The organism is Microbacterium lacus (assembly GCF_002812805.1).
GTDB classification, from domain to species: Bacteria; Actinomycetota; Actinomycetes; order Actinomycetales; family Microbacteriaceae; genus Microbacterium; species Microbacterium lacus_A.
The window spans coordinates 1-223,650 of sequence record NZ_NMUM01000005.1 but is presented as its reverse complement, the minus strand read 5'-3'; the positions used below and the strand labels follow the sequence as shown (position 1 = coordinate 223,650).

Below are 223,650 nucleotides of genomic sequence, written 5' to 3'. Positions count from 1 at the left end.
CACGTGCCGTATCGCGACATCCCCGAACGCATCGCCGAGTTCGATCCGGCCGTCCCGGTCGTGGTCTACTGCTGGAGTCCCGGATGCAACGCCGGCAGCAAGGGTGCGCTCGCGTTTGCCCAGCTGGGCTACTCCGTCCGGGAGATGATCGGCGGATACGAGTACTGGGTGCGCGAGGGGCAGCCGACGGAGAACGATGAAGGCCCGCTGCCCCGCACGTTCGACCCGCTCACCATGGTCGTGAGGCGCGGCTGATCCAGACTCGTCGCGAGGAGCGGAGTCAGGCGATGGCAACGTCCTCGGCGAAATGGTCAGCCGCCGCGCCGGCGAAAAGCGGCCGCCCGTCAAGAACTTCACCGTCAACGAGATCGCATACGACCGCCGTGACGTTGTCGTGGGTTCCTGCCTCGATGGCCATCGCAACGAGAGCGTTTGCGGCCGTGTCGGCGGCCGTATGCGCGCTCAGCACATCGTTCAGGACATCGTGGGGCAGATAGTCCGAGATGCCGTCGCTGCACAGCAGCCACCGATCTCCGGCGCGCGGCTCTAGCCGGGTCACCGTCAGCGCGTCGCCGTCTCGCGGATCACCCTGGAATGATGCGGTCACGATGTTCCGTCGCGGGTGCGTCAGTGCATCGCGCGGCGAGATCAATCCCGAATCGACCAGGTGCTGCACCCACGAGTCGTCGCGGGTCTGCCGTGAGAGTGACCCGTCGCGCAGAAGATATCCACGCGAGTCGCCGACGTGAGCGAGGAACAGTCCGGAGCCCGACAGAAACAGCCCGGTGAATGTCGTCGCCATCCCGCAACGACCGGGTCTTCACGCACCCGCGCCCCGATGTCCCAATTCGACCAACGCAGCAGGGCAAGAACCCGATCGACGCTCTCGACATCGCGCGATGATGAAGCGACACGATGAATCAGGGCCCGCGGCCGCGATCTCACCCGCGGGACCCCCGCCGACGCCATCCGCCACAGCAGCGGCGAAGGACGCCACGAACGCCGCATCCTCGTTGCCGGACCGACGAGGTCCGATGTCAGAGAGGACGGCCGCGCTCAGTGAGAGCGCCATCAATGGGCGAAATAGCCTCGGTAGTACTCGTAGACCCAACCGACGATCGCGACAAGGAAGATGGCGAACCCGATCGGCACCAGCCACGAGCCCACGGCAAGGCCGATGATCGCGACGCCTGCGGAGAATGCGAGCACGATCGGCCACCAGGACCAGGGGCTGAACTCACCGAGCTCGGGGTCTCCGTCGTCGACATCCGAGGTCAGGATGTCTTCGGGCAACTCGCCGCCCTGCGACTTGTGGACGCGCTGCAAGTACCAGGCGACGAGTGCGGCCATCAACGCGCTGAAGACGAGGGCTACCGACCCGACCCACTCGATCGCGTTGTACCAGTTGCGGTCGGGGTAAGCGACGATGTTCCACACGGTGTAGACCACACCGATGAGGAGGAAGAAGGCCGACAGCAGCCACCACAGTCCGACATTCGAACGCACGTTACTTCACCTCTCCGGCCGCAAGATCGACCGTCGGAGCATCGGGGGCATCCTTGGCGGGACCGACACCGACCGGGAGGCCGGCCTCGGGGTGGTTGAGGTCGAATGCGGGGCGCTCGCTCCGGATGCGCGGAATCGACGTGAAATTGTGGCGCGGCGGCGGGCACGAGGTCGCCCACTCGAGCGATGCGCCATAACCCCACGGGTCGTTGACGGTGACCTTGGGGGCCTTGCGCGCCGTGATCCACACGTTGAGGAGGAACGGCAACATCGAGACAGCCAGAATCATTGCACCGATCGTCGAGACCTGGTTCTGCCAGGTCCACCCGTCGGCCTCGGAGTAGTCCGCGTATCGCCGGACCATGCCGTCGACACCCAGCCAGTGCTGGATGAGGAAGGTCATGTGGAACCCGATGAACAGCAGCCAGAAATGCACGTATCCCAGGCGCTCGTTCAGCATCCGCCCCGTGAACTTCGGCCACCAGAAGTAGAAGCCTGCGAACATCGCGAACACGACCGTGCCGAACACCACGTAGTGGAAGTGCGCGACGACAAAGTACGAATCCGACAGGGCGAAGTCAAGCGGCGGCGACGCGAGGATGACGCCGGTGAGACCACCGAAGACGAACGTTATGAGGAATCCGAGCGCGAAGACCATCGGCGTCTCAAAGGTCACCGAGCCGCGCCACATGGTGCCGATCCAGTTGAAGATCTTCACACCCGTGGGAACCGCGATCAACATCGTCATCAACGCGAAGAACGGGAGTAGGACCGAGCCGGTGACATACATGTGGTGCGCCCACACCGCCACCGACAGCGCGGCGATGGCGATGGTCGCGTAGACGAGGGTCTTGTAGCCGAAGATCGGCTTGCGCGAGAAGACCGGGAAGATCTCGGACACGATTCCGAAGAACGGCAGCGCGATGATGTACACCTCGGGGTGACCGAAGAACCAGAACAGGTGCTGCCACAACAGCACGCCACCGTTCGCCGGGTCGTAGATGTGAGCGCCGAGCACACGGTCGGCGGCGGCGGCCAGGATCGCGGCGGCAAGAACCGGGAAGGCCATCAGAACGAGCAGGCTCGTGACGAGGGTGTTCCAGGTGAAGATCGGCATGCGCCACATCGTCATGCCCGGTGCGCGCATCGTGATGATGGTCGTGATGAAGTTCACCGCGCCGAGAATGGTGCCAAAGCCACTCATTCCCAGCCCGAGCATCCAGAGATTACCCCCCACCCCTGGCGAGAACGTCGCGCTCGCGAGTGGTTGATAGGCGAACCATCCGAACGATGCGGCGCCCTGCGGGGTGAGGAAGCCCGACACCGCGATGGTGGAGCCGAAGAGGAAGAGCCAGAACGCGAACGCGTTCAGACGCGGGAACGCGACGTCGGGCGCGCCGATCTGAAGGGGCATGATGACGTTCGCGAAGCCTGCGAAGAGCGGCGTCGCGAACATCAGCAGCATGATCGTGCCGTGCATCGTGAACAGCTGGTTGTACTGCTCCTTGGTCGGGATGACCTGCATACCCGGCGCGAACAACTCGGCACGGATGATGAGAGCCATCACGCCGCCGAGGAGGAAGAAGATGAACGAGGCGATCAGGTACATGTACCCGATGGTCTTGTGGTCAGTGGAGGTGATCCACTTGACGACGATGTTGCCCTTCTGCTCCACGCGCGACGAGCTCAGCAGCGCCGCTTGGCGCGGCGGGAGAGTCGTCGCTCGTCCGGCCTCCTGGAGTGGGAGAGTCGTGGCCACGGTGATCAGCCTTCCTCGGTGCCGACGACGTCGGCTGTATTTCCACCCGTGCCGGGCAGGTTGCTGTTGCGGTCGTAGTCGGTGGTGATGTCACCGGTCTGACCCGCCGCGCGGAGGGAGTCGACGTAGTCCTCGTACTCGTCTTCGCTGACGACCTCGACGTTGAAGAGCATGGCCGAGTGATACTCGCCGCAGAGCTCGGCGCACTTACCGGCGAAGGTGCCCTCACGTGTCGGTGTGAAGGACCAGTAGTTCTCATGCCCGGGATACATGTCCTTCTTGTACAAGAAGTCGATGACCCAGAAGGAGTGGATGACGTCACGCGAGAGAAGCTCGATCTGCACCGTCTTGTTCACGGGGAGAACCAGGGTCGGCAGCGCTGCCTGATCCACGTCGCCGTTCGCCGCGGGGACCGCTTGGACACCCTGAGTCCATACGGCGTCCGAGTTGTCTTCTTCTTCGCCGTTGTACTGGAAGTCCCAGGCCCACTGCTTGCCGATGGCAGAAATCGAGACATCCGGATCTTCGTACTGCGTCTCGAGGATCGTCTGGTCCCGCGCGGTGAACGCGAACAGGCCCAGGACGAGAACGAACGGAACGAGCGTGTAGAAGATCTCGATCGGCATGTTGTACCGAAGCTGGACCGGCAGGCCGGTCTGGCCCTTGCGGCGCCGGTAGGCGACCATCGCGAAGAGCGTCAGGCCCCACGTGATCACACCCACGACGAGCAGGACGATCCAGGAGTTGACCCAGAGACCCGACACCATCTCGGTGCGGTCCGTCGCCTGCACGCCATCGTCCGTGAAGCCCGGGAGATACCCGTTCAACTGGGTAGTCGTACATCCTGCAAGGAGGAATGCTGCCGTAATCCCGACCGGGATAGCGGCCCAGCGGAGGCGGCGTTTGGGGCGCACGATTCACCTTTCGGACGCGGGTGTGATTCGCCCAAGTCTAGGGCAAGCTCACATGCGATTCAGGACACTCACCCAGCGCGCGCACCGATCGTGATGCGCTCGTGAGGCTAGTGGAAGCTGTCACCGCAGGCGCAACTGCCCGCAGCATTGGGGTTGTCGATCGTGAAGCCCTGCTCCGAGATCGTGTCTTTGAAATCGATGGCTGCGCCATCGAGATACGGGACGCTCATGTTGTCGACGATGACCTCGACGCCATCGAAGTCGACGGTCTCGTCGCCGTCGAGATAGCGCTCGTCGAAGTAGAGCTGGTAGATGAGTCCGGAGCATCCGCCGGGCTGAACGGCAACGCGAAGACGCAGGTCGTCGCGACCTTCCTGCTCGAGCAGGCTCTTGACCTTCAAGGCCGCGGCCTCGGTGAGATTGACGCCGTGCGGGCGGGCCTCGGTGGTCGTTTCGTTGGGAACGATCGTGGTGTCTGTCATTGTCAGTCCTCCTGCGCCGAGTCTACCCGCGGCCTCGGTCATCGAGGGCGCGCAACAGCAACGCTTCGCTCAAGATCGCGTGGCGGAACGTCTCCAGATGCAGGGATTCGTTCGGGCTGTGCGCCCGCGAATGCGGGTCCTCGACCCCGGTGACGAGGATCTGCGCTTCGGGGAACTCGCGGACAAGATCCGAGATGAACGGGATACTGCCGCCCACCCCGATGTCGACGGGGTCGACGCCGTATCCCTCGGCGAAAGCATCCCGCACCGCCGCGACGGCCCACCCGGACGTATCGACGAGGAACCCGTCCCCGAGGTCGACGTCTGAGAAGGTCAGCTCGGCCCCGAACGGCGCGTTCGCGCGCAGGTGCGACTCGAGAGCGGCATAGGCATCGGAGGCCTTCTGGCCCGGTGTCACGCGGGCGCTGATCACGACCGAGACCTCGGGCGAGAGGGTGTTCGAGGCCGCTTCGACGCTCGTGAAGTCGGTGCCGATGACCGTGATCGCGGGACGATTCCAGATCCGCGACAGGATGTCTCCGGCACCGGCCGGCGAGACCCCCGGAAGAAGTCCGGCCTCTTCACGCAGAGTGCTCTCGGAATAGTCCGGCGTGTCCGCCTCACGCACCGTCATCCCGTCGACGGCGACCGTGCCGTCCGCATCCCACAGCGTCGACAGCAGCTTGATCGTGGCGAGCATCGCATCGGGCACGGCTCCGCCGAACATTCCGGAGTGCGAAGCGTGGTCGAGGGTTCGGACGCGCATCGTGAACCGCGCGTTGCCTCGCAGTGACACGGTCAGTGCTGGAGTGTCGGAATCCCAGTTTCCCGAATCGGCGACCACGATCACGTCCGCGCGGAGGGCATCGCGATTGTCCGCGAGGAACTGTGCGAAGGAGCGGGACCCGTACTCCTCCTCACCCTCGACGAAGAGGACGACACCGAGCTCGAGCTCACCCTCCGTGCCCGCCCGCAGCGCCCGGAGCGCCGCGATGTGCGCCATGATGCCGGCTTTGTCGTCGGCCGCGCCGCGCCCGTACAGGCGTCCGTCGCGAACGGTCGGTTCGAACGGCGGCGAGTCCCAGAGCGCGTCATCGCCCGGGGGCTGGACGTCGTGGTGGGCGTAGAGAAGCACCGTCGGGGCATTCCCGCGTGCTGCCCGCGCGGCCAGGACTGCGGGCTGACCTACCTCATCCGTTCCGGGGATGGCGGCGCGCAGGATCCGCACCTCATCGAACACTCCCGTGTCCTCGGCGAGGCGCGCGACCGCACTCGCGCTCCGCTCGAGCTGGGTCTGATCGAACGCGGGCCAAGCGATGCCCGGAATACGCACGAGGGCGCCCAGGTCGGCGAGTGCCGGAGCGATTCCATCCTCGACAGCGGTACGGAGTGGGGACGAGGGGACTTCCGATGCGTGCATGCGGGTAATCTTATGGGCGAGTACAACTCCGCCGACCTGCAAGGAAACATCGTGGCCAACTCCCCCGCCCCCGTGCCGAGCGACGAGGATTCCGCCGCGGTCGGTGCCGGAAAGGGGCGCGCCACCCCGACGCGCTCCGAGCGTGAGGCGATGCGTCGACGCCCCCTCGTGGCCGACACGAAAGAGGCCAAGCAGCGTGCCCGCGCCGAACTCGCGGCGAAGCGCGATCAGGCTCGCGCCGGTATGGCCAAGGGAGACGAACGCTACCTCCCCGCCCGCGACAAGGGGCCGCAGCGCAAGTTCCTGCGCGACTACGTCGACGGAGGATGGCACCTCGCCGAGTTCGTGATGCCGGCCATGATCGTCGTCATCCTGCTGACCTTCATCCAGAACACCTACATCCAGTACTACGCCTTCATCGCACTGTGGGGCTTCATCCTGCTCGTCGTCCTCGACATGGTTCTGACGGGGTGGCGCGCCAAGCGAGCCATCCGCACCAAGTTCGGTGCCGACAAGCTCGAGCGCGGCACCGCCTGGTACGCGGCGATGCGTTCGATGCAGATGCGCTTCCTGCGTCTGCCGAAGCCGCAGGTGCGTCGCGGCGGCAAGCCCATCGCCTGACCCGCCCCCGCTCTCGCGCGGCGATCAGCCGCGAGCGAGAGCGCGGTTGATCTGTCGGGCCCAGAACGGGCCGCGGTAAAGAAACGCGGTATAGCCCTGCACGAGGGTGGCCCCCGCGTCCAAGCGCTCACGCACATCCGCGCCGCTCTCGACGCCGCCGACCGAGATCACGCAGAACTCGGCGGGGACCGATGCTCGGACGACGCGAAGTACTTCGAGCGAGCGATCACGCAACGGTGCCCCCGAGAGCCCGCCCGCGCCCGCAGCCTCGACGACAGTGGGGTCGGTCCGGAGGCCCGCACGCGAGAGCGTCGTGTTGGTGGCGATGAGTCCGTCGAGCCCGAGCTCGACCGCGAGAAGTGCGATCGCCCGCACCTCTTCGTCGTCGAGGTCCGGGGCGATCTTCACGAGCAGCGGTGTGGTGCCCGCCGCATCCTTGACCGCGCGCAGCAACGGCGCGAGCGTCTCCACGGCCTGCAGGGTGCGCAGGCCCGGCGTGTTCGGCGACGAGACATTCACGGCGAGGTAGTCGGCGAGCGGCGCCAGGCGCGTCGCACTGCGCACATAATCGGCCGTCGCATCCGCGACATCGACGACTCGGCTCTTTCCGATGTTGATGCCGATCACCGGTCGGTCGTGACGCCGGCGGAGCTTCGCGATGCGAGCGGCTGCCGCATCCGCTCCCCCGTTGTTGAATCCCATGCGGTTGATCACAGCTCGATCCGGGATGAGTCGAAACAGGCGCGGGCGGGGGTTGCCGTCCTGCGGGATCGCCGTCAGTGTGCCGACCTCAACATGCCCGAAGCCGAGCGCGCCGAGCCCGAGAACCCCGACCGCGTCCTTGTCGAACCCGGCGGCGACACCGAAAGGCGAGGGAAAGTCGATGCCGAGAGCTCGCGTCCGAAGCGTTGGCGCGGGGCGTGTCACTCGGCGGACCAGAGCGGAGAACGGAGTAACACCCGCGGCACGCACGACCCGCATCCCGAGGTGATGCGCCGTCTCGGGGTCGAACCTCGAGAGCACGACGGAGAAAAGAAGGCGGTACATCCCGCCCCCCTCTGACTCACGCACGAGGCACGTCGCCGTCGAACCCCGGAGCCGCGACGCGATCCGCGCGCAGATCGTCGATTGCCGTCTCGAAATCGTCGAGCGACTCGAAGGCCTGATAAACACTCGCGAACCGCAGATAGGCGACCATGTCGAGGGCTCGGAGCGGACCCAGAATCGCCAGCCCGATCTCGTTCGTGTCCACCTGGGACGCGCCCGTCTGCCGCACCGCTTCTTCGACCTTCTGCGCGAGCATGGCGAGATCCGCCTCGGTCACGGGGCGACCCTGGCACGCCTTACGCACACCCGACATGACCTTCTCGCGACTGAACGGCTCGATGACCCCGGACCGCTTGATGACATTGAGGCTCGCGGTCTCGATCGTCGAAAATCGACCACCGCATTCGGGGCATTGCCGGCGACGACGAATCGAGAGCCCGTCATCGCTCGTGCGCGAATCGATCACGCGAGAGTCGGGATGCCGACAGAAGGGGCAGTGCATGTGTCGTGGTCCTCGCTAAAGGCGGAGTCGTTGAATGGCAGCGTCGTTGAATGGCAGCTTCAGATCGTGGATGCTTCGGAGTCTGCTGCGACCGGCGCGAAGCGCGCGGTCACGGCCTCACCGTGCGCGGGCAGGGCCTCGGCTTCGGCCAGCGCGACGATCGCGTCGGCCACGCCGGCCAGCGCATCACGGTCGTACGCGATGATCTGCTGCGCCCGCAAGAACGTCTGCGCTCCGAGCCCGGCCGCGTAGCGCGCCTGACCTCCGGTGGGCAGAACGTGATTGCTTCCCGCGAGATAGTCCCCAAGGCTCACGGGCGAGTTCGGTCCGAGGAAGATCGCACCCGCATTGGTCAACTCGGGCAACAGCCCCTCGGGGTCGCGCGTCTGGACCTCGAGGTGCTCCGGAGCGTAGGCGTTGCTGAACGCCACCGCAGCAACCAGATCGTCCACCAGCACGATCGCGGACTGTGTGCCCGCGAGTGCCGTACGCACCCGCTCCGCGTGCCGCGTGCGCGATGCGACATCCTGCACCGCCGCGCGGACGGCCTCGGCCAGGTCGGCCGAATCCGTCACGAGCACTGCTCCGGCCTGTTCGTCGTGCTCGGCCTGACTGACCAGATCAGCCGCAACCAGTGCCGCGTCGGCCGAATCGTCGGCGATCACGAGGATCTCGGTCGCACCCGCCTCGGAGTCGGTACCGACGACGCCCGCGACGTGACGCTTCGCCGCGGCGACGTAGTTGTTGCCGGGGCCCGTGACCACGTCGACCGGTTCGAGAGCGATGTCCGCAACGCCGTAGGCGAGCGCAGCGATCGCGCCCGCACCACCGATCGCGTAGACCTCATCCACGCCGAGCAGACCCGCCGCCGCAAGGATTGTCGGGTGCACCTTGCCGTCACTGCGTTGGGCGGGCGAAGCGAGCGCCACGGCGCTGACTCCGGCGACCTGGGCGGGGACGACGTTCATGACGACGCTGGACGGATAAACCGCCTTGCCGCCCGGCACATAGACGCCGACGCGGCGGACCGGCTGCCAGCGCTGGGTCACGCGTGCCCCGGGAGCGAGTTCGGTGACGACCGGAGGCGGGACCTGCGCCGCCGACGCGCGCCGAACGTTCTCGATGGCGCGTTCGAGCGCATCTCGCACATCGGCATCGAGTCCGTCGACCGCCGCGTCGATATCGGCGCGCGGAACCCGGAGCGTGTGTCCGGTGACACCATCGAACTTCTCGGCCTGCTCGCGCAGGGCGGCTTCGCCGCGGTCACGGACGTCGGCGACGAGTTCGCCAGCGACGCGCAAAGCGTTGTCGCGTGCTTCGGTCGCGCGCGGAACGAGGGCCGCGGCATCGCTCGCGGCAGTGCCGCGGAGGTCGATCGTGCGCATCCTCCCAGGCTACCCGGCGGATCAGCCCCGGGTGACGCCCGAGACGTCGTAGAGCACGCCGACGCGCCCGTCCTCGTGCTGCACGACGAAGCTCGATCCGCGATCCGCGATCACGAGTGCCCACGCCGTCGGCCCGATCCGGAACAACGCGGCCCCGGTGCGCTCGTCGACCACGTCGCGCTCGACCGGCGACAGCGCCCAGAAGGGGCGCGAAGCCGCTGCGGGTGCCGCATCCGTCACCGGCTGCGCGCCGGTGTCCGTCGCTCCGCGCGCGTACGCCGGGGTCGGGCTCCAGCCGCCGGTGTCGACAACGCCCGTGTCACCCGTGGACGGCTCGGCGTCGTCCACCGCATACGAGCCGATCGGGTAGGCGCCGGTGGCCTGCGCGGCCCCATCCCCCGAAACGGGAGCGTAGGACTCCGGCGTCGGCTCGGGGCGGGGGCGGGCCACGACGGCACGCACGGCGCGGGCGTTGCGATGCGCGGGTGCTTCGGGGCGTCCCCGGAAGTCCTCGTCGAACGGCGCGATGAACGGCGCGAAGACGGTGAGCAGAACGAGGGCCAGGAAGACGATCAGCTCGACCCATACGACCCACGTCGTGTACCACGGGCCGTCATCGACCACCGTGGCGATCGTGTTCCAGATGTACGAGAGCCAGATGACGCTCGAGACCGAGAAGGCGACGGATGCGAACTGGTCGACGCCGAGCGACCCCACGCGTCGAATCCCGTCGGGCGAGAAGCGGCGCAGCGTGATGAGGAACACAGCCACCGTCGGCGCGCCGATAGTAAGCACCCAATCGATACCGCTCATCCAGACGGAGCTGAACGGTGCACGAACAACGGAGAAGAACGAGACGATGAATGCCACAGCCCAGAGCCCGAGGATCGCAACCTCGCGGATCGTGAACGGGCCGACGCCGTATTGAGGTGCCTCTTCGGGCTCGCTCTCGGTCGCCGCGTCGAAGTCGGCGTCATCCGTCGGCGTCGGGTCCGGCTCCGTCGCCGAGACCGGCGAAGCTCCGAGATCCCTCTCGTCGTCTGTCAGGTTCTCGTCGGCCATAACCATCCCCTCTCGTGCGACGCCGTCGGCGCCCCGGCTACCTTACCTCGCGCACATACGCTCAGCCCAGGCATCCGGGTCCGAGCAGAGACTTCAATTCTCCGTAGAGATCCGCGGTCACCTTGACCGGAAGCGGCACGTCGAAAACCTTCGCGACGTCACCCTTGGTCAGCTTCATGCGCACCTCGGTCTGGCCGCGGTGTCGCTCGAGCACCACGGCGAGATCGGTGATGACCGCGTGTGTCGCGCGATGCTCGGGCACGATGAGCTCGAGCGCTCCCCCGGCGTCCACGGCGCCCAGATCGGGCACCATCGCCGAGACGGCGTGCAGGTTCAGCCCGTCATCGCGACGAGACACCCTGCCGCGCACGACCAGGATCGCATCGGCCTGCAGCAGCGGCTGGTACTCGATGTACGTCTTGCCCATGAACATCACATTCACTTCGCCGTTGAAGTCCTCGACGGTCACCATGCCATAAGGATTTCCGCTCGATTTGGCGACGCGGTGCTGCACACTCGTCAGGAGTCCTGCGACGGTGACCTGGTCGCCGTCGCCGAGATCCTCGGCGGAGAGCAGATCGTGGATCGTCGTGGAGGCGTGTTTGGCGAGCGGCATCTCGAGCCCAGCAAGCGGGTGATCCGACACGTACAGCCCGAGCATTTCGCGCTCGAAAGCCAGCTTGTCCTTCTTCGTCCACTCGGGCCGATGCGGCACGGTCTTCGAGCCGTGCTGGGGCTCATCGAACAGGCTGTCGAAGTCGAAGCCGTACTGGCCGTTGGCCTCGTTGCGCTTGACGTCGACCGTCTGCTCGATCGCGTTCTCATGGATCTCGAGCAGGGCGCGCCGTGTTGCACCGGTCGAGTCGAACGCTCCCGCCTTGATGAGCGATTCGATCGTCCGCTTGTTCGCGACCTGGAGGGGAACGCGCTGCAGGAAGTCGTGGAACGAGGTGAACGGCTCCTCGCCACGGCAGGCGACGATCGCATCGACGACGTTCGCACCGACGTTGCGGATGGCGCCGAGACCGAACCGGATGTCGTCGCCGACGGCCGCGAAGTAACGGATCGACTGACTCACGTCGGGCGGCAGGACCTTCATCCCCATGCGGCGGCACTCGTTGAGATACACCGCGAGTTTGTCTTTTGAATCCCCGACGCTGGTCAGCAGGGCCGCCATGTACTCCGCGGGGTAGTGCGCCTTGAGGTATGCCGTCCAGTACGAGATGAGTCCGTATGCCGCGGTGTGCGCCTTATTGAAGGCGTAGTCGGCAAACGACTCGAGGACCTTCCACAGGGCGTTCTGGGCGGCCGGCGAGTATCCGTTCGCCGTCATGCCCTCGAAGAAGTCTGCCTGCTGCTTGTCGAGCTCGGACTTCTTCTTCTTACCCATGGCGCGACGGAGGATATCTGCCTGGCCGAGCGAGAAGCCAGCGAGCTTCTGCGCGGCCGACATCACCTGCTCTTGATAGACGATCAGACCGTAGGTCGTACCGAGGATCTCGCTCAGGGGTTCTTCGAGCTCGGGATGGATCGGCGTGATCGGCTGCAGGCCGTTCTTGCGGAGCGCGTAGTTCGTGTGGGAGTCGACGCCCATCGGGCCCGGGCGGTACAGGGCGAGGACGGCTGAGATGTCTTCGAAGTTGTCGGGCTTCATCAGACGCAGGAGCGACCGCATGGGCCCTCCATCGAGCTGAAACACGCCCAGCGTGTCGCCCCGCGCGAGAAGCTCGTACGACGCGGCGTCGTCGAGGGTGAGGTCTTCCAGCACGAGCCGCTCGCCGCGGTTAGCCTCGATGTTGTCGAGCGCATCGTCGATGATCGTGAGGTTGCGCAGCCCCAGGAAGTCCATCTTGATCAGGCCGAGCGACTCGCACGCGGGGTAGTCGAACTGCGTGACGATCTGGCCGTCCTGCTCCCGCTTCATGATCGGGATGATGTCGCGGAGCGGTTCGCTCGACATGATGACGCCGGCCGCGTGCACGCCCCACTGGCGTTTGAGGTTCTCGAGCCCCACGGCGGTATCGAAGACTGTCTTCGCTTCGGGATCGGTCTCGATCAGCGTGCGGAATTCGGATGCCTCTTTGAACCGCGGATGCGCCTTGTCGAACATGCCCTCGAGGGGCATGTCCTTGCCCATGACCGCTGGGGGCATGGCCTTCGTCAGCCGCTCCCCCATACCGAAGGGGAAACCGAGAACGCGTGACGCATCCTTCAGCGCCTGCTTGGCCTTGATCGTGCCGTACGTCACGATCTGCGCGACCCGCTCGTCGCCGTACTTCTCGGTCACGTACTGGATGACCTCGCCGCGGCGACGGTCGTCGAAGTCGACGTCGAAGTCGGGCATCGAGACGCGCTCGGGGTTCAGGAACCGCTCGAAGATCAGTCCGTGCTGGAGCGGGTCGAGGTCGGTGATGCGCATCGCGTACGCCGCCATCGAGCCGGCACCCGAACCACGACCGGGACCGACGCGGATGCCGTTGTTCTTGGCCCAGTTGATGAAGTCGGCGACGACGAGGAAGTAGCCGGGGAATCCCATCTGCACGATGACGTCGGTCTCGTACTCGGCCTGTCGGCGCACCTCGTCGGGGATCCCCGACGGGTAGCGGGCCTGGAGCCCGCGCTCGACCTCTTTGACGAACCAGGACTGCTCGGTCTCACCGTCGGGCACCGGGTAGCGCGGCATGTAGTTCGCGCTGGTGTTGAACTCGACCTCGCAACGCTCAGCGACGAGCAGCGTGTTGTCGCAGGCCTCGGGGTGGTCGCGGAAGATCTGCCGCATCTCGGCCGGCGTCTTGACGTAGTACCCGTCGCCGTCGAACTTGAAGCGCTTGGGATCGTCCAGCGTCGATCCGGACTGCACGCACAGCAGGGCGGCGTGGGACGTGGCATCGTGCTGGTGCGTGTAGTGCAGATCGTTGGTTGCGAGCAGCGGGATGTCGAGGTCTTTCGAGATCCGGAGCAGGTCGCTCATCACGCGCCGCTCGATGCTGAGCCCGTGGTCCATGATCTCGGCGAAGTAGTTCTCTCTGCCGAACAGATCCTGGAACTCGGCGGCAGCCGCGCGGGCGGCGTCGTACTGGCCGAGCCGCAGCCGGGTCTGCACCTCGCCGGAAGGGCAACCGGTGGTGGCGATGAGTCCCTTGCTGTACTTCTGCAGGATGTCGCGGTCCATGCGCGGCTTGAAGTAGTAACCCTCGATACTGGCGAGGGACGACAGCCGGAACAGGTTGTGCATGCCCTCGGTGCTCTGCGAGAGCAAGGTCATGTGCGTGTAGGCACCCGAGCCCGAGACATCGTCGTCGCTCTGGTCGGGACCGCCCCATTTCACGCGCGATCGGTCGCTGCGGTGAGTGCCGGGCGTGACGTAGGCCTCGACGCCGATGATCGGCTTGATGCCGACATCCTTCGCGGCCTTGTAGAACTCGTATGCGCCGAAGGTGTTGCCGTGGTCGGTTATCGCGATCGCGGGCATGCCCTGACGTGCCGCCTCTTGCACGAGCGGGCCGACGCGGGCGGCCCCGTCGAGCATCGAGTATTCGCTGTGCACATGGAGATGAACGAAGGAGTCGGCTGCCACTCGTCCACACTAAGGGGCGCCTCCGACATCGTCGGCGGGTCGCACCGAAACCGACCCGGCTACGCCAGATCGAGACGCATCAGGACCCTCGGAAACCCGTTCACCACCGAGTCGGTGTCGGATACCTTGGAGAATCCTGCGCGTTCGAACAGCGCCCGTGTGCCCACGTAGGCCATCGTCAGGTCGACCTTCTCGCCGTCATTCTCGACCGGGTACGCCTCGACGGCGGGTGCTCCCTGCGAGCGGGCGTAGTCCACGGCTCCGCCGACGAGATCGTGCGCGATACCCTGACCCCGGTGGCCGGGGCGCACCCGCACGCACCAAAGCGACCAGACATCCTGATCGTCGATACGGGGGATCTTGCGGTTCCGCGCGAACGAGGTGTCCGCCCGCGGATGGATCGCCGCCCACCCGACGACCTCTTCCCCGTCGTACGCCAGAACACCGGGCGGCCCCTCGCGCACGAGCTCGGCAACGCGCTCGCCGCGCGCCGTGCCCCGAAGCGCGAGGTTCTCTTTCGACGGGATGCGGTAGCTCAGACACCAGCAGACATTCGCATCGGGGCGCTTGGGGCCCACCATGATCTGCACATCTTCGAACACCGTCGCGGGCCGCACGTCGATCGCCATGACCGCATTCTGCCCCGGGCCTGCGACATTCGGCAGGACCCCGGCTCATCCGGCCTGCAGAACCTCGAGCGCGTGGGCGAGATCGGCCGGATAATCCGAGGCGAAGGTGACCCAGTCGCCGGTCGCCGGGTGATGGAACGAAAGCTGTCGAGCGTGCAGCCACTGGCGGGTCAACCCCAAACGGGCCGACATCGTCGGGTCCGCACCGTAAAGCGGATCGCCGACACACGGATGCCTCTGCGCGGCCATGTGAACGCGGATCTGGTGCGTGCGCCCGGTCTCGAGATGAATCTCGAGCAGTGAAGCACCACGGAATGCCTCGAGCGTCTCGTAGTGCGTGACCGAATCCTTGCCATCCGGCGTGACGGCGAATTTCCACGAGTGCGTGGCGTGCCGACCGATCGGCGCGTCGATCGTGCCGGACAAGGGATCAGGATGCCCCTGCACGACGGCGTGATAGATCTTCTCGACCTCACGCTCCTTGAAAGCGCGCTTCAGCGCCGTGTAAGCCGCTTCGGACTTCGCGACGACCATGAGCCCACTCGTGCCGACATCGAGCCGATGCACGATGCCCTGCCGCTCCGCGGCGCCGGTCGTGGCGATGGTATATCCGCTCGCGGCCAATGCCCCGAGGACCGTCGGCCCTTCCCATCCGACGCTCGGATGGGCCGCGACACCCGCCGGCTTGTCAATCACGACGATGTCATCGTCGTCGTAGACGATGCCGAAGTCGGGCACCGCCATCGGGACCACACGAGGTTCCTCGCGTTCTTCCCAGTTGACCTCGAGCCAGGCTCCGCCCGACAGGCGGTCCGATTTTCCGACGACGCGACCATCCACACTGACGCCACCGGATTCGGCAACCTCTGCCGCGAAGGTGCGCGAGAACCCGAGCATCTTGGCCAGGGCCGCGTCGACCCGGGTGCCCTCCAGACCGTCGGGCACGGGAAGACTCCGCGCCGGCACCGCTAGGCCCTCGAGGGGTCGTCGGTGCCGTCCGCGACAGCGCCGTCGGGTCGTCGTGGGGCCCCGACATCCGGGTCCGCGATCGGGAATAGGGAATCGCGGTCGGTGCCCACGCCCTCGATCGAAACGGGACCGCCGGCCGTGGACTCATCGCCCGCGGCCCCGTCAGCAACGCTTTCGTCCGGGGATGTCTCGGCGCGGTCTTCCCGACGTTCACGGGTGCCGTCCATGTGCAGTCCGAGCAGGACGAGCAGGGCGATCCCGATCATGTCGCAGACGATGAAGATGTCGGCGACGTTGTAGGTCGCAGGCATCATCCACGGCGTGGAGATGAAGTCGACGACATGGCCGACCGGGAAGCCCGGGTCACGCAGCAGACGATCGGTGAGATTGCCGAGAACGCCGCCGAGCAGCAGCCCGAGGGCCACGGCCCAGAGCCGGGAGCGCACCCGCGTGATCATCAACCAGACGATCGCGATCGCGACCGCGGCCAGCGCGATCGTGAAGACCCACGTGACACTCTCGCCCAGCGAGAACGCGGCGCCCGGGTTGAAGACCAGGACGAAGACGAGGAACTCGCCCAGAATCTGGACCGGATCACCCGGCGTCAGATTCTGCAAGGCGAAGAACTTGCTCAACTGATCGGCGGCCAAGGCCACCACCGCGAGAGTCGCGATGATGGCGATGGCCGCCGGTCGATTGAGAGGCTTGCGCGGCCCCGCGGATTGCTCGGGTGCGGGACTCGGTTCGGTCAAGGTCTAGAGACCGATGGCCGACACGGGCGTCGAGCCCGACGTCGAGCCGGACGTCTCGAGGTCGCGCAGCTGACCCTCGATGTAGCTACGCAGCTGGGCGCGATAGTCACGCTCGAACTGACGGAGCTCGGTGATGCGACCCTCGAGTACCGTGCGCTCCTTCTCGAGGCGGGCGGCCTCTTCGCGCTGCTTGGCCTCGGCTTCGGCAACGATGCGCGATGCGGTTGCCTCAGCCTCTCCGACCAGCTTGTCGCGCTGGGCGATGCCCTCGGCGACGTGCTCGTCGTGCAGACGCTGCGCGAGCTCGATGATTCCCGCGCTGGTGCTTGCGCCGGCGTCATCGCTCGAGGGAGCGGGCTTCGGCGCGGCCGCGACGGGAGCCTCGACCTCGGGCGCGGGCTCAGCAGCGGGTGCTGCGGCGGCCGGCTTCTCGCCGGCCTCGTAGGCCTCGAGCTTGGCCTTCAGCTCTTCGTTCTCGGCGATCGTCTTGCGCCACTCGACGACGATCTCGTCGAGGAAGTCGTCGACCTCTTCGGGGTCGAAACCCTCTTTGAACCGGACGTGCTGGAACTGCTTGGTAACAACGTCATCGGGGGTCAGAGCCATGGGGGATCCGTCCTGTTCATCTCTGCTGGTCACGGCGTGGCTGCGCTGGGGCGCGAAGCCATCAGCATAGCTGAGCCATCTCGGTGTCGCGAGAGCGGGCCGGGTGCGTCACGGCACGGTCAGCCCAGCCGAAAGCGCCGGTTTATGCCGCGCCGGCGATGGATCGTGTGACGCTCAGCAGGATGAAACACAGGAAGATCGTGAGCGCGAAAGCGAGATCGATCGCAACCGGTCCGATACGGAGCGGCGGGATGAATCGGCGAAAAAGCCGGATCGGAGGATCCGTCACGGTGTAGACGATTTCAGCGAAGATGAGCCCGGCACCCCGAGGACGCCATTCGCGATTGAAGACCGGGATGTACTCGAGAATGAGTCGCCCCAGCAGCACGAACACGTACAGCAGGATCAGACCGTTGAGGATCGACGCAATGAGCCTCAGCAGTTCCACGTATACAGACTACGACGCGGAGAAGGGCGCGGCGTCCGGGTCGGCGTGCGGGATGCCGCCGTCACCCGAAACCTCGACGTGCTCGGGCGAGAGCAGGAAGACCTTGCTCGTGACCCGCTCGATGCGTCCGTACAGTCCCAGCGACAGTCCGCTCGCGAAGTCGATGAGGCGGCGCGCGTCGGCGTCGCTCATCTGCGAGAGGTTGATGATCACGGGGATGCCCTCGCGGAAGTTCTCGGCGATCACCTGGGCGTCGCGGTACTGCTTGGGGTGCACCGTGAGGATCTCGGTCAGTCCGCCCGCTGCGGGCTGGTGGACGGCCTTCGGACGAAGGGGCGTCACCGTGCCCTTGGGCTCGACGGCGTGCACGCGCGAGTGCTGCTGCTGCGGCTCGTCGACGACTTCTTCTTCGTCGGCAAGACCGAGGTAGACCATGGTCTTCTTGAGCGGGTTCGACATCGCATCCTCCGTGTTGGCTCGTCTGTTTCGAGGTTAACCGCGGGCGGGTCGGTTGCCCGTGATTGCGGACCCGATCCGCAGGTGTGTCGCGCCGACGGCGATCGCTTCTTCGAAATCCCCCGTCATCCCGGCGCTGATCCAGGATGCGTCGGGCACCACGGCGCGGACCCGTGCGGCGTGCTCGGCCAAGCGTGCGAAGGCCGCGGCGGGATTCTCGTCGAGCGGCGCCACAGCCATGACGCCGCGCAGCCGGAGTCCGGCGCATCCGGCGACGTGTTCGGCGAGGGCCACGACGTCCGACTCATTCGTTCCGCCGCGTCCCGCGTCGGCCGTCAGATTGATCTGCACGAGCACGTCGAGCGGCGGCGTCCCGGCGTCCGCGGCGCCACTGAGAGCGTCGGCGAGCTTGGTCCGATCCACCGAGTGAACGACGGATGCGGCGGCCCGCACGGCACGCGCCTTGTTCGTCTGGATCTGCCCGACAAAGTGCCAGCGCATGTCCGCGAGGTCCGCGAGCTCAGCACGTTTTGCGGAGATCTCTTGCTGGCGGTTCTCACCGACGTCTCGGACGCCGAGGGCGTGCAGATCGCGCACCAGCTGCGCCGGATGGAACTTCGTCACGACGATCCGCGTGATCTCAGCCGGGTCGCGTCCGGCCGTCCGGGCCGCGGCTGCGACGCGTTCGTCCAACAACGCCAGTCGGTCCGCGAGAGGGGCCACTTCGGTCATGCGGCACCTCTCGCGGGCCGCGGCATCCGTTGCGGGATACCGCTACTTCAGGAAGTCCGGGATGTCGAGATCGTCGTCACCGAACGCGGAGTCGAAACCCGCAGCCTCGGGAACGATCGGGCCGGACGCGGAGCCGACCGAAACCGACTCGCGCACGGGGGCCTTGACCTCGGCTGCCTCGTCGGCCGTGGCGACCGGCAGGGCGGGCGCCTGTCGCTGAGCGACGACGGGCTCGCTGCGCTGCAGGGGTTCTCCGCCGTCGAATCCGGCCGCAATCACCGTGACGCGCACTTCGTCGCCGAGCGTGTCGTCGATGACCGTACCGAAGATGATGTTGGCCTCGGGGTGCGCCGCCTCTTTGACGAGCTGCGCGGCATCGTTGATCTCGAAGATTCCCAGGTTCGAGCCACCTTGGATCGAGAGCAGCACACCGTGCGCACCCTCGATCGAGGCCTCGAGCAGCGGAGATTCGACCGCGAGCTCGGCAGCCTTGATTGCGCGATCCGCGCCGCGGGCGGAGCCGATACCCATGAGGGCTGATCCCGCTCCCTGCATGACCGACTTGACGTCGGCGAAGTCGAGGTTGATGAGACCGGGAGTCGTGATGAGGTCGGTGATGCCCTGGACACCGGCGAGAAGCACCTGGTCTGCCGTCGCGAACGCCTCGATCATCGAGATTCCGCGATCGCTGATCTCGAGCAGGCGGTCGTTCGGCACCACGATGAGGGTGTCGACCTCTTCCTTGAGCTTGGCCACGCCCGTGTCGGCCTGCGTCTGACGACGGCGTCCCTCGAACGAGAACGGCTTCGTGACGACACCGATCGTGAGGGCGCCGATCGACTTCGCGATCTTGGCGACGACGGGTGCGCCACCGGTGCCGGTGCCACCACCCTCGCCCGCTGTGACGAACACCATGTCGGCGCCGCGCAGGGCCTCTTCGATCTCTTCGGCGTGGTCCTCTGCCGCACGGCGTCCCACCTCGGGGTCGGCGCCGGCGCCGAGGCCGCGGGTGATCTCGCGACCGACATCGAGCTTGACATCGGCGTCGCTCATGAGGAGCGCCTGCGCGTCGGTGTTGATCGCGATGAACTCGACACCGCGCAGCCCGAGCTCGATCATGCGGTTGACGGCGTTGACGCCGCCGCCGCCGACGCCGACGACCTTGATAACGGCGAGGTAGTTCTGGTTCTGGCTCATGCCGGCCTCCGTGTCGCGAACCTGGGTGAAACCTTCAACCTCAAGTAGAACTGTAAAGAAATGCCCGGTATGCATTTCCTCTGTTCACACGGTAGGCCGGGGCTCCGCAGGCGCCCGCAGGCGCGCGGCGTGTCGCGGCACACGGACGAAAACCTCAGGTGCAGAAGCTCGCAGCAGCGAGAGTCAGCGGACGACGACGGATGCGGGCGACGAGACGTCGTACACCGACATACCAGGCCGAGCAGCCATCGCCCGGTCGAGATTCACGGCCTTGAGCGCCGTCTCTTCGACAGCTCCCCAGACGACCTGGGCGCCGCTCGCGAGCGTGAGAGTGACATCGTCGCGCGTGGTCGCCGCGATGCGCGCCACCTGGGTCGCGATCGCTTCCGGGAGGGCGCGCATAACGAGTCCCGCCGACTCGAACGCCCCGGATGTCGTCCCGCCGGCGATTTCGAGGATGGGGCGACCGTCCGGTGGGTTCGGGCTGGTCTCCAGCGCCACGCCGGCAGCATCGACGAGCGTCCACCCGGCATCCGTCTGGATGACCCCGATGGGTGTGCGTTCGACGATCCGCACCACCAGGTCATGCGGCGGGCGTGCCTCGAGCGTGTACGACTCGACCAGGGGGAAGGCCACCAGCGCGGCCTTGACGGCGCTCGCATCCACGAGCGGCAGGGGCGTCCCGATCTGGCCGGTCAGGGCCTCCTCGACCGTCGTCGCGGGCAACGAGGCCGTGCCGACGACCTCGATCCGCTCGACCGCGAACAGCGGGCTATAGGCCGCGCCGACGCTGCCGACGATCAGCATCAGCACGGCGGCGCTACTCACGAGCCACACGAGACGACGACGCCGGCTGCGGACAGTGAAGCGGCGCACCTCGCGACGCAACGCGCGGCGACGTGCACGTGCGGCACGCCAGACGTCACGGATTCCCGTGCGTCGGGGAGCGGCATCCGGGGCCGTCTGGTCTTCACCCCGTTCAGGGGTCGCCGCCTCGTCTACCGCCGGCTCGCCTCTCGGCGACGGTTGCGCGTCGGATGGAGCAGGGCCGACGGATGCGTCTTCACCCAGACTCTCGTCGCTACGAGGAACGGTCGCTCCGTCGTCCCTCGAACGCTCGTCGCCCCACGAACGCGGCTCATCCCACGAACGCGATGTGCGCTTCGAGCCTGCCCCGGATGTCTCGGGCGCGGGAAGCGGCGGGGGCCGACGCATCCGTCAGTCCGTGACGCCGGCCGGCGCCGTGTGCGAAAGAGCTTCGAGCAGCTGCGGAATGATCAGGTACACGTTGCCGCAGCCGAGGGTGATGACGTAGTCGCCCTCTCGCGCCACCGTTGCCGTGTAGTCGGCCGCCTCTTGCCAGTCCGCAACGTACGCGACGTGATCGGGGGCCGCGAAGGCGTCGCGGACGAGGGCGCCGGTGACACCCGGGATGGGATCCTCGCGGGCACCATAGACGTCGAGCACGACGGTGTGGTCTGCGTACTCCTCGAGCACTTCGGCGAACTCGCGATACATCTGCTGCGTGCGGGAGTACGTGTGCGGCTGGTGCACGGCGATGATGCGGCCCTCGCCGATAACGGTCCGCGCCGCAGCCAGGGCTGCCGCCACCTCGGTGGGGTGGTGCGCGTAGTCGTCGAAGACGCTCACCCCGCGCGTGACGCCGTGCAATTCGAAGCGCCGGATCGTGCCCGCGAACCCCTCGACCGCGCGCAGGGCGGGCTCGAGCTCGTACCCGAGCGAGAGCAGCACAGCGACGACACCCGCGGCATTGATCGCGTTGTGTGCACCGGGGATCTCGAGCCGGGCCCGCTCCGTCGCGCCGCGGTAGGTCAGCGCAAACGACACCGGGCCGTCGGTGGTGATGTCGGTGACACGCACGTCCGCACCATCCGATTCCCCGAAGGTGATGACGTTCGGATGCGTGAGGCGGGCGGTGACCCGCAGCGCCCCGGGGTCGTCGGCCGAGATGACGACGCTCTCGCGGGCCGCGTCGGCGAAGCGCGCGAAGGCGTCATCGAACGCGTCGTTCGTTCCGTAGTGGTCGAGGTGATCGGGGTCGACATTCGTGATGAGGGCGATCGACGTGTCGTACAGCAGGAACGTGCCGTCGGACTCGTCCGCCTCGACCACGAACAATTCGTCGACGCCCGTGCCGCTCGAGGTGCCGAGCTGCGCGATCACTCCCCCGTTGACGAAACTCGGATCGGCGCCCAGCTCGTGCAGAGCGGTGATGATCATTCCGGTCGAGGTTGTCTTGCCGTGCGCGCCGGCGACCGAAACGAGACGGCGACCACCGATGAGCCAGTGCAACGCCTGCGAACGATGGATGACCGGCATCCCCCGCTCCTTCGCGAGGACGTACTCGGGGTTCTCGGGCCAGATCGCGCCGGTGTGGATGACGGTGTCGGCGTCGCCGAGATTGGCAGCGTCGTGCCCGACATGCACGCGCGCCCCGAGCAACGCGAGCTGACGCAGCGCGTCGCTGTCGGCGCGGTCGGACCCCGAGACCCGGATGCCGCGGGCCAGGAACATCCGGGCGAGCCCAGACATCCCGGATCCACCGATGCCGATGAAGTGCGCGGCGCCGATGTTGTCGGGAATCGGCAGGCTGAGGTCGGGTCGAATCATGGCCCGATAAGTCTAGGTGCGCGGGTCAGAATCGGGTGGCGTGGCGCGCGGCGTTGACTCTGGCATCGCGCGCTGACGGTCGCGAACGGGAACGGGCGGGCCGTTGCGGTGTGAGAGCGTGCGGGATCGCACGGCGAGGGGCTCGTGGCGACTGTCGGTGCGTGCTGTGACGCCCAGGGACCCCTGGGGAGGCCTATGCGGGCGCCAGCCCGGCGGCTGTAGCGACGCGGAGCTTGCGGAGGTTGTGGCAGATCGTGTGGAGTAGCCATTCGCCTTGGGCGCCGGCGAGTCCGCGTAGCCGGAGCTGTCCGGCGTTTTGCCGGGTCTTCATCTGCCCGAACGCGGGTTCAACGATGGCTTTGCGGCGCGCGTAGTCGGTGCGGCCCTGCTCGGTGCGCAGCGCGTGCGCCATCCGCTCCCGCCGGCTCGCGTCCTCTGGGGCCGGGTCCGGGGCGCCGGCGGTAGGGAAGCTCTCGCCGTGACGTTGCCGTCCCGTCGCGATCAACACCTGTGCGTCCAGATCGTCGGCGGCTTCGAGGTTGGCTTCCGAGCAGTAGCCCGCGTCAGCGAGGACGACCTCTGGGGAACGCTCGATTCCTGCCGCGTCGAGGTTCCGTAGGGTCTGCTCGGCCATCGGGACGAACTGCTGGATATCGGTGGCCTGCTGGGTGACCTCGGCGCTCAACACGATCTGGTGGCCCTCATCGACAACGGCCTGCGCGTTGAACGCGTAATCGAAGCCGCGGACCGTCTTCATCATCCGCGCCTCAGGATCGGTGAAATTGCGTTGCGCTTTCGGCTTCGGCGCCGCCGTGTCCACCGCAGTCGCGACGGCCGCGTCGGCCTGCTCAGGGGGCTGACCGGCGGCGTCGGCCTTCTTCCGCGCCACGGCTGCCGCCTTCTCGGCGGCGTCGGCCTCGATCGCGTCCTTCGCGGCACGTAGTTTTGCCAGGCGCCCCTCACGGCGGGCCAGCTCCGGGGCGACCTCGTCCCCGCGCCGGTCCTGGCCGAACTGCTGATCCTCGGCCTCATCGACCGCCTCCGCCTCGGCGAGCAGCGCAGCGACCTCGGCTTGGAGCTGATCGATCTTCGGCACGATCCGGTCATAGCTCATCGCCTTATGCCGCGACGCGTTCGCAGCCAGCTTCGTGCCATCCAGCGCGACCCGCCCCAACCGCACCAGCCCCGCCTCCGCGCAGACCCGCAGCACCTGCAGGAACAACCCCGGCAGGGCATCCAGGTGACGCCGACGAAACCGGGCCAGCGACCGGTAGTCGGGCGCCTGGTTGCCCGACAGCCACCGGAAGGCGATATCGCGCTTGCAGCGCCGCTCCAACTCACGAGACGAGGTCACGCCCGTCGCGTACGCGAACAGCAGCAGCTTCAACATCATCCGCGGGTCATACGGAGGCGCACCCGAGGCGGACGCGTACGACGCGTAGACCGGCGTCAGATCCAAGAGCTCTTCGACGACCTCGGAGATGAACCGGGCCTCATCATCCTCGTCCAGCCAGTCATCCAGACTCGGCGGGAGCAGGAAACACTGCCCCTGGTCATACCCACGGAACGTCTTGCCCGCACCCGCCGGTGCAGCCGATCCCGGCGCCCGCGCCTCACCCGGCTCGACCTCGAACAGACCCTCCAGGCTGGCAGTCACCGTCATGAATCGATTCTCCCAGCACCCCGCGCTATCCACCGGATTCACCCCGGCGCGTTAACGGAAGGATCTGACCCACGCACCTAGACGGCGCCAAGTACAGCCGCCCCGCCGAGATCGTCGCCGAACTCACCGGCGGTCTCATCTTCGACCCCGTCGCGTTCCTGAACCTCGACGAGAAGAAGCAGCGCGACGCTCTGCTCGCGAAGGTCGACCTGCCTATCGACCTCGACGAACTGGCACGGCAGAAAGCAGGCGCGGAGTCGCGGCGAGCAGACGCCGGGCGAGAGTTGAAGCGCCTGCAGGGCGCCCTCCACTCCATGCCGAAGCCCGCGGCCGACCTGCCGGCCGAGAAGGTCTCCGCCACGGACATCCTCGACGAGATCCGCGAGGCCGACGCCCACAACCGATCCGTCGAGCGAGCGAGACTGAACGTCAGCGCGATCGAGAACCAGATCCGCGACCTTGAGGCTGAACTCGTCGCGGCGCGGGCCGCGCTCGACGAAGCTGCCGAGACATCGCTTGCGGACCTCATCGACACCGAGCCGATGCGCGCCCGCCTCCGTGACGTCGAGGACATCAACGACGCCGTGCGCGCAGCGGCCGAGTACCACGAACTCGAGGCGCAGCTCGCCCGAGCTGCCGACTACCACGCCGCCGCGCAGACCAACCTCGACGACATCGACGCACGAAAGCGCGCCGCGCTCGCCGAGGCCGTGTTCCCCGTCGACGGCCTATCGGTCGACGAAGAGGGCATCACGTTCAACGGCATCCCGTTCTCGCAGACCAACTCCGCGGCCCGCCGCTCGGTCGCATTCGCGATCGCCACGGCCGGGAATCCGAAGCTGCGTCTCGTCATCGTCAAGGACGGCGACTTGCTCGACGAGAAATCAGTCGAGGCGATCGAGGCGATGGCCGATGAGCGCGGGTACACGGTACTCATGGAGCGGGACCGCGACCAGTCCCGGGCGATCGGCTTCACGATCGTCGACGGCGAGCTGCAGGACGCCGCGGGATGAGCTGGCGCGATCGCATCATCGACGCCGGTGATAGCCGAGAGTCCTGGCTGCGGGCACGCTACGACATCGTGGGGGCGTCTGACGCGAAAGCGCTCGCGCGCGAGTCATCGGTCGAGTCGGTCCTCAAAAGCAAGCTCGCCGATCGTGCCTGGCTCGGCAACGCGTACACAGCGTCGGGCCAGCGATGGGAGCCGATGTTGCTCGCGTGGGCTGGCATCCCGGGCAACACCGCGTTGATCCATTCGGAACGCGAGCCCGGGCACGCATGCACACCCGACGGCATCCTCGAGCTACCGAACGGCCGGGTCGGCCTCGCAGAGGTGAAAGCGAAGCACGGCATCATCGTGACCGGTCCGACTCTTGCCGAGTGGAGGCAGGTCGCGTTCCAGCTCTACTGCTTCCCCGAGGCCGACTGGGTCGAGTGGGTGTGGGGCGAGATCCTCCGTAACGGTGAACTCCGCCAGGGCAACCCGAAATCCATCCGCATCGAGCGGGACCATCCGAAGATCGTCCAGATCCAGTTGAAGCTCATTCCGCTGGCCGATGACCTTCTGTTCGCGCTGCGCGCCGCGCGCGCGTTCGAGAGAGAGCTGAGCGCATGAGCGACGAAGTGAAGGAGACCATCGCCGAGTTCGAGCGCGCGGCTATCGCTACGGGCGAGTGGCGTGGCACCGTCGTCGAGTTCTCCGATGACCTCACCGTGTGGGTGCCGTTCATGGTCCTCACGGAGGACGTGACGCATCCGAAGTACGCGCGGGCGACCGTCTGCCGCAAGGGCGTCAAGATCGACACGGTCGTCACGATCGGCTGGGACGAGTCCGTTCCCGATGCCGCCACGGAGGAAGGCATGTTCTGGCTTTCGAGGTGGCTCAAGGCACCCCACGCTCTGTTCGGCGCCGCGGCCGTCCGTGCCGCGCTCCGCCGCGCGTTCCGTGACGTCATCCAGGATCGACAGGTCGCCGAGGAGAGCACGTGGGTGTCGCCGGTCGATTCGTCGCCCGCGCCGGCTGCCAAGGAGCCGGCCACGGACTACGCCGCTCTCATTCGGGACGCCAAGACGGCAGAAGACGTGAACACCATCATGGGATGGGCGAAAGAGTCCGGAGACTTCACCGACGTGATCCGCACGGTCGGGCTCACCCGTGTCGGCGTGCTCGCGAGGGAAGCGAAGGCGGCCACGTGAGCATCGTCGAGGTCATCACCGCCGCCGGCGAGATCGTCGAGTTCGACACGACGAACCCCCCAGAGCTCGAGCAGCTCATCGTCGTCCTCGGAGAGAGGCTCGAGCAGCTGCCCGGAGAGCTCGCGGCGCTGAACGAGGATCGCTACGCGAAAGAGCGGGCCCTGCTCGCGAAGATCGAGGAGCGACGCGCGCACTACCTCGACGAAGGGAAGACCGCCACGTACGCGCGGTCCCGTGCGCTCGTCGACGCGATGGATGAGCGGCTTGCGCGTGACAACGCGAAGGTCGCCTGGCACTACGCTGCCGACTCACTCAAGGCTTACACGACGCGCTTCAACGGCCTGCTCAACATCAACAAGGCGAACCACGCCGCGATGATGGGCCACCGGTGAGCACGGTCGCGCCGATCGAGGGCACGGACATCGACCTGTCGTGGGTCGACCTCGAAGAAGAAGTGCCGTGCGAGGTACCTGGATGCTCGAACGAAGCCGCGTGGAACTACCGATGCAAGGCGTGCGGCAAGCGGAACCTCGTTTGCGAAGCCCACCATCGCAGGATCGGTGCTCAGAGCGCGTTCGGGATGGTGTTCAAGTGCTCGTCGTGTAACGGCTCGTGGAAGCCGCTCTCCGAGACGTTCGACATCATCCCGATATGAGCGCTGCGGTCACGCCGAAGACACGCTGGATCGTCGTCGCGCGGGACACCGACGCGCAGGGTGTCCCGCGCTGCCAGTGGTGCGGGAAGCCCGTGCTCATCGACTGGGGCCACTACTCGCTGCAGCACCGTCGCGCTCGCGCGATGGGTGGCTCGCGCCTCGCCGACACGAACCAGGCCCACAACCTCGTGCTCGTACACGGATCAGCGACCACCGGATGCCACGAGCACATCGAAAGCCACCGCGACGAAGCCCGAGAGCGCGGCTTCAACCTCCGGCAAGGCACCAACCCCGCCACCATCCCGCTCGTCGACTGGCGCGCACGGAGGTGGCTTCTCAGCCCCGACGGGACTCGCGTCCTGCTCGCCCCCGAACCATAGGAGGTGCCCCCGTGGGCACGAACTACTACGCCCACTGGACGCCGCCCGGCGCTCAGAACGTCACCATCCGCCTGCACATCTGTAAGTCGCTCGTGATGTTCAACGGGCAGGTCTTTCCGACGTGGACGGCCTGGAAAGACTTCCTGACGCACGGCACGAAGTTCGAGACTCTGACCATCGTCGACGAGCACGGCAAGGAGCACGAACTCGGCGAGTTCGTCCGCGGCGTCGAGTCCACCTCGCGCGAGTCACGACGCCGCCAATACGACTTCGAGGTCCACGACCCGGACATCGACACGACTCACTCGTGGCTCGATCCCTACTTCTTCTCGTTCCACAACGGGGAGTTCAGCTGATGCGAACGACCGTCTACGTCGCCCATTGGCCACAGCTCGGAATCGTGAAAGTCGGCCAGACCATCCTCCCCTCGAGGGTGCGCCGGCACGAGCGGAACGGCGCGCAGATCCTCGCGCTTATCCACAACGCGACGACAGACCTCGAACACACTCTCCTCGCGGTCGCCGCGAAGCTCGGCCCCCGCGCTTTCAAAACATGGCGGGACGCCGTGCCGACGCTCGGAGCCGGAGGGATCGGATTCACCGAATGCTTCGAGCTGGGACCGGGCGCGATCACAGACCTGATGGAGGCCGTCCACAATGCGGATTCGCAGCACTAAGCCCGAGTTCTGGAGGTCTGAGCGCGTCGCCTCCGTCTCCTGGGACGCACGACTCGTGCTGAAAGGGCTCGAATCGTTCGTCGACGATAACGGGGTCGGCAGGGACGATCTGGCCCTGATCGTCGGTGACCTGTTCCAACGCGATCTAGTTCGCGACTCCTCGCGAACTGTCGCGAGGGTCTCGGAAGCCCTCACCGAGCTGTCGGGAGCGGGTCTGCTGCACCGATACGAGGTTGACGGCACGAAGTTGCTCTACCTGTCCTTCTGGGAGTCGTTCCAACGAGTCGACAAGCCTCAGCCGGGACGAATGCCCAGGCCAGACGGTACTTACGACTACAAGGAGTCGATCATTCGCGAGCCAGGCGCGAACATTCGCGAAGCCTCGCGAGCCCTCGCGCCTGGAACAGGGGAACAGGGGAACAGAGGAACAGAGGAACAGAGGAGAGGGGGCGGCGCTACAGCGCCCTCTCCGTTCTGCCATCACCACCCCACGGGAACCGACAAACCCTGCAAGGCGTGCGCCAACGCGCGGATGCGATTCGAAGCGACGAAGCGCGACGAGAAGTCGCGGCCGACGCCCGTCCCGCCTCGAAAGGGCGAGGTCAGCGGCATGTGCTCACAGCACCCGGACTATCCGCTGCCGTGCGACCGATGCGAACGAGACCGAAAGGCGGCCTGACGTGGAACCCATCGAAGCGAAACATCCGGCTGTTTGCCCCGAATGTGGTCGGTTCATCCAGGTCGGCGACCTGATCGTCCGAAACGCCGACATGCGGTGGGTACACGCCACGTGCCCGGTCGAGGAGAAACGACCGGTGTGCCCGGACTGCTTCACCGAGACAGCACTCAACGGAAGGTGCATGTGCCCATGACCACTATCAGAACCACCGACGACCTTGAGACCGTGCGTGACGCCCTCGGTCGAGCCATCACAGGCCGGGCCCACTTCGTCGACCGAGCGGTGCTGCAGCGGCTCATCGCAGACCTCGACCAGCAAGCCGCGCTGATCGAGCGCGGGGGAGTCGTGACAGACCCGGTCGCGGCCGCTGTCTCCGCGCGACGCGCCTACGACCAGGAGGTCTCGGACAGCATTCGCGAAGGGCGGGCATCAGGAGCGAGCTTCTCGGCTGCGTTCCTCGCCGCGGAGAACCGACTCAGCGACCAGCAGTTCCACGTCTACATGGACCAGTACCGACAAGCCAGCAGGAGCACACGATGAGCGCATGGCCCGACAAGATGACCGTCGCCCCGATCGGCGAGTGGCCCGGTCTTCTCACGAAGACCCGGAAGTCTTCGCCGTTCCGCACGACGCTGACGGAGACGCTCAAGCTCCTCGACCGGGAGACATGGCACCTCGCGGCTACTGATGCCCAGATCAGGACAGCAGAGCTGCTCATCGCGGTCCCGGCCGGCCAGTTCCGCATCGACGGTCGGCCGCGCGCCGACGCCCGCCCCGAGCATCCCGGCGTGATCTTCTCGATGGACTCCCGCCACGGCCGCCTGTCCTACCCGTGCGACACGTTCACGACATGGCAGGACAACCTCCGAGCGATCGCGCTCGCGCTCGAGGCGCTCCGGAAGGTCGACCGCTACGGCGTCACGAAACGCGGCGAGCAGTACCGAGGATTCCTCGCACTCGAAGCGACGGCGGCGCCCGCCGGGTTCGCCACGGCAGAGGACGCGCTTCGGTTCCTGCGAGAGATCAGCGGCGTCGCCGCGGACGTTTACGAAGCACCCGAGGTTCACCTCCCGCGGGTCATTCGTCGAGCGCGGCGCGCGGCGCACCCCGACATGGGCGGCGACGCAGACACGTTCCAGCGGGTCTCCCTCGCGGAGGCCAAGCTCCGAGAAGCCGGACGGCTATGAGCGACAAGGCGGTCTGTCCCGCCGATCACGCGCACGGAGCGAACGGAACCTGCTACGTCAGTCACTCGTGCGGCTGTGGGGACTGTCGGCTCGGTCGAGCGGAGTATGAATACTGGCGCAAGCGCATCCGTGCCGCGGGCCGGGAACTCCTCGTCGACGCGATCGGCACACAGCGCCGTCTCCGAGCGCTGGGAGCGATCGGCTGGTCGGGACGCCTCATCGCCGAGCGGTATGGGTTCTCGCAGTCCCTGATCAGCCATATGTACACGGTCCGGCGTGTGCAGACGGCTACCGCGCATCGCATCGCGGCGATCTACGACGACCTGTGGGCGACCCCACCGGTTGCCCGGTCCCCGCACGAGCAGAGCGCGATCACCAAGGCGAAGAGGTGGGCGCTCGAGAACGGTTGGCCGCCCCCTCTCGCTTGGGATGACGACACGATCGATGATCCGAACGCTGTCCCCGCCGAGGACTGGGAACCGATCATCGGCATCACCGTCGGTTTCCTCGCGCGTCTCGACGAAGCACTCGTCGAGGCCGCGATCCGAGGCGAACACCCACGGCTGTCCCCACGGGAGCGGCGCGAGACCGTCAAGCGACTTCACACTCGCCAGTGGTCCAGAACCCGCATCGCCAAATGGATCGGATGCAGCCCCAGAACGGTCGAACGCATCGGCGCCGACCTCGAACTAAGCGGCTACGACCAGGCGGAGATCGCCGCCGCCTGAACCAAACCGCACACCACACAGGGTCGCCTTCGGGCGGCCCTTCTTCGTGAAGGAATGATGTGACACCCCTCATCCGAATCCCGAGCGAATCGCCAGTCACGGCCGTCGATCACTTCGCCGGGATCGGATGGGGCGTCGCGTGCCATCGCCTCGGCATCCGAGAGTACGGGGTTGATATCAACCCGACAGTCATCCGAACCCGCACAGCGAACGGCATGCGGACGATCTATCGGAACGTGTGGGCGGGACTTCTCAACCCTGGACTCGTGCCGGCGCACCGCCTCTACAAAAGCTCACCGCCGTGCCAGACGTTCAGCATGTCAGGCGGTGGCGAAGGACGCCAGGCGCTCGAGGACGTCTACCAAGCCATCGACGACGAGCGCTGGAAGAGCGCGTCCCGTCTGCTCGAGCTGAACGAGAAGATGGACGAGCGAACCGCCCTTGTCCTCACCCCGCTCGCGCACATCTTCCAGCATCGCCCCGAGCTCGTGGCGCTCGAGCAGGTCCCACCCGTCTTGCCGGTATGGCGCAGGATCGCAAGCGTGCTCCGCACCCTCGGGTACTCGGCATGGTCGGGACTCATCAGGTCGGAGCAGTACGGAGTCCCACAGACCCGCGAACGCGCGATCCTGCTCGCACGACTGGACGGGCCCGTGAAGCCACCCAGTCCCACGCACTCCCGCTACTACCCGTCACACCCGGAACGGCTCGACGAGGGAGTAGCCCCGTGGGTCTCGATGGCCGAAGCGCTCGGATGGGACGCGAACGAGCTGGTCGGCTTCCCACGCCTCGGCGATGGCCGCGAAGTCGTCGAGATCGACGGTGTCGAGTACCGCGAGCGGGATCTGCGCCCGGCGTCCGGCCCCGCGCTGAACGTCACGGGAAAAGCGCGCTCATGGGAACGCTTCACAGCAGAACGAGGATTTCTCGGAGCTGGCCGCCAAGCAGGCGAAATGGTAGGCCAACGCGTCCGCCCGATTGCAGAGCCCGCTCACACGATCACCGGGAGCGGCACCGCCGCATGTGTCTTCAACAGGCCAGCGACGACGATCGCTGGGGACTCGCGCGTATGGGCGCCGGGACACAAGGTGAACGCATCCGACCTCGAGCGCCGATCCGACGCGCGCGAACGCTACGGCGACCGTGCCGGGTCCACCGCGATACGCGTGACGCTCGAGGAGGCCGCAGCGCTGCAGTCTTTCCCGCCCGACTTCGTCTGGCGCGGGACTCAGACGGCGCGTTTCCAGATGGTTGGCAACGCCGTACCTCCGCTCATGGCCGAAGCGATCCTCGCGTCTCTCATCGCTGAGCCCGCTGAGTTGTCCGCGTGGGACAACGTCTTCGCGGAGGTGGCCGGGTGAGCGATCGACTACGAATCGTTCCTGTCGATCTGCGCCACGCCCAGGAGTTCGTCACCGAGCATCACCGGCACCACTCAGCGCCGAAGGGTCACAAGATCAGCGTCGGCGTTGCACGCGGCGAGCTCCTCGTCGGAGTCGCGATCCTCGGTCGGCCTACCTCCCGAGTAATTCAGTCGAACTGGGGCTACACGCTCGAGGTGAAACGCACCGCGACCGATGGCACACGCGACGCGAACAGCATGCTCTACGGCGCAGCCAAGCGCATAACCTTCGCGCTCGGTTACGACCGGCTCATCACCTACACGCAGGACGGCGAGACAGGAGCGAGTCTCCGCGCCGCCGGCTTCCGCGTCATAGCTCAACGACCACCTCGCGGCGGTTGGAGCATGCCCAGCCGACCCCGAACCGAAACCGGCCCCACAGGGGTCGCCCGAACTCTCTGGGAGATCACTTCATGAGAATCCTGACCGTACAGAACCCGTGGGCGCACGCCATCATCCACGGCGGCAAGGACGTCGAGAACCGCGGACGCTCGCTCGGCGGCTACCGCGGCCCCGTCGCGATCCACGCCGGCCTGACCAAAGCGGACGCCGCCGACACCCCGCAGTGGGAACTCCTCATGGACATCTGGCGCCGCGAGGGCGACGACTACCAGCTGCACTTCGGAGCGATCATCGGCGTCGTCGAACTCGTCGCCGCACACCACGTCACCACGAGTTCCCTGCCCGGCAAGGTCGGCGCCCCGGTCTGCTGGGACAACGCCACGCCCACCGGGCAGCTCTGCTCGAAATGGGCGGAGAGCTTCGACGACGGATGGCACCTCGAGCTGGCGAACGCGCGGCCGCTGCGCGAACCGATCCTCTTCAAGGGTGCGCTCGGGCTGCGTGGACTCGACGAGCAGACGATCACCGCTATCGAAGCGGCCCTGTGAACCCGTCGTGAGCGGACGTCGGCAGGACGAAGCCGTTAAGCAGGCCATCCGGTCAGACCCGAGCCTGCTCGACCCGACACAGTTCGTGCGACTCAAGACGGGGCGCGTGGAGTGCGTGCTTTGCCGACGTTCGGGAACCGAACGCTCCTTCGTTGGCCTGCCTGACTTCCGCGAACGGTACTGGTGGCAGTCCTGGGCGCCCTGGCAGTACGGCTGCATGATCGCGCACACCTACCGGTGCACGTGCGGTCGCGCGTTCCCCGCCTACAACAACCTCTGGCGCCACATCGGCGGGGAACGCCCCGCCGGCTGGGGCCGCCAAGACGGGCTCGAGCACCGCGCCCTCGACCTTCCCGAAACGGAGACACCGTGATCCTCGGCGTGGACTTCTCGATCACCGGTACCGGCCTCGCCATCCTCGGCGACAACGGCGCGACCGACACATGCACGATCAAGCCACCAAAGGACGACGGCACGGTCCAGTCCATCGCGGAGCGGCTCACGTTCATTGCCGACAAGGCGGAGGCATGGTCGGATCTCGCCCGAGGCGACTTCCTCGTGTTCGAAAGTCCCCTGCACCACGCGCCGAGCGCGCATCGCGGGAAGATCCTCGGCGGGTGGTGGATCACCGCGGCGAGACTCGCGCGGGCCGTGAATGACTCGGCGCTGGTCGTGTCACCCAAGACCCGCGCGAAATACGCCACGGGGAACGGGAACGCGGACAAGAAAGCCGTCCTCGAGCAGGTCCGCGCCCGGTACCCGCAGTTCGTGGTCCGCAACGACAACGAGGCCGATGCCGTCGCGCTCGTCGCGATCGCCGCTCGCATGCTCGGCCGCCCCATCGACCCCGACCTGCCCGAAACCAACCTGTCTGCCCTGCAGGCGCTCAACAAGGAGAACCAATGACAGCACCGGTCCCCGTGACGGTGTACAGCAAACCCTCGTGTGTCCAGTGCACCGCAACCAAGCGGCACCTGGACAGGAAGCACATCACGTACGAGGAAGACGACGCCACGACCGACGGCAACCTCGCCGCGATCCTCTCGCTCGGCCACAAGGCGGCGCCCGTTGTCGTGATAGCCCCAGACGGGCCCGGCTCCGAGCTCTCATGGGCCGAATACCGACCCGACCTCATCGACGCCCTCGCCGAGAACCGAATCGACGACATCCGCAACGCCCTCGACAGAAAGGCCACCTGATGGCGAACGAAACGATTCTGACCGTGGTCGGCAACCTGACCGACACGCCGGACCTCCGCTATACGCAGAGTGGGCTCCCCGTGGTCAACTTCACGATCGCGTCGACGCCGCGGAACTTCGACCGCGCGTCAAACGAGTGGAAAGACGGCACCGCCCTGTTCCTCCGGTGCTCAGCGTGGCGCGAGTTCGCTGAGCACGTCGCGGGCTCGCTCACCAAGGGCATGCGTGTCATCGCGACCGGACGGCTCACGCAGCGCTCATACGAGACAGCTGAGGGCGAGAAGCGCATCGCGATGCAGCTCGAGGTCGACGAGATCGGCCCGTCGCTGCGGTACGCGACCGCACAGGTCACCCGAGCTGCTCGCAGTGATGGCTCGGGCGGCTCGGCGGCGCCGGCGCAGACGACGGATTGGGCGGCAGCTCAGCCCGGCGGGGCGCCGGCGGGAGAGGCGTGGTACGCCGGAGACGAGACCCCGTTCTGATGGGTGATCCGAGACCACCGAAGCACCGGGTGTTCAACGACGACGAGAAGTGGCTCGAGCAGTTCCTCGTGAAGTTGAACCGGAAGCCGGCGAAGTGCTGCGCCGGATGCCGGCGCGGAACAGCGACCCACCCGGGCCCGTGCAGCGACGTCGAGTGCCAGTGCCACGTCAATCCGCCGCGCGCGTGCCGTGCGTGCGGGCGCACCTACTCCGCCCCCGATATGGAGTTCCACGTCCAGCAGGTCCACGGAGGGCAGGAAGGTTCCCACTATGAGTGACCGCGTATGTGTCACGAACGATCTGGACCGCGTACCGCTCGGCGAACGGCCCTGGCCGTGTCGCCGGCGCGGCGTGCATTACGCGGCGTGCGAGGACCAGGCAGAGTGCGGTGGCTGTGTGCCGCGCTCCGCCAGCGTCGGGTTCCTGTGCGACGTGTGCTGGGCGAAGCTGACCGATGCGCTCGATCGCGTCGGGATGCTCACCCTCCACCTCCGCTCGATCGACTCGAACGGGCAAGCGCTGGGGGAGAAGGTCTCGCGCTCGATTGACCAGTCGATGATCGTGCCGGACTCGTGGATCGCCGCGGACGAGCTCATGGACGCCCTCGGCGCTCCGACGATCCCGTCGACCGCGTCCATCGACGAGACGTTCCTGCTCGTCGACGATGCGATCGCGCCGTGGAACAAGAACACGGAAGAGATGGTGAACACGCGCGAGGGCGCGAAGCGCGCGGTCGTGCTCATCCGCCGGATGCAGCGCGCGCTCCGCCGATGGCCCGACAGCGAAGCGGAATGGAGGGCGATTCCGTACGTCCTGTGTCCAACGTGTCTTCACCGAAATCTCTATCGAAAGGCACCGCTGGAGTATCTCGACGAGATCCTCGTCGTTTGTGGGACGAACGGCTGTGACTATCAACGTGAGTGGTTCGAATGGTCCGCCCTGCACGCGCCCATCTTCCAGAGCATCGAAGACGACATGAAGCGTCGTGAGCGCGAAGAACGCAGGAAAGCGAGAGCCGCGTGAGTGGTCGCGGATGCTCAGTCGACGGTTGCGATCGACCGCACAACGCGCGCGGCTGGTGCCGGATTCACTACAGGCGGTGGCTTGCGCGTCAGAAGCCGGATTTTCAGTTCCGGCGCGAGCGGACTGTCGCCGATCGTTTCTGGGCGAAGGTCGCGAAAGCGGGAGACTTCGACTGTTGGGAGTGGACAGCAGGGTTCACGCCGGACGGGTACGGGCGGTTCCGATACCAGAACAGCATGGTCGGCGCACACCGCATCGCGTGGATGCTCACTCACGGGTCGATGCCAACCGAACGGGAGATCGACCACCGGTGCCACAACCGATCGTGCGTCAACCCACGGCACCTTCGCGAAGCGGACGACTCCATGCAGTCCGCCAACCGTGCCGGACCGAGGATCGGCAACGTCTCGGGACACCTCGGCGTATCCCGATTCGGCACAAAATGGCGCGCGCGCGTTCAGCGTCACGGCATCACTCACAACCTCGGCATATTCGACGACGCGGAGGCAGCCGCTGAGGCCGCCTCCGCCAAGCGAGCCGAACTCGACGCGGCGTGGGCCGCATGAAGGAGGCTCGCCGCATGAACGAGATCGAGCTGGCATGGACGCTCACCCTCGGAGCGCTCGGAGTCGCTGTCGTCGTCGGCGGGCTCACCGTGTGGGTCCTGTCGATGGTCGCACGCACCGCGCGCGGCGACTTCGACAACGACTGACCCAACACCGCACGACCCAGGGCCCCCGGCATCCGCCGGGGGCCCTTCCTGATTCCCCCGAAGGACTGACATGACCACCTGGATCGACACTGACCCCGAAGGATTCCCCCCGGGCACGTACATCGTCAACCACCCACCGACCTGCACCGCCCCCGACGCCTACGTCAAGCCGGTGTGCTCCCAGTGGACCCAAGAGATCCACTTCCCCGACATCTGGGCACTGCCCCCGACCGGGTCCGTGTCGCTCCTCGAGATCGCCGTCGTCGCGTCCACTGCGGTTGTGCTCGCCGCGCTCGTCCTGCTCGTCGTCAAGATCAAGGACCACCCCAGCGATGCGCCTCGCGATCGCTGATCCGCCTTACCCGCCGATGTTCTCGGAACGCCGAGACCGCGAAGGGGGACCGCTGCGCGTCACGTCCCGCTCCCGAGCGCGGCGTTGGTACGGCGACGGACCACGGTCTACGACGGACTCGCCGGCGGCGGACTTCCACCCCGAGGCCGGAACATGGGACGACCTCACCGAGCACCGCCGGCTCCTCGAGCGCCTCGTCGACGAGTTCGACGGGTGGGCGATCGCCACGACCCCGGATGGGCTCGGCGCGTACCACCCGCTGCCGATCGCCGCACGGATCATGGCGTGGCATCGCCCCACCGCGATGCCAGGCGGCGGCCGGCTCATGTCGCGGTGGGAACCCGTGATCGTCCTCATCCCCGAGGAACGCCGCGGCCGCGCCGGCATGCGCGTCTCAGACGTACTCACGGCCAACCCACCCACCGCCGGCTTCGTTGGCGCGAAACCCCCCGAGTGGACCCGATGGGTGCTCGACGCCCTCGGATACGAACCCGCGACCGACGAGCTCGTCGACCTCTTCCCCGGTTCAGGTTCGGTCGCCGCGGCCGCCGACGGCATGCTCGCGCTCGCCGGCGCGCACCACAACCCCCGAGAGGAACGACCGTAATGGCAGGAGCAACCTACCTCTGCGGAGGTACGAGCGGCGGACCGTGCCCACGGTGCGGATTCGACACCGAGAAGGGCTACGACCGCGCCCGAGTCTGCATGGAGCAGGACGGCGGATGCGGATGGAGCGACTACGAGCCCGAGTTCTGCGCCATCCCGCCCGAGGGTTGGTGGTGCTCACGCGACCCGAACCACGACGGACCGTGCGCCGCCCGCGAGAAGCAACGCTGGCGCGACAGCCAGGGCGATACGTGGTTCGTCGGTAGCGACGGTCTCATGCACTCGTACGAGACCGCGCCGTTCCCCCGCGAGCACGTCGAGAAGAAATGGGGCCCATTGATGCCCGTACACACGGATGGGAGCACGACATGACGCACGACGCCGCATTGAAGGCCATCGACGGAGCGATCTACCGTTCATGACCGAACCGACAGTTGATGTTGTGGGGTTGCGGGCACTAGCCGAGAAAGCGCTAGATCCGATCGCGGGGACCGTTCCAGTGCGGAGCTCGAAGCAGAGGAAAACGTCATGCAAAAGAGGTCCCGCTGATGGCTAACGGATTGCCGTGGGTCCGGATGGACACCGACACCCACGATCACCCGAAGGTGGTCGAGTTCATCGACGAGCACGGGCAGAGAGGACTAGCAGCCATCGCCGTGTGGAAGTTCGCGATCGAGTACAGCGGACGCCACGCAACGGACGGACTCATCAAGAAAGCCGTTCTGGCCCGTATTCACGGGAATCCCGCAATCGCCCGCCTTCTCGTTGACGGTGGATTCTTCGAGACCTTCGAAGGCGGATGGCGGGTCAAGGGGTACGACGAACACCAACCCACAAGAGAGACCGTCGAGACGATGGCCGCAGCGAGATCCGAGCGTGCCCGTGCCGCAGCTAACGCGAGGTGGGGCAATGGGTGATGCGGTGAGCAATGCCCGAGCATATGCGCTGAGCATGCATGCGGACCATGCGATGCCGAATGCCACGGTACGTACGGTACGAGACGGTACGTACGGAACGGCACGTCTCCAAGACCAAGGAACACAATCTCAAGTTCCTAATCCGCCGACCCCTGTGGATAAAGGCGTTTCGCTCACTCTCCCGACAACTGTGTGGGGCCGTCTCGCCACCGTCGCCGACGACCGGGGTGTCTCAGTCCAGCAACTGATCGTGACCGCGTTGCGCCCGTACCTGTCACCCCAAACCCTCGAAACCCGCATCCGAGACATGGCCCGTGCAGGACTCACCGACCAGCAGATGTGTGAAATGACCGGCCGGGACCGGGCGTTCGTTGCCCGCACACGTCGGGCCGCAGGAATACCAGCCAACAAGGCCAATTCGAGGCACAAGGTAACAGGAAAATGACCAGATCAGTAGTAGAATTGGGACAGCCCCGAGGAGTGCGGAAACACTCAACTCGGGGCCTAACCCAAGCAATCGACGTAACCGATTGGAGGGCTGCCATGGATTCTATCCGTGAATGCTCAGTAGACGGATGCCCCAGGACTAACCGCATTGTTCGTGGGCTGTGCAGCACGCATTACGCGCGATTCCTGCGGCATGGAACGCCGGGCGAAGCCGCAATCAAGCCAGCCTCATGGGAAGGCATGACCTGCGGGACGTGCGGCGTCGAGATCGAGCCTTACTTGGATCACGACGATGGGGGACCAGATGCCTGAGAACGAGGCGCACGAGTGCGTGTTCGTGGAGGAGCAGGAGCCCTCGGGGCGGCTCGTACTGCCGCCGTGCGTGGTCTGCGGCTACAGCGCGATGGATGCGCTGTCGCAGCTTCGAGCCGCGCGGATGGGGTGGATGACGGCCACCGTCACCCGCTCGACCTTCAAGAGGCACGACCTGTATTGCACCGTCTGCGAAGAGGTCGCAGTTGGTTGCACCGACGAGAGGGCATGGGAGTTCGCTGAGCAGCATGCGCACGGACTCAATGGTGACGCCGGGGATCAAGAGATTCAGAGGAGCGAGTGATGGGCAAGCCCTTCTGTGACTACGCCCAAGGATGCACAGTCGCCGACCACTGGGTAGTCCGGGGGGACGAGTACGAACAGCACTTCGAGCACATAGCCCCGACGCCGATCGATCTCGAGATGAGGAGCACAGACGCATGAGCGCTGATGTTGTGGGGTTACGGGCACTAGCCGAGAAAGCGCTGAGCGAGAAGTCGTTTCGCGTCGGTCGGAGGACAAGCTACGGCTCTGAGGAGCATTCGGCGGTCTATCTCGATGACGCGAAGCGGACGCTCGATCCCCTGTTGGACGAGATCACCACACTCCGAGCCGAGAAGGACGCGGCTGTTCGCGAGATGCATTCGCGTGAGCTCCATCACTTCGAGGAAGAGCAACGCTCAGCGCAGCTTGAGGCCGCTCTCGCTGACCGGGACGCACGGATCGAAGCGGCGCTGGTGATTCTGACGAACTACATCGACCCAGACATGCATGTTCGTGACGCAGTTAAGGCCCTCTCCGGTCCTGCTGTTCCTGTCCCGCAGGACAACCCCGAAACCACACGCGACGCGAACGACCCATATACACGGATGGAAACGGAAATGAGTGAGTGGGTTACCGCGCCGGATGGTGAGGAGTTTCGTCGCGGCGCCTGCCAGGGTCACGGCTGCTGCACAGCGAAGCTTCACGAGCACGGCTGCTTCGCTGATTACGACGGCAGTAAGTGCGATCACCCCGAGGCCCACCAATCGACCGGGGAGCAAGCCGAATACCTCTGCTACATCTGCGGAGAACGGCCCCAGGAGCAGGGCGGAGTTTGTTCTGACGAGTGCGAGACCAGCGTAAAAACCGAATCGACTGTTCCGTCCCCTGATGTCCGACCGAAGAACGGAGAGAAACCATGACGTATTTCATCGACAGCTCGGATGGCGGATGCTACCGCGACGCTGACCAGCACGACCCACTCCCGAGCTACATCGGCCCGTTCGCGACGCGCGATGACGCGGAGATGTTCATGATCCAAGCGGCTCCCCTCTGGGGCTCGTATCAGATCGGGAAACTGACGGACCCGCCCGCGGCTGGTGGTGTTAGCCCGACCGCACCCGACGAACGCGAAGCGCTAGCGACCGCTGTTCTGGATGGACTGCTGGCTTCCACGACGGTCCCATTCACACGAGAGTCCGCGGCGGTGATGTGGGTAGTCGAGTCAGTCGAGCGCGCGGGTTTCCGTCGTTCTCGTGAAGCGACCACAGAACCCCAACCCATCACTGACAAGGCGATCGAGGTCGCGGCGAAGATCCTATGGATCGCGCATCAGGACGACCCCGAGTGGGGCGCCCGCGTCGTCGATGACGTGTTCTCGCCCGCTGACGACTGGCCCGACGACGCGCTCCATTTCGGCAATGTCGCCCGGGCCCTTCTCGAAGCGGTGGAGGCTTCACGGTCACCCAAAGACAACGGGGGTAGGTCATGAGTGAGCCGATCGCACTGCGAGTACCGAAGTCCATGCACCCCGACGATGTCGTGTGGGCATTCCGATATGGGGTCGCGTGGGCGCGTTACTCCGTGCTCAGCGATGCATCCGCGATCCGCCGCCACGGCCTGGCATACACAGTGCAGTTCGCGAACGTACACAAGCTAGCCGACCGTGTGCGGCGCGAAGCGACCCGCAGACTACGCGAACGCATCGCCCAGCGGTCACCCAAACCCACAGCGGAAGGCGGACGAGATGCCTGAGACACCCAGCTACCTACACCTCGAAGACGGCTCAACGTTCCCTCGACCAGCGCTAGATGCGGACGAACACCACAGCCCCGCCCACGCGATCAAGTGGAATGGCGGAGGAACACTCAGCCGCGAGCAGGAAACATGGCTGGCGTCGTGCGCGGACGCTTACGGATACCTGATCACGAATCCCGAGATCGCACGCCGCAAAATCCCGATGATTCGCCGGGCACTCGCAGCTTCACGGTCACCCAAACCCACAGAACACACGAACGGGAGGATGACGTGACGACCCTTCGCGAGGCGCGCATGAGCACCATCCTCGAGAACGACACAGAACCCGAGGTCTGGAAGCCTGTGGTCGGGTACGAGGCGTGGTACGCCGTCTCGTCTCAGGGCCGTGTAATGCGTACCGGAGCGGCCCCCGGGGCGACGGTGGGGATGATCCTCGCCACACCACCTGACTCGAATGGTCACCCCCGGGTGAATCTGTCAGCTGGCGACGGCGTGCAATCGAACGCGTGGGTCCACAGGATGATGGGCGACGCATTCCTGCCCAATCCGAACGGATTCCCCGTCGTCCGCCACCTCAACGACATCCCAGACGACAACCGAATCGGCAATCTCACTTGGGGAACGCAATCCGAGAATATGTACGACGTGGTCACCAACGGGCTGCACGCGATGGCGAACAAGACCCACTGCGACCGGGGGCACGCCTTCACGGAAGAGAACACTCACACCTACCGCGGCCGCCGCATCTGCAGAAAGTGTGTCATCATCCGCACGGCCGCATACCGCCGCAGAAAGCAGATGCGCGAGTGAGCGACGGGCCTAACGAGCTCGATGAGGCGCTGGTTCCGCTGGACGTGCTCGAGGCGAGGTTCAACGTCTCACGCTGGACGATCGACCGATGGCTGAAAGCCGACAGCATCGAGCGCCACGTCTACTCAGGGGGCAAGTTTGTCCGGTGGGGAGACCTGCCGCTGAACCACCCCGAAACGACACGCTGGCGCCGCGCGAGCTGACCTGCTACACGCGTGATACGGTCATTTATAGGTTGGCGTATCGCCATCCGCAATCTCGCCCCGCAGGCACAGCCGCGGGGCATTTTCATGCCCACGGTTCGGGGGAATCAAGGGGTGCATGAAAGGCCCGAGGGCGCGCGGCATCCCCATGCCCGCGTCCTCGGGACGACCTCACGGGAGGCGCGATGAGCGATCAGACCAAGCGCGCCCTGGACGAAGCAATCTCCGCCCACATCGCCGACGAAGTCGAGACCGGTGTGATCGTCACGGGCTACGTGCTGCATGCAAGCTACGTCAGCCACGAAAACGTGGGCCGCGGAACGCACGGTTACTTCGCAGAGTTCGCCGAGGACCAGCCGTACCACGTCGCCTACGGGCTGGTCCAGATGCTCAGCGACAAGATCGCAAGCGACTTCGACTACGGCAACGATGCCGACGAATGAAAGCGGCGTGGAACGGCTCAACACGCAAAGAGACGCTGCCGCCCGACTGGGAAACCGCAATTCGCCCTCGCATCCTCAAACGCGACGGGTACCGCTGCCAGCACATCCGGTACGACACAGGGCGCAAATGCGGAGCGTTCGCGAATCAGGTCGATCACATCCACGATCGCGACGATCACCGCGACTCGAACCTGCAATCTCTCTGCCAGCACCACCACCAGATCAAGTCCAGCTCGCAAGGCGGCACCGCAGCTGCAACTAGGCGCCAGGCTGCAAAGAAACGCCGACACCCGGGCCTACTGCCCTAGACGGCTGAGCGTCGCAATCCCGCGGGTCAGATGGGGGACCGTAGCAACAGGCGCAAAGATCCTCGACGGGTATCGCCGGCCGTCTGCCATCCCGGCCAGTGAATCCCGCAACCCTGGCAGACCTTCATCGGGACTTCGAACCGCGTTTCGCAAGATCGGTCCGAGCGCCACGGCCAGGACGGTTCGCCATCCACTTGTCGATCGTCTGGACCCGCCATCCGCGGATGCCCCCGATCGCAACATCCGCCGGCGGCATCTGACCGTCATCGGCGTATGACTTCACTGTCGAACGCTCGAGGCCCGTGTGAGCTGCAATCTCGGACAGACCGAGGTAATGACGTGTCATCTTGCAAGTATCCCACGTGGGGGTAAAGTTACCCCTGCTGATTCGATTCCCTTCGATCCAGCAATCGCCCCGGCACTCTCGACAAGTGCCGGGGCACCTTCGTTCCGGTTCACTTCGGGTCCAGCTGAATGACGACGTGATCCCAGAGGATGCGAGCCCACTCGAGCAGCGACGGGCGTCCGTCAGGCACGAACCGGACGCTCACGGTGCCGTCGTCATCACGCTCTCGAGGATCGCAATGACGGCCCGCGCATCTGCAACATCCCCGGCTCGCGGACGCTGCAACGACCGCCGCGTCCGCGCGATCGCGACGTCCACCGACATCCACCGCGGTGCAATCTGCGGTCCGTCGAGCGTCTCGAGATCCCGTGCAACATGCCCGGCACCACCACCTATCACCGCGACCAAACCCGTCGCCAAGTCGAGCACGACCGGACCGCGTGCAATGTACCGAATCGGCGCGCGGCGACCCGCGAGCTTCACAGCGACGCCCAAAGCGTGCGCTGCAACTCGAGCGCCCCCAGGTGTCGCAATGAGTCCCGGCCGCCGTACATGCGCCACTCTCCGCCAGCCTCACGAACCATGAGCGTCGACTCGATACCGGGCTGGGCCTGTCGTACCGACGCGGAACGCGCGCCCGCGTCATCCCACGTCAGATACGGTCCGTCGACCTCACCATCGGGTGCGTGCGAGAACAGCACTCCAAACTGGCGAGACTTGCAATCTCCGGCATGCCCCTTCGCGTCGCGGCACACACCATGCGCGCCGACTCGCCGCCGACATTGCGACATGATCCTGTCGACGAACTCCCGCGACGTTTCGGGCGATCCCGTCGCGCGCCGCATGGAACGCAATTGCCGCTCCTCCCACAGATCCTTCGCCGATGAACCGAGCTCGTCCCAGTTGAGCGGACGCCGCAATGCAAGTTCCGCGGCCTCACTGTCGGTCACGGCATCCGCGGACGGTGCAATCTCCGGCGCGCTCTCGAGCACAACCCAGTAGCGGAATCGCTCACCGGGGCGCGACGGCCCGTCCGCGTACACATCCGCGAGAGTTGCAACTGAGTCCCGAGTGAACCCGACCGGACCCGGCACCTCGAGCGTCTCGCCGATCAGCGCCGGACCCCAGTATGTCGGGTCTTTCACGATCGCGACCCGCTCACCGGCGGCATGCGCCCGCTCGAATTCACCGCGACGGACTCGCTTGATTGTGACTGTCGATCCCATAATGCAATTCCCTTCGATCTCGCGAGGCTCGACCCTCGCCGTTCGGCGCAATCTGCGCCCGTGTCCTGCCCGGTCACGAACCGGGCGCCGGCGGACCGGTCAGGACTTCCACTGAGGATCGGACCAACGGTGCACCCCGTACCGGGACGCAATAGTTGCAAGTAGCCCCGGGTGCAACTTGCCCCCGCGCAGCAACGCACCGTCATAGTTCGACTGATAGACCGTCACCTCGACACCCTCGACCCGGTACGTCGAGAACGGATCTCCGAATACCGGCACGATCCCGTTCTGCACGTGCACGATATCGACGTCGAGCCCGTCGAGCTCGAGCGGGACGAACGGTGCCCGTACGGCCGCGCCCCACTCGATCCCGTCGAGCGGCGCAATCGTCGCAGCTGCGCCGCCGCCGGGCGCGATAAGCGCAAAAGGTGCAACTACTCGATCCCCGATCATGCCGCTTCTGCCCATACGCCCGGCTCAATCTCGACCCATCCGTCGTCGTCCGCCTCGAGCTCGACCCCGGCCGGCTCGACCGCGTACGGCGCGACGCGCGCGCCCTCGACGGGCACCGCGGGGGGTACGGGCACCGGCTCGACCGTCGCGGCCGGCCGGCGGGTGACGATCGTGTGTATCTGCTGACGGGTGAGTCCGACGGCCGCGGCTGTCTCGACTTTCGACGCGCCCCGCTCGATCGCCTCACGTATCAACGTGTCGCGCCACTCGAGCATCCGCGCGAATTCGCGCAGCTGCGACAGCGTGTAATCGGCGGTCTCGAGGTGCCCGCGCTCACCCTCGACCCGCTCGCGCTCGACCCGCTCGCGCTCGACCCATTCCGACAGCGTGAGGCGCTCGATTTGGTCGCCCCTCGAGTCAGACTCGACCCATTCCCGAAATTCGGCCGTGACGTACGGGCGGACCGTGTGCCACGGGCCCGTATAGGCGCCCTCGATATCGAGACCGCGGAACGTTTTCCCGCGGCGCGTGGCGCGGTCGACCGCGGCACGGTCCCATATGTAAGTGCCACCCCCGCACGCGTCATAGAAGCGTGATTCTTGCCGCGCGAGATACCCCCGCCACGACTCGAGGTCCGCGGCGCTAGTCATGCGCGCACCCCCTCGAGCGTGTCGGCGATCCCGCGCCGGATGCCGGCGAGAGTGCCGGCCGCGACGCGCACGCCCCCGCCGGGCACGTCGACCCGCGCGGAATACATGCCGTGCACGTTGCGCGGCTCGATTAGCACCCCGCGGTACTCGCGATACCCGCTCACGCGCGCACCCCCTCGACCGCGTGGGACTCGAGCACACGGCGCGCCAGCTCGAGCGCGGACGGCTTACCGTCCCATACGTCGTCCGGCACGTCGTCCCACTCGACCGCGTCGACCGCGCAACCCTGCAGGGACGCGGCGCGCGCCGTGATATCCGCGTAATGTGCGTCGCTGATCGCGGTCCATTCCGCCGTATGGCGCGACTTGACGACGTCGACCAGCCATCCCCACACCGTCGAGATATTCGCCGCCGGCACGAGTCCGAAACCCGGCACCTCGACCGCGTCACCCGTGCGCGCCGTGCGCGCCGCCTCGACCGCGTCGAAAGTCCGAAGTAGTACCGCGTCGGAAACCCGCGCCGATAGCGCCCGCACGGCCGGCGGAACGTGCGCTAGGTACGGGTTCACCGCGCCACCCTCGAGCGCCCTCGACCCGGTCACGCGGACTCACCCCGAATAGCTGCAATCGCGGCCGCCGGCCACACGTAATCGACATCGAGCGCCGTCAGAATTGCGCGGGATGTCTTGACCATCGCGACTAGCGTCGCGTGCGCCTCACGCGCGGTCGACCCGATCGACCCATACCCACTATCTGTGAACGGGTGCCCACCGCGGCCGGACTCGCCCGCGCGGGTGACCATAAGCGCATACCCGCCTAGGCCCTTATCGACGCCCACACTGTCACCCGGCGCCGTGACGCCCGCCGCCGTACCGTACGCCGCGATAATCGCGGCTTGCACGGCGAGATCCGCGCGTGTGATTCTTTCGCCCATGATGTTTCCCCTCGATCCGGCGCCCCTCGACGGGCGCCCCATGCGGGTGCCGACTGGCACCCCGTGCGCGTCGCGGGTGTTGCACCCGCGCCCCCGGCTCGTTCCGGTCCGCGCCCCACGCCTAGCGGCGTGTCAGCATCGACTCATCCGCGACACCCTCGACACCGTCCGCCCGACGGATTACCCATAGGGTGCCGGTGTCATACCGGCCGCCCGGATAAGGTCGCACCGTCACGGCCGGCCGCGCCCCGTAGTCGCGCACGACGGGCCCGACACCCGCGCGCACCGTGCCCACAATCACCGCGGCGCCCCGCTCGAGCGTCCGCCCGGTCACAGTTGCACCGCCGGCACCGCGTCGACCTCGACCGGCACCCCTAGGTAGTGCACCGCGTCGCGCGCCCGCTGCGCCCGGGTGAGCGCCCTACGCGCCCGCCGGTGTGCGCCGTCATCCTCGAGCCATAGAGCGGCCGTGAGCGCATCGCGCGCATCGTTCACCGCATCGGCCGCGGCCACCATATCCGCGAGAGTCGCCGGGCGATACTCGACGGCCATCACAGCGCCCGCAGCGTCACGGCGCGGCGCGTACGGCTCACGACAGCGACTTGCGATGACTGGTCGACACACCCGGCCGGTAGCGCGGTGAGGCGCTCGACCGTGTCGAGAATGTCGCGCACGTCATGCCATCCGGGCATTGCCGCTAGGGCGCGATACATTCCGCGGCGCCCTGCCCGCGTCTCGTGAATCGTTCCGGTGACTACTCGCATGTTCGTTCCCCTCGATCCGGCACCCCCTCGACGGGGTGCGATATGTCCACTATACCCCCACACGGTGGGAACGTGTCAAGTATCCGCACACCGGCGCGCCGTACCCCTCGAGTGCCCCTACCCCCTCGAGCTCTGCGCCACCCTCGAGCACCCGCGCCACGCCCGCCATGCCGGCCACCCTCGAGCGCCCCACCCTCGACACCCTCGACCGCGCAGCACACCGCGCCACCCTCGACGCCTCGAGCACGTGCACACCGTGCACACCGCTACCCCGTGCCCATGCCGCGACAGCAGACACCGCCCGCCTGTCACCCCGGCACCGTGCCCCCACGCTTGGCACCCCTCGAGTGTCAAGCGACGCGACACCCCCCGACGCCCGACACCGCGCCGGTGTCAACCGACTTGACGCCGCGCACCCCCTGAGGGGGGTGGGGCCCCCTGCCCCCACCCTTCCCCCGCCCGCAAGCGTTCTGCCTCTCGCGGTGCGCGCGGGTCTGGGGGGTACTGATCCGGCCCCAGGCCACGGTGCGCGCCGAGCCGAAACGGCGTTTCGCCTTCGCAGGTTGGGCATCCTCGAGCGGGCTCGCTGAGCATTCGTGCGCTCGCCTCACGGGCCGAGACCGACTCGACTGAGCATTCTGTTCAGATCCGGGCCGTTGCCGAGGCATTTCAGAGCTTCCCGCTCGCCGAGCGGGTTGGTTACAGCCGGATCAACCCAGGAGAACGTCATGTCTGACGCACCCATCCCGTCCATCGGTCGAATCGTCCACTACACGCTCTCCGAGAGCGACGCGGAGGCGATCAACCGTCGCCGTGACGACGCGGTCGCCGCGGCACACAACCCGCGGCACGCTGACCGTCAGAAGCCGATGGGCGAGCAGGTCCACTTCGGGAACCCCGTCCGTGAGGGCGACGTCTTCCCCATGATCATCGTCCGCGTGTGGGGAACCACAGCGGAGTCGGTCGTGAACGGCCAGGTGCTGCTCGACGGCAACGACTCGCTCTGGGTGACGTCCGTCGGCGTCGGCGAGGGCCCGCGCCGGTTCGTCTGGCCGCCCCGCGTCTGACCCGAAGGCTTCGGCCGCTGAGCCTCGATCAGCGGCCACACTCTTCCCTCCTCGATTCGGGGCGGGCTTCCGTTCCGGATGGAGATTCCCATGCTCAACGACCAGATCTCGGCGGTCGCCTGATGGCCGGCAACGGCCCGCCCGCGAACCCGACGCGCTCGAGGTCGCGGGACACGGTCGTCCGCGACATGATCAAGTCCGACGGCAAGATCGGCGGCTTCGATCTGCCCGACGACGTGCTCCCGGTCGATAAGGAGACGGGGGAGCGGGAGCAGTGGCACCCGCAGACCGTCCGCTGGTGGAACAACTTCCGCGAGTCGCCGCAAGGCACCCGGATGGTCACCGCCGTCGACTGGGACTACCTGCTCGACACCGCGCTCATGCATCACGTCTCGTGGATGAGCGGCGGGAAGAACTCGGAGCGCTTCGCTGAGATCCGGATTCGGGTCGCGGCGTTCGGCGCGACGCCGGCCGACCGCATGCGCCTCCGTCAGGAGATCGAGCTGCCGCCCGAGCAGTACCCCGCGGGCGATGGCACGTCGCCGAACATCACGTCGATCAACGATCGCCGTGAACGACTGACAGGCTCGTAAGTGCCCCGGCGGCTCATCCGGCACCGTGACCACGACCGGAACCGGTCGCTTGGGTGGATCGCTACGTGGTGGATCGAGTCGTTCGTCGTTCACGGCCGTGGCGGCGTGCAGGGCATGCCGATCACCTACGGCGACGAGTACACCGGCTTCATCGTCGATTGCTACGGCATGGACGCGGCCGGCAAGAGGTACTACAACTCGGCATTCTTCTCCCGCCCGAAGGGCACGGACAAGTCGGGCCTCGCGGCCGCGCTCGTCCTGTTCGAGGCGTTCGGCCCCGCGCGGTTCGCCGGCTGGGCCAAGGGTGGCGAGACGTACGAGTTCCTCGGGCAGGTCTACACCTACGCACCGGGCGAGCCGATGGGCAAGGAAGTCCGCAACCCGGTCATCAAGATCATGGCGACCGAAGAGGGCCAGACCGGCAACGTCTTCGACAACGTCTACTACAACCTGAACACCGAGGGCACGCCCCTCCACGTGCTCAAGACCGCGTACGGCGTCGACGTCGGCAAGACGCGCATCATCCTCGCGACCGGCGGCACAATCACGCCGACGACATCGGGCGCCGCGTCGAAGGACGGTGGCCTCGAGACGTTCGTCGTCTTCGATGAGACGCACCTGTACGAGACGCCCACGCTGCGCGACATGTACTCGACCGTCTCTCGAAACCTCGACAAGCGCCGCAAAGAGGGCACGTGGTTCATCGAGACCACGACGATGTACGAGCCCGGCGCGGAATCGATCGCCGAGGACACCTACTTCCTCGCCGACATGATCGAAGAGGGCAAGGCGCGCCGCCCCAAGCTGCTGTTCGATCACCGCTGGGCGGACGTCGAGTCGATCGAGAAGATCAAGGTCCCCGACCCGCTCTCGCCCCGTGGCGAGAGGCTCGAGACCGAGGAAGAGTACATCGACCGGCTCCGCGCCGCGTTCATCGAAGCGTTCGGCGACGCGATGGCGTGGCAAGACGTCGAAGACATGATCGACTCGCTGTTCGACATCCGCCGTGCCGAAGAGGACACGTACCGCTTCTTCTTCAACGCGGTCGTCGCGGGGAAGAACGCGTGGATGCGGCCGACGATCTGGTCCAAGATCGGCCTCGAGCACCTGATGGCCGAAGCGAAGGCCGCCGGCACGAAGCTCGGCTGGCTCCCGCCCCGCGCCGGCGACATGATCGCGCTCGGCTTCGACGGTGGTCTCACCTCCGACGCGACCGTGCTGATCGGCTGCAGGATCTCCGACGGGTACATCTTCCCCATTGGCATCTGGGAAGCGCCGGACTCCAAAGAGGCGAAGCACTGGCAGGTCGACCACCAAGAGGTCGACGCCGTCGTCGCAGCGACTTTCAAGAAGTACAAGGTCGTCGCGTTCCTCGCAGACCCGCCCCACTGGCGCGACTACGTCGACAGCTGGGAGAACAAGTTCGGCGCCGACCTCAAGGTCAAGGCCACCGATGTCAAGCCGATCACGTTCGAGACCGCGCGCCACACCGAGATGGCCCGCGTCGTCGAGCGCACCGAGACCGCGATCAAGACCGGCGAGCTCCGCCACGGCAATCACAAGGCGCTCACCCGCCACGTGATCAACGCCCACCGATGGAAGCGCGCCGCCGGCGACGTCATCGGCAAGGACCGCAAGGGCTCGATGAAGAAGATGGACGCCGCCGTGGGCATGTGCCTCGCGGTCGAGGGCCGCGCCCGATACCGCAAGCAGTTCAAAGACACAGCAACGGGCGTGCCCCGACGAGTCAGATAGCAGGGAGGTGGTCCGATGCTCGAGTTCACGAGTATCGCGGGGTCGGACGACTGGTGGCTCATTCGCCTCTGCAACCAGCTCGGCGAGGGTCTGCCGCGCATGCACAAGATCACGCAGTACCGCGACGGTAACGCGCTGATCCCGGACAACATGTGGGAGGGCTCGCGCGAGGGCTACATGCGCCTCATGCGCCGCTCGCGGCTCCACGTCGCCGAGACGATCCGCGACGCCCGCACGAACCGTCAGATCGTCATTGGCTTCCGCACCGGCGCCGCGAACGACGACGCCGGCGACAAAGCGGCCATGAAGAACTGGAAGACGTCCAACATGGGCGTCCAGGCACGGCCTTTCTTCAACGACACCGCCGACTACGGGTCCTCGTACATCCTGACCCGCCAGGACGAGAACAACTTCCCCCTGTTCCAGACCCGCAACGGGTGGAACACGGCGACCGAGCCCGACCCGTCCCGCCCGTGGCTCACCCGATTCGCCGTCGTCGTCACCTACGACGCCGTCAACCAGGAAGAGATCGCCGTCCTGTTCGGCCAGGGCTGGTACCGCGTGGCCGTCCGCCGCTCGGCGTTCGCCACCCTCCCGACCAACGGGACGAAGTGGGTAGTCAACTCCGACTGGAACTGGGCCGGCGACCGCGTCCTGACGCCGTGGACCCGACGGAACCTCATCGTCCGGAACCAGACCGTCGACGGATTCGGCGTCTACGAGAAGCACCTCGACACGATCGATCGCATCAACGAGATCACGCTCAACGCGATCACGCTGATCATCACCCAGTCGTTCCGCCAGCGATCCGTCATCGGCGACCTCCCCACGCACTTCCCCGAGGGACACCCCCAGGCGGGCCAGGAGATCGACTACGACGAGATGTTCAAGGCCGGCCCCGCCGCGCTCTGGATGCTCCCGATGAACTCTCAGATCATCGAGTCCGCCGCGTCCGACGTCCGACCGATCTACGCCGCCCGAAAAGACGAAGTCGAGACCCTTGCATCGCTCACCGCGACGCCTCAGTACGTCTTCCAGTCCGACAGCGCGAACCAGTCCGCCACGGGCGCCGAACTCGCCCGCGAGCAGCTTGTCTTCGCCGTCAACGCGATGAACGACCAGGCCGAAGTCTCCCTCATCCACTCCCAGTCGACCGCGTTCGAGATCCTCGGTGACGCACAGCGCGCAGAGGTCACCGACCTCGAAGTCATCTGGGGCAAGACCAACCCGGCCACGATGGCCGAGCGCGGTGAGGCGGCACCGAAGTTCAAGGCCGGCGGCGCCCCGCAGCGCTGGATCGACGAGCACATCCTCGAGATGACGCCCGCCGAGCTCGAGCGCGCAGCCACCGACCGCCAGGACGACGCATTCCTGGTCTCGCTCGCCGCGCCCGCCACGGCCACGGCCGCCGCGACCGTGAACCCCGGAGCACAGGGTGGCGAGTGACGAGCGCACCACGCTCATCGTCGATCGGTACGCCGCTCAGCAAGCGACGCTGATCACGCAGCTGGTCCGCGCTCTGCTCGGAATCTGGGCACCGTTCGTGTGGTGGGGCCGCCCCGACATGGTCAACGCCTACGCGGCCCGCTCAGCGGTCCAAGTCGACGTCGCGCTCAGCCAGACACGTCGACAGGCCCGCGCCTACGCGGTGGCACTGCTCCGCGAGCTGGACGCCGCGCCCGGCCGGCTCCCTGACCCGATCGACACGTATGAGCGCGGCGGCACGCCGATCGTCGAGGTCTACAAGCGGCCGGCCCGGCAGCTCGAGCACGCTAAGCGGATCAAGAAGCCCTCGGACGAGCAGATTCGGGCGTTCGAAGATCGACTCACCTCGATCGTCGCCGACGACGTACGAATCACGGCGCGCGACGAGATCCAGAAGGTCAACGAGGCCGCACCGAAGGTGATCGGCTACCGCCGGGTGCTGCACCCCGAGCTGACCAGGACGGGCCCGTGCGGTCTGTGCATCGTCGCAGCGTCCCGGTTCTACACGGTCAAGGATCTCCTCGAGCTGCACGGCGGATGCGTCTGCGAGACCCTCCCCATCACCGCCGACTCCGATCCAGGTCTGCGCCTCAACCGCGCCGACCTCGACGCGATCTACGCGGCCGCGGGATCGAACTACGCCGAAGACCTCAAGCGCATCCGCGTCACCGTCCGCGAGCACGGCGAGCTCGGCCCCATCCTCGTCCGCGAGGGGAACAGCTTCCGCGAGGTCGACGACGTCAACCGCGAATCCAAGCGCCGCGAGTTCACCCCCTACAAGCGGATGACGCAGCGCGACGACGTCACCCAGTGGTCCGCGATGCGCGCCACCTCCGAGCGGTCCATCGAGATTCTCGAGGCCGCGCGTGACGCCGGCACGAACCTCGTCGACATCACCGGCGGCAACTCGCCAATCCCGGTGAAGGACATCGAAAAGGCGATCGAGTTTCACCGCTCGCTTATCGCCCGCGCGGCGCGTCACGCCGCCTGAACTTCCCGCGTCAAGCGGGCAGACCCATCCCCGATCCGGGCATGGGAATCGCTTCCGATATGGAGGAAACCCCATGCCCCCGTGCATGCTCAACCGCCGCCCGCCGTGGATCGTGTTCGTCGATCCCGACCCCACCGGCAGCAGCAAGCCGCCCGTCCCGTCACCCCCGCCGGGCACCCAGACTCCCGAGGAATTCCTCGCCGAGCACGGGTTCCCGAAGGACACGGCCGTTGACGACATGACCCCCGAGCAGGGTCGCGCCTACTGGCGCAACATGTCCAAGACGAACCAGAAGGAGGCGGAAGCCTTCCGGAAGCTGGGCAAGACACCCGACGAGATCCGAACGATCCTCGCCGACGCCGAGACCGCTCGGCAGGCCGCGCTCACGGCCGATCAGAAGGCGATCGAAGACGCGAAGCAGACCGGGTTCTCCGAAGCTCGCGAGAAGTTCGCTCGCCCCGCAGTTCACGCGATTCTCGTCGCCCGCACCAAGGGCGCGAAGGAATCCGACGAGGACGCCGCCACACGCGTGAGCGGTCTCCTCGATGTGCTCGACGTCACGAAGTTCGTGAACGCCGAAGGAGTCCTCGACGCCTCAAAGGTCGAGACGTTCGCTCAGTCCATCGCTTCGAAGGACAGCAACGACGGGACACCCGGCGGCGGTCTGCTGCATCAGGTTCTCGGCAGTTCGACGCCTGGCCAGCAGCAGTCCGCGGGTTCCGTGGACGCCTACCGCAAGCAGGCGCGCGAACGCATGGCCCCGAAGCAGTAACCCAACCACCCACCACTCCACAGGAGGCACATCATGGTCGATTTCCAGACCACGACGAGCACGGTCGGGAAGAAGCTCGACACACGCTGGCGTGCAGGTAAGCACGGCCAGGAGTCGGCTCGTCCCGGGCAGCTCGACCCCACGGCATTCACCGCGGGTACCCACTACAACATCGGCGGCGCGACCGACAACGTCATCCCCTCGGGGACCGCAGTCGCCCTGCTCGCGAGCGGCCTGTATGGCGCTTACAACTCGACGGCAGGCAGCGCGGGCGACCCGCGTCGCAAGCTCGCCGGGTTCGTCAACGACGACTACGGCGTGGAGCTCGCACCCGCCGGCGCGTCGACCACCGGCGCCAAGCCGACCTTCGCCCTGCTCGTCCACGGCATCGTCAAGAAGTCCCGTCTGCCCATCCAGGCGCAGGCGACGACCCTTGCCGCGGCCGAGGCCGTGACGGGCTCGTTCATCTACGTGGAGGACTGAGGACATGGGCTTCACACCCAACTTCCGTACCCCGGTTCAGCTGACGGGTGTCGCTCGCGCGGCATTCGATCTGCAGGTCGGCCAGTACATCACCGACGGTCTTCTGCCCGTCAACGAGACCTACGACATCAACTTCTCGTTCGGTGTCACCCAGGCGGCGCTCCCGCCCGCGGCCTCGTTCCGTTCGTTCAACAGCGAGTCGGACGTTGGTTCGCTCGGTGTCAGCGAGTCGCGTTCCGGCAAGCTGCCCCCGATCAGCCGCCGGCTGCACGTCGACGAGTACCAGCAGCTGACGATGTACCAGTCGTCGGATGACCTCATCGGCGCCGAGTTCGAGCGCTACGCGACATCGCTGGGCCAGGCGTTCGCGCTGCGGTTCGTGATGGCGCAGGCCGAAGCGATCACGGCCGGCAAGGTCACGATCGCCGAGCGTGGGCTCACTTTCGAGGTCAACTACGGACGCAAGGCGGGCCTCACGGCCAACGCGGCGACCCCGTGGTCGACCATCGCGACGGCGGACCCGCTGACCGACATCGAGGGCCTTCGCGCCGTCTACGGACGTCGCATCGGCCGCATCGTGCTCAGCCGCCAGGCGATGGGCTACCTGCAGACGAACGCGAACATCATCAAGATCGCGATGCAGCGCGGCTCGGACCTGCCCCCGCGGATCTCGGTCGAGGACGTGCGCGCGGTGTTCCGCGACTACGGCCTCGGCGAGATCGTCGTCAACGAGGAGGTCGTGACCAACTCGGCCGGCGCAGAGGTCCCCCTCTTCGCCGCGGACAAGGTCATCATCCTGCCCGCTGCCGGCGCGGTCGGCCGCACCGATCTCGGTGTCACCGCGGAGTCGATCCGCACCGACACCGGCATCGCCCAGTCCGAGCGGCCCGGCCTCTTCGCCGGCGCGCTCGAGTCGGACGACCCGTCGGGCTACGACGTGCTCGTCTCGGCGATTGGCCTGCCGATCCTCACCGACGCCAACGCAACCGGCGTCATCGACGCGTTCTAGGACGCGTCACAGGGGGCGCATCCCTACCCGGGGTGCGCCCCCACCCCGAACACCTGACTGGAAGGTCTGTGAAGTGACCACGATCATCAAGCACGTCTCCGCACGGCACCCCGAGACGATGGAACTCGTCAACTTCGTCCCCGGCGACGAACTGCCCAAATGGGCCGAGTCCGTCATCACCAATCCCGTTGTGCTCGGCGAGTACAACGTCCCCGACGACGGCGCCGGCGCGGCCGGTTCGTCCGACGACACGACCGGCGAGAAGCCGCTCGACAAGATGTCCAGCGCCGAGCTCAAGGCTCTCGCGAAGACGGTCGGCGCGCCGCAGACGGGCAACAAGAAGGCGCTCATCGAGGCGATCACGGCGAAGCGCGCCGAGGCGGCCAAAGCGACCGATGAGTCGTCCGACGACTCCGCCAGCGGCGAGACCGACGAGCGCGGCACGCTCGTGGCAAAGGCGAAGGAGCTCGGCCTCGAGGTCACCGACGAGACCACCGACGTCGAGCTGCAGGCGCTGATCGAGAACGCCACACAGGAGTAGGTCATGGCGACGCTCCCCGATGTGGCGGCCAACACCGCTCCCGCGCACTACGCGGGCGATCTCGAGGCACTCGGGCTCACCACCCCGTTTGTCACGGGCAAGCTGAACGAGGTCGTCGACCTCATCAGCGTGCGGTGGGGCTCGATCGTCGAGGAGCGCCTTCGCACCGGCAAGCTCCCCACGCGCCTCTACAAGGCCGTCGTGTGGCGCGTCGCATCCCGTGTTTTCGAGAACGTCGAGGGTCTCAAGAAGGAAACCGAGGGCGCCTACGGGTACGAGCGGTCCGCCGCCGTAGCCTCCGGCACCCTCTGGTTCACCGAAGACGACGAGCGCGACCTCACGGGCACGGTGCAGCTCAAGAAGTCAGGCGGTCGCATCGGCACCGCGACACTCCATCCGCACCGGCCCGGTTTCCTCGCATGAGCCTGCTCGACCGGCGCGCGCCACACGTCGTCTACGTCCAGAACCGCAAGACGGAACGCGACAACGAGGGCAAACGCATCATGGTCGACGTCGGTCCGCGCATTGCCGTGCGCTGCATGCACGAGCCCGTCCGCGACTGGTCATCCGCCGAAGAGACGCCGACGCTCGGTCTGCAGGTCACCGACCTCAAGATCATCCGCTCCCGGCTGTGGCCCGGCGACATCCACTCCCATGTCTACTTCGACGGCGGGGTGCACGAGACCGTCGGTGCACCGCAGGCACATTCCGTGTCGCGTCGGACCCGGCACCACCGCATCACTGTGCGCTGGATCGCAAAGGAGGAGTGACATGGCCTCCGCATTCGTGAATCAGAACGTCCGCGTCGTCACGGCGCAGATCGCCGGCGAGAGCCAGTCGATGGACACCGCGGCGGGCCGGATTCTCCTCACCGCCAAATCGCTCGCGGCGCAGCACCGTGACACCGGCAACTACATGGACAAGCTCCGTGTGGTCGACGTCCCGGGTGAGAGCGGGACTGGGCGCACCGTCAAGGATCGCCTCGTGGTCGCTGACGACGCGGCTGCAGCGTCGATCGAGTGGGGCCACATCGTCCGCTTCCCCGGTCAGCGGCGAGCCAAGTTCGTGCCGGGCCAGCACATCATGCGCCGTGCGCTTGCCGCCACGGGAATGAGGTAGCGCTCATGCCGGGCCTGCTCCGCGCCGACCGAATGTTCCAGACGCTGTTCACCGAGATAGCTGCCGGCATCGAAATCGATTCTGCTCCCGAGGGCATCACGGTGGCCGCCGACCTGGACATCGGCTCCTTCATGGAGATTCCGTTCCTCACTCATTCGTCGAACTACGCGCGCGATCGGAACGGCCCGCACCTCTGGACCGTGACGCTCAGCGCCAGCATCTTCCTCGAGCCGCTCGGTGCACTCGACGTCGTGAGTGCCATCGACGACGGCATCTGGTCCTGGGACTACCCCCTCAACGGCATCGTGTCCGGAATCGGTGCCGTCGAGTCCATCGACGAAGAACTCTCCGCTTTCTCACGACTGGGCGGCGAGGTCCAGATGAAGAACAAGGTCGTGACCCAATACGTGGGCTCTTGGCAGCTCACCGTCCAAAACCGCTAATCCCTTCTGCGCGCGCCGTCCGGCGTGCGGGTCTGCACACCACACAGGAGGAACCGTGTCTGTCGACGCAACCAAACTCGTCATCCCGGGGCACGGGACTGTCTTCCACGCCCCCGTCAACACCCCGCCGCCGGCGAACCCGCTCGTGCTGCCCGGAGGCTTCAACCTCCAGGCAAACGGCCCGACGCCCTGGGCGAACCTCGGCCACACCTCGAAGCAGAACACCATCGCGTTCACGAAGGAGGGCGGCGAGAAGGAGTCGATCGACACCTTCCTCGCGGACGCCGTCCGGACGACGTCGACGGGTGTGACCTGGGGTGTGAACGTCGCTGCCCTGCAGTTCGACGCCGACAACCTCGATCTCGCCTTCAACGGCGAGTTCAACCCGGATACGGGTGGCTACATCGTCGCGTCGCCGGCACCGATCAGCGTGGCCCTGTTCCTGTACTTCCAGGACACCACCGGCTCGCTCGGCTTCTGGCTGCCGAACACCGAGGTCTCCCTCGGTGACGCCCCCTCGGTCGACACCGCGCAGTTCTTCGAGCTGCCGCTCGCGGTCTCGATCCTCTCCGCCGACGGGGAGACCATCCCCGCCGTCAACGGCCGCGCCGGCCTGTTCGAGATCTTCAAGTCCGGTCTCGTCGCGCCCACGCCGTAACCCAAGATCCACCCCCCGGGTGCAGTTCGCAGACCCGCCCGGGGGGTGGCACCACCACAGGTCTGCTCTGCCCGAAAGAGGTCTGCCATGACAACTCCCGCCAAGCCCGCGTCCGCTCGCAAGCCGGCGGCGCCGCGCGCGACAACTCCGCGCCGCCCGCAGGATCGCAAGCCGCCGGCCGCGAAGCCGACCGAGCCGGCGCCCGAAGAGAGCATCGAGATCGACCCGGTGAAAGAGCGCGAAGCGGCCGAGCGCCGCGCCGAGCTGCTGGAGGACATCCCGGAGCTGCGCCCTGCTGCCCGTTTCCGTCTGCGCCACCGCAACGACTTCCACAACCTCGTGCTCGAAGCGAAGAAGTCGGGAGCGTTCGAAGGCGGCAGCGATGACAGCGAGCTCGACTTCGACATGGACAAGCCCGAGGACATCGTGCGGTTCCAGAAGCTCCAGGAATTCGTCGTGTCGATCGACGAGTGGGCGGAGACGATCGCCGAGGACATCGACGCCTACACCCTGTGGTCCGAGGGCAAGACCGAAGAGACCTTCATCGCCCTGTTCGTCGAGTACCGGGAGGCGCTGGGGGAATAGAGGCGCTCCGAGACCTCGTCGACGAGCTCGACGAACTCGGGGCGCTGCGCGCCGACCTCCAGCAGTTCTACCAAATCAACATCGACGACGTCTGGTCGGGCGAAAAGGATGCACGCCACGTGCTGATCCTGTCGCACCAGCTCGTCCTCAACCCGCACTCGCGGGTCTTCGCAATCCGCGGCGGTAGCCCGGACCTGCAGGGGTGGGACGCAGCGACAGTCACTGCCGTGCGGACTCACAACCTCATCGCCGCGCTCCTCACTGGGCTCTCCGGCGGCAAGCACGACGAGTCGATCTTCATTGACTACCCGGGACGCAAGCCCGAAGAGGACGAGATCCATTTCGCGACGATCGCTGATTTCAGCGAGGCGATGTTCAACAAGTTCATGTCCTGAGAGGGGTCACGCATGGCGTTCAGCCCCGGCCGCAACGTAGGACGAGTCTCGATCCGCGTCGTTCCCGACACGACCAAGTTCCGTGCCGAGCTCAAGCGTGATCTCGACAGGTTCGCGCGCACGACGACCATGAAGATCCGGGTGGACGGTGTCCGCCTCGACAACCGCGAGATTCGGGCGTCCATCGAACGCCAGATGCAGGAGTTCAAGGGGCTCGACCTGCAGGCGAAGGTCGAGGTGATCGTCGACAAGGCGCGACTCAAGAAGACCGCGCTACGCAAGTCGATCCAGGCCCAGTTCGACGACTTCGAAGACATCCGCGTCAACATCGCGGCGCAGATCCAGAACGTCGAGCGTTTCGAAAAAGAAGTGCGCGACATGGTGCAGCGCGCGAACCGGAACAAGGTTTCAATCGGTGTCGCCGCGCACACGGCCGCCGCGGCCGCGCAGATGCGATACGTCTCGCGCCCCCGGTTCGTGGACCTCTTCGTCCGGGTGAACAAGACGTCGGTCGCTGCAGCGCTCACGACACTCGCGGCCCTGTCTGGCGCGCGCCTGTCGTGGAAGTGGATCGACGATCTCGCGCAGAAGATGGGCGACCTCGATAAGAACCTGCCGTCGCTCCTCGGCTGGACGACCGGAATCACGTCACTCGTCGCGGCCCTGTTCGGCGCCACGAGTGGGCTCGTCGGCATCGGTGGTGGTCTGTTCTCGATCCTGCCGGCCCTCCTCGTCGCGCCGGGCCTCTTGATCAACGCACTCGGGTCTCTGACGGTCCTCATCGTCGCGCTCAAGAACGCGGGCAGCGAGCTGTCCGTGCTCAAGGACGACATGAGCGAGCTCGGCGACATCATCAACGAGACCTTCTGGACTCGGGCACGGCAGCCGATCATCGACCTCGTCCAGGGGCTCATGCCCCAGCTGCGTGTGGCGTTCCGTGACCTCGCGGAGGGGATGGGCGACTTCACGGCGGCCATGTCCCAGGCTTTCGGCGAGGAACTCGCTAACGGCCGCCTCGCGTCGATCTTCTCCGGCATCGCCGAGGGCTGGCGAATCCTCGGGTCTGGAGCGAGCGGGTTCGCCGGCGCGCTCGTGTCGCTGTCGCAGATCGCCGCGACCTACACGCCTCGCCTCGCGTCGTGGTTCGTCCGTCAGGCGAACACGTTCGACGCGTGGCTCGAGTCGATCGCCAACGACGGCCGCCTCGGCGACTGGATGGAAACGGCCATCGACTCGATGTACGACCTCTGGGACGCCACGACCGGCGTCGCGGGCGTCCTGACCGGCATCTGGCGGGCATCGGAAGCGGCCGGCGGCGGCGGGCTCAAGGGCTTCGCGGAGCTGATGCAGGACTGGAAACGCGTCACCAACGGCGCCGAATTCCAACGTGGCCTCACCGCGATCTTCCGCGGCTCGAGCGTGGCGATGTCCGCATTCGGGGACGCGATCCGCGCCATCGGGCGGCTCGTCGCGGACCTCGACAAGCAGTTCGAGAGCTTCATCGGCTCCGCGGGCATCTTCCTCGGTGGGCTCGTCGGGGCATCCGCGAACGCGCTCAACTCGCCGGTCGTCGGCAAGGGACTGCAGGAGTTCTCCGACGGACTGATCACCGCGCTCGATCGGATCACCCCCTCACTCCAGCCAATCGCCGACACCTTCGGCAATTTCCTCGGGCTGCTCGGAGAGCTCGCGTCCACAGTGCTCCCGGCCGCGGCCGGAGTCCTCGCGGACCTGATGCCCGCTATCGACGGCCTGATCCAGGCTGTGAAGCCCGTGCTCGAGCCACTCGCCACCGCACTCACCAGCATCTCGGAGGTCCTCGGCCCCGCGATCTCGGGTCTCGTCGAGACACTCACTCCAGCGCTGCAGGAATCGTTCAACTCGCTCGCCGACGGGCTCGTCTCAATGGCGCCGTCGCTGGCTTCGCTAGTCGATTCCGTCGGGCCCTCCCTGGCCGCCGCGCTCGAGGGATTCAACGCGATGCTCGGGCCCTACCTCAGCTTCTTCTCGGGATGGCTCAACCTCCTTGCGGGGGCAAGCGAGGCTCTGAGCAACCTGTCCTTCCTCTGGGACGACAACCAGCTCAAGACCGTCACCGACGGAATCATCGAGCGAGGTGGCTGGATCGGTGACGTGTTCACCTGGGCGAACGAGTTCGACGTCTGGTTCGACTCTCTCGTCGGGCGATCGGGCGCGGTGGGTAGCGAGTCGGGTCAGGCGTTCGTTGATGGTCTCAATGAGAGAATCCGCACCAACGACTTCAACCCGCTCGATGATTTCGACCCCAAGATCGGCGAATTCGAAACGAACGGAAGCAGCGCCGGAGGCGGGTTCTCCCGAGGACTGACACAAGGTATCTCCGGCGGGATGGCGGCGGCTATCGAAGCGGCCCGCTCAGGCGGCTCCGCAGGAATGGGCGGCTTCGGTTCCGGAGCAGGGTCCGGCCAGCCCGGAGCGCTCTCGCCATTCCAGTCCCTCCAAGCGGCCATTGGTGGCGTGTTCGCAGGAGCTAGCGGGTGGCTCGTCAACGCGGGCTCCTCGATCATGGGTGGCCTGCTGGCAGGTCTCCGGTCCGCATACGAAAGCGTCAAGTCGTTTGTCAGCGGAATTGCGACCTGGATCGTGGCGAACAAGGGTCCGATCTCGTACGACAAACGACTTTTGATTCCCGCCGGTCGGTCGATGATGCAGGGCCTCAACGCGGGGCTCCGGAGCGGATTCGTCGAGGTTCAAGCGAACGTGCGCGGCATCGCCGACAACATCGCGGGTCAGTTCGGTACCGCCAGTGGCAACCAGTCGCGGGACAGCGCTGCCGGACGGCCCATCAACGTCACCATGCCACTTCTCCCGGGCGAGACCCCTGAGGAGCAGCGCGACAACCTCGTGAGGACGCTACGCAATGTCTGACCTCATGCTCGATATCGATGGTGTCCGCTTCGACGGAATGCCAAACGGCCTGCGGTGGATCGCCAAAGACGGGCTGGATGGTTGGTGGGACTCGGCGGAGACCACCGAGGAGTCGGAACTGCTCGGCGATGACGACGGTGAGCACGAAGACGTCGACGTGTTCGTCGGGGGGCGTCGCGTGAACCTCGACCTCTGGGTCGAATCGTCTTCGTCCGACTGGGCCGAAAAGTACGTCCGTCGCTGGGCAAGCGCGCTCTCCAAGAAGCGCGACCTGCGTTTCCGCGTATTCCACGCGGGGGAGTGGCTCAGTTTGCGAAATGCCCGCATCCGCGGAAAAGCCACCGTCATGCCGCAGCGCTTTGCGATGAATCGCACACGAATCCAGATGACCGTGCGTTCCGCTGACCCGCGGAAGTACGGAGCGCCCGACCATGCATCTATCGACGCCACCGCTTCGGTTTCCGGCGGTCTCGAGTTCCCGTTGATGGATGGGTCGCTCGACTTCTCGACCGGCGACGACGTCGACTTCCCCGGAGTCTTTCGCATTGAGAACCCCGGGACTGCGCCTTTCTTCCCTTGGTTCAGGGTCACTGGCCCGATGGACCGGTTCACGATCACCACAGAGACGCACGTCATCGAGTACGACGGTCCCGTCGAAGCGAACGAGGAACTCATCCTCTCGCCCCACATCGGCGGCCGGGCCCTGCTGGACGGGGTGGACGTGTCACACAACATGACGCGCGCCGACTGGGTCCCAGTCGATGGCGGAACCACACGCGGATACCTGCTCACGCCCGAAAACCCGCGCGCTGGCGCACAGCTGACTTACGAATTCTGGCGCGGCACCTACTGGTAGCCGCGCACCAACCGGAGAAGGAGACTCATGGGTACCACGGAGATCAGCGCGGGCCTTGTCCTCGACCGGAACTCGGCGGGCAATGGCACGCCGGCGGTTGGATTCCGGCGAGCACTCGCAGCACTGTTCCGTCAGTCGAGTCCCGGTGTCGCCACGCCAGGACGGCTAGGCGAGGACCACTTCGTTGTGACGGGCAAGACGAACATGTCCTACGACGTCACCGGGGGCGGCGTTGTACTCGTTCGCTCCAGCGCGCAGGGCGCCTATCTCGTTGGCTCCTACCAGACGGTCAACGTCACGACCGATCCCACCGGCGGGACGAACCCTCGGTGGGACCGGATCTACGTTCACCAGCCCGACCCTGGCCTTGACGGTCCATCGACCGTGCCGGGCGCCATCATCGGCGTGGCGGTCGGCACCCCAGCGCCTTCGCCCGAACTTCCCGCGCTCCCCGCCGGCGCACTCGAGTTGCGTAGGAAGCTCGTCGGCGCGAGCGCGGTGAACACGATCGATGGCGCAGCGTTCACCGACCAGGCCCCAGTAACCGGCCTCAACCTCGGCGGCGCGCTGCCGATCGCATTCGGTGGCACGGCCGCGACCTCAGCCATCCAGGCGCTCCAGAATCTCGGCATCTACGTGCAGCCCACCCAGCCTGCCTACGCCGACAACCGCGTCTGGATCAAGGTCCCCTCGTAACCACCTTCGAATCGAGAGGGGGCCCGCATGGGCGCTCAAGGCGCGATGGTGAACAGCCAGTACGCGATCGAGATACACACCATGATCGCCGGCCAGAACTACGGCGCGAATCAGTCCACGGGCTACTTCGAAGCACGCCTCGTGAAAACCACCGGGACGAACTACACCGGCTATTACAGCGGCACGGGCGGTGCTTCGTGGGAAGCGTGGGCGGGAGGCGGCTACTGGGCCGGCACCACGCGTTATGACTTCCGCGGACAAGGTGCAGGTTTTTACGTCGTCCTCGGCTCCGACTATTTCGTGATGAATCACGACGCCAACGGGAATCTGAACTACTCGTACTCGGCTCGAGCATCAATGCCGAACCCGCCAGGCGGTAGCGCCACAACTCCAACCGGCACGGACGCCGTAGCGCGCATCCCGAAAGCGCCAGATGCGCCAACAATGGTCGCGCTCGACCAGATCACAGCGACGTCGATGCGTGCGCGGTTCGCCGGTAACGGCGACGGCGGCGGGGGCATCTCCGGATGGCAACTGCAGTATTCATCTCATCCTGCATTCGCCGACGGCGGAGTCGTGATCGGCAGCAGCGGGACGAGCATCCTCAACGCACTGACACCCGCGACCGACTACTTCGTACGTGCTCGCGGCCTCAACGCCTACGGCGCTGGACCCTGGTCCGCACCAATCAGCGCACGGACCCTCTCGGGCGCCCGCCTCGGCCGGGGCGGTTCATTCCCGGGCGTCGAGGTCTACGTCGGCAAGGGCGGCTCGTTCGTCCTCGCTGAGGTGCTCGTCGGCAAGTCCGGATCTTTCGTCCACGCCGAATAGATCACCCACACACCGCGCCCGCTCCCGGCGGGATCTTCCGCACGCTCAAGGAGGCAGTCATGAAGCTCATCAGGCCCGCCAAGAAAGATTTCAGCAACCCGTGGAAGCCGGCCGGCGCCCCGGTCACAAGAGCCACTCACCGGGGTCTCGACTTCGGTTGGGGGAGCGGTGACGAAATCACCGCGGCCGCCCCAGGCAAGGTCGTCGCCGTTTACAACGGGGGCGGCTACAACGGCGGCTGGGGAAACCGCGTCGTCATCGATCACGGGAACGGGATCTTCACCTCGTACAACCACATGGCCACGAACACGATCCAGGTGCGCGTCGGCCAGCAGGTCGGTGCGGGTGCGTTCCTCGGACGCATGGGCGCGACGGGCGAGACAGGTAAGCCGCCGGCGAAGCACCTCCACTTCGAGCTGATGCTAGGAGGCTCGGGACCGGCGAACCGGGTTGACCCGGCGCCGTACTTCGGCATCGACCTGCCCGGCACCGCTACCCCGGCCGCGGTCCCCGGAGGCCAGCGGACCGTCCGGCGAGACCTGACGTCGCCGATCATGGGTCGCCTCAACCCGACCCTCTCGGGCGAGGTTCGCCAGCGACTCGCGCCGGGCGTCCTCGGCAACTTCGACGGTTTCATCCGCGGGCAGCAGGTCGACCAGAACGGCCACAAGACCGAGGTCTGGTTCCGCGGCGCGTTCAACGGGAATTACTTCTGGGCTGGCAACTTCCAGGAGACGATGAACGGCCTCGGCGTCGCGGGGCTCGCCGACCTCGGCACCTTCGGCGGGGCATCGCCGGCACCCGTCCCGCTGACGCAGTTCGTGCGCCTGGACACCGGCTGGTTCTTCTACAACCAGCTCGCGAACGCCCTCGCCGGGAACTACGCGAAGTCACAGATGCTCGGCGCGGGCGACTACCGCGTGCTCGAGGTGAACCCCGCCGGCCCGATCCGGGTGGACAGCCCGAAGGGCATGGTCTGGCTGGGTACGAAGAACACCCGCCCGCCGGTGGTCTGGAAGTAGGCGGTGGTGCGTAAAAACTTCCAGCACGCGCCCGCCCGCCGGCGCCCGCTGTTGTGGCCCCCGATTGTCGTGCTCGTCGTTGGGTGCGTTCTCCTCGCCTGGGAATTGAGCGCGGTGTTTCCCGCGCTCGGCGCGCGATGAACCTGCTGAGGGCAATTGGGCGCGCTTCGATCTGGCACTCGTCGGCGATCCCGGAGAACGAGAAGAAGTACCGCAACCTGAAACGGGTGTGGCTCCCGATCTACGACGTGATCGCCATCATCGCGGGAATCCTCGCCTTCGTATTCGGTTCCCGACTGCTGTACCGGCTCCTGGGCCCTGAACTCGTCGACACGGTCGGACTCGTCTACTCGGTAGTCGCCCTGGTCTGCTTGTTCGGAGTTGCATTCCCGAAGCTCTGGGCCGTGGAGATCGCAGGGAAGATCATCCTCGTTGGCCTGGTCGTCGGATACATCGCAGCGATCATGTTCTACTCCACGCCCGCTCCAAACGAACCGCCGCCCTGGTTCATCGTTGCGATGCTCGCGTGGGGGCTCCCGATGGCGCTGTTTCGGCTCAGCCTTCTGGGAGAGGAGCAGGTCACCCGCCACCTCAAGCGTCTTCCTCGGCGCGCCGAATTGAGCACTGCATGACTCCCGAGATCGTCGTCGGCCTGTTCGTGCTTATCGGAGGCGTGATCGCGACAGTCGCGACGCTCGTGGGCGGCATCCTCCGCAACCGGTCGGAACGGAGCGTCACCACCGCGCAGACAGCGCAGGCCGACCTCGCCGCCCGGTTCGACGACGCATCTGAACTCTCGAAGTACATCGACGAACGAGTCGAGCTGAAAGTAGCCCCCATCCGCAAGGAACTCATCGAGGTGAAACGCGAGTCCCACGAAATGCACGACGCCGTACGTGCTCACTTCACGCAGCTGTGGGCGTGGGACCAACGCGGCCGAGTCGGCCCCCTTCCCCTTCTGCCCGCGAAGATCCTCACGAAACTCGGCCTCGGTCATCTCCTCGAGGACGAATGGCAGACCGAACCCAATCAGACCTAGGAGGTCACCATGAACATCAGCCAGTACGGAAAGAGCATCGCCTATATTCTTGCGTCGCTGTTCGGCATCCTCGCGGCCGCCGTCTCGGATGGCATCGTCACGCTCGAAGAGGCACTCAACATCGGCATCATCGTCATCGGTGCGATCGGGGTCTACTGGGCACCCAACGTGCCGGGCGGAGCACTCGCCTACTTCAAGGGCGTTGTCGCGTTCCTCGTCGCGGGTCTCGTCGCGGCCGTGGCGTTTGCGACCGGTGGGATCAGTCCGGCTGAGTGGCTGCAGGTCTTCGTCGCTGCTCTCGCTGGCATCGGTGTCGTCATCATTCCGAATGAGACCGCGAAGTCCCTCCCCGTGGCGAACGCCTACGTCGAACACCCCGCGGTCTGATCGCCTGTGGCGACCTACCTGATCGGCGGCCGGCTGGTAGCCGGGGGCGGGCGCGCGGCCGGTGAGATCACCGTGCGCGCGCTCGTCCCTCGGACGGTCTCCGTTGAGGTTGTCCTCAACGACGCTGGGTCGATCGAGGCGAATGTCACCACCCCTCAGATCGACCCAATCACCAAAACCGCTGTCGACCTCACGACCGAGCTCGTCTCGGGACGTGACTTCCTCGGCCTCGTCGTCAACGACACGATCGTCGAGTGTGGGCCGATATGGGGCGACCCGAACACTCCGCCGTTCCTGTCTACGCTTCACGCTGACGGCTTGCTCTCATACTTCGATCACCGCACCGTTCTGCCGGTCCTCACCGGGGGGCAGTTGCCGCGGGACGTCACATCAAAGTGGGTAGGGCTCAGTCTCCGCACCATCCTCAAACGGCTGGTTCAGCAGGCGATCTCCTGGCCGGGCGCAGGGCTCCCGATCGACTTCGAGCCCGACTTTTCTGGCAGCCACGAGCGTGAGTACCCCGGCACGGACCTCACATTCGTTGGCGATGCGATGCGAAACATCGCTGCTGTCGATGGCGGGCCGGACTTCACTCTGCGTCCGAAATGGGGAACAGATCGCCGACATGTGCGCTGGGATCTGCTCACCGGGAACCCGGAGCTCACACAGGGCGGCCACGACCACCTCTGGGACGTTTCCGCGCCGACGCCTCACGCGAAACTCCGCTACATCGACCGGGATGCGCGCGAACTGGCGAGTCATTCATACGTGCAAGGAGTCACCCTCCGAAACCTGCAACGCGACCCATCCTTCGAGGATGATCCGTCGCCGTGGCGCGCGGCAAGCAACGCCTCCGAGCCGGTGTTTCTCAGTGGCGGAACACACGGCGCCAGGTACGCGCAATGGTCCGCGGCTGGCGCGGGATCTTCGTACCTCGACGGCGGAGGCGGCACGACCGTCGAAGCCGGCGACAAACTCACGGTGAGCGCCGATATCGGTGCGGGAGCGACCCGCAATGCCCGACTCATGCTGCGCTTCACCGACTCGGCCGGCACAATACTTGCCGACGTCTATTCAGGAGCGGCCTCCGCTCCGGCGGTTGGTTGGGCGCGTCACGTCCTGTTTGCCACGGCCCCGGCGGGGTCCACGTCGGCGAGGCTCTACATCGAAGGACAGGCCACGGGCGCCGCGCAGACGTTCCGCGCCGACTCCGTGATGTTCACCACCGGGTCTGAACAGGTGCCCTTCGCTGTGGAGGAGATCCAGCTTGAGGCTCGCGCCTCGAGCACCGCGCTGCTCAGCGCTGGCTTTCCGATGCTGGAGGCCGTCGAGTCGCGGAACAGTGTGCTTCGTGCTTCGACACTGCAGGCGTACGCGGATGAGGGTGTAGCCCGAGGTTCCGGGCACGTCGAGACGTTCGAGATCGTCGCCCGCCGTGACCGCGTTCCCAAGCTCGGCACGTACTGGCCGGGCGACTACGCGCTGGTCCGGACCGCGAAGACCGCACGGCTCCCAGCAGGCCGTTACCGGGTCCGAATCGTCCGAGTCGCGTTCTCCAAGACGGGGATGGTGACCCTCGAATGTGCGCCGGAACGGATCGCTTCCGGCTATCCCGTCCCATCAAGCAACCGCACATGGTTGCGGGACAAACTCCGAGCGCTCGCTGGGCGCATCGCCGAATCCAACAGGGGAGCATGATGCCTACCATCAGCCAACAGGTGCCGATTCTCGACTCGAGTGGTCAGCGCGCCAATGGCTTCGTGAGGGTGTCCGCGTCTCGTCCGTTCGATACCGCACAAGGACACATCACGACGGCATGGGCGGCCGCTCTCGTCAAGGACGGGATAGCGACGATGAACGGCGCCCCCTGGTATCTGCCACCCACTCCCGAGGGAGTCTTCCTGCAGCTCGAGCAAGAGCTCGATGGGGAACAGACCATCAAGTTCCGCGTCTATGTGCCCGACCAGGAGTACATCACCTACTCAGAGCTGCTTTCGAACCGTGCGGGCATCGCGCTGGGGTGGGGGTACTACGCCTGGGATCTGTCCGGCGAGGCGGACTTCCCACCGGAGGCGCTCATCGGTGACCTCGGTTACGACTCAGTAAGCGGAGACCTCTGGAGGAACGACGCATGACGAAGATTTGGCTCGGCAACCTGATAGGCCCCGAGGGGGAAAAGGGCGAGCCGGGATCGGCGAACCCGGGCCCCCCGGGCCCTCCCGGCCCACCCGTATCCGTCGAGGGTGCAAACGTCGGAGACGTCTACACGCTCACCGGCCCGGAGACCCCGGGTTGGGCGGCACCGACTGCCGGTTCCGGCATCGAAAACGCCCCACAAACGTGGCCCGACGCGTTCCCGCCCTCCATGCACACTCACCCGGCCACCGGCATCAACGACGCGACCGCAGTCGGCCGGAACGTGCTGACAGCCACGACACAGCAGGCGGCACGGCAGGCGATCGGCGCGGGAACCGGGAACGGCACGTCTGACCTCAGGCTCGGCACCGGTCCGACCGACGCTGCACCGGGAAACCACGGACACGGCGCATCGGCGGTGGCGTTCACACCCGTCGACAATCTCACAGCGACCGACGTTCAAGAGGCGATCCGGCAGGCCGCGCAGACTGGCGGAGGCACAGGCACCGGGGGCGCGTCCGAGGTGAAAGTCGTTCGCTTCGCTTCGGGCCAGTACCCAGCCCTTCCCGCGACGAAACCATTCGGTGTGAGCCTCGTGTTGTTCAAGGGCCCGGTCCAGCCAACGACCGCCAACGTGTCCGGCGGCATCCCGACATATCTCGGCGACGGTGCGAATCAGATCATGGCTGACTACGAGTACCGGGCGCTCACGTGAGCACGCCGCTCGCGAACGTCAGGTACGCGTACGACGCGCCCAACAAGAGGTGGCTCGCGCCCGGGCGTGAGCCCCTCTTGGCGCAGAGCACTGTGCGCGACGGGTTCGTCGAGGGCTGGGGGTACCCGTCCTGGGAAGACCATTTCGAGGGGACGTCGCTGAACAGTTCGGTTTGGAACATCCGGAACAACTACCAGGAAGCTCAGTCTCGCGAGACGATGCGAACCGGGAACATCGTTGTCGAGAACTCGTGCGTGCGGCTGATGTCGAAGCTGGAAACGTACAACGGCCGCGAGTACACCTCTGGCTACATCGACACCATCGGCAAGTGGTGGCGCAGGTTCGGGCGGTGGGAGATGTACGCCAAGATCCCGATCGAGCACAACATCTCACGCGGCATGTGGCCGGCCTTCTGGCTTCGCGATCAGACCGGCCAAGGCGAGATCGACATCATGGAGTCGGCGGGCACGCCCAACGAGCACCCTTCGTCCTATCCCACGGGGCAGGGGCGATTCTCGTCATCGTTCTACCGGACGACCGGTGTGCGGACCAACGGCAGCCCGTACCAGTCGAGGATCTACACGAACGCGAACGCCGGTGACGGAAAGTTCCACAAGTTCGCGTTCGAGTGGACTCCGACTCGCGCCACATTCCTCTTCGATGACCGTGCGCTGTGGACGCTCAACGAGACGGAACTCGAGCCGTTCATGCCGGGCTTCCCCTCGGGGGGAAATATGCGGATCGACACCTTCATCGGCACCAACTGGATCGGCTACCCGACACCCGAGGGAACCATCTGGCCCCGGTCTTTCGACATCGACTACATCAGGTATTGGAGTCTGCAATGAGCATCATCAGAAAGTGGTCCGGAGACGGTCTCAGCGCGGGAGCGCTGACCACAGGTAGCGTCGGCACGGGCGACGCCGCATGGTCGAGCGTCGTTGCAGGGCACACCATCGAGGCTGCCGGAACCAGGTCGCCGCGCATCGCGGTTCCGGACGATGCCGTTGCGTACTACACGCGGTGGCTCGCCCTCGGAAACCTCAGCACGTGGGCAGCTCGATACGCATTCCGGTGGGCGTCCGGCGCCCCGGGCGGATCGATCGGTCTCATCGAAGCTCGGGACTCGGCCGGCAACCAGGTCTTCCGCATCGAGATCAACACGAGCGGGCTCGTCCGAATTCGCAACGCTTCTGCTGCCACCTGGTCTCAGACCACCGGTGGACTCGTCGCTGCTCAGGACTACCGGGTCGAGGTGTACGGGGGAAGCGGGACGCTCAACCTCCGCATCTACCAGGGTGATTCCACGACGCCGTACATCAGCCAGTCCTCCGCGGTCGAAACCGCGACGGTCGACGAGATCCGTTTCGGTCGGCACTCAGGACAGACCCTCACCGGGGAGCGTCGCGACGACTTCGCAGTGAGCGATACCGCTGCGCTGATCGGCCCGCCGATCCCGCCGAGCGTGGATGCAGGCCCGGCACAGAATGTCGCGGCCGCGGCGACCGTGAACCTGACCGCGACAGCGGGCGGCGGCGGTTCGATCTCGTCGTACGCCTGGACATTCGTCTACCCCACGAGTGGCGCCCCGACTCTCACCGGCGCCAGCACGTCCAGCGCGTCCTTCACCGCCGGCGCGGCAGGCAACCTCTACATCCTGCAGTGCGTCGTGACGGACAGCGAAGGCGCAACGGCAACGGATACCGTCGAGGTGCGTGTTCCGGTTGCTGGCGGAACGGCTATAGCGCCACTGCCCGTGAACGGATCTGGCTCGAGCGGCTGGACGATCGGGGGCGGCTCGAGCACAGAGGGCGCAGCGCTCGCGGACTCCAACGACGCGACGTACGTCGCCTCACCGACAGTGACGGGCGTGGAGACGGCGCGGCGCTGGCGGCTGAGCCCGTCGGCGGCGAAGACCAGTGGTCAGGTCGCGGTTCGACTGTCCACCGACTCGGGTACCGCGAACGTGACTGTCCGGCTCGTCGAGGGGTCGACGGTGCGTCAGACCTGGACTCAGGCGATCACCTCGGTGGTGACCGAGTACACGTTCAACCTGTCGTCCCCCGCTATGGCAGCGATCGGTGATTGGGCGAACCTCTACGTCGAAGTCGGAGCGACTAGCTGATGACCGCCGTACGGGTCGCCCGGGTCGGGCTGCAGGAGCAGCCAGGGCTCACGACGGTCCGCGTCGGCAAAGTCGCGCTCACCGGCCTCGCGCCGGCTGCGGTCAAAGTCCGCGTCGAGAAAGTGGCGCTGACGGGCACCGCGGCCGTCGCGGTCAATCCGATCGCGGCGATCACCGCTGAACCCGAATCGGTCGTCACGCTGACCGCGAGCCTCACAGGCGGGGGTAACCCCGATTCGTGGACGTGGCGGCGCGTGTCGGGCAACGCGGTGACTCTCACTGGCACCGGTGCGTCCCGGACACTGCGGGCACCCTCCGGCATGCCACCAGTAGGCGGCAGCGTCGTCATCGGAATCATCGCCACCGTCGGGGGAGTGAACTCGCCCGAGCGCACCGTCACGATCACAACGCTGCCGCAGATCCGTTGGCAGTACCAATCGGGTGCGTGGGTCGGCAGTCGTTCCCGCATCGAGCTCTAAGAAAAGGACGCCTCATGGCTGTAGTCCGCGTCTCCGGAGTTTCTCTCCGAAACGTTCCCGAGACATCTGTGTCCATTTACCGGCCCGGGCCGGCCAAACGCGCTCGCGCGCGCGCAGCACGATCGCAGCCGCGGTCTAGCGGACGTAGCCGGTAGAGCGGGGGAGTCATGGTCAACATCAACCTCACCGCATTCCGAACGATGTTGGGTGCCCACGGGCCAGCCGGCGAGGGAACCGCGGTCATCGACTACTGGGCAGGCTCAAGCCCGTACGTGTCGGTCGACGGCCACATCGTCACGTTCCCGGACCCGATCAAGGTGCCCTTGACGGGCGAAGATCAGGTCATCGAGCTCGAGCCGATCGTCGGCTGTTGCCTCCGCTGGTCGCTCCAGATCGACGGCATCGCCACAGGGCTCGAGGTCTTTACCGAGATGCCCACCGCTGACGCTGACTTCGGCGACCTCGCCGTTGTCGACCCGGACACGTTCCAGGCCACCGGCGAGACAGTCACGGCGTGGGAGGCGGTAGTCGGACAGGTCGAGACGCTGCGCGCACAGGTCGCGGACGACGCCGCAGCCGCCGCCCAAGACCGGACCGCCGCTGGCACGTCCGCATTCAATGCCGGCTCGTCCGCGGCCGCCGCGCAGTCCAGCGAGGGTGACGCTGTCACCGCACGCAACGAGGCTCGGGCGGCTCGTGACCAGGCTCAGGTCTATGCCGCGAATACGGTCGCCCTCCAAGATGATGCGGTCGAGAATCTCGTGCTCACGGGACCGAAGACCAGGGCCGCCCTGAACGGCACTATTGGGGATGTTGCTGTGCCGAACGCAGGTGGCACGCTGGGGACGGAACTGATCGCGAACGGATCCTTCTCGACTGACCTCACCGGTTGGGCAGGAACGAACTGGGCGTGGCTCAGCGGAGCAGTCAAGCACACGCCTGGATCGGAGGCGGCGCTGATTCAGGCCGCAGCCACAGCCACGCTCGAAACCACCTACGCGGTGACATTCACCATCTCAGGGAGAACCGCAGGCGACGCCTACCTATACTTCGGCGGCGGCTACGTCTTTCCGACTGCGAGCAATGGCACGTTCACCGGTTACATCACCGCGACCTCAGCCGATGCTCTGCGGATCATCCCGTCGTTGGCGTTCGACGGTTCGGTCGATTCTGTGAGCGTGCGCCCACTCGTCAGCACCCCTGCACGGGTCGACTCCCGCACCGAGTTCACTAAGCCGATCAAGCTGAACGCCGGTATCGAACTGCCAGTCGGCGCGCCCGTCAGCATCGGGTACGAGGCACTCCGCGAGACTGCCACGGGTACATACAACACCCCGTCATCGAACATCGGGATCGGATACCGGGCTGGGAAGAACACCGACACCGGGCACGTCACGGCTGTTGGTTACCGGGCCGGGGAAGCCAACACGGACGGCGTGTTGACCGCGTTCGGCAAGTGGGCCGGAATGTCGAACACCATCGGACACACCACCGTCTACGGCAATGCAGCGGGCATGTCGAACACCACCGGGAACATCGACGCATACGGTGACGAGGCTGGTGCTGACAACACGACAGGGACCATCGCTGTGTTCGGCTATTACGCCGGCCACACAAACGTCACCGGGACGGTCAGCGCCTTCGGACATCAAGCCGGTAACGCCGCCGACCCCGCGGCCATCTACTCGGCCTTCGGCCACCAAGCTGGACAGCGGGCTACCGGGACTGGCGTGACGGCATTCGGGCATCAGGCGGCACAGGTCGCAACCACGGGACGGGTTACCGCGGTCGGACACGAAGCTCTCCGCAGCACCTCGACAGGCCACGCGGTTGGCCTCGGATATCGGGCGGGTGTCGCGAACACGTCGGGCGCTGGAACATTCATCGGCTACCAGGCTGGGCTCGCGACAACGACGGGTCGAGTCACAGCAGTCGGTTCGAGTTCCGCGCTTGAGATGACGACAGGCAATGGCCTGTTTGTTGGGCATCAGGCAGGCTACGGGCTTACCCCCGCGAATGCGCCGAAGACGGACCAACTTGCCGTGCTCATCGGAGATTTCGCGAACCGCAGCGTTCCCTCCGCAACGTTCCTTGAGGGATACGTCGGCGTGGGCTACGGCGCAGTGGTAGGCGCCAGCAACACCGTCGCGGTCGGACGAGATGCGAACGCTGGACATGCGTCCTCGGTCGCCCTCGGCGCGAGTTCGCAGACGTCCGCAGTGAATCAGGTCATGGTGGGAGACAGAGACATCGAGTCAACTCGCACAGGCGGCGGCATAACGCTCAAGTCCCCAGACGGCACCCGGTACAAGGTCACCGTAGCCAACGGCGGCACGTTGGCGGTGGCAGCGGCATGAGCGAACTAGAGAGCCTCGCGCTCCTCATCGCGGACCTGAATCTGCAACTCCGCGCAGCACAGGCCGAGAACGCCGCGCTACGCGAGCGGCTCGACACCCACCCGCCGCAATAGAACACACTTTGGGCCTAGTCCCAACCACATCCGCCCCCTCCCCGCACGAGCTTCGGCTCGACGCGGGGAGGGGGCGATTCGTCGTTCAGTCGGCACGGTCGACCGCGTTCGCCCACACCCATGTCCGATGCTCCGTGTCGCCGACGGAAAACTCGATTCCGACGGCCTTCTGTGTCCACCGGACCGCGCGAGCTCGGACCTGGACGGCGTGCCCACCGAACCGGACCCACGCGAGAACCTCGAGCGGCTGAGGCGACGTCGTCAACGGGTACACGTCCAGCCGGAGTTCCTGCTCGCTAAGGGTCTGCAGCGGCTTGTTGGCTGAGACGGTCTGCAGGATGCGTTCGTCCATGCGCTTGTCGATCTGTGCGGCGTATCGCTTGTTCGTGCCCACCGGCGCCCCTTCCCCGTATCAGGCGCCGGCCTCGCCAGGAATCGATGCTAGTCCGCGATGGCGACACCCATCCACCCGCACCCACGGCAGCGCACCGCGGGCCCGTCGTCGACCATCACAGTCGAGCACGACGGGCAGCACGGCTGAGTCCCCACCTCATCCATGCGAGCACCGTACGTGAATGTCGGACGCCGCCTGCAGAGTTATCCACATGACCCCGACCGGATTCCTCCACACCGAGACCTCGCCCGCGCAGCTGCTCGACTTCGAACGGCAGTGGCCGCGGCACTCCGGCCGCAAGGAATCCGCGATCATCAGCGAGCTGCAGCTCGACCCGGCGCGCTACTACGTCCTGCTCAAGCGCGCAGCCGAATCACTCGAGGGGCAGGCCCACGATGGCCTCACCGCGCATCGGGTGCTGCGGCTATCTCGTCAAGTGCGCGCCGGCGGGACGTCTGTGCCAGCGTGAATCGGCGGCTGCGGAGGGTAGCTCGAGGCGACTCCACTCGAGGCCGGGGCTGACACGAAACCGGTCTCCGCGTTACGGCGCAGCGACGCACGCACAGCCCGGACTATCAGGACGACGACGAGCGCGACGACGGCCAGAACTACGAGCATCAAGACGATAAGCAAAGCGCGAGCCACTTCGACCTCCCCAGATCCGTGATCCTCGGAGTGTAGCGCGCAGCGGGTAGCACGCGTCTACCCCTTCACGGCCGGCTCGAGCTGCCGGAGCGTGCGTACGCCGCTGAGGGTCCGCCCGATCGAGTCGGCCATGTCAATGTGCGCGTCGGGCTGCAGATGCCCGTAAACGCCGACCGTCGTGGTGATCGACTCGTGTCCCAACCGAGCCTGAATGTGCGCGAGCGGTCGACCATCCGCGATCAGCCAGGACGCGTGCGAGTGGCGGAGGTCGTGCAACGTGGGGCTTTTCGTGATCGGGGTAAGCCCGTACTTCTCGCACAGCTCGGGGTCCTGAGCTTTCAGAACCGCGGGCACCCACGTGGTCGTCCGGAACCGCCCGTACCAAAGGTGCTTGCCGGAGAGCTCGCCGGCGAAGATCAGATCAGATCGCGGCCCCGGCTCGCCGAGCGCGTGAACGACATCCATCGTCATCGAGACGGTGCGGCGCGCTGCGCGTGACTTCGGGTGCTTCAACACAGGTGCGCCGGTCGTCGACTTCTTCCACGCCTTGTCGACACGCACGGTCGGGGGGTGCGCTGTGAGATTCAGGTCGGCCCATGTGAGTGCGGTGGCTTCGCCCCAGCGCAGCCCCGTGGATGCCAGCAAGAGGATGAACGCTTCCCACCGGGGCGGGATGAAAGCGAGGATCGTCGCGAACTCCTCCGGTGTCAAGAAGACGCCCTCGTGCTTCTGCCCACGAGACAGACGGGTCCGGTACGCCGGGTTGTCGGGCCGGAGACCCTCTTCCACCGCGGACGCGAAGATCGACGACAGCAGGGCGTGATAGTTCCGGATGGTCTTGGCAGACAGCAGCTGCCCCGACCGACCTTTCATCGAGGACGGTTGCTTTTCCTGCCACGCCACCCAACGTCCGATGTCACCCTTCTGGACGGCGTCGATCGGATAGTCGCCCAGGACCGGCAGGAAGGAACGTTCAGCGATTCGCTGGTAGCCGTTGCGAGTGCCCGGCTCGATTCCGGTGAGCAGACCGGAGTCCTCGTCGAGGTAGCGAGCGGTGAACTCGCGGAGCGTAGGCACGCCTACATCGCGGTTGCGTCGCGTCTCGAGCACCTCGCGCGCGGCCGCGCCGCCGATGCGGTCGACGAGCTCGCCGAACTGATCAGCACCGCGCTTGTCAGGGAACGATTCCTGCGACATCTTCCCGTTCACGCGGAACTGGACCCGCCAGGTGACGATCCCCGTGGCATCCGAACGTCGACCGGTAACACTAGCCATTTCAAGCCTCCACACGACCTGTTTCGGCGAGATTTGAAGGTCGATGTAGGCGAAAGTGTAGGCACGGCCTCCGACATTCGCCGGAGGCCCGCTTATTCATTGGGGTGAGTAACGGGGCTCGAACCCGCGACATCGGCCACCACAAGGCCGCGCTCTACCAACTGAGCTATACCCACCATGTACCCGTGTGCCCGGGTAACCCAGCAATTGTATTACACCCCTGGGGCGTACGAAGACACGGCGGCAGCCGCAGCCGCACGCGCGCCGTCGCTCGTGGGGCCGGGCTGCGGCACGAAGACGGCCTGGCGGTAGTAGGCCAGCTCCCGTATCGATTCGCGGATGTCGGCCAGCGCGCGGTGTCCGCCATCCTTCGCGGGGGCGTGGATGTACGCGCGGGGATACCAGCGCCGAGCGAGCTCTTTGATGCTCGACACGTCGACGCTGCGGTAATGGAGGAAGCGATCGAGGCGCGGCATGTACTTCGCGAGGAATGCGCGGTCGGTGCCGATCGTGTTGCCGGCGAGAGGTGCCTTGCCCTCGTTCGCGAAGCGTTGGACGTACTCGAGGGCGAGGAACTCCGCCTCGGCGACACTCACGCCGTTGGGGATCTCGTCAAGCAAGCCCGAACTCTCGTGCATGCCCGTGACGAAGTCGTTCATGTGCTCGAGTGCAGACGGGTCGGGCTTGATGACGATCTGGAACCCAGGATCGAGCACGCGCAGTTCGAAGTCCGTGACAACGACGGCTATCTCGACCAGTTCGTCCTGGTCGAGGTCGAGCCCCGTCATCTCGCAGTCGATCCAAACGAGCCGGTCGTTCTCGTGCGCTGGCATTTCGTCATCTTATCCATGGGTATGGACCCACCCGGCGACCTCGGCGGCGAGGCGATAACCTGATCGGGCGCCCTCGTAGCTCAATGGATAGAGCATCGGCCTTCTAATCCGACGGTTACTGGTTCGAGTCCAGTCGGGGGCACAGCCTGGGAGGAGTCCGACGTGGCGATGCCGCTGTGGTTGGCCGATACGGTCGCGAAGCTGATGCAGAGGCTTCCGAACAACATGCCCGCCCGGGCTGATCTCTCCTTCGCCGAGATCCCCGTGACCCTTCGAGACGCGACGATCCACACGCGCCACGGCGCCGTGGATGCCCAGGTCTATGCGCCTTCCGACGGTTCCTCCGGCAAGGGGGTCTACGTGAACTTCCACGGCGGCGGTTTCGTCATGCGGCATCCGGAGCAGGATGACGCGCTGTGCCGCTATATCGCTGCCAACGCTGGGGTCACCGTCGTCAACGTCGACTACATTCCGGCCCCGCAGTCTCGATTCCCCGGACCCGTCGAGCAGGCGTACGACGTCGCGGTGTGGGCAACCTCCATGGAGCGCCCGTGGCTGGGCGACAAGCTGGTCCTGGGTGGACAGTCGGCGGGGGGCGCGCTTGCCGCGGGTGCCGCACGTCTCGCGCTCGAAAGGGGGACGCCGCACGTCAGCCTCCAGGTGCTGATGTACCCGCCGCTGGACCTGACCGTGCCGGCGAAGACCAAGCTCTCGGAGGGTAAAGAGACGCTTCTCGCTCGGATGGGGCCGACTTTCGACACCGCTTACTGTCCTGACGTGGAGCGCCGGACCGACCGATTGATCTCGCCAGCCTCGAGCGCGGACGGTGCGGACTTGACAGGTATTTCGCCAGCGCTCATCGTCACGGCGGAGAGAGACATCCTTCGCGAGGAAGAGATTCGCTACGCCGCGCGGCTAGCGGGCGTCGGTGCTCTGCGCGAGCACATCGATCTACCGAATGTCGGCCATGGGTTCAATCTCAGCGATGCCCCTCGCGAGGTCGTCGAGACGGTTTACGCGGCGATCGCGCGGCACGTGCGGGGCAGTCTGTCCTGACCCCTGGTGCTGTTCTCGGGTCAGGCGTAACGTCGCCACCGTCGAAAGGAGTTCGATGATGAATAACACGACGAAGACCCGCACGATCTGGGTCGCGTTCGGCGAATCCGGTGTGGTCGGGACGATCCGCAAAGATGCAGATGGGTACACCGTCACGATGGCGGCAGCCGAGTCATCCGCGGGGACATATCCCACGATGGATGTCGCGAAGTCCGCGCTCTACTCGCGGATGCGCCCGGGGAGTGACTGGCCGAGGTTCCAGGAACACTGAAGCGGGCGCGGCCGCTTCTGGTCAGCCGTGGGCCGCGGGGGTTGCCCGGTGTGTAGGCCGCCGCTGAGTGTCGAACAATCGCAGGGCGGCATGGCTCGCGGGTCCGATGGCGAGTGCGTAGACAAGGGTGCCCACGCCGACCGTGCCACCCAGCGTCCACCCGATCGCCAGCACCGTGACCTCGACAGCTGTGCGCGCTACCCACAGGGGCCACCCCCAGCGTGCTGAGATGCCGGTCATCAGACCGTCACGCGGGCCCGGTCCGAACCTGGCCCCGATGTAGAGACCACCGGCGAGGCCCACGAGCGCGACCCCGCCCAGCAGCAGAGCACTCGACTGTAGAAGGTTCTCCGGCGCCGGCACTAATGGCAGCGCGAACTGAAGGGCGGTGCCCACCACCAGAATGTTGGCGATGGTCCCGATTCCCGGCTTCTGCCTCAGCGGAATCCAGAGCGCGAGGACGGCGAGTCCGATGATGTTGGTGATCCAGCCGAGACCGATCCCGGTTCGCAGGGCCAGGCCCTCTGCCAGAACGGTCCAGGGATCCACTCCGAGGCCCGCGACGACGACAACGGCCACACCGACTCCGTAGAGAATGAGCCCGAGCAGCAATTGCGTGACGCGACGAGCCCGAAACGGTACGGACGCCGATGCCGAGACGCTCCGTTTAGCTGACGCGCGTGCTGTTGGACCGGTGGAGAGGAACATAATCAAGAGCCAATCCGAATATTGGCCTTTTTGGTAGAGGCCAATCACCGTATGGTGGACGGATGGCCGATTCGCGACTGTCTTCCCGTGCGCTCGTCCAGCTCCTCGGAGAATGGCGCGACAGCGCGCCCGCATACCGGGGGCTCGCCGATGCGGTTCGGATGTTGTGCCTGGACCGCCGTATCGCACCGGGTACGGCCCTCCCCGCTGAGCGCGATCTCGCAGCCCGGCTCGGGTTGAGTCGAACGACCGTCGCCGCCGCATATCGCGATCTGCGCGAGTCCGGCCACGTCGCGAGCTTGCGCGGTTCGGGCAGCGTCGTCCGTGCCGTCGGGCCGATCGCGGACGTCCCGGAGCCGGGGGACGAGGACACGATCGATCTGCACCGGGCAAGCCCAGCGGCCTGGCCGGGCTTGAGCGCACTGTTCGTCGACGCAGCATCCGACGCTCCGCGTTGGGTCGGGCGGTCCGGCTATGACCTCGTGGGTGCGGTCAAGCTCCGTACGGCGATCGCCGACCGCTATACGGCGCGCGGTCTGCCCACAGTGCCCGACCAGATCATCGTCACGACCGGAGCGCAGAGCGCCATCTCGCTCGTGACGGATGTGCTCGTGCGACGCGGGGATCGTGTCGCGATCGAGACGCCGACGTATCCGCACGCCGCCGACGCGCTCCGGGAGGCGGATGCGAGGCTCGTCGCGATCCCTGTCGATGCCGAGTACGGGTGGGATCTCGAGCGTGCCGATCACGTTTTGCGCCGGGCGGCGCCGAGCCTTGCGTACCTGATGCCCGACTTCCAGAACCCGACCGGCGCGACGATGAGCGAGCACACGCGTCGCATGCTGGCCGAATCGGCCGCAGATGCCGGTGCGATCGTCGTCGCGGACGAGACCACCGCGGACCTCAACATCGATCGGCCCTTCGAGAGCCTGCCGTTCGGGTTCGGTCTCGATCCCTCCGTTCAGCGGAACATCGTGACGATCGGATCGCTGAGCAAGACCGTCTGGGGTGGCCTCCGAATCGGGTGGATCCGCGCGGACCTCGACCTGGTGCCGAGGCTCATCGCGGCACGTCCCCGACGCGAGTTGGGGACCCCGGAGTTGGAACAGCAGGTCGCGATACTTGCGTTCGAGCGGTTACCCGAGATCCTGCTGCAGCGTGCCCAGCTTCTGCGTGAGGGCCGCGACACGCTCGTGCGGGCGCTGGCCGAAGCTCTGCCGGAGTGGACAGTGCCGACCGTGCACGGGGGAGTGTCGCTGTGGGTGGGTCTCGGTGCTCCCGTCAGTTCTCCGCTGGCATTGGCCGTTCGGAGCCGCGGCCTGATCCTCTCTTCGGGGCCACGTTTCGGGGTGGACGGCGGTCACGAACGGCACCTGCGAGTGCCGTTCACGGCGCCCCCCACCGAGCTGACGCGAGCGGTGGAGATTCTCGCGGATGCGTGGCCGGAAGCACGCGATCGCGGTCGTCCCGTGACGGAGACGGTGCTCGCGGCAGTGGTGTGACGCTGTCGAGAGTCGAGAGTCGAGAGTCGAGAGTCGAGAGTCGACCAGCATCCGAAGCGGTTCAGCCGCGTCGAGCGGTTTGGCCGTCGAGTCAGCCGTTTCGGAGTGCGCTGATCGCCTCATCGACAGACCAGAACTCCCCGACGGTTCGAAAGCCCTTGACGCCGTCGCGGTAGCGGCGTGCGGACCATCGCGATCCGAGCGTGTGATCGAGCCGGTGCAGATGGCCGACGATGCGCCCTGCCGCATCGAGCACGCGCCAGAGTGCGGGCCCGGCAGGGGTGAGCCGGACCCTGAGAGCGGGGGAGGGTGTGGGGGGTGTGCCGTCGAGGCGGATCATCGCAGGAGCGGTGAGGGTGGGGTTTGTCATTGAGGAACTCCCTTCTGCATCGAATGTATGTTCGACCTCCGACATTCGCGCGGGGCGTCCGTGGGCGGCTTGCTGAACGGTCCTCCCCAGGCGTGTTCCGCACGGCACCGTCCCCGAATCGGGAGCGCAGGCGGCTATGAAGGAGCGCCGCGGAAGATGCTGTCCGGAGAGGGCACCGTGCTCTCGATCGGGAGGCGCACCTCCCGTGCGAAAGGAGTCGGGTCATGAGCGACCACATCACGATCGTCGGCAACATCGCGGGGGATCCGCGGCATACTCAAACCCCCTCGGGCATCCCGATCACGACTTTTCGTGTCGCGAGTTCCCCCCGCCGGTTCGACCGCACGACGGAAAAATGGGTGGACGGCGAAACCAGCTGGTACTCCGTGTCTGCCTTCCGCGCTCTCGCCCTCAACACTGCCGCATCGCTTCAGCGCGGCGAGCGTGTCATCGTCAGCGGTCGCCTCAGGATCCGCACGTGGGACAAGGGTGATCGCAGCGGGACCACCGCCGAGATCGATGCGGAGGCGATCGGACATGACCTGCTGTGGGGTACGACTCGCTTCGAGCGAGCCGGTGCGCGCGAACCGGTCCCCGCCTCGACGAATCAGGGTTCGGCAGACGCCGAGGGATGGTTCGCGCCCGGTACGCAGCGTGACCCTGGACCCGACGAGGCGGTCGCGGACAACACGGAGGGTTCATCGGTGCCCGCCGGATCCCTGGTATCGCACGAGCCGGATCGCGAGCCCGTTCCCTTCTGACACGGCCGGTGTCCGCCGTCGGTGGTCGACGACGGCGGGCGCTGGCAGCGGCGCTTTGCCATCCCGACCTGCGTTGGGCTCTCGACGGGCGCGCTTAGACTTTGCTGGTGCAGCTCCGTCGATCCCTTCGTGCTGTCGCCGGTGGAGTCGCCCTCATCGTCGCCGCTCTGACGCTGAGCGCCTGCGTGCAGTCTCCGGCGCCAGATGACACGCCGACGTCGGCGGCCCCTACCGTGTCCGTCTCGCCGTCGGCGACGCCCACTCCGCCGCCAGCCCCCACACTGCAGCCGGAGGGAACAGCGGAAGACAACCTGCAGTACTTCACCCTCGTCGTCCAACAGGTGTGGGCGGGCCCCGAGCGCATGGCCGGGCGTGCTTACATCGACGCGCTCGTGGCGGCGGGGTTCGATAAGAGCCGGATGCAGGTCACGAAGGATCAGACGGCTATCGGCAACGCGGCAGACAGCATCCAGTTCTCGGTCGCATGGAATGACGCATGCTTGATCGGACAAGCGGGGGCTGCGTTCGCCGAACCGGCGACGGTGGTGGTGCCGATCCTGGAGGGCGGGGCATGCCTCATCGGAGAAACCCGTCCGATCGACTGGTGAGGCCCCGGACCGCCAGTCCAGGACGCGCACGGCGCTGAGTCGACGGTGTACCGCCCGTAGACTGGACGGGACATGGCTGAATATATCTACCAGATGGTGCGCGCCCGCAAAGCGGTCGGCGACAAGGTAATCCTCGACGACGTCACGATGGCGTTCCTCCCCGGCGCGAAGATCGGCGTGGTCGGCCCCAACGGTGCCGGTAAGTCCACGATCCTCAAGATCATGGCGGGGCTCGACATCCCCTCCAACGGCGAGGCCCGGCTATCGGCGGGCTACAGCGTCGGCATCCTGATGCAGGAGCCCGAGCTCGACGAAGACAAGACCGTTCTCGAGAACGTGCAGCAGGGCGTCGGGCCGATCAAAGCTCAGCTCGACCGGTTCAACGAGATCTCGGGCCTGATGGCGGACCCGGATGCCGACTTCGACGCGCTGCTGGCCGAAATGGGCACTCTGCAGGAGGCCATCGACGCCGCCGACGCGTGGGACCTCGACTCGCAGCTCGAGCAGGCCATGGATGCCCTCCGTACCCCGCCGTCCGAGGCGATCGTCTCGAACCTCTCGGGTGGAGAGAAGCGCCGTGTCGCGCTCTGCAAGCTGCTGCTGCAGAAGCCCGACCTGCTGCTGCTCGACGAGCCCACGAACCACCTCGACGCCGAAAGCGTGCAGTGGCTCGAGCAGCACCTGGCCAAGTACCCCGGCGCCGTTCTCGCCGTCACGCACGATCGGTACTTCCTCGACCACGTCGCGGAGTGGATCTGTGAGGTCGACCGCGGGCGCCTGTACCCCTACGAGGGCAACTACTCGACCTACCTCGAGAAGAAGCAGGAGCGTCTGCAGGTCCAGGGCAAGAAGGATGCCAAGCTCGCCAAGCGCCTCGCCAGCGAACTCGAATGGGTGCGCAGCAACGCCAAGGGGCGCCAGACCAAGTCGAAGTCGCGTCTCGCGCGCTATGAAGAGATGGCTGCCGAGGCCGACCGCACCCGCAAGTTGGACTTCGACGAGATCGTCATCCCGCCGGGACCGCGACTCGGCCAGATCGTCCTCGAGGCCAGGAAGATCCAGAAGGGCTTCGACGGCCGCAGCCTGATCGATGACCTGAGCTTCTCGCTGCCCCGCAACGGCATCGTCGGCATCATCGGCCCCAACGGTGTCGGAAAGACGACCCTGTTCAAGTCGATTGTGGGCCTTGAACCCCTCGACGGAGGCGAACTCAAGGTCGGCGAGACCGTCGAGATCTCTTACGTCGACCAGACGCGTGGCGGCATCGACCCCAACAAGTCCCTGTGGGAGGTCGTCAGCGATGGCCTCGACTGGATCCAGGTCGGCAAGGTCGAGATCCCCTCGCGCGCCTATGTGTCGCAGTTCGGCTTCAAGGGCCCCGACCAGCAGAAGAAGGCCGGCGTCCTCTCCGGTGGTGAGCGCAACCGCCTGAACCTCGCACTCACGCTGAAGCAGGGCGGCAACCTGCTGCTTCTCGACGAACCGACGAACGACCTGGACGTCGAGACGCTCGGCAGCCTCGAGAACGCGCTCCTCGAGTTCCCCGGATGTGCCGTGGTCATCACGCACGACCGGTGGTTCCTCGACCGCATCGCGACGCACATCCTGTCGTACGAGGGGACGGAAGAAGAGCCCGACAAGTGGTATTGGTTCGAGGGAAACTTCGAGGCGTACGAAGAGAACAAGATCGAACGCCTCGGCCCCGACGCGCTGAACCGTTCGAGCTCGACGTACCGCAAGCTCACGCGTGACTGACCCCACGACCACGAACCCCAGCGGCGTGCGGCTGCACGTCCCGATGCCGCTTCGTTGGGGCGACCTCGACGCGTTCAACCACGTCAACAACACGTCGATGCTCAAGCTGCTCGAAGAGGCACGCATCCGCGCCTTCTGGCGGTCGACGGGCGAAGACGGTGAGAATGCGCCATCCACCGCGGTCCTCGACTCCGGGCTCGAGCACGGCGTGCTCTCGCTGATCGCACGGCAAGAGATCGAGTACCTTCGCCCCGTTCCGTATCAGCGGCGACCGTTGGACGTGCAGATCTGGTTCGGCCGGATCGGTGGCTCGAGCATCGAGATCTGCTACGAGGTCTACAGTCCGCTCGGGCCCGGTTCCGGCGACCACGAGAAGCAGGAGCTGTATGCACGCTCCTCGGCGGTGCTGGTCATGGTGGATGCCGAAAGTGGGCGCCCGCGACGTCTCACCGACGAGCAGCGCGCTGCCTGGACGCCGCATCTCGGCGAACCGATCGTCTACGCGCGCCGCGGTTGATCCTGTTCGCTGAGCTTGTCGAAGCGACCCGTCAGTACGCGTCGCTGAGCCTGTCGAAACGGTCCTAGGACGCGTCGGGAACCCGGATGACGATCTCCTGCGCCGACGTCGCGACGAGCAACCCGTCGCGCGTGTAGATGCGGCCGGTCGCAAGACCTCGGCCGCTGCTCGCGCTCGGCGACTCCTGCACGTACAGCAGCCACTCATCGACGCGGGCGTGCCGATGCCACCACAGCGCGGCATCCAGACTCGCGACCTTGATGCCGGGACGGGTCCATGCGATGCCGTGAGCCCGCATCACCGACTCTTGGATCGTGTGGTCGGAGATGTATGCGAGCGCTGCGCGATGTAGCGCCGGGTCATCCGGCAATCGTCGCCTGGTCCGCACCCATGCCGCGTTCTCGGGGCGAGCATCGGCGTCGGGGTGAAGATAGATCGCGGGCAGAACATGCCGCACCTCGACGGGGCGGTCTGTCAAGAGACGCTTGGACATCGGATGCGCCTGATCGGCGCCCGGGGGCAGCTCAGACAGCGACTCGGGGTCGGGGATTCCCTGCGGCATCGGCGTTGCGTGTTCTAGCCCCGCGCCCGCCGTCTGGAAGGACGCGATCATCGAGAAGATCGGCTCGCCCTCTTGGAAGGCTTGGATGCGGCGGGCCGAGAACGAGCGTGCATCGTTGATGCGGTCGACCGAGAACGTGATGGGCTTCATCGAATCGCCGGGCCGCAGAAAGTAGCCATGGAGGGAGTGCGCGAGACGTTCTTCGGGCACCGTGCGCTGTGCCGCTATGACGGCCTGTCCCAGCACCTGCCCGCCGAACACGCGTCCGCCGGGCATCGGTTCGGATTGCCCGACGAAGATGTCCTCGGTCGTCCGCGCGTCGCCGCCCTGGAGCGACAGCACGGTCAGGAAGCGATCCACCGGGTCGTCCGAGCGGAGGGTGGGAACGGCTGAATCAGTCACGAATATCCTCCCGCGGCATGGGTGCTCCGCCGCCTTGATAGCTTAGAGGGGATGCCGCAGACCCTCAGATTCCCCGATTCCGAGGCGCGCGACGACTTCCTGACCTTCACGTCCCGTGCCTCTCGCTTGAGCGACCCCGAGGTGCGGCTCGAAGCCTCCCGCGGCACACTCGCCACCTGGGCGCCGATCCTGGTGCCTCGCGGTCTGCTGGACCGCACGCCGACGATCCTTGCCCTGCGCGCGCTGCCCGTCGATCCCGAACTCGTCTGCGATCTTGTTGTCACGGCATCGAGTGTCGTGGCATCCACGAGCGACACGACCGCAGCCGAGCTGCCCGCGACCGCCCTGCGCGCGACCTGGGCGGGTGTCTCCGCCCCGCGCGGTGGGTGGACGCCGGTACGAACGATCGACAGCGCGGATGTTGCGGCGCGGGCGCACGAGGGAATGGCGCGGGTCGCCGAGGTCGTTCCGGCCGATGCTGGCGCCGAAGCGGTCCAGCGCGTGCGTTCGGCCGTCTGGAGCGAGCCCGTCGAGGCCTGGTCGGGTCTCTCCCTCGGCGCAGGTTTCGCCGCCGTGGCGCTGGGCTTCATCGTGGGATCCGAACAGGTGCACCTGCTGAAGTCGGGCGCGTGGGCTCGACTGAGCTTCGCCCGTGGCCACGTGTTGGTGCGTGGCGCGACGATCACCGTCTGATTCGGACGCGGATTCAGACCGAGGCCGCGGCCGCCCGACCTGCTGCGCGGCCTGAGAACAGGCATCCGCCGAGGAACGTTCCCTCGAGTGCGCGGTAGCCATGGACTCCGCCACCGCCGAAGCCGCTTGCCTCTCCTGCGGCGAATAGTCCGGGAACAGGTCTGCCGCCCATGCCCAGCGCGCGCGACTGCAAGTCGGTCTCGATCCCGCCGAGTGATTTGCGCGTCACGATGTGCAGCTTGACCGCGATCAGGGGTCCCGCCGATGGGTCGAGGATGCGGTGGGGTGAGGCAGTGCGGATCAACCGGTCGCCGCGATATGCGCGGGCCGACCGCAGCATCGCGATCTGCGCATCCTTCGTGAAGTCGTTCTCGATCTCGCGGTCACGTGCTTCGACTTCTCTCCGCGCGCGCTCCACGTCGAGGGCGTCCCCGCCCGGCAGAGCCGCCATCCCGGCAAGCAGTCGGTCGAGTGAGTCTGCGACGATGAAGTCCGCGCCTCGGTCCAGGAACGCCTGTACGGGGTCGGTCGGACCCTTCGCAAGTCGCGACCGAACGAGCAGCCCCAGGTCTTTGCCGGTCAGGTCGGGGTTCTGCTCGCTCCCCGAGAGAGCGAACTCCTTCTCGATGATGCGGCGTGAGAGCACGAACCAGGAGTGATCGTGCCCGGTTGTGCGCAGGTGCGCGAGCGTGCCGAGGGTGTCGAAGCCGGGGAACAGCGGCACGGGAAGGCGATTGCCGGTTGCATCGAGCCACACCGACGACGGTCCTGGGAGGATCCGGATGCCGTGATTCGGCCAGACGGGATCGTGGTTCTGGATCCCCTCGACGTAGTGCCACATCCGGTCGTCGTTGATCTGGTGCGCCCCAGCCCGTTCTGCGACGTCCAGCATCGCGCCATCGACGTACGCGGGGACCCCGGAGAGCATCTGCGCCGGCGGAGTTCCGAGGCGCTCGGGCCACCGACTCCGCACGAGCGCGTGGTTGCCGCCGATTCCCCCGGAGGCGATGACGGTCGCGCCGGCCGTGATGTCGAACGATCCGACGATCTCTCGGGACGATGCCTCGCCGCGTGGCGTCCCTGAAGGGGCGAGTACCTCGCCCACCGCGCCGACGATGCCGCCGTCGTGCGTAACCAGGTCAGTCACTCGGTGTCGCGCGAGCACCGTCGCGCGTCCCGCCGCCTCGCCACGTTCGACCCGGGCCTGGAACGCCGCCACGAGGGCGGGGCCGGTGCCCCAGGCGATGTGGAAGCGCGGGACCGAGTTGCCGGGACCCATCGCCGTGTACCCGCCGCGCTCCGCCCAGCCGACGACAGGAAAGAGGCCGATGCCCAGTTGGCGTAGCCACGCACGCTTCTCGCCCGACGCGAACTCAACGTAGGCCTCGGCCCAACGCCTGGGCCAGGCATCCTCTTCGCGATCGAACCCGGCGGTTCCGAACCAGTCCTGCCGAGCCAGGGCGAGTGAGTCCGTGATGCCCATACGCCGCTGCTCGGGGGAGTCGACCAAGAAGAGCCCGCCGAACGACCACCATGCCTGCCCGCCGAGGTTGCTGCGCGGCTCTTGATCGACGATCGTGACCGTCTTGCCCGCGTCCAGTGCGTGCGCTGCCGCGACGAGTCCGGCGAGACCCCAGCCGATTACAAGGACGTCGGTGCTATGGGTTGTCTTGGCCATGGCGACTCCTGTGTCGATGGACCCGCGCGTGGCGGCGGGGGCGTGCTCAGTTTTCGGGCGGCGGCGATTCGTGAGTGGGTGCCTTCGGAACGGGCGGATGGTGCGGGCCCGCCACGCTCGCGGTGAATGCCGTCCGTCCACCACTCGGCGGACCGATCGGTGACGCCTCGAATGTGTTGACCATAGCCATCGCGGCGCGCTCGAGGTAGTCCCACAGCGTCGCCTCGTGGAGCGGCGGCAGGTCGAGTTCGTCAAGCGAGGCGCGCATGTGCCTCAGCCAGCGGTCCCGCGCGTCGGGATTCACGTGGAAGGGGTTGTGGCGGGCGCGCAGGCGCGGATGGCCGCGACGCTCGCTGTACGTCGTCGGGCCGCCCCAGTACTGCTCGAGAAACAGGGTCAGTCGCTCGGCCGCGGGGCCGAGGTCTTCTTCCGGGTACATCGGCTTCAGGACCGCGTCGGTCGCGACGCCTCGGTAGAACCCGTCGACGAGGCGGACGAACGTTTCGTGCCCGCCGACCTCGTCGTAGAAGCTCAGGGGCAACGCATCCATGTCGTCCGTCATGTCGTGCCGCCTGTCTTCGGGGTCGTGTCGTCGTCCGGGTGAGTGCTGTCGCCAGCGGTGTTTACTCCCGCCGAACCGTCGGGTGCCGTGTCCGCCGGGGGCGCCGTCTTGCGGGTGCGCTTCGGCTTCCACACCGGGCGCTCCGGCATCGGCGCTGCTTCGGTTGTGACCGGCGTCGGGCGGGTCTTCGGGGGGTTCGCGCCGCGCACGCGCTGCGCGCCCTCGAGTCCCGTCAACACGATCGAGTTGAGCTGGGGGAGCGTAAGACCGAGGCCATCGATCGCGTGCTTGAGACGCATCCGCAGCTCACGCGCGACATCGTCTTTCGCGTTGGCGCGCGTCTTCATGACCAGACGGATGACGAGGGCGTCACCCGAGACCGATTCGAGACCCCACACCTCGGGCTTCTCGATGATGCGGGTGCGCCACTTCGGCTCCTTCGCGAGGTCCTTCGCGGCCTCGAGCATGGCCGATTCGACCTCGTTGATGTCGGCGTCGACCGGCACGGCGAGGTCGATGATGACCCGCGACCATCCTTGCGACATGTTGCCGATGCGCGTGATCTCGCCGTTGCGGACGTACCAGAGCGTGCCGTTGACGTCACGGACGTGCGTGATGCGGACGCTGACGTACTCGACGATGCCGGTCGCGAGACCGAGGTCCACGACATCCCCGATACCGATCTGATCCTCCGCGACGATGAAGATACCGTTCAGCACGTCCTTGACGATGTTCTGCGCGCCGAAGCCGAGTCCCGCGCCGATCGCCGCCGTGAGGAGGGCAAGCGAGCCGAGTGCGTTCGGGGCAATCGCGTTGATGACGAGCACGATCGCGACAATGCCAACAGCCACGTTGACGATGTTCTGCAGGATCGACCCGAGGGTGCGGGTGCGCTGAACGAGGCGGACGGCGGCCAAGGGGGAGCGTTCCAGAGCCTGGGTGTCGTCGACGTTGGCCTTGTTCTTGGCCCCGTTTACGATTCGCGTCACCACGCGTCGGATGACGATACGAAGGATCCACGTCAGCAGCAGCGCTCCGATGATGACGGCCACGACGTTGAGCGCGCGGAAACCGGCGACTGTCAGGCGCTCGAGGAGTTGCGCCCACCATTCGGGGTTGGCGACGGTCTCGTCGGCGGATGCGAAGGCGAACATCCTCCCGATTCTACCGGCGGGCACTATGCCGTTCCTGTGACGCCCAACCGGTGAGCGAGGATCACGGCCTGTACCCGATCGCGCGCGCCCATCTTGGCCAATACCCGCCCGACGTGGGTCTTGACGGTCGATTCACTCACGAACAGCGCGGTGGCGATTTCTGTATTCGTGAGCCCCTGGCCGATCGCGGCGAACACGTCGCGTTCGCGCTCCGTGAGTGTGGCGAGTGCGACGACATCCGCGCCACCACCGGAGGCAGCGGGCAGATGTCCGCCGAACAGTTCCAGCATCCGTCGGGTCACGCGTGGCGACAGTGTCGCGTCGCCCGAATGCACGGCACGGATGGCTGCCGTCAGCTCGCTGGCCTGAACGTCCTTCAAGAGAAAGCCGCTCGCGCCCGCGGCGAGCGCGCCGAACGCGTACTCGTCGAGATCGAAGGTCGTGAGGACGATGATTCTCGAGTCGGGATGCTGCTGCACGATCTGCTCTGTCGCGGCGATGCCGTCGAGCCGAGGCATCCGTACGTCCATCAGGACAACATCGGGGGTGAGCTCGCGCACCGCCTCGATCGCCTCGGCACCGTTCGCGGCCTCGCCGACCACGACGAACTCCGGCGAGGCCTCGAGCACCATGCGGAAGCCCATCCGAATGAGCTGTTGGTCGTCGACGAGCAGAATGCGGATGGGCGTGCGTTCACTCATGCGGTGGCTCCAGGGGGATGCGGGCGCGGAGTCGCCAATGGTCGGGTGAGATCATGCCAGCCTCCAGGTTGCCGCCGAGATGGGCGAGGCGCTCGCGCAGCCCCAACAGTCCGAGACCGCCGCCGCCCGATGGTTCGTCTGGTCGCGAACCGTCGTTGTCGACGCTCAGGGTCAGCTCGTTCTGCGCGTGGACAACCTCGACGCGGATGAAGCGCGGGTCGTGCGCGTATCGCATGGCATTGGTCAGTCCCTCTTGCACGATGCGTCGAATGGCTTGACGGACCATGGGTGGGCAGTCGGCGACTCCGGTCAGCGAGAGGCTGACGGGGAACCCCGCGTTTCGCGCTGCATCGACCAGGTCCTCGAGTGAGCCGTCTTCGATCGGTGCGAGCGGAGCATCAGCCGGACGATCATCGCGCAGCACTCCCAGCATCATCCTCATCTCGGCGAGCGCATCCCGTGCCGTGGCGGCGACGGCGCGCGATGCCTCGCGTGAACGCTCAGGGTCGGATGTGACGCTCGCCCCCTCGGACAGGGCGACGATGACGGTGAGGGAGTGGGAGACGACGTCGTGCATCTCGCGTGCGATGCGGGTACGTTCTGCGGCTGCCGCGAGCTGCGCCTGCTGATCCCGCTCGACGAGCAGTTGTCGCGAGCGGTCGATCAGGGCCTCGAGGTACCGCTTACGATTCCCGACGTTCGCGCCGACGAGCGTACCGAGCAACAGGGTTACGCCGAAGCTGATCGCGATGTTGAGCAGCAATGTCAGATCGGTGTACCCCGTGAGGGTGCGAATTGCGATGTACAGGCCGAGCGCGACCACCCCGGATCCGAGTGCGATCCAAGCCGCGCCTGCGCTGCGATAGACCGCGATCGAATAGATCGCTACAACGGTGGCGGGGCCGCTGATCGTGTTGATTTCGTCCGGGCCGAGCAGCAGAACGGGCGCCAACGTCACGATGAAAACGGCGACCGGCCACCGTCGGCGCCAGACGAGTGCGACGCAGCCGAGGATCGCTAAGCCGATCATGAGAGCGAGGAGCATGCCCGTCGGCGGATTCTCGCGTTCCGCCCGGATCGTGAGCGTTGGGGCCGACAACAGGAGGGCGAATACCGCGATCAGGATGTCGGCGAAGAGTGGGTGCCTCGCCCAGAAGCGCCGAAAGACACCGGGTGGTCGCGGCAGACGCAACTCGTCCTCGGCCGGGCGGGTGCCCGGGCCGAGGACGAGTTCGCGTGCTGCGGACATCGATCGACTCTACGCGTCGCGCGTCTTCAGAACCGCGATCCCGCCGACGAGCGCTGCCGCCGCCCACGCGACGATCGTGATGACCGCGGGGACCGTGTCGAGCGCATTGCCGGACATTCCGCCCGAGAGGAACAGCGACTGCCCGGCGTTCGAGGGCAGGTAGCTGGCCAGGTCGTGAATCCAGGCGAACCCGTCGACGCGCGGGAAGAAGCTGACCAGGAGAGGTGCGACGAACACCAGTCCGATGCCGATGGCCAGGGCGCCCGGCCCGTTGCGGATGATGAACCCGATGCCGACCCCCATCATCGCCATGAGAGCGAGGAACAGGGCTGCGCCGAGGAGCGGCATGAGCGCCGTCTCGGGTTCGCTGAGATCGAGCGCGTTCGTGGTGAGGATCGGTGCGGTCACGATCGCGATGATCGCGAACACCACGATGCTCGTGACGAACATCGTCACCCCGACGACGAGTGCCTTGGCGAGAACCGCGCCGCTGCGCCCAGGTGCCGCGGTCAGGGTGGAGCGAATCATCCCGGTCGAGTATTCGCCCGTGACGGTGATGGAGCCGAGGATGACGGCCAGCAACTGGGTCAACACCGTGCTGAAGACGATGACCTGCACGGCGACGGCGTTGCCCTGGGGCATCCCCGCCTCCGCATTGTCGAGGGCGAAGCTCGCGTACGACGCGGCCATCAGCAGGCTGAGACCGACGGAGAGGATGAGCACAAGGGCGATGGACCACCACGTGGAGCGGATGGTCGTGAACTTCAGCCATTCGGAGCGCACGAGACGCACGAAGGAGAGATGGATGCGGGGGTCGGCCGCCGCGGGGGTGGTGGTTTGCGCGGCGGGTGCTGTCGCGTTCAGGGTGCTCATGCGATGTCCTTCGTCTTGTACTCGACGTCTTCGCCGGTCAGGCGCAGGTAAGCGTCTTCCAGGGTTCCCGAGGCCGGGGTGAGTTCGTGGAGCGCGAATCCGCGCGATGCGGCGAGGTCGCCGACGGTGGCCGCCGTGACGCCGACGATATCGAGCAGGCCGGGCTCGGACGTCGTGATGGTGATTCCGTCCGCGGCGAGTGCCTCGGCGAGAGAGGAGGCGTGCGGGCTCCGCACCCGCACGGAGTGCTGGGTCCACTGCGAGACGAGGTCGGTGACGGGCGCGTCCGCGAGCACCTTGCCGCGGCCGAGCACGATGATGTGGTCGGCCGTTACGGCCATCTCGCTCATGAGGTGGCTGGAGAGCAGCACCGTGCGTCCTTCGGACGCGGCGTGGCGCACGAAGCGACGCACCCACATCACGCCCTCGGGATCGAGGCCGTTCACCGGCTCGTCGAGGATGAGTGTGTGCGGGTCGCCGAGGAGCGCCGCGGCGATGCCCAGGCGCTGGCCCATGCCGAGCGAGAAGCCGCCGGCGCGCTTCTTGGCAACCGAGGTGAGTCCGGTTATCTCGATCACTTCGTCGACACGCGAGCGGGGGATGCCGTGGGTGGCGGCCATCGCACGCAGGTGGTTCTTGGCGCTACGACCCGTGTGGACGGCCTTCGCATCGAGGAGTACGCCCACCTCGGTGAGCGGCGAACGCATGCCCGTGTACGCGCGGCCGTTCACGGTTACGCGGCCCTTCGAGGGACGGTCGAGGCCCACGATCATGCGCATCGTGGTGGATTTGCCGGCGCCGTTCGGGCCGAGGAATCCGGTGACTTTGCCGGGTTGGACGGTGAAGCTGACATCCGAGACCGCGTGCTTGGCCCCGAAGTCTTTGCTGAGATTCTCTGCAACGATCATGTGCTTCACGCTACGGAAGAACCCTCCGTCGGCACGTCCGCCTCCGGAGGGTTCTTCTGGTGCTGTGGCCTAGTACCGCGGTACCGCGCCATCGGTCCCGCGGGTCAGGCCGCGTCGCGCTCCTGCACCGCGATCGCCCGCTCGACACCCGCGAGGTTCTCCTTGACGAGACGACGGAGCGCCGCCGGGGCATCCGCGTTCGCGTCGAGCCAGGCGAGCGTGGCGTCCCGCAGCGCAGCATTCGCGAGAGGAGCCGGGTAGAGGCCCGTGATCAGGTACTGCGCGATCTGGTAGCTGCGCTCCTTCCAGATCGGCAGAAGCATCTCGAAGTACGGCGTGACGAACTCTTCGAGCAGTTCGACACCGGCCGGATGCGTGAACCCGAGCGCCGTCGAACGCACGATCGTATTCGGCTGGTCGGAACGCTCGACGAGCGAATCCCAGGCGGCGAGCTTGGCTTCGACGTTCGGCAGGGCGGCCTTCGCCTGAGCGGCGAGCTCGCCACCCTTGGACGTGTTGTCCTGCGCGAGCGCGTCTTCGATGTGCGCAGCGGTCGCGAAGCCACCCGCTGCGAGCGAGATCAGCAGCTGCCACGACAGGTCGGTGTCGATCTCGAGTCCCTCGAGCACGGTCTCGCCGTCACGCAGGCGACGGACCTGCTCCCACTGCGTCGCACTGGAGGCCGCTGTGGCGAACGCGGTGACGAACTGCAGCTGGCTGTCGCTACCGGGCTCTGCCTGACCGGCGAGTGCCCAGAGGCCATCCGCCACACGCTCTCGGGTCGCCGTCCGCTTTTCGGGCGCGACGTACGAGTTCGCGGCGAGCTGCAACTGGGCCAGAGTCGTGCGCACCGTCGTCGATTCTGTCTCGGAGCCGATGTTCAGCAGCACCAGATCGACGTAGTCGGTCGCGGAGGCCTCGGCATCCCGCGTCTGATCCCACGCGGCGCCCCACACGAGCGAGCGGGCGAGGGGGTCGGAGATGTCGCGCAGGTGCGCGATCGCGGTGCCGAGCGAGCGCTCGTCGAGGCGGATCTTGGCGTAGGCCAGGTCGTCGTCGTTGAGCAGCACGAGGTCGGGACGCGCAATGCCGGCGAGCTCGGGAACTTCGGTGAGTTCGCCGTCGACATCCAGCTCGACCTTGTGAACGCGGGTGAGGGCGCCGTTCTGGAGCGAGTAGAAGCCGACGCCCAGTCGGTGCGGACGGATCGTCGGGTAGTCGGCGGCGGCCGTCTGCGCGATCGCGAAGCGGGTGATGGTGCCGTCCGCGTCCTCCTCGATGACCGGCGTGAGCGTGTTGACACCGGATGTCTCGAGCCACAGCTTCGCCCACGAGCCCAGCTCGCGACCGCTCGTCTTCTCGAGCTCCACTAGCAGATCGCCGACCTCCGTGTTGCCCCACTGATGCTTGTCGAAGTACGCCGCGACACCGGCGAAGAACTTCTCGATGCCGACCCAGGCCGCTAGCTGCTTGAGCACCGACCCGCCCTTGGCGTACGTGATGCCGTCGAAGTTGACCTGCACGTCGTCGAGGTCGCGGATCTCGGCGACCACGGGGTGGGTCGAGGGCAGCTGGTCCTGGCGGTAGGCCCAGGTCTTCTCCATGGCGTTGAAGGTCGTCCACGCCTCGGTCCACTCGGTGGCCTCGGCGGTGGCGATCGTCGATGCCCACTCGGCGAACGACTCGTTCAGCCAGAGGTCGTTCCACCACTTCATCGTGACGAGGTCGCCGAACCACATGTGCGCGAGCTCGTGCAGGATCGTGACGACGCGGCGCTCCTTGACGGCATCCGTCACCTTGCTGCGGAACACGTACGTCTCGGTGAACGTCACGGCGCCCGCGTTCTCCATGGCGCCCGCGTTGAACTCGGGCACGAAGAGCTGGTCGTACTTGGCGAAGGGGTAGGGGAAGTTGAACTTCTCCTCGTAGTACGCGAACCCCTGGCGCGTCTTCTCGAACACATAGTCGGCGTCGAGGTGCTGCCAGAGACTCTTGCGGGCGTAGACGCCGAGGGGGATGACGCGGCCCGAGGCGCTCGTCAGCTCCGAGAACGTCGACTCGTACGGGCCCGCGACGAGGGCGGTGATGTACGACGAGATCCGCGGGGTGGGCTCGAAGGTCCATGTCGCGGTGGCCTCACCATCCGGTCCCTGAGCCTGTCGAAGGGTCGGCTCGGGGGTGGGGGAGTTGGAGACGACGGCCCAGGCAGCGGGCGCGGTGACCGTGAACTGGAACGTGGCCTTGAGGTCGGGCTGCTCGAACACTGCATACATGCGGCGGGAGTCCGGCACCTCGAACTGCGAGTACAGGTAGACCTCGCCATCGACGGGGTCGACGAATCGGTGCAGTCCCTCGCCCGTGTTCGTGTACAGGCAGTCCGCGTCGATCACGAGCTCGTTGTCGCGCTCGAGACCGGTCAGGGCGATGCGCGAGTCGGAGTACGCCGCGGCCGGGTCGATCGAGCGGCCGTTGAGCGTGATCTCGCGAATGTCCTTCGCGATCAGGTCGATGAAGGTGTCGGCGCCCTCCGTTCCCGTGAACCGGACGACGGTGCGCGAGCCGAAGATGTCCGGCCCGCGGGTGAGGTCGAGCGTCACTTCGTATGAAATCCCGGCCCCTGAGCCTGTCGAAGGGTCGACGACGGCGCGGCGCTCCTGCGCCTCGATGCGGGTGAGGTTTTCTCCAGGCACAGCGTTACTCCCGTGGGTCGTGGGCGATCGGAGCCGCACGCGCTGCTGGCGCCCGCGGCATCCGTCCAGCCTACTGACGCGCGAGGGTGCCCGTTCGTGATCGCGAGGGTGCCCGTTCCAGCCGCGAGGGTGCCCGTTCGTGATCCCGAGGGTGCCCCTTCCGGAGTTAGGGCTCCCGGACGACGTGGCTGCGGGCGTGCTCGATCGCCGCGGGAAGATCGACGAAGAGGTGATTCTGGTGCCGGAGCGACCCCAGCACCCCGACGGTTCGGAAGAGCTCGACGTGCCCCTCTCGCACGCCCTTGATCAGCACGGTCACGCCGCGGCGCTCGAGTTGTTGCACGATCTCGCCGAGCACGTGGGCGCCGGTGGCATCGACGAGTTCGAGCTGAGACATCCGCAACACCACGACCGACACGTCGTCGAGCGACGTCACCTCGGCCAGCACCCGGTCGGCCGCGGCGAAGAAGAGCGGGCCATCGAGACGGATGATCGCTATGCGCTCGTCGCCGGGTTCCGGGTCGCCGAGGATCGGTTCGCGCTGGACGCCGGTCGCGCGAGCGAGCCCACGGAGCGCGAAGATCGCCGCGACGATCATGCCGATGACGACGGCGACGATGAGGTCGACCGAGACCGTCACGATCGCCGTCACGATGTAGGCGACCGCGTCCGCTCGTGTCGAGCGCAGGATCGAGCGGGCCGTCGCGAGGTGGACCATCCGGATGGCCGTGACCATGAGAACGCCCGACAGTGCGGCGAGCGGGATCGCGCCCACGGGGCCCGCGACCGCCACCACGACGAGCAGCAGCACAAGCGCGTGCACGATTGCGGCGAGGCGCGTTCGAGCCCCGGCGCGGACGTTGACGGCCGTCCGTGCGATGGCCCCGGTAGCGGGCATCCCGCCGAACAGACCTGATCCGATGGAGGCGAGTCCCTGTCCGAAGAGCTCACGGTCGGGGTCGTACGGTCCCGTGTCGGCGAGGGATGCGGCGACCCGGGCGGACAGGAGGGACTCGATCGCTGCGAGGGCCGCGACCGTGAGAGCCGGGAGCAAGAGGCTCGAGAGGGTACCGATGTCGAGTGCGGGCAGGCTCGGCACCGGGAGCGAGGCAGGAAGGGCGCCGATCACGGCGAGGGGGTCCGACACGACGAGCGTCAGCAGCGTCACCAGGATCACACCGACGAGTGAGCCGGGGATGGCCGGATGCAGGCGGGGGAGCAGAAGCATGCATCCCGCGACGATCACGACGGCGCCGAGCGCCCAGAGCAGGTAACCGAGATCGGCCGAGGCCAGCGCGTCGAACGCCGCCAGGACCACATTCGTGTGCGAGCCGCCATGCGTCGCGGGTCCGGTCAGAGCGGGCACCTGCTGCAAGAAGATGATGACGGCGATTCCGAGGGTGAAGCCCTCGATGACCGGCCAGGGGATGAACGACACCGCACGGCCGAGCCGAGCGATCCCCGCGATCACGACGATGACCCCCGCCATCAAGCTCACGATCGCGACGGCGCCCATACCGTTGGACGCCACGATGGGGGCGAGCACGACGACCATCGCGCCGGTCGGTCCCGATACCTGCACGTTCGACCCGCCGAAGACCGCGGCGATGACACCCGCGACGATCGCCGTGATCAGGCCCGCCGCGGCGCCCGCGCCCGACGATATGCCGAACCCGAGAGCCAGTGGAAGCGCGACAATGCCGACCGTCACGCCGGCCAGCAGGTCGCGGCGCCAGCTCTTCGGGACTTCCCGGTAGTCGGCACGTGATGGCAATAGCGCGCGCACAGCATGCAGCGCGCGGATCATGAGGATGCGCCGAACGACGGCAGCTCGGCGACGTCGTCAGCGCGCGCACCGTCCTCGGCGACCAGCGCGGCGAGGAGTCGACGGGCGATAGCCAGGAGTTCTGCGACCTCGGGCCGCGCGAGGCGGTAGTAGACATTGCTGCCGCGGCGCTCGGACGTGACCAGTCGGTGCCGTCGCAGCACCGACAGGTGTTGGGACAGGTGGGAAGCCTCGAGCCCCGTGCTCGTCTGCAGGTAGGCCACGGTGTGTTCGTCGCCGTCGGCCAGCAGCTCGAGCATCCGGATGCGTAATGGGTGCGACAGGCCCTTGAACAGCCCCGCCTTGACTTCGTAGAGCGGCCGTTGCGACTGAGGTAGTGACATGATCAATCCATCATATCGCGCGAAGGGGCACCCTCGCGGGTGAAACGGGCACCCTCGCGGGTGGAACGGGCACCCTCGCGCGGTGGGTAGGTTGGGAACGTGGCTGTAGAGCGGGTGACGGATGCTTCGGACCCGCGCCTTGCGGACTACCGCGACCTGACCGATGTCGCCCTCAGGCGGGTGCTTGAGCCCGAGGGCGGGCTGTACATCGCCGAGTCCGCGAAGGTCCTCGCGCGCGCCCTTGTTGCCGGGCATCGCCCGCGGTCTGTCTTGACGCAAGAGAAGTGGCTCGGTGACGTCGAAGACCTGCTGGGAGCGGACGACGCGACCCCCGTGTACGTCGTGGATGCCGAGCTCGCCGAGAGCGTGACCGGCTACGCCGTGCACCGGGGGCTGCTCGCGTCGATGCATCGGCCCGCAACTCCCTCGGTACAAGAAATTCTCGCCGACGCCCGTCGGGTCGTCGTGCTGGAAGACCTCGTCGATCACACCAACGTCGGGGCCGTGTTCCGCGCCGCCGCGGGCATGGGGGCAGACGCCGTGCTCGTGTCGCCGCGCTGCGCCGACCCGCTCTACCGGCGCAGCATCCGGGTCAGTATGGGAACGGTCTTCCAGGTGCCGTGGACGCGCCTGCCGGCCTGGCGTGAGGGCGCTGAGCTGCTGCACGAGGCAGGGTTTCACATCATGGCGCTCGCCCTGTCTGAGGATGCCGTGTCGCTCGATGACTTCGTCGAGAACCCGCCCGAGCGCGTGGCAATCGTGCTGGGCGCGGAGGGCGACGGCCTCTCACGCCACGCGATCGCCGCAGCCGACTCGACCGTGACGATTCCGATGACCGGCGGCGTCGATTCGCTGAACGTCGCCGCCGCCAGCGCGGTCACCCTGTGGGCCCTGCGCATCCGCTCGTAAACCCGGCTACCGAGTCCGACTGATCAGACGGTCTTCCCTGGCTGCGCGTTCGGATCTTGCCCGGGCGCGAGGATTTCCATCGGCAGCGGTTCGGGGCGCTTTGCCGTGACGTTGTCTCCCGACGACTGGTGCCGGAGGCGCCGCAAGACCCACGGAACCAGATGTGAGCGAGCCCACACGAAGTCCCCGACGCGCGCGGTGCGCCAGGTCGTGCTCGGGAACGGGTCGGGCTGCATGGGGACGAGGTCGTTCGAGACGTTGAGCGTCCGGAGCACCATGCGAGCCACTTCGTGATGGCCGAGGGGGTTCAGGTGAAGGCGGTCGGCGTCGAAGAAGCGGGCGTCCTGGATCTCTTTCAGCCCCCACTGGTCGGCGACCACGCAGTCGTACCTGTCGGCGATCGCCCGAAGGTTCTCGTTGTAGATCGCGATCTTTCCCCGCATGGCGCGAAAGACCGGCTGCCAGCCGACGTCTATTCCCGTGAAGATGACGATCGTCGCGCCGCTCTGTGAGAGCCGTGCAACGGCGTCCTCGAACTGCGCGGCGACCGCGTCGGGGTCGGCGCCGGGACGGATGATGTCGTTTCCCCCGGCACACAAGGTGACCAGGTCGGGCTTGAGTGCGAGGGCGGGTTCGACCTGTTCGGCGATGATCGGCGCGATCAGCCGCCCGCGCACCGCGAGGTTGGCATATGCGAAATCGGGCACCTGCGAACCCAACACCTCGGCGACACGGTCCGCCCACCCGCGGTACCCGCCGTCGAGTCGCGGCTCGGGGTCGCCGACGCCCTCGGTGAACGAGTCGCCGATCGCAACAAATCGACGCCACGGGTGCGTCGGCTGATCCGTCGCATCCGGGGTGGGAAGGTTTTCGGGTTCGTGCGCGGGCATAGGACCTCCTCGCTTGTCGACCGTTTTCGACCATACCGCGCGGGGCTGACATCGCTGGGGCCGTCGAGCTCACTGCGCGGGGCCGGGTGTCGGCGGGTTCGTCTATCGTGGTCAGTCGTGCGTTCGGGCGAGCGGATGCCGATGCGGGAGGGGTGTGCAGGTGATCGAGGAGCAACCCGGTGCGCACGTCGGCAGCTTCGCGGCCGAGCACCTGTCGCCCTCGTATCCGCAACGCGCGCCCTGGGGTACGGCGCAGGCGCTGCGCGCGTGGCAGGCCGAGGCCCTCGACATCTACTTCGCGCTCGACGGCCCCGACGGTGTCGGAAATGGTCCGCGCGACTTCCTCGCGGCGGCGACGCCGGGCGCAGGCAAGACGACGTTCGCCCTCCGTCTGGCGACCGAGTTGCTCCGTCGTCGGGTCATCTCCCGCATCGTCGTCGTCGCCCCCACCGAGCATCTGAAGACGCAGTGGGCGGATGCTGCGGCCCGCGTCTCGCTGCGGCTCGATCCGAACTTCAGCAATCGGCACGCCATGCCGTCGAGGCAGTACCACGGCGTCGCCGTGACCTACGCGCAGGTGGCGGTCAAGGCATCCGTCCACGAACGCCTGATCATGGATGCGCGCACGCTCGTCATCCTCGACGAGGTCCACCACGGTGGCGACGCGCTGAGCTGGGGTGATGCGCTGCGTGAGGCCTATGGCCGCGCGACCCGCAGACTGCTGCTGTCGGGCACACCCTTCCGGAGCGACACCGCTCCGATCCCGTTCGTGGAGTATGCGCCGAACGAGAAGGGCATTCGCCTCTCGCGTACCGACTACAACTACGGGTATCGCCGCGCGCTCGAAGACGGCGTGGTGCGGCCCGTCATGTTCCTCGTCTACGCCGGCAAGATGCGCTGGCGCACGCGTGCCGGCGACGAGATGGAGGCGTATCTCGGGCAGGACAACACGAAAGACATCACCGCTCAGGCCTGGCGGACGGCGCTCGACCCGAACGGTGACTGGATACCCGCCGTATTGCGCTCCGCCGATCGACGCCTGACGGAGGTGCGCGAGCAGATTCCGGATGCCGGGGGGCTGATCATCGCGACCGATCAGACCGCGGCGCGCGCCTACGCCGCGATTCTGGAATCCATCAGCGGCGAAACGCCGACGGTTGTGCTGTCGGACGAGGCCGAGGCATCCGCCCGCATCGAGCAGTACGCGAACTCGACGTCGCGCTGGCTGGTGGCCGTACGCATGGTGTCGGAGGGCGTCGATGTGCCGCGCCTCGCCGTCGGGGTCTATGCGACATCCGCGTCGACGCCCCTGTTCTTCGCGCAGGCGATCGGACGTTTCGTGCGTGCGCGGCGCCGTGGCGAGACCGCGAGCATCTTCCTGCCGAACGTGCCGCAGTTGATCGCGCTGGCCGGCGAACTGGAGCGTGAGCGCGATCATGCTCTCGATCGCGACAGCGACGGCGATGACGAGTGGGCCCTCGACGAAGACGCCATGGATGCGGCCGAGCGCGAAGAATCCGCGTCTGACGCCCTCACGCAGGAGTTCACATACCAGGCGCTCGGATCCTTCGCCCACTTCGACCGCGTCATGTTCGACGGGCGAGAGTTCGGCCAGCTCGCCGTCCCCGGCACCCCCGAAGAGGAGGAGTTCCTGGGTCTTCCGGGTCTGCTCGAGCCCGAGCACGTGCACGAGTTGCTGATGCAGCGCCAGGCGCGGCAGGGCAAGCACCGGAGCGTCCGCGAGGCCGCCGAAGCGGCGTCGGGCGATGAGCGTGCCGCGGATGCACCTCCGCCTGCCCTGCACCGGACCCTGCGCGAGCAGCGCCAACTGCTGAACAGCCTGGTCGGCCTGTACGCGCGTCAGGCGGGCGAACCGCACGGACTCGTGCACGCCGAACTGCGGCGTATCTGCGGCGGTCCCGCCGTGTCGCACGCGACGGTGGCCCAGCTGCAGGCGCGCATCGAGGTCCTCCGCCGCCGCGTCCACTCCTGATCGCGGCTCGCCTCACCGAGTCCGCTTCGGAGGCCCGAAATGCTGGCAATACCGGCGATCGGCGGTCGTCGATGACCGGCGGTGGATAGCGTTGAGCGGGTTCCCACCCTCTCTACTCCACCGTCCCCGTCGTCCTGGAGGCCCTATGAGCGCGCCCGCGCCGACACCGACCGCCGCCGACAGGCGACGATGGATCCGGTACCTCGTCAACGAACGTGCGGAAGCGAGCGTCTACCGGCACCTCGCCGCGCGACGCGAGGGCGAAGAGCGCGAGATCCTGCTGGCACTCGCGGAGGCCGAGGGGCGGCACGAGGCGCATTGGCTGGCGCTGCTCGGCGGCGAACCTGCGCGCCTCCCGAAGGCTGACCTCGAAACACGCGTGCTCGGATGGATGGCCCGGCGCTTCGGATCGATCTTCGTGCTCGCTCTCGCACAGAACGCGGAGGGCCGGTCGCCGTACGACAGCGATGCGGCGGCGACGCCCGCGATGCGCGCCGACGAGAAGATCCACCACGAGGTCGTGCGAGGCCTCGCGGCGCGAGGGCGGCGACGGTTGTCCGGGACTTTCCGCGCGGCGGTGTTCGGGGCGAACGACGGCCTGGTCAGCAACCTCGCCCTGGTCATGGGTATCGGGGCGACCGGCGTGGCACCGCAGTTCGTACTGTTCAGCGGCATCGCGGGACTGCTCGCCGGCGCACTGTCGATGGGAGCGGGGGAGTTCGTGTCCGTCCGGTCGCAGCGAGAACTGCTCGCGGCAACCGAACCCAACGGGTACGCGGATGATGTACTGCCGGACCTCGACCTCGACGCCAACGAGCTGGCGCTCGTGTATCGCACGCGAGGAATGGCGATCGGCGAAGCCCTCGAGCGCGCTCGCCTGACGGTGGAGGCGGCGCGCGCCGCGGACCGCTCGACGCCGTTCGCGGTTCCTCGGGAGGCCGCGGGGGAACACGATGTGGTGGGCGGCGCGTGGGCAGCGGCGGGCTCGAGCTTCCTGTTCTTCGCGTCGGGCGCGATCATCCCGGTGCTGCCATGGATCTTCGGACTGTCGGGCGTCGCCGCGGTCGCGCTGGCCCTGGCGCTGGTGGGAATCGCCCTGCTTGCGACGGGGGCGATGGTGGGGCTGCTCTCGGGTGGACCGCCACTCCGACGCGCGCTGCGCCAGCTCGCGATCGGGTTCGGCGCTGCCGCGGTGACCTACGTGCTTGGTCTGGCGTTCGGCGTGTCGATGGGCTGATTACCGCCCGACGACGACCCGGTCCGCGTCCAACGCAAGCCCCGGGATGTCCTTCTCCAGCGAGCGCAACTGCCACTCGGTGCGGAACAGGGCGAGCCGCTGCGTCTTCCGCATCACGATCTCGCAGTCGCGTCGGGACGCCAGGGCGGCAGCCGTATCGGCGTCGACGAGTCGGGCGACGGTGTACGGCAGGTCGGTCAACCGAATCTCGACCCCGAACTCCGAGGCCATGCGTCCCGAAAGCACCTCGAACTGCATCGCACCGACCGCGCCGAGCACGGGATTCTGGGGTCCACGCTTCTCGGAGTCGAGGAGCTGCACGACACCCTCTTCGGTCAACGCCGTGATGCCCTTGCGGAACTTCTTCGCGGTGCTGACGTCGACGGGCGACGCGAGCGCGAACAGCTCGGGGGTGAACGAGGGGATGCCCTCGAACTCGACCCGGTCTTCCGAGTAGAGCGTGTCGCCGGGTCGCAGGTGCGTGGCGTTGACGAGCCCCACGATGTCGCCGGGCCACGCGGTGTCGACGGTGTCGCGTTCTCGACCGAACATCTGCAAGGCGTACTTCGTCGCGAATGGGCGGCCCGTCTGTGCGTGCACGACGGACATACCTCGCGTGAAGATTCCCGAACAGATGCGCATGAACGCGACCCGATCGCGGTGTGCGGGGTCCATGTTGGCCTGGACCTTGAAGATCTGTGCGGAAAAGGGCGCATCGACGGGACGGGGCATCCCGTTCACGTTGATTCGCGGCGTCGCCGAGGGCGCGGCACGGCAGACGAAACGCAGCAACTGCTCGACGCCGACATTGCGGACGGCGGCACCGAAGAACACGGGCATGCCGGTCAAATCCGCGAAGGCCTCGGCGCGGAACTCTCCACCGTCGAGTTCGACCAACTGTGCCTCTTCGACGGCGGTCTGCCAGTCGTCCCCGAGCATCCCGGCGGCGTCCGTCGCGGGATGCAGCTGGATCCGCGGAAGATGAGCGTTGCCGTCGACGTGCTCGAACGTGAGGAGTTCGCCAGATACGACATCACGCAAACCGAGGAAGCGTCCGGCCTCACCGACGGGCCAATTGAGCGGCATCGGCTGACGCGACGTGACGCGCTGGAGCTCGTCGAGGAGGTCGAGGGGGTCACGGCCAGGACGGTCCCACTTATTGACCATGACGATGATCGGGATGCCGCGGTTACGGCACACTTCGAATAGCCGGAGCGTCTGGGCCTCCATGCCCTTCGACGCGTCGATCAGCATGACTGCCGTGTCGACGGCGGAGAGCACCCGGTAGGTGTCCTCCGAGAAGTCCGCGTGGCCCGGTGTGTCCACGACGGTCACGACGACGTCCTCGACGATGAACTGAATCGCCGCCGAGCTGATCGAGATCCCGCGCGCCTTCTCCATCTCCATCCAGTCGGAGACCGTCGAGCGTCGCGTCGACTTGCCGTGTACCGCACCCGCCTCGGAGACGGCGTGCGCGTTCAGCAGCAGCGACTCCGTCAGAGTCGACTTGCCGGCGTCGGGGTGGGAGATGATCGCGATCGTCCTCCGGCGCTTCGCCTCGTCGACTACGCGCCGCTTCGCCTCGTGGACCACGCGAGGGTCCGCCGGACGATGGTCGGCAGGTCCGGTCTTTTCTTCAGATGTCACGATGCTCTCGATTTTAGGCGACGGGGGCGGTGCCGCGCTCCGCGAGCGGGCGTTCAACGAAGAAGGCCCCGGATCTGAAATCCCAGATCCGGGGCCTTCTTTACCGCTGTGCGCGAGGGGGGACTTGAACCCCCACGCCCGTTAAAGGGCACTAGCACCTCAAGCTAGCGCGTCTACCTATTCCGCCACCCGCGCATGGGTGAGCTGCTTCCGCAACCGAGGATCGAGACTATCACGACTCGGCCGACTACCCCGACCCGGGTAGCGTGGTCGGCATGCCCGGAGCCGATGCGTCCTCTTCGCCGTCCCCCTCCGGGCAGCATTTGCCCGAAGTCGCCCGGATCGCGCGGGATCTGATCCGCTTCGATACCTCGAACTGGGGTGGCGGTAGGGCGAACGGCGAGCGCGAGGCGGCCGAGTATGTCGGTGCGTACCTGGAAGCCCTCGGGCTGGCGGTCGACTATTTCGAGCCCATCCCGAAACGCACGAACGTCCACGCGCGGATCCCGGGCCGTGACGCGTCCAAACCTGCCATGATCCTGCACGGGCACCTCGATGTCGTGCCCGCTCCGCCCGAGGGTTGGAGCGTCGATCCCTTCGCCGGTGAGGTGCGCGACGGAATGCTCTGGGGCAGGGGAGCGGTCGACATGAAGGACATGGATGCCATGATCCTGACCTCGATCGCCGACATCCTGCGCGCGGGGCGACAGCCCGAACGCGACGTGATCGTCACGTTCTTCGCCGATGAAGAGAACGGCGGTGTCGAGGGCTCGCAACTTGTCGTCGATCAGCGTCCCGAGTGGTTCGCGGGCGCGACCGAGGCGATCAGCGAGGTCGGGGGCTACTCCATCTCGGTCGACGACCACCGTGCGTACCTGCTGCAGGTGGGCGAGAAAGCCCTGATCTGGATTCGGCTGATCGCTCGCGGTCGCGCCGGCCACGGATCGCGTCTGCATCCCGACAACGCCGTCACGCGCTTGGCCGAGGCAGTCGCTGTTCTCGGCCGCACGCAATGGCCTGTGCGGCTCACGGCGACGACGACACAGCTGCTCGAGGGTCTCGCTGCCCTCACCGGAACCGACACGAGCGACCCGGACATGCTCGCGGCGCATGCGGGCCCGGCCGAGGGATTCCTGCGCTCGACCTTTCGTACGACGACCAACCCGACCGGGCTCACCGCCGGCTACAAGCACAATGTGATCCCGGACCATGCCGAAGCCCTGATCGATGTGCGCGTACTCCCGGGCACGGAAGACGCGGCGCTCGCAGACATCCGGCGCATCATCGGTGACGACATCGAGATCGAGATCGTGCACGCCGACATCGGCCTGGAAGTCCCGTTCTCCGGTTCGTTGGTCGACGAGATGGTCGCCGTGCTCGGCGAGCACGACCCGGGCGTACCCGTCATCCCCTACCTGATGGGAGGCGGCACCGACAACAAGGCCCTCGCGGCACTCGGCATAGCCGGTTTCGGTTTCGCGCCGTTGCGCCTCCCCGCCGACCTGGACTTCACCGGTATGTTCCACGGGATCGACGAACGCGTGCCGATCGAATCGCTCGAGTTCGGGCAGCGCGTGCTCACCGATCTGATTCGCCGATACTGACTTACGGATGCCTCGGTCAGAGGCCATCCTCATCCTCCCGTCACGACCCCGCACCGGAAGTTGCCCATGCAATTCATCGAAGCCCTCATCCTCGGCGTCGTGCAGGGACTCACCGAGTTCCTGCCCATCTCGTCGAGCGCGCACCTGCGCATCCTCGGCGAGTTCCTGCCGTCGGCGACCGACCCCGGGGCGACCTTCACCGCCATCACGCAGATCGGCACCGAGGCCGCGGTGCTCGTGTACTTCTGGGGCACGATCGTCCGCATCATCTCGCGCTGGGCGCAGTCGCTGGCGGGCAAGGTACCCCGCAACGACCCTGACGTGCGGATGGGTTGGCTCATCATCATCGGCTCCGTGCCGATCGCGGTTCTCGGATATCTGTTCCAGGACACGATCCGCGGCACGTTCCGAAACCTCTGGCTCGTCGCGATCGTGCTGATCGTGTTCGGTCTGCTGCTCGGTGCCGCGGATTACTGGGGTCGCCGCACGCGCGAACTGAAGGACCTCACCTACCCGCACGGTCTGGCGCTCGGATTCGCTCAGGCGCTCGCGCTCATTCCGGGCGTATCGCGCTCGGGCGCGACGACGACGATGGGTCTGACGCTCGGCTACACCCGTCCCGCGGCTGCCGAGTACGCCTTCCTGCTCGCCGTGCCCGCCGTGTTCGGGTCCGGGTTCTACGAGCTCGTGCAGAGCTTCGAGGGCCCGAGTGGCCCCTACAGCCTGTTCGACACGGTCGCCGCGACGATCGTCGCGTTCATCGTGGGCCTCGCGGTCATCGCGTTCCTCATGCGGTACCTCAAGCGCGGCAGCTTCCTGCCGTTCGTGATCTATCGCCTGCTGCTGGGCGGCGCCCTGATCGTTCTGCTGTCGATGGGCGTGCTGCAGCCGTACTGACCCGCGCCCATTCATCCGCGAACGGACGCAACACGCCGCGAGAACACGAGCCGTACGGCGTGTCGCGTCCGTTCGCGAGTGGCACGACGAGACGGTGAGTGATCGGCGGGCGCGTTAGCGGCGAGCGTCAGCGGCGCGGATCGTCGCGGCCGGGCTTGGACGGCCCGTCGCCGCCCCGGCGCAGGTAGCGCTCGAACTCCTGAGCGATGGCGTCGCCGGATGCCTCGGGCGAGTCCCATGTGTCGCGGGTGCGCTCGAGCTGGCGGATGTACTCCGTCATCTCTTCGTCGTCGGCGGCAGCGGCGTCGATGGATGCCTCCCACGTCGCCGCCTGGGTCGGCAGATCGCCCCGCTCGATCGGAGCACCCGCGACATCCTCGAGACGATCCAGCAGAGCCAGCGTCGCCTTCGGCGAGGGAGTGTGTCCCGCCACGTAGTGCGGCACGCTCGCCCAGAGTCCGACGGCCGGGATTCCGGCCTCTTCGGCCGCGGCCGAGAGGACCGAGAGGATGCCGACGGGCCCCTCGTAGGTGCTGCGTTCTAGCCCGAGGCTCTCGCGGATGCGTTCGTTGTCGGTGCCGGCGAAGACCGAGATGGGGCGCGTGTGCGGTACATCGGACATCATCGACCCCAGGCCGACGATGCCGGTGATGTCTTCGCGCAGGGCGACGTCGACGAGCTCGGCGGCGAACGCCTGCCACGCGCGGGCGGGTTCGACCCCCGTCAGCAGCCACAGCTGCGTGCCGCGCGTGCGCTGGGCGGGTCGGAGGATCGTCGCCTCGGGCCAGCGCAGCGAGCGTCGCCCTTCGGCATCCATGGCGACCGACGGACGCGTGTACTGGTAGTCGAAGTAGAGCTCGGGATCGACCGAGTGAACGGGTTCGAACTCGCCCGCTCCACGCAGCACGCCGAGGGCAGCCGACGCCGCCTCACCCGCGTCGTTCCACCCATCGAATGCGACGACGAGCACTCTGCGTCCGAGACCTTCCACCGCGCCTCCTCCCACCGCGCCTCCTGGGCGTGCGGCCCACGCGAGGACGGATGTCGCCGCGAGGAATCTCTCCAGGATAGGCGTTCAGGCTCGGGGACGGTCCAGGCTCGGCGCGGCGCCCTCGGTAGCATGGGGCGGGTGACCCATCCCCATCCGCGTGCTGTCCTCTGGGACATGGACGGAACCCTTGTTGACACCGAACCCCACTGGATGGCGGCCGAGACGCCGCTCGTCGAGAGCTTCGGGGGGACGTGGTCGCACGAACAGGCTTTGCAGCTCGTCGGCCTCGGACTCGAAGACGCGGCGCGCATCTTTCAGGCCGCTGGCGTGCGGATGAGTGTTCCGGAGATCATCGATCGTCTCACCGACGACGTATTGGCTTCGCTCGCGGCCGGCGGGGTACCGTTCCGTCCGGGTGCGCGCGAGTTGCTGATGGCGCTGCGCGAGGCGGGTATCCCCACGGCCCTCGTGACGATGTCGATGCGCCGGATGGCGACGTCGATCGTCGATCTGCTCGACTTCGACGCCTTCGATCTGATCGTCGCCGGTGACGACGTCGAACGCCCGAAGCCGTTCCCGGACCCGTATCTGAAGGCCGCGGAGCTCCTCGGCGTCGACATCAGCGACACGGTGGTCATCGAGGACTCCCCGAACGGGGTGCGCTCGGCGGTCGCGGCGGGCTGCACCGTCATCGGCGTGCCGAATCTCGTCTCGCTGGCGGGTACCGGTACCTCGGTCATCATCGAGACACTGGCCGGAATGGGCGTCGCGGATGTCGCACGTATGCATGCCGAACGCGGCCTGCACGCCGGGCACGTCGCATGACCGGCGCCGAGCAGCACGAGGGTCCGCGCACGTCCGGGCCGTTCGGCGCGGGTGATCGGGTACAGCTGACCGGTCCCAAAGGCCGCCTGCACACCATCACCCTGCGTGCCGGCGGCGAGTTGCACACGCACCACGGCGTTCTGCGTCACGAAGCACTCATCGGGCTGCCGGATGGTTCGGTCGTGGAGAACAGTGCGGGTCACGAGTACCTCGCGCTCCGTCCGCTCCTGCGCGATTTCGTGATGTCGATGCCGCGCGGTGCCGCGATCGTCTACCCGAAGGATGCGGCGCAGATCCTCGCGCAGGCGGACGTCTTCCCGGGCGCGACGGTCGTCGAGGCGGGCGTGGGCTCGGGCGCGCTGTCGCTGTGGTTGCTGCGGGCGATCGGCCCGGCCGGGCAGCTGGTCTCGTTCGAGCGTCGCGCGGACTTCGCGGAGGTTGCCCGGGCGAACGTCCAGACCTTCCTCGGCGAGGAGCCGCCGACCTGGCAGGTCGTCGTCGGCGATCTCGCCGAGGAGCTGCCCGCGGCGACCGAGCCCGCGAGTGTCGATCGCGTCGTGCTCGACATGCTGGCCCCCTGGGAGTGCATCGGTGTCGTTGCCGAGGCGCTTCGACCCGGCGGCGTCGTGATCTGCTACGTCGCCACGGCGACGCAGCTCTCGCGTGTCGCCGAGTTCTTGCGCGGCACGGCGCTGTTCACCGAACCCGAGTCATCCGAGACCATGGTGCGCGGATGGCACGTGGAGGGCCTTGCGGTCCGGCCCGACCATCGGATGGTCGCGCACACGGGCTTCTTGATCTCGGCTCGCCGTCTCGCTCCCGGAGCGATCGCGCCTGAGCAGAAACGCCGCGCCTCGAAGTCGAGCTACGGCGACGAAGACGTGGAGCTGTGGACACCGGGTGCCGTGGGCGACCGCGATATCACCGACAAGAACCTGCGCAAGCGGGTGCGGGAGGCGCAGCGTGCCGCCGACGCGCGGCGGATCGGTGACGGGACTGTCGACACCGCTGCAGACGATGGCTCGGACGTTGACTCTGACGCTGGCCCGGGCACTGCGCCTGACAGTGACGCCGAAGCGCCGACCGTAGACTGATGCCCGTGCGTAAATTCCTCGTAGCCGCGGTCGCGGTCGGTCTCGTCGGCGTCGGACTCGTCGGGTGCTCGTCGGCCGATTCGGCGGACACGTCGTGTGTACGGCCCGCCTCTCCGGAGACCGAACTGCCGGCAACCGTGACGGGCGCCTTCGGCTCCGAGCCCGAACTGGACGCGTATACCCCCGTGATCACGGACGAGACGGTCTGGACGGATCCCATCGAGGGTGACGGACTCGCCATCTCGGCGTCTGATCAGCTCGTGCTCGCAGACATCGTGCTCTTCGACGGGTCGACCGGGGAACGCCTCGGCGCGACCCTCTTCGACGGCGACGCGGCGCAGGCGCGCCCGCTGTCGGAATGGACCACGACGTTTCCGGGGCTCGAGGATTCCCTCGTCTGTGCCCGGGAGGGAAGCCGTGTCCTGACGCTGATGTCGAGCGCTTCGTTGCCGGCCGAGTCCGCGGCGAGCCTGGGCCTGACCGAGGACGGCACGGCGATCCTGTCCGTCGACCTGCAGAAGGTCTATCTGCCGAAGGCGGACGGTGCCGATCAGTTCGTGACCGAGAACGGCCTGCCGAGCGTCGTTCGCGCTCCCGATGGGCGTCCGGGCATCATCGTCCCCGACAGCGCCCCGCCGACGGATCTGAAGGTCGAGGTCCTCAAGAAGGGCACGGGCGCCGAGGTGACCGGGGACGTGCCTGTTCGCGTCGCGTACACCGGTGTGCTGTGGGACACGAAGGAAGAGTTCGACTCGTCGTGGGGCACAGCGCCGGTTTCGTTCTCGCTCGACCAGGTCGTGGAAGGGTTCGCGGAAGGCCTTCGCGGACAGACGGTCGGTTCGCAGGTGCTGATCGTCGTGCCGCCCGAGCTCGGCTACGGCGACCAGGCGAGCGGTGCGGTACCCGCGGACTCGACGCTCGTGTTCGTGGTCGACATCCTCGGACTCGACCAACTGCCGGAGTGATCCCGCGCCCCGTCTGGGGTTCCGTGCCCGCGCCTAGGATGGGTCCGTGCCGGAGAAGATAGCGCCCGAGGAGCGACTGCTCAGTCTGACCGTCGCGCTCATGGCGCACCGGTACGGGCTGACGAAGGAGCAGATCCTCTCGTCTGTTTCGGGGTACCGCGAGGCGCGCGCGGAGGGTCGCAGCTCCGACGCCCTCGAGAAGATGTTCGAACGCGACAAGGACGCTCTCCGCGACCTGGGCGTGCCGATCCACACGGTCGGGGATCACGCCGATCCCGACGACCTGCGCGAAGCCCGTTATCTGATCCCCAAGGCGGAATACCTGCTGCCCGAGGACATCACGTTCACGCCCGCCGAGGTGGCAGTGCTGAACCTCGCCGCCGCGGTGTGGGGCGAGAGCTCGATGTCGGCGGACGCGAGTGCCGCCCTCCGCAAGATCCGCGCGCTGGGAATCGATGTCGACGAGCCCATCATCGGGTTCGCCCCGCGCATCTCTGCGCGCGACCCGGCGTTCGGCCCGTTGCGTCAGGCCAACGATCAGGCGCGCGTTGTGCGGTTCACCTATGTCAAGCCGGGCGACGACGTTCCGCGTCTGCGAACCGTCGAACCGCACGCGCTGATCGAGTTCGAGGGTCGCTGGCACGTGCACGGCCTCGACCGCGATCTGGGGCAGACGCGCACCTTCTTGCTGTCGAGAATCGTCGGCGACGTCGTGGTGACCAAAGAAGGGTTCGATCCCGAGGCGCGCCTGGGTGCGGGGGAGCGTGCTCGGCTGGGACTCGAGAGCGTGTCGGCGCAGAACGTCGCCGAGTTGCACGTGCAGGATGCGACCGAGGCCGCCGTCCGTCTACGTCGGCGAGGCACGCGCGACGGAGACATCCTGCGCGTTCGATTCGTCGATATCCACGTGCTTGCCGATGAGCTCGCCTCGTATGGCCCCGAGGTACGTGTCGAGTCCCCGCCGGAGTTGCGCCGCGAGGTCATTGCGCGGTTGCAGCGAACTCTCGAGGCGCACGGGGTGAGCACATGAGTCCCGACAAACCGCTTCTTGCGATCGACCGCGTCGCGATCGTGATGAATCTCGTCCCGTACCTGGTGGAACGCGGACCCGTCTCGGTCACCGAAGCCGCTCGCGAGCTCGACGTGGCGCCCGATGTCCTGCGTAGCTTGGCCGAGGGGTTGGTCGTGATCGGCCTGCCCGACGGCATGCACAACGACCTGTTCGACATCGACTGGGACCTGCTCGACGAGCATGACGAACTGCAGTTGCTCAACACCGTCGCCTTCGAACGGGCCCCGCGACTCACGGCCCGCGAAGCTGCGGCGCTCCTGGCAGGGCTGCAGCTCGCGGGCGCAGCTCCGGGAGTCGCTGCGCAGGGTGTCGTGCCGGGGCTCATCGCGAAGCTCTCGCGCGGCGCGAGCACAGCGCCCGCCGAGTTGACGGTTGCGGCACATCCGGCGGACGAGGTGCGATCGGCCGTCATGGACGCGCTCGATCGCGGGTTAGCGGTGTCGTTCACGCATCAGAAACCGGATGCTTCGCCCACGACGCGCACGGTCGACCCGGTCAAGATTCTGGTCAAGGACGACCAGTGGTACCTGCGCGGCTGGTGCCACATGCGACGGGACATGAGGACGTTCCACCTCGAACGCGTGAGCGATGTCGTCGTCACCGACATCCCCGCCGGTGCCCACGATGATCCCGAGGCGAGCATCTTCGGCACAGCGGACGGCCCGCTCGAGGCGACCATCCGGTTCAGCTCGCATGTCGCTCCTCTTCTCGGGCAGTTCTTGGACCACGCCGTGGTGAAGGCCGAGGGCACGCGGTCGAGGGCGGCGCTTCGGGTCGCCGATCCCACGCAACTCAAGCGGCTGGCTGCGCGCCGCGGGGGAGAGGTCGAGATCGTTGCACCGGACGAAGCGCGCATCGCCGCTGTGGAGTGGGCGCGCGCCGGGCTTGCTCAGTACCGGTAGGTCGTCGCGCCTTCAGGTCTCCCCACACACACGCGGGGTAGACTGAAACCTGCGCACGTTCTGGCGATACGACGGAGAGAGCACATGCTAGGAAACCTGACTGGATGGCACCTGCTGATCCTCCTCGCCGTGATCCTTCTTCTTTTCGGTGCTGCCAAGCTTCCCGCGCTGGCGCGCAGCATGGGCCAGTCCGCCCGGGTTTTCCGGGGCGAGATGAAGGCTATGAAGGAAGAAGACGCGGCCTCCGAGACCGCGAAGTCAGACCAGACCGCCGCACCCTATCCGCCGTCGGCTACGGGGCTCACGCCGCCCCCGCCGGCTGGAAGCCCCGAAGCCAAGCCGTAGTCGAGCGTGGTCACGACCGACGCGGGCGCGACCGTCTCGGAGGACGAACCGCGCCGCGATAAGCGGATGTCTCTCGCGGCGCACCTCGTGGAGTTGCGCAAGCGGCTGATGATCGCTGCGCTTGCGCTCGTAGTCGGCATGGTCGTGGCCTTCTTCATCACCGGGCCGATCATCGATCTGCTGACGGTCCCGATCAGACAGATCGCGGAAGAAGAAGGCCGGACCTACGTCCAGCTCAACTTCGACACCGTCACGGGCGGGTTCGACCTTCGTCTGCGGATCTCGTTCGCGATCGGCCTGTTGATCTCGGCTCCCGTGTGGCTCTGGCAGATCTGGGCGTTCATCATGCCCGGTCTCACTCGCAAAGAGGTCCGTTACACCTGGTCGTTCCTCGGAGCGGCGATCCCTCTCTTCTTCGCGGGCTGCACGCTCGGTTTCTTCCTGCTGCCTCACGTCATCGAGCTCATGGCGAGCTTCGTTCCGACGGGGATGGCTCAGTTCTACAAGTACGACATCTACTACGACTTCGTGTTCAAGTTCCTGCTCGTGATCGGCGTCGCGTTCGTCTTGCCGGTCTTCCTCGTGGCGCTCAACCTCGCGGGGATCATGAGCGGTATCGCAATCCTGAAGGGCTGGCGGGTGGCGGTCATCATCTCCACGACGTTCGCCGCACTGGCGACCCCGGCGGCAGACATCGCCTCCATGCTCCTTCTTGCCGGAATGATGATCATCCTGTATCTCGCCGCGGCTGGACTCTCGGTACTGTTCGATCGACGTCGCAACAAGCGCCAGCCTCTTCTGCCAACGCCCGGGCTCGACGGGTGAGTCCCTCGGCGGAGATCCCGTCCCCGGCGGAAAGGTTCGCCGCGGCGCGCGAAGCGCAGCGTCACCCCGTCACCTCAGCCTTTGCCGAAGCTCAGCCGTTCGACCTCGATCCGTTCCAGATCGCCGGATGCCAGGCGCTTGAAGAGGGTCGCAGCGTGCTGGTCGCCGCCCCGACCGGCGCGGGCAAGACGATCGTGGGCGAGTTCGCCATCCATCTCGCAATGCTGTCGCCCCGTGGCAAGGCGTTCTACACGACGCCGATGAAGGCGCTCTCGAACCAGAAGTTCCGTGAGCTGCAACAGGTCTACGGAGCCGACCAGGTCGGGCTGCTGACGGGCGACACCAACATCAACGGCAACGCCCGGGTCGTCGTCATGACGACGGAGGTGCTGCGGAACATGCTCTACGCCGACTCGCCCGCACTGCGCGATCTTGCGTTCGTCGTGATGGATGAGGTCCACTACCTCGCCGACCGCTTCCGCGGTGCCGTGTGGGAGGAAGTCATCATCCACCTGCATCGCTCGGTGCGGCTGGTCTCACTGTCGGCCACCGTGTCCAATGCGGAGGAGTTCGGTGACTGGCTCGACACGGTCCGCGGCGACACCGAGGTCATCGTGTCCGAGATCCGGCCCGTTCCCCTGGAACAGCACGTGCTGGTACGAACCGATCTGCTACCGCTCTTCGACGACCGCGCGGGCATTGCGACCGCCCAGGTCAATCAAGAACTCATGCGGATCCGTTCGCCCAAGGGCCCGAACTTCGAGAACAATCGCCGCGCACAGAGCATGAACAGCGCCCGCCAGACCGGTCGTTACGAGCAGTCGCGGGGGCGTCCTCACAAAACTGGTCAACGGTCGGCTGGTCAACGGTCAGGCGGTCAGCGTCCGGTTCGGCCGAGTAACGTGCAGCGCATCGAGCGGATGGACCGCCCCGAGGTGGTCGAATTGCTCCGCCGCAACAATCTGCTGCCCGCCATCTTCTTCATCTTCAGTCGCGCGGGGTGCGAGCAGGCCGTGGCCCAGGTCCGTCGCGCGAACCTCCGTCTGACGACGCCCGAAGAACGAGCCGAGATTCGGGCTGTCGTGGAGGATCGCACACGCTCGCTCCCCGACGAGGATCTTGCCGTCCTCGGCTTTTGGGAGTGGCGCGAGAATCTCGAGCGGGGCGTCGCGGCGCACCATGCCGGCATCCTGCCCGCTTTCAAAGAGGTCGTCGAAGAGCTCTTCCAGCGCAAGCTCGTGCGGGCCGTGTTCGCGACCGAGACCCTTGCGCTGGGCATCAACATGCCCGCCCGCACCGTGGTGCTCGAGAAGCTCGAGAAGTTCAACGGCGAGGCGCGCGTCGCGATCACGTCGGGGGAGTACACCCAGCTGACCGGACGAGCCGGGCGGCGGGGAATCGACGTCGAGGGCCACGCGGTCATCCAGTGGACCGAGGGGCTCGACCCGCAGGCGGTTGCGGCGCTCGCGTCGCGACGCACGTATCCGTTGCACTCGAGCTTCCGCCCGACGTACAACATGGCCGTCAACCTGATCGACCGGTACGGTCGAGCACGCGCCCGCGAGCTGCTCGAATCCTCGTTCGCACAGTTCCAGGCCGACCGTGCCGTCGTGGGCCTCGCCCGCCAGGTGCGCGAGCAGGAAGAGTCGCTTAACGGCTACGCGAAGTCGATGACCTGCGATCGCGGCGACTTCGCCGAGTATTCGGGCATCCGGCGCGAACTGAGCGATCTCGAGAAACAGAACCGCGGAGAGTTCCTCGGTTCAAAGGGTGCGCGCGAGCGCCGGCAGACTCAGATCCGCGATCTGCGCACGCGGATGCAGAGACATCCGTCGCACACCTGCCCGGATCGTGAGGCGCACGCCCGCTGGGCCGAGCGGTACTGGAAGCTCAAGCGACAGATCGATAAGACCCGACGCGAGATCGACACCCGCACGGGTACGGTCGCGCGGCAGTTCGACCGCGTCACCGATGTGCTCGCCGCGCTCGACTACTTGCGCGTGGGGGAGGACGGCGGAACCACGCTGACCGCTGCGGGGCGCACGATGCGCCGGATTTACGGTGAACGCGACCTTCTTGTTGCTGAGTCGCTGCGACGTGGTCTGTGGGACCGGTTGGATGCGCCGTCGCTGGCCGCCCTCGCCAGTTGCCTCGTCTACGAACCGCGCCGCGACTCGGCGGGCCCGGGCGAGCACGGGCTGCCCGGCGGCGAGTTCCGCGTCGCCTTGAGCGCCACGGAAGAGCTCTGGTCTGACCTGGACGACCTCGAGCGCGAGCATCGCCTGCCGGGATCAGAGCCCCTCGCCACGGGTCTCGCCCGCGCGATCCGCGCCTGGGCGCGCGGGATGCCCTTGGACCGTGTTCTGGAAGACGCCGATATGGCTGCGGGAGACTTCGTGCGGTGGTGCAAACAGTTGATCGATCTGCTCGATCAGCTTTCGATCGTGGCCGACGGCGAGTTGGGACGCACGGCACGAACCGCGCTCGATGCGGTGCGGCGCGGAATCGTTGCCTACTCGGGTGTCTGAGCTCATGCCCCGGCCCCTCCTGCCGCTGTGGGCCGCCGTCCTCACTTCGGTCGCGGGCGGGTTTGCGCTCGATCTGGCCTATCCCGACGTCGCGTGGTGGCCCGCAGCTTTCGTCGCCGTGGTGCTTGCGCTCATCTCCATCATCGGACGGGGGGTTTGGGGTGCTGTCCTGGTGGGGTTCGCTTTCGCGGCTCCGTTCTTCCTCTCGAACCAGGTTTTCACGGCGCGGTATCTCGGCCCCGTTCCCTGGCTTGCACTGTCGTTGTTCGAGGCGGCCATCACCGCCGTACTGACCGTCTTGATCGCGTTGGCCTATCGCTGGCTGCCCCGTGTGCTGCCGGGACTGTGGTCACGCCTGATTGCGCTGCCGGCCCTCGTCGCCGGCTTGTGGTGCGTACGCGAACTGGTCGTCGGGACGTGGCCGTATGGCGGGTATCCCTGGGGCCGGGTGGGCATAACTCAGACAAACGGGCCCTTTGCGGAGGCCGCGTCCTGGCTGGGCGTCACAGGATTGTCTTTCCTGGTGGTGGCAGCCTGCGCTGCGCTGATCGAGTACGCGCGCGCCGCGAGGTTCCGAGATCTGCGTACCGCGGCGCCCACGGCGGTGGTCATCCTGCTGATCACCGTTGCGCCGCAGTTTCCGACCACAGACGCGGGGACCCTGCGTGTGGGATCCGTTCAGGGGAACGGTCCGTCGGGCTACTTCGACGGTGCTCCGGCGAATGCGGTACTCGCCGCGCAGCTCGCCGCCACTCGGCCGCTCTATGGCCAAGAGATGGACGTGCTGCTGTGGCCCGAGGGTGGCCTGGACTCCGATCCGCTGAACAACTCGGACACCGCGAGAACGCTCGACAACGTGTCCGAGCGTGTCGATGCGCCGCTGATCGTGAACGCCGCCACCGAACGCGACGGACTGTTCTTCAACACGTCGATACTGTGGAAGGCGGGGGAGGGCGCGGTTGCCACGTACGACAAGAGACACCCCGTGCCGTTCGGTGAATACGTTCCGGACCGCTGGTTCTACCGCCTGTTCGCGCCCGACCTGATCGACCTGATCCAGCGCGAGTACACACCGGGCACCGATGCGCCGCTCTTCGATGTCGATGGAGTCGGTGTCGGCCTCGCGATCTGTTTCGACGTCATCTACGACGAGGTCATCTGGAACGGGGCCCGCGAGGGCGCACAGGTGTACATGTTCCAGACGAACAATGCGGACTTCCGGGGGACGGACGAGAACGTGCAACAGCTCGCGTTCGCCCGCATGCGCGCGATCGAAACGGGTCGGGCCGTGGTGAACCTGTCGACCGTGGGCACGAGCCAGGTGATCGCGCCGGACGGCGTTGTGATCGACGGTCTTCCCGTGGACGAAGCCGGATACATGCTCACCGAGGTTCCCCTGCGAACCGGACTGACTCCGGCCGTGGTGATGGGCGACGCGGTGCCGATCGGGATCGCGGCCGCGAGCCTGTTGTCGCTCGCGGGACTGGGGCTGTTGCTGAGAACGCGCAGGCGCGCGGTGTGAGAACTGTCGGCCAGACATGAAGAAGGGACCGGATGCCGAAGCACCCGGTCCCTTCTCGGTGGCGTGTGGGCTACGCCCCGAGCAGCAGGCTGTCGGGGTTCTGGCCGGCACCGCGCCGTGCCCGCAGGTACGCGAGGCGTTCTTCGAGGAGTTCCTCGAGCTCGGCGCGTGAACGACGCTCGAGCAGCATGTCCCAGTGCGTACGCGGAATCTTGTCGGCGCTGTGATCGATCGTCACGGCCTCGTTGTCAACGACCAGTGCGGCCTCGGCACCGCATGTGCGGCACTCCCAGGCTTCCGGTGCCTCGGCGTCCGCCGCGAACACCAGCTTGGTCTCTCGTTCGCACACGGTACACGCGTAGGTGTACTCCGTGCGTTCCATGAATACGACGCCCTCTTCGCTCTGTAGGCTCTGGGCGCCGAGACGCATGCCCCGTAGGCTGCGATCTGCCATCGTGTGGTCTCCTCGGCGTGTGTATGACGGAGTCGTATGACTCCTTCCTCCGGTATAACGCCATGACCTGGGTGGATCATCCGAACGGGCCGTGCCGCCGGGGCATTCCCAGTCAACGCACAGAGTCACGGCCTGCGCGAGTGACGTGGCTACCTCAATGCGTCGAGCGCGACGTCCGCCCTATCGGTGACGATCCCGTCCACTCCTCGTCGCACCAGGCGGCGCATGTCCGCCGGATCGTTCACGGTCCAGACGTGCACCTCTACGCCCGCCGCGTGCGCGGCACGGACGAGCCGCGGTGTGAGGACGCGAAAGCGCCCGTGGCGTTCGGGGATCTGGATGGCGTCCAGTCCCGCGAACAGTCGAGTAGTGGCGCGCGCGGGAAGGATGGCCAGCGCGGCGACGAGCCGGCCGATGGTGGCGGTGCCAGCGGATGTCGCGGGTCTCACGGCTCCGGCGGCAGAGCGTGCTGTGGCCAGCGCGGCGCGACGCCGCCGGTCCGAGAAGCTCGTGAGCAGGACCCGCGCGCCGTGCTCGGCGACCTCGCGTCCGACCGAGGCAGCTGCCGCCGCGGCTTTGACGTCGAGATTGAAGCGGAGGGTGGGAAAGGCCTCGAGCGCCTGGCTCAAAGTCGCGAGACCGCCGCGCGATGCCATCAGGTCCTGGAGTTCGCCCAACTCGACATCCGCTATCGGGCGGGGGTCGCCGGCGACGCGTTTCAGGTCGTTGTCGTGGAAGAGGACGACGGCACCGTCGCGGGTGACATGGCAGTCGGATTCGACGTACAGGACGCCTGTGGCGTGTGCCTGCGCCAGGGCCGCGAAAGAGTTCTCTACGATTCCCTCACGCGCCGTGCGCGGCGTGACGAGCCCGCGATGAGCCAGCACGCGGGGCGTGCGCGCACTGGCGAACCAGGGGTGGCTCACGAGAGACGGTCAGGCGAGCGGAGGAACGCGACCGCTCGGCGCCGGGGGAGCGGGCTGCTCGGGTGTCGCCGGCTTCACACCGAAGGCGCTTGTGATGCCACTGAGCGCAGCGGTGAACTCGCTGGGAATGATCCAGAGCTTGTTCGATTCACCCTCACTGATCTTCGGCAACATCTGCAGGTACTGGTAGGCCAGGAGTTTCTCGTCTGGGTCGCCTACGTGGATGGCGTGGAAGACGGTCTGGATCGCCTGAGCCTCGCCCTCGGCGCGCAGAACCGCCGCGGCTTTGTCTCCCTCGGCGCGGAGGATCTCGGCCTGGCGAGCGCCCTCGGCGGTCAAGATCGCAGATTGTTTCGTGCCCTCGGCCGTCAGGATGAGAGCGCGTCGGTCACGCTCGGCACGCATCTGCTTCTCCATCGAATCCTGGATGGAGGCGGGCGGGTCGATCGCTTTCAGCTCGACGCGACCGACGCGGATGCCCCACTTGCCGGTCGCCTCGTCCAGCACGATGCGCAGCTTCTGGTTGATCTCATCGCGGCTCGTCAGCGCTTCTTCGAGGTTCAGGCCTCCGACGACGTTACGAAGCGTCGTGGTCGTCAGTTGTTCGACGGCACCGAGATAGTTGTTGATCTCGTAGGTGGCCGCGCGGGGGTCCGTCACTTGGAAGTAGATGACCGTGTCGATCGAGACGACGAGGTTGTCTTCGGTGATGACGGGCTGCGGGGGAAACGATACGACCTGCTCGCGCAGATCGATCAGGGGGCGAACTCGGTCGATGAACGGCACCAGCACGTTCAGCCCCGGCATGAGGGTGCGGCGGTAGCGCCCGAGTCGCTCGACGACTCCCGCGGAGGCTTGCGGAATGATGCGGATCGACCGAGCGATGACGACGACGACGAAGATGAAAACGACGAGCGCAAGCGCCCATCCGATCGCGGTGGGGATGATGTCCTCGATCATGCGGGGAAGTCCTCCTGGATTGCTTGCGTTGTTTCGACCGGCTGCACGATGGCGGTGGCTCCATCGATCAGCGTGACGGTGACCGCGACGCCGGGGGTGATCTCGATCGCCGTCGCTGCGCGGGCCGTCCACGTTTCGCCATTCGCGAGGCGGACCTGCCCGCCCATCGGACCGACGGTGGAGACGACGACACCGAGCATGCCGCGAAGTGCATCAATATTGCTGAGCGCAGGATCCTCACCCCGCCGCAGGCGTCGCAGCAGGGGCGGCCGGAGCACGAGCAGGAGAAGAGCGGCGACAGCGGCGGCGATGATGACCTGCAGCCAGAGTGGCGCACCCGCGAAGTCCGAGGCCAGGCCAGCGACACCGCCGAGTCCCAGCATCAGGAAGGTCATTTCGAGCGTCAAAGTCTCGATCGTGAAGAAGACGAGGATCAGAACGATCCATCCGATCCACGCGAACTGCTCGATGTTCTGGATGAGTTCCATGGGAAGCCTCCTCCTCAACGAACCTAGCACGCGGTAGTGCCCGAAAGGCCGGGGGACTTGCCGTAAGAACGGGCGATCAACGCCCACTTGGTAGGGTCGAGAACGTCTCACCCCGCCACCCCAGGAGTACGCATGTCACAGCCCCTCGCACCCGGTTCGCTCGCAGGAAAGCGGGTGCTCGTGACGGGCTCATCCCGCGGAATCGGTGCCGATACGGTCCGATACCTCGCCGAGGCGGGCGCGGACGTCGTCATCAACTTCCGCAACAAGGCGCCCCGGGCCGAGAAGCTCGCCGCTCAGGTCCGCGAGCTCGGTGTTCGCGCGCTCGTCATCGGCGCGGACCTCACCGACGCCGATTCGGTCGGCACGATGTACGCCGAGGTGGAGCGGGAGTTCGGTGGACTCGACATCCTGGTCCTGAACGCCTCGGGGGGCATGGAGAGCGGAATGGGCGAGGACTACGCGCTCCTGCTCAACCGTGATGCCCAAGTCGGTGCGCTGCAGCGCGCACTGCCGCTGCTCGGTGCGGGCTCACGCGTCGTGTTCGTGACGAGCCACCAGGCCCACTTCATCCGTACGACGCCGACGATGCCCGAGTACGAACCCGTCGCTTTGTCGAAGCGCGCGGGCGAAGATGCGCTGCGTGAACTCATCCCCGATCTGACGGAGCGCGGGATCGAGTTCGTCGTCGTTTCGGGCGACATGATCGAGGGGACCATCACGGCCACCCTGCTCGAGCGGGCAAACCCCGGCGCCATCGCCTCGCGGCGCGAATCCGCCGGCAAGCTCTACAACGTGGGCGAGTTCGCCGCCGAGATCGCGCGCGCGGCTGTCGATCCGATTCCGGAGGACAACACGCGCCTCGTCGGGGACACCACCGACTTCGGCTGACCTGCCGCACGAAAAAGCGCGCATCCCGTCGTCGGGGATGCGCGCTTTTCGCGTGTTGCGAACGATCGGCTACAGCGACTTGAAGCTGAACGCGCGGACGATCTGAATGATGCCGAGCACGACGAGCGAGATGCCGAGCAGCCACCAGAGCACCACGGCGCCCCAGATGGGGGAGAAGAGCAGAACGATGCCGGCGATGATGCTGATGATCGCGAAGAACACCGTCCAGCCCTTCGATGCCGAGCCGCCGAGGGTCGTGAGTGCCACGACGCCTTCGACGATCCACATGATGCCGACGAGAATGCCGAGGAACAGCGCGAGCCACGCAGCGGTTGCGCCGAGGTTGAAGAAGGCGATGATGCCGGCGATGACGTAGATCACGCCGAGCACAATGTGGCCGACGCGTGCCCAACCGCCCATCGACTTCGAGAAGATGCCGAGACCGGCATATACGAGGCCGCCGACGATTGCGTAGACCGCGATGATGGCGGTGACGACGATCGCGGTGCGTCCGGGCCAGACGAGGATGAGGATACCCACGATGAGCGCGATGGCACCGCTCAGGCCGAGGGCGGTGCGGATGCCGTTGACGGCAGCCTTTTCAACGGGAATGTCGGTGGACATGGGAGTGTCCTTTCTGGGAAATACCTGTGAGACACCAGGTTAGCGCTGTCATGGCGTCGTGCACAGGTAGTCGGCGAGTGCGTGTCGTCTGACTTTTACGACAGCAGGAACGCGACGATCAGCAGCACCGGGATGCATCCGATCGTCGTCAAGAAAATCGTGTCGCGCGCGATGCGTTCGCCGACGTCGTAGCGCTGCGCGAAATTGAAGACGTTCTGCGCGGTTGGCAGCGCGGCCAACACGACGACCGACAGAACCTGGTCGCGGGGGAGCGCGAACACGAACTGCGCGAGCGCCCACGCGACGAGCGGCATCGCGACGAGTTTGAGCCCACTGGCCAACAAGATGTCGCGGCGGCGCCCTTTCGTCGTCAGCACCCGGGCCCCGGGCAGGGAGAGGCCGTACGAGATCAACAAGATGGGAACGCATGCGCCCGCGATCAGTGCGATCGGCTCCCACACGACGGGTGGCAACTGGATCCCGGTGAGCGCCACGACGACACCGAGCGCCGCGCCGATGAGCATCGGGTTACGGGCTGTCTGCCTGAGGATGCGCCCGACGGATGGCGCCGACGCGCTGGTCGACGCGTCGAGCAACACGAGAGCGATCGGCATGAAGACGAGCAACTGGGCGAGGATCACGGGTGCCGAGAATGCGGCGTTGCCCAGCAGGTAGAGCGCGATCGGAATGCCGATGTTGTTCGCATTCACGTAGCCGGAACCGAGCGCACCCACAACGGTGTCTCCCAGCCCGCGTCGCCAGAGCAAGCGAGCGAGGACCGCGTAGACCGCGAACATCGAGATCGCTGTCAGCGCCGAGACGGGCAGGAGCGCGGAGAACAGCGTCGGTATATCCGCCTCGGCCAGGACCACGAACAGCAGGAATGGCGAGAGAACGAAGAAGGTCAGACGAGACAGGACAAAGCGTGCGTGCTCGCCGAGTAGTCCCTGTCGTCCGAGAACATAACCCAGCGCGATGGCGAGTCCGACGACGGCGAACCCGGTGAGGATCCCACTCACTGCGTACGGCTTCCGCCGGGGAGGCGCAGTGCGTGGGGGAGTGTCACGACTCGAGCGTAACGATTTGCGACGATCCGCTGTGTCGCGGACGAGGTGCGCTCGGATACGCTGTGGCTCGGACTTGCCCCAACCGGGCACGATTTCGGAGCCCGATCGGGCGTGACGGGAGGCTGACGTGGCGATCTTCTCGCGAGGATTCGGTGAGCGACGACGTGAGAGCGATCCGCGACTCCCGCCGGGCCAGTACCTCACCGCTGACTTCCCGGTGCTCTCTGCCGGTCCGACGCCCCGGATCGACACGGGGGAGTGGGCCTTCTCGATTGGCACGGAGAAGGGTGTCGTCACCAACTGGACGTGGGACGAGATCCACGCGCTGCCGATCGAGGATGTGCACACCGACATCCATTGCGTCACACGCTGGTCGAAGTTGGAAACGACGTGGCGGGGTGTTTCGCTCGACACGCTCTTCGCCGGAATCGACACAGCCGATGAATACGTCATGGTCCACTCCTACGGTGGCTATACGACGAACCTCGCTCTCGAAGATCTGCTCGGCGGTAAGTCGTGGATCGCGTTCGAGTTCGACGGTGAGCCGCTCGATCCCGAGCACGGCGGCCCCGCACGGCTGCTCGTGCCGCACCTGTACTTCTGGAAGAGCGCCAAGTGGGTTCGGGGCATCACGCTGCAGGCGCACGATGACCCGGGATTCTGGGAGCAGAACGGGTACCACACCCACGGTGACCCCTGGACCGAGGAACGCTATTGGTAAACCCTCGTACGTGGGCCGTCGCGCAGGTTGCGGACGTCACGAAAGTCACTCCCAATGCGCGGGTTCTGGGCATCGATGTGCCCGGATGGCCGGGCAATCTTCCGGGTCAACATGTCGACGTCCGTTTGACCGCGGAGGACGGCTATCAAGCGGTGCGCTCGTACTCTCTGGGCACGTCGGGTCAGGGCGAGCGGATCGAGCTCGCGGTGGACGCGCACCCTGAGGGCGAGGTGTCGCCGTATCTGGTGCATGACGCGCAACCAGGGGACCACGTCGAGATCCTCGGTCCGCTCGGCGGGTACTTCGTCTGGCGGGACGAGGATGCGTCGGCTGTTCAGCTGATCGCGGGGGGATCGGGGATCGTGCCGCTCCGTGCCATCGCCCGCGCCCGGGCTGCCGCCGGCACAGGCCAACCGTTCCGCTTGTTGTATTCGGTCAAGTCGCCGGAAGATGCGATATATCGCGATGATCTGATGATGCTGGGGGAGCAGGGGATCGATCTCACCTGGGCGTTCACGCAGCATGCTCCCGCGGGCTGGCCGGGTGTCGTCGGACGACTGAATGCCGAAACGATCGCCGCGGCAGTCTTTCCCGCGACGGATTCGCCCACGGTGTACGTCTGTGGGCCGACGGCGTTCGTCGAGGTCGTCTCGCGTCGACTTGTCGAGCTCGGCCACGATCCGGCACGCATCAAAACCGAACGATTCGGGGGCGGATGATGGATCCACACAGGCGTGCGGCTCACGCCGACCATGTTGATGGCAATGTGCTGGCTGGCGCTCTGGAGCGTCTGTTCGGTGGCGAACCGACCGGGATGATCGCCGTATGTGGCGCATGCGGAACGGCGGCTCGGATTGCGGAGGCCTGGGTGGAGATCGACGACACCGCGGCGATCGTCCGTTGTCGCTCGTGCACGAAGACTCTTGCCACCCTGATGTTTGCGGACGATCCGCCACGGCTCGTCGTCTCTGCGCTGGGAGAACTCCGGGGGTCTTGAGATACGGCCTTCGTGCCACTCTCGAGGCCTGTGGATAATCGCCGATAATGCACATTATGTCAGTTCGTATGAGAATTGACTGCCGACTGTTCTCCCCGACTGAGCACGTAGGTAGAGGTCAGGTCAGCGCATCCGTCCGCGTTTCCGTCTGCAGCGCAGCCGCCACGAGTGACATCGCTTCTTCCGTGTCGAAGCGCAGGGCGCGAATCTGGTCGGCGAATACCATTGCCGCGCGCTGTGCTTCCCGGTGAGCGGCGTCGCCATGCGGTGCCACGAACGTGCCGTTTCTCCCCCGAGTTTCGACGAAACCGGATGCCTCGAGCTCGCGATACGCCCGCGCAACCGTCCCCGCGGCGATGCCGAGATCTTCCGCGAGCCGTCTCACCGTCGGCAGCCGTTCTCCGGGCACCAGTCTTCCCGTCTCGATGGCGCCGATGAGTTGGATTCGCAGCTGTTCGAAAGGCGGTGTGGCTGCGGCGGTTTCGATCGTCAGGAAGCTGTCCACTCCCCTATTGTGCTGCCGTTTGTACTATTGTGTCAACACATAGTTCAGCGACGCTTAGGCCAGCGGGTTCGTCAAAAGTCTTCGAGGTCCGTCCACTCCTGCTTCGGCTCGACCGGCACAACCCCCGCCGTCGGCGTGTGCCAGCCGAACTGACGCAGACGCGTCGCCTCCGTGGTCATCCTGTCGACGAGCTCGTCATCGACCAGGTCCGCTTCGTCCGTACGCACCTCGTGCGCGATCAGCTGGCTGGCGGGTCCGATGAGGAGCTCGACTCGACCCTGTTCGCCATCTTCTTCCATCGTCGGCACCTCGACGGTGGCCGATGCAGTCACTTGCGACAAAGCCTGTGCGTAGTCCAGCAGTGCGCGGGCGATCTCCGACCCGGTCACGATCGAATCGCCCGCGTAGTGGATTTTGTGCATGTTCTATCTGTATCAATCTCCCGGGTTTGACCCCACCCCCTATCGTCGGGCGCCCCTATCCGCTAGACCGTCTTTCGGATCGTCGAGCGGATGTCGGTTGCGCCTCGTACATTTGCAGGATGACCCGGGTCGTCTACTACACCGCCGCCACGTTCGACGGCTTCATCGCGGATGCGTCCGATTCCCTCGACTGGCTTTTTGCCGTACCGGATGCTTCCGAAGCGGAGGCCGGCATCGACTTGTTCATGGATCGCATCGGCGTCCTCGTCGAGGGGTCCACGACCTACCTGTGGGTGGTGGACCACGATCAACTGCTCGATCATCCGGAGAGGTGGGCGCAGTTCTACGCGAACCGTCCGACGTTCGTCTTCACGAGCCGGGCATTGGAAGCCGTTCCCGGCGCCGACATCCGCTTCCGATCGGGTGATGTCGTCGATACCTGGGCCGAGATTCTCGCTGCGGCCGGTGAGAAGGATGTCTGGGTCGTCGGGGGCGGCGACCTGGCCGGACAGTTCGCCGATGCGGGGCTCCTGACCGAGATCGTCCTGAGCGTCGCCCCGGTCACTTTGGGGTCGGGGCGGGCGCTACTCCCCCGCCGGCTGGAATCGGACCGTCTGAGCCTCGAGGGAGTGCGCCGGGTCGGTCAGTTCGCCGAGCTGACCTACTCTGTGGATAAGTCCCGACGCTGAGCTTCACCCCGCGCTAGCGTGTGGGCGTGCAGCGGCCCGCCCGGATCCTCGTCGTCGCGGCTCTCGCCGCCCTGCTCGCCGCCCTGCTCGCCGGGTGCGCGGCCGATCCGGTGATCGAGCCCACGCCCGCCCCATCCTTCCGTTCCGAGGCCGAGGCCTTCGCCGCGGCGGAAGCCACCTATCGCGCTTATGTCGATGCGCTGAACCAGGTAGACCTCGCCGACCCCGAGACGTTTGAGGCTGTGTACGCCTGGACGACCGGCGACTTGAATGCGGGCGAGCGAAAGCTCTTCGCCCAAATGCATGCTGATGGGGAATCTGTGACCGGCGCGTCTTCAGTTCAGCTATTCCTCCCCACGAGCTTTGACCAGAATGACCTTTCCGTGACCGCCGACGTGTGTCTTGATGTCTCAGGGGTTGACGTCATCGATCAGAGCGGTGGCTCGGTTGTGGCTGCGGACCGAGTGGACATTCAGTCGATGCGCGTCGAATTTCGTCCCAGCGCTGATGGTCGCTTCCTTGTCATGGAAAGTGTCAGCGGCAGAGACGACGGTCCGGCATGCTGATCGCGCCGCTCGTGCTCACACTCTCGATAGGGCTCTTGTTCACGGGCGCCGCGCGGGCCGACGCTTCACAGTGCTTGGGCGGAAGCTGGAGCGGCACATGCAGCGCCACCACGGACGGCTCCCAGGTCGACGTCGGCGCCGGGGTCACCACTCCGGGCAACCCCGGCGCGTCGAACGGCGAGGGCGGGTCCGGCGGCGGTCCCGGCGGTGGTTCGGGCACCACTCCCCCGGCAGCCGAGGAGGAATGTGACTCGGCTCTGTGCCGACCGCTCTACAGCGTCGTGACGCTCCCCGATGTGACCGCCGAAGATCTGCGCTCCTTCATTCCCGCTCTGCCGACGGTCACGGGCGAACCGCTGGGTCTCGGTGTGGTGGGGATGCCGACGAATCTGGTGGCAGCGTCATCCGTCCAGCTTCAAAGCGGGCCGCTGCTGGGGTTCGACGTGACCGTGCGCTTCACGCCAACCGGGTACCGTTTCGATCACGGCGACGGCACGAGCCGCACGACGACGACGGGCGGATCGAGCTGGGCCCGCCTCGGCGTTCCCGACTACACGGCGACCCCGACCAGTCACGTCTACGGCGCCCCGGGCTCATACCGCGCGGGAGTGCGGGTCGTGTACACCGCGGCCGTGAACTTCGGCACGGGCACGTGGCGGCCGGTCACCGGGGCCGTCACCTCCGCTCCGGCGTTCTACGACGTGCGTGTCGTCGTGGTGCGGACGGGACTCGTGCAGCGCACCTGCGCCGAAGACCCCTCAGGCCCCGGCTGCTGACGCCGCGAACGGACGCAACACGCCGTGCGCGTCGCCGATGCGCGGCGTGTTGGGTCCTCTCGCGGGGGTGCCGGCTCAACCGAGCGGAGGAACCGTCACCCACTCCGCATACTTGGCCACACGGCCGTCGCCGGACGACGTGCGCGTGATACGTCGACGCATCCACGGTCCGACATGCGTGCGGTAGTACCTGAGCCCCGTCAGCCCTCCGGCCGCGAGCGACGGGAGTTCCCACCAGTCGGCGGGCGGCGCGAGCCCGAGTGCATCCAGCACCCGAGCAGCCACCCGGTGGTGGCCGCGAGCATTCATGTGCAGCCGATCCTCCGACCAGAACGGAGGCGTTCCGAGGTCTGCGTCAGGCCAGTTGAGTGCCCGGACGATATCGGAACGGCCCTTCGCCCGAGCAAGGACTGCGCGTGACAGGGCATCGCCGCGACGCCGGATCATGCGGCCGAGCGGAAGCTGCTGCGACGGGTCTGCGCCCGAGAGCAGGATGAGCGTCACACTCTCCTCATCGCAGCGCCGGAGCACCTGCGTAAAGGCATCCGCGATGTGCTCGATGTCGGCGCGCGGACGAAGCATGTCGTTGCCGCCGCCGTTGAACGACAGATGCGTCGGCTTCAGCGCCAGCGCGGGCTCAAGCTGTTCGCGGACGATCGGCCAGATGAGCTTGCCGCGGATGGCGAGGTTCGTGTACTCGATGGGATTGGCGGTCGCGTTCGCCCATCCCTGAGCGACCAGGTCCGCCCAGCCGCGCGTCGTGCCGTCGGGGAGCTCGTCGCCGACGCCCTCGGTGAAGGAGTCGCCGATCGCGACGTAACGTACGGATGACACCGACCCAGCCTAGGCGCCGCGATGGTGACGGCGTCCCGCCGCGAGGCGCGGCTCACCGAGCCAGCGGGCACAACGACGCAAGAATCGCGCCCGAAGGCCCCGATCGGCGTCTCGGTGACGCTGTTGGGCGGATTCTGCGTCGCTGTGCACACGGAAAGCCGGGAGGGCTAAGCGGCGTGCGGCCCCGGATCTTCGGCGAGCAGCTCGTGCACCCGCGGAATGACACGCGTGCCGTAGAGCTCGATGCTCTTCATGAGCTTGTCGTGCGACAGCGAACCCGAAGCGTACTTCAGGTCGAAGCGCGAGATGCCGAGCGTGCGAACGGTCTGCGCGATCTTCTGGGCCACTGTCTCCGGCGATCCGGCGTACGTCGCACCCTCGGGCCCGACGTCGTGCTGGAAGCGCATCCGGTTGTACGGGGGCCAACCCCGCTCGCGACCGATCGTGTTGTTCAGCTCCTCGAAGCCCGGGTACGCCTCTTCCCACGCCTGCTGGTCGGTCTCGGCGATGTGGCCGGGCGAGTGGACGCCGACCGGCAGCATCTCGCTGCCGAGCGCCGCGAGCGAGCGGTGGTAGAGCTCGACGAACGGACGGAACCGGTCGGCCGGTCCCCCGATGATCGCCAGCATGAGGCCCAACCCGTGCCGCGCGGCCCGCACGACCGACTCCGGGCTGCCGCCCACCCCGATCCAGGCCTTGAGCCCGTTCTCGGTCTTGGGGAACACGTCGGCGTTGTGGAGCGGTGCACGGGTCGTGCCCTGCCAGGTGACCGGCTTCTCTTTCAGAAGCTCGGTGACCAGCCCGAGCTTCTCTTCGAACAGCACCTCGTAGTCGCTCAGCTCGTACCCGAACAGCGGGAACGACTCGATGAACGAGCCGCGCCCGAGGATGATCTCGGCACGGCCGCGTGAGATCGCGTCGAGCGTGGCGAACCGCTCATACAGCCGCACGGGATCGTCGCTCGAGAGCACGGTCACCGCCGTGCCGAGACGGATGTTCTCGGTGCGGGCCGCGATCGCCGAGAGCACGATCTCGGGACTCGTGATCGCGAAGTCACGACGGTGGTGCTCCCCCAGGCCGATGAAAGAGACGCCGACCTGATCGGCAAGCACCGCCTCGTCGACGACGTCACGGATGGTTTGGGCGTCGCTGACCAGAGAGCCGTCGGAGCCGCGGGTGATGTCGCCGAAGGTATCGAGACCGAGTTCGAGAGTCATGGGCACGCCTTTCTATTCACGTGTATGTAACAGGATGCCGCACTCAACCATTCCCGTCGACCCGACGGACTCCGTCTCCGGTCTGGGTCCCATCTCCGGCCCCTGATTCGAGGTCAGCCGCGCAGCAAGGCCGTGCGCAGCGTGTCGAGGCCGACGCCGCCCACGTCGAGCGCGCGTTTGTGGAACTCCTTGATCGAGAAGTCGGTGCCCCGGGCCTCGGCGTAGTCGTCGCGCACCTGCTCCCAGATGCGCTGCCCGACCTTGTACGAGGGTGCCTGTCCCGGCCATCCGAGGTAGCGGTTGACTTCGAAACGCACGAACTCATCCGGCATATTGACGTTCCGACCCATGAAGGCGAGTGCGTAGTCGGCATCCCAGATGCCTTGACCGTCCGGTCGCTCCTTGCCGAGGTGGACCCCGATGTCGAGAACGACACGGGCCGCACGCATCCGCTGTCCGTCGAGCATCCCGAGCCGGTCGGCCGGGTCGTCGAGGTACCCGAGGTCCTGCATCAAGCGTTCCGCGTAGAGCGCCCATCCCTCGGCGTGCCCGGAGGTGCCGGCGAGCAGGCGCCGCCACGAGTTCAACTGGGCACGGTTGTAGACGGCCTGCCCGATCTGCAGGTGATGGCCGGGGATGCCCTCGTGATAGACGGTCGTGAGTTCGCGCCAGGTGTCGAACTCGGTGACGCCCTCGGGCACCGACCACCACATGCGGCCGGGTCGGGAGAAGTCGTCGGTGGGGCCCGTGTAGTAGATGCCGCCCTCTTGCGTGGGAGCGATCATGCACTCCAGCGTGCGGATCTGCTCGGGGATGTCGAAGTGGGTCGCGCCCAGCTCGGCGACGGCTCGGTCGCTTGTTGCCTGCATCCACTCCTGCAGCGCCTGGGTTCCATAAAGCTTGCGCGACGGGTCCTTCTCGAGCAGGGCGACGGCTTCTTCGACGCTCGCGCCGGGGCTGATCTCGTGCGCGATCGACTCCTGCTCGGCGACCATGCGCGCGAGCTCTTCCGTACCCCATTCGTACGTTTCGTCGAGGTCGATGGAGGCGCCCAGGAAGCGTCGGGAATGCAGGGCGTAGACCTCGCGCCCCACGGCGTCTGCCTCACCCGCGGCGGGCGCGAGCTCTGCGCGCATGAACTCCGCCAGCTGGTCGTAAGCGACCCGGGCGGCTCCCGACTGGTCGGCGAGTTCGCGGGCCAGAGATGCCGGGAGTTGTCCCTCCTCGGGCGCGGCTTCGCCGGCGAACTCGGCGAAGAAGCCGTTGTCGGCTGTGTAGCGGCTGATCTGCGTGAGCACCTCGACGACCTGTCGCCGGGCGGGCACGATGCCCTGACGCAGACCTTCGCGGAGCGACGCCGTATAGCCCTCCACCGCGCCCTTGACAGCGCCCAGCCTGCGGGCGATGACTTCCCAATCGTCGGTAGTGGATGTGGGCATCAGGTCGAAGACCTCGCGGATCTCTTGTGCGGGGGAAGCGATCACGTTGAGGTCGCGCAGGTTCCAGCGGATGTCGTGCAACTCCAGCGCCAGACGAAGCTCGCTCGAGAGGTCGGTGCGGGTGATGTCGTCGATCGGATCCGTCGGCTGTGCCGCATCGAGGGCGCCCAGCGTCCGACGGGCCTCGTCGGCGAACCGCGCGTGACCCTCGGGCGAGAAGTCATCGAACCGGTCGGCGTGCTCCGTCCGGCCGATGTACGTACCGAGCGTGGGCGAGAGTTCTGCGAGCGTGTCGACCCAGGATTCGGCGATCGCGTCGATCTGCGTTTGCGTGCGAGTTGCTTCGGTCATCCTTCGAGCCTAGTGAGCGGCCTCGTTCCAGTCCGAACCTCGGCCGATCTGCACATCGAGAGGAACCGAAAGCTTCGCGGCACCGCCCATGCGGGTCCGGACGATCTGTTCCGTGGCGTCCCACTCCCCCGGCGCCACTTCGAGGACGAGTTCGTCGTGGATTTGCATCAAGACTCGCGACCCGAGACCCTGCTCGTGCAAGGCCGCGTGGATGTCCAGCACCGCGATCTTCATGATGTCGGCCGCACTGCCCTGGATGGGTGCGTTCAGCGCCGCGCGCTCGGCGTTCTCGCGCAGCACACGGTTCGGGCTGGCGAGGTCCGGGAACGGCCGACGGCGACCGAAGATCGTGGTGGTGTACCCGTCGATCTTCGCCTGTTCCACCGAAGCGCGCAGGTAGTCTCGCACGGCTCCGAAGCGGGCGAAGTACTCCATCATCAGCTGTTTGGCTTCGCTCTGCTCGATGCGGAGTTGCTTGGACAGCCCGAACGCCGAGAGACCGTAGACCAGCCCGTACGACATCGCTTTGACCTTCGTGCGCATGGCCGAGCTGACTTCGGCCGGCTCGACGCCGAACACGCGGGCACCCACGAAGCGGTGCAGGTCCTCGCCCGAGTTGAACGCCTCGATCAAACCAGGGTCTTCTGATAGATGCGCCATGATCCGCATCTCGATCTGCGAGTAGTCCGCCGTCAGGAGAGCCTCGTACCCCGGCCCGACTTCGAATGCGCTCCGGATGCGGCGCGACTCTTCGGTGCGGACAGGAATGTTCTGCAGGTTGGGGTCGGTGCTCGAGAGACGGCCGGTTTGGCTGCCTGTCTGCAGATAGGTCGTGTGGATGCGTCCGTCGTCCGCGATCGCCGTGTCGAGCGACTCGATGATCTGGCGCAGCTTGGTCGCCTCGCGATGCTGCAGCAGAAGATTCAGGAACGGATGCGGAGCCGTCTCTTGCAGGTCGGCGAGCACGGCGGCATCCGTGGAGTATCCCGTCTTCGTCTTGCGCGTCTTCGGCAGAGCGAGCTCTTCGAAGAGGACCTCTTGCAGCTGCTTGGGCGATCCGAGGTTGACCTCACGACCGATGGTTGCGTACGCCTCTTGCGCGATCCCCTCGGCACGCGCCCCCAGCTCGGCCGAGAACTCCGAGAGCTTGGTGTGCGAGACCGCGACGCCCGCGAGTTCGAGATCCGCCAGAGCCGTGAGGGTCGGCAGCTCGATGTCGTCCAGAACCGCGCGGACCGGCTCGGGCATGTCGTCGGCGAGAGCGTCAGCGACGCGCAGCGTGTACCAGGCGAGTTGCGCGGGAGTCGCGCCCTCGGTCTCGGGAACGAGCTGGGTCGGATCGGACTCCGGCAGCTTCTCGTCCAGGTACCGGTCGACGAGGTCGGCGAGGGTCTTGTCGGGAAAGCTCGGGCGCAGCAGCCAACCCGCCAGCAGCGTGTCGAATGCGAGTCCCCCGAGGGAGTATCCCGCCCGGCGGAGTGCCTTGACCTGCGGTTTGGCATCGTTGGTCACCTTGGGTGCCGGGCCGGCGAACCACTCCCCCAAGGCATCCCAACCGGGAGCATCCGCCGTCCACGTCAGCTCCAGTGCCTCATCGCTCGTCGCGAGACCCACGCGGTGCGGCATCCCCGACTGCAGGGTGACGGTGACACCCACGGAGACCTCAGGTGCGAGCGCGTTGGCCCACTCAGCCGCCTCGACAGCGGTCACTTCTCGCACCGTCGGGGCCGCGACGCCCGGCTCACGTGCGGCTGCGGCCGCGGTCTCTTCGGCGTCCAGCCCGACGGCTTCGAAGACGCGCGGCAACAGGGTGCGGAACTCGAGGCGCGCGAAGATGTCGCGCACCGCCTGCGCGTCGATCGGCTGCATCGCGAGGTCGGTCGGGCCCAGCGGAAGCTCGAGGTCCGTGACGAGGCGGTTGAGCGTGCGGTTACGCCGCACGGCATCGATGTGTTCACGGAGGTTGTTGCCGACGACCCCGCCGACCTTGTCTGCGTTGCTCAGAAGCTCGTCGAGCGAGCCGAACTGATTCAGCCACTTGACCGCGGTCTTCTCGCCGACCTTCGGCACGCCGGGCAGATTATCGCTCGTTTCACCGACGAGCGCGGCGATGTCTGGATACTGTTCCGGCCGGACGCCGTAGCGCTCGATCACCGCGGCGGTGTCGTAGCGCTTGAGCTGAGAGACGCCCTGCACAGACGGGTAGAGAAGCGTGACGTCATCCGTCACCAGCTGGATCGAATCGCGGTCGCCCGAGACGACCAAGACGTCGAAACCCTGCGCCGCACCCTGGGTCGAAAGGGTTGCGAGAACGTCGTCGGCCTCGTAGTCCTCTTTCGTCACGATCGGGATTCCCATCGCGTCGAGGGCGTCGCGCAATAGCGGGATCTGGCCGGAGAACTCGGGAGGCGTCTCGGAGCGGTTCGCCTTGTACTCCGCGTACTCGCGGGTACGGAACGAGGTACGCGACAGGTCGAAGGCGACCGCGATGTGCGTGGGTTTGTGGTCTTTGATCAGGTTCACGAACATCGACAGGAAGCCGTAGATGGCGTTCGTGTGCTGATGATCTTTGGTGGTGAAATTGTCGACCGGGAGCGCGTAGAACGCTCGGAAAGCCAGCGAATGGCCGTCGACGATCATGAGGGTAGGCTTTTCGGAGTCCGGCACCCCCACAGCCTAGCCACCGGTTCGGACAGTCCCCACGGGCGCGACCGTGCCCTCGCTCTTGAAGGAGGGCCCATGTCTGATGCTCCCGCCGTGGACCCGCTCGAATGGGTCAACCGACGCGGATTCGGCGCCTTGGGCGACAAGATGGGAATGGCCTGGGTCGAGTTCTCGCGCGAGCGTGCCATCGCCACGATGCCCGTCGAGGGGAACACGCAGCCCGTCGGCCTCATGCACGGCGGTGCCTACGTCGTGCTCGGGGAGTCGCTCGGCTCGATGCACGCGAACCTGTTGGCCGGACCCGGTCGACTGGCCGTGGGGCTCGATATCAACGCGACGCACACCCGTTCAGCCACCGAGGGTCACGTGACGGGCACCTGCACGCCCATTCACGTCGGCCGCAGCGTGACAGTGCACGAGATCGTCGTGACGGATGAACGGGGCCGACGCCTGTCGACGGTCCGCATCACGAACCTCATCAAGGACGTGCCCGCCGCGCCGTAAGGCCCCCGTGGTCCCTTCGACAAGCTCAGGGACCGCAACGGATCGGTCGCTGAGCTCGTCGAAGCGACCCGCCCGAGATGCGGGCTAAGCCTTTTTCGACGCCAGCTGCTCGATGATCGCCTTCGCGACATCCTGCATCGTCAGACGACGATCCATCGAAGCCTTCTGAATCCAGCGGAAAGCCTCGGGCTCCGACAGGCCCATCTTCTCGTTCAGCAGGCCCTTGGCCCGGTCGACGAGCTTGCGGGTCTCGAAGCGCTCGACCATGTCGGCCACCTCGGCCTCGAGCGTGATGATCTGCTGGTAGCGGCTGAGCGCGATCTCGATCGCCGGAAGCAGGTCGTTCGGCGTGAACGGCTTGACCACGTACGCCAGGGCGCCGGCCTCGCTGGCACGCTCCACGAGCTCTTTCTGGCTGAACGCCGTCAGCAGCACGACGGGCGCCACGTGGTTCTTGTTCAGCTTCTCAGCGGCGCTGATGCCATCCATGATGGGCATTTTGACATCCATGATCACCAGATCCGGACGCAGTTCGGTGGCAAGCTGAACGGCGGTTTCGCCGTCCCCTGCCTCTCCGACGACGTCGTATCCGTTGTCACGGAGGATCTCGACGATGTCGAGTCGGATGAGCGACTCGTCCTCCGCGACGACGACGCGCCTCGGGGTCGAGGGCGTGGGCGCTGAGTTCTGGTCTAGCTCGGTCACGTTTGAATCCTACGGTATGGTCATTCTCGGACGTGCGGGCCGGTGTGGCGGAATGGCAGACGCGACCGACTCAAAATCGGTTGCCCGTGAGGGCATGTGGGTTCGAGTCCCACCACCGGTACTTTTATCGGCCGCCCCGCCCGTCCCCGCGGCTACTCCCGGGTCTGGTAGATCGGGGCGGCGCCGTGGACGGCGTCTCCGACCTTGTGGACACGGATGTCGTTGGTCGAGCCGACGATTCCGGGAGGGGATCCCGAGATCACGACGACCTTGTCGCCGACGGATGCCAGGTCGTTCGAGAGCAGGTAGTCGTCTACCTGGATGAACATGCGGTCCGTGTGGGCGACGTGCTCGACCAGGGTCGACTGGATGCCCCAGGTGAGCGCCATACGGCGGCGAATGGCCGGCTCAGGCGTGAACGCGAGCATCGGGATGTTCGGGCGCAGGCGCGACATACGACGGGCCGAGTCGCCCGACTCGGTGAAGATGCAGAGGTACTTGGCCTCGACGAAGTCGGCGACCTCGATGGCGGCGAGGGTGATCGCGCCACCCTGCGTGCGCGGCTTGTTGGTGAGCTTGGCGATGCGGTCGAGCCCGTGCTCTTCGGTGGAAGCCACGATGCGAGCCATCGTCTCCACGACGACCACGGGGTACTCCCCCACGCTGGTCTCGCCCGAGAGCATCACGGCATCCGCACCGTCGAGGACGGCATTGGCGACATCGGATGTTTCGGCTCGGGTCGGGACGGGGCTGTTGATCATCGACTCGAGCATCTGCGTCGCGACGATGACAGGCTTTGCCATGCGACGAGCGATCTCGACCGCGCGCTTCTGAACGATCGGCACAGCCTCGAGGGGCAGCTCGACGCCCAGGTCGCCACGGGCGACCATGATGCCGTCGAACGCGTCGACGATCTCTTCGAGGTGATCGACGGCCTGCGGCTTCTCGATCTTGGCGATGATCGGGACGTGGCGTCCCTCTTCGGCCATGATGACGTGCGCGCGCTGGACGTCCTTCGCGTCACGCACGAACGACAGCGCGATGAGGTCGGCGCCGATGCGAAGACCCCAGCGGAGGTCGGCCTCGTCCTTTTCGGACAATGCGGGGACGTTGACGGCGACACCGGGCAGGTTGATGCCCTTGTTGTTGGAAACGGGACCCGCGACGATGACCTTGGTCGTGACGACCGTGTCGGTCTTTTCGACGACCTCGACCTTGACCTTGCCGTCGTCGATCAGGAGGAAGTCACCGGGGTTGACGTCCTGAGGCAGCCCCTTGAAGGTCGTCGAGACGATCTCTTTCGTGCCGGGGATGTCGTCGATCGTGATCTTGAAGATGTCGCCGACGGCGAGGTCGTGGGGGCCGTCGGCGAACTTGCCGAGGCGGATCTTCGGGCCCTGCAGATCGACCAGGATCGCGACGGGGCGACCCGCATCCTCCGCCGCCTTACGCACGTTCGCGAAGTTGGTCTCGTGCACGGCGTAGTCGCCGTGGCTGAGGTTCATGCGGGCGACGTCCACCCCCGCGTCGATGATCGCTCGCACCGACTCGTAGGTCGAGGTTGCGGGGCCGAGGGTGGCGACGATCTTGGCACGTCTCATCGTGTGATGCTCCGGTGGGGTTCGGGGTTTTGGTCTGGATGGGACCGGTAACAAAGTCCGAGGGTCAGCCTACGCGGGCTGCAGTCCGATCGCGATGTCGGTGGGATGCACGGGGAATGGCAGTTCGGTTGACCCCATCAGGTAAGCGTCTACACGGGCGGCCGCGGCACGGCCCTCCGCGATGGCCCAGACGATCAGGGACTGGCCGCGACCCGCGTCGCCGGCGACGAATACGCCCGGCGCGGTGGTCTGGTAGTCCCCGTCACGTTCGACGTTGCCCCGGTTGGTGAATCGCGCGCCGAGCTGGTCGGCGAGGTCGTTCTGCTCCGGGCCGGTGAACCCGAGGGCGATCAGAACCAGGTCCGCGGGGATCTCGCGCTCCGTGCCGCTCTTGGGCACGCGACGGCCGTCCACATACTCGGTTTCCGCCACCCGCAACGCCCGCACTTCGCCAGCGCCGTTCGAGAGGAACTCGACGGTGGACGCCAGGTACATGCGCTCACCACCCTCTTCGTGGGCCGAAGAAACCTCGAACAGCGTCGGCGTCATCGGCCAGGGCTGCTCCTCGGGGCGCACGCTGGGCGGCTGGATGCCGATCGCGAGGTTCGTGACGCTGAGCGCCCCCTGGCGGTGCGCGGTGCCGATGCAGTCGGCACCTGTGTCGCCACCGCCGATGACGATGACGTGCTTGCCCTCGGCCGAGATCTGGTGCGGTACCGAATCGCCGGCGACGACCCGGTTCGACTCGATCAGATACTCCATGGCGAAGTGGATGCCCGCGTGGTCACGACCCGGGATCGCCAGGTCGCGCGGCAGGGTCGACCCGGTCGCGACCACGACGGCGTCGTAGCGCGCGCGCAGGTCGTCCCACGAGATGTCGACGCCGATCTCGACGCCGGCACGGAAGCGGGTGCCCTCGTCCTGCATCTGGCGGAGGCGCAGCTCGATGTGGCGTTTCTCCATCTTGAAGTCGGGGATGCCGTAGCGCAGCAGTCCTCCGATGCGGTCATCGCGCTCATAAACGGCGACCGTGTGTCCGGCGCGGGTGAGCTGCTGTGCGGCCGCGAGGCCCGCGGGGCCGGAGCCCACGACGGCGACCGTCTTGCCGGTCAGGCGTCCGGGGGGCTCGGGCTCGACCCATCCGTTGGAGAATGCCTGGTCGATGATGCCGACCTCGACCTGCTTGATCGTCACCGCGGGCTGGTTGATGCCCAGCACACAGGCGCTCTCGCAGGGCGCGGGACACAGCCGACCCGTGAACTCCGGGAAGTTGTTGGTCGCGTGCAGACGCTCGATCGCGTCGCGGCCCTCGCCGCGCCACAGCAGGTCGTTCCACTCCGGAATCAGGTTGCCCAGCGGGCAGCCCTTGTGACAGAACGGGATGCCGCAGTCCATGCAACGCCCGGCCTGGCGACGCAGAACGGCTTTGTCACCCGGTTCGTACACCTCTTTCCAGTCCATGATGCGTACGGGCACGGGACGACGGGGCGCGAGTTCGCGCTCCGTGACTTTGAGGAAACCCTTCGGGTCAGCCACCGGTCACCTCCAGGATGCGAGTCCAGACAACGTCGCCGTCGGGGTCGAGCCCCTCGGCAACCGCCGCCTGACGGGTCTCGAGCACCGCCGCGTAGTCGCGCGGCAGAACCCGCGTGAAGCGCGTGACGGCCTCGTCGAAGTTGTCGAGCAGGTCGGCCGCGAGGGTCGAGTCCGTCTCGGCGACGTGCAACTTCAGCAGGTCGCGGAGGATCTCGACGTCGCCCGAGCCGAGCTCGAGCAGTTCGAGTTCACCGGATGCGAGGGCCTCGCGATTCACGAGCGTGCGGTCGAGGTCGTAGACGTAGGCGGTTCCGCCCGACATCCCGGCTCCGAGATTGCGCCCCGTCGCCCCGAGGATCACGGCGAGTCCGCCCGTCATGTACTCGAGCGCGTGGTCGCCCACGCCCTCGACGACGGCGGTCGCGCCGGAGTTGCGGACGAAGAAACGCTCCCCCACGACACCGCGCAGGAACATGCTGCCCTGCGTCGCGCCATAGCCGATCACGTTGCCGGCGATCACGTTCTGCGAGGCGTCGAACGAAGCACCGCGGGGCGGACGGATGACGATCTGACCACCCGAGAGACCCTTGCCGACGTAGTCGTTCGAGTCGCCCTCGAGGCGCAGCGTGATGCCCGCAGGCATGAAAGCGCCGAATGACTGACCCGCCGAGCCACGCAGGTTGACCACGATCGACCCGGACGGCAGTCCGTTCTCACCGTGCGCGAGCGTCACGCGGTTGCCGAGCATCGTGCCGACGGCGCGCGCGGTGTTGCGGATCGGCAGGTCGATCTCGACCTGGCCACCGTGTGCGATGACGTCCTGCGCGCGCTCGATGAGCTGCACATCGAAGTGCTCGTCGAGCTCGTGCTCCTGTTCGCGCGCGTTGCGGCGAGGCTCGTCCTCGGCGAACGGCGGACCCACCAGGATCGGCGAGAGATCCATTCCGCTCGCCTTCCAGTGCTCCACAGCGCCGTCGACATCCAGCAACTCGTGGTGTCCGACGGCCTCATCGATCGAGCGGAAGCCGAGTTCGGCGAGCAGCTCGCGCACCTCTTCGGCGATGAACTCCATGAAGTTCACGACGAACTCCGGCTTGCCGGTGAATCGCGCGCGCAGAACAGGGTTCTGTGTCGCCACTCCGACCGGACAGGTGTCGAGGTGACAGACGCGCATCATGACGCAGCCTTCGACCACCAGCGCGGCCGTCGCGAAGCCGAATTCTTCGGCGCCGAGAAGCGCGCCGATGATGACGTCGCGTCCGGTCTTGAGCTGTCCGTCGACCTGAACGACCACGCGGTCGCGCATACCGTTCAGCATCAGCGTCTGCTGCGTCTCGGCGAGCCCCAGCTCCCACGGCGTTCCGGCGTGCTTGAGCGAGTTGAGCGGGCTGGCGCCCGTTCCCCCATCGTGACCCGACACCAGGATCACGTCGGACAGCGCCTTCGCGACACCCGCCGCGACCGCACCGATGCCCGACTGGCTGACGAGCTTGGTGTGGATGCGCGCCTTCGGGTTTGCGCGCTTGAGGTCGAAGATCAACTGCTTGAGGTCTTCGATCGAGTAGATGTCGTGGTGCGGCGGCGGCGAGATCAGGCCCACACCCGCGGTCGCGTGGCGTGTGCGCGCGATCCACGGGTACACCTTCGTCGGCGGCAGCTGACCACCCTCACCGGGCTTGGCACCCTGGGCGAGCTTGATCTGAATGTCCTCGGCATGCGTGAGGTACATGCTCGTGACGCCGAAGCGGCCCGAGGCCACCTGCTTGATGGCGCTCCGCCGCTCGGGGTCGAGCAGGCGGTCGAGGTCTTCGCCGCCCTCGCCCGTGTTCGATCGTCCGCCGATGCGGTTCATCGCGATCGCCAGCGTCTCGTGCGCCTCTTTCGAGATCGAGCCATAGCTCATCGCGCCCGTCTGGAACCGCTTCATGATCGACGAGATGGGTTCCACCTCGTCGATCGGCACGGCCGGACGCACGCCCTTGCGCAGACGGAACATGCCGCGGAGCGTCTTCAGCTCCGAAGCCTGGTCGTCGACGAGCTTGGTGTACTCGCGGAACAGGTCGTAGCGACGCGAACGGGTCGCATGCTGCAGCTTGAAGACGGTGTCGGGGTTGAAGAGGTGCGGCGAGCCATCCCGTCGCCACTGGTACTCCCCGCCGGTCCACAAGCGCTCGTGCGCGTGCACCGCGGCGTCTTCCGGGTACGCGTAGGCGTGGCGAGAGGCGTTCTCGGTTGCGATCACATCGATGCCCACGCCCCCGAGCTTCGTCTCGGTGCCCGTGAAGTAGGCGTCGATGAAGGATTGCGAGAGTCCGACGGCTTCGAAGACCTGCGCGCCGGCATACGACGAGACGGTCGAGATGCCCATCTTGGACATGATCTTCAGCACACCCTTGCCGAGCGCGTAGATCAGGTTCTTGACGGCCTTCTCGGGTGTGATGTTCGAGATGAACCCGGCGCGAACCAGGTACTCCACGGTCTCCATCGCCAGGTACGGGTTGACGGCGGATGCGCCGTACCCGATCAGCGTCGCCACGTGATGAACCTCGCGCACATCGCCCGCCTCGACCACCAGACCGACCTTCATGCGCGTCTCTTTGCGGATGAGGTGGTGGTGGATCGCGGCGACCATGAGCAGCGAAGGGATCGGCGCGAGGTCTTTGTTGGAGTCGCGGTCGGACAGCACGATGAACTCCGCGCCGTCCTCGATCGCCTGATCGACCTCGGTGCACATCTGCGTGATGCGCTTCTCGAGCCCCTTGCGTCCGGCCTCGACGCGGTAAAGCCCGCGGATCGTGACGGACGAGCGGCCCGGCAGCGCGGTGTCGACGTGCTGGATCTTCGCCAACTCGTCGTTGTCGATCACCGGGAAGTCGAGCGTGACCGTGCGCGCGTGGTCGGGACCCCACGACAGAAGGTTCGGCTCGGGGCCGAGCCCGATGCGCAGACTCGTGACGACCTCTTCGCGGATCGAGTCGAGAGGCGGGTTCGTCACCTGTGCGAACTGCTGCACGAAGTAGTCGAACAGCAGACGCGGGCGCTCGCTCAGCACGGCGATGGGCGTGTCGGATCCCATTGCGCCCAGCGGCTCGGCGCCGTTCTGGCCCATGGGCGTAAGAAGGATCCGCACCTCTTCTTCCGTGTACCCGAAGGTGCGCTGACGACGAGTGATCGAGGCGATCGGATGCACGATGTGCTCGCGCTCGGGAAGATCAGACAGGCGCACCGTGCCCCGGTCGAGCCATTCCTGCCACGGGTGGAGCTCGGCGAGCTGCTGCTTGACCTCTTCTTCTTCGATGATGCGACCCGCGGCAGTGTCGACGAGGAACATGCGGCCCGGACGCAGGCGCCCGCGGCGCTTGATGCGCTCGGGCTCGAAGTCGAGCACGCCGGTTTCGCTGCCGATGACGATGAGGCCGTCGGTGGTCTCGGTCCAGCGGCCGGGACGCAGCCCGTTGCGGTCGAGGGTCGCACCGACGAGCGTGCCGTCGGTGAAGATCAGGGCGGCCGGTCCATCCCATGGCTCCATCTGCATGGAGTGGTAGTCGTAGAACGCCCGCAGCTTCGGGTCGATGTCGGCCTGCTTTTCGTACGCCTCGGGCACCATCATCATGACCGCGTGCGGCAGGCTGCGCCCGGTGAGCGTGAGCAGCTCGAGCACCTCATCGAAAGACGCGGAGTCGGATGCGCCGACCGTACAGATCGGCAACAACGGCTTGATGTCGCCGAGCAGCTCGGACTCGAGCTGCGACTGGCGCGCCCGCATCCAGTTGCGGTTGCCGTTGACGGTGTTGATCTCGCCGTTGTGCGCGAGCATGCGCAGCGGCTGCGCGAGCGGCCACGACGGGAAGGTGTTCGTCGAATAACGCGAGTGCACGACCGCGAGCTCGGACGCGAAGCGCTCGTCCTGCAGGTCCGGATAGAACGGCTCGAGCTGGAGAGTCGTGACCATGCCCTTGTAGCCGAGCGTGCGCGCGGAAAGGGACACGAAGTACGCGCCGAGTTCGTGGCGCGCGCGCTTGCGCAGGCGATAGACGCGGCGGTCGAGGTCGATGCCCGAGAGCGCGGGAGCGTCGCCGACGGCCGGACGAGAGACGAACAGCTGCTCGAAGGCCGGGCGCGCCGCGTGTGCGAGCTTGCCCAGGTGCCGCTCATCTGTGGGGACCTCACGCCATCCGAGCACGACGAGGTTCTCGCTCGTGGCGATCTCGGCGATGCCGTCCTTGATTGCCTGACGCTCGTCGTCGTCGAGGGGCAGGAAGGCCATACCGACCGCGTACTCGCCCACGGGCGGCAGGTCGAACTCCACCACCGCACGCAGGAACGCGTCCGGGATCTGCGTCAGGATGCCGGCTCCATCGCCGGTACCCGCGTCGGACCCGATGGCCCCGCGGTGTTCGAGGTTGCGCAGCGCCGTCAGCGCCTGCGCAACGATGTCGTGCCCGGGCGTGCCGCGGAGCGTGGCGACCATCGCCAGACCACAGGCATCCTTCTCGAATGCCGGGTTGTACATTCCCTGCTTGGCGGGGAACGACGTGTTGTCGCCATCGTTCGGGCTCACGGCCATGTCAACCGTCCTCACTGGTGGATCTCATGGGACGACGTTGGCCCGGACGCAATTCTTCGTGGCGGTTACTTCGTGGCGACTGAGCTTGTGGCCGTTGCCCCGCCCTCGAGTTCGTTCGCGGGCGGCTCGCTCACGTCCACAAACTCAGTGGTGTTCTGCGATTGTACCTCAGCGCCTTCTCCGACCTCCGCTGCCGCCGGGCCGCGCCCGGGCATGTACGGGCTCGGCTCCATGCCGGTGTGGCGGCGCTTCTGGATGACGATGATCGCGAGCCCGACGACGACGCCGAAGATCGCGGCCCAGACGTTGGTGCGCAGGCCCAGAATGATCTCGCTCGGGTCGATGCGGATGGACTCCCACACGACACGGCCCGCGCTGTACCAGACGAGGTAGAGCCCCAACAGGCGGCCCCACTGCAGCTGGAGTTTGCGTCCCGCCCAGAGCAAAACGAACACGCCCGCGACGTTCCAGATGACCTCGTACAGGAAGGTGGGGTGGAAGAGCGTATCTGGGGCGAGCCCTGCGGGGAAGGCGTCGTTATCCGGGTCGATCTCGAGACCCCAGGGCACGTCGGTCGGCAATCCGAACAGCTCCTGGTTGAACCAGTTGCCGAAGCGACCCATCGCCTGAGCCAGCAGCAGACCCGGGGCCAGCGCATCCGCGTACGTCCAGAAGCGGATGCCGCTCCAGCGGCAACCGAGCCAGGCCCCGATCGCGCCGCCGATGAGCGCACCGTAGATCGCGATGCCGCCCTCCCAGATGTAGAACACGGCGAGGGGGTTCTTGCCCTCTCCGAAGTAGAACGCCGGGTGCGTGAGCACATGGTAGATCCGGGCGACGATGATGCCGAGCACAACAGCCGGGAGCGTCACATCCAGCACGATCCACGGCTCGGCGCCGCGCTTGGTCAAGCGATAGTTCGTCATGATCGTTGCGACGATGATGCCGGCGATGATGCAGAGCGCGTAGAAGTAGATGCGCAACGGTCCGAGCTGGATGAAGCTGACTGACGGGCTCGGAATGCTCGCGAGCACACTCGCATGCACGCTCAGGGCGAAAGAAGGCATGAGCGGAAGTCTAGATCAGCGCGGCAACCCGCCGGAGTCAGGCCCGCGTCACGCTCGGGGCGGCGCGGACTCACTCTGCCGCACGAGGACAGGCAAAAACACCGACACAGGCGAAAATGCGCGGCGTCCGCCTGTTCTCGTGTGATCGCCTGTGCTCGTGTGTGGCTACGCCGTCTGAGGGCGCGCGGTTCCGGCCGAGAGTGCGCGGACGACCCCGCTCAGCCCCTCGACCCCACCATCACGCAACGCACGCACGAGGGCGGTGCCGACGATCGCGCCGTCCGCGTACTCGATGACGCCCGTCACCTGGTCCGGGGTCGAGATGCCGATGCCGACGCAGGCGTGCTGGGCACCGCGCTCGCGCAGGCGTCCGACGAGGGTGCGTGCCGCAGCATCCAGCTCGGCGCGCTCGCCGGTGATCCCCATCGTCGAGACCGTGTAGACAAATCCGGTCGAGTTCTGCACGACGAGGTCCAGGCGCTCATCCGTCGAGGTCGGCGCGGCGAGGAAGATCCGATCGAGACCCGTCCGCGTGCTCGCGGCGATCCATTCGCCCGCGGCCTCGGGGGTGATATCCGGCGTGATGATTCCCGCGCCGCCCGCCGCGAGCAGGTCGTCCGCGTAGCGGTCGACGCCGTACTGCCAGATCGGGTTCCAGTACGACATCACGAGGACGGGGATGTCGATCCGTGCGGTGATCGCGCGGATCGCCGGAAACAGATCCTTGAGCCGGAAGCCGGCCGCCAGGGCCGCCTGCGTGGCCTCCTGGATGACGATTCCGTCCATCACCGGGTCGCTGTAGGGCGGGCCCAGCTCGATGATGTCGACGCCGTTCTCGGCCAGAGCGACCGCGGCCTCGATGCTTGTCTCGATGTCGGGGAAGCCGACCGGCAGGTAACCCACGAGTACCCCGCGGCCCTCCGCGTGCGCAAGCGCGATCGCCTCTTCCACGCGGGAGGTCACAGCTCGATCCCCTCGCCCGACGCCGCACCGTCCGCGTCGACGGCCTCGTCCGGGATCACCGGACTCGCCGCATCCGCGTCGTACAGCTCGAAATAGCGGGCTGCCGTGTCCATGTCCTTGTCACCGCGCCCGGACAGACAGATCGCGATGATCCCGTCGGGACCGAGCTCCTGGCCGATGCGCAAGGCGCCGGCGAGGGCGTGCGCCGACTCGATGGCCGGGATGATTCCCTCAGTGCGGCTGAGCAGCCTCAGCGCCTGCATCGCCTCGTCGTCGGTGGCGGGGATGTACTCGGCACGCCCGATCGCCGACAGCCACGCATGCTCGGGGCCGACACCCGGGTAATCGAGACCTGCCGAGATGGAGTGCGACTCCGTCGTCTGTCCGTCCTCGTCCATCAGCACGTAGGTCTTCGCCCCGTGCAGCACGCCGGGCCGTCCGCGCTCGATGGAGGCCGCGTGGAAGGGCGTGTCGACACCATCACCGGCTGCCTCGACACCGTACAGACGGACGTCGCTGTCATCGAGGAACGCGTCGAACATGCCGATCGCGTTCGACCCGCCGCCGACGCACGCGACAACGGCATCGGGCAGGCGACCGAGCTCGTCGAGCAGCTGCGCCCGCGCCTCTTCGCCGATCACCTTCTGGAAATCGCGCACCATCGCGGGGAACGGATGCGGGCCCGCGGCCGTGCCGAAGATGTAGTTCGTCGTCTCGACGCTCGAGACCCAGTCGCGGTAAGCCTCGTTGATCGCGTCCTTGAGCGTGCGGGACCCGGTCGTGACGGGAATGACCTCGGCGCCCAGCAGACGCATCCGGGCGACGTTCAGCGCCTGACGCTCGGTATCGACCTGGCCCATGTAGATCGTGCACTCGAAGCCGAAGAGCGCTGCAGCGGTCGCGGTCGCGACGCCGTGCTGACCCGCGCCGGTCTCGGCGATGACGCGCGTCTTGCCGAGGCGCTTGGTCAGCAGCGCCTGGCCGAGAACGTTATTGATCTTGTGCGACCCGGTGTGATTCAGGTCCTCGCGCTTGAGGAAGACGCGGGCGCCCCCGGCGTGCTCGGCGAAACGAGGTACCTCTGTGATGATCGAGGGACGCCCGGCATAGGTCGCGAGCAGGTGGTGGAACTCGCGGATGAACTCCGGGTCGGCGATCGCGTCCTCGTAGACGCCGGTCAGCTCGTCGATCGCCGCGATGAGCGACTCCGGCATGTAGCGCCCGCCGAATTCGCCGAAGAACGGCCCCGTGGCCGCGCGCAGGCTCACTTCGACACTCCGAGGGCACTGCCCACCGCCAGGAAATCACGGAGGGTCGCAACCGGGTCACCCGTCACCAGGGCCTCGCCCACGAGGACGACGTCGGCACCCGCATTGCGGTAGTGCAAGACATCCTCGGGCGTCTTCACGGCGGACTCGGCGACCTTGATCGCATCCGCCGGAATGTGCTCGACGAGGCGACCGAACAGGTCTCGGTCGAGCTCGAACGTGGTCAGATCGCGTGCGTTGACACCCACGAGGCGTGCTCCGATCTCGCTTGCGCGGCGGACCTCGTCGAGGTCGTGCGTCTCGACGAGGGGGGTCATGCCCAGTTCGATCACGAGCTCATGCAGAGTCGCGAGTGTGGGCTGGTCGAGCGCGGCAGCGATCAGCAGCACGAGGTCGGCGCCCGCGGCGCGCGCCTCGAACACCTGATACGCCGTCGCGATGAAATCTTTGCGCAGCACGGGGAGCGAAACCGCCGCCCGCACCGCTTCGAGGTCGGCAAGGCTCCCCTTGAACCGGCGCCCCTCGGTCAGAACGCTGATCGTTGCGGCACCGCCCTCTTCGTAAAGGCGGGCCTGCAGTGCCGGATCCGGGATGTCGGCAAGATCGCCACGCGAAGGACTCGCGCGTTTGACCTCGGCGATGATCCGCACGGTGTCAGCGGGCGCGAGGGCCGCCAGCGCGTCGACCGCGGGGGGTACCGAGAGCGCGCGACGCTCGAGTTCAGCAAACGGGAGCTCGACCTCACGAGCGCGCGCATCTTCGACCGCGCCGGACGTGAGATCGGCCAGCATGCTCAATGGACTTTCGGGGCCGACTTGGCGCCACCGACGCCGTAGCCGACGCGCTTCATGACCCACCCGACGAGAAGGCCAACGAAGAGCAGAACGACGGACGCCCACACGATCCACGGCACATCGAGGTAGAAGGCGACCGTGCCGATAGCGACGGCGAGCAGCATGATCACCACTGCTGTCCAGGCGGCCGGCGAGTGTCCGTGACCGGGGTCGTCGATGTCGTGGCTCATGAGGGCTCCTTCGATGGAATGCGCGTCCCAGTCTATCGGGCGCCGACCGGGTACCGATCGCGATCGGGGCACGGTTGCGATCAGCGCGTGGGGTCGGATCCGTGGCTGAGATCGTCCCACGAGTCGATGGCGTCGAGGGGCGCGGCGTGCCCCGCGGATGCCTCGTCCGGCTCACCCGCAGACCGTCCACCCCGGTCACCGCGAGCCGGATCGTCGCCGGAACGCGCTCGAGAGTCCGTGCGGTAGCGACGTCCCGCCTGAGGCCAGGCGTGTGCCGTCGCGATCGCGAACAGTCCGATACCGAACACGACGAGCGACAGGACGAGGGCGATCAGCGGCCATGCCGTGGCCTCGACCCGGCGCACCAGCGCGGCGACCGCATCCGCGCCCGCGATCCCCGTCGCCTCGGTGACAGACGGAGAAATCGCAGCCGCGGTATCGCCGGTGGACGGGGCCCAGAGCAGCACGGTGAGTGCCAGGCCGAGCAGCATCGCCAGAACGGCGGCGGCGTAGGACAGAAAACGACCGGCGATGGACGTTGCCGCGGCGACGGCCAGAGCGGCCAGAGCGAGCGGTGCAAGAACGGGCACGGCGGCCGAACCGCTCACATCCAGCGGAGTGTCCGGGCTCTCCCGAAGCACGACGACGAACCACGGCTGCGTTGATGCGATGAGCAGCAGAGCCCCCGCGGCGAGCAGAAGCAGGACGGTCGTGAATCTCGCGCGGCGCAGCCTCACGCGCCGCCCCGTCCGAGCAGACTCTCTGTTTCGTCGGCGTCACCCGCGGTGACCTCCGCCACGGAGGGTGGGAGGTCGTCCACGGTGGGTTGGAGGTCGTCCACGGTGGGTTGGAGGTCGTCGGCGTCGAAGCAGGTGCGCGTGCCGGTGTGGCACGCGGGTCCGACCTGCTCGACGCTCAGCAGCACGGCATCGCCGTCGCAGTCGAGGCGGGCGCCGCGCACGAGTTGGATGTGCCCGGACGTGTCACCCTTCCGCCAATACTCACGGCGCGATCGCGACCAGAAGGTCACCCGCCCGCTCGTCAGAGTGCGGCGGAGCGCCTCGGCGTCCATCCATCCGAGCATGAGGACTTCGCGCGTGTCGTGCTGTTGCACGATCGCCGCGACCAGGCCATCGGCGTTGAACGCGACGCGGGCGATGCGCTCGTCGAGATCGGATGTTTCCGTATCGCTCACGCGCGAACCTCGATTCCCTCGGCGGTCATAGCCGCCTTGACATCCCCGACCGTGAGCTGCCCCGAGTGGAACACGCTCGCGGCGAGCACCGCATTCGCGCCCGCGCGGATGGCGGGCGCGAAATCGGCGGCCGAGCCGGCACCGCCGGACGCGATCACCGGGACACTGGCGAGCTCCCGCATCAGCCCGACCAGTTCGAGGTCGAAGCCTTCCTTCGTACCGTCCGCGTCGATCGAGTTGACGAGCAGTTCTCCGGCGCCGCGCTCGATGGCCTCGCGGGCCCACTCGAGCGCATCCAGTGTCGTCTCGGTGCGACCGCCGTGGGTCGTGACGACGAAGCCGGACGTCGTCGCATCCGAACGCTTCACATCGAGTGAGAGCACGAGAACCTGCGCCCCGAAACGATCGGCGATCTCATCGAGCAGCGCGGGCCGCGCGATGGCGGCCGAATTCACGCCGATCTTGTCCGCACCGACGGCGAGCAGCCGCGCGACATCCTCAGCCGTGCGCACTCCCCCGCCGACCGTCAGCGGGATGAAGACCTCTTCGGCCGTCCGTCGCACGACGTCGTAGGTCGTGGCACGTTCGTCGACCGTCGCGGTCACATCGAGGAAGGTGATCTCGTCGGCACCCTGCGCGAAGTAGAGCCGCGCGAGTTCGACCGGGTCCCCCATGTCGCGCAGGTTTGCGAAGTTCACGCCCTTGACGACGCGCCCCGCCGCGACGTCGAGGCACGGAATGACACGACACACCAGAGCCACGTCGTCACAGCCTCGCGGCGTGAATGGCGGTGACGAGGATGGCGCGCGCACCGATCGCGTAGAGCTCGTCCATCACCCGGTTGACGCCGTGACGGGGCACCATGACACGCACGGCGACCCACTCGGGATCGCGCAGCGGCGAGATGGTCGGCGACTCGATGCCCGGTGCGACCGCGGTCGCCTGATCGAGCAGGGCCGCGGGCAGGTCGTAGTCGACGAGGACGAACCGCCGCGCAACCATGACGCCCCGCAGCCGCCGCAGAAGCGTCTCGGTGCCGTCTTTTTCGTCGGGGCCCGCGATGAGCACGGCCTCGGACTCGAGGATGACGGGGCCGAAGATCTCCAGGCCCGCCTGGCGCAACGTCGTACCCGTCGACACGACGTCGGCGACCGCATCCGCGACGCCGAGGCGCACGGCGGACTCGACCGCACCGTCGAGCGGCACGAGATCCACGGCCACACCGTGCTCGTCGAGGAAGCCATCGACAAGCCCCGGGTAGGCGGTGGCAACACGCATCCCCTGGAGGTCGGTGACCGAGTCGAAACGTCCGGGAGGGCCCGCGAATCGGAAGGTCGAGCCGCCGAAGCCGAGCGCTTCAACTTCCTGAGCGCCGGGCATCCGTGCGTCGAGCAGCAGGTCACGACCCGTGATGCCGACATCGAGCGCACCGGAACCGACGTAGGTCGCGATGTCCTTCGGGCGGAGGTAGAAGAACTCGACATCGTTCTGGGGATCGATGACGTGCAGGTCCTTGGGGTCCCGGCGACCGGTGTATCCGGCCTCGGCGAGCATGTCGGCGGCGGTGTCGGCGAGCGAGCCCTTGTTGGGCACGGCGATACGCAACATGGTGATGCGAGCTTTCGGTTCGGGGGTGGGAGGACGGGAACGAATCAGAGATGTCGGTAGACGTCGCCGGTCGTCAGACCCTTCGCCAGCATGAGCACCTGCAGGTGGTAGAGCAGCTGCGAGATCTCTTCCGCCGTGGCCTCGTCGGACTCATACTCCGCGGCCATCCACACTTCGGCGGCCTCTTCGACGATCTTCTTCCCGATCGCGTGCACTCCGCGATCGAGCTGCGCCACGGTACCCGAGCCTTCGGGTCGCTCGGCGGCCGTGACCGTCAGCTCCGCGAACAGCTCGTCGAATGTCTTCACCCTGCCAGGCTACCGGCTCAGTGCACGTGGCGAGCCGCGCCCGCACGGAGCGAGGCGATCGCGGCATCCGGACGCTCCGCTCCGAACACCGCGGATCCGGCGACGAAGGTGTCGGCCCCCGCCTCGGCAGCCTGCGCGATGGTCGACTGCGAGATCCCGCCATCGACCTGTAGCCAGACCTGTGAGCCGCGCCGGCGCGCCTCTTCGGAGAGCAGACGCAGCTTGGGCATCGTGTCCGCGCGGAACGACTGGCCGCCGAAGCCGGGCTCAACGGTCATGACGAGGATCTGGTCGAACTCGTCGAGCACGTCGAATAGCCCCTCGACCGGGGTATCCGGTTTGACGGCGACGCCCGCGCGTGCGCCGATCTGGCGGAGTTTGCGCGCCAACGCGACCGGGTCTGTCGCGGCCTCGAGATGGAAAGTGACGGATGCTGCGCCGAGCTCGGCGTACCCCGGGGCCCAGCGATCGGGGTCATCGATCATCAGGTGCACATCGAGCGGTACCGGGCTCGTCGCCTGGATTCGCCCGACCATCTGGGGCCCGAATGTCAGGTTCGGCACGAAGTGGTTGTCCATGACGTCGACGTGGACGAAGTCAGCGGTGGCGATCCGCTCGAGATCGGCCTGCAGGTTGACGAAGTCCGCCGCAAGGATGCTCGGGTTGATCCGCGGGGCGGAGGGAAGCTCGGTCTGGGGCACCCCCTCATTATGCCGACGGACTCCTCACGACAAGCCACGTCGGCCCTCGAGCACGCCAGTGACCCCGAGAGGACGCGACATGCCGTCGGCGTAGAGGTGCACGCGGCATGTCGCGTCCTCTCGCTGAGCGACGAGAGCGTCGATACCGGCCGATAGGGTCAGGGCGTGGACCCGATTGTGCGCATGCTCGAGACCGTGCTGGACGACGTGCGTGGGCGCGACGCCGGAGGTGTCGCCGACTACATCCCCTCCCTTGCGGCGGCCGATCCCGAGCGGCTCGCCTTTGCGGTTGTGGGCCCGAGGGGGCGGGTGACCTCTGTCGGCGATGACGACGTCGAGTTCACGATCCAGTCGGTCTCGAAGCCGTTCGTGCTCGCGCTCGCCCTCGAAGAGCTCGGGCGGGACGCGGTCCTCGCGCGGGTCGGGGTCGAGCCGAGCGGCGAGCCCTTCAACGCCATCAGCCTCGAGGCGGGGACCGGTCGTCCCGCCAACCCCATGGTCAATGCGGGCGCCATCGTGACCTCGTCTCTTCTCGGGGAGGGCGACGAGTTCTCGCGCGCCGAGACGATCGTCGCGGGTCTCTCACGCTTTGCCGGTCGAACGCTGACCGTCGACGAGGAGGTCTACCGCGGCGAATCCGAGACCGGCCATCGCAATCGCGCCCTGGCCTACCTGACGCGCTCGCACGACATCATCCGTGGCGATGTCCCGACGGTCGTCGAGACGTACTTCCGCCAGTGTTCGGTACTCGTCACCGTTCGGGACCTCGCCGTGATGGGCGCGACCCTCGCGTTCGGGGGCGTGAACCCGGTCACGGGCGAACGTGTCGTGCGCGAGGATGTCGCCCGCGATGTCGTCTCGGTCATGGCGAGCTGCGGCATGTACGACTACTCCGGGGAATGGCTGCTGCGCGTCGGGCTCCCGGCCAAGAGCGGTGTCAGCGGGGCTCTGCTCGCCATCGCGCCGTCGCAGTTCGGGGTTGCCACGTTCAGCCCGCGGTTGGATCGCCACGGCAACAGCGTCCGAGGCATCCAGATCCTGGAGCGCATGTCGGGCGAGTTCGGGATGCATGTCTTCGAGCCCCACGAGGCGATCGCAGCACCTGGCATCCGCATCGACCGGAGCGAAGGACGCGTCGTCGTCCACCTCGGCGGTGAGCTCGCCTTCAGCGGCGCGGAACGGATGATCGGGGTGCTGAGCGACCTCGCCGACGGCGCCGTGACCGATGACACGATCCTGGTCGACGGGAGCGAACTCGCGCGCGCTCATCCCGCCGCGCTGGAGTTGTTGCGTCGCCAGCTCGAGGTGCACGGCGGGCGTCTGCACTTCCTCGACTGACCCAGATGCCCTTCCGCTGTCGCACATCGACGTTTCCACCGCGCCGGAGGGTCGATCTGCGACAGCGGAAGCGCTCACGCGCGACGTCAGGCGTTGCGCTCGAAGAGGGCGATGAACATGCCGTCGGTGCCGTGCCGGTGCGGCCAGAGCTGAACGTGGAGGGCGTCCTCGGATGCCTCGGGCAGATCGATCGGTGCGCGCGAGACGTCACGGACGACCGCACGGGCATCGAGCTGGGTGATCTGGCCCTCCCAGCGCCGTGCGCCCTCACGGGTCACTCCGACGGTCTCGGCGAGGTGCGGTGAACACGTCACATACGCGACGATGCCGCCCGGACGGAGTGCGCGCACACCCGCATCGAACAGTTCGCCCTGCAACGTCGTGAGCTGCGGGACATCCTCCGGGCCCTTCCGCCAACGCGCCTCCGGTCGGCGGCGCAGCGCGCCCAGGCCGGTGCAGGGGGCATCGACCAGCACGCGGTCGTACCCGCCGGCGTCGCGGTCGACGCGCGTGCGGCCATCTTCCTCGCTGACCTCGACGGTCGCGGGGACACCCTCGAGCGCTCGCCGCACGAGTCCCGCTCGCGCCGGTGAGACCTCGTTCGCGTCGACGGATGCCTCACCCCGCGCCTCGGCGGCGAGCACCGCGGTCTTCCCGCCGGGTCCGGCGCACAGGTCGAGCCAACGCTCCCCCGCGCGGATTTCGCGGGCCCGGGTCAGCGCGAGCGCCGCGAGCTGCGAGCCCTCGTCCTGAACGCGGAGGCGCCCGCCCGATCCGATGACGAGAGGTTCGGGGTCACCGCCCCCGGCACGGAAGCCCAGCGGCGAATACAGCGTGCGCACGGCGTCTTCCGGCACATCGGCCAGACCCGTCAGCGCTGCCATGGTGACCGACGGCGAAGCGTTGTCTGCCGCGAGGAGAGCCTCAAGCTCATCGCTGCGGCCCTCGGCGGCGAGAGCCCGACGGAAGGCGCGCACGATCCACGTCGGATGCGCGTGCCCGAGCGAGAGACGCTCGTCGGTGTTCCGTGCCGTGGCCAGCACGCGTTCGCGCCACGTTCCGGGATCTTCCCGGGCGATGGAGCGCAGCACCCCGTTCGCGAAGCCCGTCGCGCTACTGCCGCCGTAGACCCGCACGAGCTCGACGCCCTCGTGCACGGCCGCGTGCGAGGCGACACGGGTCGAGAGAAGCTGGTGCACCGTCATGCGAAGCGCATCGAGCACGGGGGCATCGATCGCGGCCACCTTGCGCCGTGACGCGAGCTCGATGACGGCGTCGTAGTAGCCGCGGCGTCGCAGCGTCCCGTAGGTCAACTCGGTGGCAAGGCCGGCGTCGGCAGATCCGAGGCCCGCACGACCGATGCCGACGGGCAGAAGCAGGTTGGCGTAGGCATCCGACTCCGACACGGCACTCAGGACTTCGTACGCAACGCGACGTGCGGGTTGGATCTTCATTCGCCTGCCCTCAGGTCAGGGGTGCGCAGACCCCGCCACCAATCGCCCGCCGCCATCGCCGGTCGTCCCGCCGGCTGCACGCGATCGACGTGAATCGCGTCCGTTGCGGTGCCGATCAGGATGTCCCGGCCCGCGGCCGCGATTTCGCCCGGGCGCAATGCGATGTGCGCCCCGCCGGAGCGTGCCGTGAGCACCTTCAGACGCTGGCCGTTGACCGTCGTGAAAGCGCCCGGCTCGGGGGTCGTGCCGTGGATGCGCCCGAGAACTCGCTCGGCGGGCTCGTCCCAGCGAACCCGGCCGTCGTCCAGCGTGAGTTTGAGAGCGAACGTGGGCTCGCCCACCTGCGGTGCGGCGGTCATCCGTCCGCTCTCGATGCCGGCGACGACATCGCGCAGGAGTTCGGCCCCGAGCCCCGCGAGGTCGACCAAGACCTCGCCGGCCGTCGCATCCCGCGGCACACGATAGCTGCGCTCGGCGAAGACATCCCCCGCATCGAGTTCGGCCACGAGCTGGAAGACGCTCGCACCCGTGAGTTCATCGCCCGCAATGAGCGCGTGCTGCACGGGTGCCGCTCCACGCCAGCGGGGCAGCAGCGAGAAGTGCAGGTTGATCCAGCCGTGCGTGGGCGCGCTGAGAAGCGGCTCGCGCACCAGGCCGCCGTACGCGACGATGACGCCCAGCTCTGGTTCGAGTGCGGTGATCGCGTCCGTTACGGCGTCGTCGAGGCGCCCGGCACGGATGACCCTGAGCCCCTGCTTCTCCGCGGCCTCGGCCACGGGCGAGGGCGTCAGCACGCGCTTCCGCCCGAGCGGAGCGTCGGGTCGCGTGACGACACCGACGATCTCGTGCCCCTCCGCCGCGAGCACCCCGAGCGAGGGCACCGCGGGTTCGGGCGTCCCGGCAAAGACCAGCCGCATGACGCCTCCTAGAGCTCCGGGTCGGCCAGATCGACCCGCACTCTGAGTGTATTCCGCGGCGCAGTCGTGCTTGATCCACTCTTCCTCGGTCCGCGGCGCCCGCGGAGGGCGGCAGCGACGACGGCTGCCCGCAAACTCGTGGTGACGGCCGCGCCGTGCGCGTAGTCGAAACGCACCAGCACACGGGCCGCAGGGCCGGGGCGCGTCGCCATCGGATCGGCCGGGATCTCGACGGGCCCGATGACCGCTTCCGGATCGAGAGCGACCGCCGCGCGCAGTTCGATAACCGCGCGCTCCACGGCGTCGAAGTCGCCCTCGAGGGATGCCACGCGATACGTCGGGGGCATGCGGAGCGGAGCACGGTCGTCGAGTTCCGCCCGCGCGTACGCCGGCTGCGTCCATGTCGCGAGAGCGCGTCCGACCGCGCCCGCCACCCCGACCAGATGAACGGGCGCACCGGGGGTTGCCAGTGCCGCCGCATCCGACCACCAACGCAGGCACGCCTCGCCGATGCGCAACGCATCGGACATCAGCATCCGGTCGCCGTCGAGCAACACGACGGCGCGGTATCCGCCCGCGGCGAAAGGCTCCGCGCCGCGGGTCGCAATCACCAGCGCCGGCCGATCATCGACCTCCAGCACGGGGTGCGAGCCATCCGAGATGATCACGCGCGTGTCGGGGAAAGCACGCCCGAGTTCGTCTGCCGTGCGGATGCTCCCCGCCGATGCGAGCCGGAACTTCGTCTGCTCACAGTGCGGGCACTGCCATCCCGTTGCGACGCGCCCGCACCACCGGCAGGTGGGTATCGCGCCGCGGCGTTCGGCCTGCAGCGGTCCCCCGCAGTGCGCGCAGCGTGCGGCGCGCCGGCAGCCGTCGCAGATGAGGACCGGTGCGTAACCCGGGCGCGACACCTGCACCAGAACGGGACCATGGGCGAGTGCCTCGCGGGCGGCAGCGAAAGCGGCAGACGGCACGCGCACCCCGGGCCGCTCGCCCTCGCGGGTGGCGCTCAGAACGACGCGTGGTGCGGTGCGACGGGTTGCCGGGAGATCGCGCAGCCAGCCGACCGAGACCAGGCGCTCGACATCCGTCGTTCGGGTGTGTCCCGCGAAGATCAGCGCGCCGCCATCGAGCCCCTGTCGCACGAGGGCCGCATCTCGGGCGTGGACATACGGTGCGAGCGGTTCTTCGAGCAGAGGATCGCCGTCGTTCCAGATCGCAACGAGCCCGAGGTTCGCCACCGGGGCGTACACGGCCGAGCGGTTTCCGATGACGACGGCGGGCGCGTCCGCCAACAGCCGAAGGTAACCGCGATACCGCTCGGCGGCGCTGCGAGACGAGTCGTCGCGCACGATCGCTTCAGCGGGCACCGCGCCTGACAAAGCCCGCGCGAGTTGGTCAAGGTCCCGGTGATCGGGTGCGACGATGATCGCGCTGCGCCCCGCGGCCAACGTCCGGGTCGCCGCAGCGGCAAGCAGAAGCGCCCATTCGCCGACGGGTTCGCCGGTCGCCGTCCGGGCCGGGCGCGGCGGCGCGTCCAGGGCCACACGACCGCCGCCATCTATCGCCCCCCACAACCCCGGGTAGAAGCCCAACGTCCTCTCGGCAGCCGCCACACTGTCTGCGGAGATCTCGGGCACGAGGGGCCGCTCCCCCGCGACCCAGGCCTTCTCGACGCGCACCTGACGTTTGGGGATCACCAGGCGCAGGATGTCCGAGGCCGAACCCGCCGCTCGATCCGCCACGCGACGGGCGAGCGTGTAGAGGCGCTCTGGCAGCAGCCGCACATCCGAGACGACCGTGTCGATCTCGGACAGCGGTCGGTCCGGATCCACGGCCTCGCCACGCTCGACGACATAGGCGTCGACGAGTCGACCGACCGTGCGCAGGGGAACGCGAACTCGCACGCCGGGCACGACCGCGTCATCCATCGCCGGCGGGACCGCGTAGTCGAGCAAGCGGTCAAGTTGCGGCAGCGGCGAATCCAGCAGCACGCGCGCCACCGGACGTCCTGCCACGGTCAGAATCCGGCTGCGGCGCGCAGTTCCTCGACGCGGTCGAGGCGCTCCCACGTGAAGTCCGGCAGGTCACGTCCGAAGTGGCCGTAGGCGGCCGTCTGCGCATAAATCGGACGCAGCAGGTCGAGCTGCTCGATGATCGCCGCCGGGCGCAGGTCGAAGACCTGCGTGATCGCACGGGTGATCTCGGCATCCGGGACTCGCCCGGTGCCGAACGACTCGACGTAGATGCCGACGGGCCGCGCCTTGCCGATCGCGTACGCAACCTGGACCTCGAGGCGGTCCGCGAGACCCGCGGCCACGACATTCTTCGCGACCCAACGCATGGCGTATGCGCCCGAACGATCGACCTTCGAGGGATCCTTGCCGCTGAATGCCCCGCCGCCGTGCCGCGATGCCCCGCCGTAGGTGTCGATGATGATCTTGCGACCCGTGAGACCCGCATCACCCTTCGGTCCGCCGACGAGGAAGGGACCCGCCGGGTTGATGTAGTACTTCACGTCGGGCATGTCGAGACCCGTAGCCTCGAGCACCGGGTCGATGACCTCGGCCTGCACGAGGGCACGCAGATCGTCCTGAGAGATGTCGGGGTGGTGCTGCGTCGACAGCACGACCGAGTCCACCGTCTTCGGAGTCGGCCCGTCGTAGCCGAGCGTGACCTGGGTCTTGCCGTCCGGCCGCAGGAACGGCAGACGACCCTCGCGCCGGACGTCTGCGAGACGCTCCGCCATCCGGTGCGCGGTCCAACTGGCCATCGGCATCAGCTGAGGCGTCTCGGTCGTGGCGTAACCGAACATGATGCCCTGGTCGCCCGCGCCCTGCTCGTCGCGCGGATCGGCCGATCGCTGTTCGCGCTGTTCGAACGCCTTGTTGACTCCCGCCGCGATGTCAGATGACTGCGCGCCGATCGACACGCTCACACCACACGAATCGCCGTCGAAGCCGGTCTCGCTCGAGGTGTACCCGATGCGGTTCACGACCTGACGGACGATCGCGGGGATCTCGACGTACGCCGAGGTCGACACCTCACCCGCGACGTGAACGAGACCCGTCGTGACGAGCGTTTCGACCGCGACGCGCCCGACCGGATCTTCCGTCAGGATCGCGTCGAGGATGCTGTCGCTGATCTGGTCGCAGATCTTGTCGGGGTGTCCCTCGGTCACGGATTCGGAGGTGAACAGTCGCAGATCGCTCATGGGTGCTCCAGTCGGGTGCTCACGCACCAGTGTGCGGCCCAGTATGGCGGGGACCGCCGACATTGAAACCGCCGCCCGCCCCAGACCATCAGAGGTCGCGGCGGGCGGCGGCAATTTCTTCCGAGTCTTTAGGCCTCGGTGCCGCGCAGGCGCAGCTTGTCTTCGTTGATTTCGTGCATCGCGATCGTGAGCGGCTTGTCTTCGACAGACGAGTCGACCAGGGGGCCCACGTTGTCGAACAGGTTGCCCTCGTGCAGGTCCGAGTAGTAGTCGTTGATCTGACGCGCGCGCTTGGCTGCGTAGATCACGAGCTGGTACTTGGAGATCGGGGCGCCCTCGGCATCCTTCTTCTGCAGCAGCGCGTCTAGTGACGGGTCGATGATGCCTTCGCTCGTTCCAGCCATGGCGGATCCTCTCGATCGGGGCCCGGATGCTAGCGCCTCCGGAAGTCTGTGAGCGCACGCCAGAGCGCACGCATCCGTTCATTCTACGCGAGCGGCGCGCCCGCGAGCTTCAGCGCGACAGCAACTGGCGTTTCGAGCTGATCACGCCGGTGTCGAAACCGGCAAGGTGCAGCCCGCCGTGGAAGCGCGCGTGCTCGATCTTGATGCAACGATCCATCACGACCGACAGCCCCGCGGCCTCGGCGATCGCCGCCGCATCCTCGTTCCACGAACCGAGCTGCAGCCACAGCGCCGCGGCACCGACATCCACTGCCTCTTGCGCGACTCCGGGCAGATCATCGTGTCGGCGGAACACGTCGACGATGTCCGGAACGACGGGCAGGTCGGCCAGCGAGGCATACACGGGGCGACCCAGGATGTTCTTCGCCCGCGGGTTGACGAAGTACACGTCGTAGGGCGAGCTGCCGAGCAGATACGTGGCGACGAAGAAGCTCGCGCGCGCGGGGTTCTCGGATGCGCCGACGATGGCGACCGATTTCGCCTTTCGCAGGATCTCGTAGCGATCCTGTGACCCGGGCGGGGCCCAGGTGCGCTCCGGCGCGCCCGCGACGACGGCGCCGGGAAGAGCGCACGCCGCTCCGTTCTCGGGCGCGGGCGCCACCGGCTGCTGCGGCAGTTCGCACGAGGCGCTCATCGCTGCACCCCCGTCGCGGCCGTGAGGGCCTGATCGAGGTCCCACAGGATGTCTTCGGGATCCTCCAGCCCCACCGAGATGCGGATCAGATCGGCGGGAACGCCCGCGTCGACCAGTTGCGCCGCGCTCAACTGCTGGTGCGTGGTCGAGGCCGGGTGGATGACGAGGGTGCGTGCATCGCCGATGTTCGCCAGGTGTGAGGCCAGGCGCAGGGCGTCGATGACGGACTCCCCCGCCGCTCGGGCCGCGACGAGACGTTCCTCATCCGAGGCGAATTCGCCCGAGGGTCGCACGCCGAAGGCGAAAACCGAGCCCGGTCCGAGCGGCAGGTACTTCGCCGCGCGATCGCGGTGGGGGTGCTCCTCGAGTCCGGCCCACGTCACGAACGACACGCGCGGGTCGCTGTCGAGCCACTCAGCGACGATTCGCGCGTTGGACAGGTGCGCGTCGATGCGCTGGGGCAGGGTCTCGACGCCCTGCAGCAACAGGAAGGCGGAGTGCGGGCTGAGCGCGGGACCGATGTCGCGGAGCTGCTCGGAGCGGAGCTTGGTGAGGAATCCGTACTCACCGAAGTTGTCCCACCAGCTGATGCCGCCGTAGGAGGCGACCGGCTCGATCATCTGCGGGAACTTGCCGTTGCCCCAGTCGAACGTGCCCTTCTCGATCACGACTCCGCCGAGCGTCGTGCCGTGGCCGCCGAGAAACTTCGTGACCGAGTGGATCACGATATCGGCGCCATGCTCGAGCGGGCGCGCGAGGTAGGGCGTCGCGAGCGTCGAGTCGACGACCAGCGGGATGCCGGCCGCGTGCGCAACCTCGGCCAGTCCCTCGATATCGGCGATCTCGCCCGAGGGGTTGCCGATCGTCTCGACGTACAGAACCTTCGTCTCGGGCCGGATCGCCGCGGCATAGTCGGCCGGGTCGCTCGAGGGCACGAACGTCGTCTCGACGCCGAACCGGCGGAGTGTCACGTCGAGCTGCGTCACGGTGCCGCCGTACAGCTGGCCCGACGCGACGACGTGGTCACCGTGTCCGACCAGCGCGGCGAACGTGATGAACTCGGCGCTCATTCCGGATGCCGTGGCCACCGCGCCGATGCCACCCTCGAGCGAGGCGAGGCGCTCCTCGAGGGCAGCGACGGTCGGGTTACCGATACGCGAGTAGATGTTGCCGTACTTCTGCAGGGCGAACAGGTTCGCCGCATCCGTCGCGTCATCGAAGACGAACGACGACGTCTGGTAGATCGGCACTGCGCGGGCACCCGTGGAAGCGTCGGGCGTGGCCCCCGCGTGGAGGGCACGCGTACGGAATCCGAACCGGTGATCTTCGGTCATGTCTTCTCTCAGGTGTGGTTCTCTGCGGCTCACGCCGAGGCGAGGGCTGTGGCGATGTCGTCGACGGCCCAGGGGTTCTGCAACGAGGTGGTGTCGCCCAGGGCTCCCGGTTCACGACCGGCCCGGCGGTCCTGTTCAGCCTCCCACAGCTGCGCGAGCAGGCGGCGCAGGATCTTGCCGGACCGCGTCTTGGGCAGCTCGGGAACCACCAACAGGTGCTTGGGCTTGGCGATGGGGCCGATCTCTCGTGCGACGTGTGCTCGCAGGTCCGCAGCAGACAGCCCCTCAGCCCCGGAAGCGACGACGAACGCGGCAACAGCGTGCCCGGTGACGAGGTCGGTGACCGCGGTCACCCCCGCCTCCCCCACGGTCGGGTGTGACACCAGCGCCGATTCGATCTCGATGGTCGACATCCGGTGGCCCGACACGTTCAGCACGTCGTCCAGGCGCCCGAGAATCCAGACGTAGCCGTCGGCGTCGATCGTCGCGCCATCTCCGGCGACGTAGAAGCCGCCGTGTTCGCCCTTGCCCGCGTACTGCGCCCAGTACGAGTCGCGATAGCGCTGCGGGTTGCCCCATACCGTCCGCGCCATTCCGGGCCACGGTCGGCGGACGACGAGCGTCCCCGAGCGGCCGGGTGCGACATCCGCTCCGTCTTCGTCCACAACGGCCACATCGATACCCGGCAGACCGATGGATGCCGAGCCCGGCTTGAGCGTCGTCACCCCCGGAAGGGGCGCGATCATCGCAGCGCCGGTCTCGGACTGCCACCAGGTGTCGACGATCGGCAGCTCGCCGCGGCCGAAGGTCTCGCGGAACCACACCCAGGCGGCGGGGTTGATCGCCTCGCCAACCGTGCCCAACAGACGCAGGGTCGACAGATCGTGCCCCGCGGGGAGGGTGTCGCCGAACCACGTCATGAAGGTGCGGATCAGGGTGGGCGACGTGTAGTACACCGTGACGCCGTAGCGCTCGATGATCTCCAGATGACGCTCGCGCGTCGGCGCATCCGGCGTTCCCTCGTAGATCACCTGCGTGAGCCCGTTCGAGAGCGGACCGTAGATCTCGTACGTGTGTGCGGTCACCCAGGCGAGGTCGGCGGTGCACCAGTGCACGTCGTCGGGCTTGGCGTCGAAGTGCGCCCAGTGCGCCCAACTCGCGTGGGTCAGGTAGCCGCCGCTCGTGTGCACGAGGCCCTTCGGTTTACCCGTCGTACCCGAGGTGTAGATGATGAAGAGCGGATGCTCCGCGTCGAACGCCTGCGGCTCGTGCTGATCCGACGCGGTGTCAACGACGTCGTGCCACCACACATCGCGACCCTCGGTCCAGGGAACATCCTGCCCGGTGCGGCGCACGACCAAGACGTGCTCGACGTGATCGAGGCCCGCGACGGCTTCGTCGGCTGCGTGCTTTACCCGCACGGCCGCGCCACGTCGGTACTGTCCGTCGCTCGTGACGAGAAGCTTGGCCTTCGTATCTTCGACGCGGAACCGCACCGCCTCGGCCGAGAACCCCCCGAAGACGAGCGAGTGGACCGCACCGATCCGTGCGCAGGCGAGGGCGATGACGACGGTCTCGACGAGGACAGGAAGATAGACGACCACGCGGTCGCCCGGCTCGATACCGAGCGCGAGCAGGGCGTTCGCGGCCTGCGACACCCGACGCTGCAGGTCGGCGTACGTGACCGTCGTGCGGTCCCCCGGTTCGCCCTCGAAGTGCAGGGCGACCTTCTGGCCGCGCCCGGCGGCGACATGGCGGTCGACACAGTTCGCGGCGACATTCAGGCGCCCCCCGACGAACCAGCGCGCCGCCGGGACCGAGAGCTCGCCCGACGCGTCACGCACGGGCGGCTCCCATTCGTGTGCGCTGTGCCAGGGTTCAGCCCATTCCAGCCGGGAAGCGGCACCCTCCCAGAACGCGACGGGGTTGGCCGAAGCATCCGCGTATGCCCCGACGGTGACGTTCGCCTGCGCGGCGAATGCCGCCGGTGCGGGGTACTCGCGCGTCTCGACGAGCCGTGTCTCCGGCAGTTGTCTCTCCGGCAGGCGCGCTTCGGCGACCGCCCCGTCCGTGACGGGAGTCGTTGCACTCACGTCAGATCCACCGTCGCAGCAGGTACTTCTGCACGAGACTCAGGATGCCGTTGGTCAGTGTTCCGAGCAGCGCAAGGAGGACGATCGCGAGCAGGATGCGGTCCACGCGTCCGGTGGACTGCGAGTCCGTGAGGAGCCAGCCCAGACCCATCGACGCCGCGATGAGTTCTGCCGCGACGAGGAACAGCCAGCTCTGCGCCAGCGCGAGCCGCAAGCCGGACATGATCGAGGGAACGACGGACGGCAGCTGCACGGTGCGGAACAACGCGAAGCCGCGCAGACTGAACGAACGCGCCATCTCGACCGAGTGCGGGTCCACCTGGCGGAGCGCAACGCTCACCGTCGTGAAGACGGGGAAGAAGGCACCGATCGCGATCAACGTGACCTTGGAGTCTTCGCCGATACCCATCCACAGCAGCAGAAGCGGAACAAGCGCGAGCGACGGGATCGCCCGGAAAGCGGCGAGGATCGGGCTCAGGAGGACGTCGCCGGCCTTCGTCAGTCCCACGATCGCGGCGCCCGCCAGCCCGATCACCGAGCCGATGGCGAAGCCGAGCAGGACACGCTGAACCGAGATCGCGATGTGGATCCACAGGTCACCGCTGTCGGCCAGCTGAAGCCCGGCCTGAACGACCGTTGCTGGGGCTGGCAGCCGATAGGGAGGGATGAGGCCCGAGACGGTCACCGCCTGCCAGATGCCCAGGATGACGAGCGGCACGACGATCCCGCCGACGATCCGCACGGCACGGCGGTCCCAGAACGAGCGCGTTGCGGAGCCCGAAAGCGCCGCGAGGCCCGGACGCGCCGCGAGGCCCGGACGCACAGTGGCATCCGGGCTCGCGGTCGTGCTGGTTGCTGGAACGGTCATCAGCCCTCGGTGGCCTTTTCGGCGAACGTGGCGTTGATGATCGTGTCGAGTGCTGCGTTGATCGCGTCCTCGCCGCCCTGGACCGCGTCCGACGCGACCAGCACGGGCGCGATGACCTCGAGCACGGCGAGCTGCGCCTCGCCGGGCACGCCGCTGACATCGAGGTTCGAGCGCTCCTGGATCACGGTGTTCGCAACCTCGACGTCGATGCCGGCAACCTCGGCGAGGAGCGCCGCGGTCTCTTCGGGGTTCTCGAGCGCCCAGGCACGTGCCTCTTCGTACGCGTCGACGACGACCTGCGCGACGTCGGCGTGCTCGGTGATGAACTCCTCCGTGGCGTTGAGGAAGCCGTACGAGTTGAAGTCGACGTTGCGGTAGATCAACTGCGCTCCGGACTCGACCTCGGCCGCGGCCATGATCGGGTCAAGGCCGGCCCAGGCGTCAACGGAGCCTGCCTCGAGGGCCGAGCGTCCATCGGCGTGCTGCAGGTTCTGCACCTCGATGTCGTCGACCGTCAAGCCCTCGGTCTCGAGCGCCTGGAGCAGGAAGAAGTAGGGGTCGGTACCCGCGGTCGCCGCGACGGACTTGCCTGCGAGGTCCGCGACCGAGGTGATGTCGCTGTCGGCGGGCACGACGATCGCGGACCACTCGGGCTGCGAGTAGATGTCGATGACCTGGATGGGCGATCCGTTGGCACGTGCCAGCAGCGCGGCGGAACCGGCGGTCGATCCGACGTCGATCGATCCGGCGCGCAGGAACTCGTTCGCCTTGTTGGAGCCGGCGGACTGAACCCACTCGACCGTGACGCTGTCGCCCAGTGCCTCTTCGAGCAGACCCTGATCCTTGATGATCAGGCTGAGCGGGTTGTAGGTGGCGAAGTCGATCGAGAGGGTGTCGGTCGACCACTCCTGCGCTTCACCCGATGCGTTCGCATCGGCCGCGGCGGCGTTCTCGCCCGCGACGCAACCCGTGGCGAGCATCATCATCGCGCCGGCCACGAGAATCGCGGGAACGGTGCGGCGGATGGTGGTACTCATCGGGTCTCCTCGGAGTGGTTGTGGTGGTGATGGGTGTCGACGCCGAGTCCTTGCAGGAGCTCGGCGCGCAACTCTGTGAGCGCGTGGTCGGCGCGGTCGCGGGGACGGTCCCCCGGAACGACGATCGTGCGGGCGATGGAACCGACGGATGCATCGGTGTTCGAGGTCGTGTCGAGCGAGCGCAGCAGGAGCACGCGGTCGGCCAGGAACAGTGCCTCTTCGACGTCGTGCGTGACAAGGATGACCGTCGTCGGCTGCGCCGCATGGATGTCGAGAAGCAGATCCTGCATACGCAGCCGCGTCAGCGCGTCGAGCGCTCCGAAGGGCTCATCCAGGAGCAGGACCTCGGGGTTGCGTGCCAGCGCGCGAGCGAGCGACGCGCGCTGCGCCATCCCGCCCGAGACCTCGCGCGGCTTCTGATCGGCGGCGTGAGACAACCCGACGAGCTCCAGCAGTTGGCGTACCCGCTCGCCGCCCTCTCGCTTGTTTTCGCCGCGCGTGCTCCGCGGCAGCCCGAGCTGGACGTTCTGCGCGAGAGTACGCCAGGCCAAGAGGCGAGGTTCTTGAAAGGCGACGGCGGTCCGAGCGTCCGTGTCGGTCACCGGCGCGCCACCGACGCGGATCGAACCGCTCGTCGGAGCGTCCAGTCCCCCGAGCATCCGCAGAAGGGTGGACTTGCCGCATCCGGACGGACCGACGATCGCCACGATCTCGCCGTGGCGAACGTCGAGGTCTACGCCCCGAAGGACCTCTCGCGAGCCGCGCGCCGTCGGGAACGCACGGGAGACACCTTCGAGCAGCACGCCCTCCGTCCGCGAGGCGGTTTCGGTCAGGCGCGCCTCAGCGAGGTCGAGAACGGTTGCGGGCACGTCATCATCGTGGACGACCGCGCAACAAAGGGCACATCGGGTCGTAACTTTCCGAAATCGAACGCGGATGCGTGCTATACCGCGCCGCGGTCACTGAGCCTGTCGAAGTGACCCGTCGTGCCCCGCGCCCGGACTGCTCCCTTCGACAAGCTCAGGGAGCGGCGGTCGACGTGACCACCGATCAACTCTGGGCGAGGGCCGCGACCTCGTCTGCCGCCGCCGCGACGTTCTCGTTGACCACGAGGTAGTCGAACTCGGGCTGCGCGGCCAACTCGCGCTTCGCCGTCTTCAGGCGACGGGCACGCTCTTCGGAGTTCTCCGTGCCACGACCCACCAGGCGGTTGACCAGCTCGTCCCAGCTGGGGGGCAAGAGGAATACCAACATGGCGTCGGGCATGCTGCGCCTCACCTGACGCGCGCCCTGCAGGTCGATCTCGAGCAACACGGTGCGACCGTCATTGAGAGCACGCTCGATCGGCTCGCGGGGCGTGCCGTACCGGTACTGGTTGTGCACGGTCGCGTGCTCGAGAAGCTCCTCGGCCTCGACCATCCGGTCGAACTCGGCGTCGTCCACGAAGAAGTAATGCTTGCCATCCTCTTCGCCGGGACGCGGCGGACGTGTCGTCGCCGACACCGAGAGCAGGATGTCGGGGTGATGTTCCTGGATATGCGCGGCGACCGTGCCCTTGCCCACTGCCGTCGGGCCTGCCAGGACAATGAGCCGGCTGCGTCCGGGACGCGGCACGGGTTCGGGAAGTCGCTCATCGAGGAAGGCGCTGAGGTCCTTGCGCTGGCGGGTACCCAGTCCCCCGAGTCGCTTGACCGGCGAGATGCTCAGCTGCGCCAGGATGCGATCGCGTTTCCCTTCACCGATAGCGGGGATCGACGTCAGAAAGTCGGGTGCACGCATGGCCGCCGCAGCGGACTCCGGTGCAGCCCATGCCCGTCGAAGCAGCTCTTGGGGTGTGATGACGCGGGTCGTGACGTCGCGTTTGAGCGCCGCGCGTTCGCGCCGTGCCGCGATGGCGCGTCGGGATGCAGCGGCGCGGTCCACCTCGGGTGGGGTGCCTCCGCGTCGTTCAACGACCCGTTGTTCCTCCGGGCGTCGCTCGTCCCCTGCCGCCGCGTCAGTCACCGATGATCTCCTCCGTGCGTCGTCTGTCATCCATCGCCCGCGCCAAATCGGTGCGTACCGGTCCCGCAGCAAGGATGCTGCGGCTCTCGGCCACGATCACCGCGGGTGCGAGGCGTCCGAAGATCATTTCACGATCCTCCGACCGTGCGCCCTGGTGTCCGAAGCCGGGCGCCAGGATCGGCGCGACCGGCTCGAGATCAACGGGAACTCCCCGCTCGGCGGGGTTCACGGTCGCACCGATCACCAGACCGATGCTCCCCCACGAACCCACCTGCGTCGTGACGGCATTGAAGGCCGCCACCTCCGCCGCGATCGCGCCGGCCACGGTCCGAGAAGGCTCCGCGGTGTCGTCGGCCTCCGGCATCATCCGAGCGCTCTGCAGACCGGATGCCTCGGGGTTGCTCGTCGCCGCCAGCACGAACGCGCCCTTGCCGTGCGCGACGGCGTAGCGCAGCGTGTCCTCGAGGGAGCCGACGCCCAGGTACGGGCTGAGGGTCACGGCGTCGGCCTCGAGCGGCGAGCCGGGGGTCAGCCAGGCGCGCGCGTACGCGTCCATGGTCGATCCGATGTCGCCGCGTTTGGCGTCCGCGATCACGAGCAGGCCCGCACCTCGGGCCGCCGCGAGCACGTCCTCGAGCGCCGCAAATCCGGCCGAGCCGAACCGCTCGAAGAACGACACCTGAGGCTTGACGATCCCGCAGTGCCCCTCGGCGGCTTCGACGACACGCAGCCCGAACGTCCGTACGCCGTCGGCCGAGACATCCAGCCCCCAGTCCGCGAGCAGCTGCTCGTGCGGATCGATACCGACGCACAGGCGTCCGTGCTCGCCGAACGCCGCGCGCACGCGATCGCCGAACGCCGGGCCTGCGCTCACCCGCGTGCCGCCCGGTCCGCCGCGTACTCCTGCAGGCTCCTGACGTCGAAGCCCTGACGCACGGCGTCCATGGCGCTCACTGCGGCACCCAGAACGGCGATCGTCGTGAAGAGGGCCTTGTCGGCGGCCACGGCCGCGGCGCGGATCTCGTAGCCGTCGGCGCGGGCGGACCGCCCGCTCGGCGTGTTCACGATGATGTCGATCTCGCCGTCATTGATCAGGTCGACGATGTTCCGTGCGCCGGAGGCTTGCGTCTCGCTGTACTTGTTCACGATGCGGACGTTGATGCCGTTTCGCGCCAGGATCTCGGCCGTGCCCTCTGTCGCGACGAGCGTGAAGCCGAGCTCCTGCAGCCGGTGCGCGGGCAGGATAACCGCACGCTTGTCCGAGTCGGCGACCGAGATGAAGACGGTGCCCGACAGCGGCATCCCGCCGTACGCGGCTGCCTGGCTCTTGGCGAACGCGGTCGGGAAGTCCTTGTCGATTCCCATGACCTCGCCGGTCGAGCGCATCTCGGGCCCGAGCACGGAGTCGACCGTCTGCCCGTCCTTCGTGCGGAACCGCTTGAAGGGCAGCACGGCCTCCTTGACCGAAACCGGGGAGTCGAGCGGAACCCGCGAACCATCGGACGGCGGCAGCAGGCCTTCGGTCTTCAGCTCGTCGATCGTCGACCCGGACATGATCCGCGCTGCGGCCTTGGCCAGCGGAATTCCGAGCGCCTTCGACACGAACGGCACCGTGCGGCTCGCGCGCGGGTTCGCCTCGATGACGTAGAGGATGCCCGCGCTGATCGCGAACTGAACGTTCAGCAATCCGCGCACACCGACGCCCTCGGCGATCGCGAGCGTCGCGGTGCGCACCCGGTCGATCTCCGAACGTCCGAGCGAGATCGGAGGCAGCGTGCACGCCGAGTCGCCCGAGTGGATACCGGCCTCTTCGATGTGCTCCATGACGCCACCGATGTACAGCTCGGTGCCGTCGTAAAGGGCGTCGACATCGATCTCGACCGCGTCGTCCAGGAAGCGGTCGACCAGCAGCGGCATGCCGGGGCCGATGATGACCTCACCCGCGGTCCGCACGAAGTAGTCGTACAGGCTCGGGGTGTCGTAAACGATCTCCATGCCGCGACCGCCGAGCACGAAGCTCGGACGGACGAGAACGGGATATCCGATGTCTTCCGCGACCGCCACAGCACCCTCGGCATCCGTCGCCGTGCCGTGGCGGGGCGCCACGAGGCCTGCGGTGTCGAGGATCTCGCTGAACAGCTGGCGCTCTTCGGCGAGGTCGATGGCCGCGGGGCTCGTGCCGAGGATGCGGTAGCCGGCCTCTTCGATGCCCTTCGCGAGTCCGAGCGGCGTCTGCCCGCCGAGCTGGCACACGACGCCGAAGATCTCACCCGACGCGGCTTCGGCGTACAGCACCTCGAGCACATCCTCGAGCGTGAGCGGCTCGAAGTAGAGGCGGTCCGACGTGTCGTAGTCGGTCGAGACCGTCTCCGGGTTGCAGTTGACCATGATCGTCTCGTAACCCGCGTCCGACAGTGCGAACGACGCGTGCACGCAGGAGTAGTCGAACTCGACCCCCTGACCGATGCGGTTGGGGCCCGATCCGATGATCACGATCTTCTGGCGGTCGGACGGCGTGACCTCGGTCTCGAAGTCGTAGCTCGAGTAGTGGTAAGGCGTCAGTGCCGGGAACTCCCCGGCGCAGGTGTCGACCGTCTTGTAGACCGGGCGGATCGAGAGGGCGTGACGGATGCCGCGAACCTCGACCTCGGGAAGGCCACGCAACTGACCGATCTGGACGTCGGAGAATCCGTGGTCCTTCGCGAGCAGAAGCGTTTCCGCGTCCAGCTCCGCGGCGTCGCGGACGAAGTCGGCGACCTCGTTGATGAGGACGATCTGGTCGAGGAACCACGGGTCGATGCCCGTCGCCTCGAACATCTCGGGGACGCTGGCGCCGGCGCGCAGCGCCTGCTGGACGACGACGATCCGACCATCCGTCGGCGTCTTCGACACCTCGACGAGCTCGTCCTTCGTCCGCGGTTCGTCGCCCCAGTGGAAGCTCGACCCGCGCTTCTCGAGCGAACGCAGCGCCTTCTGCAGGGCTGTCGCGTAGTTGCGGCCGATCGCCATCGCCTCGCCGACCGACTTCATGGTGGTTGTCAGCGTGGTGTCGGCCGCGGGGAACTTCTCGAAGTTGAAGCGCGGGACCTTCACGACGACGTAGTCGAGCGTCGGCTCGAAGCTCGCGGGCGTGACCTTGGTGATGTCGTTCGGGATCTCATCCAGCCGGTACCCGAGAGCGAGCTTCGCTGCGATCTTCGCGATCGGGAAGCCCGTCGCCTTCGATGCCAGCGCCGACGAGCGCGAGACACGCGGGTTCATCTCGATGACGATGATGCGGCCGTTCGAGGGATCGACCGCGAACTGGATGTTGCAGCCACCGGTGTCGACGCCGACCGCGCGAATGATGTCGATGCCGATGTCGCGCATCTTCTGGTACTCGCGGTCGGTCAGCGTGAGTGCCGGCGCGACCGTGATCGAGTCGCCTGTGTGCACGCCGACCGGGTCGACGTTCTCGATCGAGCAGACGACGACCGTGTTGTCGGCGGTGTCGCGCATGAGCTCGAGTTCGTATTCCTTCCACCCGAGAATCGACTCCTCGAGCAGCACCTCGGTCGTCGGCGAGTCGCGGAGGCCGGCGCCGGCGATACGACGCAGGTCGCGTTCGTCGTAGGCGAACCCTGAACCGAGTCCGCCCATCGTGAAGCTCGGACGCACGACCAGCGGGTATCCGAGCTCGGCCGCGCCCGCGAGGACCTCGTCCATGGTGTGGCAGATGCGGCTGTCGGCGACATCGGCGCCGGAGTCCAACACCAGCTGCTTGAAGATCTGGCGATCCTCGCCCTTGTTGATGGCCTCGAGATTCGCACCGATCAGCTCGACGTCGTACTTCTCGAGGACCCCGTGCTCGTCGAGCTGGATGGCCGCGTTGAGCGCCGTCTGGCCGCCGAGCGTCGGCAGGATCGCATCCGGCCGCTCCTTCGCGATGATCGTCTCGATGACCTGCCAGGTGATCGGTTCGATATAGGTCGCGTCAGCGAAGTCGGGGTCGGTCATGATCGTCGCGGGGTTGGAGTTGACGAGGATGACGCGGACGCCCTCCTCCCGCAGCACGCGGCACGCCTGGGTGCCCGAGTAGTCGAATTCGCAGGCCTGGCCGATCACGATCGGGCCGGACCCGATGACCAGGACGCTCTTGATGTCGTCGCGCTTAGGCATCAGTTTTCATCCTCAATATCCGGTCCCTGAGCTTGTCGAAGGGCCGCGAGCACCATGTCGCGGAACCTGTCGAAGAGGTAGTTGGAGTCGTGCGGGCCCGCGGCAGCCTCGGGGTGATATTGCACGCTGAAGGCAGGGATGTCGAGGGCACGCAGGCCCTCGACCACCTGGTCGTTCAGCCCGACGTGGCTGACCTCGACACGGCCGTACCCCTGGGGGCTGTCGAAGACGCTGTCGACCGGCGCCTCGACCGCAAAGCCGTGGTTCTGCGAGGTGATCTCTACGCGCCCCGTGGACTTGTCGAGCACCGGTTGGTTGATACCGCGGTGACCGAACGGCAGCTTGTACGTGCCGAGTCCGAGGGCCCGCCCGAGCAGCTGATTGCCGAAGCAGATTCCGAAGAACGGCGTGCGGTCATCGAGCACGGCGCGGAGCAGTTCGACGTGCTGATCGGATGCCGCGGGATCGCCCGGGCCATTGGAGTAGAACACCGCCACAGGGTCGAGCGCACGGAGCTCCTCGATCGTGACGTGCTGCGGCAGCACGTGGACGTCGAACCCGCGGGCGGCGAGGTTGTGGATCGTCGCGCTCTTCACACCCAGGTCGAGCACCGCGAGGTTACCGATGCGCTCGGCCGTGGCCGGGTACACCTCGACTTCCGAGACCGAGACCTCGGCCGACAGGTTCCGACCCGACATGGCGGGGGCCTCGCGCACGATGCGGAGCTGCTCGTCGGCGTCGAGCGCCGCATCCGGACCTGAGAAGATCCCGCCGCGCATGCTGCCGGCGGAGCGGATGTGGCGGGTCACCGAGCGCGTGTCGATTCCGCTGATGCCCACGATTTTGTCGTTCACGAGAGCGTCGTCGAGCGATTCATCCGCTCGCCAGTTCGACACCACGCGCGAGGGGTCGCGCACGATGTACCCCGCCACCCAGATGCGGCGGGACTCGGGGTCTTCGTCGTTCATGCCGGTGTTGCCGATGTGCGGGGCCGTCTGCAAGACGATCTGCCCGGCGTACGAAGGGTCGGTGAGCGTCTCCTGGTAGCCGGTCATGCCGGTGGCGAAGACGACTTCGCCGAGGGTCGTGCCGCGGGCGCCATAGGCCCGTCCGGCGTGGCGGGTGCCGTCTTCGAGAACGAGAACGGCGGGGTCTTTCGTGAGATGCGAGATCATTCGGCTTTCCCTGTCGGGGTGGGCTGGGGAAGGATGCGGGTGACCGCGGCGAGCAACTCACCGGAGGTGTTGCCGGGCGCGTCACCCGTCATTCGGACATAAGAGTCGGCGATCGTTTCGGCATCGACGCGCCAGGCGAGGCGGACGAGCCCGTCGCGCTCGACGACCCGGTCGATGGTCCACGTTGCGCGATCGACACCGACGATCCGGGATGCCGCGAGAAAAACGAGAGCCTCGCCCGTGATCGCGAGCAGAACGCCCGCCGACGAGATCTCGATCCCGACGCGTCCCCGGTATCGGAGGTGGCGGATGGCCAGGCGATCGAGCGGCTTCTCGTGGCGCGTCGTGGCGACATAGAAGCCGGAGAAGGATGCCTCGGGGACGAAACCCTCGGGCACGTCTGTCGGCGCGACGAGACCGCGGTCGCGTCGGACCCGGCGCGACCAGCCCCATGCGATGCCCACGAGCACCAGAACGCCGAAGCCGATGATGATGGCCATTGCTGCGCCGAGAGTCATGCGCGAACCTCCTGTGCGAGATCGGCGACGAGCTTGCCGTCGGCGAATGTGGGGTGACCGCGGTGGATCGTCCAGAGCACGCGCCCCGGCAAGGGCTGGCCGAGGTAGGGCGAGTTCGAGCTCAGACCGTGCAGATCGGATGCACCGAACACTTCGCGCACGTCGGGGTCATACAGCGTCAGCTCGGCAGGCTGTCCGACCGCGAGCGGCGTGCCGTGCGCGGGGAGCATCCCGATGCGTGCGGGGGCGTAGGACATGACCCGGGCGACGTCGGCCCAGCCGAGCAGCCCGGTTTCGACCATCGACGCGTGCACGACCCGCAGGGCGCTCTCAAGGCCCACCATGCCGTTCGCGGCGGCTGCCCACTCGCAGCTCTTGTTCTCGGCGGGGTGCGGGGCGTGGTCGGTCGCGACGATGTCGATCGTGCCGTCCGCGAGGCCCTCGCGCACCGCGAGCACGTCCTCTTCGCGGCGGAGCGGCGGATTGACCTTGTACCGGGCGTCGTAGCCGCGCACGAGTTCGTCCGTCAGCAACAGGTGATGCGGCGTGACCTCGGCCGTGACGTTGATGCCCCGCTTCTTCGCCCAGCGGATGATGTCGACCGACCCCGCGGTGGAGAGGTGGCAGACGTGCAGGCGAGAGCCGACGTGTTCGGCCAGGAGAACGTCGCGCGCGATGATCGATTCCTCGGCAACGGCGGGCCATCCGGTCAGCCCGAGCTCGGCAGAGACCGACCCCTCGTTCATCTGGGCGCCCTCGGTGAGGCGAGGGTCCTGCGCGTGCTGCGCGATCACTCCCCCGAATGCCTTGACGTATTCGAGGGCGCGCCGCATGATCAGCGGGTCCCACACGCAGAAGCCGTCGTCGCTGAAGACGCGGACGCGGGCGCGAGAGTCGGCCATGGCTCCGAGCTCGGCGAGTCGCTCACCCTTCTGCCCCACGGTGACGGCGCCGATCGGCTGCACCGTCGCGTAGCCCGCTGCCTCGCCGAGCGCGAGTTCCTGCTCGACGACGCCGGCGGTGTCGGCCACGGGCGACGTGTTCGGCATCGCGAATACGGCCGTGAAGCCACCCGAAGCCGCGGCACGCGTTCCCGTCAGGATCGTTTCGGATGCCTCGTATCCGGGTTCACGCAGGTGTGTGTGGAGGTCGACGAGGCCCGGCAAAGCAACCAGCCCGTCCGCGTCGATCCGTGTCGCGCCCGCGCGGCTCAGCCCCGCGCCGACCTCGGCGATGCGACCGTCTTCGACGATCAGGTCGACGGCGGATCCGCCCTCGATGCGGGCACCGGCGATGAGGAGAACTTCGCTCATCTCTCCTCCTCGTTTGTCACGCCGGCAGTCATGATGCCGGCTTTGGTGCCGCCGTTCGTTAGCTGCTCGTCCAGGCCGGGACGCTCGCCCGCGAGCAGCAGGTACAGCACCGCCATCCGCACGGACACACCGTTCGAGACCTGCTCGAGAACAGTCGAGCGGGGCGAATCGGCGGCGGCCGCCGAGATTTCGAGACCGCGATTCATGGGTCCGGGATGCATCACCATCGTATCGGCGGGCAGGGACGCCAGGCGCCGCGGGTCGAGACCCCAGCGCCGGGAATATTCCCGCTCCGTGGGAAAAAATGCCGCACCCATCCGCTCGAGCTGAATCCGCAACATCATGAGTGCGTCGGGACCCTCGGCAATCGCCTCGTCGAGGTCGTACACGATGCGGGCGGGCCAGGCAGAGACATCCTGCGGCACGAGTGTCGGCGGGGCGACAAGTGTGACGTCGGCGCCGAGCCTCGAGAGCAGCCACACGTTCGAGCGGGCGACCCGCGAGTGCAGGACGTCCCCCACGATCGTGACCTTCACACCAGCGAGATCACGGCCGCGGCTGTCGGCGCCGAAGGTGCGCTTGCGAATCGTGAAGGCGTCGAGAAGGGCCTGCGTGGGGTGCTCGTGCGTGCCGTCGCCGGCGTTCACGACACCCGCCGTGATCCAGCCGCTCGAGGCGAGCGTGCGCGGAGCCCCGGATGCACCGTGCCGGATGACGACCGCGTCGGCGCCCATCGCCTGCAGGGTCTGGGCCGTGTCCTGCAGGCTCTCGCCCTTCGACACGCTCGAACCCTTTGCGGCGAAGTTGATGACGTCGGCGCTCAGACGCTTGGCGGCCGCCTCGAACGAGATGCGCGTGCGGGTCGAGTCCTCGAAGAAGAGGTTGACGATCGTCTTGCCGCGGAGCGTCGGCAGCTTCTTGATCTCGCGGCGCTGCGTGTCGGCCATGTCCTCGGCGACGTCGAGGATCTCGAGAGCCAACGCGCGGTCGAGTGTCTGGGTGTCGAGCAGGTGCCTCATGATCCGACCGTCACCTCTTCGATGCCGTCGGTTTCGGCGAGACGCACGTTGACGCGTTCCTCCCGCGAGCTCGGCAGGTTCTTGCCGACGAAGTCGGGCCGGATCGGTAGCTCGCGGTGGCCCCGATCGATCAGGGTCGCGAGGCGAACCGCGGCGGGCCGTCCGATGTCCTGCAGCGCGTCGAGGGCGGCCCGGATGCTGCGGCCGGAGAACAGCACGTCGTCCACCAGGACGACCGTCTTCCCGTCGATACCTCCCGCGGGGATCGACGTGGGCTGCGGGGTGCGCGTGGGATTGCGTGCGAGATCGTCGCGGTACATCGTGACGTCGAGCGCGCCGACCGGGACGGTCGTGCCGCTGAACTCCGAGACCAGGGTCCCGATGCGATGGGCGAGGGTCACACCGCGTGTGGGGATCCCCAGAAGGATCAACCCATCGCCACCCTTGTTGGACTCGAGGATCTCGTGGGAGATCCTGGTCAGGGCTCGTGCGATGTCGGCCTCGTGCAGCACGGTTCTCGTGCTCATGTGCCGCTCCCTTCTCCGCCTCACAGGACGGTGTTAAAGGTTGCTGTGCCTTCTCACCCTACCGGACCTCACACATCCGCCATCCCGCTTCGCCGCACTCCCGCCCGTCCGGACGCCGAAACACCCAACGTGCGCCGAGACACCCTGTGTCGTGGGGTGTTTCGCCGCAAAAGGGGTGTTTCGCTGAGATGAGAGCGTCAGACGGTGGCGGGAGCGGATGCGTCGGCGTCGGCGTCGACCGCATCCGTCGCGTCGGGAGTCTCGTGTGCCCGGATCGGATGCCCCTGCGATGTCAGGCACCGGCCCGACGTGAGGTCCCACTTCCAGTCGTGCAGGCTGCAGGTCAGCACGCCGTCCTCGATCTTGCCCGTCTTCGTCAGATCTGCCCTCAGGTGCGGGCAGCGGCGCTGCACGACCCAATCGCCGAGCTGGACGTCCTCGGTCTGGTCCGACTGCTCCGCGTACCAGTTCTCGACATACTCAATACGGTCGCGCGAGAGGCACTTGAGGAACGTGGTCAGGAACTCGTTGAACTTGCCGCTCCGACCGACCTCGAACTGCATCGACAGGAAGATCGAGTTTGACCAATCGATCTCGTGATCACGGATGTTGGTCGACACCAGGTCGGCGGGGATCGTGTACCAGTAGATACACTCTTCGCCCGCGTATTCGCGAACCTTCGCCTTCGGGAAGTCCACCACCATGTCGAGGTCGCCGATGCGGAACCGCACGTTGCCGCCCACCCCGTCGCGGATGGTCCGGGCGCGGCGCAGCAGCGGCTCCCACCAGCCCTTGATCTCAGCGAGCATCTCGTCGGGCGGCAGTACGGGAGCGCGGGACGCCTCCTCCGCTCGCACTTCGTCCTGTCGGGAGTCTCGCTGCTCGGCCAGGTACTCCCACTTCTCGCCGTACATGTGCTCGATCTCGGCATCGCTGTAGAGCGTCTGAGTGACTTCGAGCTCGCCGTTGTTCAGATCGACCTGAGTCCCCGGGATGAAAAGGTACCCGTTCTGCTCCGGACGAACCTCTGCCATGTGCTCGAGGAACTGGCGCGAGTCCGTGAAGATCGAGTCGTCCTGCTCGCCCCACCCGTTGTAGCGGAACAGCTCTTCGCGCAGGAACATCGGCGGCCCCGCCATGGGGAACACGTGCGGCGCGTCTACCTTCTCGATGTAATACATGGCGCGCTTGTTCTGCGCGTCGCGCTTGAGCTGGGCGAAGTGCACCTTCGAGTCCTGTGGCAGGTCGTAGACCATCGGCCACCAGATCGCACCCGACACCTGGGTGAAGTAGGCCTCGGGCTTCGAGAACGACAGCAGCTTGTCGAGGTCGAGCGGGTGCGAGTCGTTCTGGTTCAGGATGCTGGCGGTGCCGTCGTCGACGCTCAGCGACGAGTCGCCGATGGGCCCGTCGCTCGGGGCACGGAGCGGCGTCACCATGACTTTCAGCTCGCCGAACTTCAGAGTCTCGCCGTTCGGTGTGTAGACGATGTTGTCGTAACCGAGTGCTCGCAGGTCGTTCTCGAGATCGTCGGTGGGATAGTCCGGCAACAGCACGGTGATGTCCTTGCGGACATATCGCTCGAGCATCCGCGGATCGAAGTGATCGCGATGCCGGTGCGAGATGTACAGGAAGTCCGCGGCACCGAAACGCTCCCAGTCGAGCGCCCGGTTGTCGGGGAACGGGAACCACGAGCCGAAGAAGCTCGGGCCGATCACCGGGTCGCAGAGGATCGATCCCCCGAGCGTTTCGATGAACATTCCGGCGTGGCCGAGGCCCGTGATGCGCATGTGTGCCCTTCCCTCTCCAACAGCCCTCGAGTCTACGCGCGGGCTCCTGGGACCCGGGTGAACAGCGCCGTGAGAAACGAGCGCCGTGAGAAAGAGGCCCCGCTCACCCGTCCAGCAGCGAGCGGATGTCGTCTGCCGTGAGGTCCTGCGCGAACAGGGCATCGTCGTCCACGACGGCATCGAAGAGCCGTGCCTTGCGCCTTTGCAGGGCGAGCACCTTCTCTTCGATCGTGTCCGCCGCGATCAGCCGGTACACGATCACGTGTCGCTCCTGACCGATGCGATGGGCGCGATCCACTGCCTGTGCTTCCGCCGCGGGATTCCACCACGGGTCGAGCACGAACACGTAGTCGGCCTCCGTGAGGGTGAGTCCGAAACCGCCGGCCTTGAGACTGATCAGGAACGCGGGCGCATCGCCCTGCCGGAACCCCTCGACCACCTCGGTGCGATTGCGGGTCGATCCGTCGAGGTAGGCGTGCGCGATCCCCGCGGCATCCAGGCGGTCCGCCGCGAGCCGAAGGAAAGACGTGAACTGGCTGAACACGAGCGCCCTGTGCCCCTCAGCGGCGACCTCGACGAGGCGATCGAGCAACGCGTCCAGTTTGCTCGCGGGAATGTGCGCGTTCTGGGGACTGATCAGCGCGGGCGACAGGCTCAGCATCCGCAACAGTGTGAGCGAGCGGAACACGATGAATCGGTTCCGGTCCAGATCCTGCAGCAGTCCCATGACCTTCTGCCGTTCGCGCTGCAAGGTCAGATCGTAGAGCTCGCGGTGCTCAGGGTCGAGTGCGACGCGAAGCTCGAGTTCCTGCTTCTCGGGTAGCTCGGGTGCGACCAACGCTTTCGTACGACGGAGAAGCAGCGGACGGATGCGGCGACGCAACCGCGCGAGCCTCGCCGCGCGGAATGGGCCACCTTCCGCGTTCTCCGGCACCTTGCCCTGCTCGATGGGTTTCACATACGCCTCGCTGAAGCGCGGAGCGGAGGGGAACAAACCGGGCGCGGTGAGGGAAAGCAGAGACCACAGGTCGGTCAGACCGTTCTCGAGCGGTGTTCCCGTCGCGGCGAACACCGCGTCCGCTCGCAGCGCTCCCACGGCGCGGTGAAGCTGTGTGCGCGGGTTCTTCACGAACTGCGCCTCATCGAGGATGACGACCGACCAGCCGACCCGCTCGAACTCTTCTCGGTCCAGGCGGACGAGCGCATACGAGGTCACGACGATATCTGCATCCGTTGTCGTCTCGATGAGCGACGAACCACGCTTGGTGCTGGTTTCTTCGATCAGCCGTACCCGGAGGCCGGGAGTGAACCGCGCCGCCTCGGCAGACCACAATCCGACCACCGAGGTGGGCGCCACGACGAGCAGCGGCCGCCGTTCGCCCTGGTCGCGGATGTGGGCGGCCAGTGCCAAGAGCTGCACGGTCTTGCCGAGCCCCATGTCGTCGCCGAGGATTCCGCCGAGGCGATTGCGCCAGAGAAACGCCAGCCAGTCGAAACCCGCCTGCTGGTAGGTCCGTAGCGTCGCTTCGAGCCCGGTCGGTGGAGGCGTGTGCGGCACGGTTTCGGTGCCGCGCAGGCCCGCGGCGAGTTCGCGCCACGCGGTCGCCGGTTCGGACTGGTCGGCGAGGTCTTCGAACTCACTCCACAGGTCGGTCTGGTGCCGGTTGATGCGAGGCGCGGTCTCCCACTCCGCCAGCTCTCCGGCTTCGTCGATCAGGTCGCGCAGGCGCTGAAGCGCGGGATGCGCGAGCGAGAAATACGCCCCGTCCGAGAGAAGCATCTTCTTGCGACCTCGCACGAGGGCGCGGAACAGCGGGCCGAACGGCACCGCGCGACCGTCGATCGAGACGAGCACACCGAGTTCGAACCAGTCGGGGTCGTCGGTCTCGAGCGTGCTGACACTGATCGCGGGTTCACCGGTCAGCTCGGTGTAGACGCGCCGGGGAGCATTGCCCTCCACGCGCACCCGCGCGAGCGCACCCCAGCCGGGCAGGATGCGCGTGGCGAACTCCGCAGCATCCGTGTCGCTCAGCCGTCCCGTGGGCGCGAATGGCGCATCGGATGTCTCTCGCCAGACGGTCTCGAGGCCCGATCCGATCTCGGCTTCGGCCGCGGGGTCACGATCGGGGTGCGACCCGGAGTCGTAGGCAAGTCGGGTGACACCCGGATAGGACCATTCGATGCGGTACTCCACGTCGTCGTCACCGAAGGACGCCGTGACGACCGCCGTCGGCTGTGGCGGAGCGGGAAGCGTGATGCCTCGCGCAGCGGTGACGCGTGCGCGGCGGACGAGTCGGGGCAGGCCGTCTGCGAGAAACTCTTCGCGCTCCTCCGCGGGAATCAGCAGCCCCTCGTCGTGGCTGAGGAGGGATCGGGCGGCGTCCGGAAGCTTGCACGGAGCGAGCAGGATCGGGAGGGGGTCGCGGTCCAGGGTGGCGACGTAGATTCCGATGTGACCGACGGGGCGGATGACCGCATCCTCGATCGGCACGCCGTCGACCGTGACGTGCGTTCGGAGACGCAGCGCCTCACCGGCATCCGTCACGTCGATTGCCGCGGTCGCCTCGTATCCGAGCGCAACGCTCTGGTGCTCGCTCGTTGAGACGAGAGGAATCCCGGCGATGCGCGCCGAGCGCAGGTGCGGCCAGAGCAGGCTCGATTCGACCGCGTCGAGTGTCAGCCACTCGCCCGGGTCGGCGAAGGGGCCGACGGTCCGAACCCCCAAAAGGAGGGTCGCGAGGTCGGAGAACCACCGGGCATGCGTGGGGTCGAAGCCGAAACCGGGCCGTCGTACGGAGTCCCACGAGACCTGGCCTTTGATCCACATGCCCGTGCTCTCGCTCCGCATGAGCGGGCGGACGCCGAGCGACAGATCATCGCGACGACCCAGGAGCGCGCGCGGATGCACGCTCTCGACCCGCCGCGGGGCCCAGTCATCCGGCCGGTACGGCGTGCGCTGGCGCAGCTCTACGCCGAGCGCGAGCGGGATGCCCGGGGCGACGTCGGCAACCTCGATGAGACCGCGCCAGCTGGAATCCACACTGTCCATCCTCGCAGTCCGGCCCCTCGGTCATTGAGCGAGGAGCGCAGCGACGAGACGAAATGCCCGCGCGGCTCTAACGTTTCGACTCGCTCCGCTCGCTCAACGAGCGAGGGTCCATTCAGGCAGAGCGAGAGACGCGCGCGAGCACTCCGTGCACGAACGAGCCGGAGTCATCCGTCGAGAACTCCTTCGCAAGCTCCACGGCCTCGTCGATCACGACCGCGGTCGGCACCTCATCGTTGTGCAACAGCTCCCACACGCCCATGCGCAGCAGGGCACGGTCGACCGCGGGCATCCGCTCGATCTTCCAGTCCTTGCTGTGCGTCGCGATCAGCTCGTCGATCTCTTCGTGGTGGTCGATCACGCCGTCGACGATCTCGCGCGCGTAGAGCCAGGATGCCTCGCGGGCGGGTTCGCTCGCGGCGCGCTGCGCCTCGGCCGCCAGGATCACACCGGGTTCGTCACCACGTACATCCGCCTGGAAGAGGATGTCGAGGGCGCGCTTGCGCGCCTTGGTTCGAGCGCTCACTCGGTCAGCTCACGCGGCCGAGGTAGTCACCCGTGCGGGTGTCGACCTTGACCTTGGTGCCGGTCTCGAGGAACAGGGGCACCTGGATCTCGTACCCGGTCTCGACCGTGGCGGACTTGGTGCCGGCCGACGAACGATCGCCCTGCAGCCCGGGCTCGGTGTACGTGATCTCGAGGATGACGGAGGCCGGCAGCTCGACGTAGAGCGGGTTGCCGTTGTTCAGCGCGATCTGCACCTGCTGGTTCTCGAGCAGGAAGTTCTTCGCCTCGCCGACGGTCGCGGCCGCGACCGTGAGCTGGTCGTAGTCGGCGGTATCCATGAAGACGAAGTTGTCGCCGTCGTTGTACAGGTACGTGAAGTCGCGGCGGTCGACGTTCTCGATCTCGATCTTCGCGCCCGCGTTGTAGGTGCGGTCGACGGTCTTACCCGAGACGACGTTCTTCAGCTTGGTGCGGACGAAAGCGCCGCCCTTGCCGGGCTTGACGTGCTGGAACTCGATGACGTTCCACAGCTGTCCGTCGATGCTGAGGACGACGCCGTTCTTGATGTCTGCGGTGGATGCCATGTTCCAAGGATTCCGTTCGTGTGTGGGGCGCGGCTCGTGCTCGCGGAGCGAAGAAGGAGCGGTCGCTGACTGTGTCGAAGCGAGCCGACGTTCGATTCTACGGGATGACTCCGCTCAGCCGTCCGCCGCGCCCGTGATCACGGGGATCAGCAGACGCACGGCCTTCGCGTATCCGTCGACACCTTCGCCGATCACATGGACCACGGCGACATCGTGGACGTACGAGTGATGGCGGAACTCCTCGCGCTCGTACACGTTCGAGATGTGGACCTCGGCGACCGGCAGCGAGACACCGGAGAGCGCATCACGCAGAACGACCGATGTGTGTGTGAGCCCTCCGGGGTTGATGACGATGCCGGCGCAATCTTCGCGTGCCGCATGGATCGCGTCGATCAACACGCCCTCATGATTGCTCTGGACCGCGCGCACCTCGAGCCCGTGCGCCGAGGCGGCGTCGGACGTGATTCGCTCAACATCGGCGAGGGTTGCACTGCCGTAAATTCCGGGCTCGCGCGTGCCGAGCAGGTTCAGGTTCGGGCCGTTGACGAGCAGGATGCGGCGGGGCACGGTCATGCTCACCAAACTAGCGCCCTACGCTCCCTGAGCCTGTCGAAGGGAGCACCGGAACATTCGCACAACGGGTCGCTTCGACAGGCTCAGCGACCGAGATTCCAGCTCGGCGACCGCAGCTCAGCCGCCCGCGACCTCCTGGTACGCGGCGAACAGGAGCGAGTCATCCGGCGCCTGCAAGACGGTGGGGCGGGCGATGTCGTCCAGAACGATGAAGCGCAACAGCCCGGCGCGGCTCTTCTTATCGCGCTGCATCGACGCGAGCAGAGTCGGCCACGCTCCCGCCCGGTAGGTGGTGGGAAGCCCGAGGAGTTCCAGGACGTCGCGGTGACGCGCAGCCGCCGCATCCGGCAAGCGTCCCGCCAGGCGTGACAGTTCGGCCGCGAAGACCATACCGACCGAGATCGCGGCGCCGTGGCGCCAGCGATAGCGTTCTGCGTGCTCGATCGCGTGGCCGAGTGTGTGACCGTAGTTCAGGACCTCGCGCAGGCCAGACTCGTGGAAGTCCTCGCTCACGACACGGGCCTTCATCCCGATCGCGAGTTCGACGCACTCGCGGAAGACGGGGCTCGTGACATCCGTTGCCGCGGTGGGGTCTGCCTCGATCGCGTCAAGGATCTGCGGGTGCCAGATGAAGCCGGCCTTGACGACCTCGGCGAACCCGGCGACGGCCTCGTTCTTCGGCAGCGATTCGAGCAGGTCCAGGTCGCAGATCACGGCGCGCGGGGCCCAGAACGCTCCCACCAGGTTCTTGCCCTCGGCCGTGTTGATGCCGGTCTTGCCTCCGATGGCCGCATCGACCATGCCGAGCACGGTCGTCGGCACCTGCACCAGGTCGACGCCGCGCAGCCAGGTCGCGGCGACGAAGCCCGCCAGGTCGGTCACGGCCCCGCCTCCGAAGCCGACAACCGCGTCGGTTCGTGTGAAGTCGGCCTGGCCCATGATCTGCCAGCAGAACGCCGCGACCTCGACGCGCTTGCCCTGCTCGGCATCCGGAATCTCGGCGAGCAACACTTCCCGACCGCCCTCGTCCATCAGTTGCTGACGCAGCTCACCCGCGCGCGCTCCGAGCGTCGGCGGGTGCACGACGAGGACCTTGCGGACGGTCGGCGCGAGCGCGGCGCCCACACGGTCGAGGATGCCGCGGCCCACCGTGATGTCGTAGCTGGACTCGCCGGTGACGGTGATAGTGGTGACGTCGTTCATTCGTCTGCTTTCAGCCAGTCCAGGACGGCCGTCGCGACATGCGTGATCGGCCCGGAGGATGTGTCGAAGGTCACGTCGGCGACCTCTTCGTAGAGAGGGCGGCGCTCCGCGTAGATCCGCTCCCAAGCGCCGACCGGATCGTCGCCCGCAACAAGCGGCCGGTTGGCGTCGCGGATGCGCGAGGCAACGGTCTCGGGCGAAACGGTGAGGTACACGACGCGGTGCGGCGCGAGCGCTGCCCGCGTGTCTGCATCGAGCACCGCTCCCCCGCCCAGTGAGATGACCCCGCCGTGTCCGAGGGACTCCGCCACGGCCTCGCGCTCGAGCGCGCGGAAGCGTGGCTCGCCCTGGATCGTGAAGATCTCCGGAATGGGACCGTGATCGCGGACGATCACGCGGTCGGTGTCGACGAACGGAAGATGCAGTGCGCGGGCGACGCGGCGCCCGATGCTCGTCTTGCCCGCACCCATCGGGCCGATGAAGACGATGGCCCGGGCGTCAGCCGAAGAGTTCATGCTCGACGAGTGCCGCCTCGGACGCGGGCGTCGTGCGCAGCGTCTCGGGGATAGCCGCGAGGTAGCTGTCGAGGTTGCGACGCGTCTCGCCGACGCTGTCGCCGCCGAACTTCTCGAGCACGGCGTCGGCGAGCACGATGGCGACCATCGCCTCGGCCACGACCCCCGCGGCCGGGACAGCACAGACGTCCGAGCGCTGGTGGTGCGCGGATGCCGTGTCACCCGTCGCGACGTCGACCGTGCGAAGCGCGTGGGGCACGGTCGCGATGGGCTTCATGCCGGCGCTGACACGCAGCACGGTGCCGGTCGACATGCCGCCTTCGGTTCCGCCCGCCCGATCGGTCGATCGCGATATGCCGTCGGTCGTGGCGAACAACTCGTCATGGGCGGCCGAGCCCCGGCGCGTCGTGGTGAGGAAGCCGTCGCCGACTTCGACGCCCTTGATCGCCTGGATGCTCATGAGTGCCTGGGCGAGCTTGCCATCGAGCCGTCGATCCCAGTGCACGTGAGACCCGAGTCCCGGCGGCAGGCCGTAGGCGAGCACCTCGACGATCCCGCCCAGAGTGTCGCCGTCCTTGCGCGCGGCGTCGACCTCGGCGACCATGCGCGTCGAGGTCTCGGCGTCGAAGCACCGCAGGTCGTCGGCGTCGAGCGCGTCCACGTCGTCCGGCGTGGGTAGCGCGGCACCATCCGGCACATGCACGGTACCGATCGAGAGGGTGTGGCTGACCAGACGGATGCCGAGCTCGGCCAGGAACGCGCGCGCGACCGCGCCGAGAGCGACGCGGGCTGCCGTCTCACGGGCGCTTGCGCGCTCGAGGATCGGTCGGGCCTCGTCGAAGTCGTACTTCTGCATGCCGACAAGATCGGCGTGGCCCGGGCGCGGACGCGTGAGAGCCGCACTTCGTCCACGAGACTTCTCGGTCAACTCGACCGGTTCGGCGCTCATGACCTCGACCCACTTGGGCCATTCGGTATTGCCGACGCGAAGCGCGATCGGGCTGCCCAGGCTCAGGCCGTGGCGAACACCGGCCGAGATCGTGAGCTCGTCCTGCTCGAACTTCATGCGCGAGCCGCGGCCGTAGCCGAGCTTGCGGCGTTGCAGGTCGGCCTGGATCGCCTCGGATGAGACGGGCACGCCGGAGGGCAGACCCTCCATGATGGCGATCAGTTCGGGGCCGTGCGATTCGCCGGCGGTGAGGACGCGGAGCATCCTCCTAGTCTCCCATGAGCGCGGAGTGCATCGCGGCGAACACCGCGTGCTCGTCCGGCAACGAGGCCTCGACATCGCCCGAGACGAAGAAGCGCACCTGCAACAGCGCCTGGTGGAGCAGCATCGGGAGTCCCGACATCACGCGGGCCCCGCCTGTCGACCATGCCTCGGCCAGAGCCGATGGCCAGGGGCTGTACGCAACATCGAGAAGCGAGCCGCCCGCATCCGCCACCGACGCGACGAGTTCGGGCGCGAGCACCGTGCCGCCCGGCAGGGTGCTGATGGTCACGTCCGCGGCGGCGTGCGGGGGCGTCCCGAGGGGATACGGATGCACGTCGACGCCGATCCGGTCGCCCAGATCGACGAGCGGCGCAATCGATACGAGACGACGGGCGCAGACATCCACGCGTCGCGTGCCGAGCTCTCCGAGCGCGACGATCGCGGAGGATGCAGTGGCCCCCGCGCCGATCAGGCGTGCAACATCCGGCGCCGAAACGCTGAGCTCACGCAAGGCGCCCACCAGCCCCCCGACGTCCGTGTTAACGCCGTGCGGTCCGGCGTCGGGGCCCAGTCGGAGGGTGTTCACGGCGCCGGTGAGTTCGGCGCGCCGATCGCGACGAGACGCAGCCGCGAAGGCACGCTCCTTGAGAGGCATCGTCAGGGAGAGGCCGCGCCATTCCGGTCCCAGGCCCGCCAGAGCAGCGTCGAACCCCTCCGCGTCGACCTCGCGTCGGGTGTAACTCCAGGGAAGATCGAGCACGCCATATGCGGCCGCATGCAGCTCGGGCGAGCGACTGTGCGCGACGGGGCTGCCCCACACGGCGAGAGCCGCGGGGCCCGGCACCTCCGTCACGTCAACAACCGCCGTCGGGGTTGTCTGCGCACCACTGCTGCCACTGATCGACAGCCTGCAGGTGCTCGTCATACGTGTCGGTGAACACGGTCTCGCCGGTGTCGAGATTGACCGTCACGAAATAGAGCCAGGTGCCTTCCACCGGTTTCATCGCCGCGTCGATGGCGACATCGCCCGGGTTCGCGATCGGTCCGACCGGCAACCCTTCGACCACGTACGTGTTCCAGGGATTGTCGTCTTCGAGGGCCTCTGCCGACGAGCTCACCGTTCCGTCGTGCATCTCGCCGTAGCCGTACTGCGCCGTCGAGTCCATCTGGAGCTTGCCGAACGTCTCGGGGTTATCGGGCAGCAGGCGGTTCTGTATCACGCGAGAGACCTTGTAGAAGTCATCGGTCTCGCGTGCCTCGCGCTGGATGATCGAGGCGATCGTGAGGATGCGCTGGCGATCGTCGACGGGAACGCCCGCGGTATCCAGCGAGGTCACGGTGCGGTCCACCATCCGCTGAATGACCTGCGTCGCGGTGATTCCCGGATCGAACTCGTACAGCGCCGGGAACAACCACCCCTCGAGACTCGACGCGGCCACGCCGTAGGCAGCGGGATCTGCGATGGCGGCCTGGAAGTCCTCGATCGGCAGGCCGATGCCCTCCGCCAGAATCGGCAGGGTCTGCTCCACCGTCAATCCTTCGCGGACGAGTGCAGAGTTCTCGAGCTTGTTCTCGGGGTTCTCGAGCGCTGCGAGAGCGGCGGCCGACGTCATCTTCTGCTGCAGCGTGTACACACCGGGATAAAAGGTGGGCACCGCATCGAGTTCGAGCAACCACGAATAGAACGCGCCGGGGGTTTTTGTCACGCCGGCGTTGAAGAGACTCTGCGAGATCGCCTGTCCCCCGTCGCCGGAGGAGATCGTGACGAGGGCCTCGCCCTCAGCGATGCCATCCTCGTAGTCGCGCGGCTCTTCCCATCCCATGAGGGCACGGATGGGGCCCTCGTAGTTGCTCCACGCCCACACGACACCGAGCCCGATGCCGCCGAACAGCAGAACGACCACGCCGAGCGCGATCCACCCGCCGATGCGACGGTTGCGGCGCTTCTCCTTCTTGGACGGGACGATACGTTTCTCCTCGGCGAACAGCTCGTCGAGCGTCGGAGTCGACGTCGCGCGACCCTCGGGCGAGACATCCTCGAGCGTGGGCGTGGCCGAGCGACGCCGCTGCGGCTGCGAGCCCGCCGCAGCGCCCGCGGCGACACCGCCCGGGATCACCTCCGCCGCGCTCGGCGCACGGGGCGTCGCTCGGGGTTCGGGGGTGGGGTCGGGTGTCACGGATGCTGCGGTCGGCGCAGCTGGTGCAGGCGGCGTGGACGGCGCAGGTGCCGGAGCATCCTGTCCCTGACTGGCAGGTGACGCGACCGTGGGGCTCTCACCCGTCGCGCGCTGGCGCAACTCACGGCGCGAAAGCGGGACCTGACGCGCAGCGGCGTCCTCGGCAGAGGACGCCGGCAGCGGTGGAGTAGTGGGCTTCTCCTCGGCCGGGGCCGCGGAGTCGTCGACCGCGCGTCTGCGCGGATCGGGCAGACGCCCGAACAGGTCGGCGAGCCGGTCATCACCGGAATGCTCGTCGGGACGCTTGTCGTCGGACATCAACTACTCCTCGGGCAGGACGGGTTGACCGGCCGGAAGCCCCGTTCGCTTCTCGACATCGAGAGCTTGCTGCAGGAGCACGACCGCGGCGACCTGGTCCACAATGCTACGTGAACCTCGCTGGGAGCGCCCGGAACGGCGGAGGGCATCGTTGGCCGTCACGGTCGTCAGGCGTTCGTCGAGCAGCCTGACGGGTAAAGCGGATGCCTGGGCCACCGCCCCCGCGAACTCGCGAGCGTCGGCGGTCGACGCCGTCTCCCGTCCGGCGAGGCTGATCGGCAGGCCCACCACGATCTCGACCGCGTCGAGTTCGCGTGCGATCTCGACGACCCGCGCAATAGGATCACCGCTCGCCCGCGGGACGGTTTCGACCGGCGTCGCAAGCAGGCCGTCACGGTCACAGCGCGCAACACCGACTCGGGCCATGCCGACGTCGATTCCGAGTCGCACGCCCGGTCGGAAGCTGCTCACGCGGTGAGCGCCTCGAGAGCAGAGCGGACAGCGGCGAGACCCGCCGGGATGGCCGCGGGATCCGTGCCCCCGCCCTGCGCGACGTCGTCACGACCGCCGCCACCGCCGCCGAGAGCAGCAGCGGCACCCTTCGCGAGGGCACCCGCCTTCGCCCCCGCGGTGCGGGCGGCCTCGTTCGTCGCCACGATCACGACAGCACGACCGTCTATGGTGCCCCCGAGCGCGACGACCGCGGGCTCCGTGCCCAGGCGATCACGCACGGCCGTGACGAGTTGCCGGAGGTCGTCCTGCGACGCCACCGCTCCAACGGACTCGGCCACGAGCGCGGTGCCGGAGACAGCCGAAGCCGTCTGAGCGAGCGCCGGGACGCGATCGCGGAGAGCGCGGGTCTCGAACGCCGCAACCTTCTTCTCGGCCGCCTTGAGGCTCGCGGTGAGCTCAGCGATGCGGGCGGGTAGCTGGTCGCGCGGCGTCTTGAGCGTCGACGTGAGCTGAGACACGATCGCGCGCTCCGCCGCCAGTTCCCGGAACGCGTCCAGACCGACGAGGGCCTCGACGCGACGGTTGGATGCGCCGACGGACTGCTCCCCGACGAGGTTGATGAGGCCGATCTGTGCGCTCGTGGACACGTGGGTACCACCGCAGAGCTCGCGGGACCAGGGCCCCCCGATGTCGACCATGCGCACGACGTCGCCGTACTTCTCGCCGAAGAGCGCCTGCGCTCCGGCAGCTTTCGCCTCATCGAGCGAAAGAACGCGGGTCGACACTTCGAGGTTGTCGCGCACCGCGTTGTTGGCGATCTCTTCGATCTCAGACTTGGTCGCGTCGGACAGCGCCTGCCCCCACGCGAAGTCGAAACGGAGGTAGCCGGCACGGTTGAGCGATCCGGTCTGCGTCGCCGACGACCCGAGGGTGTCCCGCAGGGCCGCGTGGATCAGGTGCGTCGCGGAGTGCGCCTGCTGCGCCGCGCGTCGGTTGAGGGCATCGACGACAGTGGTCGCGGGCTGGCCGACACCGACCTCACCCGTCGTCACCTCGACCGTGTGGCTGATGAGGCCGGGCACGGGCCGCTGAACGTCCAGGACCTCGAGCTCGTAGCCTGGACCGACGATCACACCCTTGTCGGCAACCTGCCCACCCGACTCGGCGTAGAGCGCCGTCTCGGCAAGAAACACCTCGGCGATCTGGCCCGCGCTGGCGCGGTCTGCGGGAAGACCGTCGACCAAGAGCCCGAGCACGCGCGACTCCGTCTCGAGATCCGTGTAGCCCGTGAACGCGGTTTCTCCGAGCGCTCGCATCTCGCGATAGATGCTCGTGTCGGCGAGTTGCCGCTTGCGCGACTTCGCGTCTGCCTTTGCACGGGTGCGCTGCTCGAGCATGAGGGCGTCGAAGGCGTCGCGGTCGACCGACAGGCCCGCTTCCTGGGCGATCTCCAGAGTCAGGTCGATGGGGAACCCGTAGGTGTCGTGCAGCAGGAACGCCTCGGATCCGGAGATCGTCGTGCCCCCGGCATCCTTCATCTGAACGACCGAGTCATCCAGCAGGCTCGAACCCGCAGCGAGCGTTCGCAGGAACGTCGCCTCTTCCGCGAGGGCGTACTGCTCGATGCGCGGGTAATCCGTCGCGACGATCGGGTACGACTCCTTCATGGCGTCGCGGGACTCGGCGAACAGCTCCGCGAATGTCGGACCGTCCACACCCAGCAGGCGCATGGAACGAATCGCTCGACGCATGAGGCGGCGAAGGATGTAGCCCCGGCCCTCGTTCGAGGGGGTCACGCCGTCCGAGAGCAGCATGAGCGACGAGCGCACGTGATCGGCCACGACGCGGAAGCGGATGTCGTCCTGGTGATCCGCCCCGTACGTGCGGCCCGAGAGCGCGACGGCCCGGTCGAGAACGGGACGCACCTGGTCCGTCTCGTACATGTTGTCGACGCCCTGCTTGATGAACGCGACGCGCTCGAGCCCCATGCCGGTGTCGATGTTCTTGTTCGGCAGCTCTCCGACGATGTCGAAGACGTACTTCGACTGCACGTTGGTGATCTCGTACTGCATGAAGACGAGGTTCCAGATCTCGACGTAGCGATCGTCGTCCGTGGCGGGCCCGCCATCGATGCCGTACGCGGGACCACGGTCGAAGAAGATCTCGGAACACGGACCGGCGGGGCCCGGAAGGCCCGTCGACCAGTAATTCGTGTCTTTGCCGAGGCGCTGGATGCGCTCCTCCGGCAGATCCGTCAACGAGCGCCAGAGGTCGTGGGCCTCGTCGTCTTCTTCGTAGACCGTGACCCACAGGTCCTTCGGATCGAATCCCAGGCCACCTTCGGCATCCGGAGTCGTGAGCAGTTCCCACGCGAAGCGGATCGCGCCTTCCTTGAAGTAATCGCCGAACGACCAGTTGCCGAGCATCTGGAAGAAGGTGCCGTGCCGCGGTGTGTGACCGACCTCTTCGATATCGAGCGTGCGGATGCACTTCTGTACGTCGGCGGCGCGCTTGTACGGGGCCGGAACATCACCACTCAGGTACGGGATGAACGGAACCATGCCGGCGACCGTGAACAGCAGCGCTGGGTCGTCCGTGACGAGCGAGGCGCTCGGCACGATCACGTGACCGTTCTTCTCGAAATAGTCGAGGTAACGCTGAGCGATCTCGGCGGTCTTCATGAGCGGGATTCCTCGCAGGGGTAAGCGCGTGAGTAACCGGCCACCCGGCGAGGGCGGCCGCGAAAACGGTTGGGGTCAGTCCTTGGCCGACTCGGCGGTGTCGGTCACGGCGTCCGAGACGGTCTCGGCCGCATCCGAGACCGCGTCCGAAGCGGCGGCCTTCGTGGAAGCGGCAGCATCCGAGACGGCGGATACGGCGCCGGCCGCAACATCCCGTGCTCCGCTGACGAAATCGTCGAGCTTCGCCTCTTGACCCCGGTACGCCTCGCCGATGCGATCGGTGAACTCACCGATGCGCGCGTCGACCTCGGCGAGGACCTCGTGGCCGGTCGGATTCTTGTTGATCACGTGGGCAGCGGCGAAACCGCCGACGATACCGATCAGGAACCAGAGCAGGCTCTTCATGTCACCACTTCCTCGCACTCATGAACCGCACGCGCGGCATCCGTCCATCGTAGTGTCCGACGACGAAGGGCGCCCAGATCCTCGCGGATCGGACGCCCTTCGGTGAATCGCTGTGCTCAGCGCGCCGCGTAGTACTCGACGACGAGCTGGACCTCGCACGTGACCGGAACCTCGGCACGCTTCGGGCGACGGACCAGGCGGGCCTGGAGCGTCGACAGGTCGACCTCGAGGTAGCCCGGAACCGGGGGCAGAACGTCGGCGTGGCCACCGGCGGCAGCGACCTGGAACGGCTCGGTGCCCTCGCTCTTGGGCTTGACGTGGATCATCTGACCCGGCTTCACGCGGAAGGACGGGCGGTCGACGAGCTGGCCGTCGACCAGGATGTGACGGTGCACGACGAGCTGGCGGGCCTGCGCCGTGGTGCGGGCGAAGCCCGAGCGCACGACGAGCGCGTCGAGACGCTGCTCGAGCAGCTCGACCAGGTTCTCACCGGTCAGGCCGGACTGGCGGCGTGCCTCGTTGAACGTGTTGCGCATCTGCGCCTCGCGGATGCCGTACTGGGCGCGAAGACGCTGCTTCTCCCGGAGGCGGACGGCGTAGTCGCTGTCCTGCTTGCGCTTGGAGCGGCCGTGCTCGCCCGGGGCGTAGGGACGCTTCTCGAGGAACTTGGCGGCCTTCGGAGTGAGGGCGATGCCGAGCGCGCGGGACAGGCGGGTCTTGCTGCGGGTCCGTGACTTAGTGGACACGTTTACCTTTCGGGACGTACGAACGTGGAATACCCCGGCTCGCGCGCAGCGGACCGAGGGAAGTGAAGAGGGGTGTGCCAGGGGCGTCCGGCTACAGGACGACACCCGTCGCTTCTTCTCGCGCAGCCGCACGCTCGACAGAAACTAGGCCAGGGAAGATCCTAGCACGTCAGTCTTCTGAGCCCAGGATTCGGCGGATCTTGTCGAGGCGGGTCCGGATGTCTCGTTCCGCCCCCCGTGGGGTCGGCTCGTAATAGCGGACGCCGCGCAAGGGGTCGGGCAGGTACTGCTGTGTGGCGACACCGACCTCCGTGTCGTGCGGGTAGACGTATCCCTTGCCATGTCCGAGCCGCTTGGCTCCCGCGTAGTGCGCGTCGCGCAAATGCAGAGGCACGGTGCCAGCACGTCCGCCGCGAACATCGGCGATGGCCTTGTCGATCGCCACGTAGGCCGCGTTGGACTTCGCAGCGGTCGCCAGATACGCGGTCGCCTCGGCGAGCGGAATGCGCCCCTCGGGCATGCCGATGAACTGAACCGCGTCGGCAGCAGCCACCGCCATCGGCAGGGCTTGTGGGTCTGCGAGCCCGATGTCTTCGGCCGCAGAGATGATCAGACGCCGCGCGATGAACCGCGGGTCCTCCCCCGCCTCGATCATGCGGGCCAGGTAGTGCAGCGAGGCATCCACATCCGATCCGCGGATGGATTTGATGAATGCGCTGATGACGTCGTAGTGCTCGTCGCCCTGTCGGTCGTACCGCAGCAGGGCCCGGTCTACGGCCTGCGCGACGACGTCGTCGGTGATGACGGGCAGATCGCCGTCATCGTCTTCCCCACCGTCGACATCGAGCTCGTCATCCGTCCGCACGTCACGAACCGCGCCCACCATCGACGCCGCGGCCTCGAGCGCGGTCAGTGCACGCCGCGCATCGCCGGATGACAGTCGGACGAGCGCAGCGCGTGCGGCCGGATCGACAGCGACCGCCCCGGCCAGGCCCCGAGCATCGGTCACCGCCCGATCGAGCAGCGATCCCAACTCCTCGTCCGACAGCGGGCGGAGAGTGAGCAGGAGCGAGCGCGAAAGCAGAGGCGACACGACCGAGAACGACGGGTTCTCGGTCGTCGCGGCGATGAGTACAACCCAGCCGTTCTCGACGCCGGGCAACAACGCATCTTGCTGCGCCTTGGTGAAGCGGTGGATCTCATCCAGGAACAGGATGGTCGAGGTTCCATACAGATCGCGCTGCGTGAGCGCCTCTTGCATGACCTCGCGAACATCCTTCACACCGGCGGTCACCGCGGACAGCTCGACGAAGCGACGACCCGACGACCGCGCGATCGCCTGCGCGAGCGTCGTCTTGCCGGTACCCGGCGGGCCCCACAGGATCACCGAAACGGCGCCGGTCGACGCCCGATTCGGGTCTGCCAGCGCGACGAGAGGCGAACCGGGCCGCAGCAGGTGCTCCTGGCCCGCGATCTCGTCGAGGGAAGACGGACGCATGCGGACCGCCAGGGGTGTCGACCCCTGGAACAGCGCTTGCGTACCCGTCACCGTCCCAGGCTAGTCGCGGCCTCCTACATGGCGACTCACTCGTCATCCCCCGACCTTCATGGTCAAGTCCCGTGTTGTGGTGTCAATCCGGCTGCTTCCTTGATGGGTGAGGGTCAGGCGGTGAGGAACAGGTCGGGGCGCTCAGGCTCGGCGTGGTCTTGGAGTGTGTGGACGAGTTTGCGCATGGAGATGTCGGAGAGGTAGCGGCGTTCACCGTATTGCCATTCCTCGTGCTGCTCCTGCAGGACGGCGCCGATGAGGCGGGTGACGGAGTCGCGGTCGGGGAAGATCTGCACGACGTCGGCGCGGCGTTTGATCTCACGGTTGAGGCGCTCGATCGGGTTGTTGGACCAGACCTTCTGCCAATGCTCACGCGGGAGCGGCGCGAATCCGGTGAGGTCTGCTTCGGCAGCATTGAGCATGTCTGCGATCTCCGGGAACGACCCGCGGAGGGACGTGGAGACCTGGTGATACTGGGCGATCACGGCCTCGGGGGTGGTCTGCGCGAAGATCGTCGAGATCAGCGCGTTGACGGGCTTGGAGCGTGCCGATCCGAGCTTCTGGGTGACGTTACGAGCGAAGTGGACGCGGCATCTCTGCCAGCCCGATCCGGGGAGGATCGCTTTGACGGCGGCTTTGATGCCGGCGTGAGCGTCGGACGTGACGAGGGTCACGCCGAGCGGGTCTGTGTCGGTGGAGACTTTCAGACCGCGGTCGCGGAGGGAGCGGAGGAACTCGGTCCAGAAGTCCGTCGTCTCCGCGTCGCCGAGAGCCATCCCGAGGATCTCCCGACGGCCGTCGCCGCTGACCCCGGTCGCGACGATGAGGGCTTGGGAGAGAACCCGGCCACGGTGGCGCACGTCGAGGTAGGTGGCGTCCAGGAACAGGTACGGGAACCAGGTGTGATCGAGCCGGCGGTGCAGAAACTCGTGCACCACCTCATCGATCTCGGAGCAGATGCGGGAGACGGTGGACCGGCTGATGCCGGTGTCGTTGCCCAGCGCGCGGACGAGCTGGTCGACCTTGCGGGTGGAGACTCCGTCGATCCAGGCCTGGCAGATCACCGCGTAGAGCGCCTTGTCGACACGGCGGCGTGGGCTGAGCAGGCTCGGGAAGAACGACCCCTCCCGCAGCTTCGGAATCTGAATGTCGACCTCCCCCGCGGGCGTGGCGAGCGTCTTCGCGCGAGCACCGTTGCGACGCGTGGTGCGCTCCGCCGTGCGTTCGTAACGGGCCGCGCCGATCTTCGCGGTCGCTTCCGCGTCAACAAGGTCCTGCAGCCCCGCCTGCAGCATCCGACGGAACACGTCGGAATGGGCGAGGTCAGGATCGGCGAGGACTTCTGCGATCAGGGTCGTCAAGGCAGACTGATTCTGGGTCATCGTGGGATCTCTTCTTTGCTTCTTGGCGGAAACAACTGGTCATCCCACGATGGCCCTCCTACGTCAACGACGACGAGAACCCCGCAGGAATTGACACCAAGCTACGAGACGCACCCACCTTCATCACTCCACCCCTTCTACCGAGTGGACGCAACATGCCGTTCCACATCCATACGACACGGCATGTTGCGTCCACTCGCGGGGGCTCGGGTGCCAGTTTGGTCGCCCATAGCGCTCCTGCGTAGAGTTCAGGCGATCGACCACAGGAGCAACGGATGGCCAAGCCGGATAAAGACCGCGCAGAGCGCGAGCGAGCACGCGTCTACCAGGCACGCCTGGAGTTGCGCGCGTCGCAACTCACGCGTCGCCGGCGCGACACGATCGTGGCGTCGGTGGTCGGCGGCATCGTCATCCTCGCCGCCATCGGCGGTCAGTTCGCGTACTACGGGGCCGGCCCCGGCGCCCCTGTCACCGAGATCTCGCCCTCCCCGACGCCCAGCGTGTCGTCCGATCCGGTTCCCGGCCCGACGACCACCCCCTAGCCCGCACGGAGCGTCGTACTAGGCTGGGGGAGTTTCCGCCCCCCACAGCAAGAGGTGCACCGTGTCCCCCGAGCCTGCTTCCGCCCCCGACCTGGCGTGGGGCCGCGTCGACGACGACGGCACCGTCTCCGTCCGCGAGGTCTCTGCCGTAGACGGCACCGACAGCTGGCGCGTCGTCGGTCAGTATCCCGACGGCACCCCCGACGAGGCGCTCGCCTACTTCGCCCGTAAGTTCAGCGACCTGGCCGACAAGGTCCGCCTGCTGGAGCAGCGTCAGCGTGGCGGCGGGGCTTCTGCATCCGACCTGACCACCGCGGCCAAGCACCTGCGCGCCGAAATCGACGGCGCCTCGGCGGTCGGGAACCTCGCGAACCTCATGGGTCGTGTTGATGCCATCCTCGAGACGCTGAGCGCCGCCACCGCCACGGAAGCCGCCGCTGCCAAGGAGGCGGTCAACGCCGCCGTCGTGGAGCGCACCGAGCTGGTCGTGAAGGCCGAGGCCCTCGCCGCGCGCGATCCCAAGTCCGTGCAGTGGAAGCAGGCGACGCAGGAGCTGAACGACTTGTTCGAGTCCTGGCAGGCGCACCAGCAGAACGGACCGCGCCTGCCCAAACGCGAATCGCAGGAGCTGTGGAAGCGATTCCGCGACGCCCGTGCCACGGTCGAGAAGCACCGACGCGAATTCTTCGCCGAGCTGGACGAGACCCACAAGGGCGCCCGCGACCGCAAGGCTCGCCTGGTCGAACGTGCCGAGGCACTCCTCCCCAAGGGCGAAGACGGCATTCCGCTGTACCGCGCTCTGCTGGATGAGTGGAAGGCCGCCGGCCGGGCCGGCAAGAAGGTGGATGACTCGCTCTGGGCGAAGTTCAAGGCCGCGGGCGACGCGCTGTACGCCACGCGCGCCGAGAAGGAGGCCGCGGAGGTCGCCGAGTCCGAGCCCAAGATCGAGGCCAAGCAGGCCCTGCTCGAAGAGGCCGCGGCGGTTGCCGACGAGCGCGACCTGACGGCCGCGCGTTCCCTCCTGGCCTCGATTCAGCGCCGCTGGGACGAGATCGGGCGCGTATCGCCGCGTGAGCGCGATCGCTCCCTCGACGACGCGATGCGCAAGATCGAGCAGGCCCTCAAGGCCCGCGAAGAGGTCGACTGGAAGCGCAACAACCCCGAGACGAAGGCCCGCGCGGGCGACATGGCACGTCAGCTCGCCGACGCCATCGACAAGCTCGAGGCCGAACTTGCCGCCGCGACCGCGAAGGGTGACAGCTCGGCCGTGAAGCGGATCTCCGCTGACCTCGACACGCGCCGCGCGTGGCTCAAGGTCGTCGACGGGTAGAGCCGGGCAGAGCTTGTCCACAGATATGCCCGCGTCAGCCGTGGGCACACGGGGCGTGCGATTCAATCGATCGCATGCTCTGGCCTCTGATCTACCTTCCCGGTGAGCGGCTCTCGGTAGCCGAACTCTCGGCCGCACGGCTCGACGGCGACGTCGTCGAAATCGGCGAGGGATACATGCCGGCGGACGCCATCGAGAGCACAGCCACGCGCGCAGCCTCGTTGCGGTCGATCTGCGGGTCCCGCCTCGTCGTCGGCCTGTGGAGTGCCGCCTGGGTCTACGGCGTCCTCCCCGACCCACCGTCGCGGCACAGCGTCATGCGCGGCGCCGCGCATCGAGTTGGAAACCTCATCGACCGGCGGGCGATCTTCCACGACGTGGGCGTCGAAGAGCAAGACGTGGCGGATGTCGAGGGCGTGCTCGTCACGTCACCGCTACGCACCTTGATCGATGTTGCCCGGCGCATCCGCGAGCCCGAACATCGCGAGCGCGCCACCTCCGTCGTCGTCGCGCTGATCGAGGCAGGCCTGGTAGATCCTCGGGAGGCGATCACACGAATGGATACCGTCAAGCGTCTTCCGGGTTCGAAGCACGCGCGGCGGGAAATCGCCGCTCACCTCGAGGGGATCCGTGAGCAGGCGGCTAATCTGCCTCGTCAACCGGTCGTGACGCGGTAGACGTCGTAGACGGCGTCGATCCGGCGCACGGCATTCAGCACACGATCGAGGTGCACGATGTCGCCCATCTCGAAGACGAATTTGCTGAGCGCGAGCCGCTCGTGGGTGGTCGCGACCGTCGCCGACAGGATGTTGACGTGATGCTCAGTCAGCACGCGCGTCACGTCCGAGAGCAGACCCGAACGATCCAGTGCCTCGACCTGGATCTGCACCAGGAAGATGCCCTTGGGCGTAGGCGCCCACGAGACCTCGATCATGCGGTCGGGATCCGCGGTCAGCGCGTCGACGTTGGGGCAGTCGGTACGGTGCACCGAGACTCCACTGCCCCGCGTCACGAAACCGACGATGTCGTCGCCAGGCACCGGCGTGCAGCACTTGGCCAGTTTGACCAGGATGTCGGCGGCACCGCGCACGAGAACACCCGTGTCGTTCGACCGCGGCGTGCGCGGCCGACCCAGGTGCGGAAGTTCGACGGGACCGGTCGAAGTGTCTTCCTCGGTCGCGACGAGGGCCGTGACCTTCTCGATGACGGACTGCGTCGAGACGTGCCCCTCGCCGACGGCGGCGTAGAGCGCCGAGACATCCTCATAACGCAGCTGGTGCGCGACTTCGCCGAACGAATCCTGGTTCATCAGGCGTTGCAGGGGCAGGTTCTGCCGCCGCATCGCGCGGGCGATGGCTTCCTTGCCCTGCTCGACAGCCTCTTCGCGGCGCTCCTTCGTGAACCATCCGCGGATCTTGTTGCGCGCACGGGTGCTCTTGACGAAGCTCAGCCAGTCCTGGCTCGGCCCGGCATCGGGGTTCTTGGATGTGAACACCTCGACGACATCACCGGACGACAGGGAGGAGTCGAGGGGCACGAGGCGCCCGTTCACCTTGGCCCCCATGGTGCGGTGACCGACCTCGGTGTGCACGGCGTAGGCGAAGTCGACCGGGGTCGCCTCGGCCGGCAGACCGATGACGCGACCCTTCGGTGTGAAGACGTAGACCTCTTTCGCACCGATCTCGTAGCGCAGGGAGTCGAGGAACTCGCCCGGATCGGCGGTTTCGGCTTGCCAGTCCGAGATATGAGCGAGCCACGCCATATCGGCGTCCTGGGCCTTCGGATCGGCCTTGCCCCCGTTGATGCGCTCCTTGTACTTCCAGTGCGCCGCAACACCGTATTCGGCCTGCTGGTGCATCTCGTTGGTACGGATCTGGATCTCGACCGTGCGGCCACCCGGACCGATAACGGTCGTGTGGAGCGACTGGTAGAGATTGAATTTCGGGGTCGCGATGTAGTCCTTGAAGCGCCCCGGGATCGGCGTCCAGCGCGCGTGGATGGCACCGAGCACCGCGTAGCAGTCCCGCACCGTCGAGACGAGGACGCGGATGCCGATCAGATCGTAGATGTCGTCGAACTCACGTCCGCGAACGACCATCTTCTGGTACACCGAATAGAGCTGCTTCGGGCGTCCCGCGACCCTTCCGCGGATCCGCAGTTCTCGCAGGTCTTCCTCGACCGAGCCGATGACGTTGTCGACGTACTCTTCGCGCTGTGGTGTGCGCTGCTTGACGAGGCTTTCGATCTCGGCGTAGAGCTTGGGATGCAGCACCGCGAACGACAAGTCTTCGAGTTCGGCCTTGATTGCCTGTATACCGAGCCGGTGCGCCAGCGGGGCGTAGATCTCGAGGGTCTCGGTGGCCTTCTTGTGCGCCTTCGCGGGCGGCACGAAACCCCAGGTGCGCGCGTTGTGCAGGCGGTCGGCCAGCTTGATGACGAGCACCCGGATGTCCTTGGACATCGCCACAATCATCTTGCGGACGGTCTCGGCCTGCGCCGCATCGCCGTACTTGACCTTGTCGAGCTTGGTGACACCGTCGACGAGCATCGAGACTTCGTCGCCGAAGTCGGCCGAGAGCTGATCGAGGCTGTACGCGGTGTCTTCGACGGTGTCGTGCAGGAGCGCGGCAGCGATCGCCTTCGGTCCGAGGCCGAGCTCGGCGAGGATCTGCGACACCGCAACCGGATGCGTGATGTAGGGCTCGCCGCTCTGGCGCAGCTGGCCCTGATGCGCGCGCTCAGCGACGACGTATGCGCGCTCGATCAGGGCGAAGTCACCCTTGGGGTGGTTGGCACGCACGGTGCGGATGAGGTGTTCGACCCCGCCGCGACGTGTCGAACGCGAAAAGATCCGGGGAACCAGCCGTCGAAGGCTCGAAGTCTGCGGCGCCGTGGGCAGGATTTCGGTCATACCGTGCCCTCCCCCGCCTCGATAAAGCGGTGTGGCACCACCCCGCTGGATCGGACCATCCTACGCCCGCGCGCGGGACGGCTCGGCGGCATCGGTGTGGTGCTCAGCTGTCCACCGCGGCGAGTTCCCGGGCCGCGCGGACGCGCTCGTCGCGCTCACGCAGCTGCGGCTCGCCCTCGCGGAACAGCGAGTACAGGGGCGCGGCGACGAACAGTGTCGAGTACGCCGCGACGACGATGCCCACGGTGATCGAGAGTGAGATGTCGCTGAGCGTGTCGGCGCCCAGCCACAGCGCACCGATGAAGAGAATCGCCGCAACCGGCAGGACCGCAACGATGGACGTGTTGATCGAGCGCACCAGGGTCTGGTTGACGGCCAGGTTGACGGACTCGCCGAACGTGCGCCCCGTGGTGAGGCCGTCCTCCGTCGTGTTCTCTCGAATCTTGTCGAACACGACCGTGGTGTCGTAGAGCGAATAACCCAGAATCGTGAGGAATCCGATCACCGCCGCGGGCGATATCTCGAAACCGGCCAGTGCGTAGACACCGACCGTGATGATGAGCACGTCAACGAGCCCGATGATCGCGGCGGCGGACATCTTCCACGTGCGGAAGTAGATCGCCATGATCAGGAAGGTCAGCGCGAGGAAGATCGCGAGCCCCCAGAGGGACTGTCGCGTGACGTCCTGACCCCACGTCGGGCCGATGAACGATGTCGTGACCTCTTCAGTCGGCACGTCGTAGGCCGTCGCAAGGGCAGCGCTCACCGCAAGCGTGTCGTCCGCGCTCATCTGGTCCGTCTGAACGCGGATGGCCGTGCCACCGATCGTGGTGACTTTCGTCGTCGCCTCGGGGACGACCGTGTGCACGGCGTCCGTCGCGATGAGCTGGTCGGGCGCCTCGAGGCCCGAGACCGTGAACTGCGACCCACCGGTGAACTCGATGGAGAACTGCGGGGGCTTGACCAGCAGGCCCAGCGCCGAGCCGATCACCAACACGATCGCGACGATGAACCACAGTCGACGTCGCGGGACGAAGGGTACGGAGAGTTTGCCCGTGTAGAGGTCGTTGCCGAACTGGCTCATGGAGCGCATCAGTCGTTCCCTCCCGGGTTCTTCGGAGCGGGTTTGAACGAGGCGGCGATCTCCGCCTGCTTGCGTTCCGCGATCGTCTGTCGTCGCTCCGCCTCACCACGTGAACGCGCGAGACGCTTGGCCTTCGTGCCCTCGCTTACCACCGGCGCGCGGAACTCGGAGCGGCTGTGGTAGACCGCGCCCAGCGCCGTCGGATCGAGGCCGGAGAGCGGATGCCCCTGGCCGAAGAAGCGCGTGCGGGCAAGCAGCTGCATGACCGGGTGCGTGAAGATCACGAAGATCAAAATGTCGATCAGGGTGGTGAGGCCGAGCGTGAAGGCGAAGCCCTTGACCGTGGCGTCGGCCAGGATGTACAGCACGACGGCGGCCAGGATGTTGATCGACTTCGAGATGTAGATCGTGCGTTTGGCTCGCGCCCAGCCATCCTCGACGGCACCCGTGATGCTCTTGCCGTCGCGCAGCTCGTCGCGTATTCGCTCGAAGTACACGATGAACGAGTCGGCCGTGAACCCGATGGTGACGATCAACCCCGCGACACCGGCGAGCGACAGACGGAAGCCCATGCGCCACGACAGGATGCAGAGCATCACGTAGGTCAGCACGCCCATCACGATGAGCGAGGCGATGATGACGAAGCCGAGTGCTCGGTACGAGATCAGGGAGTACAGGGCGACGAGAGCCAGGCCGATGAGGCCCGCGATCAGGCCGATCTGTAGCTGCTGCGAACCGAGGGTCGCCGAGATGGTGTCGGAGCTGACGACCGTGAAGCTCAGCGGCAGTGCACCGTACTTCAGCTGATCCGCGAGGGCCTGCGAGCTCTCCTGATCGAAGTTTCCGGTGATGCTCGGGCGGCCGTCGAGGATCAGGCCGTTCATCGACGGCGCCGAGATGACATCGCCGTCGAGCACGAACGCGAACTGGTTCAGGGGTGCGGTCGCACCGTACAGCCGCTGGCTGACCTCACCGAAGATTTCGGTGCCTTCGGCGTCCAGCGTGAGCTGAACCGACCACTGGTTGTTGGTCGTGTCGAGACCGAACGTCGCATCGTCGATGGCCGTGCCATCGATCTCGACGGGTCCGAGGATGTACTTGACGCTGCCGTCCGTCTCGCACGTGATGAGCGGCTGGTCGGCCGGGGCGTTCGCGGGGTCGTTGTTCTCGTCGGCGCAGTTGTACGCCAGGAACTCGGCCTGCAATGCGGGCGTGACCCAGTTGGGGTCGCTGGCGTTCGATGGCTCTGCGGTGGGCGTGGCCTCGAGCGACGGGTCCGGAGTCGGATACGGCGTCGCTTCGCCGTCCTCGCCGACGAACTCGGTGGCCGGGCTCCCGGTGTAGATGACGGGGCGCAGCTGAAGCTGCGCGCTCGCCTGGATACGCTCGCGTGTTTCTTCGTCGGCTGTGCCCGGAATCTGCACGACGATGTTGCGCCCGCCCTCGGTCGCAACATCGGCCTCACCGACACCCGAGGCATCCACGCGCTGGCGCATGATCGTGACAGCCTGCTCGAGCTGCTCGCTGGACGGCGCGGCGCCATCCTCGGTCTGCGCCTCGAGGATGATCTGCGTACCGCCCTGCAGATCGAGCGCAAGCTCGGGCGCCCAGGTGCTCTGTTGGAACACGTACACGCCGAGCGCGTTGACGCCGAACAGGATGCCGATGATCGCCAGCAGGCCGATCAAGGCCCGCCAGGCATGGCGGACAGGTGAAGAAGTCGCCACCAGGGCTCAGCTTTCTCGAAGAAAAAAGGGGGCCACGCGGGGCAGGTCAGGCCTCGGGGTTGTTCTTACGCTCCGCCGCGCGCTGGTCGGACTCGGCCTGGGCACGCAGCTCGGCCTTGTGGTCGTCGCTCAGCGACGAGATCTCGCCGTCTGCAACGCCCGCGATGTACTCGGCCTCGGAAGCTTCGGCTTCGATGAACTCGTCTTCGGAGACAACGCCCTCGGCCGGGTCGACGACGCGCAGGATCGCCTGGCTGTGCACCTTGATCTCGACGCCGGGGGCGATCTCGATCAGAGCAGGCTGGTCGAGGTTCTCGGGGTCGAACTCGACGATCGTGCCGTACAGGCCGCCCTGCAGCAGGACCTCGGCGCCGGGGATCGTCTGACGCGCCTTCTCAGCCTGCTCGACCTTGGCCCGCTGCATCCGTCGACGCGAATTCCAGAACATGAAGCCGAGCAAGCCGACCAGGACGACGATGAGCAGGATGTCCATGAAGAAAGGTGCCTTTCGGGGGCGCACGGCGCGATTGAGGGCATACGGCAAGAGAGGCGCGTAAGCCTTCAGCGATTATAGGTCATCGAGTCTGAGCGCGCCCTGCGACTGCGGTGCACCGAGATGGGCGTAGGCCGCGGGTGTCGCGACACGACCCCGGGGTGTCCTGCCGAGGAAGCCGATGCGAACGAGATAGGGCTCGACGACGCTTTCGACGGTCTCGGATTCTTCCCCGACCGCGATGGCCAAAGTGCTGAGACCGACGGGCCCGCCGCCGAAGCGGAAGACGAGAGCATCGAGCACGGCGCGGTCGAGACGATCAAGACCGATCGAGTCCACATCGTACAGCTCGAGAGCGGACCGCACCGCGGCGAGGTCGCCCTCTTCCGAGTGCACCAGCATGAAGTCGCGCACGCGCCGCAGCAGCCTGTTCGCGATTCGGGGTGTCCCGCGCGAACGCAGCGCGATCTCTGCCCGAGCCTCGGGGCTGAGGTCGACGCCCAGCATGCTCGACGAACGCCCGATGACGCGTTCGAGGTCCGAGGCCTCATAGAACTCAAGATGTCCGGTGAAGCCGAACCGATCCCGGAGGGGGTTCGGCAACAAGCCCGACCGTGTCGTTGCGCCCACCAGGGTGAACGGCGCCAGATCCAACGGGATGCTCGTGGCTCCGGCACCCTTCCCGACCATGATGTCGATCCGGAAATCCTCCATGGCGAGGTAGAGCATCTCTTCCGCAGACCGAGCCATCCGATGGATCTCGTCGATGAAGAGGACCTCGCCGGGTGTCAGGCTCGACAACAGAGCAGCCAGATCGCCGGCGTGTTGAATCGCGGGGCCGCTCGAGAGGCGGAGTGGCCGCTGGCTCTCGTGCGCGACGATCATGGCCAGCGTCGTCTTACCGAGACCGGGCGGGCCCGACAGCAGGATGTGGTCGGCTGGACGCTGCTGCATGCGCGCGGCATCGAGCAGGAGCTGCAGCTGACCGCGCACCTTCGGCTGGCCGACGAAATCGGCTAGCGACCCGGGCCTCAGGGCGCCCTCGATGGCGAGTTCGGATTCTTCGGCCACCGGGTCGACCTCGCGGAACGCGTCGTCGCCCGATGCAGCGTCAGCCACGGGTACTCCCCTGGCGTGCGGGTCCGAGTGCGGCGAGCGTCACGCGCAGAAGCGCCGACACGCTCGCACGATCGGCTTCCGTTGCCTCTTCGGCGGCCGTGGTGACGGCCTCGGTGGCGACACGCTCCTGCCAGCCGAGCCCGACGAGTGCCTGTGCAACCTGGGTCAAGACGTCCGAACTGGGTGCCGAGAATGCGGGCAAACGCGACGCGACGGGCGCGATCTTGCCCGACAACTGCAGGACGATGAGCTTGGCAGTCTTGGGGCCGATGCCCGAGACCTTCCGGAAGGGGGCGTCGTCTTCCGCATGCACGGCTTCGGCAATGCGCTCGGCGGTCAGCTGTGACAGGACGCCGAGAGCGGATTTCGGGCCGACACCGGTGACCTGCAGGAGCAGCGAGAACAGCTCGAGCTCTTCCCGCGACTCGAATCCGAAGAGCGACAGCGAATCCTCGCGGACGATCAGGCTCGTGTGCAGCGCGAGGGTCTGGCCCGCGTGAGCCGTGCGCGCGACATCGACGGGAACCGCGACGCTCAGGCCCACACCGCCGACCTCGATCACAACGGAGTCAACAGCGGCATGCAGCACGACGCCGCGCAGTGACGAGATCATGTGGAGATCTTAGTTCGGATCATCGTAGGTATGTTCGAGCGACACGCAGCACCCGAGACAGGTGCTGTCGACCGACGGCTAACGGGATGGGCGGACGAGGCGTTCTGCGTCGGCCCATGCACGCTGGGCGGGTGTCAACGGCGTCGTACCCGGCCCAGCAACCGCGCCGCCGGAACGCCACGCATGACAGAGAGCCAGGGCCAAGGCATCCGCCGCGTCCGCCGGCTGCGGAAGGGCATCCAGCCGCAGCACCCGCGCGACCATCGTCTGGACCTGACGCTTGTCGGCCGAGCCGTACCCCGTGATCGCGGCCTTGACCTCGCTCGGCGTATGGGTCTCGGCGGGCAGACCATGCTCGGCGGCCAACAGCAGGGCAACTCCACTCGCCTGCGCCGTACCCATCACCGTCCGCACGTTGTGCTGGGCGAAAACGCGTTCGACGGCCACGACATCGGGGCTGTGCTCGACGAGCACCGCCCGGATCCCCGCGGCGATGACGGCGAGGCGCTCCGGCAACGGCATATCCGGCGACGATCGGATGACGCCGACGTGGACGAGTCGACCCGATCGGTCCGGTGCGACATCCACGACGCCCACGCCGCAGCGTGTCAGCCCGGGGTCGATGCCGAGCACGCGGAGGGATCGGGTGCGCACTCCCCCCACGCTAGGCGTGCGGGCCGACGCTGGCGCCGAGGCGCGCCCTACTCGTCGTTCTCGAGCTCGGCCTGCACCTCGGCGGTCAGATCGAAATTCGAGTAGACGTTCTGCACGTCGTCGCTGTCTTCCAGCGCATCGATCAGGCGGAACACCTTGCGTGCGGTGTCCGCGTCGACCTCGACCTTGAGGCTCGGCACGAACTCGACATCGGCCGATTCGTAGTCGATCCCGGCGTCCTGCAACGCGGAGCGGACCTTCACGAGGTCGGTGGCCTCGGTGATGACACCGAAACCATCGCCGTGCGGCTCGATCTCTTCCGCGCCGGCGTCGAGAACGGCGAGCATCACGTCGTCCTCGCTCGCGCTCTCGGACGAGACGACGATGACGCCCTTGCGGTGGAAGTTGTACGCGACGCTGCCCGGGTCGGCCATGGTGCCGCCGTTGCGCGTCATGGCTGTGCGCACTTCGGCCGCCGCACGGTTCTTGTTGTCGGTCAGACACTCGATCAGCAGCGCGACGCCGTTCGGGGCGTAGCCCTCGTACATGATCGTCGTGTACTCGATCGACTCGCCGGTGAGACCCGCGCCACGCTTGATGGCGCGGTCGATGTTGTCGTTCGGGACAGAAGTCTTCTTCGCCTTCTGGACCGCGTCGACCAGTGTCGGGTTGCCCGACATGTCGGCGCCGCCCATCTTGGCGGCGACTTCGATGTTCTTGATGAGTTTGGCGAACGACTTGGCACGGCGCGAATCGATGATCGCCTTCTTGTGCTTGGTCGTGGCCCACTTGGAATGGCCGGACATTCATCCAGTTTACGACGGCGACCGATCTCGCACCGAACGCCGCGGCGGTCGAGGGTTAGGCGACGATCTTCTGCAGCGTTCGCAGATTGCGGTTCGTCGTCCTGGCCTTGTAGGTGGTCCGGGCGATCACCTTCGCGAACGGAGTGTCCGTGGAGCTGCCCTTGGCTGGGCACCAATAGACGACTCCGGGGCCGGGCGCGACAGGATCGGCGTGGGATTTCAGGGACGCCGCGGCATCCGTCAGCTCGTCGCGTGTCGCGTCATCGACGCAGAAGATCACCCAGGGCTGTCGTGTGCCGTCGTCCGCGTCGAACGGAAAGGATGCGATGGCCGCTTCGATATCCGAGCGTCCAACCAGGACGATCCAGGCGTCGTAGCCGAATCGTTCCCCGAGCGCGGCCTCGATCGCCGGCTTCAGATCTTCGTGCGATCGCGCCGACCGGAACGCCGCGTTGCCGCTGGCGAGAAAGGTGCGCACGTCCTCGAGGCCCATCCGCGTCAGAAGCTCTCGCAGATCGACGCTGCGGATCGAGATCCCACCGACGTTCACCCCGCGTAGCAACGCCACCCATTCGGTCACGTCGTCACCCTAACCTCGGTCCCCGACATCCGCTCAGGCCGTGGCGCGCACGCTTTCGAGGAAAAGCTGGTGAAAGCGGTGTTCACCCGTCACCTCGGGGTGAAAAGCGGTGCCGATCAGTGCGCGCTGGCGGACCGCGACAACACGGCCGTCGTCGAGCGTCGCCAGTGATTCGACATCCGGACCGCACTGTTCGACAAGCGGTGCGCGGATGAAGACGGCGTGCACGGGCGGGTCGCCCAGCGCCGGCACATCGAGGTCCGTCTCGAACGACTCCGTCTGCCCACCGAACGCGTTCCGGCGCACCGTCACGTCGAGACCCCCGAACGTCTCTTGCCCGACGATGCCGTCCGTGATGCGGTCGGCGAGCAGGATCAGACCGGCACACGTCCCATACATCGGCATCCCGGCGGCTATCGCGTCACGGATCGGATGCTGCATCCCGAACGCCCGCGAAAGCTTGTCGATCGCGCTCGACTCGCCGCCGGGCAGCACGAGTCCGTCGACGGAAGAGAGCTCGACCGGCCGGCGCACGAGCTGCACCTCGGCTCCGAGGTCAGTCAGCACCCGCGCATGCTCGCGTACGTCACCCTGGATCGCCAGCACGCCGACGCGAAGACGACCGCCCATGAACGAGGTTCTACCAGCCGCGCTCGGCGAGACGGTGCGGGGCCGGCAGGTCGGACACGTTGATCCCGACCATGGCTTCACCCAGCCCGCGCGAGACATCCGCGATGACCTGTGCGTCGTCGTAGAACGTCGTCGCCTTCACGATCGCGGCCGCTCGCTCCGCCGGGTTGCCGGACTTGAAGATGCCGGACCCGACGAATACGCCGTCCGCACCGAGCTGCATCATCATCGCCGCGTCGGCGGGTGTTGCGACCCCACCGGCGACAAACAGCACGACGGGCAGCTTGCCGGTCTCGGCTACCTCGGCGACGAGGTCGTATGGCGCCTGCAGCTCCTTGGCCGCGACGTACAGTTCGTCCTTCGTCATGGCACGCAGGCGGTTGATCTCGCCCGAGATCGTGCGGATGTGCTTGGTTGCCTCCGAGACGTCGCCCGTGCCGGCCTCGCCCTTCGAGCGGATCATCGCGGCACCCTCGGTGATGCGACGGAGCGCCTCGCCGAGGTTCGTCGCACCGCAGACGAAGGGAACGGTGTAGCCCCACTTGTCGATGTGGTTGACATAGTCGGCGGGTGAGAGCACCTCGGATTCGTCGATGTAGTCGACGCCCAGCTGCTGCAGGACCTGCGCCTCGACGAAGTGCCCGATGCGGGCCTTCGCCATGACCGGGATGGAGACCGCGGCGATGATGCTGTCGATCATGTCCGGGTCGCTCATGCGCGACACGCCGCCCTGGGCGCGAATGTCGGCCGGTACGCGCTCGAGTGCCATGACGGCGACCGCTCCCGCATCCTCGGCGATCTTCGCCTGCTCGACGTTGACGACGTCCATGATGACGCCACCCTTGAGCATCTCGGCGAGGCCGCGCTTGACGCGTGACGAACCGGTGGTGGGAGAGGTCACAGGGGGGATCCTTTCGCTGTGCAACCGGACGGATCGGGTACCGCCCGCTTTGGCATAGGCCAAAAGATAGCATGAGCTTGATACGGTCGATGCTCGAACAGAGGATGCAGGTGACACAACGGATCAGTGGCGGCTCGGCAACCGAGATCGCCGACAGTGTTCGCGCCCTGCTCGAGCGCTCGGACCTCGCACCGGGCGACCTGCTCCCGCCCGTGCGGACGCTCGCCGATGAGCTCGGCGTCAATCGCAACACGGTCATGGCCGCCTATCGCCAGCTCGCCGGCGCGGGTCTGATCATCACGCGGGGTCGCGCGGGCACACGTGTCGTCGAACGATCCCCCGTCGCGCAGGAGGGGTTCGCCGAGCGCGGCTCGCTACGTGATGTCGGCACGGGCAATCCCGATCCGCGCTTCATCCCCGATCCGTCCGCGGCACTGTCCGCGATGGCCGGGCGTCCGGTCCTCTACGGCGAGCCCGTGATCGATCCAGGCCTTGCGGCATGGGGCGGCGCCTGGATGCGTGGCGACCTCGGTGATCGTCCGCACCGGTTGACCGTCACGAGTGGTGCGGTGGACGCGGTCGAGCGCATCTTGGCGCAGGCGCTGACCCGCGATGACGCCGTGGCGCTCGAGGACCCGTGCTTCCTGGCAAGCATCCATACGGTGCGGCTCGGCGGCTACCGCGCCGTGCCCGTGCCGATGGATGACCAGGGGATGACGGTCGAGGGCCTTCGCGCTGCGCTCGAGCAGGGCGTGCGCGCCGTGGTCTGCACACCCCGCGCGCAGAACCCGACCGGCGCGAGCCTCAGCGCCGAGCGCGCGGAACAGCTGCGCGCGGTGCTCGCCGAGCATCCGTACGTCCTGATCATCGAGGATGATCATTTCTCCCTGCTCTCGAACCAGCCCTTCCACTCGCTGGTCGGGCCAGAGCATCGGCGCTTTGCGCTCGTCCGCTCGGTGTCGAAGTTCCTCGGGCCCGACATGTGTCTCGCGATCGTCGCGTCAGACCCGCACACCGCCGATCGTCTCGCGCTGCGGTTGAGTCCCGGCACCACATGGGTCAGTCATCTGCTGCAGCGTCTGGTCCTGTCACTCGTGACGGATGAGAAGGCACGCGAGACCATCACCGCGGCAGCGTCGCACTATGCCGAGCGGAACGCCGCGTTCGCGCACCGGCTGAGGGCCGTCGGCCTCTCCTGCGCAGACACGGACGGCCTTAACCTCTGGGTGCCGTTACCGATGCCGGCAGCACGCGTCGCGGCGGGAATGCAGGAGCGCGGATGGCTCGTCCGCACCGGCGACGAGTTCGTGCTGGGCGATCCGGCGGCCGCACGGCACCTGCGTCTCACCGTGCACGACCTGCCCGATGAGGACGCTCAACGACTGGCAGCCGACCTCGGCGCGGCCGTACGCGAGCTCTCCGACAACGATGAAATGGGATGATCGTCCGATGAAGGTGCTCTCCATCCAGTCCGCCGTCGCCTACGGTCACGTCGGCAACTCCGCCGCAGTGTTCCCCCTGCAACGCATCGGAGTGGAGGTTTTGCCCGTCTACACGGTGAACTTCTCCAACCACACCGGCTACGGCGCATGGCGCGGGCCGCTGATCAGCCCCGACGACGTGCGCGACGTGATCCTCGGCATCGAAGAACGCGGAGTCTTCCCGCAGATCGACGCCGTGCTGTCGGGCTACCAGGGCGGCGAGGGCATCGGCGACGTGATCCTCGACGCCGTGGCGCGCGTGAAGGCCGCGAATCCCGACGCGATGTACGCGTGCGACCCGGTGATGGGAAACGCGAAGTCCGGATGCTTCGTCGCCCCGGCGATTCCCGTGTTGCTGCGTGAGCGCGTCGTTCCTGCTGCCGACCTCATCACGCCGAACCAGTTCGAGCTGGGATTCTTGACCGGTACGGAACCGGACACGCTGGAATCAACCCTCGATGCGGCGGACCTTGCTCGCGCGATGGGACCGCGCACGGTCCTCGTGACGAGCGTCGAGCGCCCCGATCGCGAGCCCGGCACGATCGAGATGCTCGTCGTGAACGACTTCGGTGCCTGGATCGTCCAGACCCCGCTGCTCCCGATGAAGGCAAACGGCTCGGGCGATGTGACGGCCGCGCTGTTCACGGCGCACTACCTCCGCACCGACGACGCGGCTGACGCGCTCGCACGCACGGTGTCAAGCGTCTTCGACCTGCTGCAGCGCACCCACGAGTCGGGCGAGCGCGAGCTGCAGCTCGTCGAGTCGCAGGAGTTCTACGCAAACCCGCGGCTGCAGTTCGAGGTCACCCGCGTCCGCTGACGTCGATTTCACCGCCGCGAGGTGAGCGCCTCGATTTCACACCGGGGCCCGGGAGCGAGCGCGAGTCGTTGATCCGCGGTGAGCAACGAACAACCGAGCACCTCGGCGAGGGCGACGTAGACGGCATCGTACGGGGTGACATTGCGTCTCAGGTCGATCACTCGGCTCATGAGCTGGCGCATCGGCATCCGTTCGATCCCAACAGCGGCGAGATCTTCGATCGCCAGAGCGAGGCGTTCCTCGTCGAGATCGCCCGCAAGCCACCTTCGACGAAAAACCGATGCCACTTCCACATCGATGAGTTCCGGCGCGACAAGTCGGTTTTCGGAGAGGAGGCGGGCGCGTGCTCGTTCCCCGTCATCCGAATCGTCGGCGAGAGCATTGGCCAACACACTCGCATCGACGACGATCAATCTGCGCGTCCAGCCGTGAGATCGTCTACCGCCTGCTGCAGGCCGACCTTGCCGGTCGTTCGCGCAGATATCCGAGTGAAAACCGATTCCAGAGTTGGTGTTTCCGCGAGTCGCACCAGCTCTCCCGTCAGGAACTGCTGCAGAGACTGGCCCCGTTCAGAGGCGCGAAGGGTCAACTCGCGATGAACGGACTCGGGCAGATCTCGGATCAACACGTTGGCCATGCTTGCATTATGCATGCATGGCGCTCGAACCGGGAGTCGTGGTTGCTACCTCAACCGTGACAGTCGGGTACTGCTCGGAACCAACGTAGGTGGCGAATGTCTTCATCGGCCCGGTAGCTGACCAGTACTCGTTGCCGATGAAATAGCAGCCCATGTGGTGCAGCCCGCGTTCAGCCGCTTTGGCGCGAAGCATCCGATCAAACGGATAGGCGTCGAGCGAATAGTCGAGCGATGTGTTCACCGACTCAAGCACAACGGCAAGGTAGCGCACCATGTCCGAGTCGACAGTGTTCAACACCTCGTCGACCCACTCTTCGGGGTGGGCCCACCGATCACCGAAGACGTCGGCCACCCCGTAGAACCACCAATGGTGGTCGCCGAACACGACAAACTGACGATCACCGCTTCCGAGATCATCCGGCCAGCGCAGCCGAGCGAGCGAAAGAAAGTCCCAACCTGAGTCGATGATCATTCGCACACGCTACGGAGCAATGCTCGCCCTGGGAGCTGCGTGGCTCCAGGAAAGGAAATGTGACCGCGCGGTCGTCCTGTGGAGGAGTCAAATACTCCAGGCATCCGCGATCGCCCGGCGTACGTCGCCGAGCAACTGCGGAAGCGCCTTCGTGCGCGCGATGATCGGGAAGAAGTTCGCATCCGTCGCCCACCGCGGAACGATGTGCTGGTGCAGGTGCCCCTCGACGCCGGCTCCCGCGACGCGGCCCTGATTCATGCCGATGTTGAAGCCGTCGCACTTCGACACCTCTCGCAGCACCCGCATACCGGTCTGCGTGAGCGCGGCGATCTCGTCGACCTCTTCACGAGTCGCCTCGTCGTAGAGACCGACGTGACGGTACGGGCACACCAGGAGGTGACCGGAGTTGTACGGGAACAGGTTCAGCAGAACGTAGGCGGTCTTGCCGCGAGCGACGATGAGCCCGTCTTCGTCGCTCATCTGGGGTGCGGCGTCAAACGGGCAATCGAGGCGCAGGGGCTCAGGGCCCGCTTGGATGTATGCCATCCGGTGCGGGGTCCAGAGCCGCTGGAACTCATCGGGCACGCCCGCGAGCTCGGATGCCGCAATCAGCTCCGGCTCGCCTGCGCCCGAGAAGGGATCCGTCACGCGAGGTCCTCGGCCGTAGACACCTGCACGTGCGAAGCGATGGCCGCGACGATCCGCTCGATCGCCTCATCCACCGGCACACCGTTCGTCTGGGTGCCGTCACGGAAGCGGAACGAGACGGTGCCGCCCGCGCGATCCGCTTCGCCGACGATCAACTGCACCGGGACCTTTGCGGTCGTGTGCGTGCGGATCTTCTTCTGCATCCGGTCGTCCGAATTGTCGACCTCGGCGCGCACGTCCCTCTCGCGCAGTCGGGCGATCACGTCTTCGAGATACGGCGCATAATCCTCGGCGACAGGGATGCCGACGACCTGCACCGGCGACAGCCAGAGCGGGAAGGCGCCGGCGTAGTGCTCGAGCAGGATCGCGAAGAAACGCTCGATCGATCCGAACAGTGCCCGGTGAATCATGATCGGACGGTGCTTTTCGCCATCGGGCCCGGTGTACTCCAGGTCGAAGCGGTCGGGCAGGTTGGGATCGACCTGGACGGTCGAAAGCTGCCAGGTGCGGCCGATCGCATCCTTCGTCTTGAGGTCGATCTTGGGGCCGTAGAACGCCGCCTCACCGGGAACCTCGGTCAGCTTGAGCCCACTTGCGAGGGCGACGTTTCGCAGCGCGTTCGTCGAGTAGTCCCAGAACTCCTCGGTGCCGATCCACTTCGAGCTCTCGTCATCGCGCATCGACAGCTCGAGTTCGAAGTCATCGAGACCGAAGTCCCGCAGCATCGAGATGACGAAATCGAGCACGCGGGTCACTTCGGACTCGAGCTGCTCGGGAGTCACGAAAAGGTGCGAGTCGTCTTGGGTGAAGCCCCGTACGCGGGTCAGCCCGTGCAGCGCGCCCGAGAGCTCATTGCGGTAGACCGTTCCGTTCTCGGCCAGGCGCATGGGCAGGTCGCGGTAGCTCCGCGCACGCTCCTTGTAGATCAGGATGTGCATCGGGCAATTCATGGGCTTGAGGTAGTAGTCGGTGCCCTGCTTGGTCACCTGACCCTCGTCGTCACGCTCCTCGTCCATGCGGATCGGCGGGAACATGCCCTCGCGGTACGTCACGAGGTGGTTGGACTGCAAAAACAGGTCCTGCTTGGAGATGTGCGGGGTGTACACGTAGGTGTACCCGCCCGCGATGTGTCGGCGCCGGGCGTGCTGTTCCATCTCGCCCCGGATGATGCCGCCCTTCGGGTGCCACACCGACAGGCCCGAGCCGATCTCGTCGGGGAACGAGAACAGGTCGAGCTCTTTGCCGAGCTTGCGGTGGTCGCGCTTCGCGGCCTCGGCCAGGCGCTCCTGATAGGAGCGAAGCTCGTCCTTGGTCGGCCACGCGGTGCCGTAGATGCGCTGCAGCTGCGGGTTCTTCTCGCTCCCCCGCCAGTACGCCGCAGCGATGCGGGTGAGCTCCCAGCCGTTCCCGACCATGCGGGTGCCCGGCACGTGGGGGCCGCGGCAGAGGTCCTTCCAGACGGTCACGCCATCGCGGTCGACGTTGTCGTAGATCGTCAGCTCGCCGGCACCGACCTCGACGCTCGCGCCGTCAGCGGCGAGCCCCCCGGTCGCTGAGCTTGTCGAAGCGCTCTTCAGGTCGATCAGTTCGAGCTTGAACGGTTCCGATGCGAGTTCCGCCCGAGCCTCGTCATCCGTCACCACGCGACGCACGAAGCGCTGACTCTCACGAACGATGCGCTGCATCTCTTTCGTGATGGCCTTGATCTTCTCGGGGGTGAACGGCTCGGCTACGCCGAAGTCGTAGTAGAAGCCGTCCTCGATCGGCGGACCGATGCCGAGGTTCGCCTGCGGGTCGATGCGCTGCACCGCCTGAGCGAGCACGTGAGCCGTCGAGTGACGCAGGATCGACAGACCGTCGGGGCTGTCGATCCTGACGGGCTCGACGGCGTCCGTCTCCGATACCTGCGTCGCGAGGTCCTTCAGCTCACCGTTGACGCGAAGCGCCACGACCGATCGGTCGGGGAACAGCGCGAAGCCGTCGGCGGGATAGGACACGTCGGTAGAAGGGGCGTCGTCGATCGAGGGGACGGCGTCGGTCACGGGAACTCTCCAGGTGGCTCGGATTCCAGGCTACTCAGCTTCGGACGCCGCGCGTCCCGCCCGCTCAGGCGTTCCGCGTTCGCCCGTCGCGGTGCGCGCGGACGCGGGCAGCGGCGTGGAATTCCATCCCGCGATTCTACCGGCCCGAAAGACTCCGTTCCGCGGACGAGCCTCTACACGGACCGACGGCTCGGTCAGCCGAGCGAGAAGTGACTCAGCGGAACATCATCTTCTCGTACAGCGTCCGTCCCGTGACGTGGTCTTTCAGGTCGACCAGATCGATCTCCAGATCCAGGTCGGCGTTGAAGTCGTAATACATCGGATGCGCCCCCGCGTGCAGCAGCGCCGAGAGACCGTGTCGGGGCACGGACATGTCGAGCGACTCGATGAGAGTCGGGTTCGTCACGGTCATCGCGATGCGGCCGCGATCGCTCTCCCACGTCCACTCGAGTCGCTCGGGGTACGACTGGTGTCCAGGGCCCGGGACATCCCCGCTCGTCACCAAGCGCAACGGCAGCAGGTCGTCCGTGATGACGGTGTCGCCCTTCGCGAGAAAAAAGGTCGGGATGTTCATCTCGCCGAGCCCCAGCAGGCCCTTCGTCGTCATCCGCACGTACACGATCGTGTACTCGCCGACGTGGGCACGGCCCCAGAACCAGTGGTCGAGGAACGACCCCATGAGGTGGTTGCCCCAGTTGTGGTCGTGGTAGGCGCTCCCCGTCGTCTCAGTCGTCGTGCCGCCCTCGGTGATGCGGGCGGTCACCGTGCCATAGGGCACCGGGACAACCCAGGCGAGGTAGTGGGTGCGCTTCGAGTCGAAGTAGGTGATCCCGGCGCCGGGCCGCCATGACGGCGCCGCCCGGGTGATCGTCACATCGGCGACGATGTCTTCGACCTCGAGGTGCATGTCGTAGGTGTCGAGGTCACCGGTCACGGAGCTCTTGCCGATCCGCACGTCGCAGCGGTCGGTCGCGGCACTGAACTGGTCGGCCGGGAACGACGGCGCAAGGTGGCGGCGCGTGCCGTCCGGAAGCTGTCGGATCACGAGCAGCGTCGGCGTGAGCGGACCGGATGGGTCGGTGTGCGGCTTGTTCGAGAAGGTCACGACGAGCGTGGAGCCGTCGTCGAGCTGGCAGTCGAAGTACCACCACTCGAAGGTGCTGTCCGCGGTCGCTGCGGCGCGGTATCCGTCCTCCCAGACCGCGACGGTATCGCCGAGGCCGAGCGCGGCCATGTTCTCTTTCTGGGATACGGCAAGGCTGTCGCGAAAGGCGACGGTGTCGGGAAGGTTGTGGGCCATGGTCATCCTCTATTCGGGTTCGGATGCGTGAACGACCACAAGCTATCGTTCGACGCCGACGCGGTAAAGATCCGACGCGGGGCGGGACGCCTCCGTTTCGCCGAGGCAGCAAGATGGACCTGTGAAGCTCGCGATCATCGGCGCCGTCTTGCTCGGCGTCGGTGCCGTGGCCGTCATGACCGGTGTGCTGCCTGCCTCAGACGCGTTCGAGATCTTCGACCGTGTGTGGCCGATCCTGCTGTTCGTGATGGCCGTCACGGTAGTCGCCGAACTAGCTTCCATCGCCGGAGTATTCGATATCGCGGCATCCGTCCTCGCGCGCCTCGGTCGGGGGCGGACGTGGGTGCTCTGGTTCCTCGTCGTTGCGCTCGCCGTCGTCGCAACCGCGTTCCTGTCACTCGACACGACGGCGGTGCTGCTGACCCCGGTCATCATTTCGATCGCCCGTGCGCGGCGCCTGGATCCCCTGCCGTTCGCTTTTGCAACGGTGTGGTTGGCGAATACCGCTTCGCTCGTCCTGCCGGTCTCGAACCTCACCAACCTGCTGGCCGTGCACCGGCTGGGCGAGGCCGACACGGTCACCTTCGTCGCGCTTCTCGGACCTTCGGCTCTGGTTGCGATCGTCGCATCCGTCGTGCTGTTGGGTCTGTGCTTCTTCCGAGGCCTCCGTGGACGGTACGGCGATGCTCCCCCACCCCGCGTTCACGATCGTCCACTCTTGATCACGGCAGGAATCGTCGTCGCCGTGTTACTTCCCCTGCTGGTCTCGGGACTCGAGCCCTGGATTCCGGCGGTCGCGGCAGCCGTCGTTCTCAGCGCGATCTTTTTGTGGCGATCGCCGCGGACGATGCGGGTGGGACTCGTGCCATGGCAGCTCGTGCTGTTCGCCTCAGGTCTGTTCCTGACCGTCGGTGCCATCGAGGCGTTGGGCTCGGCGGCGGTTTTCGGCGCGCTGACGGGTACCGGCGAGGACTTGTTCTCGCTCTGGCGGGTCGCTGGCATCGGGATGCTCGGGGCGAACGTCATCAACAACCTGCCCGCGTATCTCGCGCTCGAGTCCGCCGCCGGATCCCCCGTGCGCCTTGCCGCGCTCTTGATCGGCGTCAACGCCGGTCCGTTGATCACGCCGTGGGCGTCACTCGCGACCTTGCTCTGGCACCAGCGACTGCACGCGCTCGGGGTGGACGTGCCCTGGCGCCGCTACGTCGTGCTCGGCCTGGTGGGCGCGCCGGTCATCGTGGGGCTCGCAGTCATCCCGCTCGCCCTCCGCTAACCGGCCGCATCACCACCCCGCTCGGCTTTCGTCCGACTCCGGCGTCGACCTGTCACGAAACGTCGTATCTTCGGCCTCGATAGAGCAGTTTGTGACAGCTCGACGACTCCGGCCGGTAGCGGCCACATGTGCATGGAAAACGAAAACCCCGGCTGAACCGGGGTTTTCTGGAGTGCGCGATACTGGGATCGAAACTGTATCCAGACTACTGGGCAGATCGTTGACTTCACGCGTTTTTGGCGCGGTATTGCGCGGATCTCGCAAGAGAATGTTAAGGTCACTGGGAGACGTTGAAGGACACAACGGGACACGAGATATTGCCCGGTATTGCCCAGGAGGCAGGTTGATGACCCGAAAGAAGAAGGTCCCCCGCGGTAACCCCGCGGCGAGAGTGATTGTCTACCACTACACCCACGAGAGTCACATGCCCAGCATCCTTCAGAGCGGTGTTATCCGCCTCACTGAGTCGAACGTGTCGTTCGAGAAGGCTCACGCCGGCCCGGACGTGGTTTGGCTTACGACGGATCCGGAACTATTGGGATCCGTGTCAAGCGGGCTGCGCTACGCATCCGGCGATTCGAAGGCGCAGGTACGCATCACGGTCAGCTTGCCGCGCCACGAGGTCCATACGTGGGGCGAGTGGGCGCGGAAGCATGGCAGCTCTGAGCGCGCACTCACTACGCTCGCCGCGGCGGGCGGGGCATCCAAGTGGCGGGTTATCGAGCGCCCGATCGAAAGACACGAGTGGGTAAGCGTCGACCGGGCTTCCGATGGCCGTAGCAAGTAAGCGGCGCAAGCGCCGTGAATCCTTCGGCGCGATCCGACAGCGGTCCTCCGGGCGCTACCAGGCCTCCTATGTCGGGCCCGATGGGGAACGCCACAACGCTCCCCAAACGTTCGACACGATGACGGACGCGCGTGGGTGGCTCGCGATCCAGCAGGGCCGGATCCTCGACGGGTCGTGGTCCTCGATGGACACCGTTCGTGCGGAGCAGTCCAAGCTGGGACGCGGTGTGACGTTCGCGGAGTACGCGGAGGACTGGGTATCGACCCGGACTAACCGTCATGGCGATCACCTCCGCCCCCGCACCGCGGCCGAGTATCGACGCCTCATCAATGGGTCGCTGAAGCCGTTCGCCGAAGTGCGACTAACGAGCATCTCCCCCGAACAAGTCCGAACTTGGTACTCGAGCATTGTCACAGCCGGAACCAAGACTCAGGCCGCGCGCGCCTATGAGCTTCTCAAGTCGATCATGACCACCGCCGTGAATGACGGACGCGTAAAGACAAACCCCTGCCAGATTCGCGGAGCCGCTTCAGCGTCTACGGGCAGGAAGATCGAGCCACCCACCGCTCAGGAACTCCAGCAGATCATGGACGCGATCGCGCCTCGATACAAGGCGGCGGTTGCGATCGCGGCATGGTCAGGCGTCCGCTTCGGTGAGCTCACCGAACTACGCCGCAGAGACATCGAGATCCTGGCAGACGAGGGAACGACCCGCGCAATCGCGGTCAACGTCTCGCGCGCAGTCACTCACGTTTCCGGGCAGGGGTTCATCGTCGGCGCGACAAAGTCCGAAGCGGGAGTTCGGACCATCGTTTTGCCGCCGCACGTCAACGAGATCGTGGAAACCCACCTACGCGAACACGTTGGGCGCTCCGCTGACGCGCTCCTCTTCCCTTCGGCCGACGGGACTGGGCACCTCGCGCAGTCTGCGTTCTATAAGCACTGGGCGCCGGCCCGAGCGGCCGCAGGGCGTTCTGACATGCCATGGCACGCGCTTCGACACTACGGAGCAACCAGAGCCGCTCTCGCTGGCGCAACGCTGAAGGAATTGCAGGCCCGGCTCGGGCACTCCACCGTCGTCGCGGCGATGCGCTATCAGCACACGGCAGGCCGTGACGAAGAACTCGCGAAACGCATGTCCGAACTCGCGTAAATACTTCCCTCATCCGAGGGCAAGAAAGAGCCCCCTCCGAGCTGGCACTCGGCGGGGGCAGATCATCACAACCATCGAGGAAGAAGACGACCATGACCATCATGTCACCCGCCGTACGAGGACGCAGTCTCGCCGCAATGCAGCTACAGGAAGCCCGGATACGCGCTGAACTCACATACGAAGACATGGGCGAGCGCTACCACGCGTGGTGGCACGCATGGTGGCTCGCAAACCTTTGGCGGGCGGACGAGCTCGACGCCAGAGAATTGAACAGGTGCCTCACGCATCATTGCCGGGACCACCGCGAGCAGGGCCCGCGAACAATGCGACGGCTCGAACGCCTCACCCAAACTACATACGACAAGAACCCGCGCAAATGGTCGGGTGATCTCAGGACGTTTAGGTTTCTCGCAGAAGTCGCACACGCCGACGCAGACATCGAGGACGTGTTCGAAGCCTGCTTCGTGGAGGTCACCCGCGCTCGCGCAGCCGAGATGAAACGACGAGGCGAAGAGCGAATGCGGCTCGCCCAGGACCTCGCGGATCACGTCCGATCCGGGCGAGTGGATCAGCTGTCGCAGAATGACGACTACATCGAAGCCATCGCGCTGCGCATTCTCGCCGCAGACCGGAAGGCCGCAGCATGAGCGCCTGCGTGGTCTCGTGGTGCACTCGCGATCACGACCCGGAGGAAGACGCTGGCTTCCCTGAGTGGCACCAGAAGAAGATCGAGATCGGTGATTACGAGACGATCAACCTGGACGTCGAAGGCGGTGTCCCGCGCATGTATTGGCACGTCGGAGTTGAGGAGGTCTGGACCGACGACGACGGGTCCGTCGATTCGTTCATCGAGTTGCGTGACGAGATCGACCGCATGATCGCCGAATGGGTGGCATTCAGGCGGGTGGCTGGCTGATGGTGAGCATCACTCCGCGGACGCATCCGAGCGGGAACGTGACATGGCGGGTGCAGTTCCGAATCGATGGTCGTCTCACGGAGCGCCGCTTCCCTACGCGCGATTTGGCTCGGGCGTGGTTCTACGGCGGAAACATCGCGACGATCGACGCGAAGCCCCAGGCGAAGCACGCATCGTCGGAAGTCATGGAGGAACTGGAGTTCTTCCTGTCGCTCGGTGAGGCTCCAAACGCAGTGTGTAACGCGCTCCGCATGTCGCCTTCCGCTGTACAGAGGGCATGTTTTCGGGCAGGCCGACCGGACCTAGCACGCCGCGTGGAGGTCTGCTGATGCGGTCCGTCGCGACAAGCAGAAGGCCATGAAGTCGACTGGCCTGTCGTCTTCGCAATCAAGATATGGAAGCCCTCGCCGTTGACTTACGTGACGAGGGCCAGTCTCGAAAGGAACAAACAGTCATGACAACCACGATCCTCCGCCCTGAGGGGTGGACCGACGAAGATCTTGCCTACCGTCCTGAGGTCGTCGCGAACGCGCCGGCATGGTGCAATCACATCGATGTTCAGTTCGAAACGGACGGGACCATGGCTATCGCTTATGACCTCCTGCAGGGCGCCGTCGAGATTGGGGCCGCGGCGGAAGGGGTAAACGGGCGTGTGACGCGGAATGATGGCGGCGAGACAATCCTCTTCTTCAAAGACGAGATCGTTGTCACCCCCGAGTCGCTCAGGCAGTTCGCCGCGGACTTCCTTGCCGCGGCTGACGCCCTCGAGCGTGGTGATGCTCGCACGTGACGGCAAATTGCTGCGTGACAACCAAATCACGCATGGGCCCCGACAAGATGGCGACAGGACCTGACGGGGCCCACCTCCTCCGCGTGTAGCTCAATGGATAGAGCGCCGGCCTTCTAATCCGGTTGTTGCAGGTTCGAATCCTGCCGCGCGGACTCCCGACACGCCGTTGGATCTGTCCACTGGGGTCAAGTCCTGGGACGTGGTGTATCGGTGATCGTGTGATCCCTCGTGTCGAGGTCAGGCTGTGAGGGCCCGAAGGTCGGGTTCGATCACCTCCTCTGTGGTGGGTTCGCCGACGCGGCGTGCGGCGGCGAGGGCGTCGAGGCCGAGGTAGCGGCGTTGCTCGGCCCACTCGTCGTGTTGCTCGGCGAGGACGGCGCCGACGAGCCGGATGATCGCGTCGCGGTTCGGGAAGATGCCCACGACGTCGGTGCGGCGGCGGATCTCCCGGTTGAGGCGTTCGTTCGGATTGTTGGACCAGATCTGCCGCCAGATGCTCTTCGGGAACGCGGTGAACGCGAGGATCTCCTCACGTGCGGCCTCGAGGTGCTCGAACGACCTGGGGAGCTTGTGCTCGAGCGCGTCCAGGACGCGGTCGAACTGGGCGTGCACGGACTCCGCGTCGGGCTGGTCGAAAACCGTGCCCAGCAGGGTCTTCACCCATGGCCACGAGGACTTTGGGGTCACGCTCATCAGGTTCGCCGCGTAGTGGGTTCTGCACCTCTGCCAGGACCCGCCGACGGTCGCGCCGATCGCTGCGACCAGACCTGCGTGTGCGTCGGACGTGACGAGCTTCACGCCGGTCAGGCCTCTCGCGACGAGGTCGCGCCAGAACGTCAGCCAGCCGGCGCCGTCTTCGGTCGAGTTGACTTGCAGACCGAGGATCTCGCGGTAGCCGTCGGCGTTCACGCCGGTCGCGACCAGCACCGCGACCTTCACGACCCGGCCGCCCTCGCGGACCTTCATGGTGAGCGCGTCGGCGGCGACGAACGAGTACGGGCCGGCGTCCAACGGCCGGGTGCGGAACGCGGTCACCTGCTCGTCAAGGTCGCGCGCCATCTCCGACACCTGCGACTTCGACAGCCCGGTGATCCCGAGGGTCTTCACCAGGTCATCCATCCGACGGGTGGACACGCCGAGGAGGTAGCTGGTCGCGACCACGGTGGTCAGTGCGGCCTCCGCGCGGCGGCGGCGTTCCAGCAGCCACTCCGGGAAGTAGGTGCCCTGCCGGAGCTTGGGGATCTTCACGTCGATGGTCCCGGCGCGGGTGTCGAAGTCGCGGTGGCGGTAACCGTTGCGACGGTTCACCCTGTCGTCGCTGATCGTGCCGTAAGCGGCGCCGCAGATCTGGTCCGCGTCCGCGGATAGCAGCTGGTTGATGAACGTGCCGAGCATCTCCCGCAGCAGATCGGGAGACGCCTGCGCGAGGTGGTCTTCGAGGAAGCGGGCAGGGTCGATATCGTGGGGTGAGACGGTCATCGTCGGGGTCCTTTCGAGATGGATGTGAAGAGTTCTCTCGAAGGATCACGCGGTGACCGTCGCTACGTCCGCAGCGACACGGTCACCCGATCCGTACACCACCTTGCCGGACGCCACC

243 protein-coding genes, 5 tRNA genes and 1 pseudogene (1 of these 249 only partly in view) are annotated in these 223,650 nt (G+C 66.9%); 113 read left to right on the top strand and 136 right to left on the bottom strand.

Translation table 11 applies throughout. The features are described from left to right. A protein-coding gene (locus CGU34_RS01695; RefSeq protein WP_036297124.1) for a rhodanese-like domain-containing protein crosses the window boundary here: on the top strand, nt 1-255 show its 3' portion. Its footprint begins 153 nt before the window's first position; 255 of the gene's 408 nt are visible here — the last part of the coding sequence; the start codon falls outside the window, past its left edge; it ends in the stop codon at nt 253-255. 25 nt (nt 256-280) lie between these two features. Here CGU34_RS01695 and CGU34_RS01690 read toward each other — a convergent pair whose 3' ends face one another. The 6 genes from CGU34_RS01690 to CGU34_RS01665 all read right to left on the bottom strand — a co-directional run bounded on the left by CGU34_RS01690 (nt 281) and on the right by CGU34_RS01665 (nt 6,081). Continuing rightward, entirely contained in the window at nt 281-802 is a 522-nt protein-coding gene (locus CGU34_RS01690; RefSeq protein ID WP_232711486.1) for a PP2C family protein-serine/threonine phosphatase, read from the bottom strand. 269 nt (nt 803-1,071) lie between these two features. Beyond that, a complete protein-coding gene (locus CGU34_RS01685) occupies nt 1,072-1,506 on the bottom strand; it encodes a cytochrome c oxidase subunit 4 (protein ID WP_036297128.1) in 435 nt (144 codons plus the stop codon). Between the two features lies 1 nt (nt 1,507). After that, a complete protein-coding gene (gene ctaD / locus CGU34_RS01680; protein WP_036297130.1) occupies nt 1,508-3,265 on the bottom strand; it encodes an aa3-type cytochrome oxidase subunit I in 1,758 nt (585 codons plus the stop codon). 5 nt (nt 3,266-3,270) lie between these two features. Then, a complete protein-coding gene (ctaC, locus tag CGU34_RS01675; protein ID WP_036297132.1) occupies nt 3,271-4,179 on the bottom strand; it encodes an aa3-type cytochrome oxidase subunit II in 909 nt (302 codons plus the stop codon). A gap of 107 nt (nt 4,180-4,286) precedes the next feature. Continuing rightward, nucleotides 4,287-4,661: an iron-sulfur cluster insertion protein ErpA gene (gene erpA, locus CGU34_RS01670; protein ID WP_036297134.1), complete on the bottom strand. Its 375-nt coding sequence runs from the start codon at nt 4,659-4,661 to the stop codon at nt 4,287-4,289. A gap of 22 nt (nt 4,662-4,683) precedes the next feature. Then, complete coding sequence (locus tag CGU34_RS01665) at nt 4,684-6,081, bottom strand: dipeptidase (RefSeq protein ID WP_036297136.1); 1,398 nt, start codon at nt 6,079-6,081, stop codon at nt 4,684-4,686. Nucleotides 6,082-6,132: 51 nt separating this feature from the next. On the opposite strand from CGU34_RS01665, the gene CGU34_RS01660 reads away from it, so the two are divergent. Next, nucleotides 6,133-6,702 carry a DUF3043 domain-containing protein gene (locus tag CGU34_RS01660; protein ID WP_036297148.1) on the top strand — a complete coding sequence of 190 codons (570 nt, stop codon included), beginning with the start codon at nt 6,133-6,135 and terminating at the stop codon, nt 6,700-6,702. Between the two features lie 24 nt (nt 6,703-6,726). Here the strand turns inward: CGU34_RS01660 and CGU34_RS01655 are convergent, their stop codons facing one another. From CGU34_RS01655 to CGU34_RS01575, 17 genes are all read right to left on the bottom strand, one after another. After that, nucleotides 6,727-7,749 carry a quinone-dependent dihydroorotate dehydrogenase gene (locus CGU34_RS01655; RefSeq protein WP_036297138.1) on the bottom strand — a complete coding sequence of 341 codons (1,023 nt, stop codon included), beginning with the start codon at nt 7,747-7,749 and terminating at the stop codon, nt 6,727-6,729. 16 nt (nt 7,750-7,765) lie between these two features. Beyond that, nucleotides 7,766-8,251 carry a transcriptional regulator NrdR gene (gene nrdR / locus CGU34_RS01650; protein WP_051513196.1) on the bottom strand — a complete coding sequence of 162 codons (486 nt, stop codon included), beginning with the start codon at nt 8,249-8,251 and terminating at the stop codon, nt 7,766-7,768. A gap of 59 nt (nt 8,252-8,310) precedes the next feature. Further along, the gene (gene hisD / locus CGU34_RS01645) at nt 8,311-9,636 is read right to left on the bottom strand and encodes a histidinol dehydrogenase (RefSeq protein WP_036297140.1); all 1,326 of its coding nucleotides are present in this window, start codon (nt 9,634-9,636) and stop codon (nt 8,311-8,313) included. A 21-nt stretch (nt 9,637-9,657) separates the two neighbouring features. Further along, nucleotides 9,658-10,698: a hypothetical protein gene (locus CGU34_RS01640; protein WP_232711485.1), complete on the bottom strand. Its 1,041-nt coding sequence runs from the start codon at nt 10,696-10,698 to the stop codon at nt 9,658-9,660. 61 nt (nt 10,699-10,759) lie between these two features. Continuing rightward, nucleotides 10,760-14,227, bottom strand: a complete 3,468-nt coding sequence (gene dnaE, locus CGU34_RS01635; protein ID WP_232711501.1) for a DNA polymerase III subunit alpha — start codon at nt 14,225-14,227, stop codon at nt 10,760-10,762. A gap of 107 nt (nt 14,228-14,334) precedes the next feature. After that, the gene (locus CGU34_RS01630; RefSeq protein WP_100813072.1) at nt 14,335-14,904 is read right to left on the bottom strand and encodes a GNAT family N-acetyltransferase; all 570 of its coding nucleotides are present in this window, start codon (nt 14,902-14,904) and stop codon (nt 14,335-14,337) included. A 45-nt stretch (nt 14,905-14,949) separates the two neighbouring features. Beyond that, complete coding sequence (locus tag CGU34_RS01625; protein WP_036294594.1) at nt 14,950-15,870, bottom strand: RluA family pseudouridine synthase; 921 nt, start codon at nt 15,868-15,870, stop codon at nt 14,950-14,952. 2 nt (nt 15,871-15,872) lie between these two features. Beyond that, on the bottom strand, nt 15,873-16,625 hold the full coding sequence (gene lspA / locus CGU34_RS01620; protein WP_100813071.1) for a signal peptidase II: 753 nt from the start codon (nt 16,623-16,625) through the stop codon (nt 15,873-15,875). Between the two features lie 3 nt (nt 16,626-16,628). Next, nucleotides 16,629-17,231: a DivIVA domain-containing protein gene (locus CGU34_RS01615; RefSeq protein WP_036294597.1), complete on the bottom strand. Its 603-nt coding sequence runs from the start codon at nt 17,229-17,231 to the stop codon at nt 16,629-16,631. A gap of 142 nt (nt 17,232-17,373) precedes the next feature. Further along, nucleotides 17,374-17,679, bottom strand: a complete 306-nt coding sequence (locus CGU34_RS01610) for a YggT family protein (RefSeq protein WP_036294599.1) — start codon at nt 17,677-17,679, stop codon at nt 17,374-17,376. Between the two features lie 9 nt (nt 17,680-17,688). Continuing rightward, a complete protein-coding gene (locus tag CGU34_RS01605) occupies nt 17,689-18,138 on the bottom strand; it encodes a cell division protein SepF (protein ID WP_036294602.1) in 450 nt (149 codons plus the stop codon). A 33-nt stretch (nt 18,139-18,171) separates the two neighbouring features. Further along, nucleotides 18,172-18,867: a YggS family pyridoxal phosphate-dependent enzyme gene (locus CGU34_RS01600; RefSeq protein ID WP_036294605.1), complete on the bottom strand. Its 696-nt coding sequence runs from the start codon at nt 18,865-18,867 to the stop codon at nt 18,172-18,174. Between the two features lie 42 nt (nt 18,868-18,909). Next, on the bottom strand, nt 18,910-20,064 hold the full coding sequence (gene ftsZ, locus CGU34_RS01595) for a cell division protein FtsZ (RefSeq protein WP_036294609.1): 1,155 nt from the start codon (nt 20,062-20,064) through the stop codon (nt 18,910-18,912). 183 nt (nt 20,065-20,247) lie between these two features. Continuing rightward, complete coding sequence (locus tag CGU34_RS01590) at nt 20,248-21,279, bottom strand: FtsQ-type POTRA domain-containing protein (RefSeq protein WP_100813070.1); 1,032 nt, start codon at nt 21,277-21,279, stop codon at nt 20,248-20,250. A 3-nt stretch (nt 21,280-21,282) separates the two neighbouring features. After that, the gene (gene murC, locus CGU34_RS01585) at nt 21,283-22,695 is read right to left on the bottom strand and encodes a UDP-N-acetylmuramate--L-alanine ligase (RefSeq protein ID WP_100813069.1); all 1,413 of its coding nucleotides are present in this window, start codon (nt 22,693-22,695) and stop codon (nt 21,283-21,285) included. 193 nt (nt 22,696-22,888) lie between these two features. Next, nucleotides 22,889-24,358, bottom strand: coding sequence for an IS1182 family transposase (locus CGU34_RS01580; protein WP_036294992.1), 1,470 nt, complete (start codon nt 24,356-24,358; stop codon nt 22,889-22,891). 77 nt (nt 24,359-24,435) lie between these two features. After that, on the bottom strand, nt 24,436-24,669 hold the full coding sequence (locus CGU34_RS01575) for a hypothetical protein (RefSeq protein WP_100813068.1): 234 nt from the start codon (nt 24,667-24,669) through the stop codon (nt 24,436-24,438). A 3-nt stretch (nt 24,670-24,672) separates the two neighbouring features. Here CGU34_RS01575 and CGU34_RS01570 point away from each other — a divergent pair, with 3 nt between their 5' ends. The 34 genes and pseudogenes from CGU34_RS01570 to CGU34_RS01410 all read left to right on the top strand — a co-directional run bounded on the left by CGU34_RS01570 (nt 24,673) and on the right by CGU34_RS01410 (nt 42,676). Then, the gene (locus tag CGU34_RS01570) at nt 24,673-25,371 is read left to right on the top strand and encodes a hypothetical protein (RefSeq protein WP_100813067.1); all 699 of its coding nucleotides are present in this window, start codon (nt 24,673-24,675) and stop codon (nt 25,369-25,371) included. Beyond that, nucleotides 25,368-25,973 carry a hypothetical protein gene (locus tag CGU34_RS01565; protein WP_100813066.1) on the top strand — a complete coding sequence of 202 codons (606 nt, stop codon included), beginning with the start codon at nt 25,368-25,370 and terminating at the stop codon, nt 25,971-25,973. Before CGU34_RS01570 ends, CGU34_RS01565 begins: the two co-directional genes overlap by 4 nt. After that, nucleotides 25,970-26,554: a hypothetical protein gene (locus tag CGU34_RS01560; protein ID WP_100813065.1), complete on the top strand. Its 585-nt coding sequence runs from the start codon at nt 25,970-25,972 to the stop codon at nt 26,552-26,554. The genes CGU34_RS01565 and CGU34_RS01560 overlap by 4 nt, the downstream gene beginning before the upstream one ends. Next, on the top strand, nt 26,551-26,946 hold the full coding sequence (locus tag CGU34_RS01555; RefSeq protein WP_100813064.1) for a hypothetical protein: 396 nt from the start codon (nt 26,551-26,553) through the stop codon (nt 26,944-26,946). The genes CGU34_RS01560 and CGU34_RS01555 overlap by 4 nt, the downstream gene beginning before the upstream one ends. Further along, on the top strand, nt 26,943-27,209 hold the full coding sequence (locus CGU34_RS01550; protein ID WP_100813063.1) for a hypothetical protein: 267 nt from the start codon (nt 26,943-26,945) through the stop codon (nt 27,207-27,209). The genes CGU34_RS01555 and CGU34_RS01550 overlap by 4 nt, the downstream gene beginning before the upstream one ends. Then, on the top strand, nt 27,206-27,589 hold the full coding sequence (locus CGU34_RS01545) for a hypothetical protein (protein WP_100813062.1): 384 nt from the start codon (nt 27,206-27,208) through the stop codon (nt 27,587-27,589). The genes CGU34_RS01550 and CGU34_RS01545 overlap by 4 nt, the downstream gene beginning before the upstream one ends. Before the next feature lie 11 nt (nt 27,590-27,600). Further along, the gene (locus CGU34_RS01540) at nt 27,601-27,945 is read left to right on the top strand and encodes a hypothetical protein (RefSeq protein WP_100813061.1); all 345 of its coding nucleotides are present in this window, start codon (nt 27,601-27,603) and stop codon (nt 27,943-27,945) included. Further along, a complete protein-coding gene (locus tag CGU34_RS01535; RefSeq protein WP_100813060.1) occupies nt 27,945-28,265 on the top strand; it encodes a hypothetical protein in 321 nt (106 codons plus the stop codon). Before CGU34_RS01540 ends, CGU34_RS01535 begins: the two co-directional genes overlap by 1 nt. 868 nt (nt 28,266-29,133) lie before the next feature. Continuing rightward, nucleotides 29,134-29,484, top strand: coding sequence for a hypothetical protein (locus CGU34_RS01525; protein WP_157811189.1), 351 nt, complete (start codon nt 29,134-29,136; stop codon nt 29,482-29,484). Then, complete coding sequence (locus CGU34_RS01520) at nt 29,481-30,131, top strand: molecular chaperone DnaJ (protein WP_100813058.1); 651 nt, start codon at nt 29,481-29,483, stop codon at nt 30,129-30,131. The genes CGU34_RS01525 and CGU34_RS01520 overlap by 4 nt, the downstream gene beginning before the upstream one ends. Further along, nucleotides 30,128-30,859, top strand: a complete 732-nt coding sequence (locus tag CGU34_RS01515; protein WP_100813057.1) for a helix-turn-helix domain-containing protein — start codon at nt 30,128-30,130, stop codon at nt 30,857-30,859. The genes CGU34_RS01520 and CGU34_RS01515 overlap by 4 nt, the downstream gene beginning before the upstream one ends. Before the next feature lie 59 nt (nt 30,860-30,918). Continuing rightward, nucleotides 30,919-32,220, top strand: a complete 1,302-nt coding sequence (locus CGU34_RS01510; protein ID WP_100813056.1) for a DNA cytosine methyltransferase — start codon at nt 30,919-30,921, stop codon at nt 32,218-32,220. Next, nucleotides 32,217-32,678 carry an XF1762 family protein gene (locus CGU34_RS01505; protein WP_198517646.1) on the top strand — a complete coding sequence of 154 codons (462 nt, stop codon included), beginning with the start codon at nt 32,217-32,219 and terminating at the stop codon, nt 32,676-32,678. Before CGU34_RS01510 ends, CGU34_RS01505 begins: the two co-directional genes overlap by 4 nt. Continuing rightward, a complete protein-coding gene (locus CGU34_RS01500) occupies nt 32,675-33,151 on the top strand; it encodes a hypothetical protein (RefSeq protein WP_100813055.1) in 477 nt (158 codons plus the stop codon). The genes CGU34_RS01505 and CGU34_RS01500 overlap by 4 nt, the downstream gene beginning before the upstream one ends. Nucleotides 33,152-33,158: 7 nt before the next feature. Continuing rightward, a complete protein-coding gene (locus tag CGU34_RS01495) occupies nt 33,159-33,524 on the top strand; it encodes a hypothetical protein (RefSeq protein ID WP_100813054.1) in 366 nt (121 codons plus the stop codon). After that, entirely contained in the window at nt 33,521-34,057 is a 537-nt protein-coding gene (locus CGU34_RS01490; protein ID WP_100813053.1) for a hypothetical protein, read from the top strand. Before CGU34_RS01495 ends, CGU34_RS01490 begins: the two co-directional genes overlap by 4 nt. After that, nucleotides 34,054-34,350: a glutaredoxin domain-containing protein gene (locus tag CGU34_RS01485; protein WP_100813052.1), complete on the top strand. Its 297-nt coding sequence runs from the start codon at nt 34,054-34,056 to the stop codon at nt 34,348-34,350. Before CGU34_RS01490 ends, CGU34_RS01485 begins: the two co-directional genes overlap by 4 nt. Then, on the top strand, nt 34,350-34,832 hold the full coding sequence (locus CGU34_RS01480) for a single-stranded DNA-binding protein (protein ID WP_100813051.1): 483 nt from the start codon (nt 34,350-34,352) through the stop codon (nt 34,830-34,832). The genes CGU34_RS01485 and CGU34_RS01480 overlap by 1 nt, the downstream gene beginning before the upstream one ends. A 270-nt stretch (nt 34,833-35,102) precedes the next feature. Beyond that, entirely contained in the window at nt 35,103-35,855 is a 753-nt protein-coding gene (locus tag CGU34_RS01470) for a hypothetical protein (RefSeq protein ID WP_157811188.1), read from the top strand. A 236-nt stretch (nt 35,856-36,091) separates the two neighbouring features. Beyond that, nucleotides 36,092-36,199 (top strand): annotated as a pseudogene (locus tag CGU34_RS17625) (HNH endonuclease); the annotation flags it as partial. 21 nt (nt 36,200-36,220) lie between these two features. Next, entirely contained in the window at nt 36,221-36,421 is a 201-nt protein-coding gene (locus CGU34_RS01465; RefSeq protein ID WP_232711484.1) for a hypothetical protein, read from the top strand. A gap of 14 nt (nt 36,422-36,435) precedes the next feature. After that, nucleotides 36,436-36,567: a hypothetical protein gene (locus tag CGU34_RS17485; RefSeq protein WP_269800283.1), complete on the top strand. Its 132-nt coding sequence runs from the start codon at nt 36,436-36,438 to the stop codon at nt 36,565-36,567. Between the two features lie 70 nt (nt 36,568-36,637). Further along, nucleotides 36,638-36,919 carry a hypothetical protein gene (locus CGU34_RS01460; RefSeq protein WP_100813047.1) on the top strand — a complete coding sequence of 94 codons (282 nt, stop codon included), beginning with the start codon at nt 36,638-36,640 and terminating at the stop codon, nt 36,917-36,919. Further along, a complete protein-coding gene (locus CGU34_RS01455) occupies nt 36,900-37,526 on the top strand; it encodes a hypothetical protein (RefSeq protein WP_100813046.1) in 627 nt (208 codons plus the stop codon). The genes CGU34_RS01460 and CGU34_RS01455 overlap by 20 nt, the downstream gene beginning before the upstream one ends. Next, nucleotides 37,526-37,897 carry a hypothetical protein gene (locus tag CGU34_RS01450; protein WP_157811187.1) on the top strand — a complete coding sequence of 124 codons (372 nt, stop codon included), beginning with the start codon at nt 37,526-37,528 and terminating at the stop codon, nt 37,895-37,897. The genes CGU34_RS01455 and CGU34_RS01450 overlap by 1 nt, the downstream gene beginning before the upstream one ends. 176 nt (nt 37,898-38,073) lie before the next feature. Continuing rightward, complete coding sequence (locus tag CGU34_RS01445) at nt 38,074-38,442, top strand: hypothetical protein (RefSeq protein WP_157811186.1); 369 nt, start codon at nt 38,074-38,076, stop codon at nt 38,440-38,442. Nucleotides 38,443-39,193: 751 nt separating this feature from the next. Beyond that, a complete protein-coding gene (locus CGU34_RS01440) occupies nt 39,194-39,505 on the top strand; it encodes a hypothetical protein (protein WP_157811185.1) in 312 nt (103 codons plus the stop codon). Continuing rightward, on the top strand, nt 39,505-39,645 hold the full coding sequence (locus tag CGU34_RS17080) for a hypothetical protein (protein ID WP_198517644.1): 141 nt from the start codon (nt 39,505-39,507) through the stop codon (nt 39,643-39,645). The genes CGU34_RS01440 and CGU34_RS17080 overlap by 1 nt, the downstream gene beginning before the upstream one ends. Continuing rightward, nucleotides 39,642-40,385 carry a hypothetical protein gene (locus CGU34_RS01435; RefSeq protein ID WP_100813042.1) on the top strand — a complete coding sequence of 248 codons (744 nt, stop codon included), beginning with the start codon at nt 39,642-39,644 and terminating at the stop codon, nt 40,383-40,385. Before CGU34_RS17080 ends, CGU34_RS01435 begins: the two co-directional genes overlap by 4 nt. Next, entirely contained in the window at nt 40,382-40,954 is a 573-nt protein-coding gene (locus tag CGU34_RS01430) for a hypothetical protein (protein WP_100813041.1), read from the top strand. Before CGU34_RS01435 ends, CGU34_RS01430 begins: the two co-directional genes overlap by 4 nt. Then, complete coding sequence (locus CGU34_RS01425; RefSeq protein WP_100813040.1) at nt 40,951-41,217, top strand: hypothetical protein; 267 nt, start codon at nt 40,951-40,953, stop codon at nt 41,215-41,217. The genes CGU34_RS01430 and CGU34_RS01425 overlap by 4 nt, the downstream gene beginning before the upstream one ends. 273 nt (nt 41,218-41,490) lie before the next feature. Continuing rightward, the gene (locus CGU34_RS01420) at nt 41,491-42,030 is read left to right on the top strand and encodes an HNH endonuclease (RefSeq protein ID WP_198517643.1); all 540 of its coding nucleotides are present in this window, start codon (nt 41,491-41,493) and stop codon (nt 42,028-42,030) included. Then, nucleotides 42,027-42,233 (top strand): hypothetical protein, encoded by a 207-nt coding sequence (locus tag CGU34_RS01415; RefSeq protein ID WP_100813038.1) that lies wholly within the window; start codon nt 42,027-42,029, stop codon nt 42,231-42,233. Before CGU34_RS01420 ends, CGU34_RS01415 begins: the two co-directional genes overlap by 4 nt. Before the next feature lie 185 nt (nt 42,234-42,418). Then, nucleotides 42,419-42,676 carry a hypothetical protein gene (locus CGU34_RS01410; protein WP_100813037.1) on the top strand — a complete coding sequence of 86 codons (258 nt, stop codon included), beginning with the start codon at nt 42,419-42,421 and terminating at the stop codon, nt 42,674-42,676. A 17-nt stretch (nt 42,677-42,693) separates the two neighbouring features. Here the strand turns inward: CGU34_RS01410 and CGU34_RS16820 are convergent, their stop codons facing one another. From CGU34_RS16820 to CGU34_RS16810, 12 genes are all read right to left on the bottom strand, one after another. After that, nucleotides 42,694-42,894, bottom strand: coding sequence for a hypothetical protein (locus CGU34_RS16820; RefSeq protein WP_157811184.1), 201 nt, complete (start codon nt 42,892-42,894; stop codon nt 42,694-42,696). 214 nt (nt 42,895-43,108) lie between these two features. Beyond that, a complete protein-coding gene (locus CGU34_RS01400) occupies nt 43,109-43,330 on the bottom strand; it encodes a helix-turn-helix transcriptional regulator (protein WP_100813035.1) in 222 nt (73 codons plus the stop codon). A gap of 201 nt (nt 43,331-43,531) precedes the next feature. After that, nucleotides 43,532-43,813, bottom strand: a complete 282-nt coding sequence (locus tag CGU34_RS01395) for a hypothetical protein (protein WP_100813034.1) — start codon at nt 43,811-43,813, stop codon at nt 43,532-43,534. Further along, complete coding sequence (locus CGU34_RS01390; RefSeq protein WP_198517642.1) at nt 43,810-44,475, bottom strand: hypothetical protein; 666 nt, start codon at nt 44,473-44,475, stop codon at nt 43,810-43,812. Before CGU34_RS01390 ends, CGU34_RS01395 begins: the two co-directional genes overlap by 4 nt. Nucleotides 44,476-44,655: 180 nt before the next feature. After that, nucleotides 44,656-45,009 carry a hypothetical protein gene (locus CGU34_RS01385; RefSeq protein ID WP_100813032.1) on the bottom strand — a complete coding sequence of 118 codons (354 nt, stop codon included), beginning with the start codon at nt 45,007-45,009 and terminating at the stop codon, nt 44,656-44,658. Then, entirely contained in the window at nt 45,006-45,659 is a 654-nt protein-coding gene (locus CGU34_RS01380; protein WP_100813031.1) for a hypothetical protein, read from the bottom strand. The genes CGU34_RS01385 and CGU34_RS01380 overlap by 4 nt, the downstream gene beginning before the upstream one ends. Beyond that, complete coding sequence (locus tag CGU34_RS16815) at nt 45,656-45,823, bottom strand: hypothetical protein (RefSeq protein WP_157811182.1); 168 nt, start codon at nt 45,821-45,823, stop codon at nt 45,656-45,658. Before CGU34_RS16815 ends, CGU34_RS01380 begins: the two co-directional genes overlap by 4 nt. Beyond that, nucleotides 45,820-46,227, bottom strand: coding sequence for a hypothetical protein (locus tag CGU34_RS01375; protein ID WP_157811181.1), 408 nt, complete (start codon nt 46,225-46,227; stop codon nt 45,820-45,822). Before CGU34_RS01375 ends, CGU34_RS16815 begins: the two co-directional genes overlap by 4 nt. Before the next feature lie 29 nt (nt 46,228-46,256). Then, complete coding sequence (locus CGU34_RS01370; protein ID WP_157811180.1) at nt 46,257-46,592, bottom strand: hypothetical protein; 336 nt, start codon at nt 46,590-46,592, stop codon at nt 46,257-46,259. 121 nt (nt 46,593-46,713) lie between these two features. Continuing rightward, nucleotides 46,714-46,926, bottom strand: coding sequence for a hypothetical protein (locus tag CGU34_RS01365; protein WP_100813028.1), 213 nt, complete (start codon nt 46,924-46,926; stop codon nt 46,714-46,716). Next, entirely contained in the window at nt 46,923-47,144 is a 222-nt protein-coding gene (locus CGU34_RS01360) for a hypothetical protein (protein ID WP_100813027.1), read from the bottom strand. Before CGU34_RS01360 ends, CGU34_RS01365 begins: the two co-directional genes overlap by 4 nt. Further along, the gene (locus CGU34_RS16810; RefSeq protein ID WP_198517641.1) at nt 47,144-47,284 is read right to left on the bottom strand and encodes a hypothetical protein; all 141 of its coding nucleotides are present in this window, start codon (nt 47,282-47,284) and stop codon (nt 47,144-47,146) included. The genes CGU34_RS01360 and CGU34_RS16810 overlap by 1 nt, the downstream gene beginning before the upstream one ends. Before the next feature lie 800 nt (nt 47,285-48,084). Here CGU34_RS16810 and CGU34_RS01350 point away from each other — a divergent pair. From CGU34_RS01350 to CGU34_RS01200, 31 genes are all read left to right on the top strand, one after another. Next, the gene (locus tag CGU34_RS01350; RefSeq protein WP_100813025.1) at nt 48,085-48,423 is read left to right on the top strand and encodes a hypothetical protein; all 339 of its coding nucleotides are present in this window, start codon (nt 48,085-48,087) and stop codon (nt 48,421-48,423) included. Nucleotides 48,424-48,545: 122 nt separating this feature from the next. Next, nucleotides 48,546-49,016, top strand: a complete 471-nt coding sequence (locus tag CGU34_RS01345) for a hypothetical protein (protein WP_198517640.1) — start codon at nt 48,546-48,548, stop codon at nt 49,014-49,016. Next, on the top strand, nt 49,017-50,771 hold the full coding sequence (locus CGU34_RS01340) for a terminase large subunit domain-containing protein (protein ID WP_100813024.1): 1,755 nt from the start codon (nt 49,017-49,019) through the stop codon (nt 50,769-50,771). Nucleotides 50,772-50,786: 15 nt separating this feature from the next. Then, on the top strand, nt 50,787-52,217 hold the full coding sequence (locus CGU34_RS01335) for a hypothetical protein (RefSeq protein WP_100813023.1): 1,431 nt from the start codon (nt 50,787-50,789) through the stop codon (nt 52,215-52,217). Continuing rightward, a complete protein-coding gene (locus CGU34_RS01330) occupies nt 52,207-53,247 on the top strand; it encodes a hypothetical protein (RefSeq protein ID WP_100813022.1) in 1,041 nt (346 codons plus the stop codon). The genes CGU34_RS01335 and CGU34_RS01330 overlap by 11 nt, the downstream gene beginning before the upstream one ends. Nucleotides 53,248-53,320: 73 nt before the next feature. After that, nucleotides 53,321-54,019, top strand: coding sequence for a hypothetical protein (locus CGU34_RS01325; protein ID WP_157811178.1), 699 nt, complete (start codon nt 53,321-53,323; stop codon nt 54,017-54,019). Nucleotides 54,020-54,052: 33 nt separating this feature from the next. After that, nucleotides 54,053-54,502, top strand: a complete 450-nt coding sequence (locus CGU34_RS01320; protein WP_100813020.1) for a hypothetical protein — start codon at nt 54,053-54,055, stop codon at nt 54,500-54,502. 4 nt (nt 54,503-54,506) lie between these two features. After that, complete coding sequence (locus tag CGU34_RS01315) at nt 54,507-55,511, top strand: major capsid protein (protein ID WP_100813019.1); 1,005 nt, start codon at nt 54,507-54,509, stop codon at nt 55,509-55,511. Between the two features lie 73 nt (nt 55,512-55,584). Beyond that, on the top strand, nt 55,585-56,052 hold the full coding sequence (locus CGU34_RS01310; protein ID WP_100813018.1) for an SAP domain-containing protein: 468 nt from the start codon (nt 55,585-55,587) through the stop codon (nt 56,050-56,052). 3 nt (nt 56,053-56,055) lie between these two features. Further along, a complete protein-coding gene (locus CGU34_RS01305) occupies nt 56,056-56,475 on the top strand; it encodes a hypothetical protein (RefSeq protein WP_100813017.1) in 420 nt (139 codons plus the stop codon). Next, a complete protein-coding gene (locus tag CGU34_RS01300; protein WP_100813016.1) occupies nt 56,472-56,822 on the top strand; it encodes a hypothetical protein in 351 nt (116 codons plus the stop codon). Before CGU34_RS01305 ends, CGU34_RS01300 begins: the two co-directional genes overlap by 4 nt. A 1-nt stretch (nt 56,823) precedes the next feature. Beyond that, on the top strand, nt 56,824-57,171 hold the full coding sequence (locus CGU34_RS01295) for a DUF5403 family protein (protein WP_100813015.1): 348 nt from the start codon (nt 56,824-56,826) through the stop codon (nt 57,169-57,171). Nucleotides 57,172-57,176: 5 nt separating this feature from the next. Next, the gene (locus CGU34_RS01290; RefSeq protein ID WP_100813014.1) at nt 57,177-57,614 is read left to right on the top strand and encodes a hypothetical protein; all 438 of its coding nucleotides are present in this window, start codon (nt 57,177-57,179) and stop codon (nt 57,612-57,614) included. Between the two features lie 55 nt (nt 57,615-57,669). Continuing rightward, a complete protein-coding gene (locus CGU34_RS01285; protein ID WP_100813013.1) occupies nt 57,670-58,272 on the top strand; it encodes a hypothetical protein in 603 nt (200 codons plus the stop codon). Nucleotides 58,273-58,359: 87 nt separating this feature from the next. Then, nucleotides 58,360-58,857, top strand: a complete 498-nt coding sequence (locus CGU34_RS01280) for a hypothetical protein (protein WP_100813012.1) — start codon at nt 58,360-58,362, stop codon at nt 58,855-58,857. A gap of 119 nt (nt 58,858-58,976) precedes the next feature. Next, nucleotides 58,977-59,252, top strand: a complete 276-nt coding sequence (locus tag CGU34_RS01275; RefSeq protein WP_100813011.1) for a hypothetical protein — start codon at nt 58,977-58,979, stop codon at nt 59,250-59,252. A gap of 12 nt (nt 59,253-59,264) precedes the next feature. Next, nucleotides 59,265-62,159, top strand: a complete 2,895-nt coding sequence (locus CGU34_RS01270) for a phage tail protein (protein WP_100813010.1) — start codon at nt 59,265-59,267, stop codon at nt 62,157-62,159. Then, a complete protein-coding gene (locus CGU34_RS01265) occupies nt 62,152-63,015 on the top strand; it encodes a hypothetical protein (protein WP_100813009.1) in 864 nt (287 codons plus the stop codon). The genes CGU34_RS01270 and CGU34_RS01265 overlap by 8 nt, the downstream gene beginning before the upstream one ends. Before the next feature lie 27 nt (nt 63,016-63,042). Continuing rightward, nucleotides 63,043-63,711 carry a hypothetical protein gene (locus tag CGU34_RS01260; RefSeq protein ID WP_100813008.1) on the top strand — a complete coding sequence of 223 codons (669 nt, stop codon included), beginning with the start codon at nt 63,043-63,045 and terminating at the stop codon, nt 63,709-63,711. Nucleotides 63,712-63,738: 27 nt separating this feature from the next. Further along, nucleotides 63,739-64,542, top strand: coding sequence for a fibronectin type III domain-containing protein (locus CGU34_RS01255; RefSeq protein ID WP_157811177.1), 804 nt, complete (start codon nt 63,739-63,741; stop codon nt 64,540-64,542). A gap of 59 nt (nt 64,543-64,601) precedes the next feature. Further along, on the top strand, nt 64,602-65,564 hold the full coding sequence (locus tag CGU34_RS01250; protein WP_100813006.1) for a M23 family metallopeptidase: 963 nt from the start codon (nt 64,602-64,604) through the stop codon (nt 65,562-65,564). Between the two features lie 137 nt (nt 65,565-65,701). Then, nucleotides 65,702-66,196: a hypothetical protein gene (locus CGU34_RS01245; protein WP_100813005.1), complete on the top strand. Its 495-nt coding sequence runs from the start codon at nt 65,702-65,704 to the stop codon at nt 66,194-66,196. Continuing rightward, on the top strand, nt 66,193-66,603 hold the full coding sequence (locus CGU34_RS01240) for a hypothetical protein (protein ID WP_100813004.1): 411 nt from the start codon (nt 66,193-66,195) through the stop codon (nt 66,601-66,603). The genes CGU34_RS01245 and CGU34_RS01240 overlap by 4 nt, the downstream gene beginning before the upstream one ends. A gap of 9 nt (nt 66,604-66,612) precedes the next feature. Next, nucleotides 66,613-66,990, top strand: coding sequence for a hypothetical protein (locus CGU34_RS01235; RefSeq protein ID WP_100813003.1), 378 nt, complete (start codon nt 66,613-66,615; stop codon nt 66,988-66,990). Between the two features lie 6 nt (nt 66,991-66,996). After that, a complete protein-coding gene (locus CGU34_RS01230; RefSeq protein ID WP_100813002.1) occupies nt 66,997-68,688 on the top strand; it encodes a hypothetical protein in 1,692 nt (563 codons plus the stop codon). Continuing rightward, the gene (locus CGU34_RS01225; RefSeq protein WP_157811176.1) at nt 68,688-69,125 is read left to right on the top strand and encodes a hypothetical protein; all 438 of its coding nucleotides are present in this window, start codon (nt 68,688-68,690) and stop codon (nt 69,123-69,125) included. Before CGU34_RS01230 ends, CGU34_RS01225 begins: the two co-directional genes overlap by 1 nt. Beyond that, nucleotides 69,122-69,841, top strand: a complete 720-nt coding sequence (locus CGU34_RS01220) for a hypothetical protein (protein ID WP_100813000.1) — start codon at nt 69,122-69,124, stop codon at nt 69,839-69,841. The genes CGU34_RS01225 and CGU34_RS01220 overlap by 4 nt, the downstream gene beginning before the upstream one ends. Then, nucleotides 69,838-70,689: a glycoside hydrolase family 16 protein gene (locus CGU34_RS01215; RefSeq protein ID WP_100812999.1), complete on the top strand. Its 852-nt coding sequence runs from the start codon at nt 69,838-69,840 to the stop codon at nt 70,687-70,689. Before CGU34_RS01220 ends, CGU34_RS01215 begins: the two co-directional genes overlap by 4 nt. Continuing rightward, nucleotides 70,686-71,966: a PKD domain-containing protein gene (locus CGU34_RS01210; protein ID WP_100812998.1), complete on the top strand. Its 1,281-nt coding sequence runs from the start codon at nt 70,686-70,688 to the stop codon at nt 71,964-71,966. Before CGU34_RS01215 ends, CGU34_RS01210 begins: the two co-directional genes overlap by 4 nt. Beyond that, on the top strand, nt 71,966-72,445 hold the full coding sequence (locus CGU34_RS01205; protein ID WP_100812997.1) for a hypothetical protein: 480 nt from the start codon (nt 71,966-71,968) through the stop codon (nt 72,443-72,445). Before CGU34_RS01210 ends, CGU34_RS01205 begins: the two co-directional genes overlap by 1 nt. A gap of 167 nt (nt 72,446-72,612) precedes the next feature. Further along, on the top strand, nt 72,613-74,802 hold the full coding sequence (locus CGU34_RS01200; RefSeq protein WP_100812996.1) for a hypothetical protein: 2,190 nt from the start codon (nt 72,613-72,615) through the stop codon (nt 74,800-74,802). Between the two features lie 198 nt (nt 74,803-75,000). Here the strand turns inward: CGU34_RS01200 and CGU34_RS01195 are convergent, their stop codons facing one another. Continuing rightward, the gene (locus CGU34_RS01195) at nt 75,001-75,309 is read right to left on the bottom strand and encodes a hypothetical protein (RefSeq protein WP_100812995.1); all 309 of its coding nucleotides are present in this window, start codon (nt 75,307-75,309) and stop codon (nt 75,001-75,003) included. Nucleotides 75,310-75,520: 211 nt separating this feature from the next. Between CGU34_RS01195 and CGU34_RS01190 the strand changes: the two genes are divergently transcribed. Further along, nucleotides 75,521-75,778: a DUF3263 domain-containing protein gene (locus CGU34_RS01190; protein ID WP_198517639.1), complete on the top strand. Its 258-nt coding sequence runs from the start codon at nt 75,521-75,523 to the stop codon at nt 75,776-75,778. Nucleotides 75,779-76,011: 233 nt separating this feature from the next. On the opposite strand, the gene CGU34_RS01185 is transcribed toward CGU34_RS01190, so the two are convergent. The 3 genes from CGU34_RS01185 to orn all read right to left on the bottom strand — a co-directional run bounded on the left by CGU34_RS01185 (nt 76,012) and on the right by orn (nt 78,062). Continuing rightward, the gene (locus tag CGU34_RS01185) at nt 76,012-77,229 is read right to left on the bottom strand and encodes a tyrosine-type recombinase/integrase (protein ID WP_100812993.1); all 1,218 of its coding nucleotides are present in this window, start codon (nt 77,227-77,229) and stop codon (nt 76,012-76,014) included. Nucleotides 77,230-77,329: 100 nt separating this feature from the next. Next, nucleotides 77,330-77,405: transfer RNA gene (locus CGU34_RS01180), tRNA-His, on the bottom strand. A gap of 36 nt (nt 77,406-77,441) precedes the next feature. Then, nucleotides 77,442-78,062: an oligoribonuclease gene (gene orn, locus CGU34_RS01175; protein WP_036294418.1), complete on the bottom strand. Its 621-nt coding sequence runs from the start codon at nt 78,060-78,062 to the stop codon at nt 77,442-77,444. A gap of 69 nt (nt 78,063-78,131) precedes the next feature. Here orn and CGU34_RS01170 point away from each other — a divergent pair. The 3 genes from CGU34_RS01170 (at nt 78,132) to CGU34_RS01160 (ending at nt 79,389) form a co-directional block, all read left to right on the top strand. Continuing rightward, nucleotides 78,132-78,204, top strand: a tRNA-Arg gene (locus tag CGU34_RS01170). A gap of 26 nt (nt 78,205-78,230) precedes the next feature. Further along, on the top strand, nt 78,231-79,118 hold the full coding sequence (locus CGU34_RS01165; protein WP_036294465.1) for an alpha/beta hydrolase fold domain-containing protein: 888 nt from the start codon (nt 78,231-78,233) through the stop codon (nt 79,116-79,118). Nucleotides 79,119-79,176: 58 nt separating this feature from the next. Beyond that, nucleotides 79,177-79,389 carry a hypothetical protein gene (locus tag CGU34_RS01160; RefSeq protein WP_036294467.1) on the top strand — a complete coding sequence of 71 codons (213 nt, stop codon included), beginning with the start codon at nt 79,177-79,179 and terminating at the stop codon, nt 79,387-79,389. 21 nt (nt 79,390-79,410) lie between these two features. Here CGU34_RS01160 and yczE read toward each other — a convergent pair whose 3' ends face one another. After that, nucleotides 79,411-80,097, bottom strand: coding sequence for a membrane protein YczE (gene yczE / locus CGU34_RS01155; protein WP_440344724.1), 687 nt, complete (start codon nt 80,095-80,097; stop codon nt 79,411-79,413). A gap of 62 nt (nt 80,098-80,159) precedes the next feature. On the opposite strand from yczE, the gene yczR reads away from it, so the two are divergent. Next, nucleotides 80,160-81,599, top strand: coding sequence for a MocR-like transcription factor YczR (gene yczR / locus CGU34_RS01150; RefSeq protein ID WP_036294423.1), 1,440 nt, complete (start codon nt 80,160-80,162; stop codon nt 81,597-81,599). A gap of 91 nt (nt 81,600-81,690) precedes the next feature. Here yczR and CGU34_RS01145 read toward each other — a convergent pair whose 3' ends face one another. Further along, nucleotides 81,691-81,969, bottom strand: a complete 279-nt coding sequence (locus CGU34_RS01145; RefSeq protein ID WP_051512835.1) for a hypothetical protein — start codon at nt 81,967-81,969, stop codon at nt 81,691-81,693. 224 nt (nt 81,970-82,193) lie between these two features. On the opposite strand from CGU34_RS01145, the gene ssb reads away from it, so the two are divergent. The 4 genes from ssb (at nt 82,194) to CGU34_RS01125 (ending at nt 85,610) form a co-directional block, all read left to right on the top strand. Continuing rightward, nucleotides 82,194-82,730 (top strand): single-stranded DNA-binding protein, encoded by a 537-nt coding sequence (ssb, locus tag CGU34_RS01140; protein ID WP_051512837.1) that lies wholly within the window; start codon nt 82,194-82,196, stop codon nt 82,728-82,730. A 107-nt stretch (nt 82,731-82,837) separates the two neighbouring features. Beyond that, on the top strand, nt 82,838-83,338 hold the full coding sequence (locus CGU34_RS01135; protein WP_051512839.1) for a DUF6993 domain-containing protein: 501 nt from the start codon (nt 82,838-82,840) through the stop codon (nt 83,336-83,338). A gap of 72 nt (nt 83,339-83,410) precedes the next feature. Next, the gene (gene ettA, locus CGU34_RS01130) at nt 83,411-85,093 is read left to right on the top strand and encodes an energy-dependent translational throttle protein EttA (RefSeq protein ID WP_036294429.1); all 1,683 of its coding nucleotides are present in this window, start codon (nt 83,411-83,413) and stop codon (nt 85,091-85,093) included. Nucleotides 85,094-85,136: 43 nt separating this feature from the next. Further along, on the top strand, nt 85,137-85,610 hold the full coding sequence (locus CGU34_RS01125) for an acyl-CoA thioesterase (protein WP_036294476.1): 474 nt from the start codon (nt 85,137-85,139) through the stop codon (nt 85,608-85,610). Between the two features lie 64 nt (nt 85,611-85,674). On the opposite strand, the gene CGU34_RS01120 is transcribed toward CGU34_RS01125, so the two are convergent. After that, on the bottom strand, nt 85,675-86,574 hold the full coding sequence (locus CGU34_RS01120; protein WP_440344723.1) for an acyl-CoA thioesterase: 900 nt from the start codon (nt 86,572-86,574) through the stop codon (nt 85,675-85,677). Nucleotides 86,575-86,625: 51 nt separating this feature from the next. On the opposite strand from CGU34_RS01120, the gene CGU34_RS01115 reads away from it, so the two are divergent. Beyond that, a complete protein-coding gene (locus CGU34_RS01115) occupies nt 86,626-87,267 on the top strand; it encodes a hypothetical protein (RefSeq protein ID WP_100812992.1) in 642 nt (213 codons plus the stop codon). Nucleotides 87,268-87,280: 13 nt separating this feature from the next. Here the strand turns inward: CGU34_RS01115 and CGU34_RS01110 are convergent, their stop codons facing one another. The 10 genes from CGU34_RS01110 to CGU34_RS01065 form a co-directional block, all read right to left on the bottom strand. Continuing rightward, nucleotides 87,281-88,945: an FAD-binding dehydrogenase gene (locus tag CGU34_RS01110; protein ID WP_100812991.1), complete on the bottom strand. Its 1,665-nt coding sequence runs from the start codon at nt 88,943-88,945 to the stop codon at nt 87,281-87,283. Between the two features lie 46 nt (nt 88,946-88,991). Then, nucleotides 88,992-89,507 (bottom strand): globin, encoded by a 516-nt coding sequence (locus CGU34_RS01105; protein ID WP_100812990.1) that lies wholly within the window; start codon nt 89,505-89,507, stop codon nt 88,992-88,994. Further along, complete coding sequence (locus tag CGU34_RS01100) at nt 89,504-90,661, bottom strand: mechanosensitive ion channel family protein (RefSeq protein WP_100812989.1); 1,158 nt, start codon at nt 90,659-90,661, stop codon at nt 89,504-89,506. The genes CGU34_RS01105 and CGU34_RS01100 overlap by 4 nt, the downstream gene beginning before the upstream one ends. Before the next feature lie 23 nt (nt 90,662-90,684). After that, nucleotides 90,685-91,362 (bottom strand): response regulator, encoded by a 678-nt coding sequence (locus tag CGU34_RS01095; RefSeq protein WP_100812988.1) that lies wholly within the window; start codon nt 91,360-91,362, stop codon nt 90,685-90,687. Continuing rightward, the gene (locus tag CGU34_RS01090; RefSeq protein WP_100812987.1) at nt 91,355-92,611 is read right to left on the bottom strand and encodes a sensor histidine kinase; all 1,257 of its coding nucleotides are present in this window, start codon (nt 92,609-92,611) and stop codon (nt 91,355-91,357) included. The genes CGU34_RS01095 and CGU34_RS01090 overlap by 8 nt, the downstream gene beginning before the upstream one ends. A 9-nt stretch (nt 92,612-92,620) precedes the next feature. Then, nucleotides 92,621-93,484 (bottom strand): ABC transporter permease subunit, encoded by an 864-nt coding sequence (locus CGU34_RS01085; RefSeq protein ID WP_100812986.1) that lies wholly within the window; start codon nt 93,482-93,484, stop codon nt 92,621-92,623. Continuing rightward, complete coding sequence (locus CGU34_RS01080; protein ID WP_100812985.1) at nt 93,481-94,392, bottom strand: ABC transporter ATP-binding protein; 912 nt, start codon at nt 94,390-94,392, stop codon at nt 93,481-93,483. Before CGU34_RS01080 ends, CGU34_RS01085 begins: the two co-directional genes overlap by 4 nt. Nucleotides 94,393-94,496: 104 nt before the next feature. Beyond that, nucleotides 94,497-97,082, bottom strand: coding sequence for an aminopeptidase N (gene pepN / locus CGU34_RS01075; protein WP_100812984.1), 2,586 nt, complete (start codon nt 97,080-97,082; stop codon nt 94,497-94,499). Between the two features lie 166 nt (nt 97,083-97,248). After that, complete coding sequence (locus CGU34_RS01070; RefSeq protein WP_100812983.1) at nt 97,249-98,889, bottom strand: SulP family inorganic anion transporter; 1,641 nt, start codon at nt 98,887-98,889, stop codon at nt 97,249-97,251. Then, a complete protein-coding gene (locus CGU34_RS01065; RefSeq protein ID WP_100812982.1) occupies nt 98,886-99,251 on the bottom strand; it encodes an ArsR/SmtB family transcription factor in 366 nt (121 codons plus the stop codon). Before CGU34_RS01065 ends, CGU34_RS01070 begins: the two co-directional genes overlap by 4 nt. 99 nt (nt 99,252-99,350) lie before the next feature. Between CGU34_RS01065 and CGU34_RS01060 the strand changes: the two genes are divergently transcribed. Next, nucleotides 99,351-100,160 carry a TrmH family RNA methyltransferase gene (locus CGU34_RS01060; protein ID WP_100812981.1) on the top strand — a complete coding sequence of 270 codons (810 nt, stop codon included), beginning with the start codon at nt 99,351-99,353 and terminating at the stop codon, nt 100,158-100,160. Nucleotides 100,161-100,183: 23 nt separating this feature from the next. Here CGU34_RS01060 and CGU34_RS01055 read toward each other — a convergent pair whose 3' ends face one another. Continuing rightward, nucleotides 100,184-101,050 carry an SGNH/GDSL hydrolase family protein gene (locus CGU34_RS01055; RefSeq protein WP_100812980.1) on the bottom strand — a complete coding sequence of 289 codons (867 nt, stop codon included), beginning with the start codon at nt 101,048-101,050 and terminating at the stop codon, nt 100,184-100,186. Between the two features lie 160 nt (nt 101,051-101,210). Here CGU34_RS01055 and CGU34_RS01050 point away from each other — a divergent pair, with 160 nt between their 5' ends. Both CGU34_RS01050 and CGU34_RS01045 read left to right on the top strand, forming a co-directional pair. After that, nucleotides 101,211-103,043 (top strand): DEAD/DEAH box helicase, encoded by a 1,833-nt coding sequence (locus tag CGU34_RS01050; protein ID WP_100813205.1) that lies wholly within the window; start codon nt 101,211-101,213, stop codon nt 103,041-103,043. Between the two features lie 145 nt (nt 103,044-103,188). Then, nucleotides 103,189-104,280, top strand: coding sequence for a VIT1/CCC1 transporter family protein (locus tag CGU34_RS01045; RefSeq protein ID WP_036296160.1), 1,092 nt, complete (start codon nt 103,189-103,191; stop codon nt 104,278-104,280). Here the strand turns inward: CGU34_RS01045 and CGU34_RS01040 are convergent, their stop codons facing one another. Together CGU34_RS01040 and CGU34_RS01035 are read right to left on the bottom strand one after the other, a co-directional pair. Further along, nucleotides 104,281-105,927 (bottom strand): peptide chain release factor 3, encoded by a 1,647-nt coding sequence (locus CGU34_RS01040; protein WP_306342076.1) that lies wholly within the window; start codon nt 105,925-105,927, stop codon nt 104,281-104,283. Nucleotides 105,928-106,036: 109 nt separating this feature from the next. Beyond that, nucleotides 106,037-106,122, bottom strand: a tRNA-Leu gene (locus tag CGU34_RS01035). Nucleotides 106,123-106,202: 80 nt separating this feature from the next. Here CGU34_RS01035 and CGU34_RS01030 point away from each other — a divergent pair. Next, nucleotides 106,203-107,531 (top strand): M20/M25/M40 family metallo-hydrolase, encoded by a 1,329-nt coding sequence (locus CGU34_RS01030; protein WP_100813204.1) that lies wholly within the window; start codon nt 106,203-106,205, stop codon nt 107,529-107,531. Nucleotides 107,532-107,597: 66 nt separating this feature from the next. Then, complete coding sequence (locus tag CGU34_RS01025; protein WP_100812979.1) at nt 107,598-108,428, top strand: undecaprenyl-diphosphate phosphatase; 831 nt, start codon at nt 107,598-107,600, stop codon at nt 108,426-108,428. 127 nt (nt 108,429-108,555) lie between these two features. Here the strand turns inward: CGU34_RS01025 and CGU34_RS01020 are convergent, their stop codons facing one another. Further along, the gene (locus CGU34_RS01020; protein ID WP_100812978.1) at nt 108,556-109,419 is read right to left on the bottom strand and encodes a PAC2 family protein; all 864 of its coding nucleotides are present in this window, start codon (nt 109,417-109,419) and stop codon (nt 108,556-108,558) included. Nucleotides 109,420-109,557: 138 nt separating this feature from the next. Between CGU34_RS01020 and CGU34_RS01015 the strand changes: the two genes are divergently transcribed. The 9 genes from CGU34_RS01015 to lnt all read left to right on the top strand — a co-directional run bounded on the left by CGU34_RS01015 (nt 109,558) and on the right by lnt (nt 119,497). Then, on the top strand, nt 109,558-110,244 hold the full coding sequence (locus CGU34_RS01015) for an HAD family hydrolase (protein ID WP_332870605.1): 687 nt from the start codon (nt 109,558-109,560) through the stop codon (nt 110,242-110,244). After that, nucleotides 110,241-111,338 carry a tRNA (adenine-N1)-methyltransferase gene (locus tag CGU34_RS01010; RefSeq protein ID WP_100812976.1) on the top strand — a complete coding sequence of 366 codons (1,098 nt, stop codon included), beginning with the start codon at nt 110,241-110,243 and terminating at the stop codon, nt 111,336-111,338. The genes CGU34_RS01015 and CGU34_RS01010 overlap by 4 nt, the downstream gene beginning before the upstream one ends. A 5-nt stretch (nt 111,339-111,343) precedes the next feature. Continuing rightward, nucleotides 111,344-112,303, top strand: coding sequence for an FKBP-type peptidyl-prolyl cis-trans isomerase (locus CGU34_RS01005; protein ID WP_232711482.1), 960 nt, complete (start codon nt 111,344-111,346; stop codon nt 112,301-112,303). 46 nt (nt 112,304-112,349) lie between these two features. Further along, nucleotides 112,350-113,333 (top strand): helix-turn-helix transcriptional regulator, encoded by a 984-nt coding sequence (locus CGU34_RS01000; protein WP_036296178.1) that lies wholly within the window; start codon nt 112,350-112,352, stop codon nt 113,331-113,333. Then, a complete protein-coding gene (locus CGU34_RS00995) occupies nt 113,330-114,277 on the top strand; it encodes a helix-turn-helix transcriptional regulator (protein WP_100812974.1) in 948 nt (315 codons plus the stop codon). Before CGU34_RS01000 ends, CGU34_RS00995 begins: the two co-directional genes overlap by 4 nt. Nucleotides 114,278-114,361: 84 nt before the next feature. Then, nucleotides 114,362-114,622 (top strand): Sec-independent protein translocase subunit TatA, encoded by a 261-nt coding sequence (gene tatA / locus CGU34_RS00990; RefSeq protein ID WP_100812973.1) that lies wholly within the window; start codon nt 114,362-114,364, stop codon nt 114,620-114,622. A 66-nt stretch (nt 114,623-114,688) separates the two neighbouring features. Next, the gene (gene tatC, locus CGU34_RS00985) at nt 114,689-115,447 is read left to right on the top strand and encodes a twin-arginine translocase subunit TatC (protein ID WP_100813203.1); all 759 of its coding nucleotides are present in this window, start codon (nt 114,689-114,691) and stop codon (nt 115,445-115,447) included. A gap of 14 nt (nt 115,448-115,461) precedes the next feature. Further along, nucleotides 115,462-117,975: a DEAD/DEAH box helicase gene (locus tag CGU34_RS00980; RefSeq protein WP_100813201.1), complete on the top strand. Its 2,514-nt coding sequence runs from the start codon at nt 115,462-115,464 to the stop codon at nt 117,973-117,975. Between the two features lie 4 nt (nt 117,976-117,979). After that, entirely contained in the window at nt 117,980-119,497 is a 1,518-nt protein-coding gene (gene lnt / locus CGU34_RS00975) for an apolipoprotein N-acyltransferase (RefSeq protein WP_100813202.1), read from the top strand. Between the two features lie 70 nt (nt 119,498-119,567). Here the strand turns inward: lnt and CGU34_RS00970 are convergent, their stop codons facing one another. From CGU34_RS00970 to CGU34_RS00955, 4 genes are all read right to left on the bottom strand, one after another. Further along, nucleotides 119,568-119,951 (bottom strand): RNA polymerase-binding protein RbpA, encoded by a 384-nt coding sequence (locus CGU34_RS00970; protein WP_036296185.1) that lies wholly within the window; start codon nt 119,949-119,951, stop codon nt 119,568-119,570. Nucleotides 119,952-120,100: 149 nt separating this feature from the next. Continuing rightward, on the bottom strand, nt 120,101-120,877 hold the full coding sequence (locus CGU34_RS00965; protein WP_100812972.1) for a glycerophosphodiester phosphodiesterase family protein: 777 nt from the start codon (nt 120,875-120,877) through the stop codon (nt 120,101-120,103). A gap of 9 nt (nt 120,878-120,886) precedes the next feature. Further along, entirely contained in the window at nt 120,887-121,837 is a 951-nt protein-coding gene (locus CGU34_RS00960; protein WP_100812971.1) for an SPFH domain-containing protein, read from the bottom strand. Beyond that, a complete protein-coding gene (locus tag CGU34_RS00955) occupies nt 121,834-122,325 on the bottom strand; it encodes an NfeD family protein (RefSeq protein WP_100812970.1) in 492 nt (163 codons plus the stop codon). Before CGU34_RS00955 ends, CGU34_RS00960 begins: the two co-directional genes overlap by 4 nt. Nucleotides 122,326-122,457: 132 nt before the next feature. Here CGU34_RS00955 and CGU34_RS00950 point away from each other — a divergent pair, with 132 nt between their 5' ends. Then, the gene (locus CGU34_RS00950; RefSeq protein ID WP_100812969.1) at nt 122,458-123,216 is read left to right on the top strand and encodes an SDR family oxidoreductase; all 759 of its coding nucleotides are present in this window, start codon (nt 122,458-122,460) and stop codon (nt 123,214-123,216) included. Nucleotides 123,217-123,285: 69 nt separating this feature from the next. Here CGU34_RS00950 and CGU34_RS00945 read toward each other — a convergent pair whose 3' ends face one another. Together CGU34_RS00945 and CGU34_RS00940 are read right to left on the bottom strand one after the other, a co-directional pair. After that, on the bottom strand, nt 123,286-123,840 hold the full coding sequence (locus CGU34_RS00945) for an HdeD family acid-resistance protein (protein ID WP_100812968.1): 555 nt from the start codon (nt 123,838-123,840) through the stop codon (nt 123,286-123,288). A 95-nt stretch (nt 123,841-123,935) separates the two neighbouring features. Next, entirely contained in the window at nt 123,936-124,859 is a 924-nt protein-coding gene (locus CGU34_RS00940) for an AEC family transporter (RefSeq protein ID WP_100812967.1), read from the bottom strand. A gap of 175 nt (nt 124,860-125,034) precedes the next feature. On the opposite strand from CGU34_RS00940, the gene CGU34_RS00935 reads away from it, so the two are divergent. The 3 genes from CGU34_RS00935 to CGU34_RS17295 are packed head-to-tail and all read left to right on the top strand — an operon-like array spanning nt 125,035 to nt 126,625. After that, nucleotides 125,035-125,628, top strand: coding sequence for a sulfite oxidase-like oxidoreductase (locus CGU34_RS00935; protein ID WP_036296206.1), 594 nt, complete (start codon nt 125,035-125,037; stop codon nt 125,626-125,628). Next, a complete protein-coding gene (locus tag CGU34_RS00930; RefSeq protein WP_198517638.1) occupies nt 125,622-126,347 on the top strand; it encodes an FAD-binding oxidoreductase in 726 nt (241 codons plus the stop codon). The genes CGU34_RS00935 and CGU34_RS00930 overlap by 7 nt, the downstream gene beginning before the upstream one ends. After that, nucleotides 126,344-126,625 (top strand): DUF6510 family protein, encoded by a 282-nt coding sequence (locus CGU34_RS17295; protein ID WP_332870603.1) that lies wholly within the window; start codon nt 126,344-126,346, stop codon nt 126,623-126,625. Before CGU34_RS00930 ends, CGU34_RS17295 begins: the two co-directional genes overlap by 4 nt. Nucleotides 126,626-126,743: 118 nt before the next feature. On the opposite strand, the gene CGU34_RS00920 is transcribed toward CGU34_RS17295, so the two are convergent. Beyond that, nucleotides 126,744-127,130: a GntR family transcriptional regulator gene (locus CGU34_RS00920; RefSeq protein ID WP_100812964.1), complete on the bottom strand. Its 387-nt coding sequence runs from the start codon at nt 127,128-127,130 to the stop codon at nt 126,744-126,746. 71 nt (nt 127,131-127,201) lie between these two features. Continuing rightward, on the bottom strand, nt 127,202-127,552 hold the full coding sequence (locus CGU34_RS00915; RefSeq protein ID WP_100812963.1) for a hypothetical protein: 351 nt from the start codon (nt 127,550-127,552) through the stop codon (nt 127,202-127,204). A 119-nt stretch (nt 127,553-127,671) separates the two neighbouring features. Between CGU34_RS00915 and CGU34_RS00910 the strand changes: the two genes are divergently transcribed. Genes CGU34_RS00910 through CGU34_RS00900 form a run of 3 tightly spaced genes read left to right on the top strand, consistent with a single transcriptional unit; the run spans nt 127,672 to nt 129,583 of the window. After that, nucleotides 127,672-128,241 (top strand): dihydrofolate reductase family protein, encoded by a 570-nt coding sequence (locus CGU34_RS00910; protein ID WP_100812962.1) that lies wholly within the window; start codon nt 127,672-127,674, stop codon nt 128,239-128,241. Between the two features lie 26 nt (nt 128,242-128,267). Beyond that, the gene (locus tag CGU34_RS00905) at nt 128,268-128,807 is read left to right on the top strand and encodes a hypothetical protein (protein WP_157811175.1); all 540 of its coding nucleotides are present in this window, start codon (nt 128,268-128,270) and stop codon (nt 128,805-128,807) included. Further along, a complete protein-coding gene (locus CGU34_RS00900) occupies nt 128,801-129,583 on the top strand; it encodes a hypothetical protein (RefSeq protein WP_100812960.1) in 783 nt (260 codons plus the stop codon). Before CGU34_RS00905 ends, CGU34_RS00900 begins: the two co-directional genes overlap by 7 nt. A 75-nt stretch (nt 129,584-129,658) precedes the next feature. Here the strand turns inward: CGU34_RS00900 and CGU34_RS00895 are convergent, their stop codons facing one another. From CGU34_RS00895 to polA, 4 genes are all read right to left on the bottom strand, one after another. Then, the gene (locus CGU34_RS00895) at nt 129,659-130,417 is read right to left on the bottom strand and encodes an SGNH/GDSL hydrolase family protein (RefSeq protein WP_100812959.1); all 759 of its coding nucleotides are present in this window, start codon (nt 130,415-130,417) and stop codon (nt 129,659-129,661) included. 167 nt (nt 130,418-130,584) lie between these two features. Next, nucleotides 130,585-131,634, bottom strand: coding sequence for an LLM class flavin-dependent oxidoreductase (locus CGU34_RS00890; RefSeq protein ID WP_100812958.1), 1,050 nt, complete (start codon nt 131,632-131,634; stop codon nt 130,585-130,587). A 113-nt stretch (nt 131,635-131,747) separates the two neighbouring features. Beyond that, nucleotides 131,748-133,424, bottom strand: a complete 1,677-nt coding sequence (locus CGU34_RS00885) for a DUF885 domain-containing protein (protein ID WP_100812957.1) — start codon at nt 133,422-133,424, stop codon at nt 131,748-131,750. A gap of 9 nt (nt 133,425-133,433) precedes the next feature. Beyond that, the gene (polA, locus tag CGU34_RS00880) at nt 133,434-136,091 is read right to left on the bottom strand and encodes a DNA polymerase I (RefSeq protein WP_198517637.1); all 2,658 of its coding nucleotides are present in this window, start codon (nt 136,089-136,091) and stop codon (nt 133,434-133,436) included. A 72-nt stretch (nt 136,092-136,163) separates the two neighbouring features. On the opposite strand from polA, the gene CGU34_RS00875 reads away from it, so the two are divergent. After that, nucleotides 136,164-136,592 (top strand): hotdog fold thioesterase, encoded by a 429-nt coding sequence (locus CGU34_RS00875; protein WP_100812955.1) that lies wholly within the window; start codon nt 136,164-136,166, stop codon nt 136,590-136,592. Between the two features lie 84 nt (nt 136,593-136,676). Here CGU34_RS00875 and CGU34_RS00870 read toward each other — a convergent pair whose 3' ends face one another. Further along, nucleotides 136,677-137,297 carry an ANTAR domain-containing response regulator gene (locus CGU34_RS00870; protein ID WP_036296230.1) on the bottom strand — a complete coding sequence of 207 codons (621 nt, stop codon included), beginning with the start codon at nt 137,295-137,297 and terminating at the stop codon, nt 136,677-136,679. Nucleotides 137,298-137,335: 38 nt separating this feature from the next. Between CGU34_RS00870 and CGU34_RS00865 the strand changes: the two genes are divergently transcribed. Further along, nucleotides 137,336-137,418, top strand: a tRNA-Leu gene (locus CGU34_RS00865). A 31-nt stretch (nt 137,419-137,449) separates the two neighbouring features. Here the strand turns inward: CGU34_RS00865 and pyk are convergent. The 14 genes from pyk to rpe all read right to left on the bottom strand — a co-directional run bounded on the left by pyk (nt 137,450) and on the right by rpe (nt 153,135). Further along, nucleotides 137,450-138,898: a pyruvate kinase gene (gene pyk, locus CGU34_RS00860; RefSeq protein ID WP_100812954.1), complete on the bottom strand. Its 1,449-nt coding sequence runs from the start codon at nt 138,896-138,898 to the stop codon at nt 137,450-137,452. 69 nt (nt 138,899-138,967) lie between these two features. Next, nucleotides 138,968-140,434, bottom strand: a complete 1,467-nt coding sequence (locus CGU34_RS00855; protein WP_036296232.1) for a glutamate synthase subunit beta — start codon at nt 140,432-140,434, stop codon at nt 138,968-138,970. Further along, complete coding sequence (gltB, locus tag CGU34_RS00850) at nt 140,427-145,001, bottom strand: glutamate synthase large subunit (protein WP_100812953.1); 4,575 nt, start codon at nt 144,999-145,001, stop codon at nt 140,427-140,429. The genes CGU34_RS00855 and gltB overlap by 8 nt, the downstream gene beginning before the upstream one ends. A 65-nt stretch (nt 145,002-145,066) precedes the next feature. Continuing rightward, on the bottom strand, nt 145,067-146,068 hold the full coding sequence (gene lgt, locus CGU34_RS00845; protein ID WP_100812952.1) for a prolipoprotein diacylglyceryl transferase: 1,002 nt from the start codon (nt 146,066-146,068) through the stop codon (nt 145,067-145,069). A gap of 165 nt (nt 146,069-146,233) precedes the next feature. Then, entirely contained in the window at nt 146,234-147,031 is a 798-nt protein-coding gene (trpA, locus tag CGU34_RS00840) for a tryptophan synthase subunit alpha (protein ID WP_100812951.1), read from the bottom strand. Beyond that, the gene (trpB, locus tag CGU34_RS00835) at nt 147,028-148,299 is read right to left on the bottom strand and encodes a tryptophan synthase subunit beta (RefSeq protein WP_100812950.1); all 1,272 of its coding nucleotides are present in this window, start codon (nt 148,297-148,299) and stop codon (nt 147,028-147,030) included. The genes trpA and trpB overlap by 4 nt, the downstream gene beginning before the upstream one ends. Next, nucleotides 148,296-149,090: an indole-3-glycerol phosphate synthase TrpC gene (gene trpC, locus CGU34_RS00830; protein WP_100812949.1), complete on the bottom strand. Its 795-nt coding sequence runs from the start codon at nt 149,088-149,090 to the stop codon at nt 148,296-148,298. Before trpC ends, trpB begins: the two co-directional genes overlap by 4 nt. A 2-nt stretch (nt 149,091-149,092) precedes the next feature. Then, nucleotides 149,093-149,323 carry a DUF6704 family protein gene (locus CGU34_RS00825; protein WP_100812948.1) on the bottom strand — a complete coding sequence of 77 codons (231 nt, stop codon included), beginning with the start codon at nt 149,321-149,323 and terminating at the stop codon, nt 149,093-149,095. 80 nt (nt 149,324-149,403) lie between these two features. Then, complete coding sequence (locus CGU34_RS00820; RefSeq protein ID WP_100812947.1) at nt 149,404-150,060, bottom strand: Trp biosynthesis-associated membrane protein; 657 nt, start codon at nt 150,058-150,060, stop codon at nt 149,404-149,406. Beyond that, nucleotides 150,057-150,518, bottom strand: coding sequence for a phosphoribosyl-AMP cyclohydrolase (gene hisI, locus CGU34_RS00815; RefSeq protein ID WP_100812946.1), 462 nt, complete (start codon nt 150,516-150,518; stop codon nt 150,057-150,059). Before hisI ends, CGU34_RS00820 begins: the two co-directional genes overlap by 4 nt. Further along, on the bottom strand, nt 150,515-151,279 hold the full coding sequence (gene hisF, locus CGU34_RS00810) for an imidazole glycerol phosphate synthase subunit HisF (RefSeq protein WP_100812945.1): 765 nt from the start codon (nt 151,277-151,279) through the stop codon (nt 150,515-150,517). The genes hisI and hisF overlap by 4 nt, the downstream gene beginning before the upstream one ends. 4 nt (nt 151,280-151,283) lie before the next feature. Then, the gene (gene hisG, locus CGU34_RS00805) at nt 151,284-152,126 is read right to left on the bottom strand and encodes an ATP phosphoribosyltransferase (protein ID WP_100812944.1); all 843 of its coding nucleotides are present in this window, start codon (nt 152,124-152,126) and stop codon (nt 151,284-151,286) included. A 44-nt stretch (nt 152,127-152,170) separates the two neighbouring features. Then, complete coding sequence (locus CGU34_RS00800; protein ID WP_036296246.1) at nt 152,171-152,434, bottom strand: phosphoribosyl-ATP diphosphatase; 264 nt, start codon at nt 152,432-152,434, stop codon at nt 152,171-152,173. Between the two features lie 17 nt (nt 152,435-152,451). Then, nucleotides 152,452-153,135 carry a ribulose-phosphate 3-epimerase gene (gene rpe / locus CGU34_RS00795; RefSeq protein WP_036296248.1) on the bottom strand — a complete coding sequence of 228 codons (684 nt, stop codon included), beginning with the start codon at nt 153,133-153,135 and terminating at the stop codon, nt 152,452-152,454. 165 nt (nt 153,136-153,300) lie between these two features. Here rpe and glsA point away from each other — a divergent pair, with 165 nt between their 5' ends. After that, a complete protein-coding gene (gene glsA / locus CGU34_RS00790; RefSeq protein WP_051513078.1) occupies nt 153,301-154,473 on the top strand; it encodes a glutaminase A in 1,173 nt (390 codons plus the stop codon). An 86-nt stretch (nt 154,474-154,559) separates the two neighbouring features. Here the strand turns inward: glsA and CGU34_RS00785 are convergent, their stop codons facing one another. From CGU34_RS00785 to CGU34_RS00615, 35 genes are all read right to left on the bottom strand, one after another. Continuing rightward, nucleotides 154,560-155,927, bottom strand: a complete 1,368-nt coding sequence (locus tag CGU34_RS00785; protein ID WP_036296250.1) for an RsmB/NOP family class I SAM-dependent RNA methyltransferase — start codon at nt 155,925-155,927, stop codon at nt 154,560-154,562. Next, nucleotides 155,924-156,844 (bottom strand): methionyl-tRNA formyltransferase, encoded by a 921-nt coding sequence (gene fmt, locus CGU34_RS00780; RefSeq protein ID WP_036296252.1) that lies wholly within the window; start codon nt 156,842-156,844, stop codon nt 155,924-155,926. The genes CGU34_RS00785 and fmt overlap by 4 nt, the downstream gene beginning before the upstream one ends. An 8-nt stretch (nt 156,845-156,852) precedes the next feature. Beyond that, nucleotides 156,853-158,862, bottom strand: a complete 2,010-nt coding sequence (locus tag CGU34_RS00775; RefSeq protein ID WP_036296254.1) for a hypothetical protein — start codon at nt 158,860-158,862, stop codon at nt 156,853-156,855. Nucleotides 158,863-158,864: 2 nt separating this feature from the next. Further along, entirely contained in the window at nt 158,865-160,058 is a 1,194-nt protein-coding gene (gene metK / locus CGU34_RS00770) for a methionine adenosyltransferase (protein WP_036296255.1), read from the bottom strand. Nucleotides 160,059-160,186: 128 nt separating this feature from the next. Further along, a complete protein-coding gene (gene rpoZ / locus CGU34_RS00765) occupies nt 160,187-160,462 on the bottom strand; it encodes a DNA-directed RNA polymerase subunit omega (RefSeq protein ID WP_036296256.1) in 276 nt (91 codons plus the stop codon). Nucleotides 160,463-160,571: 109 nt separating this feature from the next. Beyond that, nucleotides 160,572-161,156, bottom strand: coding sequence for a CoA-binding protein (locus tag CGU34_RS00760; RefSeq protein WP_036296257.1), 585 nt, complete (start codon nt 161,154-161,156; stop codon nt 160,572-160,574). Next, entirely contained in the window at nt 161,153-162,490 is a 1,338-nt protein-coding gene (locus CGU34_RS00755) for an O-acetylhomoserine aminocarboxypropyltransferase/cysteine synthase family protein (RefSeq protein WP_036296265.1), read from the bottom strand. The genes CGU34_RS00760 and CGU34_RS00755 overlap by 4 nt, the downstream gene beginning before the upstream one ends. Nucleotides 162,491-162,519: 29 nt before the next feature. Then, nucleotides 162,520-164,535, bottom strand: a complete 2,016-nt coding sequence (gene acs, locus CGU34_RS00750; RefSeq protein WP_440344726.1) for an acetate--CoA ligase — start codon at nt 164,533-164,535, stop codon at nt 162,520-162,522. Between the two features lie 49 nt (nt 164,536-164,584). Beyond that, entirely contained in the window at nt 164,585-165,451 is an 867-nt protein-coding gene (locus CGU34_RS00745) for an ABC transporter permease (protein WP_100812943.1), read from the bottom strand. Next, nucleotides 165,451-166,488: an aliphatic sulfonate ABC transporter substrate-binding protein gene (locus CGU34_RS00740; protein WP_036296267.1), complete on the bottom strand. Its 1,038-nt coding sequence runs from the start codon at nt 166,486-166,488 to the stop codon at nt 165,451-165,453. The genes CGU34_RS00745 and CGU34_RS00740 overlap by 1 nt, the downstream gene beginning before the upstream one ends. Then, on the bottom strand, nt 166,485-167,357 hold the full coding sequence (locus CGU34_RS00735; RefSeq protein WP_036296268.1) for an ABC transporter ATP-binding protein: 873 nt from the start codon (nt 167,355-167,357) through the stop codon (nt 166,485-166,487). Before CGU34_RS00735 ends, CGU34_RS00740 begins: the two co-directional genes overlap by 4 nt. A gap of 181 nt (nt 167,358-167,538) precedes the next feature. Then, entirely contained in the window at nt 167,539-168,411 is an 873-nt protein-coding gene (gene gmk, locus CGU34_RS00730; protein ID WP_036296270.1) for a guanylate kinase, read from the bottom strand. 73 nt (nt 168,412-168,484) lie between these two features. After that, nucleotides 168,485-169,366, bottom strand: coding sequence for an orotidine-5'-phosphate decarboxylase (pyrF, locus tag CGU34_RS00725; protein ID WP_198517636.1), 882 nt, complete (start codon nt 169,364-169,366; stop codon nt 168,485-168,487). Continuing rightward, nucleotides 169,363-172,650, bottom strand: coding sequence for a carbamoyl-phosphate synthase large subunit (gene carB, locus CGU34_RS00720; RefSeq protein ID WP_100812942.1), 3,288 nt, complete (start codon nt 172,648-172,650; stop codon nt 169,363-169,365). Before carB ends, pyrF begins: the two co-directional genes overlap by 4 nt. Next, the gene (gene carA / locus CGU34_RS00715) at nt 172,650-173,825 is read right to left on the bottom strand and encodes a glutamine-hydrolyzing carbamoyl-phosphate synthase small subunit (protein WP_100812941.1); all 1,176 of its coding nucleotides are present in this window, start codon (nt 173,823-173,825) and stop codon (nt 172,650-172,652) included. The genes carB and carA overlap by 1 nt, the downstream gene beginning before the upstream one ends. Beyond that, entirely contained in the window at nt 173,822-174,343 is a 522-nt protein-coding gene (locus CGU34_RS00710) for a PH-like domain-containing protein (RefSeq protein ID WP_100812940.1), read from the bottom strand. The genes carA and CGU34_RS00710 overlap by 4 nt, the downstream gene beginning before the upstream one ends. Continuing rightward, the gene (locus CGU34_RS00705) at nt 174,340-175,656 is read right to left on the bottom strand and encodes a dihydroorotase (protein WP_100812939.1); all 1,317 of its coding nucleotides are present in this window, start codon (nt 175,654-175,656) and stop codon (nt 174,340-174,342) included. The genes CGU34_RS00710 and CGU34_RS00705 overlap by 4 nt, the downstream gene beginning before the upstream one ends. Further along, nucleotides 175,653-176,675 (bottom strand): aspartate carbamoyltransferase catalytic subunit, encoded by a 1,023-nt coding sequence (locus tag CGU34_RS00700; RefSeq protein WP_100812938.1) that lies wholly within the window; start codon nt 176,673-176,675, stop codon nt 175,653-175,655. Before CGU34_RS00700 ends, CGU34_RS00705 begins: the two co-directional genes overlap by 4 nt. Continuing rightward, nucleotides 176,672-177,202, bottom strand: a complete 531-nt coding sequence (gene pyrR / locus CGU34_RS00695) for a bifunctional pyr operon transcriptional regulator/uracil phosphoribosyltransferase PyrR (protein WP_100812937.1) — start codon at nt 177,200-177,202, stop codon at nt 176,672-176,674. Before pyrR ends, CGU34_RS00700 begins: the two co-directional genes overlap by 4 nt. 197 nt (nt 177,203-177,399) lie before the next feature. Then, complete coding sequence (locus CGU34_RS00690; protein WP_100812936.1) at nt 177,400-178,992, bottom strand: Rieske 2Fe-2S domain-containing protein; 1,593 nt, start codon at nt 178,990-178,992, stop codon at nt 177,400-177,402. 103 nt (nt 178,993-179,095) lie between these two features. Then, complete coding sequence (locus CGU34_RS00685) at nt 179,096-182,041, bottom strand: DEAD/DEAH box helicase (protein ID WP_100812935.1); 2,946 nt, start codon at nt 182,039-182,041, stop codon at nt 179,096-179,098. A gap of 112 nt (nt 182,042-182,153) precedes the next feature. Continuing rightward, entirely contained in the window at nt 182,154-182,564 is a 411-nt protein-coding gene (nusB, locus tag CGU34_RS00680; protein WP_036296297.1) for a transcription antitermination factor NusB, read from the bottom strand. A gap of 4 nt (nt 182,565-182,568) precedes the next feature. Then, nucleotides 182,569-183,129, bottom strand: a complete 561-nt coding sequence (efp, locus tag CGU34_RS00675; protein ID WP_100812934.1) for an elongation factor P — start codon at nt 183,127-183,129, stop codon at nt 182,569-182,571. Between the two features lie 114 nt (nt 183,130-183,243). Beyond that, nucleotides 183,244-183,702 carry a type II 3-dehydroquinate dehydratase gene (gene aroQ, locus CGU34_RS00670; protein ID WP_100812933.1) on the bottom strand — a complete coding sequence of 153 codons (459 nt, stop codon included), beginning with the start codon at nt 183,700-183,702 and terminating at the stop codon, nt 183,244-183,246. Nucleotides 183,703-183,819: 117 nt separating this feature from the next. Beyond that, entirely contained in the window at nt 183,820-184,905 is a 1,086-nt protein-coding gene (gene aroB, locus CGU34_RS00665) for a 3-dehydroquinate synthase (RefSeq protein ID WP_100812932.1), read from the bottom strand. After that, the gene (locus CGU34_RS00660; RefSeq protein ID WP_036296045.1) at nt 184,902-185,420 is read right to left on the bottom strand and encodes a shikimate kinase; all 519 of its coding nucleotides are present in this window, start codon (nt 185,418-185,420) and stop codon (nt 184,902-184,904) included. The genes aroB and CGU34_RS00660 overlap by 4 nt, the downstream gene beginning before the upstream one ends. Beyond that, nucleotides 185,404-186,633: a chorismate synthase gene (aroC, locus tag CGU34_RS00655; protein ID WP_100812931.1), complete on the bottom strand. Its 1,230-nt coding sequence runs from the start codon at nt 186,631-186,633 to the stop codon at nt 185,404-185,406. The genes CGU34_RS00660 and aroC overlap by 17 nt, the downstream gene beginning before the upstream one ends. A 4-nt stretch (nt 186,634-186,637) precedes the next feature. Further along, a complete protein-coding gene (locus tag CGU34_RS00650; RefSeq protein WP_232711480.1) occupies nt 186,638-187,486 on the bottom strand; it encodes a shikimate dehydrogenase family protein in 849 nt (282 codons plus the stop codon). Between the two features lies 1 nt (nt 187,487). Continuing rightward, the gene (gene mltG, locus CGU34_RS00645) at nt 187,488-189,128 is read right to left on the bottom strand and encodes an endolytic transglycosylase MltG (protein WP_100812929.1); all 1,641 of its coding nucleotides are present in this window, start codon (nt 189,126-189,128) and stop codon (nt 187,488-187,490) included. Nucleotides 189,129-189,131: 3 nt separating this feature from the next. Further along, nucleotides 189,132-189,599, bottom strand: coding sequence for a Holliday junction resolvase RuvX (gene ruvX / locus CGU34_RS00640; RefSeq protein ID WP_100812928.1), 468 nt, complete (start codon nt 189,597-189,599; stop codon nt 189,132-189,134). Then, nucleotides 189,596-192,262, bottom strand: a complete 2,667-nt coding sequence (gene alaS / locus CGU34_RS00635) for an alanine--tRNA ligase (RefSeq protein ID WP_100812927.1) — start codon at nt 192,260-192,262, stop codon at nt 189,596-189,598. Before alaS ends, ruvX begins: the two co-directional genes overlap by 4 nt. A 75-nt stretch (nt 192,263-192,337) precedes the next feature. After that, nucleotides 192,338-192,667 (bottom strand): ATPase, encoded by a 330-nt coding sequence (locus CGU34_RS00630; protein ID WP_100812926.1) that lies wholly within the window; start codon nt 192,665-192,667, stop codon nt 192,338-192,340. Nucleotides 192,668-192,783: 116 nt separating this feature from the next. Continuing rightward, a complete protein-coding gene (rpsD, locus tag CGU34_RS00625; RefSeq protein WP_036296063.1) occupies nt 192,784-193,413 on the bottom strand; it encodes a 30S ribosomal protein S4 in 630 nt (209 codons plus the stop codon). Nucleotides 193,414-193,582: 169 nt separating this feature from the next. Continuing rightward, on the bottom strand, nt 193,583-194,962 hold the full coding sequence (locus tag CGU34_RS00620) for a replication-associated recombination protein A (RefSeq protein WP_100812925.1): 1,380 nt from the start codon (nt 194,960-194,962) through the stop codon (nt 193,583-193,585). A 113-nt stretch (nt 194,963-195,075) separates the two neighbouring features. Next, nucleotides 195,076-196,344, bottom strand: coding sequence for an IS256 family transposase (locus CGU34_RS00615; protein ID WP_100809674.1), 1,269 nt, complete (start codon nt 196,342-196,344; stop codon nt 195,076-195,078). A gap of 275 nt (nt 196,345-196,619) precedes the next feature. On the opposite strand from CGU34_RS00615, the gene CGU34_RS00610 reads away from it, so the two are divergent. From CGU34_RS00610 to CGU34_RS00600, 3 genes are all read left to right on the top strand, one after another. Next, a complete protein-coding gene (locus CGU34_RS00610; protein ID WP_100812924.1) occupies nt 196,620-196,886 on the top strand; it encodes a dioxygenase in 267 nt (88 codons plus the stop codon). A gap of 61 nt (nt 196,887-196,947) precedes the next feature. Further along, nucleotides 196,948-198,216 (top strand): DUF349 domain-containing protein, encoded by a 1,269-nt coding sequence (locus CGU34_RS00605; RefSeq protein WP_100812923.1) that lies wholly within the window; start codon nt 196,948-196,950, stop codon nt 198,214-198,216. 74 nt (nt 198,217-198,290) lie between these two features. After that, entirely contained in the window at nt 198,291-198,893 is a 603-nt protein-coding gene (locus tag CGU34_RS00600) for a type IV toxin-antitoxin system AbiEi family antitoxin (RefSeq protein WP_100812922.1), read from the top strand. Here CGU34_RS00600 and CGU34_RS00595 read toward each other — a convergent pair. The 11 genes from CGU34_RS00595 to pdxS form a co-directional block, all read right to left on the bottom strand. Beyond that, nucleotides 198,872-201,127 carry a RelA/SpoT family protein gene (locus tag CGU34_RS00595; protein WP_100812921.1) on the bottom strand — a complete coding sequence of 752 codons (2,256 nt, stop codon included), beginning with the start codon at nt 201,125-201,127 and terminating at the stop codon, nt 198,872-198,874. The genes CGU34_RS00600 and CGU34_RS00595 overlap by 22 nt on opposite strands. 103 nt (nt 201,128-201,230) lie before the next feature. Beyond that, nucleotides 201,231-202,220, bottom strand: a complete 990-nt coding sequence (gene secF / locus CGU34_RS00590; RefSeq protein WP_100812920.1) for a protein translocase subunit SecF — start codon at nt 202,218-202,220, stop codon at nt 201,231-201,233. After that, nucleotides 202,220-203,938 (bottom strand): protein translocase subunit SecD, encoded by a 1,719-nt coding sequence (secD, locus tag CGU34_RS00585; RefSeq protein WP_036296077.1) that lies wholly within the window; start codon nt 203,936-203,938, stop codon nt 202,220-202,222. The genes secF and secD overlap by 1 nt, the downstream gene beginning before the upstream one ends. Nucleotides 203,939-203,984: 46 nt before the next feature. After that, complete coding sequence (locus CGU34_RS00580) at nt 203,985-204,431, bottom strand: preprotein translocase subunit YajC (protein ID WP_036296080.1); 447 nt, start codon at nt 204,429-204,431, stop codon at nt 203,985-203,987. 75 nt (nt 204,432-204,506) lie between these two features. Then, nucleotides 204,507-205,550, bottom strand: coding sequence for a Holliday junction branch migration DNA helicase RuvB (gene ruvB, locus CGU34_RS00575; protein WP_198517635.1), 1,044 nt, complete (start codon nt 205,548-205,550; stop codon nt 204,507-204,509). Further along, on the bottom strand, nt 205,543-206,163 hold the full coding sequence (ruvA, locus tag CGU34_RS00570; RefSeq protein ID WP_100812919.1) for a Holliday junction branch migration protein RuvA: 621 nt from the start codon (nt 206,161-206,163) through the stop codon (nt 205,543-205,545). The genes ruvB and ruvA overlap by 8 nt, the downstream gene beginning before the upstream one ends. A 78-nt stretch (nt 206,164-206,241) precedes the next feature. After that, complete coding sequence (gene ruvC / locus CGU34_RS00565) at nt 206,242-206,817, bottom strand: crossover junction endodeoxyribonuclease RuvC (protein ID WP_036296085.1); 576 nt, start codon at nt 206,815-206,817, stop codon at nt 206,242-206,244. 47 nt (nt 206,818-206,864) lie between these two features. After that, nucleotides 206,865-207,623 (bottom strand): YebC/PmpR family DNA-binding transcriptional regulator, encoded by a 759-nt coding sequence (locus CGU34_RS00560; protein ID WP_036296088.1) that lies wholly within the window; start codon nt 207,621-207,623, stop codon nt 206,865-206,867. Nucleotides 207,624-207,678: 55 nt separating this feature from the next. Continuing rightward, entirely contained in the window at nt 207,679-208,203 is a 525-nt protein-coding gene (locus CGU34_RS00555) for a DUF1697 domain-containing protein (protein ID WP_036296091.1), read from the bottom strand. A gap of 33 nt (nt 208,204-208,236) precedes the next feature. Further along, nucleotides 208,237-208,833 carry a pyridoxal 5'-phosphate synthase glutaminase subunit PdxT gene (gene pdxT, locus CGU34_RS00550; RefSeq protein ID WP_100812918.1) on the bottom strand — a complete coding sequence of 199 codons (597 nt, stop codon included), beginning with the start codon at nt 208,831-208,833 and terminating at the stop codon, nt 208,237-208,239. Between the two features lie 10 nt (nt 208,834-208,843). Beyond that, nucleotides 208,844-209,734: a pyridoxal 5'-phosphate synthase lyase subunit PdxS gene (gene pdxS, locus CGU34_RS00545; RefSeq protein ID WP_036296097.1), complete on the bottom strand. Its 891-nt coding sequence runs from the start codon at nt 209,732-209,734 to the stop codon at nt 208,844-208,846. Between the two features lie 104 nt (nt 209,735-209,838). Between pdxS and CGU34_RS00540 the strand changes: the two genes are divergently transcribed. Both CGU34_RS00540 and pdxY read left to right on the top strand, forming a co-directional pair. Further along, a complete protein-coding gene (locus CGU34_RS00540) occupies nt 209,839-211,176 on the top strand; it encodes an aminotransferase class I/II-fold pyridoxal phosphate-dependent enzyme (protein WP_036296099.1) in 1,338 nt (445 codons plus the stop codon). A 7-nt stretch (nt 211,177-211,183) separates the two neighbouring features. Beyond that, the gene (pdxY, locus tag CGU34_RS00535; protein WP_036296102.1) at nt 211,184-212,035 is read left to right on the top strand and encodes a pyridoxal kinase PdxY; all 852 of its coding nucleotides are present in this window, start codon (nt 211,184-211,186) and stop codon (nt 212,033-212,035) included. Nucleotides 212,036-212,043: 8 nt separating this feature from the next. Here pdxY and CGU34_RS00530 read toward each other — a convergent pair whose 3' ends face one another. The 6 genes from CGU34_RS00530 to CGU34_RS00505 form a co-directional block, all read right to left on the bottom strand. After that, complete coding sequence (locus CGU34_RS00530) at nt 212,044-212,448, bottom strand: type II toxin-antitoxin system VapC family toxin (RefSeq protein ID WP_036296105.1); 405 nt, start codon at nt 212,446-212,448, stop codon at nt 212,044-212,046. After that, on the bottom strand, nt 212,445-212,672 hold the full coding sequence (locus CGU34_RS00525) for a FitA-like ribbon-helix-helix domain-containing protein (protein WP_036296108.1): 228 nt from the start codon (nt 212,670-212,672) through the stop codon (nt 212,445-212,447). Before CGU34_RS00525 ends, CGU34_RS00530 begins: the two co-directional genes overlap by 4 nt. Nucleotides 212,673-212,679: 7 nt before the next feature. Beyond that, complete coding sequence (locus tag CGU34_RS00520) at nt 212,680-213,144, bottom strand: hypothetical protein (protein ID WP_036296111.1); 465 nt, start codon at nt 213,142-213,144, stop codon at nt 212,680-212,682. A gap of 87 nt (nt 213,145-213,231) precedes the next feature. Next, on the bottom strand, nt 213,232-213,792 hold the full coding sequence (locus CGU34_RS00515; RefSeq protein WP_036296114.1) for an HIT family protein: 561 nt from the start codon (nt 213,790-213,792) through the stop codon (nt 213,232-213,234). After that, the gene (gene thrS / locus CGU34_RS00510) at nt 213,789-215,834 is read right to left on the bottom strand and encodes a threonine--tRNA ligase (RefSeq protein WP_370651800.1); all 2,046 of its coding nucleotides are present in this window, start codon (nt 215,832-215,834) and stop codon (nt 213,789-213,791) included. Before thrS ends, CGU34_RS00515 begins: the two co-directional genes overlap by 4 nt. Nucleotides 215,835-216,048: 214 nt before the next feature. Continuing rightward, nucleotides 216,049-217,134 (bottom strand): hypothetical protein, encoded by a 1,086-nt coding sequence (locus CGU34_RS00505; RefSeq protein WP_051513011.1) that lies wholly within the window; start codon nt 217,132-217,134, stop codon nt 216,049-216,051. 121 nt (nt 217,135-217,255) lie between these two features. Here CGU34_RS00505 and CGU34_RS00500 point away from each other — a divergent pair, with 121 nt between their 5' ends. From CGU34_RS00500 to CGU34_RS00465, 7 genes are all read left to right on the top strand, one after another. Next, on the top strand, nt 217,256-218,407 hold the full coding sequence (locus CGU34_RS00500; protein WP_100812917.1) for an SLC13 family permease: 1,152 nt from the start codon (nt 217,256-217,258) through the stop codon (nt 218,405-218,407). A gap of 346 nt (nt 218,408-218,753) precedes the next feature. Then, nucleotides 218,754-219,194, top strand: coding sequence for a hypothetical protein (locus tag CGU34_RS00495; RefSeq protein ID WP_198517634.1), 441 nt, complete (start codon nt 218,754-218,756; stop codon nt 219,192-219,194). Nucleotides 219,195-219,312: 118 nt separating this feature from the next. Further along, nucleotides 219,313-220,347: a tyrosine-type recombinase/integrase gene (locus tag CGU34_RS00490; protein ID WP_157811173.1), complete on the top strand. Its 1,035-nt coding sequence runs from the start codon at nt 219,313-219,315 to the stop codon at nt 220,345-220,347. 92 nt (nt 220,348-220,439) lie between these two features. Continuing rightward, nucleotides 220,440-220,994 carry a hypothetical protein gene (locus CGU34_RS00485; protein ID WP_100812914.1) on the top strand — a complete coding sequence of 185 codons (555 nt, stop codon included), beginning with the start codon at nt 220,440-220,442 and terminating at the stop codon, nt 220,992-220,994. After that, a complete protein-coding gene (locus CGU34_RS00480) occupies nt 220,991-221,263 on the top strand; it encodes a hypothetical protein (RefSeq protein WP_100812913.1) in 273 nt (90 codons plus the stop codon). The genes CGU34_RS00485 and CGU34_RS00480 overlap by 4 nt, the downstream gene beginning before the upstream one ends. A 394-nt stretch (nt 221,264-221,657) precedes the next feature. After that, nucleotides 221,658-222,053: a hypothetical protein gene (locus CGU34_RS00470; RefSeq protein ID WP_198517633.1), complete on the top strand. Its 396-nt coding sequence runs from the start codon at nt 221,658-221,660 to the stop codon at nt 222,051-222,053. A gap of 79 nt (nt 222,054-222,132) precedes the next feature. Continuing rightward, nucleotides 222,133-222,205: transfer RNA gene (locus CGU34_RS00465), tRNA-Arg, on the top strand. Between the two features lie 85 nt (nt 222,206-222,290). Here the strand turns inward: CGU34_RS00465 and CGU34_RS00460 are convergent. Continuing rightward, nucleotides 222,291-223,532: an IS256 family transposase gene (locus CGU34_RS00460; RefSeq protein WP_100809640.1), complete on the bottom strand. Its 1,242-nt coding sequence runs from the start codon at nt 223,530-223,532 to the stop codon at nt 222,291-222,293. Nucleotides 223,533-223,650 lie beyond the last annotated feature (118 nt).

Excerpts from the sequence above, each read along its gene's own strand:
- CGU34_RS01425 (WP_100813040.1), top strand. The coding sequence starts at position 40,951 with ATGAGTGAGCCGATCGCACTGCGAGTACCGAAGTCCATGCACCCCGAC.
- CGU34_RS00885 (WP_100812957.1), bottom strand. The coding sequence starts at position 133,424 with ATGACCGAAGCAACTCGCACGCAAACGCAGATCGACGCGATCGCCGAA.
- CGU34_RS01270 (WP_100813010.1), top strand. The coding sequence starts at position 59,265 with ATGGCGTTCAGCCCCGGCCGCAACGTAGGACGAGTCTCGATCCGCGTC.
- CGU34_RS01100 (WP_100812989.1), bottom strand. The coding sequence starts at position 90,661 with ATGTTCGCCTTCGCATCCGCCGACGAGACCGTCGCCAACCCCGAATGG.
- rpoZ (WP_036296256.1), bottom strand. The coding sequence starts at position 160,462 with ATGGCTGGAACGAGCGAAGGCATCATCGACCCGTCACTAGACGCGCTG.
- fmt (WP_036296252.1), bottom strand. The coding sequence starts at position 156,844 with ATGCGGCTGGTCTTTGCCGGGACGCCCGAACCCGCGGTGCCCTCGCTC.
- CGU34_RS00740 (WP_036296267.1), bottom strand. The coding sequence starts at position 166,488 with ATGAGTACCACCATCCGCCGCACCGTTCCCGCGATTCTCGTGGCCGGC.
- CGU34_RS01665 (WP_036297136.1), bottom strand. The coding sequence starts at position 6,081 with ATGCACGCATCGGAAGTCCCCTCGTCCCCACTCCGTACCGCTGTCGAG.
- CGU34_RS01260 (WP_100813008.1), top strand. The coding sequence starts at position 63,043 with ATGGGTACCACGGAGATCAGCGCGGGCCTTGTCCTCGACCGGAACTCG.
- alaS (WP_100812927.1), bottom strand. The coding sequence starts at position 192,262 with ATGAAGACCGCCGAGATCGCTCAGCGTTACCTCGACTATTTCGAGAAG.
- CGU34_RS00470 (WP_198517633.1), top strand. The coding sequence starts at position 221,658 with ATGGAAGCCCTCGCCGTTGACTTACGTGACGAGGGCCAGTCTCGAAAG.
- CGU34_RS00615 (WP_100809674.1), bottom strand. The coding sequence starts at position 196,344 with ATGACCCAGAATCAGTCTGCCTTGACGACCCTGATCGCAGAAGTCCTC.
- CGU34_RS01245 (WP_100813005.1), top strand. The coding sequence starts at position 65,702 with ATGAACCTGCTGAGGGCAATTGGGCGCGCTTCGATCTGGCACTCGTCG.
- CGU34_RS00520 (WP_036296111.1), bottom strand. The coding sequence starts at position 213,144 with ATGATCATCGACTCAGGTTGGGACTTTCTTTCGCTCGCTCGGCTGCGC.
- CGU34_RS01255 (WP_157811177.1), top strand. The coding sequence starts at position 63,739 with ATGGGCGCTCAAGGCGCGATGGTGAACAGCCAGTACGCGATCGAGATA.
- CGU34_RS01030 (WP_100813204.1), top strand. The coding sequence starts at position 106,203 with ATGCCCGGAGCCGATGCGTCCTCTTCGCCGTCCCCCTCCGGGCAGCAT.
- CGU34_RS01410 (WP_100813037.1), top strand. The coding sequence starts at position 42,419 with ATGAGCGATCAGACCAAGCGCGCCCTGGACGAAGCAATCTCCGCCCAC.
- CGU34_RS01590 (WP_100813070.1), bottom strand. The coding sequence starts at position 21,279 with ATGCGTCGGCCCCCGCCGCTTCCCGCGCCCGAGACATCCGGGGCAGGC.
- CGU34_RS01315 (WP_100813019.1), top strand. The coding sequence starts at position 54,507 with ATGGGCTTCACACCCAACTTCCGTACCCCGGTTCAGCTGACGGGTGTC.
- CGU34_RS01280 (WP_100813012.1), top strand. The coding sequence starts at position 58,360 with ATGACAACTCCCGCCAAGCCCGCGTCCGCTCGCAAGCCGGCGGCGCCG.
- CGU34_RS00610 (WP_100812924.1), top strand. The coding sequence starts at position 196,620 with ATGGCCAAGCCGGATAAAGACCGCGCAGAGCGCGAGCGAGCACGCGTC.
- CGU34_RS01240 (WP_100813004.1), top strand. The coding sequence starts at position 66,193 with ATGACTCCCGAGATCGTCGTCGGCCTGTTCGTGCTTATCGGAGGCGTG.
- CGU34_RS01220 (WP_100813000.1), top strand. The coding sequence starts at position 69,122 with ATGACGAAGATTTGGCTCGGCAACCTGATAGGCCCCGAGGGGGAAAAG.
- CGU34_RS01190 (WP_198517639.1), top strand. The coding sequence starts at position 75,521 with ATGACCCCGACCGGATTCCTCCACACCGAGACCTCGCCCGCGCAGCTG.
- aroB (WP_100812932.1), bottom strand. The coding sequence starts at position 184,905 with ATGAACGACGTCACCACTATCACCGTCACCGGCGAGTCCAGCTACGAC.
- CGU34_RS00460 (WP_100809640.1), bottom strand. The coding sequence starts at position 223,532 with ATGACCGTCTCACCCCACGATATCGACCCTGCCCGCTTCCTCGAAGAC.
- CGU34_RS17295 (WP_332870603.1), top strand. The coding sequence starts at position 126,344 with ATGATGGATCCACACAGGCGTGCGGCTCACGCCGACCATGTTGATGGC.
- CGU34_RS01325 (WP_157811178.1), top strand. The coding sequence starts at position 53,321 with ATGCCCCCGTGCATGCTCAACCGCCGCCCGCCGTGGATCGTGTTCGTC.
- CGU34_RS01615 (WP_036294597.1), bottom strand. The coding sequence starts at position 17,231 with ATGGCTCTGACCCCCGATGACGTTGTTACCAAGCAGTTCCAGCACGTC.
- CGU34_RS01205 (WP_100812997.1), top strand. The coding sequence starts at position 71,966 with ATGACCGCCGTACGGGTCGCCCGGGTCGGGCTGCAGGAGCAGCCAGGG.
- CGU34_RS17080 (WP_198517644.1), top strand. The coding sequence starts at position 39,505 with ATGGGCAAGCCCTTCTGTGACTACGCCCAAGGATGCACAGTCGCCGAC.
- CGU34_RS00875 (WP_100812955.1), top strand. The coding sequence starts at position 136,164 with ATGTCTGATGCTCCCGCCGTGGACCCGCTCGAATGGGTCAACCGACGC.
- secF (WP_100812920.1), bottom strand. The coding sequence starts at position 202,220 with ATGCGCTCCATGAGCCAGTTCGGCAACGACCTCTACACGGGCAAACTC.
- CGU34_RS01445 (WP_157811186.1), top strand. The coding sequence starts at position 38,074 with ATGGCTAACGGATTGCCGTGGGTCCGGATGGACACCGACACCCACGAT.
- CGU34_RS01125 (WP_036294476.1), top strand. The coding sequence starts at position 85,137 with ATGCCGCTTCGTTGGGGCGACCTCGACGCGTTCAACCACGTCAACAAC.
- CGU34_RS01605 (WP_036294602.1), bottom strand. The coding sequence starts at position 18,138 with ATGTCGAACCCGCTCAAGAAGACCATGGTCTACCTCGGTCTTGCCGAC.
- orn (WP_036294418.1), bottom strand. The coding sequence starts at position 78,062 with ATGCCAGCGCACGAGAACGACCGGCTCGTTTGGATCGACTGCGAGATG.
- efp (WP_100812934.1), bottom strand. The coding sequence starts at position 183,129 with ATGGCATCCACCGCAGACATCAAGAACGGCGTCGTCCTCAGCATCGAC.
- CGU34_RS00710 (WP_100812940.1), bottom strand. The coding sequence starts at position 174,343 with ATGACTCTCGGCGCAGCAATGGCCATCATCATCGGCTTCGGCGTTCTG.
- CGU34_RS01485 (WP_100813052.1), top strand. The coding sequence starts at position 34,054 with ATGACAGCACCGGTCCCCGTGACGGTGTACAGCAAACCCTCGTGTGTC.
- CGU34_RS01385 (WP_100813032.1), bottom strand. The coding sequence starts at position 45,009 with ATGATCGGGGATCGAGTAGTTGCACCTTTTGCGCTTATCGCGCCCGGC.
- mltG (WP_100812929.1), bottom strand. The coding sequence starts at position 189,128 with ATGTCCGACGACAAGCGTCCCGACGAGCATTCCGGTGATGACCGGCTC.
- CGU34_RS01455 (WP_100813046.1), top strand. The coding sequence starts at position 36,900 with ATGCGCCTCGCGATCGCTGATCCGCCTTACCCGCCGATGTTCTCGGAA.
- CGU34_RS01115 (WP_100812992.1), top strand. The coding sequence starts at position 86,626 with ATGCCGCAGACCCTCAGATTCCCCGATTCCGAGGCGCGCGACGACTTC.
- CGU34_RS00945 (WP_100812968.1), bottom strand. The coding sequence starts at position 123,840 with ATGTCCACCGACATTCCCGTTGAAAAGGCTGCCGTCAACGGCATCCGC.
- tatA (WP_100812973.1), top strand. The coding sequence starts at position 114,362 with ATGCTAGGAAACCTGACTGGATGGCACCTGCTGATCCTCCTCGCCGTG.
- lnt (WP_100813202.1), top strand. The coding sequence starts at position 117,980 with ATGCCCCGGCCCCTCCTGCCGCTGTGGGCCGCCGTCCTCACTTCGGTC.
- CGU34_RS01440 (WP_157811185.1), top strand. The coding sequence starts at position 39,194 with ATGCCTGAGAACGAGGCGCACGAGTGCGTGTTCGTGGAGGAGCAGGAG.
- CGU34_RS01450 (WP_157811187.1), top strand. The coding sequence starts at position 37,526 with ATGGCAGGAGCAACCTACCTCTGCGGAGGTACGAGCGGCGGACCGTGC.
- CGU34_RS16810 (WP_198517641.1), bottom strand. The coding sequence starts at position 47,284 with ATGCCCGGATGGCATGACGTGCGCGACATTCTCGACACGGTCGAGCGC.
- aroC (WP_100812931.1), bottom strand. The coding sequence starts at position 186,633 with ATGCTCCGCGTCCTCACCGCCGGCGAATCGCACGGCCCCGAACTGATC.
- CGU34_RS00955 (WP_100812970.1), bottom strand. The coding sequence starts at position 122,325 with ATGGAACTCATCCAGAACATCGAGCAGTTCGCGTGGATCGGATGGATC.
- CGU34_RS01160 (WP_036294467.1), top strand. The coding sequence starts at position 79,177 with ATGAATAACACGACGAAGACCCGCACGATCTGGGTCGCGTTCGGCGAA.
- CGU34_RS00690 (WP_100812936.1), bottom strand. The coding sequence starts at position 178,992 with ATGCGCATCACGGGCCTCGGCCACGCCGGAATGTTCATCGAAACGCTC.
- CGU34_RS00630 (WP_100812926.1), bottom strand. The coding sequence starts at position 192,667 with ATGAAGAGCCTGCTCTGGTTCCTGATCGGTATCGTCGGCGGTTTCGCC.
- CGU34_RS01010 (WP_100812976.1), top strand. The coding sequence starts at position 110,241 with ATGACCGGCGCCGAGCAGCACGAGGGTCCGCGCACGTCCGGGCCGTTC.
- trpC (WP_100812949.1), bottom strand. The coding sequence starts at position 149,090 with ATGCTGGCCGATCTCACGTCCGGCGCGGTCGAAGATGCGCGCGCTCGT.
- CGU34_RS01265 (WP_100813009.1), top strand. The coding sequence starts at position 62,152 with ATGTCTGACCTCATGCTCGATATCGATGGTGTCCGCTTCGACGGAATG.
- CGU34_RS01085 (WP_100812986.1), bottom strand. The coding sequence starts at position 93,484 with ATGAGCACCCTGAACGCGACAGCACCCGCCGCGCAAACCACCACCCCC.
- CGU34_RS01320 (WP_100813020.1), top strand. The coding sequence starts at position 54,053 with ATGGTCGATTTCCAGACCACGACGAGCACGGTCGGGAAGAAGCTCGAC.
- CGU34_RS01580 (WP_036294992.1), bottom strand. The coding sequence starts at position 24,358 with ATGACGGTGACTGCCAGCCTGGAGGGTCTGTTCGAGGTCGAGCCGGGT.
- CGU34_RS01095 (WP_100812988.1), bottom strand. The coding sequence starts at position 91,362 with ATGAGTGAACGCACGCCCATCCGCATTCTGCTCGTCGACGACCAACAG.
- pyk (WP_100812954.1), bottom strand. The coding sequence starts at position 138,898 with ATGAGACGTGCCAAGATCGTCGCCACCCTCGGCCCCGCAACCTCGACC.
- CGU34_RS01055 (WP_100812980.1), bottom strand. The coding sequence starts at position 101,050 with ATGCCCGCGCACGAACCCGAAAACCTTCCCACCCCGGATGCGACGGAT.
- CGU34_RS01065 (WP_100812982.1), bottom strand. The coding sequence starts at position 99,251 with ATGTCACTACCTCAGTCGCAACGGCCGCTCTACGAAGTCAAGGCGGGG.
- CGU34_RS01350 (WP_100813025.1), top strand. The coding sequence starts at position 48,085 with ATGTCTGACGCACCCATCCCGTCCATCGGTCGAATCGTCCACTACACG.
- CGU34_RS01640 (WP_232711485.1), bottom strand. The coding sequence starts at position 10,698 with ATGGCCGACGAGAACCTGACAGACGACGAGAGGGATCTCGGAGCTTCG.
- CGU34_RS01335 (WP_100813023.1), top strand. The coding sequence starts at position 50,787 with ATGCTCGAGTTCACGAGTATCGCGGGGTCGGACGACTGGTGGCTCATT.
- CGU34_RS01210 (WP_100812998.1), top strand. The coding sequence starts at position 70,686 with ATGAGCATCATCAGAAAGTGGTCCGGAGACGGTCTCAGCGCGGGAGCG.
- pyrR (WP_100812937.1), bottom strand. The coding sequence starts at position 177,202 with ATGAGCACGAGAACCGTGCTGCACGAGGCCGACATCGCACGAGCCCTG.
- CGU34_RS01515 (WP_100813057.1), top strand. The coding sequence starts at position 30,128 with ATGAGCGACAAGGCGGTCTGTCCCGCCGATCACGCGCACGGAGCGAAC.
- CGU34_RS00890 (WP_100812958.1), bottom strand. The coding sequence starts at position 131,634 with ATGACTCTCGAACTCGGTCTCGATACCTTCGGCGACATCACCCGCGGC.
- CGU34_RS17485 (WP_269800283.1), top strand. The coding sequence starts at position 36,436 with ATGAACGAGATCGAGCTGGCATGGACGCTCACCCTCGGAGCGCTCGGA.
- CGU34_RS00505 (WP_051513011.1), bottom strand. The coding sequence starts at position 217,134 with ATGGCCCACAACCTTCCCGACACCGTCGCCTTTCGCGACAGCCTTGCC.
- pdxY (WP_036296102.1), top strand. The coding sequence starts at position 211,184 with ATGAAGGTGCTCTCCATCCAGTCCGCCGTCGCCTACGGTCACGTCGGC.
- CGU34_RS01535 (WP_100813060.1), top strand. The coding sequence starts at position 27,945 with ATGCGAACGACCGTCTACGTCGCCCATTGGCCACAGCTCGGAATCGTG.
- CGU34_RS00760 (WP_036296257.1), bottom strand. The coding sequence starts at position 161,156 with ATGAGCGCCTCGTGCGAACTGCCGCAGCAGCCGGTGGCGCCCGCGCCC.
- ettA (WP_036294429.1), top strand. The coding sequence starts at position 83,411 with ATGGCTGAATATATCTACCAGATGGTGCGCGCCCGCAAAGCGGTCGGC.
- CGU34_RS00490 (WP_157811173.1), top strand. The coding sequence starts at position 219,313 with ATGACGGACGCGCGTGGGTGGCTCGCGATCCAGCAGGGCCGGATCCTC.
- CGU34_RS00485 (WP_100812914.1), top strand. The coding sequence starts at position 220,440 with ATGACCATCATGTCACCCGCCGTACGAGGACGCAGTCTCGCCGCAATG.
- CGU34_RS01430 (WP_100813041.1), top strand. The coding sequence starts at position 40,382 with ATGACGTATTTCATCGACAGCTCGGATGGCGGATGCTACCGCGACGCT.
- dnaE (WP_232711501.1), bottom strand. The coding sequence starts at position 14,227 with ATGCTCGACGGGGCCGCCCGCGTCGGCCCGCTCGTGCAAGAGGCGGCA.
- murC (WP_100813069.1), bottom strand. The coding sequence starts at position 22,695 with ATGATTCGACCCGACCTCAGCCTGCCGATTCCCGACAACATCGGCGCC.
- CGU34_RS00600 (WP_100812922.1), top strand. The coding sequence starts at position 198,291 with ATGCTCTGGCCTCTGATCTACCTTCCCGGTGAGCGGCTCTCGGTAGCC.
- CGU34_RS01600 (WP_036294605.1), bottom strand. The coding sequence starts at position 18,867 with ATGACCGAAGTGGCCCCTCTCGCGGACCGACTGGCGTTGTTGGACGAA.
- CGU34_RS01345 (WP_198517640.1), top strand. The coding sequence starts at position 48,546 with ATGGCCGGCAACGGCCCGCCCGCGAACCCGACGCGCTCGAGGTCGCGG.
- CGU34_RS00525 (WP_036296108.1), bottom strand. The coding sequence starts at position 212,672 with ATGGCCAACGTGTTGATCCGAGATCTGCCCGAGTCCGTTCATCGCGAG.
- CGU34_RS00480 (WP_100812913.1), top strand. The coding sequence starts at position 220,991 with ATGAGCGCCTGCGTGGTCTCGTGGTGCACTCGCGATCACGACCCGGAG.
- ftsZ (WP_036294609.1), bottom strand. The coding sequence starts at position 20,064 with ATGAGCCAGAACCAGAACTACCTCGCCGTTATCAAGGTCGTCGGCGTC.
- CGU34_RS00540 (WP_036296099.1), top strand. The coding sequence starts at position 209,839 with ATGCAGGTGACACAACGGATCAGTGGCGGCTCGGCAACCGAGATCGCC.
- yczR (WP_036294423.1), top strand. The coding sequence starts at position 80,160 with ATGGCCGATTCGCGACTGTCTTCCCGTGCGCTCGTCCAGCTCCTCGGA.
- CGU34_RS00910 (WP_100812962.1), top strand. The coding sequence starts at position 127,672 with ATGACCCGGGTCGTCTACTACACCGCCGCCACGTTCGACGGCTTCATC.
- lgt (WP_100812952.1), bottom strand. The coding sequence starts at position 146,068 with ATGCCTTCTTTCGCCCTGAGCGTGCATGCGAGTGTGCTCGCGAGCATT.
- carB (WP_100812942.1), bottom strand. The coding sequence starts at position 172,650 with ATGCCTAAGCGCGACGACATCAAGAGCGTCCTGGTCATCGGGTCCGGC.
- CGU34_RS01360 (WP_100813027.1), bottom strand. The coding sequence starts at position 47,144 with ATGGCCGTCGAGTATCGCCCGGCGACTCTCGCGGATATGGTGGCCGCG.
- CGU34_RS00560 (WP_036296088.1), bottom strand. The coding sequence starts at position 207,623 with ATGTCCGGCCATTCCAAGTGGGCCACGACCAAGCACAAGAAGGCGATC.
- CGU34_RS00970 (WP_036296185.1), bottom strand. The coding sequence starts at position 119,951 with ATGGCAGATCGCAGCCTACGGGGCATGCGTCTCGGCGCCCAGAGCCTA.
- CGU34_RS00915 (WP_100812963.1), bottom strand. The coding sequence starts at position 127,552 with ATGCACAAAATCCACTACGCGGGCGATTCGATCGTGACCGGGTCGGAG.
- CGU34_RS01480 (WP_100813051.1), top strand. The coding sequence starts at position 34,350 with ATGGCGAACGAAACGATTCTGACCGTGGTCGGCAACCTGACCGACACG.
- CGU34_RS00745 (WP_100812943.1), bottom strand. The coding sequence starts at position 165,451 with ATGACCGTTCCAGCAACCAGCACGACCGCGAGCCCGGATGCCACTGTG.
- CGU34_RS01525 (WP_157811189.1), top strand. The coding sequence starts at position 29,134 with ATGACCACTATCAGAACCACCGACGACCTTGAGACCGTGCGTGACGCC.
- pdxT (WP_100812918.1), bottom strand. The coding sequence starts at position 208,833 with ATGGGCGGTCGTCTTCGCGTCGGCGTGCTGGCGATCCAGGGTGACGTA.
- CGU34_RS00705 (WP_100812939.1), bottom strand. The coding sequence starts at position 175,656 with ATGAGCGAAGTTCTCCTCATCGCCGGTGCCCGCATCGAGGGCGGATCC.
- ruvA (WP_100812919.1), bottom strand. The coding sequence starts at position 206,163 with ATGATCTCGTCACTGCGCGGCGTCGTGCTGCATGCCGCTGTTGACTCC.
- CGU34_RS01110 (WP_100812991.1), bottom strand. The coding sequence starts at position 88,945 with ATGGCCAAGACAACCCATAGCACCGACGTCCTTGTAATCGGCTGGGGT.
- carA (WP_100812941.1), bottom strand. The coding sequence starts at position 173,825 with ATGATCTCGCATCTCACGAAAGACCCCGCCGTTCTCGTTCTCGAAGAC.
- CGU34_RS00825 (WP_100812948.1), bottom strand. The coding sequence starts at position 149,323 with ATGAGCCACGACATCGACGACCCCGGTCACGGACACTCGCCGGCCGCC.
- CGU34_RS01690 (WP_232711486.1), bottom strand. The coding sequence starts at position 802 with ATGGCGACGACATTCACCGGGCTGTTTCTGTCGGGCTCCGGACTGTTC.
- CGU34_RS01465 (WP_232711484.1), top strand. The coding sequence starts at position 36,221 with ATGCAGTCCGCCAACCGTGCCGGACCGAGGATCGGCAACGTCTCGGGA.
- ssb (WP_051512837.1), top strand. The coding sequence starts at position 82,194 with ATGAGCGACCACATCACGATCGTCGGCAACATCGCGGGGGATCCGCGG.
- nrdR (WP_051513196.1), bottom strand. The coding sequence starts at position 8,251 with ATGCACTGCCCCTTCTGTCGGCATCCCGACTCTCGCGTGATCGATTCG.
- CGU34_RS01295 (WP_100813015.1), top strand. The coding sequence starts at position 56,824 with ATGGCCTCCGCATTCGTGAATCAGAACGTCCGCGTCGTCACGGCGCAG.
- CGU34_RS01290 (WP_100813014.1), top strand. The coding sequence starts at position 57,177 with ATGCCGGGCCTGCTCCGCGCCGACCGAATGTTCCAGACGCTGTTCACC.
- CGU34_RS01545 (WP_100813062.1), top strand. The coding sequence starts at position 27,206 with ATGAGCGCTGCGGTCACGCCGAAGACACGCTGGATCGTCGTCGCGCGG.
- CGU34_RS01300 (WP_100813016.1), top strand. The coding sequence starts at position 56,472 with ATGAGCCTGCTCGACCGGCGCGCGCCACACGTCGTCTACGTCCAGAAC.
- hisG (WP_100812944.1), bottom strand. The coding sequence starts at position 152,126 with ATGTTGCGTATCGCCGTGCCCAACAAGGGCTCGCTCGCCGACACCGCC.
- CGU34_RS00580 (WP_036296080.1), bottom strand. The coding sequence starts at position 204,431 with ATGGACATCCTGCTCATCGTCGTCCTGGTCGGCTTGCTCGGCTTCATG.
- CGU34_RS00595 (WP_100812921.1), bottom strand. The coding sequence starts at position 201,127 with ATGACCGAAATCCTGCCCACGGCGCCGCAGACTTCGAGCCTTCGACGG.
- aroQ (WP_100812933.1), bottom strand. The coding sequence starts at position 183,702 with ATGACCGTGCCCCGCCGCATCCTGCTCGTCAACGGCCCGAACCTGAAC.
- CGU34_RS01655 (WP_036297138.1), bottom strand. The coding sequence starts at position 7,749 with ATGTACCGCCTTCTTTTCTCCGTCGTGCTCTCGAGGTTCGACCCCGAG.
- CGU34_RS00995 (WP_100812974.1), top strand. The coding sequence starts at position 113,330 with ATGAGTCCCGACAAACCGCTTCTTGCGATCGACCGCGTCGCGATCGTG.
- yczE (WP_440344724.1), bottom strand. The coding sequence starts at position 80,097 with ATGTTCCTCTCCACCGGTCCAACAGCACGCGCGTCAGCTAAACGGAGC.
- CGU34_RS01570 (WP_100813067.1), top strand. The coding sequence starts at position 24,673 with ATGCCGAAGCCCGCGGCCGACCTGCCGGCCGAGAAGGTCTCCGCCACG.
- CGU34_RS01370 (WP_157811180.1), bottom strand. The coding sequence starts at position 46,592 with ATGGGCGAAAGAATCACACGCGCGGATCTCGCCGTGCAAGCCGCGATT.
- CGU34_RS01145 (WP_051512835.1), bottom strand. The coding sequence starts at position 81,969 with ATGACAAACCCCACCCTCACCGCTCCTGCGATGATCCGCCTCGACGGC.
- CGU34_RS01305 (WP_100813017.1), top strand. The coding sequence starts at position 56,056 with ATGGCGACGCTCCCCGATGTGGCGGCCAACACCGCTCCCGCGCACTAC.
- CGU34_RS01250 (WP_100813006.1), top strand. The coding sequence starts at position 64,602 with ATGAAGCTCATCAGGCCCGCCAAGAAAGATTTCAGCAACCCGTGGAAG.
- CGU34_RS01025 (WP_100812979.1), top strand. The coding sequence starts at position 107,598 with ATGCAATTCATCGAAGCCCTCATCCTCGGCGTCGTGCAGGGACTCACC.
- CGU34_RS01565 (WP_100813066.1), top strand. The coding sequence starts at position 25,368 with ATGAGCTGGCGCGATCGCATCATCGACGCCGGTGATAGCCGAGAGTCC.
- CGU34_RS01105 (WP_100812990.1), bottom strand. The coding sequence starts at position 89,507 with ATGACGGACGACATGGATGCGTTGCCCCTGAGCTTCTACGACGAGGTC.
- CGU34_RS01090 (WP_100812987.1), bottom strand. The coding sequence starts at position 92,611 with ATGTCCGCAGCACGCGAACTCGTCCTCGGCCCGGGCACCCGCCCGGCC.
- CGU34_RS00960 (WP_100812971.1), bottom strand. The coding sequence starts at position 121,837 with ATGATCGAGGACATCATCCCCACCGCGATCGGATGGGCGCTTGCGCTC.
- CGU34_RS01400 (WP_100813035.1), bottom strand. The coding sequence starts at position 43,330 with ATGACACGTCATTACCTCGGTCTGTCCGAGATTGCAGCTCACACGGGC.
- CGU34_RS01045 (WP_036296160.1), top strand. The coding sequence starts at position 103,189 with ATGAGCGCGCCCGCGCCGACACCGACCGCCGCCGACAGGCGACGATGG.
- CGU34_RS01560 (WP_100813065.1), top strand. The coding sequence starts at position 25,970 with ATGAGCGACGAAGTGAAGGAGACCATCGCCGAGTTCGAGCGCGCGGCT.
- CGU34_RS01225 (WP_157811176.1), top strand. The coding sequence starts at position 68,688 with ATGCCTACCATCAGCCAACAGGTGCCGATTCTCGACTCGAGTGGTCAG.
- CGU34_RS01380 (WP_100813031.1), bottom strand. The coding sequence starts at position 45,659 with ATGACTAGCGCCGCGGACCTCGAGTCGTGGCGGGGGTATCTCGCGCGG.
- CGU34_RS01435 (WP_100813042.1), top strand. The coding sequence starts at position 39,642 with ATGAGCGCTGATGTTGTGGGGTTACGGGCACTAGCCGAGAAAGCGCTG.
- CGU34_RS00950 (WP_100812969.1), top strand. The coding sequence starts at position 122,458 with ATGTCACAGCCCCTCGCACCCGGTTCGCTCGCAGGAAAGCGGGTGCTC.
- erpA (WP_036297134.1), bottom strand. The coding sequence starts at position 4,661 with ATGACAGACACCACGATCGTTCCCAACGAAACGACCACCGAGGCCCGC.
- CGU34_RS01200 (WP_100812996.1), top strand. The coding sequence starts at position 72,613 with ATGGTCAACATCAACCTCACCGCATTCCGAACGATGTTGGGTGCCCAC.
- CGU34_RS01235 (WP_100813003.1), top strand. The coding sequence starts at position 66,613 with ATGAACATCAGCCAGTACGGAAAGAGCATCGCCTATATTCTTGCGTCG.
- CGU34_RS01185 (WP_100812993.1), bottom strand. The coding sequence starts at position 77,229 with ATGGCTAGTGTTACCGGTCGACGTTCGGATGCCACGGGGATCGTCACC.
- CGU34_RS00685 (WP_100812935.1), bottom strand. The coding sequence starts at position 182,041 with ATGGACAGTGTGGATTCCAGCTGGCGCGGTCTCATCGAGGTTGCCGAC.
- CGU34_RS00700 (WP_100812938.1), bottom strand. The coding sequence starts at position 176,675 with ATGAGGCACCTGCTCGACACCCAGACACTCGACCGCGCGTTGGCTCTC.
- tatC (WP_100813203.1), top strand. The coding sequence starts at position 114,689 with ATGTCTCTCGCGGCGCACCTCGTGGAGTTGCGCAAGCGGCTGATGATC.
- hisD (WP_036297140.1), bottom strand. The coding sequence starts at position 9,636 with ATGCGCACGATCGACCTCCGCGGCACTGCCGCGAGCGATGCCGCGGCC.
- CGU34_RS01470 (WP_157811188.1), top strand. The coding sequence starts at position 35,103 with ATGAGTGACCGCGTATGTGTCACGAACGATCTGGACCGCGTACCGCTC.
- CGU34_RS00900 (WP_100812960.1), top strand. The coding sequence starts at position 128,801 with ATGCTGATCGCGCCGCTCGTGCTCACACTCTCGATAGGGCTCTTGTTC.
- CGU34_RS01520 (WP_100813058.1), top strand. The coding sequence starts at position 29,481 with ATGAGCGCATGGCCCGACAAGATGACCGTCGCCCCGATCGGCGAGTGG.
- CGU34_RS00495 (WP_198517634.1), top strand. The coding sequence starts at position 218,754 with ATGACCCGAAAGAAGAAGGTCCCCCGCGGTAACCCCGCGGCGAGAGTG.
- CGU34_RS01080 (WP_100812985.1), bottom strand. The coding sequence starts at position 94,392 with ATGATCGTTGCAGAGAATCTCAGCAAAGACTTCGGGGCCAAGCACGCG.
- CGU34_RS01070 (WP_100812983.1), bottom strand. The coding sequence starts at position 98,889 with ATGATCCGCGCGCTGCATGCTGTGCGCGCGCTATTGCCATCACGTGCC.
- gltB (WP_100812953.1), bottom strand. The coding sequence starts at position 145,001 with ATGGCCGTGAGCCCGAACGATGGCGACAACACGTCGTTCCCCGCCAAG.
- CGU34_RS00755 (WP_036296265.1), bottom strand. The coding sequence starts at position 162,490 with ATGACCGAAGATCACCGGTTCGGATTCCGTACGCGTGCCCTCCACGCG.
- CGU34_RS01630 (WP_100813072.1), bottom strand. The coding sequence starts at position 14,904 with ATGGCGATCGACGTGCGGCCCGCGACGGTGTTCGAAGATGTGCAGATC.
- CGU34_RS00785 (WP_036296250.1), bottom strand. The coding sequence starts at position 155,927 with ATGAAGATCCAACCCGCACGTCGCGTTGCGTACGAAGTCCTGAGTGCC.
- CGU34_RS00660 (WP_036296045.1), bottom strand. The coding sequence starts at position 185,420 with ATGAACTCTTCGGCTGACGCCCGGGCCATCGTCTTCATCGGCCCGATG.
- CGU34_RS01165 (WP_036294465.1), top strand. The coding sequence starts at position 78,231 with ATGCCGCTGTGGTTGGCCGATACGGTCGCGAAGCTGATGCAGAGGCTT.
- CGU34_RS01500 (WP_100813055.1), top strand. The coding sequence starts at position 32,675 with ATGAGAATCCTGACCGTACAGAACCCGTGGGCGCACGCCATCATCCAC.
- CGU34_RS01460 (WP_100813047.1), top strand. The coding sequence starts at position 36,638 with ATGACCACCTGGATCGACACTGACCCCGAAGGATTCCCCCCGGGCACG.
- metK (WP_036296255.1), bottom strand. The coding sequence starts at position 160,058 with ATGAGCGATCTGCGACTGTTCACCTCCGAATCCGTGACCGAGGGACAC.